Here is a 226,847-nt window from a genome sequence, read left to right as displayed (position 1 = left end):
AGAGATTAAGCTAACTCAGGACGAAATAAGATATATGTCTTTATTTCAAGAAGTAACCAAAGTTACTGCTAAGGATTGTGTTGTTGATGAAGAAAATAATAGGATAATTTTCTTGGTCGATCCTCATTTTATGGGTTTAGCCATAGGAAAAAATGGAATGAACGTAAAGAAGCTAAAGAAAGTTTTAGGAAAAGATATAGAAATAGTTGCATATAGTGATAATCTAGAGGATATGGTAAAGAACTTAATGTCACCAGCAAGAGTAAGAAGTGTAAAAGTTATAGATAATGATAGTAAAAAGACTGTCTATATAACAGTAGATCCACAAGATAAAGGTATTGCGATAGGTAAAAGCGGAAAGAACGTTGTTAGAGCAAAATTAATTTTAAAAAGATATATGGATATAGACTCAGTAGTTATTGTCTGAGGGTCGTAAATGTCGGGAAAATCACCTAAAGGTTTATACGCAGCAAGAAAACTTAAACTTAAGAGATTAAAGTTTAGATGGAGCCAAAGGTCATTCAAAGCTAGGATGTTACAATTAAAGAAGAGATTTGACCCATTAGAAGGAGCTCCAATGGCTAGAGGAATAGTTTTAGAAAAAGTAGGTATAGAATCTAGGCAGCCTAATTCTGCAGTAAGGAAATGTGTTAGAGTTCAGTTAGTTAAGAATGGCAGAGTAGTTACTGCTTTCGTTCCAGGAGACGGTGGAGTAAACTTTATCGATGAGCACGACGAGGTAGTAATAGCAGGCATAGGAGGTACATTAGGTAGATCGATGGGTGACCTACCGGGAGTTAGATATAAGGTTATTATGGTTAATGGAGTATCTTTAGACGCATTATATAAAGGAAAGAAACAAAAACCAGTTAGGTAATTATTTCTTCTCTTCCTCTTCTCCTCCTTCACCTTTCTTCCTTTCTTTTTCCTGTTCATCTACTAAGCTTTTCTTAACATATATTGGTTTGTTAGAAATTAATGCTAAGTATATAGCATGACTTGGTATCATTCTTTTCTGAATTATAACACCATCAAATTTTAGCTCTATAGTTGCTATATAAACTGACCCAGAAATATCGTCAATAGTTACTTTGTTAATATGTTTGCTTATTTCTTCCGTAACTTCTGGTATGAAGGACAGTATATCGAAAATTGTTTCTCTCTTATCACCTAATATACTATCTTCTTCATACTGTTTTTTTATTTTATTTATTGCTATAACAATTTCTATTGGCACATAAAATAAATTAAATTCCCTACCATCTTCTAGATAGCAAACCATTACGGGTAAACCATCTAGTGGGTAAACAAATGCGTCAACTCTATTTACTTTTATGTAATCTTCTTCCTCTTTCATTATCAAAAATAAATATGACTTACAACATATTAAACCCTTCATTAACAGATAGTTATATATTCCACTTATCATAACATTCATAGCATGAGCGATTACGAATTAAGCAAGCTAGATATTAGAATATTTGGAAAATGGGATACAAAAGTTGAAATAAGAGACCCCAGTTTAAAGAAATATATATCATTAATGCCAGTGTATTTACCTCATACTGGAGGAAGACATGAGCATAGGAGATTTGGTAAGTCTAGAGTACCCATAGTAGAAAGGTTGATAAATCAGTTGATGAGACCAGGGAGAAATAAGGGCAAAAAATTCTTAGCGTATAATATAGTTAGGGCAGCGTTTGAGATAATTGCAGCAAGAACTGGTCAGAATCCTATCCAGGTTTTAGTTAGAGCAATAGAGAATTCAGCACCTAGGGAAGAAGTAACTAGAATAATGTATGGAGGTATAGTTTATTATGTTGCTGTAGATGTAGCTCCTCAAAGAAGAGTTGACTTAGCATTAAGATACCTAGTAGAAGGCGCAAGAACTGCATCATTTAATAATCCTAAGCCTATAGACGAAGCATTGGCTGAAGAAATAATAGCGGCTTCATCTAACGATCCAAAAAGTTATGCTATAAGAAAGAAAGAAGAAATTGAGAGAATTGCCCTAAGCTCAAGATAAGCTAATTTTTTAATGAAGAATGTAATAGAATGCGTGAGGAGTGAAGAATAAATGTCTGTGCCTCAGAAGCCTCACTTGAATTTAATAGTAATAGGACACGTAGATCACGGTAAGAGTACATTAGTAGGAAGACTATTAATGGATAGAGGATTTTTAGACGAAAAGACAATTAAGGAAGCAGAAGAAGCAGCAAAGAAGTTAGGAAAAGAGTCAGAAAAATATGCATTCCTTCTTGATAGATTAAAGGAAGAAAGAGAAAGAGGAGTAACAATAAGCTTAACCTTCATGAAATTTGAGACTAAGAGGTACTTCTTCACAATTATTGATGCACCAGGGCATAGAGACTTCATAAAGAACATGATAACTGGAGCTAGTCAAGCTGATGCAGCAATAATAGCAGTTTCTGCTAAAAAAGGAGAATTTGAAGCAGGAATGAGCGAAGAAGGTCAAACCAGAGAGCATATAATATTAGCTAAGACTATGGGAATAAACCAAGTAGTAGTAGCAGTAACTAAGATGGATTTGACTGACCCGCCCTATAGCGAAAAGAGATATAATGAAGTTAAAGATACAGTATCAAAATTCATGAAAGCCTTCGGATACGATGTTAGCAAAGTTCCCTTTGTTCCAGTAGTATCTCCTACAGGAGAGAATGTAACTCATAGATCTGAGCATATGCCATGGTATAATGGACCAACATTAGAAGAAGCATTAGACATGTTTGAAGTTCCAAAGAAGCCTATTGATAAGCCTTTAAGAATACCAATACAAGACGTCTACTCCAAATCTGGAGTAGGAACAGTACCAGTTGGCAAAGTGGAGAGTGGAGTGTTAAAGGTTAACGATATAGTAGTATTCATGCCAGTAGGAAAGAAAGGAGAAGTAAGGTCTATAGAGACCCACTATACAAGATTAGAAAAAGCAGAGCCAGGAGACAACATTGGTTTTAACGTTAGAGGTGTAGAAAAGAAGGATATAAAGAGAGGAGACGTTGCAGGTCATTTAGATAATCCACCAACGGTTGCTGATGAATTCACAGCTAGAATAATCGTAGTCTGGCATCCAACAGCTATAGCAGTAGGTTATACGCCAGTTCTTCACGTTCACACTGCTAGTGTTGCTTGTAAAATTACAGAGTTAGTACAAAAGCTGGATCCAAAGACTGGTAAAGTAGTAGAAGACCATCCACAATTCTTAAAGCAAGGAGATTCAGCAATAGTGAAGTTCAAACCAATTAAGCCTCTATGTGTAGAGAAGTTCTCCGAGTTCCCAGCGTTAGGTAGATTTGCAATAAGAGATATGGGTAAAACTGTAGGAGTAGGAGTTATAACTGACATTAAACCAATGAAGGTAGAGATTAAGTAAACTCTTTTTGGTGTTTTTTATGCCTACTAAAGCAAGAATAAGATTATGGAGCACAAACGTTAAAGATCTAAATTACGTTGTGACACAAATAAAGGCTATAGTCGATAAGACCGGAATTAGTATGAGAGGTCCAGTGCCTTTGCCTACTAAAAGACTAGAAGTTCCTGTAATGAAATTACCGCACGGAGAAGGAAGGAAGAAATGGGAAAAGTGGGAGATGAGCATTCATAAAAGAGTAATAGACATTGCTGCTGATGAAAGGGTAATGAGACAATTAATGAGAGTAAGAGTTCCAGAAGACGTATATATTGAAATAGAATTAATTTAGGCGATTTTTCCTTCACTTATTAGTGCAAATCTTTTAAGTTTTTTATCCAATTTTATAATTGCCGGGGTGCCCGAGCGGACCAAGGGGCTGGCCTGGAGAGTTAACCGGTCAGCCAGTGGGGGAAACCCTGCACGGGTTCAAATCCCGTCCCCGGCGCCTTTAACAAATTACAAGCAACAATTTCTCATAGTTCTGGATAAAAATATACTTAGAATAAGAGGTCACTATTTTTGCTTACTATAAAACCTAGAGCATAGCTATTCTGTTATGTGCCTTCTAATTCCAGGATATAGGTTTTCATGCACTCCTCGTATTTATTTGCATTAAATTTTGAACAAATCTTCTTGCACTCTTCCTCAGCCATTACAGAGGCTAATTCATCTTTCCCATCCTCACCTAGGTGATAATAATCCCAGACACTTAACCTCTTTATTTTATCCTTAAATTGAGAAAATCATGAGTTATAACAATCCTTATCCACAGTAATACTCTCATCATGACAATAATGAATAATAGAGATTAGTTTATCGCTATCCTCAGATTGCATAGAATTATAAATATCATCAGCAACCATCTTGACTTCATCCTCGCACTCCTTCAAATTCTCACAATTACCAAATTCAGAACCGTAAATACAATCCTCAATCTCATCCTGATAATCCTTAGGAAAACTAGACAGAATTGACCCAACAGCAATAGCAAGATTAAATATAAGCTTTTAGAAAAGACCTCTCATAGCCCAAACTCTCACCCCAACTTATTATATCCTCACAATTCCAAGAGTTAGAAGGAGGGATTCTTAAAACGATACCTCCATTTTTTTACCGAGGCATTAAAAGATTTACCAGTTGCTTGTGAATATAATTTGCAATACTCATCAAGGCTAAAGGCTTGCAGAACGAATCCGCACATCCTAGCATTTCCACATTCCTCACCAGCAGAGTGAATAGGCGAGCACATTAATACTCATTAATATCATCACTCACAACAAGGTACATCCTAGGCTGAAGAAACTGAGGAGGCTGAGAAACAACAAAGAAATTACCCAAACCAAGAAGAAAAGAAGGATACATTACCGAGACAGATTTCGCGTCTGCTGAACAAACATTACAAAAACAATGTCCTTGACTATCTCTTATTATAAGTATAATTTTATCTTATGTTATCATCTTTATTCTTTCTCCATAGTTTGGTATTATTATTGAATGTGGTGGTTGGTTCGATTCGTAATTGTTTGGATATATTGGATTTACGTATTCTTGTTCTGCTCTTTCTGCACCTAATAATACTACAATATAGCCTCCTGTAACTCCCTTACTTTTCATTAATTCTGGCATTCTGTCGTATAAATTCTTATAAAATGGAAATCTTCTTTCTGCGCCAAATTGGTATACGCTAACATAAGATCTTTTTCCTGCTCTCCAAAGGCTTGATGCTCCTCCTATGTAAGCCATCATATTATTTCCATTACAATTAGTTCTTGCCATTATTCCTTATCTGAATAAGGTATACAAGGGATAATTCTCGGCCTCACACCTTACGTCCTCATTAGTAGCAACTGCTGGTAAAGTCATTTTTAGGTAATTTAAGTCTTTACTGTTCTCTTCTATCCTCTTTGGTATCTTCTCATTACACTTTAACTCTTCATTGACTTCCTTCATATCTGTAACTAAGTTGGTAAATGCGCTGAGCTTTGATGCAAGGACTGCTGCAATACTAGCTAAGCTATTTAAAATATCGAGGCATATTCCGTAACCTTGCGTTTCGTTTTGCTCTTTTAATACTTCCTTGGTTTCTTCTACATTGCCTTCAGCCTCATATTCCTCTAGTTCCTCTTGAGACATACACTTTAGTCGATTTTACTAATCTTAAATGTTATTATAGTATCAATTCAACACTAGATTTGGTCTTAAAACGAAATTTAAAACTATAAGATTCATAATACAGGAGGGATAATACTTAGAAAGAGAATGTCGAACAGTAGAAGAAAACCTTATTTATTAGTTTTTAGAAGTTGTAGTGAGTAAACTTTAAATACTTACTGTAATAATATTAATATGCCGTAGTAGTCTAGCCCGGTCTAGGATGAGGGCCTGTCGAGCCCTTGACCCGGGTTCAAATCCCGGCTACGGCGCGCGTTTTAAGTGGGCTCGACAATATTTTTAAATTTTTATCTTATATGCATCTCGTGTTTTTATTATATAATAAAATGTCGATAGTACTTGGAAATAATTTAGAACGTTACTTATATGGGAAGATCATGGAATGAGTCTAACAGATATTTATAATATTTTCTCTTAGGCTTTATGATTAGTTAATCGTTATTGATTATCTCTATTTCACCGAGGCATAACCAATACATGTTGTTCGAGTATGCATTTTCTATATTCTTGCACTTGATACTTTTAGTCCTCTTGGCTTATTATTGGTGCTTTATTTAACAATACGATTTGTGAATATTGTTCTATATCTTGTAAGTCATTTGTTTCCATTGTTGTGCAAAGTAATCGTATATATTGTATTCGTAATTTGCAGATTGATCCATAACAGCTTGCAATTCTTCTTAAGCCATAAATTGTTCAAACAACTCTGCTCTTTAAAACATTTCTATAATAGATATAATTTAGAAACTTATTTAAAATAGAAAAAATTACTTATTATTCCTATTAAGTAAAGGAATTGAGGATAATTATTGTTTAGCAAGCAAATTAGTTTGCTTGCTGAGGAGTGTTGCAAAAGCCCTAGGGGGCTTTCTATCTTATTTGACACGTTTGATTAATAGAATAACTTTGCTAGGATTTAAAGAAGAATGCGTACGTTATTACAGTTTTATTTAGGAGTATAACTTACTGTGCCTCTTAACCGGATATAACTAATTTAGTGTTTTTATACACTTTTCCTATTCCAGAGTCTGTAGTATATATTATAGCATTCTCTTTTTCGGCAAAGGCTACTATAAAACAGTCTACAATTGAAAGGCCTTGGTACTTTATTTTCAGCTCACCTGCTCTTAAAGCGAGTTCCTTATTAGTGCTAACAATCTTTATTGGTGAATTTAGAATTAAGGATAGCCTAGCGTTAGCTTCTTCTATTCCCTTAAGCCTGCCATAAGTATAAAGGAATTCAGCTAAATTAAGATCTAGAGTATAACCTACACTTTTACCTTCATAAACTTCTTCCATAACTTTCCTGGCTTCTTCATTAAGCCCAGCAAAGTATACGTGGAAAAAACCTGTATCAAATAGAATTTTCTTTTTCAACTTCTTCTTTCCTCAATCTCTCGAGCTCTTTTATAGCAGAATCTCCCATATCTTTATCTATGCCAAAAGCGTCCAACAGAGTCATTTTACGTTTTAAGATAATTTTATCGCCTTCAACCTCTAACTCGATGAACGAGCCTTCTTTAATATTAAGCTTCCTTCTAACCTCTGCAGGAATAACTATGATTCCTTTCCTATGAACTTTTACCTCCATAAACTACGTTAGGTTTAACAATTATTAAAGTTTAACTAATAATAGAGTTAAACTTGGAAGAGGAATAGCTCATTAACCTTCTAATCATTAAGAATTTTCTGACTTGGAATCTAGTAATACACGGTATAAATGACTCTAGTATATTCTAGTCAAGCAAAATATTAATTCTAAATTATACGAAAATATAGGCAACCCTATAAGCTTACTTGCATTAATTTTTGTGATTTAAGTAATAGTAGATAGAAATACATATCTGCTTAAGGTAAATTAGCTTTTATGTTTAGTTTGTTATAACCTATAAGCAATTTTAATATGTATACATATGCAATTACGAAGTAATAAGGAAAACTACGATAAATGGTTATTATACATCTTTTTTCTAGTAAGGAAAGCGCCGGGGACGGGATTTGAACCCGTGCAGGGTTTCCCCTACTGGCTTTCTTAAGCTTAGCCTCTCAAGGCCAGCCCCTTGGTCCGCTCGGGCACCCCGGCAATTATAAAATTACCATGAGAGTTTTAATTATTAACTACTATAATAGAGTAGCCTTTGCTTCTTTTAATTACTTTTATATCGGAAAAATAGTTAGAAAATATTTTTATCACGTTATTTTCTCCTTTATAAACGACTATTTGAATAAATCCGCCTTTTTTGAGTTTTTCTGCAGATTGTTCTGCAAATTTTTGTAGAAAATCTACTCCTTTTGACAGAGGGGGGTTTGAATATATTGCGTCAACTTTTTCCTGAAGTGCAGAAAGCACGTCGCTTTTCATTACTATTACGCGGTTTTGTAAATTGTACCTTTCCACGTTCATCTTTGCTGTAGCTATGGCTAACGGATTTATATCAAGCATGTAGACTTTTAGGTTTTCGTTTTTAAGTGCTATAAAAATTCCTATTACACCATATCCGCAACCTAAGTCTACTACTGTTCCTTGTTGTGGAATTATTAGGTTTTCTAGGAAAGTTCTAGTACCTAAATCTATTTTTTTCTTTGAGAATAAGCCTGGGTGGCTTACTAACGATAGAGGAATACCGTCTACTACATCATTTACAATGTAAAATTCTCTCATTTCCAAGCCCTTGGATAAACATCTCTTTTTATTAGAATTCTATTAGGTTTTATTACTTCTCCTTTTTTCATTTGCTGTATATTGTCAGAATCAACTAATGCCTTGCCTATTGCTACTCCTTCTCCCTTTAACGTTATTAAACCTACTAAGTCACCTTTCTTGAAGTTTTGATATGCTACTATTCCTGGGACGTTTGCAGTTGCTCCATAAGCTATCGCGTTAACTGCATTATCATCTAAGATAATTTTTGGTATTCCGCAAAGACCTATCTCCATGGGGAGTAATATTTTCCTTAGATCAGTCTCGTCCTTGCAGTTTTTCCACATGTATAATGCTTCAGAAACTTCCTGTAAGGTAAATAGTCCACTTTCAGTGAATATTCCAGATCTTATTCTCCTTAATTCTCTCATGTGCGCCCCTGTACCTAAAATTATTCCCATATCATGGCATATTTTTCTCATGTAAGTTCCTGGCTCTGACGAGATTCTTAGTAAAAATAGTTTGTCATCTTTTCCTTCTAGTACTTCAATGTCAAAGACTTTCCTAGTCCTTAATCTTCTCTTTACTGAGGATCTAACAGGTGGCCGCTGGTAAATTGTTCCTTTAAATTCCTCTGCAATTTTTTTAACTATAGATAAATCAACTTTCTCGTGAGTTTCCATTACGCAGATGTATTCTTTTCCAGCTTTAGTTATATAGGTCATTAGTTTTGTAGCGTTTTCTAGTCCTATAGGTAATACTCCAGATACTTTGGGGTTACCCCGCCCTTTTAGGGCTCTAGGGTCCCGCCATGACCTACTTTGCTGAGGTTAAACATTTTCTTAATCCAAAAGGCTACTTCGTGGCTAGTTGGTCCTGGAGGTTTATCTAGGTTTATTATTGAATTTTTTATTAACTCTTCTATAGGTCTTTTATCTGCAAAGAAGCCGTACTTGTCCGACGTTTGGACTTCTTTCTTTATATTCCATGGATTATTATATCCACAAAAATTATCTATCTTATATATAAAATCATAAAAAATCATTTAAATCACTGGTATCTTTATCTTTACCTTTTCTTTCATAAAGCCAGTTAATCCTGCCTCTTGTAATTTCTTTTCTACTTCGTCGTCTGATGCTCCTTTTTGGATATCTATTTTTTTGTCAGTTGGCTCTAAGTGTAGAATGTTAGACCTTTTTCTTTTTACTCCAGTTATTTTCTTAGGTCCAGTTACTAATACAAAGTTATTATCTATAATATCAACTATAACGCATTTTTTACCTGCATCTTTTCCTCTAGTTTTTACGCATATTCTGCCAACTTCAATTGCGGGCATTGTAATCTAAAAGAAACTTTATGCCTATAATTTAAAACTTACCTTTAATTTACCATCTATTTCCAATATTTACTGTTTCTGAGGAACTTTTTCTCCTCTTCTATGAGAGCAAGGTAAAATTTTTCTTCTCCATCAGATAATTTACTAAGGACTCTACCAGCGTTTGAAGGTCCTACTCCTGGAACTGCTAGGGCGACGAATGCGTATTTTCCATACCTTGAGAAGAGTGAAGATATTGTCCTTAATTCCTCAAGTTTCTTACTTTCGAGCCTCTTTAATTTTTCTCCCTTAAGTACTTTCCTTATTATTTCTGGACTATTTTTATCATCTGGAGTAGTAACTGCTAGGAAAACAGAATTACATTTAGGGCATTTATCCGGTACATTTCTTATACTAACTATCTCATTCCATCCGCACATTATGCATAATACTTTCACATCCTTTGAAAGGAGTCTTCTTTTGAATATTTCTAACATAGCTGAGTTGGATTCCGTGGTGAAGGCTAGAAGTCTATCTAGAAAATCTTGTGATAAAGGTGAAGGTTCTGGAACTTCCAAAATATTCCAGGAGCAATGTTTTAATTCTTCAAAAATGCTTAGGTCGTGGTATTTTACCGTCATTTCCTTTACTGCCTCTTGGCCGACTATTGTATCTGTAAATGCTTTGAGCAATGTACTGCTCACTTGGATATCTGAATTTAGATCTATAGCACCAAATCTTTCTGCTTCTATTAATAATTGCCATTTGAACTGCGGGCTTTCCTTTATTGCGTTGCTTACTATTTCTATTACTTCTCTCTCACTTAGTGATCTAATTATCTTTATTGCTTTTTCTATCATTTCTCTTGATATGGGAGTCATAGATGCAAGGACTATGTGATATGGATCGTTTCTATATGTTACTTTTATACCACTAATTCTGGACAGGATAAAAGATATTACTGCTCCCAAAGTATTATTTCCTTTACTTCCGAAAGGAGATAAAATTACAGCAAGATCCTTATTTTGTCCTATTATCTCTACTATAATCTCGTTGCTTTTGAGCTCTGGATAACCTTTTGCCTTATATTTTTCTAGTTTTTCATTGACTTCTTCGTAAGGAGAACTTTCTTTCATGTATTTTTCTAAATTTTTGAATACCTTCTTGGCTATTTCCTTCTCTACTGGTATTGATTCTCCAAACCAACTTGGCAAGATTCCTTCCTTTAAAGAGGCTTTTTCTACAATTACTTTATTATCTTCTATTGAGATCACCTTCCAGAGTTTTCCTCCTAAAATGAATATTGAGTCCTCATCTAGCATGACTACAAAATCCTCGTCAAGTTTTCCTATCTTTGTATTACTCGATACTTCTATTACGTCATAAGATCTTATAGAGTCAGGTATCATGTTAACTTGGTAATAGTATTTCCAAGTTCTTGAGGAAGGAGAGAGCTTTCCGTCATCTTTGATTTTAATTATTCTCTCAGATTCTAATAGAGATATTACGCTATCTAATTCCTCTTCTTTTAAATTAGCAAAATAAACTGAATTTCTAATTATTTGAAGGATCTCTTTTTTATCATCATACCCTTCGAGAATCATTCCTGCAATTTGGCGAGCTAAGACGTCTAATGGGTTTTCTTCATAGGATGGTTTCTCTAAATAATTTCCTACTTCTTCTATTAGTGCCTCACATTCTAGGATATCAAAGAGGTAATTTGATGGTATGATCACGCCTTTAGCTTTTTTGTAAAGTGAATGACCGCTTCTTCCTATTCTTTGTAGTAATCTAATAACTTGCTTAGGAGACATATATTGTATTACAAGTGATATTATACCTATATCTATTCCTAATTCTAAGCTAGAAGTTGCAACTATTGCGTCTAACTTTCCTTCTTTAAAATCTTTTTCTACATTTATTCTAACATCTCTATATAGAGATCCGTGATGAGTTGCAATATTTAGGTTGAACATTGATTGAAGTTTGTTAGCAAGGAATTCTGCAGTCTCTCTAGTGTTTGTGAAAATTAGAACTGGTTTGTTCTCTTTAATTATTTTACTTATTTCGTTAAGTCTAGCAGTTAGGATTATATCAAGTCCTTCTTTTAATGCGAGATTTTTTATATCATCGTTAGGTCTTGGAATTAGCAATTTTAATTCCATTTCTTTTGTTGCATCTATTTTTACAACTTCTACGTTGCCGTTTATATCTAGATATTTTTTCGCTAATTCTATATTTCCTATTGTAGCAGAAATTCCTATTATTTGTGGAGTTCCTTTTATGACTCTTTTAAGTCTTTGTAAAACTACCGAAAGCTCGTATCCTCTTTTTTCATCTAACATTTCCTGTAGTTCGTCAATTATTATCCATCTTAAATTTGCGAAATATTTTCTATAAAACTCATTTAGTATTATATATTGCAAGCTTTCAGGCGTAGTTATAAGAACGTCCGGAGGCTTTTCGACAATTTCTTTTCTTTCTTTCGGAGTCGTATCTCCGTGCCTAGTCTTTATGCTTATTCCGAAGGCTTCACCAAGTCTCTTTAGTCTTGATTCCAGGTCTCTATTTAATGCTTTAAGTGGAGTTATATATAATGTAGAAATCTCTTGTGGTCTTGAAGCAAAAATTCTGTAGAAAATTGGTATTATTGCAGCTTCAGTTTTTCCATAACCTGTTGGAGCTATTATTAAAGTATTATTTCCCTTTAGAATTATAGGGATTGCTAATTTTTGTATTGGAGTAAGTTTTTCATAGCCGAGCTTTCTTAGATTATCAACAAAAACTAGATCTTCCTGCATTAACAAGTTAATAATGGCAGTTATGAGGTAATAAGAGTATGCAAGAAATTAGGCATGGAATATTTTTGACTATAGTAATACTAGGTTTGATTTTACCTAGACTTATTTTAGCAGGCTATCCGTTAGGATCTGTTTACATTAGCTTCGGTATTTTTGTATCCCTTTTTGTTGACGCCATTTTATCGTATATTCTGTTTGGGTCAATTATAGTATCATTGGTTTATTTTTTATCCGTACTATCGCTGATAGATATTCTTAATTATACGAATTTAGTCAATATTTACATTTTATTTCCATACAGTATGGGATTAGCAACTGCTCTATTCTTTGGATTAATTATAAGGAGAAAATATGATGACGAATTTTTATCATCTCTGAAGAAAATAAATATTACCTTTAATTTTTACACGATTTTGATACCCTTAGTATTTCTTATTTTTGCAATAATAATTTATTTATATATATATTATAGTCAATTACTTCTGATAGGTAGCTTTATTGCTTTTCTTTTGCTGTTAATTTCAGGTAAGAAGGAAGATTCTCCTCTAATATTGTCAAGTTGGATTTTTTTGCCTTATGTAATGTCTCAAATTGGCTCAAATAGAGAAGAAAAAGGAATTTGTATAGGCGAAATAATAGGTATACTAAAGAGAGCTTCGTTTTCTTCATCCAAAATATCGACTAACAGTAATTATAAATGGGTTTCATATAAGTCCAAATTTTATATTAATCTAGAGGGAAATAAAAATTTTAATATAATAATAGTTGGAGGGAGCGGATCTGGCAAGTCCCATTTAGCTAAGAATATAATAAGGAGGGGAAATTTTCGTTTCCTTATTTTCGATATTCATGGAGAATACGACGTAAATGCAAAGAGGATAGATGTTTCTAAAATATCAATTAATCCTTTGTCTCTATTTGGTCAATCTCCGAGGCAAAGGGCGTTAGAAGTTGCATATATGATAAAATCTATTTTTAATTTAGGTAGCTTGCAAACTATTGATCTTTCAAACATTATTGTAGACGCATACGGGGAAAAAGGCATATTTGAAGATGATGAAAGGACTTGGAATTTACCTCCGCCGAATTTTAGAGATGTATTAATGCTACTTGAGAAGAAGAAAAAACTAGTTACGACGTCACAAGAACTTAACAAAATTCAATCTTTAGAGCCATATATTTATTTTCTAGCAACTAATACATTCATGGATAATTCAATAAATCTTTATGATCTAATAATTGATGACTATGTGTTAGATTTTTCAAAAGTTACAATTCCAGAAATAAAATACGTTATAATTGAAACTATCTTAAGATCCATCCTAGCATTTATGTATATCTCTGGACAATCTAATTTTAGGAAAATGATAGTAATCGATGAGGCTCCTTTTATACTATCTAAGGAAAGTGGGGAGCAATTAATGGAGAGGCTTTTTGCGGAGAGTAGAAAATTTGGTTTTGGATTTATATTAATATCACAGTCTATAGAATATGTGAGGAAACTTATTCCAAATACTTCATATGTCTTTGCTTTAAATATTGTTGATCCTACAGAGATTGATTTTATAAGTAGATTAATAGGAGGGCAAGATCCAGATATATTTAAAGCTATTTATAATAGTTTACCGAAGTTAGAAAGGGGTTTAATTATAACAAGAGATATATTGCGGGATGAAATAATTTTGGTTCGTTCAAATTAGGTGAGATTATGTCAGACGATTACGAGAATAAGGAGGAAGAAGAACCAAAGGAGGAAAAGGAAGAAAAGACCGAGGAAGAGGAAGAAGAGTTACCTGCACTAACTTTACAAGATATAGAATTATTAATGAAGAATACTGAGGTATGGGATGAATTAATAGCTGGTAAAATTACTATTGAACAGGCTAAAAAATTATTTGAAGAAAATTACGAAGAATTAGCCAATTCGCAAAAGAAAAAGACTGCAAGAAAGAAAACTACTAAATCTAAGAAAACAAAAGTAAAAGAAGAAGAGGAGGAGTGAGGTGTTTAAGGTAGTATATGGGAGTTCATTAGATTTTTATAGATTAATAACAGCAATGTCAAAATTAGTCGATTCTCCAATATTAAATTTAACAGAAGACGGAGTAGTAGCTAAGCATTTGACTGACGATAAAGTTCTTATGGGAGTTATAAATATTCCAAAAGATGTTTTAGATGATTATGAAATAGAAAAACCTCTATCATTAAAGATTACCATTTCTGATCTTAAGAAAGTACTTAGTAAGGCTAAATCAAAGAACTCTTCAATCGAAATCTCTGAGACAGATTATGGAGTTAAAATTACTATTAGGGATGAAAAATCTGGAACTAGGAGTACAATGAATTTAAAAGCTGAAAAAGGAGAGCCACAAGTGTTAAAAGAACCTAACGTAAAATTACCGGTATCTATAGTGTTTGAAGGTGATATTCTAAAAACAATAATAAGCGACGCCTCAGAAATAGGAGAAGAAGTTGAGTTCTCCGCAGAAGGGGAGGAAGTTACTATATCTACCGAGGAGTCTGGAAAAAGCTATAAAGCTATTCTTAAAAAAGATCAGCCTTTAAAAGAAGTTAGCATAGAAAGTAGTGCTAAAGCAGTGTATAGCCTAGAAGTATTAAAAACTGTGGCTACAGCAAGTAGCTTTACTGATACATTAAAATTAAGTTTTGGCAATAATCTACCAATGAAAGTTGAGGCTTCTACAGATAAAGGAGCTATGCTAATATTCTGGGTTGCTCCGCGTATGTAATATTTCCTTCCGAGCCCCTTTTTATTATAGCCGAATATATGTCATGTGCTCTTAAAATTCCTGTTTTCTCTCCTTCAATTATTATAAAATTTGATTTTTCTCCTTCATCTATTTTATTTGTTCCAAATAATCTTGCATTTACTGTTGCCGCTTTTAATATTTCCTTAGAATAATTACTTAAAGGATCTTGAAGTCTAGATATTAGCAAAGCTAACTCCATTTCTTTCCATAAATTTGGAGATAGCCATGCAGCGTTATCTGTACCCAATAGTATGTTAACTCCAAGTTTTATTGCACTAGCAATCCTAGGTATCCCTGTAGAGAACCATAAATTACTTCTAGGGCAAAGAACTAGACTAACGTTTTTCTCTTTTAGTATTAATAGCTCATCATCTGAAAGCCAAGTTCCATGAATTATAAGATTTGGTCTTAAATATTTCATGAAAAATTCTAGATCTTTCTTTAAATTCTGTTTCAAAGTTTCAGAAATATGTGCAGCTTTAATTTTATTTTTAAATATTTCACTTATTTTCATTAGTTCTTCTGGTGAGTACGTTGAAATACTTGATACACCGAAGCCGTCATCAATTTCTGCTAGATGTACTAGATTTTTATCGTTAAATTCATTTTTCTCTAATCTACCTAAAATAATATAATTTATTCCTTTTAATTTTCTTTTTATGTTGAGAGCTATTTTGCTACCCAAAATACCTAATTCCCTAAAGTCAGTTACAGTTGTTACTCCAAAATTTATCGAATTAGAAATAAAGTTTAATGAAAAGTTTATTAAATCTTTCTCATTTTGCTTTGATAATAATTCGTATTTTAAGCTATTAGGATCTCCTACAAGTTCTTTTATCGTTTTATCTATTCCTATTTCTGGAAATGCGTAATCTAGCATGTGGACATGAGAGTTTACGAGTGATGGTATAGCAATTCCGTTAGTAAAGCTCTCCGCATTACTCGAAAATCCATTACCTATATGTGTGATATATCCATTACATATTTCAATGTTAACATTGTCTTTAACTTCTAGGTCCTCCCCTATAAGTACCTTCCTTACGTTGAGAACTTTACAATTTTCCACTTATCTTCCCTTTTGCTCCTTATTTCATCTAAAGCTCTGGTTGCTCCTGCCATAGCGGATCTCGCATTTTTACCTATTCCTATTCCTACTTTTATTTCGTCCATATTTTCGACAATTTTGATAATTTTATCTAGAGTATCCTCATCAATGAACGCTATCATATTGTCTCCTCCTAAATATTGGCTAATTCCACCAAAATCATATATAGACTCAGATAGTTTAGAGTAAAGTCTCATTACTCTCATATAAGCTGCATAGAATGATAATTCATGTGTTAATGATGTAAAATTATTATAATCAAAGTGGCATGCAACTACATTCTCGTCATGAATTATACTAAACTTAGGTTCATCTGATAAAGAATTTAGTATGCAGTTATGTGCGTTTATTTCAGCTTCTCTAGGAGTTTTACCATAACCTATGCATGCATTAATTTTAGTAGGTGAAATCTCTTTAACCTTAGTATAAATTTCTAGTAAATGCTTGTTAGGTATTCCGTCGGCTAAAATTATTAAGCCGTCGTATCTTACTGGTAATGCGAACCCTCCAACTCTTGATATTTCGTCATTTACAACCTTATATATACTAGACTGTATATCTTGTATTTTCCATTCTCTATCGTAACCTAAACTTTCTGTCCATTCTTTATATCCAATAAATTCCATTAGTAAAATTTTCATTCTATTATCACTTTTTCTTCGTTCAATTTTTCTGGAATTTTCCTTAGCCTTTTAGCCATTTTGATTGCAGCCTCAACAGCTCTAGTTGCATATTCTTCAATCCTTTCTACTGCTTGTTCATGAGTTGCTCCAGGTCCTATAATTCCTAGTCCTATCGGTTTTTCATATTCAACTTCGAGGTCGGAAATGAGTCTAGCTATCTGGTTAGCTATTAACTCATCATGTTTTGTTTCACCTTTTATAATTGCACCTAAAACTGCTATGCAGTCTACATCCAATTTTATTAATTTCTTTACTGCCAGAGGTATTTCAAACGATCCAGGAACTTTAAATATAACACTAACTTTAGCTCCTAGGAATTCTGCATGAGATATTGCTCTTTGTAGCATTAAATAAGTAATATCGTAATTGAATTCTGCTACAACTAATCCTAGTTTAATCAATTGATCCTGCATCTTTATATCCCTGTCTTAATCCTTTTCCTGCATAAGGAGTTAGTGCATTCTTGCCTTCCTTTACTAGGAGAACCAAATTTCTTGCGTGTTTTGATGCCCTGTCGATTGCTATTTCTTTTAGTTTTTCTTCATTATCAGCTTCGTCTTCGTGTACTGTTACATCTATTACGTGCTTTGACGTTAGCACTTGGACCATTATTAATCCAATACTAGCTGCTAAATAACTATATTTATCAAGCATAGTTTTACCTACCCAACCTAGAGTTATTACTCCATCGCATCCGCTATCGATTAGCCTTCTTGCGGCTACTGGCAAATCCTTTATTCCTGGAACTGTATACCTTATAATTTCTGCATCTGGATCTTCTCTTTTTATAACTTTAATTGCAATTGCCCCCATATCTACTCTTGAAAACGTTGTATCAGCAACGCCATATTTCATTATGCTATCACCTCTTTTAGAATTTCCTTTCCTTCTATTAATAAGAATCCTATATTTCTTGCATATTGTATAACTTTTTCTTTACTCAAACTTTTTCCTTCATCAAGCATTTCAGCTATTACTACGCTCCTTTCAAGGCCAACGTATTCTGCGAGTGTAGTTGAGAGTTCCGTATGTCCGTGTCTTTCTCCTATCCCCCTGGATAATAAAATTGGAACGTGTCCTGGAGCGTAGAATTCTGTATAAAATCTTTCTACTGCACTTTTTTCATCTTTCTTTAACTCAGATATAATTTCATGAAGCTTAAGAATAGTTAATGCTCTATCATTATCTGAAATGCCAGTTCTTGTATTGACATGATTTACCCATAACGAGAATGCTGGCTTATCTCCATACTGAGGTAATTTAACTAATTGCTTATACTCAGAATTTAATAGGATATCTGTCTGAAATTTTAAACCAAGTTTTTTACCTTCTTCGCTACCAGTAGCGTAGCAAATTAGTCCTCCTGCTTCTTTTCTTAATATATAGATTTTTTTCCAATCTATTACGCCTGCGTAAAACATCATATCTGTTTCCTCTTCTCTTCCATCGAAATCGTATATTAGTATTGGCAAACCGTCTTCCAAGTTTTTCCTTATTTCTTCTTTAGGTATCATAAGCTATCTATTCAACAATAATATATAAGTATTTACTTATTCCTTTTTATAACTCGTAGTAATATACTACCAATTATTGATAGAATAGGTATTAGTAATACAACGACATACTCATATGTAGTCTGGACATCTTTAGTCTTACTAGATAATACGGCATTATTGTCTGGGTTAGTTAGGTTTGGCATGGTAAGATTTTCTGGTTTACACACAATTATTTTTATGTACCCGATTTCTTTACTGTTATTCATTATTAATATTAAAAAAGTAGAATTATAATACGTTAAATACTCACTATTTATTATGTAGCAATATTTAGAGTTTGAACAGTTAGGAATAAGTATATGGATAAGCGAAATGTTAACTCCAGTCAAATTATACGAAGTTCTTATGTATATTTCCTGAGTAATGTTGTTAAGCGAAATGTTAACTGGATTACTTACAATAGAATATATTTCTAAGATTATCTTATTTGGTGGAGAATACCCAATCTTAAATGAGAGATTAGAATAATAGGAATAGGAAACCAATGAAGACAAGACTAGTGTTATAAGCAAAAATATTAACGCTTTAAGCATGCTAATAAATATTTAATAGAGTAAGATAAAAAGGAATGAGAAATGTCTGCCAGTCAATATAACCCTTATAATTGGAAATTCCTACTATTTACACAGGTATGGCTTATAATAATATCTATAGTTTTAACTTATTATCCGCAATATTATTTCGAAGTAATAATTCTATATATTATAGTAATTTTTGGATTTACATTCTTTATGACTTATAAATCCAATCCTGTGTTTAGGGATAGAAAACTACTTTATGAAATAGTCAATGCTAGGACAATTTACGAAGAAAAAGATGTTACAAAATTAATAATGGCAGATCAAGAATATCAAAAACAATATATGGATTCTATCAAGAGAAATTTTAGAATGCTAGGATTCTATATTGTCTATTTAGCAATATTATTCTTTGCATATCAATATATAATAAAGTTTGCAGATTCTCAAGCTATGAGTTATAGGTTACTAGTTTATTTAGCTTACTTTGAAGCTTTGTTTGGGATAGGTTTCTTTGTTAGTAGAAAGATTCTTGCGCCTTCAATGAGCAATATGGCGCCTATGGCGCTACCTAGCTATAAAATAACTGAAAAAGGTATAGTTAGCGGCAAAGGATATTCTGTCTTTCTTCATGCAAAATATTTACTTAACTCGGAAATAACGATAAATCGTGAAAAACATTATATTGAGATAGACTCAACGAAACAGAAATTACCCTATAAAGTTAGACTATATTCGCAGGATATAGATAAAGTCCTTGACTATATAGAACGTGTCAAAAGACTAGAACTTAAAAGGCAGAGCTCTGAAGGCTAGCAAAGTGGAAATGGGTATATGTAGCTAAAGTTTCTTGAACTTTTACTCCGTCGTATCCGTCTTTTATTCCTTTTCCTCTTATGTTTTTGAATATAAACTTTTCTTCGTTCACTTCGACTGGAAAAGATATGTGAAATTCATGTCCTCTTATCTTTTCTCCTTTCTTAGAGAGAATCGAATCTTCTAAAGTCAAAAGTTCAGTATACCCAATGGTAAGTTTTCCTTTTGCAGAAATTCCTAAGTCGAAAATATTACTCATTTTGTATTTTTTGCCATCAAAACCTATTATATATTTGGAAGTATACATTAATCCTCCGCATTCTGCTAGAATTTTTGTTCCCTTATATGACTCTTTTTTTATCCAACTGGACGTTATAGAAGATTCTAACTCTTTTAAGTAAAGTTCCGGATAACCTCCGCCTATATAAATTAAATCTGGATCTTCAACTGTTTCGCCATTTAATGGACTAAAGAATTTTATTTGGAATTTTCGTTTTAATATGTCTATATTCTCTTGATAGTAAAAATTAAAAGCCGCGTCGTAAGCTATTGCTGCTACTTTCTTCTCAGTATCTTGTATTTCTAAATCGTTAACTTCAGGCAAATCTTCGGCAGAATTAGCTATTCCCATTATTTTATCTATATCTACGTATTCCTCGAGTAACTTAGATATCGTATCAATTGCTTTCTCTGGGCTATAATCCTCAGTAGTATAAAGTCCTAAGTGCCTAGATGGCACTACTACGTCCTTTGAGAACGGTATATAACCTAAAACTTCTGTATCCTTTACAGAACTTTTGCAATAATTGAAATGACCTTCAGAAGAGATTTTATTAAATATTACTCCAGCTATCTTTGCATTTCCGTAATCTTTAAGTCCCTTAATTATTGCTCCTGCTGTACTACCTATATTTTCACAGTTTATGATTAAAATTATTGGAGTTTTTGTTATTTCTGATAGCTGGTAAGTACTATAATCTAGTCCTATTCCATCATAGAGGCCCATTACTCCTTCTATTATCGATATATCATATCCTTTCGAATATTTTATTAGGCTGTTAATAACATGTTCCTTTCCCATTATAAATAAATCTAAATTTATCGAAGGAATCCCTCTTGTTGCAATCTTATGATATCCAGTATCTATAAAATCTGGGCCAGCCTTGAATGGTCTAACTTTAATTCTTTTAGATAACGCTCTCATTAAACCAGATGAAATAAGTGTTTTTCCAGAATCACTCCTATCTGATGAAATTAAAATTCTAGGTATGTGAGTCATATTATACCTAATGAGAAAAAGAAATAAATGTATAGTTTATGTTAAATTCAATCATGAAGTTTTCTTATGATGATGTAAGAGACTTTAAGAATATACTAACTGCCTTAGCAAAGTTAGTCGATGAGGCGTCATTAAAGATAAAACCAGATGGAGTAGAATTAGTAGCCATAGATAGAGCTCACATTTCATTAGTGAAACTCCAAATTCCTAAAGAGGCGTTTAAAGACTATGATGTTCAAGAGGAGTTTAATTTCGGTTTTAATACTCAATACCTTCTAAAGATTTTATCCACTTCTAAGAGAAAAGAATCCATAGAGCTAGAAGCTAATGATCCTTCACAAGTTACAATAAGAATTTCTGGAGGTTTTAATAGAGATTATATTGTTAGAAATCTAGACGTTTCTCCTCCTGAAGTTCCAGAACTTAATTTAGAATTTGATGTAAATGCTAGTATAAATTCTTCTGGATTCAAAAAGGCAGTAAGTCAAATTTCAGCAGTAAGTGATACCATATTATTTAAAGCAGATGAGAACGGTATTACTCTAAAGAGCAAATCTGAAACCGATGTAGAAGTAGAATTTACAAAAGAATCTGGAGGATTACAAGATATTGAGTTATCAAAGCCTGCTGAGTCTACTTACTCTTGTGATTATTTAGACGATATATTAGCTTTAACAAAGCTTTCTGGCTTAATGAAAATCTCATTCTCTGATCAAAAACCATTACAGATACAGTTTAATATGGAATCTGGTGGTAATGTAATATACTTACTTGCTCCACAGATGGGGTGATAGAATTTAAGGCGTGTATAATAGGAAGCTATCCAAAATCTCTTGCATTAGGTAAGACAATATCTAGATATAGGTCAGGAAAAATATCTCAAGATAAATTAGAGAACGCAATTCTAAAAGAAGAGGAAAAATTCTTCAATATTGTAAAAGATGTTAATCCAGAATGCACTACCGATGGCTTATTTAGATGGGATGATATAGTAGATTTAACTTTCTCATACATTAATGGCCAGGAAAAAGGAGAGCTAATGAGATTTTTTGATAATAACTTTTATTATAGAAAAGCTGTAATAAAGTCCAAATTAACTCCTAAAGATGAATATAAAAACATTCTAGAAGTTGATAGAGAGATGATGAAGAAATTTGGCTTAAAAACTGGTTTAAGTGCGGTAATATTGGGACCTTTAACTTACGTTGAATTATCGCAAGACGAATACTATCATAATGTGGAAGAATTATTATTTACCTACTCTTCTGTAGTTAATGAAGTTATAAAAGGAATAGAAAGCAAAGTTGACATGATAGAAATACACGAACCTTCACTCTTCTCTAAGGGTATTAAAAAGGAAATTCTGGATAAACTTTCTTCAGCATACGAAAGCATGCTTAAAGGTATCAGAAAGCCTACATTAGTTATTTCCTATTTTGAAGTTTTAAATAAAAGACTTCCATATTTATTTTCCCTGCCAGTAGAAAATTATGGTGTAGACGTAATAGAGAATAAAAAGAAGTTAGCTAATATATACAAATATTTCAAGGATAAGAACGTCTTCCTAGGAGTTTTAAACACTAGAAATACTAAACTGGAAAGAATAAGTACTATAAGAAGGATGATAGAGAAGGCTAAAGAAAAAGGAGCTAAAGAAATTATGATTGGTAACGCAAGTTTAATGGACTTTATACCAGAGAAGATAGCTAAGAAAAAATTAATGCTTTTAAAGAAGGTGATACAATGATGGACGAGTTACCTATCCTACCCACAACTGTAATAGGTAGTTATCCTAGACCAAAGTGGTTAAGAGAAGCAATAAGGTTACATAAAGCTGGAAAGGTTTCGGATGAAGAATTAACGGAAGCATTTAATGACGCCGCACTAGCAGTTCTTCATGATCATTATTTGGCAGGAATTGATGTTCCAACGGATGGCGAAGTAAAAAGAGATGAAATGGTTGAATATTTCGCTGAAAGATTAGGCGGTTTCAAGTTTTACGGTCCTGTAAGGGTATGGGGTACTGCGTATTATAGAAAGCCAGCAGTTGTAGGAAAAATAGAATATAAATCACCACTTTTAGTGGACGAGTTTAACTATACTAAGTCAGTATCATATACTCCAAATGTTAAGATAACTATTACAGGTCCATATACTATTGCCTATTGGTCATATAATGAATACTATAAGGATATGAAAGATTTAGTATTCGATCTAGCTAAAATTATAAACAAAGAATTACATAATTTGGTAGACGCTGGTGCAAGAATAATACAAATAGACGAACCTGCAATACATTCTAATAAGAAAGACGTTAGTTGGGCAGTAGAAGCAGTAAACGAAGCTGTAAAGGGAATTAATGCTAAATTAGTTGTTCATATATGTTATGGCGACTATAGAATAGTTGCTCCGTACTTGAACGAGTTTAAGGTCGATCAAATAAATTTTGCTCTAAAAATATATAATTACAGATATCTGGAATTATTTAAAAAATACGGTTATGAAAAGGAGCTCGGATTAGGAGTAATAGACGTTCATAGTAGACGAGTAGAGTCCGCAGAAGAAGTCGCTAAAGATATTAAAAATTCGCTGAAATATTTCCCTGCAGAAAAGATATGGATTAATCCGGATTGCGGACTAAAGCTACTTCCTAGAAGCATAGCTTTTCAGAAATTAGTAAACATGGTAAAAGGTACAAAGATGGTAAGGGAAGAACTTAAAAAGTAGAATGTATGTAGTAAAATAAGCTAGTGATTAGCTATGAATAAGAAGAGAGCAAGAGGAAAATCTCACTCTACTAGACCAGTAAGAGCTGGAGCTCCTAAATGGGTTAGGTTCACTAGAGAAGAAGTTGAAATGTTGGTAGAAGAATTAGCAAAGAGAGGATACGGACCTAGTATGATAGGAGTAATATTAAGAGATCAATATGGTGTACCTTTAGTTAAGCAAATAACTGGTAAAAAGTTAACACAAATCCTTGAGGAAAAAGGCTTGGCCCCCAAAATTCCAGAAGACTTATTTAACTTAATTAGAAAGGCTGTTAATGTAAGGAGGCATCTGACAGAATATCCTAAGGATAAAGTATCTAAAAAAGGCCTTGAGGAAATTGAGTCTAAAATAAGAAGACTAGTTGACTATTATAAAGAAATTGGAAAATTACCTGCTAATTGGAACTACGATCCTACAACTGCTGAGCTATTAATAACTAGTACATCATAATCTGCATCCTATTTCTTTCAATTTATTTTCAAGAACTAATTTATACGCAATTCTTGTCAATCTATCTGCTTCAGTATTTTCTTCTCTTGGAATCCATTTAAATTCTATATGCTCGAAATTTTTTAAACTTTCTTGTATTTTATCGTATATCCTTTTAAGCCTTGGAGATTTTATTCTATACTCTCCAGATAACTGTCTAATAACCAGTTGGCTATCTCCATAAAATATCGCTTTTGTAATTCCCAATTGTATTAATTTCCTTATAGCACAATATGCGCCCATATATTCAGCAACGTTGTTTGTCGAGTCTTTTGACCAAGGTTTTTCTGCTAAACCGTAACCTTGTAGGACTTGATTATCAATTTTTATTACATACGCATAAGTAGCTATTCCGCCAGGATTTTTTGGCTCGCACAATCCGTCAAAATTAACTTTTGCCATCAATTTTTTCCTCTACCCTTTCCTTTAATATTTCTGCAACTCTTTTATCTACTCCTATAGGCTTAGCAATAACAACTCTCACTTTTTTCTCGTTTATTACGGTTTCTCCTTTCTCGTCTAGTCCTAATAATTTTGGAATATCTCTATAGAAATGCATACCAGCAGCAAATAACAGAGGCACAGCAATTATTTCTGTAGCACCTTTATTTACTAGAATTTCTAACGATTCTCTGAGTGTAGGTTTATTAAATTCAAGAAAACCATATTCTACTAAGGGAAAATACTCTAATAGTAAATTTTTATAACCATCAGCTATATTTTTCCATTCCTCAACTCTACTACCATGCAAGACTAAAATTATACCGATCATTTTAAGTTCTCTGGAGCTACGAGTTTATATACTTGTGTCAGAATACCAAAATGAAAAGGTGGCATTTAATTGCCGGACTTTAAGATTGTAATTTCAGATCCCGAAACCAAGCAATTAAAAATAATGAAAGTAAAAGTAAAGGCAGACGAAAATGTAAAATCAATAGATGGAGAAAAAGATGGAAAAGCATTACCTATAGCCAAATTAAATAGTAAGTTAAAGCAAGCACTTAATCTGGATAAATTATTAACTCTGCAAATTGAGAAACAAGAAGGAGACAAAAAAGTGAAAATAAAAGTACATTTCTTAGTGCAGGTTGATGACAGTTTACCAGACAATGAGGTGCATATAAGCAAGAATATTGCAGAAAAATTTGGTGCTGAAGACTTTGAGGCTTTAGCATATAGGACTAAAGCTTTTCAAATTTCTATCGATCAATCAAAATTAAACTTATTTGGAACTAAAATAGGGGATAAAATAAACTTAGTAATTAGTGATACACCATTTACATTAAAAATTACTGGAGGGTCAGATAATACCGGCTTTGCAATGAGACCAGATATTTCTGGTCCCGCAAAGAGAAGAGTATTAGTTTCTGGTCCTCCGGGCTATATTCCACGCGAAGATGGTGAAAGAAAGAGAAAAATGTTAAGAGGAGATACAATAAGTAATGAAATTGTTCAGATAAATACTGTAATAGTAAGGTGATTTTTTGCCCTGGCCAAAAGTCCAACCTGAAGTTAATATAGGTGTAGTAGGTCATGTAGATCATGGTAAGACTACGTTAGTTCAAGCTCTAACTGGAATATGGACGTCTAAACATTCTGAGGAATTAAAAAGAGGAATGACTATAAAACTAGGATATGCTGAGGCAAGTTTTGGTATTTGTAAAAACTGTAAGAAACCTGACGCTTATGTTAACGAGGAATCGTGTAGGCAATGCGGAAGTGATGAAGAGCCAGAATTTTTAAGGAGAGTTTCATTTCTCGATGCTCCAGGACATGAGATTTTAATGGCTACTATGCTATCTGGAACGGCTATCCTAGATGGTGCAATTCTAGTAGTTGCAGCTAATGAACCATTTCCTCAACCTCAAACTAGGGAACATTTTGTAGCTTTAGGTATAGTAGGAATAAAAAATCTAGTTATAGTACAAAATAAAATCGATGTAGTAACTAGAGATCAAGCAATAGCGCAATATAAGCAAATTACTGAGTTCATAAAAGGAACTTGGGCCGAAGGATCGCCTATAATTCCTGTTAGTGCACTTCATAAGATAAATATTGATGCACTAATAGAAGCTATAGAAGAAAGAATTCCTACGCCAAAGAGAGATTTAACTAAAACACCTATAATGCTAGTAGTGAGAAGTTTTGACGTAAATAAGCCAGGAACTACATTTGATAAATTAGTTGGAGGAGTAGTAGGAGGAAGTATAATTCAAGGTAAATTCTCTATAGGTCAAGAAATAAAGATTTTACCTGGAATTAGAGTTGAAGATAAAGGTAAGGTAACTTACGAACCAATTTATACTAAGATATCATCGCTTAGATTTGGAGATCTAGAAGTGAACGAGGCCAAACCTGGCGGTCTAGTGGCAGTAGGAACTTATTTAGATCCTTCAGTAACTAAAGCTGATAGCCTAATGGGTAATATGGTAACGGATGCAAAGGCGGATATTCCGGTTTTATGGAATATTAGAGTTGAATATAATTTACTTGAAAGAGTGGTAGGTAGTAAGGATCTTGTTAAAGTAGAACCTATAAGAAATAAAGAAGTATTAATGATAACAGTTGGGTCTGCTACCACGCTAGGTACGGTAACTCATGCCAAATCTAATGAAATAGAACTTGAACTTAAGAAACCAATTCCTGTTTGGGAGAACAATTTAAGATTAGTTATAAGTAGACAAGTAGGAGGAAGATGGAGATTAGTAGGATGGGGGCAAATAAAAATCTAGGTATCCTAGTTGATACTAATATTTTACTTTACGTGTATGATAGAGTAGATCCTTTTAATTTGGTAATAGAATACCTTGATTATAAACCAGTATTCTATATTCATAAAGCAGTTTTTCATGAATTGGAAATTTTGAGAACTAGGTACTCTAGATCTTCTTCATATATGTCAAGAATAAATATTGCATTAATTTATCTAGAAAAATATAAGAATTATTGGAAACTTATAGGCGATGAGATTGATAAACCTACTGACGATATTCTTATTGATTGTGCTAAAAGGAATAATTTACTTATTTTTACAAATGATAAGGAATTGAAACAAAAGGCATTAAAAAACAATGTAGGAATAATTTTTTTAGCAAGTAAAGGTAAAATTATAAAATCGCTCTTTCCTATCTAACTGTTGATTATTATGTTTAAAATTATTAAAGCTAAAGGAGTTGTAAGAATACCGCCAGAATATTTTGGCGAAGAATTAGATAAGATTGCTCTTGAAATCTTGAAGTCAGAATATCAAGATAAAATCTTTAAAGATTTGGGTTTAGTTCTTGGAGTGTTGTCAGCTAAAGCTAGTGAAGAAGGTCAAATAATTTTTGGAGATGGAGCAACATATCATGAAGTTGAATTTGAATTATTGACATACGTTCCAGCTTTACAAGAAGTAGTTGAAGGAACAGTGGCAGAAGTCGATAATTATGGAATTTATGTAAATCTAGGTCCAATGGACGGATTGGTACATATATCTCAAATAGCCGACGATACTTTTAAGTTCGATTCAACAAGAGGAGTTTTAATTGGCGAGAAAAGTAAGAAGGTTCTGCAGAAAGGAGATTTAGTTAGGGCAAGAATAGTAACTGTTTCTGCTGTATCCTCTTCAGGCAAATTGCCTAGGATAGGTTTAACTATGAAACAACCTACATTAGGTAAGTTAAATAAGTGATGGAAAATGCCTAAATCATCAATTTTTAAAGCGTGCAGAAATTGTAAGGCATTAGTTTTGCCAGACCAAGACGTATGTCCAATATGCGGAGGTACGAGTTTTACTGAGGATTGGGAAGGGATGGTTATAATATTGAATGAGAATTCTGAATTAATGAACCTAATAGGTGCAAAGAAACCTTGGAGATACGCGATAAATATAAAGTAGATTTATGTTTTTATTTACCAAAGGAAGTTAGAAAAGAACTTTCAAGACCATATGGTATTCTTTTTAAATCTACCGAAAAGCTCCTAAAATATGCAGATAATTTTGAAAGAATAATTACTGTAGGAGACGTTGTTACTCAAGAGCTATTAAAGAACAATAGAAGAGTATTTCTATCTATAGTAGACGGTAAGACTAAGAGGAATATAAAATTGCATATGAGATTTTCGAATTATATTATGGTAAAAAATGAGCCTGCTATAATAAGGCTTTCAGCGATGTCTTATATTAAGGCTGCATTAAATTCTTCATTCAGTTCTGTAATTTATGTTGATGGAGAAGAAGATTTGCTTGTAATTCCTGCAACTCTATATGGAAGAGATGGAGATTTAGTTATTTACGGTCAACCTAATGCAGGAGCAGTAGCATTAGAGGTTTGTGAAGCAACAAAGTGGAGAGTTAATGACATATTTTCTAAATTTAATGTAAAAAAATGTTGATCAGCCCTGCGCGGGTTCTTCACCTATCAGCCCTTTCGAGCTTCTTCATGCGCCATATTTTGTTGCTCTATTGGAATAATTAAGTAATAAGTTCATTACATCTAGTCCTATTATCTTAAGACTTCCTTTTCTAGCTTCTCTTTCGTTAAAGTCACTTACGTTATCTGGAATTATATTGTCTGGAACATAAAGGAGAACTGGAACTGGATCTCCAGAGTGCTCTTTAAGTTCTACCGGTGTAGCATGATCCCCAGTGAACATTATTACTATTTCTCTTCCTACATTATTTAATATCTTCCCTATTATATAATCTATTTTCTCGATCGCCTTAACTTTTTCTTCGGCTTTTCCATCATGAGATGCGGCATCTGTAGCTTTTATATGCAAGAAAACGAAGTCGTATTTATCATCTTTAAAGAGTTCTATAACCTTATCTGCCTTAGCGTCATAATTTGTATCTATGCCTCCAGTTGCACCCTTTGGAGTAAACACGTCCATCCCTATTGCTTTACACACGCCTTTTATAAGAGCAGTAGCCGATACTGCTCCTCCTTTTAGTCCAGTATAATTATATAGCTTAGGTAATTCAACAAACTTTGATGCGCCCCTTAATAATATTATATTAGCAGGAGGTTCTCCTCTTTCAATTCTATTCTTGTTATAGATAGAAGTTGATAATACGTCATAAATTCTTTTTGTTAAATTATTCACAATTTCGGCTGTTCTTCTTGCGCTTATTGAATTATCTAAAGGGATAGATTCTTTAATCTTACGCCCTACTTCGTGAGGATCTGTGTCAGAAATCTTATCGCTAAGATCCTTTCCTGAGAGTACTACAGCAACTCTATGTTCTGTGGCTTTATAAAAAGTAACTTTAACTCCATCTATTTCTCCTATTTTCTGGTTTAACTCATTTACTAGTTGTTCACCTTCATCAATCTTTCTACCGGCTCTCCTATCTATTACGTTCATGTTTTCATCGACTGTTGCAAAATTTCCTCTAAATGCTATATCTCCTTCAGTAAGATAAGCTCCAGTACCTAATGCCTCAAGCGCGCCTCTGCCTCTATAATATCTATGAGGGTCCACGCCGAATATTGCCATGTGTGAGGTATCGCTACCTGCTACTATTCCAGGACCTATGGGATCCATTAGACCTACTAGTGAAGATTTAAGTAATTCCTTTATGTTAGGCTTATCTGCAACTTCCAAAGGCGTTTTATTACCTAACGATTTAACTTGCCTATCTCCTAATCCATCAGCAATAATTAAAAGTATTTTATATTTTTTCATACTACAGCACTCCTCTTTAATTCCTTGGCAAGCCTTTCATATCTTTCAATATCTGCTTTAGTTATGCTTGGAGAAACTATTTTTAGAGCCTCTTCAAAGTGTTTCATCGTAACTTTACTGTTAAAGTTATTCATACAATTTCTCATTTCCTTATTATAACATTCTTCTACAAATTTGCCATCCTTTGTGCAGGCTTCTCTGGATTTTTGCTCACATACTGCAGAGACTTCACGCAACATAAGCATTGTTGCTTCTCTTACTACTGCTTCTAAATCTGCTCCAGTATATCCCTCGGTTTTTTCAGCAATTGTCTCTAAGTTAACATCCTCCGCTAACGGCACATTTCTAGTATGAACTCTAAGTATCTCTAATCTTGCTTTCTTATCTGGCGGAGGAACGTATATAAGCCTATCAAATCTTCCTGGTCTTAGTAATGCAGGGTCTAATATATCTGGTCTATTAGTTGCTGCTATAACTACGACTTTATTCAATGGTGTGATTCCGTCCATTTCTGCTAATAATTGATTAACGATTCTTTCTGTTACGCCGCTATCATGAGCAAAACCTCTCATAGGTGCTATAGAATCTATCTCATCAAAGAATATTACTGTTGGAGCTGTTTGTCTTGCTCTCCTGAAGATCTCTCTTATCGCCTTCTCGCTTTCTCCTACCCATTTTGATAATACTTCTGGACCTCTTACTGCAATGAAGTTTGCTCCACTCTCAGTCGCTACAGCCTTAGCTAACATTGTTTTTCCAGTGCCAGGCGGGCCAAATAATAGAACTCCTTTAGGAGCCCTAATTCCAGATTTAGTAAAAACGTCTGGGAACTTTATTTGCCATTCTATGGCCTCTTTTAATTGTTGTTTAACATCTTCTAATCCTCCTATATCGCTCCATCTAACCTTTGGTACTTCTACATATACTTCTCTAAGCAAGGTTGGCTGTATTGATTTCATTGCTTCTAGAAAGTCATTCATTGTAACTTTTAATTCCTTTAATAATTCCGCGGGAATCTGTCCTTGATCTAGGTTTACTTTAGTTGTAGCTAGAAATCTTCTTAGTGCAACCATTGCTGCCTCTTTAGCTAAAGCTGCTAAATCAGCTCCTGTGTAACCATTAGTCATTTCTGCTATATCATCAAGGTTTACGTCATCTGAAAGAGGCATACTCCTAGTGTGAACTTGTAATATCTCTTTTCTAGCCTTTGTATCTGGTGGCCTTATTTCTATTTCCCTATCAAACCTTCCTGGCCTTCTTAATGCAGGATCTATTGCATCTGGTCTATTAGTTGCACCAATAACTATTATTTTTCCTCTTCCTTTAATTCCGTCCATCAAAGTTAGCAATTGTGCAACTACTCTTTTCTCAACTTCTCCTGTTACTTCTTCTCTTTTAGGAGCTATTGCATCTATTTCGTCAATGAAAATTATTGAGGGAGCATTCTTGTTAGCTTCGTCAAATATTTGCCTAAGTCTTTCTTCGCTCTCACCGTAAAACTTGCTCATTATTTCTGGTCCATTTATTGAAATAAAGTATGCCCCTATTTCATTAGCTAAAGCTCTAGCAAGCAACGTTTTTCCAACTCCTGGGGGCCCATAAAGTAGTATTCCTTTAGGCGGTTCTATTCCTAAACGCTGGAATAATTCTGGATGTTTCATAGGTAATTCAACAATTTCTCTGATTCTTTCCTTGACGTCTTCTAGATCACCTATATCTTCCCATGTAACTTTAGTGTATGTAGTTTCAGCTTTGACTGGCTCTTCTCTAATGTCTAGTTGAGTTTCGGAACTTACGAATACGTAATTGCTTGGCTGTGTATTTACTACTACAAGTTCTATTACACCAGTGTAAATTGGTATAGGGATTGTCTCTCCTTTAACTAATGGCTTATACATGAGTTGATCCTTTACGTAGTCAACAAAACTTTGATCAAATCTTATTGGCTGTGTAGGTGCTAATACTATTTTAGTAGCCTTATTTACTGTAGCCTTTCTTATTTCAACTTCGTCTCCAATGCTAGCTCCTATTGCTTTCCTTATATAACCATCAATCCGTATTTCGTCGTCGTTAATATCATAAGCAGGCATAGCTTGAACCAAAGAAGAGCCCGAGGGTCCAATTATCTCCAAGTAATCTCCAGCGTCTATTTTTAACTTTGTCATTAAATTTTCTGATAGTCTAGCTATTTTTCTTCCTACATCCCTTTGTCTAGCCTCAGATACTTTAAGCTTAATTGGAGCCGACATCAATATACTATAGCTAAACCTTTTAAATAAGTCTTATTCAGAATCACTAGTAATGAGTGAAGATTTACCTAACTTAGTTTATATGAATTCATGCCCTAATTGCGGAGGAGAGATAACTGCTAATAGACTATACAAAGGCTCAGCGTGCGAGAAATGCATAAAAGAGGACATTCAATTCAATTCAGTGTACGATTTGGCCTTATATCTATTAAAAAATAAGAACTTGATTAATTTACGCTCTCCGTATGAAATATTAAAAGAATTGAAAGAAGTAGAAAGACTTTTTAAGAGAGTTCTAGGATCGCCACCATTAGGACCGCAGAGATCATGGATAGTTAGAGCATTAAGAGGAGAGAGCTTTGCGATAATTGCACCACCTGGCTTAGGCAAAACTACTTTTGGAATTTTAATGTCTTTGTATTTTGCTGAAAAGCAAAGAAAAACTCTAATGATTTTTCCTACAAAGACATTAGTTAATCAAGTTGTTCAAAGAATACAAGAAATGAGCAAAAGTTTAGAGGAAGTACCGAAATTAGTATATTACTATTCTGGAATTACTCAATCCCAAAAAAGTGAACTTAATAAGATTTTAGAATCTGGAGACTTTGACATTTTTGTATCTACATCTAGGTACATAATTAATAATGTTGATTATATATCAACAAAAGATTACAAGTACCTATTTGTCGATGACGTAGATTCTGTTTTAAAATCAAGTAAAAGTGCAAGAGCTGTATTAAAATTAGTAGGATTTACAGAAGATGATATTCAAAATGTAAGAGAATTATTAAGAAAATCTAAGAATAGTGAGGAAGTATATGACGAAATAAGAAAGATTAGAGAGAAAAAATCTGGAGATAAGATTGCTATATTTTCCTCCGCAACTATAACTAAAGGTAATCCAGTATTCTCAGCATTGATGGGCTTTAGGCCAGGCAGTGCAGTGATATATTTGAGGAATGTAATAGATTCTTATGTTCAACTATCGAGTGCTACTGACGAGGAAATAATTGACATTGTAAATAAGATTGTGAATAAGCTAGGTAGTGGAGGTTTAATTTTTGTACCTATAGATAAAGGCGTATCTTTTGCTAATGAGATAGCATCAAGCATTTCTGGATTGAAGGCTGAAGCAATTTCTTCTACGTCTATTACAAAATTAGATAAATTCGAGAAAGGAGAGATTGACGTTCTAGTAGGTGTAGCTACTCATTACGGTATACTAGTAAGGGGAATAGATATACCTTGGAGAATAAGGTATGCAGTATTTGCAGGAATTCCTAGATTTAGGTTTAAGATAGGAGAGACAATGCATCCTTTAGCCATGTTAAAAATGCTTACCCTTATCTCATTGGTATCTAAGGATGAAGAAGTAACTAAAATATTAAGGATAGTAAGAAACAAGTTAAGGCGTATATCTCCTGCGGCATTGGTAATGCTTGCAAATTCTGTAAAAAGTGGTAAAATTGAAGACAAGTATATCCAAGAGGCGTACGATTTAACCAATAAATATTTAAGAAATGAGGAAATCCTAGAAAAAATTGCAGAAATAGGGGAAATTTCAATAAATAATGGATATATTTCAACTCCAGATTATTTAACTTACATTCAAGCTAGTGGTAGAACTTCAAGGATTTTTGGGGGAGAATTAACAACTGGGTTATCCGTTTTACTGGTAGATAATCCAAGATTATTTGAACTCTTAAATAGACGTCTATCTATTGTTTTAGATGAAGTAAACTGGAATCTATTTGATATAGATAATAATAAAATAGGAAATAATAATTTACATGAAATACTTAAGAGAATTGATTCTGAAAGAGAGAAAATAAGAAAAATAAAGAAGGAAGGCCTTTTAACTTCAGCGTCAGTTAAAAATATAAAAACAGTATTATTTATTGTAGAATCTCCTAATAAGGCCAAAACAATATCTAACTTCTTCTCTAAACCGAGTATAAGAGTATTCAATGGAGCAATAATATACGAGACCGTAATAGGTGATAAAGTATTAATGGTTACTGCAAGTGGAGGACATGTTTATGATCTAACTACTAAAAATATAGGAATTCATGGAATAGAAGTAAGAAAGAATTCGAACCTAGAGTTTATACCATATTATAATACAATAAAGAGATGTAACAATGGGCATCAATTCACTGAATATGCTGAGGGTAATAAGTGCCCAACGTGTGGGTCAACTATTATAAAAGATAAGATTGATGTTATTAATTCATTTAGGCAACTAGCATTGGAAGCCGATGAAATTTTAATTGGAACAGATCCTGATGTTGAAGGAGAAAAAATCTCTTGGGATTTATATTTAGCTTTAAGGCCTTATAATCCAAATATAAAAAGAGCAGAATTTCATGAAGTAACTAGGAGAGCAATAGTAGAAGCAATAAATAATTCTAGACAATTCTCTATACCGCTGTTGCAGTCCCAAGTTGTAAGGAGAGTTGAGGATAGATGGATAGGTTTTAGTCTCTCGAGCAAGCTGCAAACTGTTTTTTGGCCACAGTACTGTTCTGAAGTATTAAAGAGAACTGACTGCGGAGAGAATAAAAACTTAAGTGCAGGAAGAGTTCAAACTCCAGTATTAGGCTGGGTTATAAACAGGTATAATAAGTATAATGAAACTAAAAGGACAGTATTTATAGTTAAGTTCCTTAATTCTCTTTCAGTTCTTGTCCCTAAGCAAGCAGACTTAGACAAAAATGATGTTAAAGTTGTGGTCTATAATATATCAAAGTCGTCAGAAACATTTGGCCCTATGCCTCCATATACGACTGACGAGATGCTTTCTGATGCATCCAATTTGTACGGAATTTCTGCTCCAGAAGCAATGAGGGTAGCCCAAGATCTTTTTGAAATGGGTTTAATAACATATCATAGAACAGATAGCACTAGGATTTCTAACACGGGAATTGCTGTTGCGGAGAATTATCTAAAAGAAGTACTTGAGGATAAATATAAGGAGATATTTAAGCCAAGAACTTGGGGAGAAGGCGGTGCACATGAAGCTATTAGACCTACTAGACCATTGGATGAGAGCCAATTAAGAGCTTTAATAGAAGAAGGAGAACTAGAATTGCCTAAGAGGCTTACTTTAAATCATTATAGAATTTACGGTCTTATATTTTCCAGATTTATATCCAGTCAAATTGTACCGTTAAATGTTTACAAATTAAAATTTAACGTTAAAGTTTTGAGCAACGGTAAAGAACTAAAGGTGGAAAATCCGGAGATGGAGTTAATAATTAACGTCTCTTTACCAGGAGGAATAGATGTGAACAAGCTATCGTTATATTATCCAAGGTCTTACTTTGCCAGCAGAGATTCTTCTTATGCAGATACTATAAAGAAGCTAGAAGACTGTAGTAAATCTGGCCAATGCGAATTTGTGGGAAGCATTTCTTCTTCGTTTGTTAAGAGCGATTATCAACTCTATACTCAAGGCGAACTTATAACTGAGATGAAGAACAAGAAAATTGGTAGACCTAGTACGTATGCGACAATCATTGCCACATTGCTCAAAAGAGGATATATGCTAGAGAGCAAAAAAGTTAAAAGACTTGTTCCATCTAAATTAGGGATTAACGTGTATAACTTTTTAACGAGTAAATACTCTAAGTTCGTATCAGAAGAAAGAACTAGACAATTACTTGAGTTAATGGATCTTATAGAAGACGGTAAAGAAGATTATAGACAAGTATTAAAACAATTATATGATGAAATACAAAGTATTGGGTGAAAGTTATGCTAATCTCGTTAACGTATTTAAAACTAAAGGAAATGTCTAGAAAACATAATATAGAAAAAGCAAAGAAATTAATAAAAACTGCAAAAGAAAGAGGTGCGAAGCTAATAATTCTTCCATCGCTATTTCCAGTCGGTAACACGTTCGAGATATATAATAATGAGAAGAAAATGAGGAGTGTAGTAAAAAATCTTGCGGAAAAAATACCTGGCAATTCTACTGACATCTTAGTGAAGCTAGCCATGGAAGGTGAAATACACTTAATAGCAGGCCCTCTTTTAGAGCAAGCAGGCCCTAAGATATTCTTGACTACACTGGTTATCTCTCCAGATGGAGAAATAATAGGTAAATACAGGAAGATAATAATGTCAGAAAAAGACGTAAAGCTCGGAATATCTGGAGGTAAAGAACCAATTTATGTAGTTTTAGATAAAAAGTATGGTGTATTATCTGAAGATGACCTATTTTCACCAGAAATTAGCAGAATCTTGGCGCTAGGAGGTTCACAGTTAATAATAGGTACCACTAGGCCAGTTAATAAAAAACAAGATTTGATAAAGTATGTAGCAATAACTAGAAGTGTTGAAAATGGAATTTCGTACCTGATAAACGGCGAGATAATAGAAAATGAAGATGGAGAAATAGTAGGATACACACCAACATTTATAGCTACACCAGACTCTCTAGTTTATAAGGAAGCAGAAGATGAAGATTCTATAGTCCTCGTAGAGAGTTCTATGATAACACAAAATAAAGAAGGTGTGAATACAAGGTTAAATGGAATAGAATCAATAATTTATGGACTTTGCAAGAGTATCAAAAAGACTAAAATGAATGAAAAACCTATTCCTAAGCCTGAGGGTTAATATATACTGCAGTCCTTCTATTTCTAAATACTTCTTTTATTATTCCTTGAGCATTTAAGTCCTTTAAAATACGTTTTGCAACGCTTAGTGTTATGTTAGTTTTTGTTGCTAATTCGTAAGGTGTTATCAATTTTTCTCTTTTTATTTCTTCTTGGATTTTCTTAATCATTTCATCAGAAATTTGAATATTCTTTGATATAACTTCACTACCGGTTTTACTTATCTTCTTTTTACCTTTCTGCTGTTGTTCTTCTTGCCTCTTTAACCTTTTTTCAATGTTACTAATAGGCTTTTTTGTTACTCCACCCATTTAACACACCTATTAATCTTTAATGCGAATAGGCTTATAATAATTTAATGGATAGTAATCCGTTAGAAGATACGTTAGCAAGAGTCTCTAGGTTTGCTTCAATTTTAGGAATATCTAGAGCAGAATTACGGATATATTCCACCTTGTTATTAGAAGGTCAGATGACTGCAAGGCAGTTAGCAGAGCAACTGGGAATATCCTATACAAAAATTTACTCTCTTCTCATAAAGCTGGAAGAAAGAGGATGGATTAAAAGATTAGGAAAAAAACCAGCTGTTTATGAAGCCATACCTCTAAGAGATCTATGGGCTAGTATTAAGAAAATGATCGAGATTAAAGTCGATGAATTCGAAAAGGAATTCATAGAGCCACTATCCTCATTATTATCGCCTTCGTCTACTTACAGTATAACTATGATACCTCCAGATAAAATTAAATCTACCTTTTATGAAATACTTGACGAAGGCAATAAGGTTTCAATTGCAATATCTTATCCAGAATTATTAAGCGAAGATATAATACAAGCCATAAAGGCAAAAAGCTATACTTCTCCAGATCTTAGAGTAATAATTCAGAGTGATATAAACATTCCTGAAATTTCTGGACTTCAAATACGTAAATTGAGTAACATGTTTGGAAGCGGTTTAATAACTTCTACAGCCGTCTTGCTAATAATTAAAAACGCAGATAAGCTTTCTGGTCTATTCTCAAATCATAAGTATATCGTAGACATCGCTACCGTTTATTTTAACCATTTATGGACTCAAGCAAAATAAGAAAAAATTACGTTGCAATAATTCTTAAAAGCAGTTTCAACTTAGGTGAATAATCGATCTTTATGAAAATAATAACCGTTAAACTACCGGAACAATTCTTAGAAGCTATAGATGAATTAGTAAACACAGGTAGATACGAATCAAGAAGCGAAGTAATTAGAGCAGCCATAGGTGATTTTATTAGAAAGGAATTATGGATAAAAGAGTGAATGATGAAGGCTGGTATTAACGACATAATGAGTTAAGACACCAATGCTGAAAGTTAAAATTTTAATGGCTTTTTGAATTTTGTTCATTTATATTTAGTGTAACTACTCTTTAGAAGATAAACATTTTTAATATAATGAGATTTATACATGTGCCAATTCAAGAAGGCGATCCAGTTACAATTTGGATTGATAATAAGAGAGCATTCCTGATTAAGGTAAAAAAAGGCAAAAGACTTGATACTGACAAAGGTTACATAATTCATGATCAGCTAATAGGAAAAGAATATGGCGAAATAATAAAAATATCAAAAGGTGAGGCATATTTACTAAAGCCTACACCTATGGATATTTATACTACTTTACCTAGACCATCACAAGTTGTTTATCCTAAGGACGCTTCGTATATAATTTATGCCTCTGGAATACAGCCTGGAGATACTGTAGTAGAAGCAGGTACTGGATCTGGATTTTTAACAATAACTTTAGCTTACTTTTTAGGCCCTAACGGCAAAGTCATAAGCTATGATGTAAGAGAAGATATGCAGAATAAAGCTAAGCAAAATGCGTTAATGCTAAATCTTTTAGATCGTATAGAATTCAAAATTAAGGATATAAGACAAGGAATAGACGAAAAAGAAGTTTCTGCTGTAATTTTAGATATGCCCGATCCTTGGAACGCTGTATCAAAGGCTTATGAGGCATTAAAACCTTCCGGTTCGCTTATAGTATTCGTTCCTACAGTAAATCAAATAGAGAAAACTGTATTACAAATGAGAAATGAGGGATTTATAGACATTCATGCTGAAGAACTAATACTCAGGGAATACCAAGTAAAGGAAAACGCTGTTAGACCAAAGAACATTGGAGTAATGCATACTGGATACCTAATTAGAGGCAGGAAATATATAAAAGGAACTTCTCTATAATTATAATCAAATGAGCGATTCTAACTTTTCAATTTATCCAAAGATTATAGTCGAATTTGAAAATGATTTAGATAAAATTAGAGCTACTACCTCTGATGATGCGAAAAAACTAATAGATTTAGCTTATAGCCTAAGCCTAGAAATGGATAAGGAAGTAAAGAAAATCTTTGATGAGATTTCTTCAAATATTTCTAAAGAAACTCAAGAAGAAATAGATAGGTTAAGAAAGAATTATGCTGATGAGAGGGAAAAGAAAATAAGTGAAATAAAAGAAAAGGCTAATAAAAACTTGGAAAAAGCTGTGTCAGAAGTTTTAAATGCAATTAAAGGTGCATATAAGTGAGTTCTCCTTCTTTAGCATATATTTCCTCGATTTCTAGATTATTTAAATCAACAACATTAACTAAAGGGCTTGTAACAGAGCTATTAGCTGAGAATGATTGGAAAAATGTATTAAGTATATTAAAAGAACGAAACTTTATAGAAGATATTCCTGCAACATTTGATGACGCTGAGATAGAAATAAAAAGAAGAGCAATTGATCAAATTTATAAAATATTAAATTTTTCATCTTCAGTTAAGTCTGCTCACGACATTGTAGATTTATATTATTATTATTTAACTTTAGATGAATTTAAGTCAATAATTGCTGGAATATATAATAAATCAAGACCATCAAAAATTGTATTTCTTTCAAAAATATCTGAGTCCAATCCAACAACTATAGAAGAACTAAGGAGTATTATAAGAGGAACAATATATTCTAATGCATTAGAATACGCATTATCAAAAAATCCAAGGAATTTATCCCAGTTAGAGTCTCTTCTTGACTTTTACTTTATCGATAAACTATCGTCAATAATTGATACCTTTAAAGGTGACTGGAAAGCTGCTGCAGAAGCAATAATATGTGGATACAAAGATTATTACTCAGCTAGCTTAGCGATAAGGCAGAAGATAGTAATACCATTAACATGTAAGATATTGCCTGATACTATAAGAGATTTGCAATCTTCAAAAATGGAAGAAGTAGCCAATATATTAAGAAGGACACAATACTCTAGGAATATCGAATTAGGCGATGCGTATTCAGCGTTATATTCATTGTATAGATTAGCTAGAATAGAAGCTAGAAAAGCTTCAATATATGCATTTATGGGTTCTCCATTTACTCCTGTTACCGCTTTGGCTATAAGCGAACTAATAAAATTGGACATGGAAGACCTAATAATGATAATAAATGGGTTAAAAATAAAAATGAATAAAGAAGCTATAAAATCAAGACTTTCATTAGAAATTATTTAAAAATTTCTCGTCAACAATGTAACTTTTTTCATCCTTTATTATAGTAAATTCTGGAAACTTGGGGGGATCTGGTAAATTTGCAAGTGGTTTCTCTTTTCCAAGATATATCCATTTTATCTTTCCATTATATTTTTCCAGTTTATACCAGTATTTTCCTATATAAATATATTTCTTACCATTTTTATATACTACATGATAAGGTTTCAAATATACTTCACTGCCACTAATTTTAGAGTTATACTCATATACTTGCTCTTTTAATTTGCTAAATATTTTATCGAACTCTTTTTCTTCTAGTCTAACAAGCATGTATTGATGTTTACCTTTATTTTTAAGAATGTTTAAAATTATTAGTAGTGGTATAACGTGAGAGAAAGAGACTTTGGTCATACTGGAATAAGGGTCTCAGAAATTGGAGTAGGATTATGGAGTCTTGCTACTGACTGGTGGGCCCCAAATGTAAATGCTGAAGAAATTTTGAAAAAAGCTTATGAATTAGGTATAACTTTTTACGATACTGGAGATATTTACGGCGAAGGAAAAGCTGAAGAATTACTTGCTAAAGCGCTAGGAAATAAAAGAGACAATATAGTTATATTAACTAAGATAGGTTACGATTTTTATAATAAAAAGGGGAGGAAGATAGAACAGAATTTTAATATAGATTATTTAGAGTTTGCAATAAAAGAATCATTAAAGAGATTAAATACAGATTATGTTGACATTCTTATGTTGCATAATCCAAAAATGAACGTAATTAGGAATAAGGAAATCTTTGATTTTATGCAAGGGCTTAAAAAAGACGGTATAGTTAGAGCAATAGGAGTCGCATTAGGACCTACACTCGGTTGGGGAGAAGAAGGCTTAGAGGCAATAAAAATTGGGTATGAAGGTTTAGAGCATATTTATAATATGATTGAACAATATCCGGGCAAGGAGTTTCTTAAATATAGGATAGGTAACGTAGTAAGAGTTCCTCACGCATCTGATGCCTTAATTGAAGATAAATGGCCAATAGGCGAGAATAAAAATCTTCATAGAAGTTTAAAGAACATTAAATGGATTGAAGAAGCAGTAAATAACAGCAAAGGAATGTTAGAATTTGCGAAATCAAAAGGTATGAAGTTATCTCAATTAGCTATAAAATTCGTATTAGCTAATCCTAATGTTTCTACTGTAGTTCCTAATATTACTACAATTAAAGAGTTGGAGGAATTTGTAAAGACAGAAGAATTAGAAGATCTAACAGAAGAGGATATGTCGTTTATCTCATCTTATTATGAGAAATATTATAAGAAACTTAATGATGAAAGCATTGAAGAGACTAAAATCTATAAATGAATGTAATAATCAAGGAATTTTTTAAAAGCCTTACTTCTGTGCGAGTATTTATTTTTCTCTTCTATCTCCATCTCTGCAAAAGTTTTCTCGGAACCTTCTGGTATAAAAATAGGGTCAAATCCAAAACCTTTATTTCCTCTAGCCTCTTCTGCTATTTTACCGTAAACTTCTCCAGTGAATATTCTAATTTCATTCTCATTCACGTAGGCTAATGCAGTTTTAAAATACGCATTCCTGTTTTTCTCACCTTTCATAAGTTTTAGAATGCCATTAATATCTAACGTTTTCTTCACAAATTTAGTATAAGGTCCTGGAAACCCGTTTAATGCCTCTATAAAGAGGCCGCTATCTTCTAAGATTATAGGCTCGTTTAATATTGAATAAAAAACTGAAGCAGCATGCCTAACCACGTCTTCTAACCTATCTGCTTGGATTTCAAATTTAGGCAAATTTATCATTGATAGTTTAATACCGTATTGTAATGCTATTTGATTCATCTCTTCAAATTTTCTCTTATTCCCTGTTACTACTTTTACTTCTTCTTTCTTCAACGTATCTACCCCTCATTCTAATATCTTTCAAAGTTTCCATAACTTTTTCATATAATTTAAATTTTGAATAAGTTAATTTAAATCCGTCAAATACTTCATCCTTTTTATCAGGATGGACGCTTTCTAATGATCTTAAAAATACATGGACATCTGTAGCGAAATCTTCTACGTCATTAGTTCTTTTTGATAACCCAAAGTCAATTAAGAATAGCTTATTCTCTTTCAAAATAAGATTGTTAGTTGTTAAGTCTCCATGAGCTATCTGTGAGCTGTGTAATCTTAATGCTATTTCTCCTATCATTTCGCCTATTTTCTTTGGGTCGTAAAGGTTTTTCCATAATACTTCCTTTACTGTTATTCCTTCTATAAATTCCATTATTATTGAGAAATTATCCTTATCTATGTAAAGTATAGCAGGGACATTTATACCTGATTTTAACGCATTATACATGAGCTTTGCTTCCATAATAGTTCTTTCTAAATTTATTTTCCTGTCCAGTTTAGGATCTCTGTATGCTTTAGATATTCGTTTCTTAACTATTGCATGGATTCCTAAGAAATACGTTTCGTAAATTTGCGATTCTGCACCTCTTTTAAGTAGTTTTAATTCCTCCAAGGAATATCTACCTCGTCTATTCTCCACCTAGGCTTTACAACTGACTCTTCTATAGGTATAGTGACTCCACTCTTTAAGGCTAAAAGCCCAGCATAGGCTATCATTGCACCGTTATCACCAGAAAACTGTGGAGGAACAATTTTAATTTCAACACTCCAATCTTTAGCTAGTAAATCTAGTTTGCTACGTAAACTAACGCTAGCCGCAACTCCACCTACTACCATAATTTCCTTTTTTTCTGTTAATGCCAATGCCCTTTCAGTAGCTTCTAAAAGCATATCGAATGCGTTTTCTCTTATACTATAGCAAATATCTGGAATTGGATATTTTTTTGTAGCTCTCAGTGCAGCAGTCAGTAGTCCAGAGAACGACATATCTTGTCCTTTAACAACATATGGCAAATCTATTAAATCCTTAGCATTTTCAGCGCAAATATCTATAACGTGCTTCCCATTAACAACATATGGCGGTGCTAGATTTACTTCTCTGACAAAAACATCCATCATATTTCCTAAAGCTATATCTAAAGTCTCACCAAAAATTCTAAACTTTCCTTCATAAAAAGTTGTTATTATTGTATTTCCTCCAGATAAGTATAAAATGAGCGGATCCTTGGCATTTGTGGTTAAATATCCTATTTCTATATGTCCAATTCCGTGATTAACTGGTATCAGCTTCTTGTTATATTTTAATGCTAATGCTCTAGCTACTACTGCACCGATTCTAAGAGCAGGACCCATTCCTGGCCCCAATGCTACTGCTATTCCGTCAATATCTTCTATACTAGTTTTTGCTTCTTCAAGTGCCTTTGCTAGTATATCTGGAGCAACTGTTGCATGATGCCTTGCTAGATCTCCAGGTTTCATTCCACCAGATTTAGGTACATAAGTATCTCTAACATTGGCTAAAATAAAAGGAGGTTTATCTTCCGCTATTCCGACTCCAAAAGTGTGTGCAGTAGATTCAATACCAAGAACTTTCATTTCTTATTTTTTCCCCGAGACAAATTCTGTATATCCGCATTTACCGCAAGCCCATCTCTCAACTGGCTTTAAATGGTGGGCCATTACACTACCGCATCTAGGGCACTTTTTATTCTTTAATTTTACTTTTCCATCAGATATTTCATAATAAAGTCTTACTGAAGCCTTGGCTTCACTTGCTTCCTTTTTCGCCACCTTGTTCACCTTCTTTCTTTGTGCTTGTACCTCTTGTTAATAAATGTTTAGGCTCGTATTTTTCTAAAGTTTCTTTATTAGTATAAACATGAACTCTTGCAGTACTTATTCCAGCACCATAACTAGTGAATACTTTTCTGACTACAATAAGATCTTCTTTAGTGTTAAGCAATTCACTTATGGCCTTTTTAATTTCGTTTCTTGACGGTGTTCCAGTGCCTATATGATATAATTTTAGCGTTAATTCCCTTCTTCCTATTACCTTGTTATCAAAATCTTTTTCTATTACACCTTGAATCTTATCCGAGATTTTAATTTGCTGAGCTTGACTCATCGAGTTACAATATAAAAAATAAGATTTAAGAGTTACGCAAGTCTTTAATTATTTCCTCAGCAACTTTCTTGCCTGAAAGAATCATCGCTCCAAATATAGGTCCCATTCTAGGCAATGATTTTACTTCACAAACTGCCATACCAGTTGCGTATAAGCCTGGAGCAACTTTTCCTGTATTTTCTACAACTAGCTCTTCGGCTATTTCACTATATGCTGATTTCTCTCCAGGAACAGCTATACCTAGCTCTGGAACTTTTCTAGACGCAACAGAAATTATCTCTGCATCGTGACCAGTAGCATCTACCACAGCTTTTGCCGAGATAAATAATGGATCTACGTGTAAGCCAGACATTTGGGTTGAAGTCCATTCTACTGCTACTCCAGCTACTCTAAGTGGATTTTCTCTGAATATTACATCGTCTACAGTAACTCCATGAATAATCTTTGCACCTGCATCTATTGCTGCAGTAGCTAATTTAGCCATGAACTCTGAACTATCTATTACAAAAATTCCTTCTTCTGGTTCTATGTATCTTATCTTTAATTCCTTTATTATTTCATCTGCTGGAGTTTCTATGACGATTTTATGAAAATTCATTGCACCACCTCCTATACCGCCTCCGAAGCTTAGTCTTCTTTCGAAGATCACAGTTTTTAGGCCAGCCTTTGCCAAATAATAAGCCGCAGTCATACCAGACGGCCCTGCTCCAACAATTACTACGTCACTTTCTACTAAATTATTCCAATCTTCAAAAGTATATTTTAGAATATATTTACTTATTTTCACTTCATTTACTTGCTTAATTCTTATGCTTTGCATGTGTTTACTTCATAATAACTTACTTATAAACCAAGTTATATAGAGTTCATTTAAGAAATATATTTAAATTCTTCATAAAGTTAATGAAATATGCCATTAAAATTAGATACTAAAATTAACGAAATAAGATGTAGCTGGTGTAAGAAGATAATAAGAGGAAATCCAATAGTTGTTAAAACTTGCTGTAACAATAAACCTTTAGTATTTTGTAGTAACTCTTGTTACACGGCATGGATGAGACAGTGGTTAAGAAAACAAGAGCAAATAAGAAGGTAGTAATAGGAATAAGCGGCGCAAGTGGAATAATTTATGGCTTAAGGGCAGTAGAAGTACTAAAGGAATATGGATATGATCAGCATGTAATAATAACTAATGCAGCAATAAAAGTTGCTGAAAAAGAAAATGGCATAGACTTAGTTCATGAAGTAAGAAAATTCACTTCTAATATATTTATGGAGAATGAAATAGATGCTCCAACTTCTAGTTCAAGTTTTACTGTAACTACAAAAGGGATGATTATAATTCCTTGTAGTATAAATACATTAGCTTACATAGCTCATGGTTTTGCCTCAAATTTACTTACTAGATCTGCAATAAATTTCTTAAGGAATAGACAAAAGCTAGTCCTAGTAATTAGAGAAACTCCTTTGGGTCAAATAGAGCTATATAATGCATTAAAAATAGCTAAAGCAGGAGGGATTATAATGCCTGCTTCCCCAGGCTTTTATATTAAGCCGACAAAAATTCAAGATTTAATAGATTTTATTGTAGGAAAAGCTCTTGACTTGTTAGGAATAAGGAATGAATTATATAAAAGGTGGTCTAAATCAGATCAAGATCCTTCTTACCAAGTTTCTTAGATATAATATCTTTAACCTTATCTTCATACTCATCAGATTCTTTTAATTCTTTCTCCATATCATCTCCATCAGTTCTTTTATTTACAGCAAAAGCACACCTATTACCTGGGAGTAGTGCTCTTTTTTCGCAATATGCGTATTGACATTCGCCTGCGATACAAGTATCTCCAACCCATCTGCAGAAGCCTACTTTATATGGACTACCTTTTACATATTTTGTCTGTATCATTAATGCTCTCTTATTACACCTAAAATAAGGGCATAGATAATTGCATTTTTCTCCCAAAGGTAGAGGTTTTGGCTCGTTTTGGGATATCTGTCCTCTTTCTTTATTAAAGCTCCTTCCAGAATAGTTTCTCAATCAAAACCCCCATTTTTCATGTTATGCAATATTATTCTATAATTTCACCCATTTAAACATTACGTATCTTATATTTTTCGGCGAAAGCACATTAACTATTGCTAAGATGAGTTTCTTTCTAGTACTATGAGATACTCTTCCGAAACTCATCAACTCGTTTGCAAGAAGAGTTGAGTTTGCGTCTAAAACTATTACTACGTAAGGGGCATGTTCTATTCCAGGACCTAATGTATATATTGCAAAATCTGCACCAAACTTTATTCCAGATCTAACTACAAATCCCTTATTTCTTAAATCTGAATATACGGTGAATAGGCTGTCAAATCTTGCTATGTTTTTTCTACCAATTTCATACAGATCATTCTCATTCAGCTTGTTTCCATTATATATAACTTCTATTTCGCCTTTTTTTAGCAAATATAATCCTTCTATTAAAGAAAGTTCCAATGGATATTTTATATCTTCTGCTTTCTTTGGTTTATTTATTCCAAGAGGCTTTCCATAAAAACCAGTAGAATATAATTTTTTGCTATCATTTATATCAAAGATTACTATTTTATCGCCAAATAAATATCCTTTTATACTCATCATGTTCTACTAAAGGCTATGTATGTTATAGAGTTAGCTGAATCTCTAATTAGGTCTTCGCTATCTTCTAATCTATCAGCAATATCTTTCATTAACATTACATAGACAAGGTCGTCGTGAGGTTTTTCGAACAATTTTAGTTCAATATTTCTATATAAATCATCAACGTCTTCCTCCAACTTCAGGATGTTTCTAGCAGATTCTATAGATTTCTTAGCATTAGAAGATAGCGTTTTAATTGACTCAATTAAATGAGTAAGAGAAGCAAGTATTTTCTCGCACATTACTACAATTAAACCGTGCATTATATTATCAATTTTGCTACTTCTTGTTAGAAGTACGCTTAATCTATATGTTGCAGCATCTATATTTTGCGCTATTTTTTCTAGATTATTCAAGATATCTATATAAAGGTCTACATAGTCTAGTCCTTCTCTTACCTTTATTATATATTCTCCAGTGAGGTACTTCTCATTTTCAACGCTGTCCTTTATTCCATTTATTTTCGCATAAATTTGCATGGGATTAATACTATTATCATCTACAGTAAGGAATTCGTAAAGTGCTCTAGTTTCGTCAATAAGTTTAACTGTTATTTGTTGTAATTTTTCTTCCAATGTTATGTTAGCTATGCTCATGATTTCACTATAGACTTATTTTAGAAATTTTAGAGAGTATATTATCAATTTGCTTTATATCGTCATCTATATTTATATCATATCCTATTTCCTTTGCTTGTGTAGAAAGTTTTTGTAGGATCTCCTTTTCATCCTTAAATCCAACTATATTTAAATAACTTATTATTCCTATAGCCTCTTCTTTTATTCTTGAGTTTCCAACACTATCAATGTGAGTAAGGATAGTATTAATTCCAAGTTCAAGATCCTTCCTTATCTTTCTCATTCTTTTTATGATTCTCATAACTCTATCCATGTCCATCTGCGGAATTACACTTAGATTTTCTAGTTCGTTTAAGTATGTGGAGTGGTCTTCTATCAACGTCTCGAAATGAGTTAATGCTATATTAACTTGAGTGTCACTATCGTTCATTATACTACCCTCAGTGTAACAGTACTATTATCTTCTAAACCAAGTTTGAGCATATCTGAAGGATTTGCCCATACTTCTATATCTTGTAGCCCATCTTGAGAAATTACCTTTAATCTTAGTCTTTTTCCTTTCACTGAAATTTCTACTTCATTTTTAACATTCATTTGTGAAACTAGTTTATTTGAAATTATTATAGTTCCTTCATCAACTTCTGGCTTCTTTCTAACTTTAACTCTCTTTTCTTTTGGAGGTTCTCTTTCTCTACTTTTAAGTGCAGAAGCAGGCGGAATAACACTAACTAATGATTTTATATCTACTTTTTTCTCATTTTGAGAATTATCCTGGCTCATTGCTTGATCCCTTTGGTATTATTTCTTCACCACTAAATAACTTCTCCAAAGTATTAATTAATTCCTCTTCTTTTACTCTAATTTGATTCCAAGTATCTCTATCTCTTATAGTCACTGTATTATCTTGTAACGTTTGCGGGTCTACAGTTATAGCATAAGGAATGCCTATCTCATCCGCTCTGGCATACCTTTTACCTATACTGCCACTATCATCAAATATTGCATCGAATTTTTCTTTAACTTTACTATAAATTTCTCTTGCTCTACTAATTAATTCGTCTCTTTCAAGTAGCGGAAATACAGCTACTTCATAAGGAGCTATTTCTCTCGGTAATGATAATACTATTCTATCCTTCTTTTCTCTGTAAGCGTTCAATACTGAGATGTATAAGCACCTCTCTACTCCAAAAGATGGTTCTACCACGTGTGGAATGAATCTCTTACCAGATTCCTTTTCTTCTCTTTCTGTTACAGTTACATATTCTTTAATTTCTTTTCCATCAATTTTTTCATTAAGAATTTTTTCGACTTCTTCAGGTTTTAATGATGATACCCTTTTCATGAATTCTTTAACGAAATCCTTGCTCTCTTTATTTAATTTATCCTTATTTATAATTACTATTTTCTTTTTAATAATCTTAGGTTGATCATATTTTTTAAATACTGATAAATCTTGTCCACTAGACTTGGAATGCCTTGAAAGATCGTAATCTCCTCTATAGGCGTGGCCGGAAATTTCGACTTTATCTTCTCCTACTATAACCATTTGATCGAAAGTTTGGCTAGAGTAATGAGCTCTCTCTGAAGGAAGTTTTTCTTCAAAGTAAACCCTTTCAAGTGGTACACCTAGCTTCCTTACAAATTTATTAGCAGTAGCCATCCAATAAGCCATCCAAGGATTTATAACGATCTTCTCGTCTACGAGCTCCTTTACCTTAAAAGTTGACGGTTTCTCTCCTTTTATTTTAGCTTCAGCAGGTAATACGTTGATTTTATCCTCAGAAAATTTATCTAAAGGAACGTTTTCTGTATCTTCAGGATCCATGAAAAATTCTATTTCCATTATCGTGAACTCTCTCATTCTTATTAAGCCTTGTCTCGGCGAGATTTCATTTCTTGCTACTCTACCTACTTGTGCTATTCCTAAAGGCAATTTTTCTCTTGTAGATTCGTAAACTCTCTTGAATGAAGTAAACATTCCTTGTGCAGTTTCTGGTCTTAAAAATCCAGTACTTCCAGTGTATGGGCCAATATTGGTTGAGAATAGTAAATTAAAATATCTAACATCTCCTAAATCTCCACCACAAACAGGACATTTTATATTCTTTTCTCTTATTAAATTTGTAAGTTCCTCAGCTTTTAATCCTTCAGCATTAATTTTTAAAACTTCTTCCACTAAGTGGTCGGCCCTAAATACTCTATGACACTTGTTACACTCGACTATAGGATCAGTGAAATTTTCAAGATGACCACTTGCCTCAAAAACTTTCTTTGGTGTTATCATTGGTGTCTCTATTTCTACTACAAAATCACTATTCTCTTCAACGAAGATCTTTCTCCATAACTGTACTATTTTATTCTTTATCCTAGTTCCTATAGGTCCTATGTCGTATAATCCTCCTACTCCTCCGTAGATTTCATATGATGGCCAAAAAATTCCTCTCCTTTTTGCAAGTTCTATAACTTTTTCCTCGCTCACATAACCCAATTATTGTATTAAGCTTATAAACCTCATTACAACCGTTATATGCATGAGCGATGTAAGACTACTTTACTTGAACGATGTAAGTAGGAAATTTGCAGGTTTTAATAAAGAAAATTCTCCTTTTGTAATACTAGGAATTCCAATGGACATAACAAGTAGTTATAGACCCGGTAGTCGTTTTGCACCATCCGCTATAAGAGATGCTGCGCAATACATCGAATTTTACTCCTTAAGGACAGGAGTTGACATGGGAGAAGTAGGATTTAACGATGTAGGTGATGTAGCTTTACACCCTTCAAATGTTGAGGAGAATGTAAAAAGAATATCTGATGTAGTAAGCTATTTTTCAGAAAAAGGTAAAATAGTAGTATCGATTGGAGGAGAGCATACTATAACAGTTGGCACGGCCAGTGGTACAAGCGCTGATTGTATAATAAGTTTTGACGCACATTTAGATCTAAGAGACGATTATTTAGGATATAAATACGACCATGCATGCGTAATGAGAAGATTAAGTGAAAAAGGAATAAAAATTATGGAAATAGGCAATAGAGCTGTTAGTAAAGAAGAATTAGAATATGCAAGAAAAGCAGGAGTTCCGTTTATAACATCTTGGGATGTAGAACTATTAGGCTATAAGGAGGTGGCTAGAAAGATTATTAATTTCACTGAAGAATGTAAAAGAATATACATAACATACGATATGGATTCTATAGATCCGTCTTATGCGCCCGGTGTAGCTACTCCTGAGCCTGAAGGATTAAAACCCACTACAATTCTAGATATAGTAAAATTAATTGCGGATAAAAGAATAGTTGGTTTCGATATAGTAGAAGTATCTCCTCCCTTCGATCCTTCTGGAATCACATCAGTATTAGCTGCAAAAATTATAATGGAGACGGCTGCAATAATAAAATCTAAATTGCCTTAATTACCTTGATAGTTGGTTTTCTTATCATGTATATTATGTTATATCCACAGTATGGGCATCTAACTCCAGGTAAAACTTTTAATTTATCATCATCAAAAGTTTTCCAACACCTACCACACCTATATTTGTCCATAACAAAAGCTTATCTTTAAGAAGTTTTAAATTTAATGTGGATAGAAAAGCTCAAAAAGGAGTTTTTATAATTCTTAATTAGAAACATGGCAGACAATTTGTGTGGAGGACTTCCACCAGATATATGTGAACAATTAAATAAAGAAGAACAATTTATAAAAATAAAGTTAGAGAAAAGACGTTATGGTAAAGAAGTTACTGTAATAGAAGGGATAAGTAGTAATGACGCAGATCTGAAAAAGATAGCTTCAGAACTTAAGTCAAAATTAGCTGCAGGAGGCACAGTGAAAAATGGGAGAATTGAAATACAAGGAGATCATAGAGAAAAAGTTAAGGACATTCTAGTAAAATTGGGATTTCCAGCAGAAAATATAATGGTAATAGAATAAATAAAAATAAATTTTAAGATTATAAAGTTATTGATTTTGTATTTCTATTTTTAATTCTTGGATGAGTTCCTTATATCTATTTCTTACAGTTACTTCTGTAACCCCAGCTACTTGAGCTATTTCTTTTTGTGTCCTTCTCTCATCATTCATTAGTGCTGCGATGTAGATTGCTGCCGCAGCTAAACCTGCAGGATCTTTCCCTGCAGTTAAACCGGCATTCTTAGCTTTTTCTAAGATCTCCGCAGCTAATTTCATTGTAGCGCCGCTAAGTCCTAATAAAGATCCTATTCTAGTTACATAATCCTTAGGATCCGATACTGGTACTTCTACATTTAGCTCTCTTAGCAATAACCTATAACATCTAGCCACTTCTTTTCTATTTGCCTTGGTATATTGGGCAATCTCATCTAAAGTCCTTGCAATTTTAATTCTTCTGCATGAGGCATAAATAGATGCAGCAACAACGCTTTCTATTGATCTTCCTCTCACTAAGCCTTTTTCTACTGCTTTCCTATATATTAATGCAGCTTCATCTTTAACAGATTTAGGTAAACCTAATAAATTACCAATTCTTTCCAATTCATTCATTGCTTGAGCAAGATTTCTGTCAATAGATGATTGAATTCTAGCTCTTATTTGCCACTTTCTCCACCTTAATACTTCAAGTCTCCTTTTTGGATCTAAATTCCTTCCTATTGCATCCTTATCTTTCCAGTCTATAAGTGTAGATAACCCTCTATCGTGAATAGTCTGGTTCAGAGGCCCACCAACTCTGCTTCTTTTCTCTTTTTCTTCCGGAGTAAAAGCCCTCCATTCTGGGCCTTGGTCAATAATTCTTTCTTCAATAACTTCTCCCGTTTCAGTACAGATGTATTCACCTCTATCAGCATCAAAAACTATTTTATCTGGAGGACAAATGTTATCTTGAGTCTTATCACTCATAAGTAGGTCACCTTAAGCCCGAACATTCTCCGAAACCCTTTTAAATCTTTCGATCATATAATTTATAAGTTTTTCCGTCATGTTTTTAATCTATGAATTTCAGATCTAGGAAAAAGCTTTTAATACTATATTTAAAAATTTAAATCTTAGCCGGGTCGTCTAGCGGTCAAGGATGGCGGGCTCTGGCCCCGTCGACCAGGGTTCGAATCCCTGCCCGGCTACTTTGGTATTACATAACCTGCAATTCTTGGTTTACCTTGTTTTGCATTAACGTTGACTACTATAAATCTCTTAGATAACGGCATCTCGTTACTTAGCTCAACGTCAACATTACTTCCATTAATTTTTAAGTTAGCCATTACTGATACTCCATTTGCGACTAAATGGTAATTTCCAGATTCGATTTTAGTCCAAGGAAATAGGAAAATTTCACCCGAGAAACTCTTTACGGTTTTCACTTCGTTCTTAACTAAAAGTAATGCATCCTTCATTTCGTCCTCTCTTACATTTCTTAGCGCAAAACCTATTCTGATCCCGGTATCTACAGCCTCTTGATCTTCATCAAGAACTTGAATGCTTTTTATCTCAACTTCTTTATTCTGCGGTATAGCTTTCAATTTATCATGTACTTTAACTTGAGTATAGGAAAATCCAGTAATTACTACTCCAACACCTTTCACTACGAATGCTTTATCTATATAAACTACTCCCTTATCTTCTTCTTTTCCTTCAAATTCCTCAGGAGTCTGGTGAATAGGGAACTCCTCTAGGGGTAAGCCTTTGAATAATTTTCTTACATCACTTTCTGGCATTTCAGTTATTATTTCTCCTTTACAACCTGCAGATGTAATTAAAAGTGCTAGTTCTCCTTCAGTCCAAGAAGGAACTATTGGCAGGTAAAGTACGCAATACGATGAAAGGCTAACTGCCTCAGCAGCTTGCAGAATCTTTTCTGGATATTCTGTAGGTACTAGGATTGACCTTATATAATCTCCTTTTTTCCTATAATAAATTCTCAATTTCTCATTTTCATGAAGTTTTCCTAAACTTTCAGCTGTTTTTCCTGCCTTTTCCTTGTCTGAAGATAGTACACTTATAATGTTGCCGTAATACAATTATCAACACCGTTATAAACCTTAGTATCATAAATAATATTATGAAATTATCCGTCATCGGCGTAGGGATGAGTTTAATATTTATAGGTTTCGCACTGCTCTTCATATCAGCTTTATCTTGTACAGTCTCTACGCCGAGTACTACTAGCACTGCTGTAGGGGGACTAGTATTAATAGGTCCTTTCCCAATATTCTTCGGAGTGGGCCCAAAGAATGAATTATTGCCTTTAACAATCTTTGGTATAATTTTCACGATAATTGCAATAATCTTCTTTATACTAACTTTCTATATGTTCAGGAAATGGAGTCAGAAGCCAGAAATTTAATTTTCTTTTAGCTAAAAATTATGCGAAATGACTAAAAGCGTTTCCAAGCTTAAAATAGAAGGTAAAGACGTCATTATGATAGAACTTAGAAAGCATGGAATTGATAGCATAATGCTTAACGGAGAAATTAAGGTAGGGGAATACGACGGAGTTGACTTTGTTAAAAAAGAAGTGAGCGAGGAGAAAATGAAAATAGCGAAAGAATATTCTTTAAAAGTTAAGGAATTGCTTAACTTATGCCCTTGCATAATTTCCATAGTTTATTCCGATATGTTGTATGTAAAATTCTATTATGATTCAACAGATGTTATTGCATTTATTAGTCAAAACGGTTATACTACTTATAATAAGCAAATTTCTATAGATAAGTCCACCGAGGAGAGAATAAAGGATTGTGCATTAAAATTTCTAGAGATATTAGGAGTAAAGTTGTAGTTTATTATCGTAAAATGTTTTATACTAGAAATATTCGGTTATTGTGTGAAATGGGACGAAAGAAGAGTTAAAATTGTAGAGGAGCTTAAAGCTAAAGGAATTAATCCTTATCCGCAGAAATACGAAATAACTCACACTATACTTCAGATTAGGCAAATAGGCCTTAATAGGCAGGATAAACCTCACGAGCCTTTTATGTTTGATATTTCAACTGCAGGTAGGGTTGCCAATATTAGGAGACATGGAAAAGCGTCTTTTGTAGACATTTTTGATGAAGGCGAAAGATTACAACTTTATTTAAGGATAAACGAATTAGGCGATAAATATGAAGAATTCTTTAATTATATTGGAAGAGGCGATATAATAGGAGTAAAAGGAGATCTATTCTATACAGGTAAAGGAGAGCTGACATTACTTGTTAAGAGCTATGAATTGCTAGCAAAGGCACTAATAGAGCCTCCTGATTGGACTAAATTAAGTACGGAATTTAGATATGCTCATAGGTATGTTGATTTTCTCTATAATGATAGTGCAAGGAAAGCTATGGAGATAAGATTTAAGACTATAAAGGAAATAAGAGATTATTTAAATTCAAAGGGATTCATAGAAGTCGAAACACCAATATTACAACCAGTTTATGGTGGTGCGTTAGCCAAACCGTTTAAATCTAAAGTTAATTATCTAAATGAAGAATGGTACCTCAGAATTTCATTAGAGCTCTATTTAAAAAGGTTCATAGTAGGCGGATTTGATAAAGTTTTCGAAATAGGTAAAGTGTTCAGAAATGAGGATATAGATGTAACTCATAATCCAGAATTCACTGAGTTGGAACTTTACTGGGCTTACGCAGATTATAATGATATAATGAAACTTACTGAGGATATGTTAAAAACTGTGACAAGTAAAGTTTTAGGAGACACTAAGCTCAAGTATAAAGTGGCAGATAAGGAATATGAAATAGAACTATCTCAGTTTAGAAAAATTACTATGTTTGATTCGCTAAGTGAAGCCCTCGGTAAAGACGTTGAGAAAATGACAGACGATGAATTAAAAGAGTTAATGAAAAAATATGGCCTTATACCACGAGGTAACCTTTACGTTAGAGGTTTAATGATTGAAAAATTATTTGATAAATTAGTTACACCCAACTTAATACAACCTACTTTCATAACTGATTACCCAATAGAAACTACACCATTATGTAAGCCTCATAGGTCAAAGCCAGGTTTGGTGGAGAGGTTTGAATTATATATTGCTGGAATGGAATTGGCAAACGCCTATACTGAGCTTAACGATCCAATATTACAAGATAAATTATTCAAAGAAGAGCAGGAAATGATGAAAAGAGGAGACGAAGAAGCTCATCCTTATGATAAAGACTTTGTAAGGGCATTATCTTATGGCATGCCACCTACTGGAGGTTTAGGTATAGGAATAGATAGGCTAGTAATGCTATTGACGAATAATCAAAGTATAAAAGAAGTAATACCATTCCCAATGCTTAGTGCAAAATTAATTGAAGAAGATTAAGCACTTATAGATAACATTATTGCATATACTAGCGACATTAAAAGGAAAGCTTGTATAGCCATAGACATTTTTTCGCCATTTTGTGAACTTATCTTTTTAAGTAATTCTGTAAATATTTTTCCTCCATCCGTAATTATTAACGGTGCAGCATTAAATAACGCTAAGCTGAAATTTATTATAAACATCCAGGTAACGAAAAGTAAGAACGGTCTTACTGATGGAGGAAAGTAATAAGTTACATAAACTCCTAAGAAATGGTTTGTAGCTTCAGCATGTTTTACTATTGTTGATCCATTTAGTGCTTTTAGTACTATAGTATAACTAGTACTTTGATTTAGAGCTGTGGTTAGAGAATTGAAAGTATTTGTCCTAATTCCGTTAACAGATAGTATTACATCTCCAGCTTGTATGGAGGCGTTATAAGCTGAACTATGAGGTATCACTCCTTCTATAAGTAAACCTTGTGAAAAATATCCGGGCAAAAATATAGCTAGTGGGAAAAATATGCCTGCGAGAATTAGGTTTACTGCTATACCTGCAGCAAGAATTTTTATTTTTGCAGGCAGGCTAGACGTCATAAACTCTTCATCTGCAGGCTCTACAAATGCTCCAGGAAAGATTCCTAAGAGTATGAAACCTCCGCTTTTTACGTTTATTTTATTTGATGTTGCAGATACTGCATGAGATAATTCATGTAAAGTAACTGAAATTCCTAGAGCTAAAAGAATGTAAGGTAAACATGATAAACTTATAGTAACTCCAGGGATTATTGGTTCTAATCTTACTGTAGTTGATTGTGGGTGGAAAATTAGGCCAAATATTACGTAGTATATCATTGTAATACCTCCAATCATTGCAAGGATTCCAAGAATCATTGCTATTTTTTCATAAATTTTAAACGGCTTTGAGGACGCTAATCTTGGAAACCATAATGACCTGGTACTCTTTTTCCACATTAAAAATAAAGGATATACAGTAAATCCCTTTGGCTCAAGTTTTTTTCTAAAAGCCAAGATAAGTCCCCAAAATATTACAAAGCCTATTGCAAAGGTGTAAAGGGAAATATCCATAAGAGTTTAACTTATCTAAGAACTATAAATCAATTGTGCAAATAGAGTATACAGAAGAGCAGTGGAAGTTATTTAATGAAAAGAGGAAAAGGGCAAAAGAAATCCTAGAAGCCTTATATTACAGAGGTATAAAAGGGTACGCTTACGGATCTATTGCTAGGGGAGATGTTAAAAAGACTAGTGATATTGATATTATAGTTTTTGAACCTAATATATTAGAACTTGATTTACTTGAGGCTGACCATAAATATATAATACAAGCCACACCAGTATCAACTCCTAAGGCCTATATTTCATTAAATCCTGAGGAAACTGAAGTAATATCTTTTCCATTATCAAAACTTAAAAAAGATGAAGAGGAATTTTACTATTTTGGCGGATTAGTTAGCCTAGAGGATATAATAAATGGCGTTAGAAAGCCGGGTATAAATAAGGAATTAAAGCTTATTATACCAAATAAGAATGGTCATGAGGAAATCCCACTTAAAGGAAATGAAGATTATGCTACTAGGTTACTTAAGATTTCCATAACAACTATTAATGAGAGAGAAAAGCTGTTAATGAAAAGAGAGGACAAAGGTAGAACTGGCGTTTTCTTGAAATATGAGTTAGCTACTAACGAAAACTTTGAGGAAGCAATAAGAGAATTAAGTAGGAGAAATAAATTCTTTAGAAGGGCTCTAAATGATTCAAGGTAAGATAGGAAATCTGGAATTAAAAGTTGTAGATATAAAACAAACTCATATAAAGGAACTTTTCTATTTTAAGTTATACTTAGGTGATAAGCTGGTAGGATATTGCAACTATTTTTCTGGAAGAGATTATTATCCAGATTGGTTGGAAATAGATTATTATCCGTGGTTAAGAGACGTAGGTTTAGAGGAAGAGTTCTTCAAAAAGATCTACAACTTCCTATCTAAAAGAGGTAGGCTATTTGTAACCTACGACAAGGATAAGGAAACTTTAGATCTGATAATGAAAGGTTATTCTGCTGTAGATACTCCTTTAGGTTTTTCTTTGTTAAAAGCAGGATTTACATGGTTCAAAGTTTGGTACTTTCCTGAAGGGGGAAATGAAGGGAGTCCAAAGATACAAGCTAATAAGCCTTTGGATGAAAATATTGCTATTAAGGAATTGGAGGAATTATTAGAAGATGTTAAAAGTGAGAAAATTAAAGACTGGATAAATGCTAAAAGGAAATCCAGAAATTTCATTGTATAATAGAGATTTGCCATTAGGATGTAAATATTGTAGACTAGGAAGTAAGCTAGTTGTGTTCATTTCTGGAGAATGCGGTGATTCGTGTTATTATTGCCCAGTAAGTGAGGAAAGATTTGGTAAAGACGTTATGTATGCTAATGAAAAGAAAACCGAGAGCTTTCAAGATTTTATATATGAAGCATATAAGATGAATGCATTAGGTGCAGGAATCACAGGAGGAGACCCAATTTTACATTTGGATAAGGTAGTAAAATTAATAGAGATTTTAAAGTCTGAATTTGGAGAGGACTTTCATATTCATCTTTATACATCTGGCAGGTATGTAAATTATGACGCTTTATTTGCTCTTCAGAGAGCAGGACTTGACGAAATACGTTTTCATCCAGTTAGAAAGGAATATCTTAAAGCAGTGGAAAAAGCATTGAATTTCTCATTTGATGTTGGTTTAGAGGTTCCAGCAATACCTGGAGAGGAAGAATATCTTAATTTTTTAATAAAGTGGGCTGAAGAGCATAAAGTTAAGTTTATTAATATAAACGAATTAGAGATAACTGAAAGAAATTTTTACAATTTAAATTCAAAAGGCATAACAATTAGTCATGGATTAGCAGGTGGAAAAGGAAGCTTCGAACTAGCGTTAAAAGTACTTGAAGCAAATGTAGATTCTAAATTGGATATACATTATTGTAGTTCAGTATATAAGGACGTGGTAGAAACTAGAACGAGGTTCCTAAGGACTATAAGATATTATTCTAAGCCTTATGAAAAATATAGTGGAGAAGGTACTATAATAAAGGCTTTTGTAAGAACAAACATAGACCTATCAGATTATGGCGAGAAAGCCTCTAATGGATTTTACATTTCTCCAGAGTTTGTTAATGAGGTAATATCAAAATATAATCCTGATGAAGTCAGAATTATAGAGGAACTCCCTTATGGTTTGAAAATATCCGAGAAATTAATTTATTCTAAATCTAAGAATTGCTAGTATTCCTGCGAAATTTTTTACTTGGAAGTATATAGGAGAGTCTCTAGGTATTATGTGAACTTTTCCTCCTCTTTTCTCTACTTCTTCCATTATATTTTGTACCTCTTCGTTTTCAGTTACCATATCTTCTATTACGAGTAAGGAATCCACGGCTCCATATTCTGAAGCTTTTTTTGTCTCATCAATCCCATAAGCTATTAATCCAGAATCCTTATTTAGCAGCATTAATGCCTTATCCAAGTCTTTTTCTGATTGAGAAATTTCGTAATCTCTCATTATTTGATCTATGATATCTCTTTTTAATACTTCATTTAATCCAGCTTCTGTAGCAGAAGACACGGAGTCCATGTAAATTTTTACTTTAGTATTTAAGTATTTTCTAACGATCTCCTTAAACGGACCTGGACCAGCTATTAGAATTGCGTCTATATTATTATAGCTATTAAGGTAGTTTTCAATTTCCTTTGCAACTTCTCTTGCATTATCTTCTATAATTCCCTCTTCCTTTGTAGGTGTAGATAAGCTTTTTTCCGTAAGTATTTTTATGCCTTGAATCATGGGTATCGCTATTAAGTATTCATCAAAATCAACAAGGGCTATTAGTACTCTATTTTTCTTTTCAGCTTGTTTGTAAATTCTATCTAAAACACTTTTATTCCATTTTTCCTTTATAATTATTATTTCATCTCCTATATCAAGATTTATTGTATGATGTGCGCCTTTTATGCTATATCTTTCTGGAGCATCAAGTATTATTCCATGAATTCTTAACCTTGTAGTAAAAGCTTGAAATTCTGTATATTCTACTTGCAACTCTATAATCATTGAAACTCTTTTTCCTTCATTTCCCATGCTTACATCTCTAGAAGTCCTTGCTATTACTTTATCTCCCTTATTTAGGATCATGTGTAAGGTCCACAAATCATCCTCGTCCTCTACATGAACTTTCATTGTGCCTTTTTTCTCATCGAATTCCAATACTTTCATTATCCACTCTAATTTAATCATTTTGTGGTAATTATAACTGATGCGACTGAAGACGATCTGCCACAAATTTATGAGATAGAAGTGGAAAGCTTTGATAATCCTTATCCTTACTCTTTACTAAAGGCATACTTATATATAGCAGACGGATTATATTTAGTTGCCAAGGAAGACGGTAAAATTCTAGGTTATGTAATAGGTATTATACAATTTAAAATAAGAGGGCATATAGTTTCTATAGCTGTACGAAAAAACTGTAGAAATAAAGGAATAGGCAAACTTTTGATCAACGAGATTGAAAGGAGATTTAAACTAGGTCATTGCAAGTACTCATACTTAGAAGTTATGACGACAAACAAAGACGCATTCTTCTTCTATGTTCGCAATGGATATTTTCCATTATTTGTGAGAAAAAATTATTATGGTAGAGGAAAGCACGCGTTCATTATGGTTAAGGATTTATATTCCAGAAAAGGGTTGGAGTAATTATTAATCTTTGAAATTTTATAAAGAATATATGATAGGATGCTTTTACATTTTAGACTTTTCATATGATGTAGAAGAGGGTAAACCGGTAATCTATATATGGGCTATCGATAAGGAAGGAAATAGAGTAGCAGTCCTAGAGAAGAATTTTAGGCCATACTTTTATGCTATTTTAGACGATTCAGCAGATCCTAATAAAGTAGCAGAAGATATAAAACGATTAAGCGTATCCCAGTCTCCAATTACCAGTGTAAAATTGGAGGAAAGAAAATATTATGGCAATCCAGTAAAAGTTCTGAGAATAGAAACAGTAATTCCTGCATATGTAAGAACTTATAGAGATAAGGTAGCTAAGGTAAGAGGAGTAAAAGAAGTAGTAGAAGCAGATATAAGATTTTACATGAGGTATTCAATAGATAAAGACTTAAAACCTTTCAATTGGTTTAAAGCAGAAGTAGAGGAAATTCAAGACCCCAAGCTGAGAGTTAAAAAAGTATACGAATTAAAAAAGATTATTCAGATTTATGAAGATAAGCCACCAGAATTGAGAATTATGGCTTTTGATATAGAAGTGTACAATAAGTATGGTTCTCCAAATCCAAGAAGGGATCCAGTAATAATAATTGGTGTATGGACCAATAATGGTGTAAAGCAATTCGTTATGAAGGACGACGATCTGGAAATTATTAGAGAGTTTGCAAAGTTTGTTTTGGACTATGATCCAGATATAATACTAGGGTATAATTCTAATGGATTTGATTGGCCATATTTACTTGAAAGAGTTAATAACAGGGGTGTAAAGTTAGATATAGGTAGAAAAGTAAATTCAGAACCTTCACAAGGAACCTATGGGCACTATTCCGTTGTTGGAAGATTGAACGTGGATTTACTGGGATTCGCAAGTAGCATTGCAGAAGTGAAAGTTAAGAGTTTAGATAATATAGCTGATTATCTAGGAGTTGTTAAAAAGAATGAGAGAGTTAACCTTGAATGGTATCAAATTCCAGAATATTGGTCCGATCCATCAAAAAGAGATATTCTTTTGAAATACAATATGGACGACGTAAGATCAACGTATTTGCTTAAGGATGTTTTCTTACCCTTTGGAGAACAGCTAACTATGATTACTGGATTGCCATTAGACCAACTTTCTATGGCAAGCGTAGGTTATAGAGTAGAATGGCTTTTAATGAGGGAAGCGTATAAATTTAACGAAATAATACCAAATAGAGTTGAAAGAGAGTATGAAAGCTATAAGGGAGGATTAGTAATTTCCCCAGCGCCAGGAATACATGAAGGCGTTTACGTGCTTGATTTCTCGTCAATGTATCCTTCAATAATGATAAAATATAACATTGGCCCAGATACGCTAGTAAAAGGCGAATGCGAGGATTGCTGGGTTGCTCCAGAAGTAGGGCATAAATTTAGGAAATCCCCTGATGGATTTTATAAGAGGATTTTACAGAGGCTAATAGAGGAAAGAAAAGCAGTAAAATCAAAAATACCTACAGAAAAAGACGAATATGAAAGGAGAAGACTAGATGAAAGGCAAAGAGCATTAAAAGTTATGGCTAACGCTTTTTATGGGTACATGGGATGGTTAGGTGCAAGGTGGTATAGCAAAGAAGGTGCGGAAGCAGTAACAGCATGGGGTAGAGAAATTATATCTTCTGTGGCTAAATTAGTAGAGGAGCGCGGTTTTAAGGTAATTTACGGAGATACTGACTCAGTGTTCATAAAAGGATCTGGAAATGTGGATTCATTAGTTAATGAGATAATGAATAAATTTGGATTAGAAATAAAAATTGATAAAATATATAAAAAGATATTCTTTACAGAAAATAAAAAACGTTATGCTGGAATTACCGAGGATGGAAAAATAGATATTGTAGGTTTTGAAGCCGTAAGAGGCGATTGGTGCGATTTAGCTAAGGATCTGCAAAGGAGAGTTATTGAGAAGATACTAACGTCTGGAGTAGATGAAGCAGTAAAACTTGTAAGAGATGTTATTATGAAAATAAGGAGAAAAGAAGTGCCAATACAAGACTTAGTAATTTGGAAATCTTTAGACAAAAGCCTTGAAGAATATGAAGTAGACGCTCCTCATGTAAATGCTGCAAAGAAAGCTATGAAGGCCGGTTACGTGATATTTAAGGGCGGGAAAATAGGCTATGTTATAGTTAAGGGAAGCGGGAAAATTTCTGAAAGAGCAGAACCATACTTCATGGTTAATGATATTAATAGAATCGATATCGATTATTACATAGATAAACAAATTGTTCCGTCTGCCATGAGAATTCTAGAGCAGTTCGGAATAAAAGAAAGTACATTAAAAAATACTAGCTTTGATATCTTAAATTTCTTTAAGAAGTAAGAATATCAGACATTGTGAGTATTTTTACATTATCTAAACTCTTGTTTATTCCTCCTATTCTAACTCCTACTAGCAGTTTAACCTTCTTAGAAGCCGCAAGCTCTAATAATCTTTGCGTAATTACTCCATCAAACACTATGTAAGCAACCTTGTTTTCGCTCATTGCCTCTAGTTTAGGTATTATATCTCTAACTTGAACTTTCTCTACTGGATTCCAATTTTCATCAAACATTATTCCTTCTAGCGTTCCTGGTAATTTCTTTATTTCCTCTAATGCAGAAGGAGGAATCTGTATTTCTACCTCTTTAGGAGGCTGAATTACTGTTACAGTCTCTTCTGGTGTTTTAACTATAACTTGAGGTGTTTCTTGTTGTTTCTTTAGATATTGTGATATTGGAACCATGTTAGATAATGCCTTAGCTATTTCTTTACCAGTTAATTCCTCAACTTCTCTACCTTGTGGTGCTCTAGCTACATAATCTATTTTAACATTAGCATTAAGTAATTCCTTAAGTATTAGATCTCCTCCATGATCTCCATCTAAAAATGCTATTACCGTATTCTTTTGCCTGCTTAAGTCTATTACACTTTGAGGAATTTTACCGCTTGCTCCTTCTATTGCTACAGTATTTCTATATCCATATCTTAATAAATTGATAACATCTGCTCTTCCTTCTACAATTATTAAGTTTGGATCAGTAAGAACATCAGGTCCTGCCGGTAATTTTTCTGGTCCAAATTCGGTAATTTCTCCAGTTTTAACTGCACTACTAATTTCATTAAGTACTTCTTTAATATCAAGAGTCTTCTCCTTGCTCCAATTTGTTAATATTTCCTTAGCTCTATCAATAATTTTCTTTAATTTCTCAGCTCTAATATCTTGGATTTCCTTTAGTTCAAATTTCGCAGGATAAGGACCTATTTTCTCTACACTCTCAACCATTGATGCTATTAATGCTGTCTCTATTCTGTCCAAATTTGATGGTATTTCTATAGTTCCTTTTGTTTTTCCACCCTTAGTTTCCATTTCCACTACTATTCTTCCTAATCTACCTTTGTCTTGTAATTCTCTTAAATCAAATTCTTCTCCAAATAAATTTTCAGTTTGCCCAAATATGGCGCCAATAACGTCCGGTTTGTCAACTATTCCTTCGGTTTCAAAATATAGTTTAATTATGTACTTCATGAGTTTCACCTTGAAACATTTTTTGAAATCTTAGATACTAATTCTTCATATTCTGGGGTGTTTAACTTTTTCCTTATTGGTTCTAGTATCTCATTTAACTTTCTTGCAGTTGCCATTTTTAAGTCCATTGGGTGTAACTTTCCTTCTGCGAAAGCTTTCTCAAGTTCTTCATAGCTATTAAACTCTATATCTCCACCATATTTTATATCTCTCTCAACTTTTAGCTTGTTAACATTAGTAAATATAATATATCTATTAATTTGTAATATGGGATTAAGTTCAACTACTCTGCTCGGGCAATAAGCGCGCATAATTTTTGCTGTAACTTCCTCTGGCGAATCATTTATAAATATCGCGTTTTCAGGCTTTGATTTGCTCATTTTTATTTCAGAAAGCAAGTCGTCTTCCTCTACATTACCCATTCTTTGTCCTCCTTTTAGCCCTACGAGAAGTGGAGTATGAATTGCTATAACCTTTTTCCTATGGAACTTTTCTGCTATTTCTCTAGCCAGCATATGGGCTTTCCTTTGATCGGTTCCACCTAATGCGATATCAACATCAAGGTAAAATATGTCACTTACCTGCATTGCGGGATAAAACAGTTTTGACGTATCTAACTCTGCTTCGTCCGACTTTCTCCCCATTATGGTTAATGCTCTTTTCATTCTAGCTAATGTAGTATTTTTAGCAACCTTTAGTACTAATTCCCAATACGCTTTATCCTTTACTATGTCCTCTGCATCGACTACGTTAATTTTACTCATATCTAAACCATATGCAGAAAGCACATCAATTGCGTATTTTCCTGCTAATTTAATAAGCTCCATATCTCCATTCAATTTATCATTTATCCAAGCGTGCCACGTAGCCATTAAAAGCGTCATATTTACTCCAGCATTACTTAAGTCCTTTACCTTCTGTGCCCATATTAACCAACCTATGTGAAATAGACCACTTGGCTCAAAACCAAGATATCCTGTTAATTTTTCATTGTTTTCTAGTTTCTTTTTAAGATCATCAAGTGTTACAATTTCTTCCACATTCCTAGTTATTAGTGAAAGCTTATCTTCCAAATAATCATCCCCAAATCTAAAAGGAAAGAAGTGAATAAAAAGTACTATTCTTCTAGAAGTTCTTTCAAAAATATTACTATAGGATGGGAATTACCTAGTTTAGATTTTAGGTCTTCGAAAATGAAATCAAGGTCTAAGTCTGCATTTAATATTCTCTTTATTAGAATTTCTGTAAATAAATAAGAGTTTGCAACTGTTTTTTCATCGATCTCTTCATCTTCTTCTTCATTATCTTGAAATAACTTAAACTTTTCATTGGCAGATTGAGGCCTTAATAATGATTTTAAGTAATCATCTACTATTTCTTCCACACATTTTCTATCTTCGCACATATTTAATTTATATATACTAGGCCCATTTAATGGAGGCAATTTGATCAAGATATAAATTGCGAATACTGGTAAAAAAATCACTATTCTCCCATAACTTTTACATTAACAGTCCTAACTCTAGGTCCATCAAATTCCAATAATATTATTCTCTGCCAAGTTCCTAAATCCAATTTTCCTCCTTTAACTGGTACTACTCTAGAGTTTCCTATTATGGAAGATATTATATGCGCATGTCCATTATTATCAATTATATTATGGTTAAATTTTCCTTCTGGAGGAACAAGTTTCTTTGCCCACTCTAAGTAATCAGACATTAGCCCTTTCTCTGCTTCGTTAACTATTACTGCACAAGTTGTATGTTTTACGAAAATATAGGCAATTCCGCTATCTATACTTTTTGCGGCATCTTCAACGTTATCAGTAATATCTATGCTTTCGAATCTTTCATTTGTTTTTACTTTAAACTCTTTCTCAAAAATCTTCATATGCATTTTAAGTTAACTAGTAAATATAAGCAATCATGGTTGATCTAGAAGGAATAGCTAGAAGATTGCCGAAAGACGAAGCTAGAAAAGAGATAATAAGATGGCTAGAATTTTATAAAGGAAAAAGAGATATTAATGAAAGAATAGCTGATAGTATAATAACTGAAGTAGAAAACTCTAAGAAAGCCTCAATTTATGAGCCAGTATTATCTGGAATAAAAGCTGGAGATGCAGGTTTAGGCTCTAGAGGCATTGGTGACCATATAATTCATCAGAAAATCCTGGAGATGGCAGGTAAGAAAGAATTTGAAGATGCCGGAATTGCAGATAATATAATAGCCTCAATAGACGGTGTTCATTCCCGGTTATCATATTTTCCATTTTTAGCCGGTTTTCATGCAACTAAGGCTACTTTAAGAGATATAATGGTAAAAGGTGCAGAACCTTTAGGGGTTATTGTAGATATACATTTAGCTGATGATGCCGATGTTTCATATCTTCTAGATTTCGAGGCAGGAGTTACAACTGTTACAGATTTTTTAGGAGTTCCTATCTTAGCAGGTAGTACATTAAGAATAGGTGGAGATTTAGTTTTAGGAGAGAGGATAAGCGGAGGAGTAGGAGCGATAGGAAAGCTTAAGTCAAAGTTTTTTGCAAGGCATAACGTTAGAGAAGGAATGAAAATAGTAATGACTCAAGGAAACGGTGGCGGAACTATTTCTGCTACAGCAATATACTATGGATTTCCAGAAGTAATTGAAGAAACATTAAGTTTAGATGAGCTAGTAACTTGCAAGATTATCTCAAATAATCCAAGTATAGCCGAATCCATGACTGACGTGACTAACGGAGGATTAAGAATGGACGCTATAGAAATTTCAGAAGCTAATAGGTTATCATTTATAATAGACTCTGAGAAATTTTTACATCTTATAAATCCTAAGGTTTTAAAAATGCTTAATGAACTGCAAATAGATCCTTTCGGAATTTCTATAGATTCTATCTTAATATTCACTAATAATGAAGATAAAGTTTTAGAATTACTGAACAAGAATAAAATTAAAGCCGATGTAATCGGTTATGTTACTACCTATAAAGGCTATCCGATATTAACGGAAGATGGCAAAAGATTAGAACCAAGATTTAGGGAAAGTCCCTATACTCCAGTTAAGAAGGTTATAGGTAATTATTCTCCTTATACTATAGATGATATTGAGAAACACTTATCTAATGCAGTAAAGTTTTCGAAGATAAGAAAGGAAAACGTATTGAAAAATTTAAAAAGCCATTTTGCATAGAACATCCAGTCGATATTATATGTCAGAGTCATTTAAGTACATAGTTAGGCTCTTTGGGCAAGACGTAGACGGTACTATGAAAGTTCCTTATGCCTTAGCTATGGTAAAAGGAATTGGCTATAATACTGCAAGAGCTATAGTAAGGCAATTAGGAATAGACAAGGATAGAAGGCTTGGAGAACTTTCAGACTCAGAGTTAAAGAAAATTGAAGAGGCGTTATCAGATAAGACAATAAAAGGATTACCTTCATGGATGCTTAATAGGAGGAAAGACTATGAATCCGGATTAGACTTACATTTAGTTACTTCTGAGTTAATTTTCTATGCTAGAAATGATATAGAAAGAGAAAAGAAGATCAAAAGCTGGAGAGGAGTTAGGCATTCACTAGGCCTTAAGGTTAGGGGACAAAGAACAAGGACTACTGGAAGGACTGGGACTACTGTGGGTGTAAAGAGAGCCAAAGCAGCACAGCCTGCAGGTGGCGGTCAAGCTCAATCTTCCCAATCTTCTCAAGCTAAGAAATGAGGTGAGTTAAATGGGAGATCCTAGAAAAAGTAGGAAAAAGTGGGAAGGACCCGGTTTACCTTGGATAAGAGAACTTTTACTTCATGAGCAAGAGTTGTTAGGAAAATATGGGCTTAGAAATAAAAAGGAAATATGGCTAGCAAGAACAATAGTAAGGAAATTTAGGCATATGGCTAGAGGTTTATTAGCATTGCCACCAGCAGAAAGAATGGTCAGAGAAAAACAATTAATATCAAAATTATATAAGATGGGTTTATTATCATCACAGAACGCTACAGTAGACGACATTTTAGGCTTAACAGAAGAACAATTATTAGAAAGAAGACTTCAAACAATAGTATTCAAAAAAGGTTTAGCGAAGACAATATATCAAGCTAGACAATTAATAGTGCATGGCCATATAGCAATAGGAGGTAGAAGAGTGACTTCACCAGGCTATATTGTGCCTAAAGATGAGGAAGATTTAATAGATTATTATCCAACTTCTGTATTCAAGACAAGACCTCCAACTGCTCAAGTTACCCAATCCTCTCAAGTAACTCAAGGTGGTGAACAGAATGTCCAGCAGGCGTGAAATTAGGTGGGGAATAGCCCACATATATGCTTCACAGAATAATACAATTATTTCAATAACTGATATAACAGGAGCAGAAATGATAGCTAAAGCTTCAGGCGGAATGGTAGTTAAGGCTGATAGAGAAAAGCCTTCACCTTATGCGGCAATGCTAGCAGCAAATAAGGCTGCAGGAGAAGCATTAGATAAAGGCATAATGGCAATCCATATTAAGGTAAGAGCCCCAGGAGGTTCTGGTCCTAAGACTCCAGGACCTGGAGCACAACCTGCAATAAGATCTTTGGCTAGGTCAGGATTTATAATAGGCAGAATAGAGGACGTTACGCCAATACCTCATGATAGTATTAGAAGACCTGGAGGAAGAAGAGGAAGGAGAGTATAAAATGATAGATATAATAAAAAAGGAAGGAAATTTTATTTCCCTTTCTTTAGATGGATATCCTCTAGAGTTTGTTAATGCAATAAGAAGAGCTTGTATGTTGTACGTTCCAGTAATGGCAGTAGACGATGTGTATATTATAGAAAATAATAGTCCTTTATATGACGAAATATTAGCACACAGATTAGGTTTGATTCCTTTTTCATCGGATGAAGCTATAGACCATTATAGACCTCCAGAAGAGTGTGCAAATTGCCAAGAGAATTGTGACGGATGCTTTAGTAAGATCTATCTAGACGTAGAAGCTAAGGATTCAGAAGTCATGGTATATTCTAAAGATATAAAGTCTGATGATCCAGCAGTAGTTCCAATAAGTAAGGATATTCCTATAGTATTATTAGGTAAGAATCAAAAAGTCTCATTAGAGGCTAGATTAAGGCTAGGATATGGCATAGAGCATGCTAAATTTAATCCAGTTACTATTGCTGTATTAAGATATTATCCTCATATTGAATTAAAAGATGATAGTTGCGTTAAAGCGGCAGAAGTATGTCCAGAAAAAGTCTTTGCAGTAAAGGACGGTAAACTCGTAATTGCTAATGAGATTGCTTGTACATTATGTGAGGAATGCTTAAGATATTGCGAGGGGATAAAAATCTCTTCTGTTGAAAATAAATATATTTTAGAAATTGAGAGCGTAGGTAGTTTAAAGCCAGAGAGAATTTTATTAGAGGCTGGTAAGAGTATAGTTCGTAAACTTGAAGAATTGAAGAAGGTGATCTCATGACTGGAAGTACAAATATTATGATCAGAAAATTAATTAGGAATCTAGAAAAGCAGAAAAAACCTTTATGGAAAACCGTAGCAGAGAAACTCCAAACTCCGAGTAGGAAAAGATGGTATATTAACTTGTATAAAATAGAAAAGTATACGAAGCCTGGGGATATTGTAATAGTACCAGGTAAAGTTCTAGGTATAGGAAATTTAACTCATGAAGTTACAGTAGTAGCACTTGACTTTTCTAAGTCTGCCAAAGAAAAGATACTTAAAGCTGGAGGTAAAGTTATGAGCTTGTATGATTTTGATAAGCTAGATTTAAAGGGTAAAAACGTGAGGTTGATGAAACAATGAGTGAAGTTGTAATTGTTAATGCAGAAAATCAGATTCTAGGTAGAATGGCAACTAATGTAGTAAAACTACTCAAAGAAGGTAAGAAAGTTGTAATTGTTAATGCAGAAAAAGCTGTAATAAGTGGTCCTAAAAGTAGAGTAATTGCTGGTTATAAGTTATACTTCTCACTTAGAACCCTATTTAACCCGGAAAAGCAAGGAGTTAGAAGGTCCAGAAGCCCAATTAACATAGTAAAAAGGACAATAAGAGGTATGTTGCCCAAAACTCCAAAAGGCAGGCAAATGCTAAAAAGTGTTAAGGTTTACATAGGTGTTCCGCAGCAATATAATGGTAAGAACTTCATAAGCTTTCCTGATGCAGACGTAAAAAGACTTAAAGGTAAGTATATTACTGTAGGAGAATTAGCTAAAGAAATGGGGTGGAAAGTTTATGTCAGAGCAACAGGCCAATAAAATTATAATAACCTCAGCTAGAAGAAAGATGGCAAGAGCACAATGTCAACTTACTGAAGGAAAGGGTAGAGTATTTGTAAACGGAGTGCCAATAGAACTTATACCAATCGAAATGATAAGATTAAAAATTATGGAACCTTTATTACTTGCAGGCGAGTCATTAGCCTCAAAAATAGATGCGAGAATATACACATTCGGTGGGGGAATAATGGGCCAAGCAGATGCTGCAAGAATGGCGTTAGCTAGGGCATTAGTTAAGTTTAGCGGCAGTAAAGAATTGGAGGAACTATATAAGCAATATGATAGGACAATGCTAGCAGGAGATCCAAGAGAAACAGAGTCAGAAAAATGGATGAGATATAGTGCTAGAAGATGGAGGCAGAAGGCTTATAGGTGACACTTATGATAATTCCCGTCAGATGCTTTACTTGCGGATCTTTGATAGCAGACAAATGGGAGCCCTTTATAACTAGAGTAAATGCCGGAGAAGATCCGCAAAAAGTATTAGATGACCTAGGTGTTAGAAGATATTGTTGTAGGAGAATGTTATTAAGTCATGTAGATATTATAAAAGAGGTAGTTAATTATACTAGACCAATTTAAGGTGATTTAAATGTCAGAAGAAGAAAATAAGGGAACTGAGTTATCTGAGGCAGAAAAGGCTGAATTACAAAAATCAGAGAAAGGAGCAGTAATAGAATTATTAGCTCCATTAGAGAACTATCTTTCCGCAGGCGTCCATATAGGTACACATACATGTACTAAATACATGGAGAAATTCATTTACAGAGTAAGGCCCGAAGGTCTTTACGTACTTGATGTTAGAAAAATAGATGAAAGATTGAGAATTGCTGCAAAATTCCTTTCAAGATTTACGCCTAGTGGAATCCTAGCTGTTGCGTCAAGACCTTACGCATTTACTCCGGTTCAAAAGTTTGCAGAAGTAGTAGGAGGTAGGGCAATAACCGGAAGATTGGTTCCGGGTACTTTAACTAACGCATACCTCGACAGATTTATAGAGCCAGAAGTATTACTCGTGTCTGATCCAAGAACTGATACTCAAGCAATAAAAGAGGCCGCAGATATGGGAATTCCCGTGGTAGCTTTTGCTGATACTGATGCTAAAATAGAGTATGTTGATTTAGTAATACCTGCAAATAATAAGGGGAGGAAATCTTTAGCTTTACTTTATTGGCTACTAGCTAGGCAAATACTTAGGGAGAGAAAGCAGATACCTATGGATGCCGATATACCAGTGAAGGTTGAGGAATTTGAGGTGAAGCTTGTTCAATGAAAAGATTACCTGCAGTAGCCGGTGCATTTTATGAGGCAGATCCTCAGGAATTAAAGGATCGAATTGTTTGGTCATTTACTCATCCTGTAGGTCCTGGTAAATTACCTACAGTCCCAAAAGAAAAAGGTAAGAGAGATAACTTATTTTTTATTGTTCCTCATGCCGGTTACATTTATAGCGGTCCCGTAGCAGCCCATTCTTATTATTATTTAGCTTCTGAAGGCAAGCCGGATCTTGTAATAATTCTAGGTCCTAATCACACAGGCTACGGATCTTATGTTTCCTTATGGAATAAAGGTTGTTGGGAGACTCCTTTAGGCGACGTAAAGATAGATGAAGAGATGGCAATGGAGCTTGTTAAGTATAGTGAAGTTATCGATATAGATGAGCAAGCACATTTATATGAACATTCTGTTGAAGTTCAAATACCTTTCTTACAGTTTTTCTTTGATTCAGAAATAAAAATAATTCCAATAGTTATACTTTATCAAACTCCCGAGATAGCAGAATATATAGCTGAAGGAATATATAGATTAATGCAAAAACATCCTGAAAAAGATATAGTAGTCCTAGCTAGTAGTGACATGAATCATTACGATCCTTACGATATTACGTATAAAAAAGATGAGATGGCGATAGAGAAAATAGAACAACTAGATTATAAAGGTCTTTACGATGTTGTAGAGAATAAAGATGTAACAATGTGTGGTTACGCACCAGTAATGGTTGCAATGATATTAGCAAAGAAATTTAATAAGAAGCCATATATTCTAAAGCATGCTACTTCTGGAGATACATCGGGAGACAAGTCTTCAGTAGTGGGATATCTTGCAGCAAGATTTGGAAGTTAAAGTCCCATTTTGTTATTCCGGGCTTCCATTGGAAGCTAATAATCCAGTTTTAATCAATTTTGCAATAGTTAAAGTGAGAGAGGTAAAAAGAAAACCAAAAATAGATAAATTCCTAGAATACTTTCGTGAGGCTACAGGCTTTTCTTGTAATATTGAGTACGATATAGAAGGGAATTTGCCTTTTTCTTCCTATTACATTTACGTAACGAGAAAGCTTGTTGAGTTGGCAATAAACAAATGCGAAATTCCCATGAACGAAAATGACGTTAAGGAAACACTAGAAATGATAGATGATGCAATGTTTGACTCAAGATTAATAAGAGCCTTAAGAAAGGCCCAAGAACTTAAGTCGCCTATACTTTACCGCGATGGAGAAGATCCGGTACCTCTTAGTGAAAAGGAAGTTAGGATAAACTTACTTACTAGTTTCCCATTATCTAAACCAAGGTTTTTAGAAAGTTCATTAATTCACTTGGCCGGCATTTTGCCTGTAGAAATATCTAAAGATTCTAGTTTAATTCAATTTGAGAACGGCTTATGGAGTTCCCTTTATGGTTTGCCATATCCTATGAATAATAGTTGGAAATGGATATGGGACTTAAATTGGGCTTCGCTTATAGAATTATTAAATTAGGAGGAAGCTTAATAACAAATAAGAATATACCTTATTCTTTTAATGAAGAAATAGTTAGGAGAATTGCACGTGAAGTTAAGATGTTTTATCCATTAATTATTATACATGGAGGAGGAAGTTTTGGTCATTATGAAGCCTCTAAGGGTGACAAGATAAAAACTGTTATTGCAATGCAAGAATTAAACCTTAAAATAATGAAAATCTTTTATGATGAAGGAATTAACGTATTTCCTTTACCAGGCAGATTCTTTTCCATAGATATTGTTAAAAGATATTTACAAGAAAGGCTAGTTCCAGTTATTTATGGTGATATCACTGAATCAGGAAAAATAATTTCTGGAGATGATATAGCGATCTTGCTAGGTAAAGAGTTTAACTCTAGGGTATTTTTTGCTACAGATGTAGATGGAGTATTTATCAATGGAAGGGTTGCTAAGGAAGTTAATTCTCCTTTTATAGACGATCTATCTTCTTCAAGCTTTGATGTTACTGGTGGTATGAAAGCTAAAATCCAGAAAATTTTAGAAAACTGTATAGAAGCCTTAATATTCAACGGCAGGATCGAAGGCAACATATATAAGGCATTAGAAGGAAAGGATATAGGAACTCTTGTAAGGTGTAAAAATGATAACAAATAGAAAGTTGGAGCACGTTGAAATTTGTCTTTATGAAGACGTTGAAGGTTACATACCAACATTACTTGATGATGTAGTTTTAATACACCAAGCAATGCCTTGTCTTTCATTTAATGAAATAAATACTAACGTTAAATTTCTTAACAAAGAAATCTCTGCACCACTAATGGTAACTGGAATGACTGGAGGAAATGAAGCCTTAGGGAAAATTAATGCAACAATAGCAGAGGTTATTGAAGAATTAAGATTAGCAATGGGAGTTGGAAGTCAGAGGATTGCAATAGAACGAGCAGATGCCAGAGAGAGCTTTAAAATTGTGAGAAAAAAAGCTCCTACATCACCTATAATAGCTAACATTGGAGCTCCTCAGTTAGCTAAGGGTTATGGATTAAAAGAACTAAAGGAAGCAGTAAGTATGATCGAGGCAGACGCTATAGCAGTGCATCTAAATCCTGCTCAAGAATTATTTCAGCCGGAAGGAGAGCCAGAATATCCAAGTGATATTTTAATAAAACTTAGGGATATTTCAAAAGAATTGGGAGTGCCAATAATAATAAAGGAAACAGGAACAGGAATTTCAATGGAAACTGCAACAAAATTTAAGGAAATTGGAATAAAATACTTTGACGTTTCCGGGCAGGGAGGAACTAGTTGGATTGCCGTAGAAATGGTAAGAGATAAGAGGAAGAATAATTGGAAAAAGGAAAGTGCAGAGCTTTTTGCCGGATGGGGAATCCCTACCGCTGCCTCAATAATTGAAACAAGGTTTGCAGTTCCTGATGCATTTATAATAGGTAGCGGTGGGATAAGAAATGGGCTTCAAATTGCTAAAGCTATAGCTTTAGGAGCAGATATTGCTGGAATGGCAAGTCCAGTTCTAAAGAAAGCCGTAGAAGGAAAGGAGTCCCTAGTTTCCTTCTTTAATAAGGTAATTTTTGAACTCAAAGCGGCGATGATGCTAACGGGAGCTAAAAACGTGGAAGAACTTAAGAGGGTTCCAGTAGTTATTTGGAAGGAATTAAGAGAATGGATGGAAAGTAGAGGGATAAGTTTATCTACATATGAGAAATTAAGAAAAAGAGAATAATGGAACTAGATAAGTATTTCGACGAGATAATTAAAAATGTAAATGAAGAGATAGAAAAATACATAAAAGGTGAGCCAAAGGAGCTTTATGATGCTTCAATTTACCTTTTAAAAGCTGGAGGCAAAAGGCTTAGGCCACTTATAACAGTTGCGTCCTCAGACTTATTCTCTGGAGATAGAAAAAGAGCGTATAAAGCCGCGGCCGCTGTAGAGATCTTACATAATTTTACTTTAATACACGACGATATAATGGACGAAGACACCCTTAGGAGAGGAATGCCAACTGTGCATGTAAAGTGGGGAGTGCCCATGGCAATTCTTGCCGGTGATTTACTTCACGCAAAAGCTTTTGAAGTGCTATCAGAGGCTTTAGAAGGATTAGATTCAAGGAGATTTTATATGGGTTTATCAGAATTTTCTAAGTCAGTAATAATAATTGCAGAAGGCCAAGCAATGGATATGGAGTTTGAAAATAGGCAGGATGTTACAGAAGAAGAGTACCTGGAAATGATAAAAAAGAAAACAGCACAACTATTTTCTTGCTCTGCATTTTTAGGAGGTCTAGTTTCTAACGCTGAAGATAAAGACCTTGAGTTGCTTAAAGAATTTGGACTAAATTTGGGCATCGCTTTTCAAATAATTGATGATATTCTAGGTTTAACCGCAGATGAGAAAGAACTTGGCAAACCTGTATATAGCGATATCAGAGAAGGCAAGAAGACTATTCTTGTAATAAAGGCATTAAGTTTAGCGTCGGAAGCAGAAAGAAAAATTATAATTGAAGGACTTGGATCTAAGGATCAAGGAAAAATAACTAAGGCAGCTGAAGTAGTAAAATCTCTTTCATTAAATTACGCATATGAAGTTGCAGAAAAATATTATCAAAAATCCATGAAGGCTCTATCAGCTATAGGCGGTAATGATATAGCTGGAAAGGCTTTAAAATACCTTGCGGAGTTTACAATAAAAAGGCGAAAATAGTGTTACCTATTTGTGCTCTTATAGCCTTTATTATAACATTTCTTACTACTAGATGGGTAATTCATATAGCAAAAGAGAGAAAAATTGTAGGAAAAGACGTAAATAAGCCCAATAAGCCTGAAGTACCTTCACTCGGCGGAATAGCCATAGTAGCAGGTTTTGTTTCTGGAACTTTTGTACTTTTAATACAGGATCCAAATTATGAGAGAATAATATCGTCAATTTTACTCTCCTCGTTATTAATAGCCTTTCTTGGACTCATGGACGATTTTTTGAATCTTAGGCAGTCAATTAGGGCATTCACTCCAATCTTTGCTGCAGTACCATTAGCGGTTTTTAGCGTAGGGCATTCAGCAATATCCATACCTTTTTTAGGTGTTATAAATTTAGGAATCTTCTATTACGTGATTGTAATACCAGCTGCACTAACAATTTCTTCTAATGCCTTCAATATGCTTGAAGGGCTTAATGGATTAGGAACTGGAATGGGCATAATAATGTCAGCTAGCTTAGCTTACATTGGTTTAACAAGGTCTGGGAACACATTTGTTGCAGGAGAAATGGCCTTGATCTTGTTAGCTTCTCTTTTAGCCTTCCTTTATTATAATAAATATCCCGCTAAAGTTTTCATAGGAAACATAGGGACATACTTTGTTGGTTCAGTAATAGGTTCTATTGGAATAGCTGGTTATATGTATACTGCTTTGGCTGTATTATATTTACCTTACGTTGCGGAATTTATATTAAAGGCAAGAACAAGGTTTAAGGGAGTATCATTTGGCAAAGTTAACGAAGATGGGACATTATATTGGAATGATATGCCAAATTCTTTAACTCATGTAGTTATGAAGATGGGAAGATTTAAGGAATATCAAGTGGTGGCTATACTTTGGATTATTGAAGGTATATTTGCAATACTTGCAATCTATTTACAAACTACGGTAATAGTTATATGAAAAATTTTTTAGGCTAATAATGTACTGTAAAAAATGGGGCTGTAGTCTAGCCAGGACTAGGATGCCAGGCTTGGGCCCTGGTGGTCGCGGGTTCAAATCCCGCCAGCCCCACTGTGTTAAAGGGACACCCCTAAAACCCCAATGTTATTTCCACTATCTTATCTAATGGGCCAATGTAACGCTCTCTTACGTTACCTTCTTTATCCTTCTCTATGGAGTAAACATAATACTTCTTCCCTCTTTGACGAATCTTATATTGCCTGACTGAGAAAACCCTATAACCCATATTTAATCCATGTCCTCTACTTGTCATATAAGCTTTTAAGCGCGGGGCTATTCCCCTACTCAGTCGTGGAGTTGAAAGCTAATAGCAAAGATTGCTCAATAATATTCAGTAATAAAAATTTAATCGTGTTCTTTGGTATATGTAGTCTAATGTTTATCGTGAAGACGAGTTTTCAGACTTTGTAAAACTTCTATAAAAGAAGAACGTAAAATAAGGGCTCAGGCCGGGATTTGAACCCGGGACCACTGGGTCCACAGCCCAGCGCTCTCCCTGGCTGAGCTACCTGAGCCAAAACAACATTATACTTTAGATTTTATAAACTCTTCTCTTACGATATCTAGCAATTTTCTAGCTATAATTGTTTTATAACTTTTAGGTATCTTTATAATTTCACTATTAGTAATAACAATTACCTCATTATATTCAGATGAAAAACCTATATCCTTTCTTTTTACGTTATTTGCAACTATCATGTTAAATCCATGCCTTTCCTTCTTTATTTTAGCTTTTTCTATGAGTTCGTCATCATTATTTACAGTTTCCGCAGAGAATCCTACTACGAAAGCCTTTCCCCTAATATATTCTGAAATTTTAGGTGTTTTTTCTAACTCTACTTTGGGCACTTCAGTGTGGCTATCAATTTTTTCTCCTCTTATTACCTTAAACTTATAGTCTGCAGGAGCTCCAGCTAATATTACTATATTAAACTTTTCTTTTTCAACGAGGTTTACAACATTTTTTAGCATATCTTCTGTAGTCTCGACCTCGATAGTCGGAGAATAAGGATGTAAATGAGAGCTAATTGGGCCATGAACTAAAATCACATCTGCTCCTCTGAAGTAAGCTTCGTTAGCTATTGATACGCCCATAGTTCCACTACTTGGATTTGTTATAAACCTTACTGGATCCATGTATTCTCTAGTAGGTCCTGCTGTAACTACAATTTTTAAACCTTTAAGATCCTTCTCTCTTAAGATATAAGAGGTAATCCTTGAGGTTAGATATTCAATGTCTGGGTAATGGGCTAGATTATTTACTAATTTAGGCTCTATAATTTCCACATTATTATTTTTCCTTAAGATTTCTATAGCGCTCTGGAGTTGGGGCGAGTTCCACATTTGTAAATGCATTGCAGGAACTAGTATTACCTTTTTATTTAATTGAAGAAAATTTATTGCGGTTAGAACTAAATTATTATCTGTAATACCGTAAGCTAACTTTGTTACAATGTTCATGGTTGAAGGTGCAATTATCATTACGTCGAATTCCTCAGCTAACTGTACATGTTCTAATTTCCCTCCTATTTTTACAACTGTTTTATTTCCAGTAGCCCAGGTAAACATTTCTGGGGAGATTAGTTTAGATGCTGATGGAGTCATCATTACCTTTATTTCTGCTCCTCTTCTCATTAGATCTCTAGCAAGGTCAAGGGACTTGTATAAGGAAACACTGGCTGATACTCCTAATAGTACCTTTTTACCTTTTAGTTCATCGCTAATTTCGCCTATTATTCTCTTCGATGGATGAGTCATAAATAGGTTCAAACATGTATATAAACTTCTTAATAAAAATATTATAGCATGGAGCAAGCAACAAGCAATAAATCTACAAACTCATTTCTTATTAGAAATGTTAGAATGGATGATATAGACGATATAATAATGATTAATAGATTATCCTTGCCTGAAAATTATCCTTATTACTTTTTTGTTGATCATATTAAAGATTACGGAAAGGCGTTTTATGTGGCAGAAGTTAACGGTGACGTTGTAGGATATATAATGCCTAGAATAGAGTTGGGCTTCAGTAATTTGAAGAATTTGCCTTCATTAGTTAAGAAAGGCCACGTAGTTTCTATAGCAGTTTTGGAGGCTTATAGAAATAGGGGAATAGGTACTGCTCTTCTTAAAGCTTCGATGAAAAGTATGAAAGAAGATTATGGTGCTGAAGAAGTTTACTTAGAAGTTAGGGTAAGCAATTATCCAGCTATTTCAGTTTATGAAAAACTTGGGTTCATGAAAATCAAGGTATTAAAACATTATTACGCTGACGGAGAAGACGCGTACTTAATGGCTACTTATCTTACTTAACTGAATCTTCTTTTCTTCCGGATAATAAATTGCAAGATACCCTTTTTCGAAGGCACCTATAGAGATTACTTGAAATCCGTGAGAGTTCACTATAGTTTGGTTTTCTGAATGGCCGTGTATTACAATTTTAGTCTTACTTGAGAGTATCTTTGCAGAAATTTCCTTCTTTCCTATTTCGACGTTTATAATTATTCCGGACTTAAATCCTTTAGGAGGGAAATGAGTTATACTAATTTCAGTTGAAAAATCCGTTGAGAGACCTAAGAATTCCTTTGTTATTAGTCTCTCAGTTTTTTTAAGGTATTTCATGATATAAACGCTTTCCATTTCACCTAAAATTCCGTGAAAGTTATTAAGATATTGAGGACATTCTACATCTCCTAAACCTATCACTCCGTCAAAATTATTATTTATATATTCTACTGCATCCTCTTGGCAAGGGAAGCGGGTAATCATTGCGAGTTTTTTCATACCACTTATCAAGTAAATATAATGCAACACCAGAGGCTATAATATCTGCCGTAGATCCTGGATTATAATTATTCTTAACTAGAAAATTATTGAAATCCAAAAGTTTTTTCTCAGTAAAATCTCCCTTCACTTCTCTTGCCAAGTGAGAAATAAGCAAAGCAATCTTTCCGCCATACTTTCGGTATATTAATCCATCCGGTTGCTCTGATAAAATTTCTATGAAAGCTTTCTGTATTCCTTTTTCAAGACTTTCGCTGTCTTTTATTATTTTATATGCAATATAGGAATACTCATAGTTTCTTATCATATTTCTAGCTATAGTATCCATATTCGATGAAAATACTAAAACCTCATACATGGTTTTATTTGTTGTTTCCCTATAATCCATGACGTCAATTTTACCTAAATAACTCAATTCTACTTGTTTTAGAGCTTCAAAAAACCATTTGGTGTCTTCAACATCCAAAGAAATTATGAGTTCGCTAAGTTTTCTCCTTAAATTATCCACATTATCAGCTAGGAGTGATGAATAAGAGATAGGAAGTAATAGTAGCTGTGTACCTAGAATTGAATAATTTACCTCCATCTTCTTACTTTCTTTTATAGTAAGGTAAAGCAGGTCGTATAACGGTCTAGAAGAATTATATCCTCTAATACAGGCCTTTCTATAATAGGCATTAGCAAGATTTGCTGAAAGTAGAATATCCTCATACTTTACGCTTTTAATATCTTGTATCCTCGAAGCGTTACCTGGCTTAAATACTGAAGCTTCTATAATAGATGAAGACGATAGGATATATGCTACTTCACTACATAATTGGTCTAATATATCCTCCAATTTTTTTATCACCTATTACGATTTCTAATTCGTCTTCGCATTTCATTAGCATTCCAAAAGCCTCTATTTTCTTGCTATAATAGAGAGCCAAGCTGTAAATTCCTTCATACGATACTATATTAAACGTTTTACCTTGGGAATAAAGAGTAGAAATTGATGGATAAAATAAAGCTCTATAATCGCTAACATTTTCTCCAATTGCTTTTAAAGGATTTACTTCTATACACACTTTTTCATTGTATTTCCAAGGATGATCATCTACAAAGAGGAATGAATATTTTACTCCCTTGTATTTTCCTCTAGTTTTCTTACTATATATTGTTTTAACTACTTCTATCGGTAGAGAATAATTCTCAGAAGTTTCAATTATCCAATCTTTATCCTCTTCGAAGCCTCGAAAAGTATTAACGAAATCCTCGGCGTATTTTTTACCATAAATTACTAGATCAACATCAGAGTTCTCATGAGATATTCCTGCAAGCAATGAACCAGTTACTCCAATCTTATCTAAAGGCAAGTTTACTTCCATTTCAGCTAACATATTTATTACAGTTTCTTCCAGCTTATTTGCAGGCTTATGAATTATCTCCTTAATTTTATCCTCAGGCTTAAAATGATTTTTAATTTCTGATATTTTAAGCACAGGAAACGTGGATCCGTAACAAGGTTCGTATTCGAAATTTTGTTTAATCTTTATCAAATTTTTTACTCCATATTTTTTAAAAACTCTTTCGTAACCTTTCCAAAGTCCTCCTCCTGTATACACATATTTTATATATGCAAATACGTATCCCGGGGGATTATAATTGGTAATAACTACGTAAAGATTGTCGTTTTTATCCTTGATTATGTCTTTATCAAGGAAGTAATCTCTTCCCATCCCTTTAACCTTACATAATCTAATGCTGTACCGGAGCTATTAAGCATATCAATGTACTTTCTAAAAATTCCTCCACCTATTGCATTTGCTATAAACGCTGCACCTACAGAAGCTTCCTTGTATTTTATCTCGAATTTGATTCCGAAATCAATTTTATCCTTAGCTTTTCCAGAGACTATTATTGGTAAATCTAGTTTTTCACTATACCATTCCGAGATCATCCTTAAAATCTCTAAGGATCTCTTTTCCTCTCCTTGAGTATATATAGTATCCTTAGTTATCCTTGAATACTTACAAAGTAAGTAGGCAACTTCTCCATCAACGCATCCAGGTGAAATTAAACCTGGTATTTCAGTTCCTCCAAATCCGTCTATTATTTTACCATTTTTAACTACTATGATTGATGAGAAATGTCTACCCATTTCAATTAATACAAAACTGTCAAAAATAGTCCTATAAAAGAATGCAGAAGCAACTTTATCTGCTGTACCCATATCTATCTTATTTATCTTCCTATATTCTGGCACGCTCTCAAGTTCTATTACTGAAGGTATAGTAAAAGCATTCTCTTCCGGTATTATTGTTCTTAAAAAACTCCTAAGTGGACCCTCCTTTTGAGGATCTGCAAGTGTTAATAGAAAAATTTCCCTCTCACCTATTCTAGAAGCTCTAACGAAAGGCAACCCGTGACCAGAAGGTAACGCGATAGTGCTAGGTCTTTTGTCTCTTATTAACTTAACTAATCTCATGGAATCGTGAATAATTAAGTCAGTAGGTATTTCGTAATACTCAACTATTCTTCCTATCTCATCTACGAAAGTTACTGCGTAACTTTCACTCCCTGGGTCAACTCCTGCAAATAACACTTAATAATTTAAGCTATAAATGGAAATAAGACTAACAGATGATGACCCAAAGATAACAGAACAGTGATGTAAGTGGGCAGCCACTGATTTTATATACAACTGTATACATCACTATTAATATGGAAAATGAAAATAATGGTAAACGCCAACCTTGTTTTATGAGAAAGGATATTTATGATGAAATAAGAAGATTAACGGAATTAAATGGCTCTTCAATATATAATTATACAAATGACCTACTAGCTGCATCAATACAGATGGAGAAGAACGGAGTAGATATTAAAAACGAGATAAGTACGTTTATACTCTTGTCCAAACTAATGAATAATTATAAAGGATTTATGATTCTTGTTCCTTTTGAGTTCTTAAAAGACTCACAGATGAGTCTAGAAAAATGGAAAGAGTTAGGTAAAAGTTTAATGAGTTACGTAGGTCAATTAATGAATAATGTTGAAGTGTCATTTTTATCAATTTTGCGTTTCTTTCTAAGCTTTATAGGAGACGTAAATGTTGATTATAATGGCAAATATATTGAAAGTTTTTCTCCTTATTTTCAAGGTAAAATAATAGATTTCATAAAAAGCCTAATAGATGGAATGCTAGAGGTAAGTAATTTAAAGGCTGATGTCAGCGCAACAACTGGAATGATAAGAGTAAAATTAATTAGCACGAAAGATACAAAAAATGAACACTAGGAGTTTTATATATTATATAATAAATGAAATGAAAATAAATATTTCTAGTTAATGAAATTTTCGGAGAAATTATAATATTTGAATTCAGTGTGTTTATATGCAGTACTCAATAGCTCTAAAAGCTCTCCATGTTGCAATAAGGTTATGGGTAATAAAGTTTTCACATTTGGTGGTATAAAGATTCGTCAAAGAGGGAAGAAGTATTATGTTTACTTAATAGAGAAGGACAAAGAAGGTAACGTAAGAGAGCGTTACGTTGGCCCCTTAGATAAGATAATCGAAACTTACCTTAATGTGGGTCTGGGAGCGCTTACCAGACCCTTATGGGCCCGGAGGGATTTGAACCCTCGACCACTCGGTCTCTCACCGAGCTATGAGCCGAGCGCTCTACCTAGCTGAGCTACGGGCCCACTATTTTCTTTTTAATAAACAATCCTTTTTAAGACTTACGAAAAAAATTATGTACCATATTTCCATTGCTTCATATACTCCTTTTGTTCTTCTGTCAGTTGCTCTATTTCTATTCCCATTCCTTTTAATTTCAGTAGTGCAACTTTCTCATCTATTTCTTGAGGAACATTGTATACTTTTATCTCAAGTTTATCTCTATTATTATAAATATATTCTACCGAAAGTGCTTGATTTGAGAAGCTTAAATCCATTACTTCGCTTGGATGGCCTTCGGCTGCAGCAAGATTAACCAATCTACCATCTGCTACTAAATACACTTTGTTACCGTTAGGTAATTCATATTCATCTAAGTAAGGTCTTATGTTCCTAACAGATTTTGCAATTTCTTTTAAGCCTTTAACATCTATTTCAACATTAAAATGACCGGCATTAGCTAATACTGCTCCATTCTTCATTTTTAATATATGTTCTTTGCTAATTACATTTATATTGCCAGTAGCTGTAACAAATATTTCTCCTACTTCCGCGGCTTTGCTCATTGGCATTACATCGAATCCATCCATTACTGCCTCTAATGCTCTTAAAGGTGAGGCTTCAACGACTATGACTCGGGCTCCCATACCCCTTAATCTGGTAGCTATCCCTCTTCCTACCCAGCCATAGCCTACAACTACTGCAACTTTTCCAGCAATTAATATATTTGTAGCTCTTAGAATTCCGTCTATTGCGCTTTGCCCTGTTCCGATCCTATTATCAAACAGATACTTTGTAAACGCATTATTTACAGCAATAACTGGATATTTTAATACTTTAGATTCCTCCATAGCCTTTAATCTAATAACTCCGGTGGTTGTTTCCTCCGTACCTCCTATTATCTTTAGAGACTGGCATTTTTCATGAATATAAGCATGTAAGTCACCTCCGTCGTCCATTACAATGTTAGGTTCATATTTCAATATTTCTTTTATATTTGAATAATAATCTTCTTCACTTTCTCCTTTCCAAGCAAAAACTTTTATCCCATCTTCAACTAACGCAGCAGCAACATCGTCTTGAGTAGATAATGGATTACTTCCTGCAAGCGCGACTTCTGCTCCAGCCTCTTTTAATGTTCTTACAAGTGCGGCTGTCTCTTTAGTTACGTGGAGCACAGCTGAAATTCTTACTCCCTTAAGGCTTTGTCTTTCCTTTAGCTCTTTTCTTACGCTCATTAATGCGGGCATATGCATTTCTGCCCATTCTATTTGTTTTCTGCCTTGTTCAGCGAGTTTTATGTCCTTAATTTTATAGTCCATATGAGAAAATCTTGTTTTACGTAAAAAAGTTAAGTGATATCGAACGTGAAAGAACAATAAGTTTAAAGTCTATAATCTTAACTCTCTCTAGATCTGAATGTTTAAGGATAACGATTTCGTGTATATAGATTATGTTAGTAAAATTAAAGATACAGGAGAAGTAATTGATACAACAATAGAGGAGGAAGCAAAAAAGGCAAACATTTATGATCCAGAGAAGAAATACAAACCACTCCTAGTAATAATAGGGGAGCACAGAGTTCTAGAAGGATTGGAAGAGGCATTAAGGAACTTTAATGAAGGAGAGCAAAAGGAGATAGAAATTCCTCCGTCAAAGGCTTATGGAGAAAGAGATCCTTCAAAGGTTAAATTAGTATCTTTAGGAGAATTGAAGAGACAAGGTATTAATCCTAGGCCTAACATGGTAATAAGATTAGCAGAAGGTGGATATGCTACAGTAAAAAGTGTAAGTGGAGGAAGAGTAATACTTGATTTGAATCATCCATATGCTGGAAAGACTATAATTTACAATGTGAAAGTAGTTAAAGTACTTAAGGACGAGAAGGAAAAAATCCAAGCATTAGTTGAAAGGTGGTTTGGTGAAAATAATAAAATGACATTTGAGCTTACAGAAGATAAGAAGAGTGTAAAATTCGAAGTCCCAAAGGATTACTTTCTGTTAGAAGATTTGCAGACCAGAAAGTACGTCTTAGCTAAAGACATCATAACTTTCGTGCTTCCCGAAAGTGTAGTAAGCTTTGTAGAGAACTATAATAAGGAGACTTTTAAGTAATAACTCCGGTGTTTCTTGCAACTTTTTCAGCAGATGCCCAAGTTAATCCTCTATCTCCAAGTATAGTATATCTTTCTGGGCGAATAGTGTGAGCAATAGTTAATGCCTTTATTATTATTTCATTTGGTACCCCTAATTGCTTTGCAGTAACTGGTGCACCTATTCTAATTAACGCTTTTCTTATCTCTTTCCATTTTATGCCATGAATGTATGCCATCATTATTGTGCCTACTCCTACTAATTCGCCATGAAGTGGTCCTTCCGGATAAAGCATCTCTACTGCATGGGCAAATAAATGCTCTGAACCACTTGCGGGTCTTGTACTTCCGGCCATACCCATCGCTACTCCACTGCTTATTAATGCTTCCACTAAAAGCCTTACACCATATTTAAGGTCTTTATTTATAATCTTAGTACAGTTTAACGCGTGCCTAGCCGAGAGTAAAGCTAAAGAGGCAGTATAATCGCCATAATATTCCCCTCTTAATTTAGCGGCCAGTCTCCAATCCCTTACTGCAACTATTTTTCCGACAGTATCTCCTATGCCAGCGTTAATTAGCCTCCTAGGTGCAGAGCTTAGCACGTCAATATCCGCTATTATTGCTGTAGGTTCTTTAGCTTTCATCGATATAGGTTTTCCTAGACCTTTTATTGCAGCAAAAGGCGATGTGATGCCGTCATGGGAAGGAGCAGTTGGTATACTCACAAACCTTTTATTTAATTCGAATGCTGAGAATTTCGCTACATCTATTGCTTTTCCTCCGCCAACTCCCAATATTACGTTACTCTCATGTTTTTTAGCAAATTCCTCAACTTTTCTAACTTCATCAAGGTTTGCTTCTTGAACTTCTATTACATCAGCAGGTATTTTATCTAGTATTTTACTAACTATTAGCCTTCTTACGTTACTGCCTGTAACTATGAGGAAAGGACCAGTAAGTCCTAACTCAGAGAAGTATTCGTCAATCCGAGATATTATCCCATTACCGATAAAAATTCTTTCTGGTAAGCTGATTATATGCTCTCGCATTTCCATATGGTAATGTAAAGTTTTAAATATTAAAAAGTGAGTATGTTAGTTGTTAGTCTCCTTCTTGGTGAGTTAAGTGACAAGTAGACTTGAAATTTTAGGTGCAATATATAATGGAATTCCAAAAGATGCAGGAATAACTAGAATAGAGTTTGAAGGACCAGAAATAGCCGTATATGTAAAAAATCCAAATTTTCTAACTAATGGTGGTGATATTATAAAGAAAATAGCCAAAGAAATAAAGAAAAGAATTGTTGTAAAGGCCGATAAAAGCGTGAGAAAAGATGAAAAGGAGGCAATAGAAATAATAAAGAACATTGTACCGAAAGAAGCAGAAATAACTGACATAAAGTTCGACGAAGACTTAGGAGAAGTATTAATAAAAGCTAAGAAACCTGGATTAGTAATAGGAAAAGGAGGTTTAATACAGCAAAGAATATTCCTTGAAACTTTCTGGAAACCAGAAATAATTAGAGAACCACCAATAAAATCTAAGACTATAGAAAATGTCATAACTCACATATATAATGAAACGGAATATAGAGCGAAAATCTTGAAGACTTTTGGAGATAGAATACATAGAGAAGTATTATTTAAGGATAGATATGTTAGAATTACAGCATTAGGCGCTTTTCAAGAAATAGGCAGATCAGCAATATTAGTAGAGACTCCAGAGAGTAGAGTTTTACTTGATACTGGAGTAAATCCAAGCGTCAATTTCGGAGAAAGGATGTTTCCTAAATTAGATATAGACCAGCTTAGATTAGAAGACTTAGACGCTGTAGTAATAACTCATGCACATTTAGATCACTGCGGTATGGTTCCCTATCTATTTAAGTACGGGTATGAAGGTCCGGTTTATACAACTCCGCCAACTAGGGATGTTATGGCTTTAATGCAATTAGACTTATTGGACGTTGCAGAGAAAGACGGAAGACCTTTACCTTACAGTGCAAAAGAAGTGAGGAAAGAGCTTCTTCATACAATAACATTAGATTACGAGGAAGTTACTGACATTGCACCAGATATAAGGTTAACATTCTATAATGCTGGGCACATTTTAGGCTCAGCGATGGTTCATTTGCATATAGGCGAAGGAACTCATAACATTGTATACACTGGAGACTTCAAGTATGCAAAAACTAGGCTATTAGATAGGGCTACTAGCGAATTCCCTAAGGTTGATACACTGATTATGGAGACAACTTACGGTGCTCAAGAGCAAACTAGTAGGGAGGAATCTGAAAAACAACTGATAGATATTATAAATAATACAATAAACAGAGGAGGCAAAGTCCTTATTCCAGTCTTAGCAGTAGGAAGAGGTCAAGAAATGATGCTAGTAATAAATAACGCATTAAAGAACAAATTAATACCAGAAGTTCCAGTATATGTGACTGGATTATTCGATGAGGTTACTGCAATACACACTGCTTATCCAGAGTGGTTAAGTAGAGAAGTTAGAGACGCAATACTTTATAGAGATGAGAATCCGTTCGTTTCGGATCAATTTAAGAGGATAGAAGGATATAGGGAAGATATTGCACAAGGAGAACCTTCCATTATTTTAGCAACATCTGGTATGCTTAACGGCGGACCTGCAGTGGAGTTCTTTAAAGCTATGGCTCCAGATCCAAAGAATTCCATAGTATTTGTAAGCTATCAGGCGGAAGGAACTTTGGGTAGAAAAGTAAGGGATGGAGCAAAAGAAGTACAAATAATCGGAAGAGATGGAAGAGTAGAAAACATACAAATTAATATGGAGGTAAAAGTAGTTGATGGTTTCTCAGGGCACTCAGATAGGAGACAACTACTAAAGTTCTTACACGACTTAACTCCTAAGCCTAAAAATATTATTCTAGATCATGGAGAATATAATTCAATGATGGCCTTTAAGAGACTTATAGATAATCCTAAAGAGAAGGAAAGACTTGGAATTAAAGGAGCAAACATCTACACTCCTGCAATACTCGATAGCTTAAGAGTCGTATAAGATGTTACAAGACGGATTTAATTTTTTAAACCAAAATAGCCTTTAATATCTTGTAAAGGGCCCGTCGTCTAGCCTGGATAGGACGCTGCCCTGACGCGGCAGTAATCCTGGGTTCAAATCCCAGCGGGCCCACTTTGAGGTTATAATATCTTTCATTCATTTATTGCATTTGTAAATTTAACTCATATAACAATAGACGTTAAATATGCAGCGCTGATTTAGGTGAGGTTACTAAGAATTACCTTTTTATGTTTCTAGATTCTATTATAACTGAAAATATTCCGCTAATTATTATTAATATTCCACCTATTAATGATATTAAAGTCGGTATTTGATGTAAAAATAGGAACGCAAATAACATCGCAAATACTGGATCTAGATAGCTTAGAATTGACGATAATTGAACACTTATTTTAGTAAGTGCATCATACCATAGGAACAAAGCTAATAAAGTATTTACTAACGCCGCTATGGTAACTATTACTATATTATTTAATGTTAAATTGAATCTTAGTATTAAAAGGAAAGGTGAAGTGATGATTGTAGATATTATCGTCTGATAAAACACTAGCTCTTTAGAATTTACTATTCCAGTAGCCATTTTGCTAGCAACGGCTAAGAGTCCATAAAAAATTCCACTAGCTAATGCAATTAAGGTACCAATACTAATGTTAAGTGTCGTTGGATTAATTATTATAAAAATTCCAGTAAAGGCAATTATTATAGAGATAGATCTATTTATGCCTATTCTTTCTCCTAGAAAATGCATGATAAGGATTGCAAATATTGGACCAGAGTAATAAAGCAAAATGGCCTCTGATACTTGAATAATTGTCACTGCATAGAATAACAAAATCCAATTCAGTGCTAAAAATATTCCAGATAAGATAACATATTTATTAATAAGATTACGTAAGTTTACCCTTTTTCTAATTACTAGTAAAAGAAATATGCTTGTAATAAACACTCTAAAGAATACAAAGACTAGCGATGGTAAATCAGAAAATATGGCAAGAATTGGAATACTTCCCCATATAGCGGTAGTTATTATCATCTCTAAAACTCCAAAATTTTTTCCTTTCATTTTTTACACCTTAACGAAAACTAGAACGTGAGTTCCACTTCCCATCTTTCCTTCTCCGGTAGAGTAAACCTTGTAATGAGAAACTAGTTTTAAACCCAGTGTTGAAGCCTTTGAAACAAACTTCTTTACTGAGGTCTTTCTCTCTTCTATATAAGCAATTCCAAGCATTAGGGATGTTAATTCTAAATAATAAAAGTTAAGAAAGGCTTTTTCAATATCTTTAGTAGTTACCTCATCTTTAATTTCATTCATGATTTCCAAATATGTTTTAGATAGTATACTTAGCGAGAGGTCAAGATTTTTAGCTGTATGATAAGATGAGAGGAGGCTATCCCTAAACTTAGGTAATTTTATGTCCAATAAATACCCTAAATGATGTCTTATTACATTTATTTTCCTTTCTTTTTCTGTTGAATAATCTTTTATGAACTCATCTGATACTATTAGAATTCCTTTCTTTCTAAGTTTTTCTGCAGCTATTTCAAGAAAATTGTCTATATGGTGAGAAGGTTCAAAAGATACAACAGCCTCAGAATCATTGGGTACTGACTCAATTACATTAAATGGCGACAATTCCTTGAAAAATCGAGAATTTTCGATACAAGTTATATTTAAATCGAGTATAATTTCCTTTAATATTCTCTCATGATACGCAGGACCACAGCCTATACTAACAATATTTCTAATTTTTCTTTTCTCTAATTCGTAGGCAACGTATACTGCTTGTTCGGCATAGCTTGGATGAAGAGGTTCATAAATGTAGTATCTTAAAACGTCTATATTATGTTCAAAATCTGTAGTTTTAGTTATTTCGGAATTACTTACTTTATTCATTGATTCAAAAACAGCTTTAGGTAATGTTAAGTTACCACGTAACGTTTTAAATTCGGCAGAAAGTATATCAAATACTAATCGAGTATCGTCGAGTATGCTATAATTGCTTATTGCCGAAATGGCATTAGCTAATGTTTCATTTCCTATTCTTTCATAATCTTCAATTAGATCTCTATATTTTTCTATTTTTATATCTTTATTATTAATATAAATTTTTCTATTAAAATTATTAGCATTTTGTTGGTAATATATCATTGTAACTATTGCTTCAGCATCACCACCTAAGGCTATATAAACGTGATCTATTCCGCCGTAGAACTTAGTAACTCTTCCTTCCCAGACAAACCTTGGACTTTCAACTGGTCCAACTATCATGGCACCCTTAATTACATGGACTATTTCAACCGGGGCTGTCTTGTGCGCTTCAGAACGTTTAACAGTTCTAGAGATTAATTTCATTATATAAACTTCCCTATTACCTTCTCGTTCTATTAAACGAACCTCAGATCCTTCATCTTTTATTATAATATCGTATGTTATGAGCTCGCTAAATGGAACTCCTAAGGCATTTGCTATACTCCAAAGTGTAGAAATTGTTGGGCTTATCTTATTATTCTCTATCTCCCATAATGTGGACTTTGAAATTCCAGATAGTTTAGCAAGTTGAGATATACTTAATCCTTTCTTTTCTCTGAGCTCTGTTATTCTATTGCCTACTAAGTACTCCATATTTGAGGTTTTATATTTAGAACCTTAAAAAGCTAACTTTTTAGAATGTGATTGCAAATTAATGTACGAGAATGTTTTATATTTAGATCAATTAAACCTAAACTTAGGAAAGCAAGAGAATATCAGAAATTTAATGAAATTTTATTTAAGAAAATGTAAATATATACTAAGGCTTTTAATTTCTAAGATAATATATATTACTATCTATAAGAACTGAGAATAACCAAATTCTATCAAGTGTAATACTTGTGTTCTAACTTTATTCTCAGTTTAGAGTTAAATATCACATATTAATGTATTAGATTTGAAGTCTAATAAAAAGATATTTAACATAATAATAATAAATAATAGAAAATTATGATAAAATTAACCTTAGCCTATTAGTACTTATCAATGGCCTCATATTGTTAGAACTTCATAGCCTTCTTTTATTTTTTGTAAAACATAAAGGCCTCCTACTGGCGCAAATTCATCTACTAATCCGTCTTCAATATCTTCTTTTTGCAAACCTACATTGGCCATAGCTACTTCACATGCCACTATTTTAATGCCAGCTTTCTTTGCTTCTTTTATTGCTTCTAACACTGGCTTAAACATTACTTGCCTCTTGTTTAAAGTTTCTACTGCAGGCGTAAGAAAGATAAGCTCTACGGTAAGTTGCGGATCCGCAGTTTTCATTTTAGTTGCCATGCCAATGTTTGCTAATAATTTAGCAAAATTTTCTCTTCCGGTCATGAATACGAACAATACTTTATCATTCATAAAGTGGGTTAGCGTATTTTCATTTAAAAAGATATTATTATAATAAATATAATTGTGTATAAACTATAAAAAGTACTATCAATTAAATATTATTAATTTCACATCCTTATAAGAACGGCTGAGTCGTATTGCGGATCAATATTTACATTTATAATCCTAAGTTTATTATCTCCTTCATTATTATTCAACGCTTCTTTTAATTCGACAGTAGAATTTACGTCAATTGCGCCTAAGAATTTTAAATCTATGTTAATCGAAGACCAACTTCTTTTTATTGTAGGTGCATCAGAGGCCGTAGTATCAAGGTATGTGGAAGCTTTGTCATTAAATATTATTAATGTTCCTTTAGCTTCATCTTTCTTTGATTGTAATAATCCTAAGTTTCTAGTAATTGAAGGTAAGTCTGTTACTCCTAAAGCGTTTTTATCCTTAGATTGTATAACTCCTGCTATTCCTAAACCTTTGGAAATAATACTTTCTGAAGTGAACCACACTGGTTTATCAACAGGATACCTTATCATGTCGAAAGTCACTGCAGACAAGTCTACAAAGATTTTACTAAACTTGAAGTCCATTAGCGTCTTAACTACATCCCAAGGCCATAATCCGCTATGAGCTCTTAATTCAGGTTCCTTTTTAGATCTAAGTATTTCGTACCTAATACCTCTATCAATTTTATCTTTAATCTTCTGCTTTAGTAATACGAGTAGCTCTTTTAGAAATAGACCAGTGTCTGCCACTATGGGTAAATGGGGCATTATTACTTTTCCTATATCTTCGCCATCAATATTATTATGCATTGTAAATCCCTTGAATTTCATTGACCACCCTCCTGTGGACAATTGAGTTAATCTAGTACCTAAGAAAAGTATTGAATCGGCTTCTGCTAGAAGCTTATTGCCTATATCAGTCCCTATTATACCTAATCCTTCGCCGACAAAAAGTTGGTGAGATGCTGGAAAACTTCCTTTGCCTTTTATTGTAGTAATTACTGGTGCATCAAGTAATTCCGCGAGCTCCATTAATTCGTTATAAGCCCCGCTAGTTATAACGCCATATCCAGAGACTATTACTGGAAGCTTAGAGTTTGATAAAACCTCTGCTACTTTTGCTACAGTATTCTTATCTGGTGTTCTCTTTTCAGGCTTTTGTTCTGCAGGAGACAGTGGGTAAGCCTTCATCTTAAAAAGGTCTTCTGCTATTTCAACGAAGGCCGGCCTTGGTCTATTGCTTAAAGCCTCTTTATTTGCCTTCTCCACAGTTACCGTTATTTCCTCGATACTTATTGCTCTTTCTCTCAATTTGGTAATTGGAGCTAAGGTAGAGCTTAGATCATCTGGAGTTCTTAGTTCTCCTATTCTAGCTCTACCTACGTCTCTATACGATCTTAAACTACCTATAATTAAAAGTGGAACTGAATCAGCGTAAGCTTGTGCGATTACATCGATTCCGTTAAGTATTTCTGTGCCTGGGATCTGAATTACCACTCCTGCAGTATTATTTTCCATTGCATAAGTTTCTGCTAAAAGTAATGCGTCTCTTGAATTTAATGAAATATCTTGCTCTATTTCGTATTCTTTCAGCCTCTCTCTTAAATTTTCTGGAAGACTAACTGTAGTAAATACTTTTTTTGTACCTATTTCTTTTAAAACGTAAGCTAAAGCTTCATCTCCAGTCATTTCTTTTCCTACAGTTTCTTCCTTTCTTTTAGGTGTACTCAAATAATCACCAGAAAATTAACGGTGTTTAAAAAATTTAAATTTAAGATTAAGGCCATTGTAGCCACAGGGTAAGATAAGTTAAAAATATAGAAGATTTTGCTATCATAAGCTTGTGAGCTAATTGATAAGTTTTAACTCAGTTGGAGAAGTCTTAGAAGAATTGAAAAAAATATCAGATTTTGTAATAATAGGAGATACAATAGTAGACCTACTTTTAAAGAGAAAAGGAACTGAAAGCGATGTAGATATTTTCCCTACTGAAATAAGCGCTATAGCCGAAGGAGAAAAATATAGGGAATTGGCAGAAGAGAAAAATTGGGATTTTGGTTCAACACCTATAGATACACCTAGAATAATAGTTCCAGTAGAAGAAGGGCAGTTACAAATTGATATTTATGATAATATTCAGGATTTCTTTGTACCGCAAGAGATCTTGAATAGTGCTGAGGAAATGAAAATCGGAAAATCCACATTTAAGGTAATAAGACTTGAAGATTACATATTGTTAAAAGTTAATGCTTATAGAGAAGAAGACGAGGATGAGCTGAAAGGCATTCTATATTATATAGCTGAAGGAAAATTAAAAATAAACAAGGATTACCTTGAAAAACATATAGAATTATTTGAAGAAAATGCTGATAGTATAAAAGAAAGACTTAAGGATATCGGTTTTAAGCTTTCTTAGCTGGTAGTTCTTTCTTTTTGATTCTTAAATTCCTACTATGGCATCTTCTGCATTTGGTAGCTCTTATTGAGTTTAAAGCACCGCAGTTTCTACAAACTTTTTTAATGAACACTCTTTCTTGGACTATTCTGAGCTTTTCAGGGTCGGTAATAGGCATTTATATAACCCGCTACTTATATATCTGACAAGATTCATAAATATTGCGGTAATAGTGGAGCGTGGATTTGGATGAAAATTCCCCTTGATTATTTGTGCGTAAAAAGTGGTCTGCTTTGCAATAGATGCCAGAGTCTTGTAGACAGTGGAGAGGTAGATAGTTTTGAAGTAAAGGTAATGCAAGCTCTTTTAGAATTAGAGGAGACTCAGTTTAAAGAATTGAAAGACTCAACATATTATAAGGCAATTAAGGTAAATGATCTTTTAATCCTTTTAGTTGGGAGTGGCCCATCTATGACAATACAAAAGTGGATAAAGGTTGCTAAAGCTCTACAAGATAAACTTCATATGAAAGTAAGGATAGTAGAAAAGACTAACAATATTAAGAATAGTGCAATACAATTACTTTCACCTGCAAGAGTTTTAGGGGTTAATACAGTATGGTTGCCAGACGGTTCTGTTCAATACGTGATAAGAGTTTCAAAAAGCGAAAGAAAATTATTGCCTGCTGACTCTAACATCTTAGAATCAGCTTTATCAAAGATTCATGATACAAGAGTTAAGATAAGGGTTGAGTAAATGCTTAAGTCCGATTTTGTAGCAGAAATATCTCCAGAACAAGATGGGAAAGAAGTTACAGTAGCAGGCTGGGTTCACACTATAAGAGATCTAGGAGGAAAGAAATTTATATTACTTAGAGATAGGTCAGGCTTAGGTCAAATAGTTATTGATAAAAGTAATACGAAAGCTTTTGAATTAAGTAAAGATTTAACTCAAGAATCAGTGATCTTAGTTAAAGGTGTAGTAAAAGCTGATAAGAGAGCTCCAAACGGAGTAGAAATACATGCAAATGAACTTGAAATTTTAAGTAAAGCAAAAGCTCCTCTTCCGTTAGACGTTTCTGGGAAAGTTAACGCAGATTTAGACACTAGACTTAGGGAAAGGCTATTGGATCTAAGAAGGTTGGAAATGGAAGCCGTGATAAAAATACAGTCTGAGGCTATAAGAGCCTTTAGAGAGTATCTATACTCGCAAAAATTTGTTGAAATTTTTACACCCAAGATAATTGCTACTGCAACTGAAGGAGGGGCACAGCTATTTCCAGTTATATATTTCGGCAAAGAGGCATTCTTAGCTCAAAGTCCACAGCTTTACAAGGAACTATTGGCAGGAACAATTGAAAGAGTGTTCGAAGTCGCCCCGGCGTGGAGAGCTGAAGAGTCTGATACTCCTTATCACTTATCAGAATTCTTAAGTGCAGATATTGAAGTAGCGTTTGCAGATTATAATGATATAATGAACATTGTTGAAAATACATTAGACTTTATGGTAAATAGAGTAAGGAATAATTGTCAAAAAGAATTGAAAATACTCAACCATACTTTACCAGAGATTAAAAAACCTATTAAGAGAATAACATATTCGGAAGCAATAGAGATATTGCAAAGCGCTGGAGTTAATATAAAATTTGGAGATGATATAGGAACACCGGAGCAAAGAATTCTCCACCAGAAATTAAATGAAGATTTATATTTCATAATTGATTGGCCTTCTACTGCTAGACCATTTTACACAAGAAGGAAAAGTAATAATCCTGAATTAAGCGAAAGCTTTGATTTAATTTATAGATGGGTTGAGATAGCCTCTGGAAGCAGTAGAAACTACAAGAGGGAAGTTCTAGAAGAAGAATTAAAGACCAGAGGACTAAATATAGCAAGTTTTGAATTCTTCTTAAAATGGTTTGATTATGGAATGCCTCCTCATGCCGGTGTGGGAATAGGAGTACAAAGACTAATGATGCTTTTCACTGGATTACAAAACGTTAAAGAGATCTCGTTATTCCCAAGGGATAAGAAAAGACTTGTTCCTTAGGTTATTTTTCTTGCGTCTATATTTAATAGTTCAACTAGAAAGACTGTAGCATACATTCCCCTATCTAATGCAAAAGATATTTCATTATTTTTTTCATCAGCTTTTAGGCTTCTTACTTCCGTAAACGCTTTTCTAACCAGTTGTGGCTTATTTATTTTCAATTCTTTTATCTTAAAATTACTTGGATCTATTCCTTCTTCATCATAAATTTCCTTACATGTTTCATCACATTTGCGTATATCAGAATATATACCTAGAATAGAGTTTTTCTCTATATCATTCATTTTTCTAGATAAAAGCTTGTTAAACAAATAACTTTGATACGCTTCAACATAAAAACTTAGAGGAATAAACGAGTTTTTTAATGCTAAAAAGAAATTATTATCCTTGATAAGATTCTTCAGAAGTACTCTTTCCTGTTTAAATTTACTTGGCGTGAAACTTAATGCCTCTTTGTAATTTCCTTCCATTATCATTTTTCTTAAATCTTTCATTAAGTCTGACTCTGAGTAAAAAGGGTAAGCTAATATAGACATTACTGCATTATACCAGTCCTTCTTGACAATATAATACCCTATAACATGAGTCATAGGTCTCCTAGTTCCAAACCTTTGATAGCCTACAAAGGCTGGGATAAAAGGATCTTTATTAATTACCTTAATCCTTTCGACCACTTCATCAAATTTAGAGGTTACAAGTTTTATTCTGAAGATATTGCCTGTATGATTGAACTTTTGATTTGAATATCCAAGAAATTTTAGCTTAATTCCGTTACTTTCAAATTCTTGTACAGTAGATGAAGAGTCTGTGTAAACTATTTGGGACGTGATCGCATTAGTATCTTTTATTCCTATGTAGTTGACTTTTCTCTTTAGAATTTTAGTTAATTCATATATTGCAGTAAAATGATCAACATTGGTTTTCTCTAGAAGATATACTGCGTATTTCCCAGATTTTTCTCCTTTCCATTCAACGCATGGTTTGTAGTTTATTTCTTCTATTACTCTAAAACCTTCCGGTCTAGGTATTTCTGCGTCAATTGTAGGCCATTCGTGCAAATGTCTTTCAATTCCTATTGCAATATCTATGGAATTTATAGTAATTTTAGATCACCGGTTATTGAATCTATTAAGGAGTCTTCACAAGGACCTATACCCGCACAAGTTATAGTCCCAGGTTCAACTTGAGTTTTTCCTGCATCCTGGATTATAGTTACTGGTAAATTTTTTTGCCTGGCAAGTTCTGCTCTCTTCAGTAGCTCCTCAAGATTTTCGACTTTTACAACTATCTTAGGCTGACCTTCGTTTATCCATTCCTCAAGGCAAGATTTCCAGATATTATTATTAGAATTTAAAATATCTAAAACTAGAGAAACTGCTGCATGAGCAACCTGGGCAGCAATCTTACCTTTGCCCATTTTTATGTCATTCCGTACCATTATCACCATTTTCATAAATCCTAAGTAATCTGACACTTTTATAAACTCTCCAGAGTTGATATTTAGAGGGAAATAAAATTGTCAGTCAAGCTTAGTTTAAGAGAAGAAATAGAGCCTCCAGTTTGCAGTAGTTGTGGAAGAATTATACATCCTAGAGAGAGAGGAGTAGCATTTTATTGCCCGAATTGTGGTGAAGTCTTGATATTAAGGGATAAATACTGTAGATTACAGGGAGTAGAATATACTTGCCCTAAGTGCGGTTTTACTGGACCTTAAGAGGGGATTATAGAATGACAGATGTTTTGGTAGTACTAAAAGTATTTCCTGACAGTGATGAGGTTAATTTAGATAAGTTAGCAGAGGAAATATCTAAGAAACTTCCTCAAAATTATTCCATAGTAAGAAAAGAGACAGAGCCCATAGCTTTTGGTTTACAAGCTCTAGTTCTTTACGTTAAAATGCCAGAAGAGACTGAAGGAGGAACCGATACGCTTGAAGAAATTGCTTCTAATGTAGAAGGAGTAAGTCATGCCGAAGTAGTTGGAATAACGAGGCTCGGTTTTTAATAAGTTAATCTCTTTTATCTAGTTTTCCATATATTTTAGTGGAGATCATATTTGGCAACCAGTTCTTCTGCTGAAGAACCCAGGAAGCGTGAGCTTATATTAAAAGTTGTTGAAGCTAGACAAAAGGATGTAGGAAGAGGAAAAGTGAGGATAGACTTAGATTTGCTATCTCAAATCGATGTTAGTCCAGGGGACGTTGTAGAAATTGAAGGGCAAAGAAAAACAGCAGCAATTGCATGGCCATTATCTGCTGATGATTATACTGGAGAAAAAGATATAATAAGAATGGACGGAATAACAAGGAAAAACGCTGGAGTGTCCATAGGAGATAAAGTAATAGTAAGGAAAGCTACTGTAAAACCTGCAACGTCTGTAAAGCTAGCTCCATCCAACTTCTCTATTACCGTAGATCCCGGTTTTGTTGCATATGTTAAGAAAAAATTGAAAGAATTTCCATTAGTAGAAGGAGATACTGTGCTAATACCAGTACTTGGGCAAGCTATACCATTTACTGTAATTCAAGTAAGGCCTGCAGGAATAGTAATGGTTACTGATGAGACTAGTATAAACATAAGCGATAAACCAGTTGAACAGACTAGGTATCCAAGAGTAACTTATGAAGATATAGGAGGATTAAAGAATATAATACAAAAAGTAAGGGAACTTGTAGAATTACCATTAAGACATCCAGAATTGTTCAAAAGGTTAGGAATAGAACCACCAAAGGGAGTACTACTTTATGGTCCTCCAGGCACAGGAAAAACGTTGTTAGCCAAGGCTGTAGCAAATGAAACAGACGCATATTTCACTTCAATTAACGGACCAGAAATAATGAGTAAGTTTTACGGTGAAAGTGAACAAAGACTAAGAGAAATATTTGAAGATGCTAAAAAGCATGCCCCGGCTATAATTTTCATAGATGAAATAGACGCAATAGCACCTAAGAGAGATGAAGTAATAGGGGAAGTAGAAAGGAGAGTAGTAGCGCAACTATTAACTTTAATGGATGGGTTAGAGAGTAGAGGTAATGTAATAGTAATTGCGGCAACTAATAGACCAAATGCAGTAGACCCTGCACTTAGAAGGCCAGGAAGATTTGATAGAGAAATAGAAATACCTTTACCAGATAAGCAGGGAAGATTAGAGATTCTTCAAATACATACTAGAAACATGCCATTAGCTAAAGATGTAGATCTAGAAAAATTAGCAGAAGTTACTCACGGATATACTGGTGCAGATTTGGCTGCGTTAGTAAGAGAAGCGGCAATGAATGCCCTAAGGAGATACTTACCAAAGATAGATATTACGTTAGATAAGATTCCACCAGAAATTTTAGAATCAATGGAAGTAAAGATGGAAGATTTCATGAACGCTCTAAAGGAGATAGTACCTAGTGGAATGAGAGAAATTTACATTGAAGTACCAGAGGTAAGATGGGACGATATTGGTGGGCTAGGAGAAATAAAGGAAGAATTGAGGGAAGTTGCGGAATATCCGCTAAAGTTCCAAGAATACTATGAGATGACTGGAATTGAGCCACCTAAGGGAATCTTACTATTTGGTCCACCTGGCACTGGAAAAACAATGTTAGCTAAGGCTGTAGCGACTGAGAGTGGAGCAAACTTCATTGCAGTAAGAGGTCCAGAAGTATTATCAAAATGGGTAGGAGAAAGCGAGAGAGCAATAAGAGAGATCTTTAGAAAAGCTAGAATGTACGCCCCAACAGTAATATTCTTCGATGAAATAGATGCAATAGCACCCATGAGAGGAATGTCACCAGATACTGGCGTAACAGAAAGAATCGTTAATCAATTATTAGCAGAAATGGACGGAATAGAAAAACTTGATAATGTAGTAATAATTGCGGCAACTAATAGACCAGATATATTAGACCCTGCATTACTAAGACCAGGTAGATTTGAAAAATTAATATACGTACCACCACCGGATAAGCAGGCAAGGTATGAAATATTAAGAGTTCATACTAAGAAGGTAGTACTAGGAGAAGATGTTAATCTAGAAGAAATTGCAGAGAAGACTGATGGTTATACTGGTGCAGATTTGGCTGCGTTAGTAAGAGAAGCGGCAATGATAGCAATAAGAGAAGGTATGAAAACTTGTATAGATAAGGTAAGTAATCTATGCCCACCAACTGATACTGACTGTCGTGACGCTAAAATGAAAGAATGTATGAAAGGTTCTAGTGTTAAAATAGAAATGAGGCATTTCGAAGAGGCACTGAAGAAAGTAAAGCCGTCTGTATCTCAGGATATGATACAGTTCTATCAATCTTGGTTAGAGAAAGCTAGACAGCAATTACCAAGACAAGTGTTAAAGCCTTCGACATACGCGTGATCTACATGTGGAGGGAAGTCCCATTAACTCATATTATTTTAGAGAAACTTAGAAAATTGGAGGGGCCCATAAAGGACGACGATCTGTATAATGATGTAAGGAAATCAGTAGACTATGAAGTTCCATTTGGAGATTTTTTGAGAGCTTTAATGTCATTGGAAATTAGGGGTTATATCTCAGTATCATTAATTAGGGAAAATTCTAGAATGATAACTTATATAGGTGATAAGGAATAGGAGTAGACCTTGCTGATTTGGTAAAAGAAATCAAAAGAGAAGTTCAGCTAAGTGAATTAAAAGGGAAGAAAGTAAGCATAGATGCTTATAACGCTATTTACCAGTTTTTGACTGCAATAAGACAGCCAGATGGTACTCCACTAATGGACTCACAAGGAAGAGTTACTAGTCATCTTAGTGGAATATTTTATAGAACAATAAGCCTTTTAGAAGAAGGAGTAATTCCAATTTATGTATTCGATGGAAAACCACCAGAACTTAAAGCTCAAGAATTAGAAAGAAGAAGAAAAATAAAGGAAGAAGCTGAGAAAAAATTGGAAAAAGCCAAAGAAGAAGGAGAAACAAAGGAATTAAAGAAGTATTCGCAAATGGCAACTAGGTTAACTAATGACATGGCAGAAGAAAGTAAAAAACTTTTAGAGGCAATGGGAATTCCAGTAGTGCAAGCTCCAAGTGAAGGAGAAGCTGAGGCAGCGTATTTATGTAGTCAAGGGTATACTTGGGCAGCGGCTAGCCAAGATTACGATTCTTTGCTTTTTGGTGCAAATAAATTAATTAGAAACTTAACATTAACTGGAAAGAGGAAATTACCTAAAAAAGACGTATATGTAGAAATTAAGCCAGAACTTATAGAACTTGAAGATTTGCTTAAAAAGTTCGGAATTACTAGAGAACAACTAGTTGATATAGGAATATTAATAGGAACTGATTATGACCCTGACGGAATAAAGGGAATAGGGCCAGTTACTGCTCTAAGAATAATAAAGAAATACGGAAATATAGAAAAAGCTGTAGAAAAAGGAGAATTACCGAAATACATTCTTGATCTTAATATTAATGAAATTAGATCTATCTTTCTTAATCCGCCAGTAGTTAAGCCTGAGGGCTCGTTAGATCTAAAAGAGCCTAATGAGGAAGAAATCAAGAAAATCCTCATAGATGAGCATAACTTTAGTGAGGATAGAGTAACTAATGGAATAGAAAGACTGATTAAAGCCGGTAAGGAAGCTAAAGGAGCTAGTAGGCAGAGCGGTTTAGATCAGTGGTTTTAGCAATTTAAATTGTTATTATAATTAGGTTTATATGTTAGGTATCCAATAATTTATAGTGTCAAACTTATCATACTTCCCAGTAATATTAGACCTAGAAAAGTTTAGAATCCTAGTAATTGGGGGAGGAAAAGTAGGAAGTAAAAGAGCATTAAAATTTCACAAGTACAGTAAAAATGTAACGGTTGTTAGTGAAAACTTTTCTGAAGACTTACTCAATTCTCCAATAGAAAAAATAAAAATGAATGCAGAAAATTTGCCTGAGGATTTCTTAAAGAGATTCGATATAATTGTCACTGCAACCAACAATAGGGAATTAAACTCCAAATTATGTAATTTGGCAAAGAAACTAGGAAAATTGTGTAATAATCCAACAAATCCAGAAGACTCAAACTTTATTGTGCCAATTTTTTATTCTGATGAAAATTACGAAATTGCTGTAACTACTTATGGCAAATCTAGTCTTGTTTCAGAGTTTATACTTAATGAAATTCTTGATGGCCTTTCTCAGAAGAAAGATTTTGTAAACTTATTGACGAATGCTATGGCTAGAGTTAAGGAAATTGCTAAGAAAAAAATTAATGATCCGTCACTTAGGTTTGCATTGTATTATAAAATATTTTATGATAAGTTATTTTCAGATTTTTTAATTAATGGAAAATATAATGAAGCAATAAATAGAGCGGAGGAGATAATGAATGAGTATATTAAATGAAATTGAAAATAGATATTTTGCAATTATATACACTTATAAGACAATTGGATTTGACAATTTATCTTCTCATTATCTAAGAGAGAACGAGATATCGCTAATTCATAATATTGTCGGCTCGCAAATGGCTATAATACAAACTTGTAATAGAATAGAAATTTACTTATATTCTGAGGACTCCGATACTCCAACTAAACTATTAAATTTTCTTGATCAAGTACATGGTAAGAAAATAAGTATTGATGCTACAATCCTTACTGGAAGTAAAGCTATAGAGCACTTATTTGAGGTAGCATCAGGAATAGATTCAATGGCAATAGGAGAATATGAAATATTAAGTCAAGTAAGACTTTCTTTGGAAAATGCAAAAAAATTACATATGATAGGAAAAGAATTGGAAATTTTATTTGAGAGAGCGATAAAAGTAGGAAGGAGAGTTAGACAACAGACAAACATCTCTAAAGGAAAAGTAGGTTTATATTCTATAGCTATAGAATTAGCAAAAACTAGAGTCGACCTAAAGACTGCAAATGTAGCAGTAATAGGTGCAGGGCAAATAGGAAATAGACTAATATCAATGCTAAACTCTGAGGGAGCCAAAAATGTTACTATTCTAAATAGAACTGTTGAAAAAGCTAAAGAATTAGCAGAGAAGTATGGTTATTCTTACTCAAGCTTAGACTTTTCAAAGCTTGACGGTTTTGATGTAATATTTTCTGCAATATTTTACCCTAGAGTTATAAGGATTGACAACAAGTTTATAATAGATTTATCGTCACCACCAATATTTCAAGGTAATGAAGTATATACTTTGAAGAATTTGCAACAAATATCTGAGGAAATAAGGAAAAAGAGATTAAGCGAATTGAGTAAAGCAAAAGATATTATAGAAGAAGGGATAAGGGACTTTATACTAGATTATGAGAATTTAAAGTATGATATGATTGTATCACAAATAATGAAAAATATAGAGGAAATCAGGCAAAATGAAGTAAAGAGAGCATTAAAAGAACTTAACGGTGATAACGCAGAAGACGTACTTAATGCTATGACTAAGTCTATGGTAAAGAAAATGTTTTATCCATTGTTATCTAAAATTAAAGAAGCTGTAAGAAATAATGAGACAAACTACATTAACTTGATCTTGGAATTATTTAATAATGGCAAGCTTTCCGATAGTAAGACCAAGGAGATTGAGGAAAAACAAGTTAATAAGAGATATGATAGCAGAAACCAATCTAACTGAAAAAAATCTAATTTTACCAATTTTTATCAAGGAAGGCATTTTAGAAGAAGAAGAAATAAAGAGCATGCCAGGAGTATTTCGCTATCCTCCTAATGATAAATTAATAAAATTCGTAGAAAGCAGTTATGATAATGGAATAAGGAATGTTATACTCTTTGGAATTCCAAAATATAAAGATGATATTGCTTCCTCAGCTTACGATAAAAATGGAGTAATACAGACGAGTGTTAGACTACTTAAAGATACTTTTGGAGATAAACTAATTGTAATAACAGATGAGTGTACAGACGAGTATACTTCTCATGGCCATTGCGGAATAGTAAAGTACAATAGTAAAGGAGAATATTTTGTCGATAATGACGAAAGTTTAAAGATACATGCTAAAATAGCTCTTTCTCAAGCAGAAGCTGGTGCAGATATTATAGCTCCGTCAAGTATGATGGACGGAGTTGTAGGAGCTATTAGGAAGGCTCTGGATGAAAATGGTTATACTGATACGCTAATAATGTCATATAGCGTAAAATATGCTTCAACATTCTATTCTCCATTTAGAGATGCCGCATATTCAAAACCAGCATTTGGCGATAGAAAATCATATCAAATGGATCCTAGAAACGCATATGAAGCTCTAAAGGAAGCTAAACTCGACATAGAAGAAGGCGCAGATATATTAATGGTAAAGCCTGCACACACTTATTTAGACGTAATAAGATTAGTTAAAGATAATTTCCCTGACTATCCATTAGCAGCATACCATGTTAGTGGTGAGTATTCAATGATTAAAGCTGCTGCGTTAAATGGATGGATAGATGAAAGGACTGCAGTATTAGAAATAACTACAGCAATAAGAAGAGCAGGAGCTGATTTAATACTTACATATTATGCTAATGACATTGCAAAGTGGCTTAAGGAGGGGTTACCGTTTTGAGCAGTGAATTATGGAAAGAGGCTTTAAGGTATTTTCCAGGAGGAGTTAATAGTCCAGTTAGAGCTGCAGTAAAGCCTTATCCGTTTTACGTAAGCCAAGGAAAAGGAGCATATATCTATACTGAAGATGGAAATTCCTTAATTGATTATGTATTAGGTTATGGTCCTTTAATTTTAGGTCATGCAAATGAATATGTAAAAGAGAAAGTTATAGAACAAATAGAGAAAGGTTGGCTTTTCGGTATTCCGTCACGTGTAGAAATAGAACTTGCTAGAAAGATTTCTTTGCACATGCCTTCGATAGAAAAAATAAGATTTGTAAACAGCGGTACAGAAGCAACTATGAATGCAATAAGGCTAGCTAGAGGTTATACTAAGAGAGATAAGATATTGAAGTTTAATGGAAACTATCATGGGGCTCATGATTATGCATTAGTTGATGCAGGAAGTGCAGCAAGTGAATTCGGAGTTCCTAATTCTGAAGGTATACCGCAAGAGGTGTTAAAGACAGTAATTGTATGTGAATATAATGATTTACAATGCGTTGAAAAGAAGTTAAAAAATGAGGATGTTGCAGCAGTTATCGTGGAACCGGTTATGGGAAATATGGGAGTAATTCCACCAGAAAAAGACTTCTTAAAAGGGTTAAGGGAAATCACCTCAACTTATAATACTCTGCTAATTTTTGATGAAGTAATAACTGGATTTAGACTCTCAATGGGTGGAGGACAAGAATATTTTGGAGTTTCTGCTGATCTTACTACCTTAGGTAAGATAATAGGTGGCGGATTTCCTATAGGAGCGTTTGGCGGAAAAAGGGAAATTATGGACATGCTTACACCTAGTGGCAAAGTGTTTAACGCTGGAACTTTTAATGCGAATCCTATATCCATGACTGCTGGTTTAGCAACATTAGAAGTTATGGAGAGAGAAAACGTTATTGAAAAAACAACATATGTAGCAGAAAAGGTTACGGAAGAACTTGAGAGAATAAAATATCCTCACGTTATAAACAGAGTGAAGAACATGTTCCAAATATTCTTCGGAGTTGAAAAAGTTAGTAATGCTACTGAAGCCAGAAGAGCAAAAAAGGAAGTCTATTTGAAATTCCAAGTAAACTTAATGAAAAACGGGGTTTACTTCCCGCCAAGCCAATTTGAATCAGTGTTTACGTCATTAGCGCATTATGACGATAATGTAATCAGTGACACAGTTCTTGCTATCAAAAAATCAAGTGAGCTAAGTTGATTAGAATTGCTGCTAGAAATAGTCAACTTAGCCAAGTTCAAGTTAAGGTAGTTTCAGACTACTTAAATAAGCTTGGATATGAAACTGAATTTATTGGAGTAAAAACTAAGGCTGATTTGTTTGCTAATGAACCTTTGTATAAGCTAGGAAAAGGCGTATTTGAGAAGGAAGTTAACGAATACGTAATAAGAGGTCTGGCAGACCTAGCAGTTCATAGTATGAAAGATTTAACTAGCAATCTTAGTGAAGAATTAGATATTTTAGCTACAGTAAAAAGAGACTCTCCTTATGATGTTTTAGTTTCCAAAAAGGACGTTTTCGATTTAGATAGTGGCTCTATTATAGGAACTAGTAGCATTAGGAGAAAGAATTTCATGACATTTTTGAGGCCAGACATCTTAGTTAAAGACTTAAGGGGAAATATAGATACTAGGATTAAGAAATATACTTCTGGAGAGTATGAAGGAATAATAATAGCCGAGGCATCTATACTCAGATTAAATTTGAATATTAATTATTTCAAGCTTAATCCCATTGATTTTACTCCAGAGGCTAATCAAGGAATAATAGCCGTTGTCGGAAAAAAGAATGACGAAAGTATAAGAAAATTACTATCTGAATTACACGACCAAGAAACTTTCAATGAGGCAATTGCTGAGAGGAGCACAATGGAAATTGTAGGAGGAGGTTGCCACTCGCCATTTGGAGTCTATTTTGAGCAAATTGATGATAGGCTATTAGGCATAGCTAGCTTCTCTAATGGTAAAAAGAAGATTACTGTGGCAATTGAAAGAAAAGGTAATCCAAAAGATGTTGGTCACGAATTAGGAAAGTTACTCTTAGGAGAGATGAAGAATGAGAATCTTATTCCTTAGGCCAGAAGGTAGCAGTATACCTAAAGTTGATTTTGCGGAAGTTATAAATATACCAATTTTTAGTCCTATTTGTATTGATTACCCCTCTTTGCCTTTAACAGAAGCTTACGCTTTTACAAGTTCTAATGCGGTAAAGTGCTTTCATGATTTTGATAAAATAAAAGGAAAACAAATCTTCTCTATAGGCAAAAGTACTGCAAAAGAGCTGATGGCTCATGGGATTAATTCTCTTTATCCTCCAAATTATGATAGTCTAGACTTAGCGGAGTTCATTAAAAGTAAAGGAATAAAATCATTAACTGCCATAAGAAGTAAGAAGGCCTCTAATGATCTAAAGAATTCGCTTCAGAATATTGAATATCACGAAATTTATGATTATGATACTATTATCAATAAGGAAGAACTAGAAAAAAGTAAAGATTATCTGGAAAATTGTAAGATCGACGTGGTAGTGTTGACTAGCTCTGAAATAGCAAAGGCTGTAGCGAGTTCTCTTAAGAATTGCTATAAAATAGTTAGTATAGGCCCTATGACTACTAAGACTATTTTGTCTCTAAGACCAGACCTAAAAATTTTTCAAAGTAAAATATATGATATAGGAGGCGTAATTGACTTAATCAAAAGGGAAGTGAAGTTTCAATGAATGATGTAAGGGATGAATTACTAAAAATTTTGAAAAAATTGGATCCAAACATAGTTGACAATTCTCTGGATATCAAATTTCTTCAACAATATAAAAATAGATACGACATTTTTGGACAATTTAAGGACGATAAAGGAATATACGAGTTTGCCCTCAGCTTTGATACTAAGGGTAAAATTTATAGGCAACATATTAACATGATCCAAACGTTAAAGTTAAGGGAAGAGCTTGAAAAGAAATTAAGAGAATAAGGTGAGCAATTGAAGGTAATACTAACAGTAATAGATGGAATGGCCTTTCATTTAGTTGATAATTTTCTTTATCACCTTAATACTTTATACAAATTTTCACAGGAAGGAGTTTATGGCAGATTAGAAAGTGTATATCCTGCAATAACTCCAATAGCTTTAGCTTCACTCTTTACAGGATTGCAGCCAAAAAATCATGGAATTGTTTCACCAAAAATTTTTGTCAAAGGAAGAAAACTTTCATATCCATTAACTGCCTATAACAGTTCTTCATTAACTGCAGAACCTATATGGAGTATTTTAGGGAAAAAAGGTTACAAAGTCCTTGTAACATCTGCTCCTCAAGCTTTACCAGATAAGTGGAAACTTGATAATGTAATATTATTTGATCCTTACAAATCTAAAATTAAAAAATGTACTAAAGGCTATGTACTTAAAGAAGGAGAAAATAAGATATTAGGTAATGAATGGAATGTAAAAATTGATAATAGTACATTTTATATAACCTTACCAGATGGTAGAGAAGTAAAATTATCTCAAGGAGAGTGGAGTAACCCAATAGAATTTAATGCAAAATGCGGAGGGAAAGAGGTTAATGGTATAGCTTTTTTACATGCTAGGGAGAAAGATATTTATCTAACTCCTCCATCATTTTTTACTGATTGGGGTAATAATAAAACTCTTTTGGATGAAGTTTGGAAAAACGTTGCTTTGAAAGAAGGAATAATTTTAGATGGAGATTATAAATCATTAAATAAAGGTCTGATTTCTTTTGACGAATATATTAAAACCGTAGAATTATCATATAATTTCTTTTATAAATATACTGAATATCTTTTAACAAAAATTAGCTGGGATTTTGCAATTACGTACTTACCAACTATAGACAATCTACAGCATTTACTATATGGAATAGACGATTCTAGAGCTTTAGATGTTATATTTAACGCATATAAATTGGCAGATAAGTTTGTTGAATTAAACTCAAGATATGCAGATACAATTTTCATATGTTCTGATCATGGCATATCTAAGATTAGGAAGAAGATATATATTAATAAGATATTAGAAAAAATAAATGTGTTAAAAATTGAAGATGGAAAAATTGATTGGAGAAGAACTAAAGCATTCTATGGTGGTGGAGGGATAATAAGGATAAATCTAAAAGACAGAGAAGAAAATGGAATAGTAAGTAAAGAGGAATTTCCGAAGCTTGTTAAATATATTGTTAGAAATCTAGAAAATATAGTAGATGATGGGGAAAAAGTTTTTATAAGAATCTATGAAAAAGAGAGTCCTGCAGGAGATAGAGAAGGAGATATAGAAATAACACCAAGATATTTATACGGAATGAGTAGTGATGTTGAAAGTAATGACGATGAGATAATTAAGCAAGTAATACCGTATAAAACCTCAACTGGAGATCATGGTTATTTTAGAAAAGAAGATATGTATGGAGTGTTTTTTGCTTATGGAGATAAGATAAAGAAAGCTCATGAAAAAATGGAAGTTAGAATTATAGATATTGTACCAACAATATTAAAGTTATTTAATGTGCAAAATAAAAGATCTGATGGAAGGGCATTAGTAGAGGTATTAAGATTATGAAATACATCAAAAGTAAGAAGCACAAGAGATATAGATTTCCCAAAGATTGCGAGGAAGGCTTGCCTTATACTGAAGTGATAGAAGATGGCAAAAGAATTAAGGTATGTGAGAATTTTGAAAAGTATTTTCATTATGGTAATCATTTTTCAATAAATTTCAGTTCTTCTATAATACATAGTAAGTTTCTTAGAAGTCAATTTATACTAAATAATATTCCCAGATTTCTAAACTTACCTGAATACTACAATGAGAGCCATGAAATAAAGGTTGAGATAAACGAGAAAATTGACGAAATAATAATAGGCGGGGGAATTAGCGGACTTTCTGCTTTAGAAAATTGTAAAAATTGTATTTTAATATCTCCAAATTTTGATGACGAAATATTTTTAGATCCTCTATGTAAAGACTGCAGTTTAAAAGACAAAATTAAATCAATAATTAAAAATAACTCAAACAAAATAGTTGATGGTAGGTTTATTGGAAGGTTTAATGAAGGGCTAGTTTTTAGGCTAAAAGATAAATATCTAGTAATAAGAAAACCTGCTAAGGTTATCTTAGCCTCCGGTTCAAGATTCTTACCTCCAGTATTTCCTGGCAACGATTTACCTGGGATAATATCACGCAGGATGTATCTAAAATTCTTGAATTTATTTAAAAATGTAGTAGTTATAGGTTCTACTGACGATGCCATAAGAACCGCATTAATTTCTAAGTCAAAAGTAATCCTGAAAAAAGGTACAGAAAATTTCTCCAAAAAATATCTTGAATTGGCGGAAAATGAAGGAATAGACATTCTAAAAGTAAAGGAACTCAAGGCTTCAAGAAAAGGTAAGAAAATCGTGCTTTATCATGATTATGGGAAGGAAATTGTAGATGCTATAGTTTTTGCTATAGTTAGACAACCAAGAATTGAAATAGCTAATAATCTAGGAATTGAATACAATTATTACTATAAACTTCACATTTATCTTCCAATACATAATATAAATGGAAAAGTTAATGATAATTACTATGTGACAGGCGGGATGAGAGGGATTTGTAATTACGAGCTTTCATTCTTAAGTGGGAAAATAATATTTAATGAAGCTATAGACGAATTTTACACCGAACTAAAGGAGACCTATCTTTATCATTATCATAGTGAGGGAGAAGAAGAAAGCAGTAGTATTTCGCCTTATTTCTTTGGTAACGGTTACGTTTGCGAATGCGAGGACATTAAACTGAAAGATGTAGAGGAGCAGTATAAGAAAGGTTATAGAACTGTTGAGGAGATTAAAAGAACTCTAGGAATTTCTACAGGGTATTGCCAAGGAAAAATATGTAGCTTCCTAGTTGGAGATTATTTAAATAGCAATAAGCTGATAACTTTCAGATCTCCCTTATATTCGATGTGGTAAAATGATAATAATAGGAGCAGGAGGTCATGGGCTAAGTTTAGCTTATCATTTAGTTAAAAAAGGAGTTAAGGGTATAATTCTTGTTGAACAGGGTAGGATAGGTTATGGTTCCAGTAGTAGGAACGCTAGTAGATTCAGGTATCATTTCTATAGCAAAGAAAATATAGAGTTTGCATTAGAAGGGATAAAATATTTAATATCTCAAAAGAAAAAATTAAAATATAATCCTTTAATATATAAAACAGGATATTTATGGTTATTACATGATGAAAATCTAATAGAGAATTTTAAAAAATTACATTCTTTATGGTCTTCTTATTCCATTGGCGGAAAATTTCTAGAGTGCAGAGAGTTTGAGTTTCTTAAGGTGAACAGAACTTGCTATTTTGCTCCTCAAGATGGAGCATTTCATCACGATTATATACTTTATAGTTACTATGAAGAGATTAAGGATAAAGTAGATATAAAATATGCAAAAGTATCAAAAATCATGTATAATAATGGGAAAATTACAGGAATTAAACTAGAAAGTGGAGAGGAGATAAAAGATGATGTGGTAATAGTTACTGCAGGAGCTTGGTCAGGAGAATTACTAAAGACTGCTAACATAAACTTGCCTATATATCCAGATAGAAAAGAAATATTTATAACTGAAGATGTAAAATTTGGAATTAAACCACTGGTTATAGACTTTAAGAGGGAAATTTACTTCTCTCATACATTAAAAGGCGAAATAATAGGAGGTATAGAGAAGGAAGATATTGGGTTTAAGGAATTTTCAATATCATTCTTAGATTCAATAGAGTACTTAAAGAGACTAAGAGAAGTTGTTAAGGGAATAGAAGGTATAGGAATTCTAAGAGGATGGTCTGGATACTATGAAATGACTCCGGACCATTCTCATGTAATGGGTTATGGAAATGATTGGCCAGAAGGATTATTTATTGATGCAGGATATAGTGGTCACGGAATGATGTTTGCGCCTTATGCTGGGAAAATAATGGCAGATTTAATAGCTGATAATAAGAAAAATAGATTTATACAGATATTCTCTCCTGATAGATTTAATGAAGAAAAACTAATTGAGGAAAAGATGGTTATTTAATCTTTAGGCAAGCTAATAGCCTTCTTATTTAAGTATCTATTAACATATTCTGCAAATTCCTTATAGTAACCTTTTCTTCCTCCATCAGTTACTATTAAAGAAGCAGAGGAAGAATCTACATAATAAACTAGCTCATCAAAATCTGCATGATCACTGAGTGCAACTATTTTAGATTTCTTATCTACATCTCTTATTGGACTAGAGAATTCCCATCCAGATAATGCAAAATTTGTAAATTTAGAGTCCCTATTTTTGAACTCGTGGAAATGTTTAAATTCTACGTACCAACCGTCTTTTATTATATCCTTAGCTTCAGGGCTCTTAGCTGAGAAAACGTCTTTTATTTCTAGACCATACTTTATTGCAATATCTGTAACTTCTTTTATTTTACCATCTACTATAAAAGGGGCCGAAATTCCATTTTTCCTCAGTATTTTCATTGCCTCTTGAATCTTTCCATAGTAAGCATAAACTCTTACTGGTCCATAAATTAATGAATCGTTTACGTAATCTGAAAATAAGACTTCAACTTCATCTCTAAATTTTCTTCTAAATGTCGGCTTTCCGTAGGTAGTATCAACAATTAATACGTCAGTATTAAGTATAGGAGTACCTTTACCCGGATTCTTAAAATCTCCAGTATAACCTACACTTTCGCCATTGGAATTTGTTACAACTACTTGAGCGGCTCCAAATACATGATCTGCCTGAACTAGTTCTATTTTCTCATCTTCTATTGCAATTTTTACACCATAACTTATTCCCATTGCTTTTTTCTTAGGTATATCATACCCTAAAACTGAGAGAACTTCAAGAGTTGGAGGAGTTGATATAATCCCAATACAAGATGATACGCTCTTATTTAATTGCAAAATATGGTCAGCATGAAAATGAGTTACAACCCTAAAATTTCGCTCATAATGTCCATCTACTGTAAAGTTGTTACCTAAAAGTATTGCACCAGACTTCTTAATATCGAAGAACACAAAACATAACTATGAGTTATTTTATAAAAACTTATACACTCTGATCTGACGGCTTTTCTTCAATCTTCTTTAATTGGCTCTTATACATCTCAAGAATTTCACGATTAGTAGTTGCATCTTCTGGACTCTTATCTGGTCTCCACCTTATAAATCTTGGGAATCTTATTGATAAACCACCTTCTGCATACTGATCTTTGCAACAAGTATGTAGAGGAGATATAGTTATTTCTGCTCCAATTATTTCGGCAACAAGTGCTGGTGTTAACCAAACATCTGGAACCATGGTTGATACAACTCTTGGATGAGGTGTGTCTCTTTTTAACTCGGCAATTTTCTTCTGTAAATCGTCAAGTTCTGCATCAGTAAAACCAGAAGCAACTTTACATACAGTCTCGAAAACGTCCTTGTCTGGATTATATGCAGCCATTAAGAAGGAACTATATTTGCCTCCTTTCCTTCCTTTACCGTGAAAAGCACCTACCATTACCAGGTCTACAGTATCTGCCATTTCGCTCTGGTAATCTCTCTTAAACTTTATCCAAAGCCAACCTCTTGATCCTGCTTGATATATTGCATCTGGTGCCAGAGATTTTACCATTACGCCTTCTGCGCCTTCAGAGATTGCTTGATAGAAGAATTCCTTTAGTTTTTCTACATTATCAGTTATAATATGAGTGGCTATATGTACATAATCGTTATCTTCAACTATTGATTCTAACTTCTTACGTCTTTCTGATAACGGCTTTACTGTATAATCTTCTCCTTCATAGTACATTAAATCAAATAAGAATACGTTAACCGGATACTCTTTTATAGCCTCGTGAATATCGGACTTCCTTTTCCTGTGCATCAATTCTTGGAAAGGTCTCATTTCACCAGTTTCTGGATCTACTGGTATTATTTCTCCCTCAACTATGAACTCATTACCTTTAACGTATTTTGAAATATACTCTGCTACGTCAGGATATTGATTTGTTATATTTTCCAATCTTCTAGAGAATATGAAAATTTTATCTCCTGCTTTATGAATTTGTCCTCTCTCTCCATCATACTTATAATCGACCAATGCAATATTGCCTACCTTACTTAACATCTCTGCAGGGTCTGATAATCTTTCAGCTAGCATTGGCCTTATTGGAATCCCTGGCTGAGGTTTAATGTTCTTCAGTTGTTCAATTCCGCCATTTGCTAATATTTTTGCAATATTACCTAAATCGGCCCTCAAATTGTATGCTCTTTCAACTATAGGCCTAAAGTTCTGCCCGCCGCCGAAAGTTATTGCTAGTGCGTCTAATATTGTAGCGTCTCCTATTCCAACCCTTAACCTACCATCAACAAATCTAACTAAATATTTAGCCTCAAGTGGAGAAGCATCCTTAAGTAATCCTGCTAATAGTCTGATTTTAATATCTCTACTACCTTCTCCAGTGCTTGTAGCAACTTTTGCTAAATCATCATAAACTTTTTCTACAGTTAGCGGCTTTGAAGCTTTTTGCGCTCCTAAAAACGCTAAAATACTGGCAGACTGCTGTTTTTGCTTTATATCAAAAGCTACTTGCCCCAAATCTCCTACTGATTTATACATTTTTTCTATTTCATCATCGCTTACGCTTGTAGCTATTGATAATGCTCTTATAAGGAATTTTTCACCTATTCCTAATTCTGGCATTCCTAAGAAGTCTGGCCATAGTTTACCCTGAATTATATATACAACTTTATCAATAACATTTTTGTCAGTTTTCTTAAAAAGATCTGCAAGTAATGATGTAAGTTGAAGCCTAGAAGAGATCTTTTCTAGTCTATCAAAGTATTCAGCTATAATTTTAAACTCCATAAATAAAAGTTTGAATTACGATATAATATATTTGATGATGAAAACCGGCAAGCCAGAAGGATGAAGTATCAGAGTTACTCTGAAGCCATTTTCCTTATAAAATATATTCTTGCAAGATGAAAAATAGTAGATATTTATGATTCTTGGAGATAGAGATTTAAAATACTACCTAGAAAAGGGTTGGATAGTAATCTCTCCTCTTACTCAAGATACTATAAGAGAGAACGGGGTCGATTTAAGAGTAGGAGGAGAGATAGCCCGCTTTAAGAAGACTGACGAAATATATGAAGATGGAAAAGACCCGCGTTCATTTTATGAGATAGAGAAAGGAGATGAATTCATCATTTACCCTAACGAACATGTACTGTTAGTTACTGAGGAGTATGTTAAACTGCCGAACGACGTAATGGCTTTCGTCAACTTAAGGTCTTCTTTTGCCAGGCTGGGTCTTTTTGTACCACCGACTATCGTAGATGCAGGCTTTGAAGGACAACTCACAATAGAAGTACTAGGTTCTGCTTTTCCCGTGAAGATAAAGAGGGGGACTCGCTTTCTTCACCTCATTTTCGCCAGAACATTAACACCAGTAGAGAATCCTTATCATGGCAAATACCAAGGACAACAAGGCGTAACTTTACCAAAATTTAAATTCCAGATAACTTCCATGCCTTAGTATTATTATCGAAGTATATTATTCCCAATTGTCTCAATTTTTGGAATAATTTATGTTCTTGCTTAGTGAGGTATTTTTGCGCTTCTACATCATCTGAAGTGTGAATATCTGAAAGTTTCTTTACAAAATTATTAAAGAAATCGACATCTACGGCTATTCTTTCTTTATCAGTATATAGAACTTTCCCACCTTGCTTTTCAATTTTTTCAAAGAATAAGTCAGGATTCTTAAGCTTTACCTCGCTCTCATATATTGCCCCTTGTGACTTAAGAATATCCATGACAGTTTTCTTTTTTTCGCCACTCGGTTGCGAGTATTGGCGTTGTTTTTCGTATTTAGCTTCTGGCTCTTCACTTTTCTTGCTTTCTAATTCATCAATTTTTTCGCTCAAATCAGCTATTTTTTGTTTTAGGTTCTCTACTTCAGCTGTAAATGGATTAACCATATCTTGAATTTTTCTTTCTAGCTTCTTTGTAATCTCATCTATAATTTGTGGAGTAATATTACTACTTGTTGTTGTAGTAGAAGTATTTATTCCATCATTTGAAGGCGATGATAGTAACTTATACTTAACGTAATAACTAAGTATAGCAAATCCTTGTTTACTAGCCTCTTCTTCCAATTTTTTATATTCTTCATCTGTAAGCTTAATAACAAGCGTCTTCATGATTTCAACTTTAAATGAGAATTCAAAAGATATAAGCTTAATTAAAAAATATACTCATTTTACCTTTTGCTTTTCTAAGATAGTATTTACAAAATTCTCTTCATTAGGAACTCCTATAAATTCAACAGATTCATTTATAGCTAACGTTGGCACTGACATTACTTGATACTTATCTGCAATGTCTTGATTCTCATACGCTTCGACTACTTCTGATAATATGTTACACTTATTGGCTTTACAAGCCTCATATGCTACCATATGTGATAGAAGTGCAGCGTAAGGACAGTAAGGGCAGGAAGGAGTAACTACAACTTCTACTTTTACTTCTCCGTTTAATTTATCTTTTATAGCTTGAATTGTTTCTTGGCTTAAGCCGCTTTCTCCTTGAGATAGTCTTACAATTGTCTCTACTAAAGCTCTTATTTCTTCACCAACTGGAGCTCCAGTCCATCTTATGTATCCTTTGCAGAAGGCTACTGTTGGAACTCTTTCTACTTTAAACTCTTTGAACACTTTTTCTACTTCTGGACCTCCACTTCCTCTATCCTCAACGTGAACTTGAAGTAGGCTCTTTCCATCCTTTTGTGGAGCCGCTTCACTAATGAATTCCAATAATTTCTTCGTTAATCCACAATAGTTGCAATTAGTATCTTTTGAGTCTATAAAAACATATACATCAACGGGATTTTTCATATCTTTTAAAGCATCTTTTAAAGCATCTCTTACTTCATCAGTAAAAAGTTCTGCATACTCTTCTTCACTCATGTCAATCCACTTGTTGTATATTAATTAACACCCTTAAAAAGTTACATCAATGTTCTATTCACATGAATTTTACGTTAAATACCTTATTAGTAGTATCTCTAATCATTATGGTTAGTCAATTTTTACGTATTCCTTATGTATAACGTTCATATAAATATAGAAGCAGAAAACGATTGCTTTAAATAAACCGAAGATATCTACTCTGAAAAATCAAACGGTTTACATTTAACATCAGAGGGCTTTATCATAAGAATTTCATCTGAATTAGGATATTTTTCTCTAAATATTATACCTTCGAATCTTTTTATTCTAACGTTCTTATCTAACCAGCAATCTGGGCTCAATCCTGCTTTTAAGCAAGTTTCTGCCAAAAATGTTTCCTCGTCCCAGCAGTACTCCATAGGAACTTGAGGTAATAATAGTCCACTATATAATATTCCCTTTTCAACTATAAGACCATCTCTGCCTACTTTTATTACTTTGGGCAATTCTTTCCTATCGTCAACTACTACTTCCTCTGGTTTAGTTAATACCGTAACCTCGATGATTATGTTATTAATCTCATCTTTCATTAACGGAGGAAATCTTGGATCAGAAAATGCAGCAGCTATTGCTGCATTTTTAACTATCTCCTTTAATGGAGCAACTGCTTCCACGTAACCTATACATCCGCGTAAAGCAGTAGTCTCTCCTAAAAGAGTTTCTAAGGTAACAAAGGCTAGGCCTTTCTTATTAAGTACTTCACTTTCCTTATAGCTAATTGAGCTTTGCAACCCCAATTTTTTCATTATTGCTTGTCTTGCTATCTTGACTAGTGTTTTGCCCTCCTCTATTCCTAGTTCTTGAATTGTAACTAAGCTCATCTTTTTCTTTCTTTGATTTTGCCTTAATAAGTATCTCTTCGATTGTCTTCCAGTGCTTTCCCTTCCAATATTCTTTCTTACATCTTGTACACCGCCATCTATTTTCACCAACTTTTTCTAGAATTCCATTGCATTCAGAGCATCTAGATGCTTCAATCCTTGCCTCTAAATCTATTCCATATTTTATGGAAAGCTTAGCTAAAATTGATATAATATCATACTCTGGAGGAATGAGGAAGCACTCTAAACCCTTTTTCTTAGCCCTAATGCATAGGCCTCTATCTCTTGTTAATATAACTCTTTTATCTTTCTCAGCAATTTTTATTACTTTCCAATCTTCGATGTCATTACTATAATAAGTATCATACCCTAAAATCCTAAGCCATCTAGCTAGCTTACCTAGCATTGCATCAGCAATAAACTTACTTTGCATGTTATCCAAACACATTATATACAGAAACCAGTATTAAAAACCAAGCTATAGCTAGTGTTAAACTGCCTTTACCAAAAACTAGCCAATTTCTCTTGATCTTGAAATAGAATGTTACTATTGGAATACTAATGATATATGAAACTAAAACAGCTATTACTGCATAAACGAAAGAATTAGAAAAAGCAGAAATTACTCCAGCTATGGACCCCAATATCCCCCTCACTAAGAGAATTTTATCTTCAACATCCACATTTCTAAAATGTAAGAAGATGGCTATAAAGTTACCAAGGAAAAATTCCATGAGTTATATAGATTTACTAGCATGGGTGGTTGAAAATAAAAACGAGCTAATAGGCTGTAGAATAGATAATATTTACAATTTGGAAAAATTGGACAATGTATTCATATTTAAGTTACATTGCAAGAATTCTGATAAAAATCTAATAATAGAGCCTGGAGTTAGAATAAACTTCACAAAATATGATATCCAAAAAGAAATTGGGAATAAAGCTAAATCCCTAAGGGAATTAATAAGAGATCTCGTAATCTCAGACGTTCAAATAATAGACAAGGAAAGAATCCTTAAAATTGCGTTAAATAATGGTATGAAGATAATAGTTGAATTATTACCTAGAGGGTTGCTTTTAGTATTAGATGAACAAGATAAAATAAAATTCTCTACAGAGTATAAGGAATTTAAAGATAGAGTTGTAAAGCCTGGCTTACCTTATGTACAGCCACCAAAACCAAATAAGGTGGTCGTACCTAAGGATATACTATTCGCCTTGCATCTAACGGAGTCTGTCAATGCAGAGGAAGAGTATGAAAAATTGGAAAAATCTATTGCTGAGGGTAAAATAACACCTTGCATTAAAAAAGGGATAAATTTTATGCCAATAGAGTTTGAAGGTTGCGAAAAAGGAAATAGCTATAATGACGTCATAGACGAATATTTTCTCGAGCTAACTAAACAAAAAGAGATACAAAAGATAACTGAAAAAATTGAAGGAGAAAAGAAAAAGCTTGAGAAAACTATCCAACAAATAGAAGAAAACATAAAGGAATACGAAGAGAAGGCGGAAGAACTAAGAAAAATAGGTAAAGAAATAATGGAACATTACATGGAGGTTGAGAATGCTATAAAGAATAAAGAAAAGAAGATTAAACTTGAGGGTAAGGAAATAGAAATAGACCCTAAATTATCAGTAGCTAAAAACGCTTCACTATATTTTGATAAAGCAAAGGAATACGCGCAAAAAAGTAAGAAAGCTAAAGAAACTCTAGAAGAATTGAAAAGAAAACTTAATGAAATCGAAATTGAGATAAAAAAAGAAGAAGAAGGGAGAAAATTATCAATAAGGAAGAAAGAATGGTATGAGAAATATAGGTGGAGTTTCACTACTAATGGATTCTTAGTAATAGCTGGTAAAGACGCTGACCAAAACGAAAGCTTAGTAAGAAAACTCCTAGAGGATAACGACATATTTTTGCACGCGGATATCCAAGGTGCTGCTGCTACTATAATTAAAAACCCTAAAAATATTACAGAACAAGATATTTACGATGCCGCAGTTATTGCAGCAAGCTATTCAAAGGCATGGAAATTAGGTTTAGCTGCAGTTGATGTATTTTGGGTTTACGGAAGCCAAGTGTCTAAAAGTCCACCTGCCGGAGAATATTTGCCAAAAGGTTCATTTATGATATATGGAAAGAAGAATTATATTAAATCGGTAAAGCTAAACTTGGCAATCGGCTTCAAGATAAATGATTCCCTTGAAATTGTTGTTGGTTCAGAAAATAGTGTTTCGGCTAAAGTTAAAAATTACGTACTAATTTCCCCTGGTGATGAATTGGAAAGAACCGCAGATAGAATAGTAAAAATACTTAGTGAGGCTAACTCTATAAATGCTGGAAAAGAACTTAAAAATGAGGTGCTATCGATTTTACCTGGAAAGTCAAAAATAATTAAAGTAGTTAAAGAAACTAATGATAAACAATAATAACCCTAACGCTAATTTAATATTAATATTCTTATGCCATCCCTTACTTTAGCAGAAAAAGCCTCATTGGTGCTTCCGGAGGACTATTTAGTACTTAAAACGTTTGTAGAATTAAAAGATAAATATGAATACTTGACTGAAGAGGAATTAAAAGATAGATTAAACTTTACTGATACTGAATTAAGAATTTCTTTAGAAAAGTTAAGGAATTTAAGAGCAGTCTCATGGGATATAATCACTGGTAAAAGAGCGTATAAAATAACATTTACAGGCTTGGATATTCTAGCAATAAAAATGCTTTATGTGAATAAAATTCTAAATAGACTAGGTCTAATAATAGGAGAAGGAAAAGAGAGCAATGTGTATTACGGATATGATTTCGATAATAATACTATAATAGTAAAATTTCATAGAGTAGGAAATTCTAGTTATAAAAATGCTAGGAAACTGAGAGGTTATAGAGGAAAAAGAAGCTGGATTTCAATAACGCTTGATAATGCAAAGAATGAATATATTGCATTAAAATGTTTATCAGAAAATTTAGCTAAAGTGCCAAAACCTTTAGGTTACGCTTATAATGCAGTAGCTATGGAATACATAGAAGGGCCAAGCTTACTTAAGGCAGAGCTAAATAAACCTAAGGAAGTGTTAGATTCAATAATAGGATCTCTTAGGATTGCATATTTATATTGTAATAAAATGGTACATGGAGATTTAAGTCCTTATAATATAATTATAGGAGATAACGAGAGTCCTTATATAATTGACTGGCCTCAATGGAGGCAAGATGATGATAATCTACTAAATAGAGATGTTAACAATATAATATCATTTTTCAGTAAAAAATATAATATAACTGAAGATTTGAACTATGTAATGGCATTCATCAAGGGGAAAGCATGAGGATAATGGGAATAGATATAAATCCTGGCAGTAGCCCCGCTAATCTACTAGACGCAAAATACTCGGTAGTAATATTAGATGAGAATGGGAATATAGTTCAAAAATTCGATGAAATAGGCATATCTAAGATAATTAGATTAGCTTGGGAATACGAAGTTTCTATCGTAGCAACGGATAATATATACGAACTTGGAGAAAATGATAGGCAAGTAATTAAAATAATTAGTCTATTTCCAGATAACGTAGAACTAGTCCAAGTAACTTACAATGATGGAAGATTTATGGATATAAGGGAAGTAGCTAAAAACATGGGTATAGAAATACAAGGAAAACCTAATCCTAGTAAGACAGCATACCTAGCTGCTTATTTAGCGCTAAAAGGTGCAGGAACTAAAATTAAGCTCACAGAAAATAAAACTAAGATAATAATTTCCCGAGGTAGACACTTAGGACCAGGAGGCATGAGCTCTAATAGGTATAAGAGACATATTAGGGGATTAATATTAAGGGTTTTTAAAGAGGTAAAAGAGACTCTAGATAGGAATAACATAGACTATGACGTAATATTAAGGAGATCAAAGAGCGGTTTAGAAAATGCTACATTCATAGTCTACGCACCAAGAGAAAGGCTTTATGGACTAGTTAAAAAGATGAGTGGACATGACGTTAACTTAGAAATTAGGCCAGTGTATAAAACTAAGATAGATTTTGAAACTAACAAAAAGATAGAGAAAAAGCCTATAATAGTAGGAATTGATCCAGGAATATTTGTAGGAATTTCTGCAATAGATATTCATGGAAATCCAGTAATTTTAGAATCTAAAAAAGGAATTGATAGAGAAGAAATAATAAATAAATTATCAGAAAAAGGTTCAGCAATAATAATAGCTACTGATGTAAACCCTGTACCAGATGCTGTAAAAAAGATAGCAGGAATATTAAAAGCAAAATTATATGTTCCGGATAAGTCCTTAAGTGTGGATGAAAAACAAAAATTACTTCAAGAATATTCTGAAAAATATAACTTAAACATTACAGATCCGCACATCAGAGATTCGTTAGCTGCTGCGTTAAAAGCATATAAAGAATTAGAAAACAAATTGTCTCAAGCGTCTTCTACTATAAGAAAACTCGATCTAGATATAGATGAGTACGCAATATATAAGTGCATTATCGAAGGAAAGACGGTGGCAGAATGCATAGAGAAACAGATTGAAAATGAGATAGCAGAGGAAGAGAATAAGGAAATAATAAAAGTAGAGAAAACTGAGACTAAAGAAAAACAGCCAGAGAATAAAACATTTACAGAGAATTCTGAATTAAAGCATGAAATATTTAGATTAAGAAGGACTATTACAAGGTTATTAAATGAAAAATATGAATTAGAGAAGAAATTATATGAGATAAAAACTCAGTTTAACGCAGAGGTTGAAAGAGATAGAAGGTTGTATAGACTAAAAACGGAATTAGAGGAAAGAAACAAATCAATCTTAAAACTCCAAGAAATAATAAAGGATTACTCGGATAAAATAAATAAGCTTGAAGGGATTATTAATGATTTAGTAGAGGGAAAAGTAAATATTATAAAATCTAACTCGCTTATCGAAATCTCAGATTATAAAGTCAGAATTTTAGGAGAAGAAGTTAATCCTTCAATATTTAATTATGTAGGAAAAGACTTCATAATCTGCAAATCAAATATACTAGATGATATACGTAAATTAAGTAAAGAGAAAGAAATCCAGAAAGAAATGGATATTAATGATATAAAGAACATAATTGAAGAATATAGGAGACAAAAATCAAAACATGGAAACTTTGCCATCTAATATTAGTTCTGTGATTTTATTAAATGATTCTAGATATTCGTCTACAATTCCATTAATCTCGTTCTTTAAATCATCAGATATTTTACCGTTTTCCGTGCCAACTTCTACATTAACAACAAGAGGATCATTTATTGGTCTACCTATTTGACCTAGAACTTCAACTTGAACATTCCTAATTTTAGTCTCCTCTATAATCTTCTTAGAAATCAGCATTGCCATTACGTTATATATCTTACCAACATGATTTACTGGATTTTTACCAGCTGTTGCTTCTAACGACATCGGTCTCATAGGTGTTATAAGGCCAACTCCTCTATTACCTCTACCAGTCATTCCGTCGTCTCCATGTTCAGCCGAAGTTCCAGTGACTGTCAAATACAAAATTCCTTGATCAACTCTATCTCCAGTGTTTATGTAAACATTAACTTTATAGTCAGGAGCTAATCTACTTGCTAAATCTAAAATCTTCTGCTTAGCTTCCTCCTTAACTGCTAAATAATGATTAGTATCGTCTATTAACTCGCTTATAGTTGACATTGCTACTGTAAGATCTATTTCTTTACCCCTTCTTAATCCCATGACTTTTATATCCTCGCCGATCTCTGGAAGTTCAGATTTTACTTCTTTAGAATTTAACATTCTTTCTGTTTGATATACTAATTCCTCTAATGTAGAGAAAGGAGCAAATCCAACTCCGAAGCTGGTATCATTAGATAAAGGAACTGTCTTGCCTTTATTAAATATTCCAACAAGATCAGTGGACCCTTTACCCACTTTATAATCAACAATAACATGTTTTTCTGGATCTAAATATCTAAAATTATTCTTTATCCAGTTTTTAACGCTTTCAACTATTATAGTACCTACAGGAACGTTCTGAATACCGTCTTCAGTTCTAACCTCAGTAGTTGCCCTACCTGCAACTATAATGTAGATTGGTTGTATGACTTCTCCTCCTTTAAATTCCGGCTGAGCTTGACCGCCTACTACAAGAGTTTTATCTAAATTGTGATGAAGTATAGTACCAAATTTCTTTAGGTAATATAAGGATAATTTTCTGCTAGCTTCTTCTGAAGCAGAATCAGCAATATAATCCGGATGTCCTGTGCCTTTTCTTTCTACTAATTCTACAGGCAAATTATTAATATCTTGAACCCTTGCAGGTTCAACTACGATGTTTTTCATTATACTTTCACTTTCGTTTGGTGTTTTAAAATTATTTTTCTTTATTCATTATCGTTTCATAATCAATACTTATAAAGAGAACATTACTACCTCTTATTAGAACTCTGCCATATTTTGCTACTGGCTCTGCAGTGCCCTCTCTAAGTTCAGTACAGTCTCTAAGTACTAAATTCATTGTACCGTCAGTCTGTTCTAATTTACCAATGTACTCAGAACCATCTTTAAGTTTAACTAATACAATTTTATTTACAGCTGATTTAATGTTCTTTAATGGATTCTCAACTTTAGCTTGCAATATAAATCTCCTCTTCCTAATCAATTATCTAACTAATATAAAAGAATGACTTAGCGTTTTTCACGGCAAAAGACTTTTGAACAAAGTATTTGTCAGCTTTTTATTCATGGAACTTGTAGTAACAGATCCAGAAGATATACTAAGAGTTTCAACCGCATTTTCTTCAATGACTAGAATAAATATACTAAAGTTAGTAGCAGAAAAACCAAAAAGTATAACAGAATTAAGCAATGAATTAATGATGTCAAAAGGAAATATAAGCTCACAAGTAGCAGAATTACAAAATGCAGGATTAATAGAAATTTCATATGAGAATGGTGAAAAGGGAATTAAAAAAATGATAAAATCAAAATATGATAGAATTATTATAGTACTCTCAGAGTCCGGCAGCAGCCTTCAAGAATCCAACAAATAAAGGTGAAGGTCTTAAAGGTCTACTCTTAAACTCTGGATGAGCTTGAGTAGCTACAAAGAACTTATGATCCTTTAATTCTATCATCTCAACTAGACCGTTCTCACTAACTCCAGAGATTATCATACCAGCAGACTGCAGTTTATCTACATATTCTGGATTAACCTCATACCTATGCCTATGTCTTTCATAAACTTCTGATTTTCCATAAAGGTTATAAGCTATTGTACCTTCTTTAAGAATAATCTTCTGCGCACCTAATCTCATAGTTCCTCCTACTTGCGTAACTCTTTTTTGCTCATCTAGTAAAGTTACCACAGGATAAGGTGTATTAGGATCAACTTCAGTAGTATGAGCACCTTTAAGACCTAAAACGTTTCTGGCGAACTCAACTACAGCTAGCTGTAAGCCGTAGCAAATACCTAGATATGGAACATTGTTTTCTCTAGCATATTTTATTGCTTTTAATTTACCTTCTACTCCTCTAGCTCCGAAGCCGGGCAAAACTACTATCCCGTCCAATCCTTTCAATTTTTCCTCTACGGCATTATCTTTCTCTAAGTCAGTAGATTCTATCCAAACAATTTGAGGCTTAAGGTGTAACATAGCAGAGGCATGATATATTGCTTCTTTTATACTCAAGTAACTGTCCTTTAGTTTTGTATACTTTCCTACCAAACCTATTCTAACGACTTTGTTACCGTTCTTTATGGCATTTACAAAATTTATCCAATCGTCAAGCTTAGGTGGAGTATCCTTTAAGGCAAGCTTTGATAAAAGCTTTGAAGGAAGTGATTGTTTTTCTAGAATTAGAGGAACTTCATAGGCAGTCGAGACGTCATAATTCGAGAAAATGTACTCAGGTTTTACATTAGTGAACAATGCAATCTTCTTCTTAGTTTCCTCATCTATTGGTACTATGGATCTTGCTATTATAATATCAGGCTGAATTCCTATCCTTCTTAACTCTTGAACACTATGCTGCAGAGGCTTAGTTTTTAATTCTCCAGTTACATTAAGATATTCTACTAATGCAACGTGAATAAAGACTATATCATGCTCTTCCTCCTCTAACTTCATTTGCCTAACCGCTTCAAGGAATGGCAAGCTTTCTATATCTCCTACTGTACCTCCTATTTCTACTATTACGATGTCTGCCTTATCCAATTCTGCTACTTTCCTAATCATTGATTTTATTTCATCAGTAACGTGCGGTATAATTTGAACAGTCTGCCCTAGATACTTTCCTTCTCTTTCCTTCTTTATTACTTCAAAATAAACTTTCCCTGCAGTAATATTATTGTGCTTACTCATGTCTATGTCAAGGAATCTTTCATAATGCCCTAAATCTAAGTCGGTCTCTGCACCGTCATCTGTGACAAAAACTTCTCCGTGCATATAAGGATTCATAGTGCCTGCATCAACATTAATATAAGGATCTACTTTTACTACAGATATCTTGTATCCCCTAGCTTTCAAAAGAAGCCCTATTGATGCTGCAACAGTACCTTTTCCTACACTAGATAATACACCACCAGTTACTATTACGAACTTTGTCAATACATAATCACAGTAACAAGTACTCGGCTTTTGAGCTTAAAAACTCTTTTATAGATTAATTTAATTATTACCTCGTCCGCTTATGTCATATGAAAGACGAAGTCCTTGAAAGAATTTCGAGTAAAAAGAACTTACAAGTAGCGTTAGATTTCATATCTCTTGACGATGCAATAAGAGTAGCAAAAATGGCAATAGAAGGAGGAGTAGACATAGTAGAAGTTGGAACTCCGTTAGTTAAAGCAGAAGGAATTAGAGGAATAAAACAATTAAGAGAAGTAGCTAAAGACAAAATTCTCTTAGCAGATACAAAGACAGCTGACGCTGGAGACGTAGAAGTTGAAATTGCTAAATTGGGCAACGCAGATATAATGACTGTTCTGGGAATAATGAGCGATTCTACAATAAAATCTGCAGTAGATAAGGCAAAAGAACTAGGAATAGTAGTCCAAGCTGATTTAATTAATGTTAATGATCCAGTAAAGAGGGCAAAAAGATTAAAGGAATTAGGAGTTGATATAATAGGTTTGCACGTGGGGTTAGACGTTCAAAAAGAACGCGGAATTACAGTAACGTCTTTAAAGAATGAAATTAAGCAAATCTCAGAGTTCTCACTGGTATCAGTTGCTGGAGGATTAAATGAGAAGAACATTGTAGATCTTCTAGATTTACCTATAAACATTTATGTGGTAGGAGGGGCAATAACTAGGAGTAGCGATCCATTACTTGTTACGAAACGTTTAATTAATATAATAGGAGGACATAAATAAGATAGGGGATTAAGTTTGTCACAGCCTGGACAGACAAAAACTAAGGAATTAAAAACAATTACTAAGCAAGTAATTACTCCATCTGTTTTAAAAGAAGATAAGAAAAAAGTACAATTGATGTATATAATAAAATTATTTGGAGGAATATCTGAAAGGGCTTTGATAACTTTACTATACGAGGCCTCGCAAAAAGGTTTAGATTTAGGCTATAAATTCAATGTAATCGGAAATAATGTGTTCAGTCCAATGATAAAGGAAGACCTTACTTCGTTGCTTTATTTAGGGCTAATTGAAAGTGACCCAGTAAATAAAAAACTAAAATTATCAACTAACGGAGAAGAAGCTCTAGAAGAGAATCAAGCTGTAATTGATGATAATTTCAAAAACCAGTTAAATCAGATTTTATCAGAGATAAAGTCTAAAATAGTAGCTATTGATGAAGAATATACATTGAAACTAAAAAACGCCAACAGAGGATATAGTAGAGGAAGAAGATATTAGATATATAAAAATGAACAATTTCGCTTATTTTACTTATTTTTAATTAAACTATATTTTTAATAAAATTTACATTGTAGTGAAAGTTATTCTTCTATTGTTCTGACTCTGCTGTTCATCAAATAATGGCCTAGACCAAATTAATGGATCTAGTTTACCTTCCTTTCCTAGTTTGCTTATTAGATCACGTGCTTCACTGGTGTGTCTAATATCTAACTCCAGAAGCTGTTCTAATATACTCCAGCTAGTTCTTTTTACATCTTCCAGCATTTCTTTAGGCATGTGTTTTATTATCATTGGATCTTGTAGCCATTGATCAAACGCTTTTATAGTTCTCATCATGTGCTGGAAAGCTACTCTAGAAGCTAAGATTAAGTCTAACCTATCCATGTCTTTATCGTTTTCATTCTTTTCCATATCTTTTATAGTTGCAAGCAAACTCTTCTGCATCTTTATCCATTCGTCTAAATTAGATAGAAATGAACTTTCCAAGATTTACACCAAAAATACATTTGTAAACCGGATTAATAAGCTCATTTTAAACTCGATAGATTAAATGGAACGCCGTTCTCTATAATGTAAGATGGTATCTTATCTTTATTCTTCTCAAGGAATTTTAAATCTTCCTCTTTCTTTCTTAACTTATCTGGTAGCATTCTAGGTATTTCATCTATAATTGGATACCATCTTTTACATTCTGGACAGTAAAGTACCCCTTCCTCTATTTCATAGGTTATGCACTCATCACAAGGAGGGTTTTCGACGTTCTTAACTTCAGAATTCTTATATGCACAATAAAGTTCGCACAAAGGCTTTTTCTCATCGGTAGTTCTCTCGACTTTTTTCTGAGAAATTACTATAAGCTGGAGAGGGAAATGCTTGCACATGGGGCAAGCTAATATATCCATTAGTCTATATTTCATACTAAACTACCCACCAGCTTTACTAACTCATTTGCAAGATTTTTTGCTTTTTCCTTATCTTTAGCCTCAACCATTATCCTTATTATAGGCTCAGTACCACTCTTTCTAACTAAGAACCAATAGTCCGGAGTAATTATCTTCACGCCATCTATAGTTATGATATTACCCTGAGAGTATGTAGACTTTACTGTTTCGTATATTTTCTCAACGTCCGTGTTTTTATTTATGTAAACCTTAGTTTTTACTGTATAATACTTTGGTAATGTATCAAAAAGTTCTGCAGAAGAGATATTTTCAGATGCAAGCATCTCAAGCATTAAAGCAAAAGACATTGCTCCATCTCTCACATACTGATGAAGAGGGAAAATGAACCCTCCGTTTTCCTCAAAGCCAGCAATTCCCTTCTCTTCCATTAATTTATGAGCAATATCAACACTACCAACTTTAGTCCAAACAACCTCTATATTGTATTTCTTAAGGTAATCTTGAACTAAAACAGAACTGGAGACTGCTGTAAATATTCTTCTAGGAAAGCCACTTTCCTTTGTTGAAGCCCAATAAGATAATAATGCACCGCTCCTATCGCCCCACTGCACTCTTCCCTGTGAATCTATAAATATTGCTCTGTCTGCATCACCATCGTGAGCTACACCTAAATCAACTTTAAGCTCTTTAGCAATCTCCGCAGTATCCTTTAGGCTGTCAAAAGTGGGTTCCGGAGTCCTTGCAGGGAATAAAGGATCTAAGTTAGTATTTATACCATATATTTTACAACCTAACTCCCTGGCAACAATAGGTGAAGTTATAGAACCTACGCTATTAGCACCATCGATCAACACTTTAAAGTTCTTCTTCCTTATTTTCTCTACGTCAACATGACTTAAAATGCCTTTAACGTAATTATCTATAACTCTATCCTCCTTTTTTACGTCGTAAGTTAAAGCCCTCCAGTCCTCGGAATAAAACTTTCCGGAAAAATAAATATCCTCAATCTCGTTCTCCTTATCTCTAGAAATCTCAACGCCATCCTTATCTATCACTTTTATTCCGTTATATTCCGCAGGGTTATGACTAGCAGTAATAATTACTCCAGCATCATAACCTAAAGTCTTTACAGCATATTGTAAGGCAGGAGTAGGTGCGAAGCCTCCTTCATAAACCTTAACTCCAGCACTTAATAAACCGCTCTCCACAGCTCTAGTATACATATCTCCACCAGCTCTAGCATCTCTTCCTATCAGTATTGTTGATCCTTTACCGAAAAACGTTCCAATAGCTTGCCCTAGCTTTTGAGCTAACTCTATTGTTAGCTCTTTATTTATAGTACCTCTCACTCCGTCAGTGCCGAAAAGTCTACCCATAATATATAATTTGAAGATTCAATTTAAGATTTCAGCATTTCCAGCGGTAATCATAATTTCATTCGACCCTCTTCTCATCACAAAAAGTGAGGTAGCGGCGCCTGGATTTGAACCAGGGACCTCAGGGTTATGAGCCCTGCGGCCTTACCAGGCTGGCCTACGCCGCTGAGTACATTTTATACTTTGATCGCTATAAAATTTTCTCGTTTATTCTTGGGAAGAAGATGATAAGAACTTAATGAATATAATCAATGAAAGGAAAGATGCCCTTAATATCATCTTTATTTACTTATAATTCCTTTATCCTTGAGTATTTTAGCAATGTCTCTAATTCTACGATATACGCATTATTCATGAATTTTATTCATGTTTTTGGCTAATTCTATGAAATAATTCTTTTTGTCCATCAAATCAGTAGGTGCTAAATAACCGGTTTTAAGTAAGTTAACGTTCTCCTCCCATAGGTAGAACCTATACGTTAGATCTTCAGCTGACAACAATTCTAGAAAATGTTTTTTATCAATAGACAAGGAAGGCGCCTCATCACCTAAAACAATCCAAGCATGTAATTTAGTTAGTAAGTCGTTAGAAGTTAACCACATCTGTAGTTTGTCTGCAAAAATAGATGCGAAGACTTTTATGTTAGGGAATAATATTTTATGGAAATGAGATTTTTCCAATCATTTCTGCCTAACTGTGGGTCAAATAACAATTCGTAATAAGCGTCTATAGTTTTCTGATCGAGTATTTTCTTAAAATCTATCTCCCAAATACCACTAGTACTAAGATCTTCCTACACTTGTAGTTCTGAAATTTTTATCATTACACGTTAAGGCTCTTTTAAGCATTTTAACTGCTTTCTCGTATGCATATTCGTCATGAAATTCTCCCCTCATATATTGACCTATTAAGCCTACTAAGCACAAAATTATCTCATATAATTGTGCATCATTAATATTTTTATCTTCTAATTTAATGTCAGCGTATTGTAAAAATCTATTCCACATTTGATCATCACAGTCTCCTTCTCCAATATGCAGACTGCGAATTTTACAAATATCATTTATTTGCTTTTTATCGATGTAAATAAATGCTAGATTTACTAATAGTTCTAAAAGTTGGTCAGTATTCTCACTACCCCTAATCTCGTTTAGGTTGTTATGAGGGCTCACTATTATAAAATCTCCGAAGTCCCAAATCTGAACTTTTGAGTTTTTGAACTTTTCAATGTGCAAATAACCGTCTTATCAACATAACTTTTCATAGAAATATAAATGAGTGGGAGGATAATAAATATTGATACTGTTGAGTAGTGTAAATTCTAACTTTCATAATTACTCCTGTTTCTTTTAATTTGTCATTAAATCTTTCTAAAGGACTAGAAATCTTTTTATATTAGATATGCTAGAATTAACATATGTCAGAATCTGGATCAATAATATTAAAATCTGCATATGGTTCGACTTCAATATCAGATTTTGTAAGTACAATAGGAGGTATAATAGGTGCAGCTTCTGCAATAATGCAATCAGTTGAAAATGCTGAGTGTGAGGCTAACGTTGACGCTCCAAAATACTGTGACTCGTATAAACAGATGGCTACAAGCAATACCTACTATTCAATACTCCCGGCAATTATTGTCCCAGCAAGAATGTCAGCTCACCCACCAACACTTACAATAATGAACTTCGTTAGACATGGCATATTAGTTAAAACGCCATATAAGGACGTATACGTGTATATAGGAGGAATCTCAAAGGATTGGCGTGGAAAAGTAAGTAGGTTAACAGTTTATCAAGGAGGAGGAAGCTTCACATTCAGTGGTAATCTAAACACTCTAAAATATCTTACGGTGGAAGATTTTCCAATAGCAATGATTCCACTACATGGAAGTACAGAGTCCGAGTTTGTTAACCCGCCATGCCCGAAGTGTAGGTTAACTCAAAAGCAAGCTGACATTAATGCTATGACTAAAGTAATTACGGAACAAGTCGGTGGGTCGTTTTCTGACTTCCTTTTAACGCTAGCTAAAGGCTTAAAATCTGCTTCACCAGCCACTGTTGCTATAATACCTAACTACGTACCTTATATACTTGAATATATTTATGAAGATATGCGGGGATATAATCAAATAATACCAATATTCAAATCTTCTGATGATCAATATTATATAAGACGTGCTATACATGTTACGCTAAAAGCAATTTCTAATTATTTCCCTGTTTTTAATTTTGCAGTTTCCTTTGGTTTGGGTTCTCTTTCTCAGTATGAGGGTTTATATGGCGTTACAATATTCGGTAATGGCCTTTACTCCAGCTTATGCAGTATTACTAATCCTATTCTTAATGACGTTACCGGCAATTTGAGACTTGCTTTAATGGGTGAGACTCCTTTAATTTTCGGCGCTCCAATATTTGATGATGGCGTTTGTACTACTTATTGTACTGGTAGTTATAATCTAGAAGGATTTCTTTCTCCTTCGAGTCCAGCATCTGCAGTTGGTAGTGTTGCTGGTACTGTTCTTCAGCTGTCTTTGGTTACTCCTCCGCCTAATTCTTATAGTATTCAGGATTTGGAGGCTTATGCTCAGTGGTTGGGTGTTGTTGAGAATTTTAGGAAGTTGCTTTCGGTAGTTATTAAGGTTTCTGCTGTTGTCTCTGCTCTAGTTAATGTTTATAATATGGAGGAGGAAGTTGCTGAGGACGTTATTAATTCTTTGGATTGGTTGGGTAAGTTGTTTGAGAATGACGTTGATACTATTGCTAGGAAGATATATGATGAGATAAACTCCGGTAATCATGATGAGTCTTCGCACACCGATGATGAAGGAAGGGAACTTCACAATGCTTACCTGTGCGCAAGATTCGGAATATGCGGATAGCATAAAAATTTGCTTTACAGGAATATTAAATACCATAAATAATTATTTTTAATTAGATATGTATTTTAATATTAAACATATGTATAAAACAAGTCTAGACATTAATGATTCAAAACCATCTAACCTAAACGTTATCAAATAGCTTTTTAAGCTAATGAGTCTCATTCATTTTTGCGTGACGAAATAAGGAGGAGGATGAACGTATGTCCAAACCATCTTATGTAAAATTTGAAGTTCCACAAGATTTAGTAGATAAAGCCCTAGAAGTTCTTAAGAAAGCTAAAGAATCTGGAAAGATAAAGAAAGGCACTAACGAAACTACAAAAGCAGTAGAAAGAGGACAAGCAAAATTAGTATATATTGCAGAGGATGTACAACCAGAAGAGATAGTAGCTCATTTACCTGGATTATGCGAAGAAAAGAAAGTTCCTTATATATACGTACCATCAAAGAAAGCTTTAGGTGAAGCATGCGGATTACAAGTTGCTGCAGCTTCTGCGGCTATTATAGATCCGGGAGAAGCTAAAGACGCATTAGACGAAGTCTTAAAGAAGTTACAAGAGATATCTGGTAAATCCTCATAATACTATTTAGTTTTTATTTTTAGATATTCATAAACTTATTTTATTTATAAGCCGTTCTTTTCAATTGTATCTAAAATTTGCGCTAGATGCGTGATTGTGATTGATGATTAAGTAGTTCAAATTATCCTTTGACAAGAGTGAGCAAAAACGTTATAAGAAATAAGTTAATAGAATAAAATGCCGCAGTAGCTCAGCTGGAAGAGCGCCCGGCTGTTAACCGGGCGGTCGCTGGTTCGAGTCCAGCCTGCGGCGCTGGCTGGGGGTACATCCTCGCCAACGCCCCCAGGCACGTTTTAATTACCTTATCTAAGGAACCTACGTAACGGTCTCTTCTCTTGCAGCCTTCACCCTTCTCTATGATGTAAACATAATACTTTCCCTTAACCTCACGAATTCTTATATCACCAAATGTGAAAACTTTATTACCTTACCTTTCTCGCTTTATGTTTGCCAAGTGAAGGTATTTTAAGGACTGTTAATATTAGGCGTGGAGTTGAAAGAAGACGATAACAATTTCTTAGTTATGCAAAAAAACAAATATGTAATACTTTACGGTAGTGTCTAAATTCAAACTGGTTGAATTTCATGAAAATTGTTACAGTCGAAAATCAATAGGGCTAAAATGGAGTAAAAGTGTCCAAATTCCTAAGGGGTATAGAGTAAAAATCACTTTATAATTGATTAAACAGACTTTCGCATTACAAAGCTTTCTATAAAAGTTTTTGAGAAAAAGTCATTCGTGTGCATATATTACTGTTAATTTGTTATTACTCTCGTTCTTGGAGTCAACTCTAACGAAACCGTATCTAATGAACTGCACTATTTCATCTGGATTAAGGTTAATCGCATATCTTTCAGCTTTTCCTTTAATTATCTTTAAGTCTTGGTTTGGATCGGCTTTTATCACATTTACGTTAACTTCCTCTCCTTTCTTGACCCATTGAACAATCTTTGCATTCATTTTCTTTGCGTCTTCTACTGATTTGCTTATGTAGACTAATTTGTTTCCTTCAACTTTAACATTGCATAGTTCAACAAGTCTAATTATACTTTGGTTTTCTGCATCGGCCTTTTCTACAAGTATTTTATCTCCAGGTTTTACCGTAATTTCCCTAAATTCCTTTATAGATGGGCTCAGAGGTATTTTGGCAGTCATTTCTTCTGGAATTTCAAGCGTAAACTCAGAGTAGTTTTCTACATACATTATCCTTTTTGCGATAGGATCGAGTTTTTTCCTATTTAATGCGGCTATGTTCTCAAAGCTAATCGTTGCGTCAGACGGTTTTACTCCAACTTCTATGATTATTTCTCTAATAGTTTCTGGTAAAATTCCTCTTCTTCTCAGTCCTGCAATAGTAGGTAATCTTGGATCGTCTCTTGTAGTCCCTTTTTCCATCATTCCTTTTATTTTCGATTTACTCATCATGAACCCTTCTAATTTAAGCCTTCCAAATTCCATAACTTCGGGAATTTCCCAGCCCATGTAGTTGAATACCCATTTTTGTTTATCCGCATTGCTCATATGCTCCTTAGCTCTTAAAATGTGAGTTATTTTATAATCGTGATCATCTACTGCTGAAGCAAAATTATACGTTGGCCATACCCAATATTTATCGCCAACAAGAGGGTGAGGGTTTTTCTCGGTATCGACTATCCTAGCCATTACCCAATCTATTTTTGAAGGATCTGGATCGTTGAGGTCAGTCTTTATCCTAAGCACTGCCTCTCCTTCTTTAAATTTTCTTTCTAACATTTTTTCCCATAATTCAAGGTTGTATTCTACTGGTTTTGATCTATTAAAGCAGGGTAAGGAAAAGTTTCTAGTCTCTTTCATTTTCTTAAATTCTTCTTCGCTACAAGTATCTACGTAAGCATAACCTTTTTCGATCATTTCTTTAGCAACTTCATAATATCTTTCAAGTCTTGACGAGGCTGTAAATTCTTCTTGCCAAGTTATTCCTAACCACTTTAAATCCTCTCTTATCCAATCATAAGCTTCTCTCAGTGGTTTCTTTACTTTTGGATCAGTATCGTCAAATCTTAAAATGAATTTTCCTTTATACATTCTAGCATATTCGTAAGAAAGAATTGCGGCTCTTGTATTACCTAAGTGTATTGGCCCGTCTGGATTTGGAGCGAACCTAGTTATTACTTCACCTTTAACGTTGGGCAAAGGTGGCAAAGTTTTCTTTTCTTCTTCAGTTTTCTTCTTTGTTAACATTTCTGGGAACTTTGCCTCTAGTTCTTTTTTCTGATCTTCTAAGCTCATGGAATTTACTTTTTCTACTATTTCTTGTACTCTCTTTGCTATTTCCTTAGCTTTTGGTTTTAACTCTGGTTTTTCTCCTAGAACTTTACTCATTACTGGGCCTACTGCCGCTTTGCCGTCATGTTTAACTGCATTATCCAATGCGTACTTGTAAATTATCTCATCTATTTCTTCCATCTAATTTTCCCTCCAATATCATTGTAACTAGTTCTTTAACTCCTTCCCCACTCTTAAGATTTAATATAATGTCTGCCTCTTTTTTTAACTCTTCCTCAGCATTACCAACTGCAACTTTTATTCCTACTTCTTTGAACATATCTAAGTCAGTTAATGAATCTCCTATTCCTATAACCTCTTCTTTTTTAACGCCGTGAAGTTCTATAAGTTTTCTAACCCCAACCATTTTACCAGCCGGTTTAAATGCGATGTGTAATGCATATCCCGAGGAGTTAATATATAACCCCTTTTCTTCTGCCCACTTAATCATTTCTTCTGTAATATCTGGAGGTGTAAAACCGAAGTCACATTCCCTATAATCGTTTTGCCAACTATCCTTTAGTTTGAATTTTTCTTTAAATTCCTCTAATATTTGTCTATCCATAGGTTTGCATACCCTAATCTTTTGTTTATAAAAGACTACGCAACCGTTCTCTGCAACGACTCCGCCGGAGAATCCTAAATAATTATGCAACCCTCTTAATACTGGGTAAGAGTTACCGCTAACTAGTGCAACTTTTATTCCCCTTTCTTCCAATAATCTAAGATATTTTATTGCATCTAGGCTAACCTTGTATATTCCTCTATCTTCAGTTAATGTACCGTCAAGATCTGTTAGCACTAGTTTAATCAACTCAATACTTCCCTCGCTTTCTTAGCGTATTCATAATCTACGTAAACTCTTCTAATTAATATGAAATCAGGGATTTCGTGTAAGAGTGTTGCAGAATAGTCCTTTAATTTCTTCTCTCTACCCTTTGAAAGGATCTTAATCTTATTTTTGTCAATTATTGAAATTTTTTCTTCAAATGGATATATTGAATCAGAAGGAATACCAACTTTCTCCAATTGGTTTCTTATATCTTCTAAATAACCTTTTTCCTCTTTGTATGACACTTCGTCATAAACAACTTTAGGTCCTTTTCTATCCATAAAATTCTTTATTTTTTGGATTATTGATAAAGGAATATCTTCAGTTAAGCAATTATAAAGAGACGATATTATCCATTCATCGTCCCAATACGGGAAAAGGCCTTCTTTTACCATTTCCCTAATATTTGACGAATCTTTAAGGTCTTTATTACAGTAGTTTATCATATACTCGTACAAGTTCCTTAAAAACAACTCGTAACCTAGTATTGTCTTATGGTAATATACTGCCTGGTACATATGCAACCTAGAAATGTAAAAATTTTCTAAACTTATTATTCCCTTATCTTCTACTGTAATTCCTGATTGTGTGTAAGATATTGTATCTATTAATCTGTCTAAGTCAAGTTTACCTAACTGGACTCCAGTATGCCTTGAGTCTCTCATTAAATAATCTATCCTATCTACATCGACTTCTCCATCGATAATTGAAGATAATAATGAATTCCCGTGATATATGTCAAGAATTCTTGAAATTGAAAAACCGTATTTTTCTAGGATATCTTTTATCTCCGATTTTTCTAAAATATATTCTCTTAATTCCTTATTTCCGAAACCTTGAGGTAAATAGTATCCTTCAATAGCATGACTAAATGGGAATTGTCCTATATCGTGTAATAAGCTAGCCATTTTTAGGTCTTGAAGTTCTTCGGCGTTTATTTCGCCAGAATTATAAAGTTTCTCTCCTACTTTTGATGCTAGGTAAAAAGTTCCTAGTGAATGGCTAAACCTTGTATGAGTAGCCCCCGGATAAACTATGTAAGCTAAGCTAGTTTGTTTTATTCTTCTGAGTCTTTGAAATTCTGGAGAATCTACAATTTCAATTTCTGCATCTCCAAGTGTTATATATCCATGAATTTCATCGTATATCTTTTTCATACATTATATGAAAAGGAGAGAAATATAAAACCCATCCCGGCTTGGAAGGGCTGCGGGTCCTCTCGGACCCCACTGCCCTTCCAACGTGGGAGGCTTAACTTCCGGGTTCGAGATGAGTCCGGGTGTTGCCCTCCCACTATGGCCGGGTGGGCAATAAAAGAAAAGGAGTAGAAGTATAAAAAATTACTTGTGCTGATTATTGGGGGATTCAGCGTAAATTCCAGCTATGTAAAGCTTTCCTCCATCTTTTGGACAAGTTCCTACAAGTTTAGGAACGAAGTCTCCTTGCTGAAAATCCCTAACTATAGAATAATCACAAGTCATGCACTTTATTACAGTTTTTACTACAAGTGGTTGTTTTGTTTCTGAAGATATTGCCATTTTACATCACTGAGCTATTCCTACAGTGTTGCCAACTCCTACTAGTACTACAGTATCTCCTGGCTTTGTTCTCTCTAGTATTATGTTCTTTACATAGTTTACAACTTTATCAGCGGCCTCGTAAACTTCTTTTCTCATTTCAGTTATTGCTTCTTCCATGCTCATTTTTACTATTACTGCATCTATAGGAATATTATATTTTGCAGCAACCCTTTCTATTGCTATCTTTTCCGGTCCAGGATCACCCATTGCTACACCCATACCTTCTGCTATACTTCCAGTTTCTTCTCCTTCTAGCTTTAATGCAGCATCTACAGTTATTATTCTTGCAACTTTATTGCCTTCTTTCTCTACAATATTTTGCACAGCTTCTCCGGGTTCCCCTACTGTTGCCATAGGTCCTTCTGCTTTAACTACTATTAGTTTTCTCCCTTCAAATTCCATTGAACCTGCTATAGTATCTTTGCTTGGACTCCACTTGTCAGTTATATTCATTAGGAATCTTGATGCAACTAGCGGTCCTAAGCCGTCACCTACTGGTATACCTTGTAAGAAGACTTTTTGGGCTTTTCCATAAGCTTCTGCTAGTTTTGCATAAATTGGAGCTACTGCTTGTAGCTGGTACATTATCATTAAGTTCTTTAATTTCTTGGCTAGTAAGAAATAGTGCCTAATCACCTTGTATATCATGTTAAGTGCATTGATTACTTCTATCGACACTTCAATTTGACTTCTGCTCATTGGATCTATATTTGGCGAATACTTTGTTATCATTTGTCTTACTGTATCTTCATTTGTCCTGAGTAAGAGTTTCATTCTACTTATGATATCAGTTGGTTCTATACTTACTGGATCTATTACAAATCTATCTATAACTCTATCAAGGAAAGCTTTAGGATCTTGAAAGTTCTTCTCTTTTAATAACTTTTCAGCAATACCTTTAGCGTCTTTAAGGTAATTCTCTATAGTATTAAGATTCTTTTCGACGTCTTTGCTCATAAACATCATTTGGTATTGCTGTTGGAGTCCAGGAATGAAAGATATGGCTATTATTACTATAAAGAACAGCATGTACAATAATTCAAAAGTGAACGCTGCACCATTATTTGCTGACTGAGCGAATGCTAATATATTTAAAATTATATCCAACATATACCTTCTTGTAACTTATCTGCATTTGCCCAAATTAAACTTTTACCAAAATCTATTTTACGTTATAACTATCGTTTCGTCTTTACCTACGTAAACTGTATGTTCGAATTGCGACACCATTCCTTTCCTTATTTCTATTAATACTGGGTATGAATTTAATGCTTTCTTTCTGACCAAGTTTTTAAGAGTTTTCTCAACTTTTTCCTTATCTCCTAAGTCTGAAAGCCATCTTTCTGAGAACGGTAATGTTTTAAATCTCTTATTTATCACATCTAGGAATTGCTTCTCCTCTTCTGTTAATCCTTTAGGGACAAAAGACTTTGCGGAATATATAGTTTCTATTTTTCCTTCAATTACTTCTCCAAAACCGTCAGTGGTAAAGGGTTCTATGGCATAAGTATTTCCTTCCATTATTCTTCCCATATTCCTTTCATAAACGTTAGGTACAAATACCCCTGCATGCAGCTCATATCTCCTTATTAAATGCCCTCCTAAATTTCTGACTGGAGAGTAACCGTTCATTCTAATTACTCTTTCAATAACTTTTCCTATATCTCCGAGGCTTACGCCAGGCTTAAAGTTTGATATCGCAGCATTTAATGCTTCTTTGGAGGCATCTGCGAGCCTTTGATATTTATCGTCTAAAACAACAGTAACTGCAGTGTCAGAGATATAACCATCAATTTGTGCCCCAACATCTAATTTTACTACTGCGCCTTCCGGAATTACTTTTTCGTCCCCTATAACTGGACTATAATGTGCAGCTTCGTAGTTTATTGATAAATTGCAAGGAAATGCAGGAAAAGCTCCTTTCTCTATGATCATTTTTTCTACAGCTTCACAAACGTCTAAGACTTTTACTCCAGGTTTTATCATTTTAGCTCCTGCATCTCTAGCTTCTGCAGCAATTTTTCCCACTTTCATGATAATTTTTAGTTCTTCATCTGTCATAATGGAAGTTTTTATTTCTTGGTTATTAATATTATCTCATGCCTTCCCTAAGGTGGTTAGGTCACGCGGCAGTTGAACTAAATTTACAAGGTAAAAAAATAGTAATAGATCCCTTTATAAAGGATAATCCTGTGGCTCCAGTAAAGTTATCCTATTTTGATGATTTTGATTTAATAGCTGTAACACACGATCATTATGACCATTTAGGCGATACAGTAGAAATTATGAACAAAAATAAGAAAGCATTACTCTTTGCTACATGGGATTTAGAAAATTACTTAAATAAGGAGTACAAGTTACCTTGGGATAGAATGATACCTGCAAATGTGGGTGGGTATGTAGAATATCAAGGTATTAAATTAGCGTTAACTCAAGCAATTCACTCCAGTGAACATAGTGATCCTACCGGCGTAATCATTTCTGCTGACGGGATAACAATTTATCATGCAGGAGATACTGGACTATTTGAGGGCATGAAACTAATAGGTGAAGTCTTTAAACCAGATTATGCCTTACTTCCTATAGGAGGAAGATTTACCATGGATCCTTATCAAGCGTCAATAGCGGTAGACATGATAAAGCCCAAGAAGGGAGTAATTCCAATTCATTATAATACTTGGGATTTAATTAAAGTAGATCCTGGAGACTTTGAAAGATATGTTAAAGAGAAAGGTTATAAGCCAATAATCTTACAACCTGGACAGAGCATAGAGTTGTAAAGCCATGTTAAGCGAGAATGAAATTAAAATTATTGATTTTTTAAAAAAGAAAGAGAATAAATCAGCTTATTCCACTGAGCTTTCATCAGTTATTCCAGAAACTGCAGTCTTTAGCCTAGCTTATTTATTGAAAGATAAAGGTTATGTGAGTGTAAAAGAGGAAGAAAAAGAGAACATTATATTAACTAAAGAAGGAGAAGAAAGATTAAAAGAAGGGCTTCCAGAAGATAATTTGATAAACTTTTTGAAAGGTGAAAGTAAAAAAATTCAGGAAGTAGCTAAAACTTTTAAGGATTTTAATATTGCTTTAAGCTGGGCCAGGAAAAAGGGATTAATCAAGGTCGATAAAGGAGAAATTATACCTTTAAAATCGTCTTACGTTTCACCAGAATACGTTGTTCTTAAGAAAATATCTTCTTCGCAAGATCTTTCAGAGGACGATAAAAAATATTTGAAAGAATTAGAAAGCAGAGGATTAATAGAGATTAAGAAGAACAAAGTGCTATTACTTACTTTGCTTAAGGAGCCAGAAATTCGCCCAGCTATTACTTACTTAACTCCAGAATTATTAAGAAATAAAGAATGGACTAAATATGAGTTAAAGGAATATAACGTCGAGGCGTTACCCCCATTTATTCCATTAGGAAAGAAGCACTATTTTAAGGAATTTTTAGAGCACGTTAAGGACGTTATGGTCTCACTGGGCTTTAAGGAAGTTAAGAGTGACTTTGTAGAAATGGAATTTTACAATTTTGATATGCTGTTCCAAGCTCAAGATCATCCCGCTAGGGAAATACATGATAGCTTTAAGGTTGACGGAAAGGGAGAATTGTTAAACCAGAGTTTAGTAAAGAGAGTAAAAGAAGTACATGAAAAATTGTGGAAATATAGTTGGAAGCAAGAGGTTGCAAAATCCTTAGTTTTAAGGAGCCAAACTACTGCAACTACTGCAAGAGTTCTTTCTACATCACCTAATAAGGAGATTAAAGTCTTCACTATAGGTAAAGTATTTAGGCCAGACGCTATCGACGCTACGCATTTAATCGAATTTCATCAATTAGATGGTTTAGTTATAGAAGAGAATTTTAACTTTAGGGAACTTTTGTCAACTCTAAGGGCAATATTTTCTGGGATAGGAATTAAGGAAGTAAAATTTAAGCCTGCATATTTCCCGTTTACAGAACCTAGTGTGGAAGTTTATGGCTATATTCAAGGTTTAGGATGGGTAGAAATGGCCGGAGCAGGGTTACTAAGACCAGAAGTTACTGAACCAGCTGGGGTTACAATGCCTGCAGGCGCTTGGGGTCTTGGATTGGATAGGCTAGCTATGTTGTTTTTAGGTATTAAAGATATAAGGAACTTATATTCAGACGATATTGAGTACTTGAGGAATAGAAAGGTGGAATATTAATGGTAAATATTGTATTAAAAGAATCAAGATTACTAAACCTTCTTGGATTAGAAGAGAAAGACCTGAATGACGTATTATTTAACTTAAAGTCGGAAGTTGAGAAGAGAGGAGAAGACGAACTAGAGATAGAGATAAACTCTGATAGGTTAGATATGCTTAGTCCAGAAGGAATTAAGAGGGCAGTTGATGGAATCCTCGGAAGGAAATTGGGGGAAGCGAAATATGAAGTAGTTCCAACCAATTATCAGCTAATAATAGATGATGTAGAAAGTAGGCCTTATGCTCTTGCTGCTGTAGTTTATGATATCAAACTTGACGAAGATAGAATAAAGGAAATAATACAGTTTCAAGAGAAACTGCATTGTACTATAGGTAGGAAAAGGAAGAAAGTTGCTATAGGTATTCACGATTTAGATAAAATAGATGGGAAGGTAATAAGATACTCAAAGGTTCCTCTAGACTATAAGTTCGTTCCATTAAACTCGGATAAGGAGATGAGCGTTTCAGAAGTAATATCTTCTACAGAGCAAGGTAAACTCTACGGTAATATATCAATTAAGGATAATTACTCTCCCGCAATATTACAAGAGGACGGTCAAGTATTAAGCATACCACCTATAATAAATTCAAATAAAACTAAAATTGATTCTTCTACTAAGAACTTATTTATTGATGTAACAGGAACAAATTTTGACGCTGTTGCTCAGACTTTAGATTTGTTGGTTAGTAATTTTGCTGAAGGAGGAAGCAAGATTGGAACAGTAAAGGTATCAAGGTATACTTCTTCCTCTCCCTTGATGATTCATAACAAATTAGTCGTGAAGACCTCGGATATAAACAAGAGATTAGGATTAAGCTTATCGACAGAGGAGATAGCTAAGTACGTTAGAATGATGAGAATGGATGCTAATATTAACAGTGATGAAATAGAAGTGATAGTTCCACAATACAGAATAGATATAATGACTTACGTGGACATAGCAGAGGACGTAGCTATGGCTTACGGGTATAAAAGCTTCAGTTTACCTGAATATACTAGCAAAGGAATGGGCGAGCTTTTGCCAATAACTAAGCTTGAAAGAGCGTTTAGGGACTTAGCAATAGGCGGAGGATTCCAAGAGATTTTCACTTTTGTACTAAATAAGTCATCATACTTATTATACAATGACTTTGTTAAAATACAAAATCCTATAACTGTTGAATATGACGCTGTGAGAAACTCATTGATCTGGAATATGCTTAAGTTTTTAGCAAAGAATCAACACGCTAGATTTCCTATTAAAGTATTTGAAGTGGGAGATGTGGTTGTGAAAAGTGAAGAAAGTGATACTGGATATAAAAATGACACTAGAGCATGTCTTGCAATAATGAACAGCAAGATCTCATATGAGGAACTACAGTCTGTAGTTCATCAAATATTATATAATCTAAAAGGGAAGGAGCCTAGATATCTCAGGCAAGATAAAGATTATTTTATTAAAGGTAGATCTGCCAAAATACTGTTTGATAATAATGTTATTGGAGAGATAGGTGAAATATCACCGGAAGTTTTAGAGAAATTTAATATTGAAAATCCTGTAGTTATAGCAGAAATTTACTTGGAAAAATTGTGTGAGTAACATGTTTGTAATCTTGGATGATGCTAAAATTTATTATGAAATAAGAGGCGAAGGTAAGCCAGTTATTTTAATTCACCATCTAGCAGGATCTTACAAAAGTTGGTCTGATATCGCTTATCAGTTGTCACAAAAATTTATGGTAATATCTTATGATCTTAGGGGTCATGGGAGATCTTCTATTTTACCTTATGAGTATAGAATTGAAGATCATTCTAAAGATCTAAAAGGATTAATAGAATATCTTAGACTGGATAACCCAATTATTATCGGTCATTCCTTAGGAACTTTAGTTGCGATCGATTATGCCTTAAGAAACGCAGTTGATAAATTAATATTAATAGGGGCATTATATAAGGCTCCTAATCCAGAACCCTACGAGAAATACGTTTCAGTCGCTCTTAACTTTGGAATGGAAGCGTTAGCGGAATATAGGAAAACCATAGGAGATTTTGCAGATTCTTTAGTTCTAAATCCAATAGCTTGGAGAAAGCTTTTAGAAGTGTATAATGAAAACAATCCGCTAGGATATAAATACGCGGTAGAAGGATTATTGCATGCCAGAGATTATTCTAAAGATCTTAACAAGATTGATATAAAAGGTGGAACTTTAGTGATTTATGGTAGTGAAGATAAATTGAAACAGAATTTAAATACAATGCTAACTATTCCTAAATCTAGCTATAGAATTCTTAATGGATATGGTCATTTCTTAAATTTTGAAGCTCCAGACGAGCTATACGCATCAATTATTGATTTTCTTGTTGGGAATTCTTAATAACTCCTCCAAGATTTTTTATGTACTCTTCAAGTTCTTTTATACACTCGTTTATCCTTTTTCTTATCTCTTCCTCGTCTTTGCTACTCCCCGCTATCTGAATTTCAAGTGACGGATTACTTAGTTCGTATCCTTTAGGATGAGTTTTTATATATAGATCGTACTTTTTTACTAATTGCTTAACATAAGGAGCTAATGCCGACTCCATGACCTTATCTGCGTAAATTGTTTCCTCTACATATTTTACTTCTGGTCTTGTCTTCATGTATTTTTTTATAAATGTCTCTAGTATGTCTTCCATTTCTCTTGGTACTCCTGGGGTAGCTAATATTTCTATACCGTTATATTCTATATATATGCCCGGTGCTATACCCTTAGAGTTTTCTATAGCAATTGAACCTTCTGGCATCATGGCCATTTTTCGTCTTTCTTCGGTTATTTGTAATCCAAGTTGTCTATATTTATTTTCTATTTCCTCTAAAGCTTTCTGATTTATTACTAATTTTCTTCCTAATGCCAAGCTTAATCCTTCTGCAGTCTTATCGTCATAAGTTGGCCCCAATCCTCCAGTTGATATTATTATTCTTGGATTCCTTTGTATTGCCTCCTTAAAACCTTGAGAGATTTCATCGAGTTCATCCATTACTACTGTTATCCTCCTTACTGTAAAACCAAGTGAAGTTAATCTCCTTGCAATGTGCGATGCGTTAGTATTAACTGTTCTTCCGCTAAGTATTTCATTACCTATGGTTAAGATTTCTGCCAGATACATTCTCATAAAATAATAAATACCAATCTCTCTAATTATGCTTATGGCTAAATGGTCGAAGTTTCTTTCTAAAGATACAACATTATTAAAAACTTCTGAGATAAGAGATTTATTGAAACTTACTGAAGGAAAGAACGTAATTAGCTTAGCAGGAGGCTTACCAGATCCATCAACTTTCCCTGCAGAAGATATAAAGAATATAACTGACTATGTACTACAAAATTATGCTTCTCGTGCCCTGCAATATTCTGCAACTGCTGGAATACCAGAATTAAGGAAGGAACTTGTAAACCTTTCATCTCAAAGAGGGATTACTGGAATAAATGAGAATAATATATTTGTAACAGTAGGTAGTCAAGAAGCTTTATTTATGTTATTTAACATCTTTGTTGACCCTGGAGATCACGTATTTGTAGAAATGCCAAGTTATTTGGCAGCTTTAAACATTTTAAGAGCCAGAAATCCTCAATTTCACGGAATTCCGTTAACGGAAAAAGGTCCAGATTTAGATAAGTTTGAAGAAGAATTAAGGAGACTTAAATCCGAAGGTAAATCCCCAAAATTGCTTTATATAATTCCTACGGCACAAAATCCTGGAGGTACAACGTTAGACATGGAAGGTAGAAAAAGAGTATTAGAATTGGCTTCTCAATATGATTTTCTAATAGTAGAAGATGACGCTTATGGATTTTTAGTGTTTGAAGGCGAAAGCCCTGCACCTATTAAAGCCTTAGATAAAGAGGGTAGAGTAATTTATACTGGGACTTTTAGTAAAATTTTAGCCCCAGGCTTTAGATTAGGGTGGATAGTAGCTGATGAGGAAATAATACAGAACGTTGAGTTATATAAGCAAAATGTAGATTTGCATACTCCAAGTTTTACTCAATTTATAGCAGCTGAGGCTATAAAGAGGAATGTCATCCAGAACAATATTCCAAGAGTTAGGCAACTTTATAGAGAGAAGAGAGACGTTATGCTACAAGCTATAGAGGAATACTTCCCTAAGGACGCAAGATGGTCTAAGCCAGTAGGTGGAATGTTTGTATTTGCATGGTTACCTGAAAAAATAGATGCATTGAATATGTTGCCTAAAGCTTTAGAAAGAGGGGTAGCTTATGTTCCTGGCTCAAGTTTCTATTATGATTATAGTGGAAGAAATACTATGAGGCTTAATTTTAGCTTCCCGCCCAAAGAGAAACTAGTTGAAGGAATTAGAATCCTAGGTCAAGTTATAAAAGAGGAATTAGCGTAACTAGCTAAAGCTTTTTTAACGTTCACTATAACACCGTTTTTTGGAGTTGGAATACTAGATAAAATATCGTCGGAATATGCTATGTTTTCGCTAAAGAATTTATCCGAAATTTTCTCAGTTTTTTGAAGTAATCCATCCATTTTCTTAGGATATATTCTAATTGATCTAGAAGGCAAAGTTGGTGGCCAAGTGTTCATAAAAACTGGGACTATAATTCTTCCGTCTTCAGTAATTAACCTTTCAGCAATATATCTTGCCCAACCTCTCATAGTTGATAATATTACTATATCCCATTTTCCCTCCTCTAGATTTTTAACCTCCTTTACTCCTTGAATTTTTTTACCTGGAATATCGGTGTATATGCTCACATCGATTGAACTATCTAATAAATATTGATAAGTTAATAATCCTAGTAAACCAGAACCTATTATTAGTACTTTTTCTCCCTTTACTAGATCTACTATTTGTGTTGCTATTGAGACAAAAGGATAAAGAAGAACTTTATCACTAGTATTCTCAGGTAAAGTAACTATTGCGTCGTCTGGAATTACCGCTTTTTCAGCTAATAGCCCATCAATTTCCGTTCCTATTCCGCCATATTTTTTAGAATAAGGCAAAATTAGGACATTCTTACCTTGTAAAGTCGGGTCTACATCTACTCCTACTGCTTCTATTTTACCTATTCCAATACTCCCCAGTATTGTCCAAGGCCTTACCCATAATAATCCTAGATATACAGAATTTTCAATAAACGTTAGCAATACTTTATCCGGTGATACCAGTACAAAATCGTTATTTATAGGCCTTTCAACAACGTCCTTAGGAATAATACCTTGGTTAAATATAATTGATATCATGTGAAAGCAATTATAAACTTCTCTTTTAAGTTTTAGCACTAAACCTCCATTAAATGAAGGCTATACATAATCTAAGTAAAGAAGCTAGGCAGGAAATAATTAATATAATGCTAGAAAAAAGGTCTAGAAAAGAACTTGCAGAGGAATTAGGAATAACTCCAGCTGCAATAGTTAAGTTTACTAAAGGTTTAACTCATCCAAGTGATGATACTATTTTAAAGGCTCTTGAAATAGCAAGTGATGATGAAAAAGAGAAAATAGTTAATATAATCTTAAATGACCTTGTGAATAGCGTGATAGAAGTATTTTCTGAATATCCTAACGTAACCACAGAAAAAATTGATGAACTTAAAAAAATTCTAGATGAAATAGAAGGCAGAAAATTATTGGCTTCTTCTGGGTTCATATAGAGGACAAGTTATGCATATTTGATAAAATTTAGCAACGACTACCCTTTTTGTACCGTCCTGGTTTACTGAAAGCACTTCTTGAGGTATTCCTAATTTGCTTGGATCACTTATGTTCCATGCTTCACAAACACCATCAATTGCATGCCTGCATGTTTTTGTTTTCCAAACTCCTTGAGATTCTGCAATCTTTAACCATGACAATGTACTCCATATTTTATCTAGCTCTTCTTGAATTTTCTTTTGGAAGTCTATATCTATCTGTTCATGCGATTTTATTTCTTCTTCAATTTTCTTTACGCTTTCCTCTATATCAGATGGAGAAATCAAAACCACGCTCGATTTTAAACTTTCTTCTAAACTCATGGTTTGTAGCTTAAATGCTATCCTTTTTAAGCAAAATTACACAATATTCAACGGGTTAATTATGGTTAAAGAGATTTACAAGGGCAGGATAAAAGTAATTACTGATCTATGGGGAAAAATACTTGATGAGTGGGAAAGTTTAAATAGAGATTCGCTGATTTCTCTAGTTCAGAAAATTTATGAAGACAATAAGATAAAACCTTTCAGGGGATTTAAATCTACAAATCTTTACGAAAAAGAATTAATATCAGTTTACGTAGTTGGAAAAGAAGGACTTGGCCTATTTGACGACTATAGACAAGTTTTTGACAAATTATTCTCTATGGAAGAAAATTATGAGAATATAGCAAATTTAATATTAAATTCCCCAGAAGAAGCTTTCAAGAAAGCTAATGAAGATAAAGATTTATTAGCGAGGGCGTTAAGGCTAATTTTTGTTGAAGTTGTCTTCTCATTTGCAGATGAAAGCAAACTTATAGATGCTTTAAGGAGACTTGACGCTAGTACAAATGATGCAATAAAACATACTGCTAAAAGCTTTTCTAGATTTTATACAGCGTTCAAATTAGCTGAAGGTAGTATTAGAGACAAAATGAATTATATTGCAATGAAGAAGGCAATATCAATAAATATAGGAATTGAGTATCCTTTACCTAAGGCTAATTATGTAGCACTAATCTCTCAAGAAGTTTTCAATGTTAAACCTAGGCTAATTAAGAAAATTCTAGAAGTTTCATCTAAAACATAGAAGTTTTTAAGCAAATACTTAAATTATAATTTAGTATGCAGAATTTATCATCTACTCAAAGGGAAATTTTACTAGCATTAATAGAATTATACAATAAAGGAAAGAAGATGATAAAGAGTAAGGAAGTTGCCGACATGATAGGTAAAGATGAAGGCACTGTTAGAAATATAATTTTAGGCCTTAAAGTACTTGGACTTGTTGAATCAAAACCAGGTCCAAATGGAGGATATATTCCAACGTTAAAAGCTTATGAATTTATTAAAAATCCATCAATTTCTCCTATTCTTGATAAATTAAGTTTATATAGAGGAAATGTCGAAACTGATATTAAAATTGAGAATATTGAGCTTCTTGACGTTACTAATCCTTCTGGCAATAAAGTGATTCTTAAAGTCACTGGAGACTTAAGGAAAATTAGGCCGGGAGACCCAGTTAGATTAGGCCCAACACCATATAGCAGACTAGTAATAGATGGAGTGGTAATTAATGCCGATGATTCCAGAAAAGAGGTTTTAATAGATGTTAAGAGAATGATAAGTGTTCCAAAGGAAAAAGTGAAGAACATTATTGGAAGGAGGCTTATAACACTTAAGCCCGACATGACGTTAAAAGAGGCTTCAATGATATTATATAAAGAGGGTATTAGAGGTGCTCCAGTCTTAGGAGAAGGAGAGAAAGTCCTAGGAATTATAACTACTGCAGATATTATTAAGGCATTCTTTGAAGGAAAATATGATGCAAAAGTTTCAGATTACATGAAGACTGATGTTATAACGATAAGGGACGAGGAGGACGTTTTAGAGGCAATTAGGAAAATGGTAATATATAACGTAGGTAGATTACTTGTAGTAGATTCAATGCAGAGAGTTATAGGAATTGTAACTAGGACTGATATTCTAAAGTCTATAGCAGGATTAGAATTACTATGGGGAGTATAGAAAGGTGTGGAATAATAGTTGATGGAGTATTTTATGAAGTTGATAACATTTCAAGTAACCCTTATGAATTTATTATGAATCCAGAAGAATTTTATTCTATAATAAAGAATGGAAAAGAGCTCCAAGCCATAGTTCATACTCACGTTAAAAGTTGTACCCCTAGTGATTTTGACGTTGAAAACATGAAGATATGGAAAGTATATTGGATTATAATATCAAGCGATTGTATTAAGGCATATAAATACTCGTCAAGTCTCGGTGTAATTGAGGTCGATATTAATTCCCTTCCTTTTGAGGTAAGCGATAACTTCTTCGTGAAGCTTCTTAAGTAACTCTCTCTTTTCCTCTGCAAGTACTACATCTGCATGCTCTTTTGCTATAATTCCGTGTGCAAAAGGACTTGGTACTCTTCTAGGCCCTATTACGCCAATTTTTATTTCTCCAGATTTAACTTTTCTAACTATTTCTATAGCACTTTTTATGTCCATATGATCTTCAAGGATTTCCCTTATTGTTTCTTTTAGTACTGGAAAATTAGGAATTTCCTTAACTACGTTAAGTAAAGCTTCTGAACTTAATTGCCTCCTCTCTAGGTTAGTTTCTCTTCCTTTATATTTCTTTAATATCATAAATGACCTTTCTGCGGTTTGTCTAAACCTTCTCTTAATCATTTCCGTTCTTAGGACAACCTTACTTAATATGTCATACATATCGTCTGGATTTAGGTAGTCAAATATTTTACCAATTCTATAAGCAGTCCTTTCTGGTATTGTTAATATAAATCCATTATCTGATACAGAAATTCTAACATCAACGTTAAGCTGTTCGCTTATGATATAAGCCAAGGCTCTTGATAGTGCGTCTAAAGCTCTTCTTCCGTACAGAGCGTGGAATATGAAATTTCTTCTATCCTCTTCGTCATCATATATTTCAATTAAGATGAATTTATCATTAGGAACTTTTCCACCAGTAAATAAATACTCCTCTAGGATGTATTCATAAATTGAGAACGCGACATGCTTTGAGATATTGTACTTTCTTGAAATTTCCTCAATTGCTATTTTCTTATCTACATTTTTTTCTATCATTTCTGCAACTTCTTTCCTAAATTTTCCTACTTCTAATGCAGAATCATAAGCCAAAGGTAACATTTCTGAAAACCAACTAGGAACTGTAGGTCTCTGACCCTCAGCATCTCTTACGATTATTTTATTTCCTTTGCTACTAAGGAACTCATAAGTTTTTCCTCCTAGTACAAAAATATCTCCTGGGGATAATATTTCAACAAACTCCTCTTCAAGATTCCCCACATATTTATTACTTTCAGTATACACTGGAACCAACGATTCTTCTGGAATAGTACCACTATTCATGTAAAATATCATCCTAGATCCTCTCCTCGGTTTTATTATTCCATTTTCTTCTCTTATCTTGGCATAAACTTTGTTAGACTCTAGTCCGTATTTTCCAGTAAGATAATCCACTGTAGCCTTCAAAGAGTCTAACGTTAGTTCGCTAAATGTATAACTTTGAGTGATAATATTATAGAACTCGTCGATTGAAATTGGCCTTATAAGGGAAGCTGAAACTATTAATTGCGATAATACATCAAGCGGATTTTTAGGAATGTAAACTCTATCTATCTTTCTTTCTTTTGCCAGCTTTGCCAGCACTGTGCATTCCACTAAGTCGTCTCTATCAACTACAATTATTCTTCCTTTACTTATACTTCTAATATGATGCCCTGCCCTTCCGAGCCTCTGAAGAAGTCTACTTACGCTCTTAGGGCTACTAAGTAGTATTACTAAGTCTATATAACCTATGTCAATTCCTAATTCTAAGCTTGTGGAAGATACTACTGCTTTCAATTCTCCTCTTTTCAATTTATCCTCTATTTCTAACCTAACATCTCTACTTAAGCTACTATGATGAGCTCCTATCATGTCTGCATCAAATAAGTTTTGAGCTTGAACTAGTTTCCTTAACTTAAAGGAAACTCTTTCTGCTGCACTTCTTGTATTTGTAAAAATTAACGTAGTTCTATGCTTAAGTACTTCTTCAATTATTGTCTTATAAATACCTTCACTTATTTCATCCTCAGTTGCGTGTATCAAATCTTTTACTGGAGAAATAACCTTTAAGTCAATATCTTTTACAAACCTTGCATCTACGATTTTACAGCTCCTTTTAGGACCTACAAGGAATTTAGCTATCTCTTCTAAAGGAGATATTGTAGCACTTAAGCCTATTCTACTAATTTTATCCTCTGCTATCATATTCTCAAAAATTTCTAAAAATCCTGATAGGAAAGATCCTCTTTTGCTGCTTGCAAGCTCATGAATCTCATCTACAATTACCCATTTCACGTTTTTTAGTTTCTCACTGAATTTCGGTGAAGTTAACGATATTGCGAAAGATTCAGGCGTAGTTATAAGTATGTGAGGAGGTAACTTTAGCATTTTTTCCTTTTGATAGGATGAGGTATCGCTGGTTCTAACTCCTACTCTTATGTTATAATCTACTTTCTCTTGCTCCTTTATTTCAGTCAAAGGCTCTATTAAGTTCTTATACATATCATTATTAAGTGCCCTAAGTGGAGAGATGTAAACTGCATATATTTTATCTTCAAGTTGCCCTTTTTCTGCTAACTCAAATAAATTATCAATTATGCCTAGAAATGCCGCAAGTGTTTTACCACTACCAGTAGGACTTGAAACTAAAACATTCTCATAATTTTTGATTAATGGTATTGCAGCTCTTTGAGGAGGGGTAAAGGTTTGATATTTCTTTTTAAACCAATCAGCAACATAAGGCCTTAATAATTTAAATAATTCCTCGTCACTCAAGCCCTTAGCATATTCAATGCTCATTTAGGTTAAATGAAACTCTTAGAGTTAAAAGCTTCTATTTAATTTCTTGTTTATATGAAGAGAATGTAAAAATATAAGCTAAAGAATAGTAAAGAAGCCACAAGCCAGATATGAATTCTTGATGAAGTAAATAATTTATTGAAGCAGAGAGGAATAACACGCCGAAGGCTAGTATTATGTATACTATTTTTGTTTTTCCGGCTTTTCCTTTAGGAGTTATAATATAATTTCTTGACTTTTTAAATGCACTAAATATGGATAAGGTAATAAATGGAGATATTGAAACAGTATAGGCAGAGATCTTACCTAATGATCTTAACGCTTCAATTAATTTAATCCCAGAATCTCTAGCTACTTTAATGAAATTGTATGCATATATTCCAAGTGCTATAGCCCACAGAGTAAAGAGCGGAATAGAATTTAATGGATCCCCTTTATCTAAAAAGGAATAAACTGAGATAAGCAATGCTGCAATGAAAGTTAATGCAATAGGTACGTATTGGAGAAGAAACAGTAATGCGTCTATTTTCTGTAATATATTAGCTTTGCTAGTTATTATTTGTTTAAATCTTCTAGTTAGAACTTCTATGCTTCCCATTGCCCATCTGGTCTGTTGAATGTAAAAGGCTAGTAAATTATCTGGAACTTCGACAAATACTATAGAGTCAGAGGAGCATATCCTTTTTCCACGATTTATAAGTCTAGCTCCTATTTCTAAATCATCCTGAATCATGTTATAGTCCCAAGGGCCTACTTCTTCTATTGCACTTCTCTTAAACATTGTTCCGCATCCTACAGGAAATACCTTTAAATTTGCTCTATCTCTTCCTCTAAGAATAGAGTTGTCTGCAATTATAGTAGATACCATTATACCCTTAGCCAAAAGCGAGTAACCATTATGTGAATATCCTATCCATTTCATTGTAACTGCGTCGCATCCAAATTGTAACATGTGAAGGTAAGCTTTTTTGATAGAATCTTTTCTTACTCTCGCATCTACATCTAAAGTTAATATTAAGTCTCCTCTACTTCTTTCAAATCCATAAGCTAAAGCGCCGCTCTTAAAACCTAATTTTTTATCCCTTCTATACATTCTAACTTCTAATCCTTGTGGCGGAATTATTTTCTCTTTCATTTCCTCAAAATATTCTGGGCTATCGTCTGATACTATTATTACTTCCATCTTACTCTTATCCCAATCTACTTCTGCTAAATTATCTAGGAGTCCTTGTATTAATTCCGGTCTCTCGCCTTTTGTAGGAACTATAATTGAAAGCAAAGGTAAGTCTCTAGGATTTGCATCTATGACGTCTATTCTATTATATCCTAGTTTAAAGAATATATATTGATATAATAGAATTAATGAAGGTATTACAAATACTATTATCTGCGTTATAACGCTAAACGAATTCATTCAATGAAATTCTATAACTCGGGATAATAAATTCATAGCTATGTCTTGTCGTTTTTGGCGGGAATCTTAATCCTTTCTTAGCAATACTTAATACATATTCTTTATCTAAATAGGGCGGTTCTATTCCCTCTTTGGGATTCTTTATTACATTTACTCCAATTGATAATAAATATTTCTCTATTATGTTTAATTTCCAGTATAGAGTATATTCTGAATTAGAACAGAATTTTCTAGAGAAAAAGTTAATACAAACCTTTCCTTCAGTATCTGGTATAATCAACGAGAGTATTTTATCTACATTACTTCCTTTACTGAATACTATTTTTCTAAACCATTTATTTACTTTTACATAATCCTTTCTATAGTTGATTAAATATGCAGGTATTTTTGAAAATCCCAATAATTTCATTGCATAAAATCTATGGTGACCGTCGATTACCATGAACGTTTCTTCATCAATTATTATGGGATTAATTTCCTTAGTTTTCCTAATACAGTCAATTACCTTGTTTAGGTTAACAATATCTATATCTTCATGAGTTATTATTTGGTTTATTTTTATTAATTCTGGAGTAATATTCGCAACAGTCATTTAGTACACACTTCTCACATAAAGGATTTTTTGCCTTGCAAACATTTCTTCCGTGAGCTATTAATAAATGATGCGCCTCTAAGTAATCCTTAGGGTCAAAAAGTCTCATAAGGGAAGCAGAAATTTGTTCATAACTTCCCGAAGCTATTCCCAGTCTTTGAGATATTCTCTTTATATGTGTATCAACTGGGAAGTATGGATATCCCTTACAAGTTAACAGTACAACATCAGCAGTTTTTTCTCCTATACCAGGGAGGGATAATAATTCTTCTCTAGCTTCCTGTGGAGCTTTATCTAGAATTTTATTTAAATCACCATTATATTTTTCTTTTACAATTTTTGAAAGTTCTTTTATTCTTTCTGCTTTAATTCTGTAAATTCCAATATTTCTTATACATGATGCGATATCGTCTAGATTGGCTTTAATCAAATTATCCGGAGTTACTCCTATTTTTTCCTCCAATGTATAGAATGCCTTATAAGTTCCTTTATCTGTAGAATTCTGAGAAAGTAAAGTTGCTATAAGAACTTTAAATGGATCCTTAAAGTTTATCCATACGTCGTAAGCAACATATTCCTTAGGGTCTCTCTTATAAGCCTTTCTTAGTCTTTCAATGATTTCTTTTCCAGTACACTTCACAATATGATAAGGAGTGAGAGAGCTTTTAAGTGAAATAGCTCCAGTATCTCAACTGATGTACGAAATTAAAGTTGTTCTTGAGTCTATAAGAGACGGCGCAGTAAATCCCGGAGAGGTAGTAATAAGGACAAAAATTCCCAGATATGAGGTTCTAGCAATTTTCCACATTCTAGAAGGATTAGGGCTTATAGAAACTATTTACTCTAAAGGTTCGCACAAGGTATATAAGCTTACTCAAAAAGGCGAAGAAATCTTGGATGCTTTAGAAAAAGGTCACGAAATAGATATTATCACAAAGGAAAGTAAAGATGCACTTATATAAACCATATTAGTGCTGAAATTAATGATATATAAAATATATTTTTGTAGTCAAATAAACTATTTCTTAACAGCAGAGATAGCATTGAAGACATTATTAATACAGTTAATACTCCTTCCTCGTATGCTATAATTCCTGATGATTTAATTATAGGCAAGGTTAGCAAAGGTAGGAAATACAGTATGAAGTAAAATACTTGCAGTTTTTGATAGAATTCATATAGCTTTCTCTCAAGCTTGTTCAACCTTTTTATAGTCGCCTTGTAAATTTTACTTCCTTGTAATAATTCTCTCTTCATTTCTTTTATTTTTTCTTCTTTTCTCTTAAGAAATTGATGATATACATCCTCCTTATTAAAATTCCAGTTAAGTACAGAAAATATGACAAGGGAAGCACTTATCCTTGCTTCTATTGTTATTGGAAGTAATAATGGTATTATCGAAGTTAATGATAATAGATTAACTTTTTGTGTAAAGTTAATCTTGTTCTTTATTATAAGATATGACAGACTTAATGCGGAAACAAGTAAGGCAATGGCCAATGTTTGAATATAGAATCGCAAGTAAATTAAACTTGATATAAATGTTAGATAATTAAATATCAGGATCTTTATTGATAAATTTTCAAGATCAGTAATGTTTTCCTCGTTAGAATTTCCAAAGCCTTTGATATTAAACAATTTTATAAATTTAAATTTCTGGCTCAATTTTTTCACCTATTTTCATTATTTTCTCTCTTATTTCATATTTATCTAAGATATTATTATTAGTTAAATTTTCTATAATTGATACCTTTAAATCTAGATTATTGGTATTTATCTTATTCTTCAGCGTAATAGAGTAGCTAAATTCCTTTTTGTTCATATTACCTTTTTTACATACCTTTCGTATCCTTACTTTAGTCCTTATTGAATATAACTCATAAATATTAATATAATTTCTTACTATTTCTACAAGTATTGTAGGTAGTTTAGATAAGGAAAGTAATTGAGATTTTGATAAGCTACTTAGAAAAGTAATATTATCTGGAAATTCGGATAATATTATGATTCCCTTATTTTGAGTATTTAAATCTAGAGTTTTTACAATTACATCATTATCAATGTAATCGAATAATACAATATCTGGATTATAATAATCAATTATATCGAGATTTTTAACATCGTTTAGTACAATTAAGTCGTCAAGCTTTCTAATCTTAGATTTGCTTACTACTACAATTTTATTGAACTTATTGTAAACTAGGTTTATTAAAGAATAGGCTAAACATCTGGCAATTCTTTTATTTCCATTTATTATTATAATTCCCAAGTTCTCAATAATATGCCATAAGTATGCAGTGGAGTACTTATTTAAGTATCCTTCAGAAATGAGTTCAGTTATACTTTCAGAGTACAAACTATCGCTTTTTATTATGTTAAAGTTTATATCATCCTTAACTTTAATTATCGCCTTAAACTTGTCATTTTCTATAACAATATATTTTCCTAGCCTCCTGTAATTTTTTGAATCAATAAATTTAGAGAAAATATTTAGTATTTCATCTTTACTGATTTTTATATTAGTTATTGCTCTGCCTAACCCTTTAATTTTTACCGCTAAAGGTTTTGAAACGTCGTAGCATTCAATTTCTTCAACGTTCTTATCAAGCATTAAACAAGTTAATTTACCGAATTTTTCCATTTTTTCTCTATAATAATTTATTTTCTCTATACTATTCTGAGGTAATTGAACTTGAGATTTGAGAGCTTTCTCTTCCTCTGCAGTTAATGTAGGTTCTTCTACTGTGTAATTTAATATATTATCAACTTGTGATATTGAAACTTTGCAGCCCATGACATAATACGTATTTTTTATTATATTGGAAGACACGTTAGAGATTGAAAATAAAAAAGCTTCAGACTATACCAAAACTTTTGAGCAATTCTTCTAACTTACTCTTTGAGTTCGCTGCAACCTTGAAATATACCTCTTTAGGAATTTTATATGTTCTCTTTATTGTTTTATTCCCAATGTAGATCCTAATGAAAACTTCATCATACGCTGGGTCTAATGGGAATATTATCCTTTCGGGAAGACCTCTATAACTATGTGTTCCGTAGAAAACTTCTATAGGGTAATAATATTTCATTTTTGGTATTAAAACTAAATATGGATAATTTATTGTGTAATATAAGTTTTCTATAGGGTTTTTTAAATTTACAATTACTTTATCTCCAGAAATCTTTATGCCCTCTTTTGAGTTTTCTTTAATTAATATTGCCTTTTTGTGCTTTGGATAATGGCAAATTTTAGTCCAAGAAATGTCTCCCTTACGAGCGTATAATATTTTCACTATATAGTCGCCACGGTCCACAATTTTTGATTTCCACTCCTTAGGAGGTTCTACAAAAATTATAGGAACAAGGAATTCCATGGAGCTTTGTATTACGTTATTTCTTATTATTTCTATTTTAATGATTTCATTTGAGTCTTTTTTATCAAATATATTGATAGGAATTTTAAGCTCTTTATTAACTTCTTTTTCATTGAATGTGAAATCAAATAATTTATCTCTAAACCTTATTCTAATTACATAAGGTATATTTGTTATTATTTTAGTATTAATAGTCAGATTTAGATATGAATTCATTTTAGTTCCTAGAACTTCTCCATTAGTCCTTATAATAGAACCCTTGGCATATATTTTAGGTTTTTCGCTTATAATTGGTATATTAGCATTTAATGAGAAGAATGGTGATATTAATTTAAATTTAGCCTCATAATCTCCCAATAATTTTGGTTCTACTTCAACTTCGTAATATTTTGAATTTATATCTCTTCTAATAACTTCTATTACATTTTGATATTCTATATCATAGTTTTTTCTTATAAGGATTTTTATCGGCGAAGAAGTATCTAGCACATTTTTCTCAGTCCTTATTACATCTTCATCGTCTAGGCTATCTACTACTCCGACAAAGGGGTTTCTGAATAAAACTATATATCTAGTAGTTGCGCTGGCTCCAGAACTGAGGAATTTATATATTAAAAAAAGATTTTTATCGTAAACTAATGTGTGACTGTCTGCAGTTAATATAATAAAATTAGAATTTACAAAACTCAAGAACGGATTAGCGTTAATTTCAATTTCCTGCCATATTCCGTCGCTGAAATATTTTACTTTATCACCACAGGATATAACTATTCCGTTATTAATAACTCCTAAAAGCTCTGCCTTATTTTCGCAGAAACCTATCACGTCTTCCTCAAGTAATATTTTACCATCGATACCTTGGAAGATTGATCTATTGCCATATCTACCTAAGAGAATTTTCTCTTCATTTATTGTTAAGGATCCTGACTTTGATATTATCTCAGTATAACCATCATAAACTAGCGAGATCCCATTTTTATTTACTATGTAATATTTTGGCTTATCTCTATCAATTTCCATATTATCATATATTAAAGTTATTTTCCTATTATTTTCCAAGATATAAGTATTAAAAAATTTTAGGAATTTATTATATTTATTTCCATTAAAAATAAACTCATTTTCCCTTATTTGTAAAACCTTTTCTATTACTCCTTCAATATTAATATAAGTAACGCCTAGAAAATCTCCATGGCTTTCTTCTAGTACTTCTTCTTTTCCGTCTATTTGAATTAACTTATTACTTTTTTGAATCATCCATGGATCTTTTCCTATATTTACTTCAGGGAAAAGAATGATCTCTGGCTGTCTTATTGAATCTGTTTTCAAATAGATTGTATTCTCAATGTTCTCTAAAGTATAATTTACTCCTTCAGGGATAAATATTCTTGAAATGTACTTATAATTAGGAATTTTCACATAATTTTATATGTATTTAAATTGTAGACTACTGCAAAAGTATTTTAGTTATGAAAAATCCTTCAGTCAAGTTGATATGAGGGAATAATCTTATTCCATTAACGTTATCGATGTAAGGTCTTTCACCAACTATTTTTGGTTTCTCAGTTTTAAGGTTTAGAAAGTGTTCCTCTCCTTCCTCAGGGAATAAAGAACATACCGAGTAAATTATATAATCAGCGTCAATAATTTTTCTTGCTTCATCTATCATTTTCTTTTGAAGCTGAGAGTAATATATTACCTTTTCTCTCGTAAGGTTAACCATTATTGCTGGCTCATTAGAAATCATTCCAGAAGAAGAGCAAGGTGCGTCAAGTAGTACCTTATCAGATCTTAGCATCGAGTTACTAGCAGAATCTTGGTGTATAATATGAACTTTATTCATATTAACTCCCATTTTTTTAAGCAGATCTACCTCTCTTTTTAGCCTATTTATATCAACATCAGCTATAAATAATTCAACTGTATTCTCACCTAGTTGCATAATTTGTGACGCTTTAGTACCTGGAGCTGAAGATAAATCTATAATTTTATCATTATTTTCAACTTCTAAACTCTCAACGGTTAATACGCTAGCCTTATCTTGAATAATAATCTCAAAATTTGCAAACTCCTTAGTCTTTTTCAGTCTACTCTCGTTTTCAACTTTAATCAAATAATAAACGTCATTATCAACCTCAAAACTAACTCCTTGATTCTCTAATGATTTTAAAACCTTATCAACGTCAACCTTTAAGGTATTTATCCTAACCCACGTATTTTTTATTCTCAAAGATTTTTCTAAAGATTTCACATCTAGATATCTTGACAACTCTTCCCTAGCCCATGAAGGTAATAGAATTTCGTAATTACCTTGTAAAAACTGATCTACTTTTTTAGACCTTTTACCTTTTAGAGAATTATATGAAAGTAGGAGTAGCCTAGATATTTCATATAACTCGTCGTAATTAATTCCCTTAACTTTCTTAATCTCTTTAGTTTTCTTGAAAGCAACAGGCAAAGGGTATCCTTTCTCTTCTACGAAATATAAAAGGGTAGTCAAAAAATCTTTAATCAATTTTCTCACAAAATTACATAATTATTTACATTACACAAGTTCTTCTTCCTACATAAGTCGAAGAAACAATCAATGGCTTTTCTTCCTTTAAGCCCTAATTCCTTTGAAATCGGCGTTATAACGCCTTTTGCTTCTTGTAAACTTGCAGACTCTCTAATCAGTATTTTCACCTTACTTATTACGTCTTCAGGCAAATTGCTACCTATAACGTTCAAAACTATTGGTAAATCTCCACACACCTCTTTCCATTTATCGCTTAATGATATCTTGAACTCCTTTGTAGTGAATTTACTTCCGTTACAGTTATCTCTGCCGTTTGGAATTCCTCTATAATTCATTAACACCTTTAGAAGGTAAAACTCCGTAGAATTACTGTTTATGCAGACTTCGTTCTTCAAACTATCCAATCCTAAGGAATTTATTACATAAGCTCCATTTGATAATATTTTTGTTTCAATATAATTTAGATCTGGAAGAGGAAGATAATATAGGTCAAAATTAGTGTATTTAAACTTAATTTCTTCTTCCTTAATTTTTATTGCTTCTATTTCAATTCCTTTATCTATTTCCTTATCTAAAATAGGTAATATAGGTAGTAATTCCTCTTCTTTTGAATAAGCTAGACTTAACTTCAATCCAATAAGAGAGAGATTACACAAAAATTATTAATCTTTCTACTTACAACTCATGTGATATTCATACTAGGTTCTGGATATGCGGGATTAAATGCATATTACAATATAAGAGGAACAGAGAAAATAATTCTTTCTCGTGAGAATAAATTCGTTTTCTATACAGCATATCTTAGAAATCTGATAAAGAATACGAAATATGAGGTTAGTTTAAATTTTGTCCGAAAAGAAGATGTAAAAGACGTGGATATTTCAAATTTAGAAATAAAAACTGACAAAGGTGAATACAAGGCTGATAAGATAATTATTGCTTTAGGTTGCAAAAGACCTAATTTAGAATATATAATGAAGAGAATAAATAATAAAAATGTAAAAGAAAATATTTGTATAACGGCCGAAGACGAGTACGACGATTATTTGGCTCTGCAGATAACACTGTATTCAAAAATTGCCGGAAAGAACGTGAGATATCATGGCAACTTCTTATCTTATCTAGGCAATAAAGTAGCCAACGTAGTAAGTGAATTAACCCAAAAATACATTAAAACTTGCGAAGAACCTAACCTCATTATCGAAAAATGCGTTCCTCCAGAGTTTACCGGCTTGCTAAGTGTTAATAGTTATCTTGGGGTTAAGAAAAACGTTTATGCAATAGGAGATATTATCAAAGGTTGGCCGAAATTAGGAGAGTTGGCAATGAGAGAAGGAATATATGTTGGTAAAAAAATATCTGGAAAACTTGAGGGAGAATTTGAACCAATTTATATTCACATAGTTGATACTGGAAGAGAAGGAATTCATATAAGATCAAAAGTTCCTTGGGGAATTAATTATCAAGAAGTTAAAGTTTCTAAAATTAGGTCATTGATGAAGAGATTCATAGAAAAATATTATATTTGGAGGAAAGGTAACATGGGATTTCTTTATTATTTATAGATGCCCAGGGACTGGGGGGTATCAGGGGATTATCCGCCTTCATATTTTAGTCCCTGAGCATCTCTAGATTATCTATATAAATGAGGTTAAAATTATTAGCTCTATATACAAAGCAAATACTTAGATGCTTGACGTTGAGCAACTTATCTAAAGATTTTTAAGTTATAGATTAGAATAAATATAATGCCGGGATCGCCTAGCTCGGTTAGGGCGGCGGCCTGCTAAGCCGTTGGGGGAAACCCCGCGCGGGTTCAAATCCCGCTCCCGGCGCTACAAAGCGTAAGTTTAATTGCGGGTAAAGTACTTATAATCTACAGTCCATCTCAAATATTATTATTCTTACTCAATTTCGCAATTTATTCAATTGCACTTTTATTCGATAAGCTAGATGTAGTAACTGTCGTCATTTAGAATTTACCCCTTTACTGTTTTACATCGCTAGACATAGAATTCTCGATTTTTAATAAAAAATCTTTAAATTCAATATTTAACATACTTTACCTTATCTATAACATTTTCCTTTATTATAGATAGTTTAACTGTGTTAAAGTAACTTTATAAAAAAATATTAATGTAAAATATAAGAACTAAAAATATACATTAGTCATTGATCCGATATGAGTCTAAAGGATCTTGTAATTTCCTTATTCCAACTTGACAAAGACTGGACTACTAGAATTGTAATGGCAATGTTAGTAATGGGAGTTATATGGGGTTTACTTGGTGTTATAGACTCATTAATGGTTAGAATCCAAGAGTCCACTTGGGGAACCTATGGAGTATTGGCGATGACTTCACAGGAGTACTATGCAGGAATAACTCTACATGCAGAGAGGGACTTATTCGGATTTGCAGAGCAAGTTGAGTTTGCATTATTCATTTACTTTACAATAAAATTATTAAACCTTCAGCCCAGAGCAAAATGGTTATTAAATACAGCATTTATTGCAATAAACATTTCCATGATGTTCATGGAAGGACCCATTGTTGTGTTCCCAACATTTAATGATAATTACTTCTCCGCAACTGATTGGTACTATATATCTCCAATGGGGATTCCTCCTTATTCTGAGTACGTAGTTTCTCCACTATTCTTCATAGGTTGGTTATTACTTGACGCCTTCACTTATATGGCTTCGGTATGGATTATCTATCATTACTATATTGCATCTAAGTCATTAAAGGAAAAATTGCCAGTAGCTCTAGTATTCTTCCTAATGAATACATTATTATATGCAATAGGTTACTCCGGAGTAACTGCTGCTGACATATGGGATATTCTAGCTTACGCTGGAATAGTTGGATTAAATCCAATAGCTAACCAAATAGCTTTCTGGATATTTGGTCATGCAGTAGTTTACATGGCATGGTTACCTGCAGTGGCTGCACTTTACTTATTAATACCAACTCTAGCAAATAAACCATTATATAGCGATAGAATGGCAAGAATTTCCGCATTACTCTACTTAATCTTCTCCAATAACGTTCCCGTGCATCACTTATACATGGTTAACTTACCAGTGGCAATAAAAGTATTACAAGAAATACTAACTTATGCAGTAGTTGTTCCCTCAATGATGACTTTCCTTAACTTATGGGCTACAGCAAAAGGTGCTCAAGTTAACTTTAACGTAATTACTGCATTTGTAGCAACGTCATTTGCAGGGGCAATTGCCGCAGGAGTAACTGGAATTGCTAACGCTACGATAGCCTTTGACTCAATAGTCCACAATAGCATGTGGGTAGTTGGGCACTTCCACGCTATGATCTTATTATCAATTGTACCTGCAGCAATGGCGGTATTATATTTCATGATACCAATGATGACTGGTAGGCAGTGGTATTCTAGCAAGATGGCATGGATTCATTATATTGGTTATACAATAGGAGCTTCAATCCTAATAATTGGCTTTGAAATGATAGGCTTTTACGGCGTTGTAAGAAGGGCGGAAATATATCCAAGAGTTCCTGGCTTAGTATTTGCTGAGAATTTAGCAACTGCTGGAGCACTTATTGCTGAAATCGCTACACTAGTTTGGTTCGTAAATCTAGTAGCAACCCTAGTGAAAGGAAGGACTGCAAGATTAGAAGGATTATCATTAGGTCAGCTCATTAACACGGTTGCCATGAGTTTAGATTGGAGTTCTGCCGGGTTTAAACTTAATAACTTCAATAAAATAGGAAAAACTATGAATAGCAAAGCATTAGGAGCATATTGGGCTCTAGGAATTATAGGTGCTTTAATAATAGTAATTAGTACAATACCTCTAGCGTTGGGCGGAGATATGTATAATGCAATGCCGTGGGCGTGGATAATCCTTCTAACACTGGGTATAATATTAATTTCTTACCCAGTACTAAAGGGTGCGAAGAGTTTATAATTTCTTTTTTTATTAAATATGATTCTATCTAAAAGGTGATTTAAATGGACAAAAAAGAAAGATGGGAATTAGCTTGGACAATATTTGTAATAGTTTTATTTGCAATTGTAATAGCAGGAACTTTACCTGAAGATTTTGTTGTAGGGGGAGTTCCTTCAGTAGAAAGATGTCTAGTAGGAGTTCCCACATCTAAAATTATCGATGTTCATATTACTTCCTACCAGTACTTATTCAAGATAAATGAAAGCGGCGGTGGAATAATATCGGATGAGCTAGGGAGTCCTTATTACTATAACCTAATAATAGGTCACCCTGGAGAGTACTTAAATATAACAATGCGTTCAGCTGATGTTACTTCTAACTTCTATTTTGCAGACTATTCTGATAGAGTAGTGACAGACCAAATAGTTCCCGGTTTAGTAGCATATGATGTATTACCAGTTCCAAATATAACTGGAGCTTATGCATTTTTAGGAGGAGAATATAACGGACCTTGGTTCAGTTATCAAACAGGATTACTCCTAAGTTTACCATATAGCGGATATTTCACTTCAGGAAATATAACAGCGTATGAGAAACAAACTTCAGTTGCACAGAGTGTGGCATTAAAGGGAGACCCATATAATCCGCCAATAATTGGGCCATCAACATCCTTCTATTTAGTAGGAAATCAATGTGGAATATTTAATGACACTGTGCCAGGTCCTACGTTAATAACTTGTGCACATAAGACTGTAACTGTTAAAATGTATATACCAACTCCAGACGATGATAGGAATTACTTATACAACTATTCCGTAAATGGAACAGCTTATCCAGTAACTTCAGTATATGTAGGAATATACGCAATATGGTGGAATGGTACAATTACTTTAGTAAAGCAAGTTCCAATATCTTATGGAACTACTATGTGCTTCACTTTTAACGCTACTGCACCAGCATACTTATACGGAATAATAACGCCAGTATATTATAACTATAATCCTTGTGGCTTAAGCACTAAGATTGGGGATCTAATAGGAGTTCAGAAAGGATATATTATGGGTGCATGGGGAGTAATATTAGTGGAGTGTGATTAAAATGGTTAGCTTCTTCAAAGTTTTAGGAGTAGGTTACATATTAGCTATAGCGTTACTAGTATGGGAATTAGCTGACGCCACTCTTCATGCTGCAGCAGCACCATATACATTACTATTCACTATAATGGCTTTCATAGGCTTCATATCGTTCTTCCTATTCGTTTACTTCGCGCCCCAAGAAGAGGAAAAGAAGTAAAATTTAAGGCAATTTTTCTTTTTTGTTTTTCCTTTTATTAGTTTCCTTATTGCATGAAGACTCTGTAAAAATTTTTCTCAATTTGCTTTTCTATCTCCTCCTTGCCCAATCCTTTAATTATAGATAGTTCGCTTAGTGTTATGCTAACATTACATGGTTCGTTTATCTTTCCTTTTTCTGGCCCTAAAAATGGCGAATCTGTTTCTGTAAATAATCTATCTAGAGGTACTTCTTTTGCGATTTGTCTTCTTAGATTATCTCTTACTATAATTGGTGGAAAAGATAAGTATCCTCCAAGGTCTAGAATTTTTCTTGCTATTTTTATACTACCTTCGAATGCATGAATTATGAAAGTTAATTTATATGAAGATATTAACTGAAGAAAGTCACTCATTCCGCCTCTTATGTGCAATATTACTGGTTTTCTTCTCTTTTCTCCTATTTCTAAGAAAGTAGATAGTACTTCTATTTCCTTTTTTCTCAGTTTTTCATCCTTTATCCAGTAGTAATCTAATCCTACTTCGCTTATTGCCATTGCCTTATCTATTAAAGGTAATATTTTATCAACTTCTTTCTCGGCCTTCTCTATATATTCAGGATGAAATCCTATTGCAGGGTATACAATGTCTTTGTATATTCTTGCTAGTTCTAGTGTTTCTAAGTCGCTATGCAAATCAACTCCAGCGTTTATTATTTTTATATTACACTTGGATAAAATCTCATCTATCTTGTCCTTAAGCTCATCAGAATTTAAGTGAGCATGAATATCAATAAGCATGGAAAACAAAAAATGAGAATTTATTTAAAAATTTTTACTTCCAAGGTTCCTTAAGCAGTGTTATCTTTACTGCATTCTCTTTTTCATCGAATACTACTTTAACTAGATCTCCTTCCTTTATTTGGAACTTCTGCCTTATTTTAGCGGGAATTGTAACTTGATAGTTTCTACTTACTTTTACAATTTCTTCTACGTCTGCCATTTATAGATCACTATGTTACCTATTTAATCTTCTAATATATAAATCTTTTTATATACAGTAAAAAATAGCTTTGAAAGTATTAAGGACATAGTGAATACTTTGGGAACGATTTACATAAATATATAATTAACTTTTATGAGTTCTTTTGTATAACGTCTTACTTCTCTATAAAAGTTGAAATGCTATCCTTAAAATACATGGAAAAAATATATATATGAGAAGTTTAGAATCTTTATTTGTGGTTTAAATGGAGCAAAGTCAGATAAGTGGATCAAGAATAAAGTTACCATCTGGAAAAGATGCAGGGTTGGTAGATATATTGTCATTTTGCTATGGGCTTTCAGAAACTGATGTGCAAGTATTAATGGCACTAATGAAAGGAGATGCAAGAGGAACTGAAGAGCTTGAGAGCGACTTAAAGCTTTCTAAGGCATCAATTAACAGAAGCTTAAATAAACTTTTAGAAATGGCATTAGTAATGAGGATTAAGGAGCCAGGAAATAAGGCAGGAAGACCAAGATACCTTTACAAGGCAAAGGATTACAACGAGCTAAAGTCTAAGATTTTACAAGATATTAAGGACTGTTCAGATAAGATGGCATCATTAGTTGAAAGCGAGTTTAAGCCTTAAATAAGTTCATTTAATTTTTTTGCTAGTTCGTGAATCTTTTCTTTTATAAATTTCTTGTCTATTATCCTTCCATTTATAATTATTTTATTTACATTCTCTCCAGTGGCATAATAAACTATATTTGATAACAGTCTGTCTTTTTTTAAAGGATAAAGATCATCTTTGTTAAAAAGTATTAAGTCAGCTACGTAACCTTCTTTTATTAATCCACCTTTGATTCCTAATAATTTATACCCGTTTTCTGTAGCGGCCTTGAATACGTGTAAAGCCTTTATTCTGGTATCCCAATAGGAGTGACGTTGTAATAATACTGCGTTTTTCATCTCTCTTATAATGTCTAGTGAATTATTACTAGCTGGTCCATCTGTGCCTATTGTAACATTTATTCCTGCGTTCATCATTTCATAGAACGGAAATGCTCCTGCTGTAGCTAGTTTCATGTTAGATGTTGGGCAATGAGTTACTGTAACAGAATCTTTTAGCATTTCAATTTCCCAACTAGCTACCCAACCAAGATGAACTGCTTGGAACTTTGTTATTCCTAAAGAGTGCAAATACTCTACTGGAAATTTTCCTTTTCTTAATTTTGTTTCGTAAATTTCTCTTCTAGTCTCAGATAAGTGTATGTTTATCCAAGTGTTCTGTTCTTCAGCTAGATCTTTTGCTAAGAGTAACGTTTTTTCGTTTACTGCGTATATACTGTGCACATTAATTATTGGTTTGAATAGGTTAGTCTCGCGAAGTCTTCTTTGCATTTTTGCTACTTCTTCCGGGTCAAAGATTTTATCTAAGAAAGTATAACCTGCGGCAGCCCTAATACCGTACTGCTGGGATATCTCTACTATATCTTCTGGATTAAAATACATGTCAACGAATGCGGTAGTCCCTGAAGATAACATTTCCAATACTGCTAATTCGCTGCTTATCTTTAATATATCCTTACTTACAGATCTTTCCTTTTCCCACATTTTATCCAGCCATTCTTGTAGTTCGCTATCATCGTAATATCCTCTTAAGAAGATCATGGCAGAATGAGTATGTGAATTTACAAAACCTGGAGTTACTACATACTCTGAACAGTCTATTTCATCTCCTTCTGTTTCCTTGCCTATGCTTTTTATTTTACCATTTTCAATTATTATGTTAGTATTTTCTAGAGTTTTTTCTGAGTCTATTACGAAGGAACAGTTTTTCAAAGTATACGTTTTATTAAAAACCTCCAATTATCCTCTCCTAATCTTTTTATTTCTCCAAACACTTTTAATCTTCTTTTAAATAATGGTGCATAAATAACGTACGTTTCAGCTTCTCCACCTTCAAATGCAGGATTGAATCCAAATTCTCTTGCTCTCCTTATTATTAGGTCTATGTCCTCTCTCTTTATTACTTTTCCTAAAAGCTCATAAGGAAAACCGTAAGCGGATGTGGAAGTAATTATGAACTCGAATCCCTCATCTATAAGTTCATACATATACTTTTCTTGGTCTTTTCTCCACAATGGAGAATAAGTCTTCAGTGAGAGTTTTTCAGCTATAATGTTAGCATTAAGCCTTTGATAATCAGATAATAGTGCCCCTGTTACAATGCCCTGAGCTCCTAGATCTTTACATTTTTTAAAAGCAGCATATAAGTCCTCGAGTTCTTTATTTTTTTCACCGGATGTTGGCATTTGAATAATATTCATTCCCAATGCCTCAGCCTGATATTTAGTGAATTCAACATTAGGATACTGAAACATCCAAGAATCTTCTCTTTTAGGCAGGAGGGTAAGTAAAGATATTACTTCAAAGCCTTTAAATACTGCCCAATGCAATGCATAAGTACTATCTTTTCCTCCAGAGTATAATACGCAAACTTTCATAATTTGTAACAATAAATAGTGTGTTCAGTTAAGCCCAATAAACCCATTGCTTTTATTTTCTTAATTTTTTCTAAAGATAATTTACTAAATTCGAAATCGTGGCTTATTATCTTCAAGCCACTTTTGCCAATCTTTAAGATTATATCTTCCAAGAGTTTGTTACTTCTAGGCGAGAGATAAATGGTAATTATTGTAGCTCTTGGAATTAAAACCTCCGAAAGGGATAATAAGTCACCACATATTATTTCCACATCTTCTGATTTAGACTCCTTACATAAAACCTTATTTAATTCTACGCCTATGACTAATTTAACGTGAAAATACATCTTTGCAATTTTAAGTATTCTACCATCTCCACTTCCAAGGTCTATTAGAATATCGTTTCTTCCTGCGTTAGCACAGCTTAGCATTTCTTTAATAACTTCTTCTGGAGTTGGAATGAATGGAGCAAGCATTTAAAAGTAACTAAAGAAAAAACATATTAACTTTAGAGGTAGATGAATAGTTGCCCCAGTTACTTTTTCTTTTCTCCGCTGCTTGATGACCCGCCACTACTGCTTGATGATTCGCCAGATTTCTTCTTTTTTGCCATTTATGGTCTAAATATAATTTTACTCATAAACATATAAAAGGATTACCTTTAGTATTATTGTTAAAAGATTTAAGATAAAACTGTAAAGTACTATAAAATTCCACTGAGGATTTAAACAACGTTTAAAAATACCGTAAAGGGGTTGAAATCTTTATCTTAACAAAATTTTAGATTTAGTAAAAATTTTTATTTTTGTGTAGAAATCTGTTAGCCTATTAATATTGCGTAAAGAATCAAGGCTTGAATCTATCATCTTTATTTCCTCAGTTCCAATTAGGTAAACATTATTTGCCAAATATATTAAATCCTGAAGAGATACTATCCTTGAAATATTACTTTTCAAGAATCTAGTATCATAACAACCTAAAAGCGGCTGTGGATACTCTAATAAAGGCATTGCGATCTCATAATCCTTACTGCAGATATATTCTACAACTTTTCTTTTAAGAAAAGGAAAATCGCATCCAGTTACAAAAACTTTATCTTTTTCAATTTTTTTAATCGCAATTTCTAAAGCTCTTATTGGTCCTTTGCCGTCATCTTTTATTTCTATCCCGTAATTTCTTGGAATTCTAGTAACTATTATAGGATTCTCAAAGTTTTCTGCAACTCTTTGTAGCATTGTTTTTCCATCTATTTCAAAGGAGCATTTATCAGTTCCGAATCTCTTTGATTCTCCTCCGGCTAATATTATTGCATCAAAGAAGTCTTTGTAAGAGGATTTTTTCTCCTCTTTCATATTTTCTTCCTCTCTTTAGGACACCAAACCAAGATGCTTTATATAGCTCACTATAAAGCCCTACTCCCCACCTTAATGGGTAAGCTTTTCCTCCTCTGTCTTCGAACAAGAATGTGGAATCCATATTGTGCCTTATTTCTATTTCTTCCCCCAATTCTATTTCTTCAAATTTTCTTATTTCCTTTCCTATCATCCTTGAAATTACATGCAATCCATGCTCGTGAAACACAGTTATTGCTGAAACTACTTGCCCAGGTAAGATTAAGATTGGTTTTCCGTTTATTAAACCAACACTTCCTCTCTTTAATACATTTACTGAAACGCCTTCAAAAAGCAATTTTCCACCTTTCTTTTCAATAACTCTCTTTACGTAATCCTTCTCACCTACCGAAGATCCACCAATAGATATTATAAAATCGAACGACGATGCCTTCTCAATGAATTTTTCCACGTCTTCGGGATTATCCTTAGCTACGCCAAGATATGTTACACTCCCAAAAGATGATAGCAAAGGAATTAAAATTGGAGTTATTGAATCTACTTTTTCACCATTAGAATGAAATGGCGAAAGTTCATCTCCGTTTGCAAAGACAGCAAAGCTTATGTTAAGCACTTTTATTTTGTATATCTTCTCGTATGCTAAAATTCCCAAATGATAAGGTGTTATTTTTTCTCCTTGATTAAGTATTTTTTCTCCTTTTTTGATATCTTCTCCTTTCGGTCTTATATCCTTTCCCTTGTGAACTTTTTCTCCTATAATTACGTAATCTCCTTCTCTCTTAGTCGCCTCAATCCTGCACACAGCGTCTGCTCCTTCAGGTATTGGTGCTCCAGTAGTTACGTAAAAGGCTTCTCCTTCATTAATTTTAGGTACTTCCTTACTTGACGGAAAAAGAGATCCTACAACCTTTAATTTCTTTCCAAAATCCTCACTTCTTATTGCGTATCCGTCCATTGCAGATAAGTCTCTCTCTGGAATATCTTCTATTGATATGACGTCCTCTGCGGCAATTTTACCTACAGAGTCCAATAAATCAACTTCTCTTACAGAAGGTCTGGGAAATTCAGTTTCTTCGATAATTTTTCTAGCTTCTTCTAAAGGGATAAGCATCAATATTTAGTAAGAGTATAAGTTAATATGACATGCGTTTTTCAGATAGTTGGCAAGAAAGATTCTGGGAAGACTACAGCTATCCTTGAAGTTATAAGGGAATTAAAAAGTAAAAGGAAGGACTTGATAATAGCAGTAATAAAACATTCTCACCATATTATTGATGACGAAAATAAAGATACTTTCAAATTTAAAAAGGAGGGAGCAGACTTAGTAGTCTTCCATAGTAATGACTGTGCATTATTTTTTGATTGTAAAGACTTTGATTATCTCTCACTTTTTCCTGCCGATGTTATAATAATAGAGGGTTTTAAGGATTTAAACTTAGGCTACAAATTCGAAATAAGATCTCCAGAGGAAGCTAAGGAAATTGCTGAAAAAATATCTAAAAAAGCGGAAGAATGCATAAGTTATCCTAATGTAGAGATTAATGGGACAAAAGCTCAAAAGTCTTTGCTTACATCCTTCTTATATACAATGATGAAAAAATATGGGATAAAGGAGATTAAAATTGCAGATTAGTGGATCAAAAATAATTTCAATAAGTTGCGAAAGTACAATAGACGAAGCAATATTTTTTATGACAAGAAACAATATAAGGAGAATTGTAGTTTATTGTAATAGTAAAATTTATGGGATTTTTACTGTGGACGAAGCATTAAGGAACTTACTATTTAAAAGTGAAGCTAGATTAAGAGATGTAGAATTAAAGAAGGCGATAAAAATTTCCTCTGCAAGCGTTGTACATGTAGTTAAATCAATGGTTGAGAATAACGTTGACTCGGTTATTTATGATGATAAAATAATAACTGAGAAAGATGTCGTATTTTCTTACGATTTTCCTAAAGCATATGTAAATAATATAGCTAAGGAAGCATTATATATAGCTCCTTATACTAACGTAATTTCAGCTATTGAAATTATGGTTAAAAACAGCATAAGACATTTACCAGTAATTGAAAAAGAACCCGTAGGAATGCTGTCGGCTAGAGATATACTTTATTATTATGCACAGAAATACACGGTAGATGTACCAGTAATGGAGGTTATGAATCCGAATCTTATATGTGTTAATGAAAATTATCCAATGAATGAAGCCGTAAAGGTAATGAAAGAATATAATATAGGAAGTCTTTGCATAAACAAGAATAAAATAGTTACTTTAAGAGATTTTATACGATATATATTTACCACTTTTCAGATAAAGTAATTATGAGATTTATTTGTCCTTACGACGGAACTCCAGTTAATGAAAACTTGGAATGCGAAAAGGGACATAAGTTTATGTATCATGATGGAATATATGATTTCTTAGTCAACTCCAAGGTTAAAGGAGACGCGTTACTAGAAAGAATTGCTCCGATTTATGATAAAATTTGGGCACCTCTAGGATTTTTCTTAACTTCGTTTTATTCATACGATAGAATATTTAAGGATGCGGGTTCTTTTCTATCTTCTCAAAACTTTCTTGACATAGGTACTGGGCCAGGAACAATATTCAAGTATGTTAAATGCGAGTACTGTATAGGCCTAGATATTTCTACAAAGTTTCTTTCAATTCTAAAGAAGAAATTTTCTCACGTTATAGCAGTAAGAGCTGATGCTACTTCTCTACCTATAGAATCAGCTTCTATGGACTCTGTATCATCCTTTCTAGTTTTGCATATGTTAAATAATCCTTCTCTAGCTATAAAGGAAATTTCCAGAGTCTTAAAACCTAATGGTAAATGTGAAATTTTGGTCTTAGTTAAAAGTAATGTTATTTCTAGATTATTATCTAAATGGTGGAAGATAGAGTTAAGGCATAGGGATTACTATATATCTGCAATTGAGGAGAATAAACTTACTTTACTTGAGATTAAAAAATACGGGCCCTGGCTTCTTTTAAAGTGCAAAAAACAAGCTTAAAGCGCTACCAATGAAATTCCAAATAGAATGAAACTCACACCGTCTATTATATCCATTGCCTTTACTAATGTCCCAGTTAGTGCTATTGAATAAATTACAATAAATATTCCCATTACTATTCCAAATAAAGAAAGGAAGTATAAGTACATAGCTGTAAATTCTGTTCTTCCAAAGAAGAAGTCTGAGAATTTTTTATTACCAGTTATTCCATAAATTAATCTTTCTAATCCTAAAGGAATACCAATTACATAGAGAAAATATGGGTTAAAATATACTAGAGTTTCGTAAAGTAAATCATAAAAATTAACTTTTATTGAAACAACTAGGTAAATTGAAGAGACGAGGAGAGATAAACCTAAGATTCCACTCGTTACTCTATTTCCTAATAATTTTAGTAGCTTAGTTTCGGCCATTCCATAACACCTACAAATTTTTCTCCCAAAGTTATATCTGCTAATTCACCTATTATTACACCGCCTAATAAACCTAATATTAAACCAGGCAATCCTGCTATTTTATATCCTAAGCCTGCTCCTAGTAAACTTCCTATTCCTTTTCCTAAATACTTGTCATCTACTTCATATATTGTTGCAAAATCTTGCCTGCCGAATTTTCCCTCTTTTGCAAAATAGAATGCTGCCTCAGAGATAGCTTCCTTTACTTCGGCAAAATTGTTTCCTTTAAATAACGTCATATACATATCATAATCGCCTTGAATTTTTCTGTATATTGGTATAAACCCTATTTTTCTCAAAGATTGTGACGAATTGTTGGCAAAGCCTTTAGTGACTTTAAAGATAACCTTGTACATACTTATAATCATTTAATTTGGAAGTTTAATATTTTTTCTTAGTTCTATTTTCGAACCTTAATCTTTTTACTCTCGAATTGAAGAGTATCTTGAGAACATGATGGAAGTCGAGGAAGATAACAAAAAATATTACGCTGTGGTAAAAGTAGATAACCTAGATTTGCCAGATAATGTAGGAGTAAGTAGGTTACATTCACATATTTCGTCAGCAGTTGACGAGGCTTTAGAAAATCTTAAGGAGTATTTAAAAGAACAAGGAATTAGTGGCAAATTCTCAACTAATGTAGAAGTATTTGTAAAGGAGGAAACCACGTCAAGGCTGGTAGAAACTATAAAAGCTAAAATCAAAACATAAAGTATGGAATTATCGGAAGCACTTGAGAATTATATTAAAGAAATTTACGAGCTTGAGGAAGTAAAAGGTCAGGCTAAAGTTACTGACTTAATTCTTGCTTTTCAAGTTTCTCCTGGTACAATAAGTAAGGCTTTGGATAGATTAGAATCACTAGGACTAATCACTAGATCCAATAGGAAATTGAAACTTACTGAGGATGGGAGAAAAATTGCAGAAAGGTTAATAAGATCTCATAGACTTTCCGAAAGGCTACTTACTGATGTTATTGGAGTCGATTGGATTAGGGCTCACGAAATAGCTCATAGGTTGGAGCACATTTGGCCTGACGATGTTTTAGATAAGATTGATGCAATATTAGGCTTTCCCTCTACCTGTCCTCACGGGCATCCTATACCTGGCAGGATGAAGATACCTACTGGTAAATTATTATCGGAAGTAAACGAGGGAGAATATAAGGTGGTCATGATAGTTAAAGAAGAAGAATGGATATTAAGAAATATGGAGATGTTAGGAATAAAACCTGGGGAGACGATAAAACTTTTAAAAAAGGATGAAGATAAGTTTATTGTTCAAATTAATGGTAAAATAAATGAAATAACAAAAACATTAGCTGACCAGGTAGTTGTAAATGTCTGAGCTTAATGATTTAATGAAAAAAATTCTTATCCATATATATAAATATGGTCCAGATAACCCATGGTATATGGCTAGAAGGTTATTAGGAGAAAGTGGATGGGCTCCTAAATATAACGAAGACGAGATTGATGCAGCTTGTAGAAAACTTGAAGAAATGGGTTATTTAGTGAGATTTCAAGGAGCATTAAAGAAATCAGTAACTTCTTCAGTAAAACCTTGGTTAAAAGTTAAGGCGAAAGAATTAGGTCATAAACCTAAGGGAATATACTTTGATCTATCTAAGGAAGGGCGTAGAATTGCTTCGGATCTTTATAAGGAATATAAGAGATCATTGGAGTCCGCGAACAGTAATAAATCCAGTCAGAAAACTAATAAGAAGAAAAGTTAGCAATAAGTAGTAGTTTTTATTATTCGATTTTCAAATATAAAATATCATGAATTTCTCTATTATAGATAAGATCCTAGAATATGCAGACCCATATAATGCACTTATGGAAAAAGTAAAAGTCGAAAATGGTAAGATAATAGTACAAGGTAAGGAATACAAATTTTCTAAGCCTCTTATGATAGCAGTTGGAAAAGCTTCTTATAAAATGGCTAAATTCTTTTTAGATAGAATAGAGCCCGTAGACTATGTGGTTATAACCCCTCATGGGTCTAATTTGCCTTTAAAGAACGTCATAGAAGCAGGTCATCCTCAGGTTGACGAGTTCAGCCTAAAAGCAGGGGAAAGAGTAAAGGAAATGCTTACAACAGAAGATTATGATCTTTTAATTTTCTTACTTTCTGGAGGAGCGTCAGCTCTACTAGAAGATCCAGTCATTCCTCTAGAAGAATATAGAAAAATTAACGATAGGTTGATAAAATCTGGTTTGGAGATAACAAAAATTAATATAGTGAGAAAGCACTTATCGAGGCTTAAAGGAGGTTCTTTAGCAAGACTTTCTAAAGCCAAAGTTTTGACTCTTATTGTAAGTGACGTTCCGGGTAATGATTTAGGAAGTATAGGTAGCGGGTATACTGTAGCAGATAAAAGCACAGTTAATGATGCCAAGGAAATTCTTGAAGATATAGGTCTTCCAGAGTACTCTAGGTACTTAATAGAAACGCCCAAAGAAGTTAATGCTGATAATTATATTATTCTGGATAACATGGACGTATTAAAGAAGATTTCTTCTCATCTTTATAATCCGCTTATTCTTACTTCCCAAGTAGTTGGAGAGGCAAAAGATCTAGGTAAATTTATTGCATCAATATATAAATCAATTTCACAATATTCCATACCATTTAAAAAAGGTAGTATAATAATAGGTGGAGAACCGGACGTCACAATAACTGGGAAATTCGGAAAAGGAGGAAGAAATGGCGAAGTAGCCCTTTCGCTTCTAGAAGAAGCTAGAGGAAATTATGAATTTTATGCAATTGCCACAGACGGAATAGATGGAAATAGTGAGTATGCTGGCTGCGTAATTAGAGGAGATATGAACATAAGTTATGAGGAAATTGAGGAAAGTCTAAAAAATCATTCAAGTTATGAACTCTTAGAGAAGTATTCCGCAGTAATCAAAACAGGCCTTACATATACTAATGTAAATAACGTTTACATCTTAATAGTTGATTGATGTCTTATTTTTTTCTGTAACATTAGAAGTCCTCTAGCTATTGCCTCTGGTCTAATTGGACAGCCTGGCACATAAATATCTACTGGTATTCCTACTTCTGAAGGTAAGACTGTATTATAAGAATTCCAGAAAATACCTCCTTCTAGACTACATGCACCTATGGCCATTACGTATTTTGGCTCTGGCATTTGTTCATAAACTATTCTTGCAGCCCTTGCCATTTTCCTAGTCATTGTACCTTCTATGACTAGAATATTAGATTGTCTTGAAGAAGAGAAGGGAAGCATACCGAACCTCTCTGCATCAAACCTTGCAGCAGCAAATGCTCCAAATTCGGCCCCACAACAACTAGTGGTAAAGTGAGGGGGCCATAAAGAGAACGCTGTACCCCAATCTCTTAAATCTCTTATAGGCTTTCTATTAGCTAACCATTGCGCAGCTTTTCTAGCAGCTTCTTTTAAATTTCCTGTAAGGAGAATTTGATCTGTCATATTTGGACATTACATTTTCCAGTTTATATAAATTTGTTATAATGATTTCATCATACGTCAGCGATCACCTCATTAATCATCAAATCATTGTATTAAGATCGTTTAGAAAGGTTAAAAGTTTGAATAACTATAAAATTCTTTAAACTAGAAGAGTCTTTTGAGATGACTCTAATACTTAAAGTAGATCCACTAAATCCAGAGATAGATAAAATAAGGGAAGCTGCAAAATACATAAAGCTAGGCGGAATAGTAGCTTTTCCAACTGAAACGGTTTACGGTTTAGGCGGTGACGCATATAATCCTGAGGCCGCGATAAAAGTTTTTAAGGCTAAAAATAGGCCTATGGATAATCCGTTAATTGTTCACATAGCAGATCTTAACCAATTATTTGATGTGGCAAAAGACATTCCAGATATTGTCTTAGATATGGCACAAAAAGTTTGGCCCGGTCCTTTAACGTTTGTATTAAAGAAAACTGACAAGGTTCCTAAGGAAACAACTGGAGGACTTGATACTGTTGCAGTAAGAATGCCCGCTCACCCAATAGCGTTACAACTAATAAGAGAAAGTGGTGTACCAATAGCTGCCCCAAGTGCTAATCTAGCTACTAAACCAAGTCCTACTAAAGCCGAGCATGTAATAGCAGATTTAAACGGAAAGGTTGACGTTATAATTGATGGTGGAGACACCTTCTTCGGCGTAGAATCTACTATCATAAATATGACCGTCAATCCACCAGTACTTTTAAGGCCAGGTCCATTTACGCTAGAAGAGTTGCATCAATTTTTGCCAGAAATAGTCATTCCGGAACAGCTAATAAAAGGTGGGGAATTCACAGTAGCGTTAGCTCCTGGAATGAAATATAGGCATTATGCGCCTAGTAAAAAGCTTCTTCTAGTAGAGAATTACTCAATATTTAAGGACGTTGTAAGATTGCTTAGAAGTAAGTATAAGGTTGCTGTACTTTGTACTACTGAGGACTTTAAGGATTTTGACGAGCCAAGAATAATTCTAGGTAGTAGGGAAAACCTTTACGAGATTGCAAAGAATCTGTTTGACTCGTTTAGAAAGCTAGATAGATTAGACGTTGATATGGGTGTTATGGAAGGAGTACCAGAGAAAGGAATAGGTTTCGCAATAATGAATAGAGCTAGAAAGGCCTCTGGTTTCTCAATAATCAAGACTTTAGATGACGTGAAAAAATATGTTGAAATTTAAGTTAAGTAAAGTAACATCAACACAAGATTTTGCAGAAGCTATTTCTTCAATGCTTTATGAAGATTTTTTAGTAACTGCTGAAGAGCAAACTAAAGCTAGAGGTAGGTATAAAAGAGCTTGGTATTCTCCTAAAGGAGGATTATGGTTTACTTATGTAAAGAAGAATTTTAATGCGGAAGAAATTCCAGTAGCTACACTTAAAGTGTCTTTAGCAGTGAGGGAAGCTCTTTCCTCATTTTTTGATGCAAAAATACGTTGGCCTAACGATGTAGTTGTTAATGATAAGAAAGTTTCTGGAATTTTAATTGAGGCAATATATGTTGGTGATGTTACGGATCTATTTATAGGTGTAGGTATAAATACTAACGTTAAGGAATTTCCTCCTGACATTAAAGCCACTTCAATTTTATTGGAGACTGGAAAGGAAGTTAATAATGACGAACTGCTTAACGATGTAATATCAAAGATAGACTATTATCTCTCTCTTAAGGAAGATTTTGAAGAAATTGTAGGCAAAATTAATAATTATTTGTCTATAAAGGATAAAAAAGTAGTTATAACTAGAAGAGACGAAACAAAAGTTGAATGTACTGCCTTATTTGTAGATAAGTTTGGAAGGCTAGTTACTGACTGTGGGATCTTCGAAGTTGAGGATGTATTACGAGTTGAGTCTAAGTAAAGCCTCAAATACAGCCTCTAAATATGATGGGTGCGGTTCTATAAAGTCAATTGCTTTATCTATCTCAATCCCGTAATTTATGAACATTGAAATTAATGTAATAATATTTTCAGCGTCATGAGAAAAAGCTACTGCACCAGTTATTTTTTTACCTTCTGTGCACACTTTCAAAAATCCTTCAGTTAACCCTTCAGCTATCGCCCTAGGTATTTCTGCCATATTAATTTTAACACATTTACCTTTTGTATTTCCTACGTATGCTATTTGAGGTTCAGTGTAAATGACCTTTGGTACTGCTTCTGGATTATAGTATTTTTCTACGCCAGAAGCATTTAATCCTGCTATAAATCCTTCGTGAATTGCTTCATGAGCAGTAAAAGTACCAGTTATATCGCCTGCTGCGTAGATATTATTTACTCCAGTGTACATTCTTTTATCTACTTTAATCCACTTTTCATGTGGTAATTCTTCGAATCCATCTAGTGCAGGCTTTCTTCCAAATGTATAAAGTATAATGTCAGGTTGTGGTAATTCTTCATTTCCAATACGTGGTTTATCGCCTAAAGTGATCTCAGAAGATAGATAGAGTTTGATTCCTATTTTCTTAAAATAAGCTGTAACGGCTTTCTTTAAATCCTCGTCAAGATATGGTAGCAAGCTATCAGATTTTTCTACTATACTTACGTCTTTCCCCGACATCTTAAGTAGCCAAGCGTATTCTACTCCCCCAGCTCCTCCGCCTATGACTAGAACTTTAGAAAACTCTTTATCTAGGTAAGGTAAATCATCAGAAGCAATAGTTCCTTCTATTTGAGGTTTTTCTGTTCCCGTAGCTACTATTATTTTATCCGAGGGAATTGTTTGACCTCCTACTTGTATGTTACCTCCTTTTAATTGAGCTTTTCCGTGAATTACTTCTATTCCGTAGGATTCTAGCATGTACTCTACTCCTTTAGAAAGTCTATTTACTACATTTTTTGCAATTTTCTGTATTTCACTGAACGAGAAATTAAGCTCTCTTCCGGTCTCTTCTGCAAGATATTTCAAGAAAAGAGGGTGTAACATTGCTTTAGATGGGATGCAACCGTAAAGTACGCAAGTACCTCCTAGCTTATCATTCTTTTCGACTAGCTTAACTTTGTTCCCTAATTTAGCTGAGACGATTGCTGAATAAACGCCCGCAGGTCCAGAACCTATTATCGTAATATTCATTTTTATCTAAAAGTTCTATAACATAAAAATTAAAAAAATTTACTTTACTACCATTACTGGTATCTTAGCTTCCTGAACAAGCCTAGTTGAGACGCTGCCTAGGAATACTCTCTTTAGAGTTGAAAGTCCTCTACTCCCTGTAACTATTAAATCTACGTTGTTCTTATTTGCGTATTCTAGGATTGCGCTTGCTGGATCGCCTTCTAGTATAACGCCTTCTGCCTCAACTCCTCCTTCCTTAGACTTCTTTTTAGCCTCTTCGATATCTGCCTTTGCTCTATTATAAACTGATTCTATAACGTCCGCAGGTACTGGAGCTATTCCTGCTCCTGCAAATACAGTTGAGTCTACTACCTCAACAATGTCTAATTTTGCCTCATATTTCTTTGCTAAATCTATTGCAATTTCTAATGCTCTTTTTGCATGTGACGAACCATCATAGGCTACTAACACATGTTTAAACATATTTCCTCATTTCTTATGTAGATAACGTATTATATAAAGTTGAATGAAGGAAAATTTCTTTGTATTACAGAATAAAATTGTATACAATTGAAAAGATTGATAATGGCAAAATATATATACCATTAATCTGTAATGTTAGATATGAGGCCGTTAGTAGCAATCGATCTCAATTCGAATATTGATTATCTTGTATTATTTAAATTTATAAATAATCTATTGAGGAAATTTAAGGACGTTGATATAACATTCATAGTCGACGACGGTAAAATTCTAGAATTTGATAACAATGAAGTGTTTAAGATTTCAGATTCTTACTCAACTGTAGAATTAGTAAGGGACTTAAAATCTATTTCCGACAAGAGTGATTCTCTGAAGTTAGGGAGCTTGTTAAAGCTAAAGAGAGAACTAGGGAGAAGTATTGTTATCTTAGTAAGCGATAGGAAAGTAAAATCTAAAGGTGAGCTTATATTCGTATTTGATGGGAAGAGAATACGTCTTCTGAAAGGAAATTGAAAATTTGTTGGGAAGAAGGATACAAATTCTTGTATTTTATGGGGAAATCAGTATTTATTAAGGATGGGAAAATAATCTTTAACAACGAGAGAAAATTAGAAGACTGCGTAGAACTCCCGTTTTTAGTTGAGGAGAATTATTTGAAGTTTAAGGACTTATCTATTCCTTTAATTTTTAGCGATGAGAGGAGAAAGCTAGCCAGACTGTTTCTTCTTTTATCTCTTTCTACTTCTCACGAGGTTTTTAATTGTTGCGATAACGTGAAAATCTTTATTGATAGTAAGTTAGCAGAAGTTAATTTAAGCAACTTAAAAAGGGGTTATACTAAAATTTGTGGAAATTATGGTAGTACAAAATTAGTTTACTGCATATCAAATGAAAGTATAGCTATAATGGGAAAAAGCGAAAATGATTCGCAAAAAGCTTTAGATGAAATTAAAGAATTTGTATCTCTTTTATCTTCTATTAATAATAGGGTCTGACCAATACTTAACGAAGAAGATGACAGCCGAAACTATTACTGGAATTTCTAATAAGAGCATTGAATATCCTAATCCTATGAACTCCGATAAGAATCCTATTATTGCAGGTATGCTCGTAAATAAAATGTTATTATATGCTAAGAAATATGAGTTAATAGCATTTCTTTCTTCTTGCGTTGTAGCTCTAGCTATCATTACTGTTGACATTGGAAATATTGAGCCGTGAGGAATACCAAGTAAAGCCATCATTATTAAGAATGACATGAAGCTAGGTGCAAATACCATGAACCCTAGCCCAAATGCAGTAATTATTATAGAAATCAGTAGAGGATATTTAAGCGAATTAAAAGGTCTAATAGTCATAAAGCTTCTGGTTAAGAATGATAAGGCAAAGAATGGAATATATGAAGAGTAACCTATTGCAGAACTTACGTGAAATTTTTCTATTGCGTAAATTGTTAAGAACGCTGTAAATGCTGCAAAGGGAACATTATAAGTTGTAATAGAAAGTACAGAGGTTATGAATCCTTTATTCTTTAGTGCTGATAGCCCATATTTTTCTCTCTTAACATTAGGGAATTTTATGGTCCATGCTATTCCTGCACCTATTAGCGCTAAAGGCGTAAAAGCTAGAAATACCATTTTATAGCTCCCAGTTAAATGAAGAATGTAAGTCTCTAATGAAGGCCCTATAATCAAGCTTATGCTTAAGCTTGTTGAATATAACCCTAAAAGCCTCTCTGCAGTCTTTTTATCTTCAACTAGTGAGGCAGATGTTATTAAATTAGGTAATATTAATCCAAAAGAGATTCCTGCTAGAGGAGTTATTAGCCATATTAATTCTGCATTAGAGAAATAATATAAAACTAGAATTATGGCAATAGCCAAGTTTGACGCTATGAATGCATTTCTCCTTACTCTAGCATTCATTCTGGGATTTAGGTAAGACGTCGATATGAATGTGCTCATATATATTAACGCTTCGAGCAATCCCGCCATTACATTAGTGAATCCAAATACATATTTTCCTAGGGGTGCTAATGTTGTAGTCACCATGTTATTTGTAGCTCTTGAGGTAATTGTAATTAAAGCCAAAGTTATAGCCATATATAAGAAATCCCTTTGTGAGCTCATTGCAGTAAACTATAGAAACTATATAGTTTAAAAATGTTTCCTTAAATTTAAGCAAGTTATATTTTGATTATATTCTATACAAATGAAGTTTAAACTGCGTTAAAGTTAAAGCTCTATGTAATCCTTCTCTTCTTGTCCATAATATTTTTTAACTATCTTTTCAATTCCTCTCCTGAGCAGATTTTCAGCTTCTTGATTATTTACTCCTAACATCTTTGCGGAATGGGACCAGCTTTTTCCTTGAAAAGTTCTTGCTATTATTGCCGAAACTTCTTCCTCGTCTAATTTAAAACTTAAGTCGTAAAAATATTTTTCAGCAATAGCATGTATAGCTTCTGAGGCCGAATTATAAGGTATTTTTCCATTTAAGTAAGCATAAATTTTACTTACATAAGTGCTATTAATTTCGATTTCTTTTTTAAACTCTATATTAGTCAGTATTTTTGCTAAAATTCTTGGATTAACGTTAAAGTAAACTTGATGAGAGGTTCTAAGAATCTTATCTTTCAATAATTTTCCTAACTCGACTAGAAACTTTTCTGCCCTCTCGGTTAAAGCTTTCATTACAATCACTGAATATCCTCCTAATCCTTCATTTTTTCTGGATGCAAGATAAACAGGTTTAAATCCATTTTTTATCCAAAAATTTAGAACTTTATAATCAGCAACGAATGAAGAACCTATCCAATCAATATTATTTTTTAGCGCAATTTTTTCTACATTAGATAAAAGTTTGGTTCCAAGGCCTTGATTTTGCAATTCTGGAGTTACTGCTATCCTCATTATTCTCCATCCTTTTAATTTTCCAAAATTTCTTATTCTCATGTACTTTATAATTCTGTGAGGTATTAAATTTCCTTCATTTTCCTCCCCGTTAAGTATATGATCTTCTGTAGTTTCATCTAATTCTCCTTCTTCTACGATTTCTGCAACAGCATTATAGCCTATGGTGAAAATCCTCTGAAAAGCCATGTCTCCAAGGAACATTAAATCGTCTGGAGAATTTCTATAATGTGCCGAAACTAGTATTCCATAAATTTGCCTTAATAATTCTTCATTAGAGAATAAATCTTCCTGAGTAATTTCCATGAATTGAGTATTGTTTCTATAAACTTCGGGTTCTGCGTCTAAAAGCATTACATTATAGATGAATTTCTCTACAGGATCTCCTTTTGCATACCTAATTGGATAATCTAACTTTACTATCTGAGAGTTATCTAGAGAATTTATGTATTTCATGAATGCCTTTCCAGATCCCTCATAGCCTTGAATAGTACTGATAAAGACTATCTTATCCCATGAATTTCTTATATATTCTAAGTTTTCTATTCCTAAAGCGGCTGCTTCGTCAACTATTATCAAATCTCCATTTTCATCTTTGGCCAAATCTGGAGAAGTCCATTTTATATTAGCTTCTCCTGCTGATATTTTCATGATTTTTCCTTCTTTGGATATTTTTTTCTTATACCTAATTTTTAAAGCTCTTAATCCTTCTTCAAGAAATTGTATTATTGCTTGTGATGAATAATAAGAAGGGGATGTGATTATAACGTTAGTAGGCTTAGATAATGTCCTTTTTACATAAAAGGATAGTGCAAGTCCTACTCCTGCGCTCTTTCCCCTACCTCTAGGAGCTGTAACTATAAGAATTCTTTTACCTTTTTCTAAAACAAAATCAAATTCCCTTATTAGTTTGACTTGATCGTCAGTTAGACATAGGTCGTACAAACTTTTAGGGATTGTTTTATCATAACTTTTCTTATGAGGCTTTGAGACCTCTAATGAGGAGAAAGGCTTAAACTTAATCTCATTATCCTTGACAAAAATTATTCCCCTAGAGTTTATAGCCATTTTTATGAATCTATTTTCAAATAAATTCTTTACAACTCCATTTCTAGTCAGCGAAAATTTATATAATTTATTAATATCTGAAATATCGTCAGAGTAAATTATTACTAAACCTCCACCTCTAGTTAAATCTACTAGCCTTGAGATATAATTTGGTCTAAAATCGTCAACTGCGTCTAGAATTGTTAAATCAAAGCTTTCACCTAGGTACTTTTCTGAAGACGAATAATCTATGTCAACGATCTCGTTAGTCATTATTGTCTCTTTAAGAGTAGATAATCTATCTTTGCTTCCATTAACCCAAGGGTGAAAAGCATATGCTATTTTAGGGTTATTATTAACTTGCAGGTAAGTTTTGATTAACTCTATAGTATTATCTAGATAATTTTTACCTAAAATTATAGCTAAATGCCTATAATATCCATTCTTTGCATCGTAAAAATTTTGTAATAGATTATTGAACTTCATATATTGGTTTCTCACCCTTTAGTACCAATAATAAGTTTTTTACAGCAATTTCTGCCATTTTCTCTCTAGTTTCGACAGTAGCACTACCTAAATGCGGCGTTAAAACTACATTATTTAATTTAAGTAAAGGGCTATCTTTAGGCAGTGGCTCAATTTCAAATACGTCTAGACCAGCTCCTTTTATCCATCCTTCTTGTAATGCCTTAATTAACGCTTTTTCGTCTACTACTTGGCCTCTAGAGGCATTTATTAAGAATGCGCTTCTTTTCATTTTCTTTAGCCTATCTTCGTTTATTAAATGGTAAGTGCTCTCGTTTAGGTCCACAGTAATAACCACATAATCAGAATTTTCCAATAAGTAGTCTAAGTCTACATATTCTGCATCAACTTCTTCGTGTTTTCTTCTACTGTTATAAATAATCCTCATATCAAAACCTTTTGCCCTTTTAACTAGTGCTTTGCCTATTCTTCCCATACCTATTATACCTAAGGTTTTACCGTGAACCTCTGTTCCAAGCATAAATGTTGGGTACCAAGGAGTTTTCCATTCTCCTTTCCTAATTAATGAGTCACCTTCACAAATTCTTCTTGCTACTGCAAGTATTAATCCAAAAACTAGGTCTGCAGTAGCATCTGTAAGCACTTCTGGAGTATAAGTTACTATGATTCCCCTAGATTTTGCATATTTTATATCAATGTGATCATAGCCGACACTATACGTGCTTATAACTTTAAGATTTTTAGCACGATCTATTATCTCTTTATCAATTTTCTCTGTTAATGTGATAAGTATTCCATCCTTGTCCTCTATGTTATTTAAAATCCACTCTTTTGGAGGCGGATAAATGTCTTCCCATAGCGTCACATTACATTCTCTTTTTAAATAATCTATCCAATTTCCAGGCAATTTTTTAGTAACTAATACATTGCACACTGTATCTAATCCTATTCGTTATTTTTAGCCTTTTCTTATAGGTAAAATTAAAAAATGTTAAATAAATCCACGTTATTCTTGATTAATGTTTAATTGAATTATAGGTAAAATTATTTTTATCATAATACCATAATTCATTCCGGTGTAATGTAATTCCAGTTGAAAAGAGCGTTCTAATAAATAGAGCCTTAGAAGTTGTTGAAAAAGCTAAGGAAAAAGGAATAGTGTTAAGGTTAATAGGAGGAGCTGCTGTAGCAGTAATAGCACCAAAAGGAAGTGAATTATTTTCTAGAACATATAAGGATGCGGATTACTTTGGCCTTTCATCTCAAAGGAAGGAAATTACTTCATTACTAGAAGGCTTAAATATGGAGCCTAATAAGAGGTTTAACGCTCTTCATGGATATAATAGATTAATGTTTTACGATCCAGTATTAAATTCTACAATTGATGTTTTCTTGGACGAATTTGTAATGTGTCATAAATTAATTTTGAAAGATAGATTAAAAATCTATTATCCGTCTATACCTCCTTCAGATTTACTTTTAACTAAGATGCAAATAATTAACCTTACAGAGAACGATAAGAAAGATATTGCCGCATTATTATACGACTTCGAGATAGGTGACAAGGACGAAGATAAGACATTAGATGGTAATTATATTGCAAAACTTTTATCTGAAGATTGGGGCTTTTATAAGACTTTTACAATAAATCACGATAGAATGAAAGAATATTTGAAAGGAAATGCATATGCATCTAACATCTTGCCTAAATTAGATAAATTAAGAGAAATGATAGAATCTCATCCTAAATCATTAAAGTGGAAGATGAGGGCTAAAATTGGCGAAAGAGTTAAGTGGTATGAAGAACCGGAGGAAGTTAACACGAACTTCCAGGGTGCGGGGAGCGGGATTTGAACCCGCGAAGGCCTTCGCCAGTAGGGCCTAAGCCTACCCCCTTCGTCCTAGCTCGGGCATCCCCGCACCTTAAATATTCGAATATTAGGCTTAAAAAATTTTAGTCCTTTACAGTTTCCAAAATTGAGACTACGTTCCAGATAGATATTCTAGTATGAGTAGGCATGTTTGGGTCTTGACTTATATCTTCAAGGATTCCAATTGCATTGGCAGCCCTAATTCCTGCACTCAAATTAGGGTCTTGCAAATTTCTTATAGCATCTGTTGCGGCTCTTCTAATGTTTCTTGGAACGCTAGTGTCGTTAACTATTTTTTGTAAAATGATTACGGCTTGTTTAATTTTAGCTTCATTGTCATAAAGAGTTGCCATGGTTTCTCACCAGATATACTTTTTACTCTAATAGATTAAGAATTATTTCGGGTATAAAATGACTGACGACTCCATTAAGAAAGCAGCGGAACTATTGAGACAAGGAGCTACAATGCTAAGCGAAGCATGTCCAGTTTGTGGGTCTCCTTTATTTAGGTTAAAGAACGGAGATGTGGTATGTCCAGTTCATGGTAAGGTTTATATCGTGAAGAGCGACGAGGAAGAAAAACAAGTCAAGAAAGATATAATGTTAACTTCTGTTGAGGACTTTCTTGTCGAAGGATTATATTCTACCGCAAAAAAGATAAAGGAAGACCCTTACGATAGTGAGACGTTGGTTCAAATAATTAGATATTTAGATGCAATAGAAAGGATTAGGAAATTAGTTCCTCAACATAATTCTTAGCTTCGCTTAATACTTCTTCAAAAGTTTTAGTAGAATTGATAATTTTTATGGAATTCTCATTTTTGGCAATTTCTAAGTAATTTTCCCTAACCTTTTGAAGTAGAGAAAGTTTCTCCTTAAAGTTAAATTTGTCATCTTTTTTAATTCTTGTTATAGCTATTTCAGCCGGGATATCTAACAAAAGCGTAAGTTCAGGCTTTGGAAAGAACTTGTTTACTTCGATTATCCAGTTTTTATCTATTCCCATTGCTGCTTGATAAGCAATGGTAGAATAATAATATCTATCGGTTACGATAATGTCGTATTGATTTTGTTTCATAATCCAATTTACATGAACTCCTCTGTCTGCAGAAAATAAGAGAGTAAGCGTTACTGGATCTTTCCATCCTTCTTCTTGAATTAACTTTGAGATCTCTTCGGTAAAGGGCTCAGCAGTAAGTAATACTTTCTTTTTCTTCTCATTCTCTAACCATTTCTTAAGTTCTTTTGCCAAAGTAGTTTTTCCGGAACCGTCTATGCCTTCTATTGCAATTAACATTTGCTAAACCTTATTCTTCTCTCCTTAAATTCCTCATTTAAACTTATATTACCTAAAATTACACCTTGAACTTTATTTACTGGTGTAAGAATTTTAACCCCATCTTGATTTATCTCTTTTATTATTCCTGCACCAGCAATTTTTCCTTCATTTACTATTCCCACTAACCCTCCTAGAAGTTCCTCAATAAAATATCCGCTACAAGGCTCCTCATAGAATAACTGTAAAGGCTCATCAAATCCTACGAACAGACCTTCTGCTAACTTCTTACCTAATACTTGTTCATATTCAATGGTTATTATAGAAGCTTTCTCGAAATATTTTTTATATTTTGAAATTCTATATGATATTCTTTTTGCTCTACTTCTTTCTAAAAATGGTGGAATTTTCTTCACTATGATCACCTTTTTTCTGATATTAGATGGAAAATAGCCAACAATCTTGTCGTCAAAAGAAACTATGAAATCTGGATCTAATTCATAGATCATGTAGAGCTTATGTAAAAAGGCCTTATATCCTCTTATCCATCCGTCTGTATCAATTATAGTGAGAGAATGTTTTTCTTTATCTAGAATTTTTCCTAAGAGTTCTATGTGAAGTCTGTAATTTCTAGAAGGAGAAATATCTCCAAAAAACTCCAGAATTCCACTTGTTGATGATATAAAAGTAGGCAAGTATCTGGACTGCCCGACATCTGCATCTATAATTACTGAATCTTTATTCATGTTATGAATTATGTCAGAAAAGTAACTTTTTCCAGAGTCAGTATTTCCTAAAAGTAGAACTTTTCCTCCGGACATCTGAGAAGCTAACTCTTCCCAGCCCAGATGAGGGATTTCCGCTAATATTTGGCAATCTGTGTCTATTTCTGACTCTTCTTCTGGAACAATACTGAAGCTTTCTTCGTTAATTTGTTTATATTCTTTCTCATTAATTTCAATTCCTTTTATCAATATTCTTCCTTTTATCACGGTTAACTTACAAGGTCCTTTAGTTATATAATCTATTCCCTTTTTAACTAACATTTAGTAGACCTTAAGGCTATCATATAGGCTGCTCTAACATCTTTATCCTTAATATTAACATATGGATTTCTTAGGCTGGTTCTGCTCTCATTAACCTTTTTAACAAATGGGAACCTTATACTTAGTAATTTATAAACAAGTTCTCCGTATTTGTTCCCAGTTCCTACTCCTATGTATATTCTCTTATAAGGATATTTTGATATTACTTCTTCTATAATATCCTCAATTTCATCTATCCAAGCTTCTAATGTATCTATTATTATTCCGTCTCCTAGAATAACTACAGTTAATTTAGGAGAATTTGTATCTATTCCTATAAGTAATTCATCAAATTTTCTTTTTCCTAGTTTTAAGCATTGTAAATACGTTATTGCTTTCTTTATTTCATCTTCTCCTTGTATGAAAACGTCAGCATTCTTATCAAAATCTGAAATTGTTAAGTCTCCTGAATCTACTGTGGGAATTAGATCGCTCTTCCTTAGCTCTTGAACGAGCTGTCTAAAAATTCTTGGGTTATTGACCTTAATTGCTACCTTTTTAATACCCACAAATAAAAATTATACTTAGTGGAATATAAGCATTGTAAGTTAAGTGAATTTATTTTCAAGAATGGCAACTTAGTCTCGCTATATGGAGTAGCGGGTAGTGGAAAGACTGCTGTAGCCCTTCAAGTGCTTGAAGATATAACGCCTTCAATATATATTTCCACTCAAGGAAAATCGTATGAAGCAAGAGTAGAGAGCATGGCACTTATTAATAAAAATACTTTCTTTGTGGAGGCAAATAGTGCAGACGAGCTAGTAGAAAATATTATTCGAGGCATTCAACTCCAACCAGAGCTTCTTATAGTAGACTCCATTAATACTTTCTACAGATTAAGTAGAAGGGCGGTAGATTTAATTCATCCTTTAATTTTTCTTAAGGAGTTTTCTAAGTATAAAAAAGTTATAATAACGTGGCAGATGTCCATGAATAATAAAGTTAGTGGCGAGAAATTTATGAGATATTTTTCTGATGACGTAATAAGGGTTACCAAGAATTATTTAATAGGTAATTTAAGAGAGTGTAAATTCAAAATAACAGAAAGGGGCGTTATAGGTTGCTTGAGGAATTATTAATTGCTTTAGTAATATATTTTCCTGCATTTACCGCTAATGGTTCTGCACCTTTTGTTAAGAGAGGCCATCCTATTGATTTTAATAAAAATTTCTTTGATGGTAGAAGAATATTTGGAGACGGTAAGACCTTTGAAGGCTTGCTTGTTGCCTTAACTTTTGGTATTATCATAGGCGTTATAATTGCTAGATTTTGGGGAGTATCTTGGATTTTTATTTCCTTCGTGGAATCATTGGCGGCAATGCTTGGTGATATGACTGGAGCATTTATAAAGAGGAGGCTAAATATTCCTAGAGGTGGAAGGGCATTAGGTTTAGATCAGTTAGACTTTGTATTAGGCTCTTCTCTGGCGCTAGTTCTTTTACACGTTAATATCGAATTATATCAATTTCTTTTTATTATTCTAATAGCATTTATAATGCATATACTTACTAATAATGTAGCATATCGATTAAAAATAAAAAGTGTTCCGTGGTAGGTTTATGTATGGGAAATACTAACAAGCTTTACTCAGAAATTCTAAGCAGTTATGTTATAATAATACTTATAGTATTAATAATGATGGGCATAATGGGAGTATTGGCAATACCTTATTATATATCACCAATAACGTATTCTAATGGAGGAGCTCCAGCAGGAGTTACTTACCTTGATGCAGGGATAATATTAATTGCTCTGGTGCTTATCGGGGTATATCTAATTGAGAGAAAGCAATTTGAATTCGGAGTAGTTAGCGTTTTATTTGCCCTTATAATATTAACAATTCTAATATGGGATCTCTATGGTGTAAATGACGTTACTAATATCATGCATAACATTTGAGACTCCATGAAAAAACATTTATATTAAACGTAAAAGTTAAGCCTATGGAACCAATAAAAATCAAACTTTCAACTGGTAGGGAAGTAGAAATAAACGATGACACAGTAAAAATTTTGAACAAATATGTAAGGACTCAGATGACTTTAGAAGAATTAGCGAAGGAATTGGGCTTAAATGGATGGGAAGAAGCATACGATTTAATAAAACAAGTTCCTGCATGGATAATGTGGTATCCAGAAACTATATATAAGAGGAGTTAAACTTTCTTGTAACACTCTGGTTTCGCCTCATAAATTAATCCGCTCTTTTTCATATCAGAAATTAGTTTTTCAGTACTTTGCCTTTCTATTCCTTCCCTTTCTGCTTCCTTGACAATTTCTCTTAATTTTGCGCAACCTTCAGATCCAGATAATGTATCTATTATTTCCATAATTTTGACCATCTTTTCTCTAGCACTCTTAGGCTTGCCAGTCATTATCGTATCAATATCCATTGCCCCGGACTCTACGTCGATCCCAACTTTCTCTAGGAATATTCTCATTATATTTATAGCATTTTCAGCATCTTCCTTTGTTACAGTTTTTCTTAGTGCCATTCTGGCGTAAGCTTCTGATAATCTAATCAAAGCCTCAAGCTGTCTTGGCGTTATAAGTATTGGAGAATCTGGAGATTCACTGCTCTTCTTTCTCATTTCAACGTAAAAATCTGCTAATAACTGCTTAGCCTCTTCTGTTAATTCTGGATTTACGTACTTTCTGGCGTAGGCTATATACTTCTTGAGTAAATCGACAGGGATAATATCCTTTACTGGCTTGCCACCGTGCATATCTAAAATATGAGTTGCTAATCTCTGATCTTCATTACCAGGCTTATCAACTAGAATGAAAATTAAGTCAAATCTTGACAATATTGTAGGTGGTAAATCAATATTTTCTGAAATTCCTCTTTCTGCAATGTATCTTCCAAACTTGGGGTTACCAGCCGCAATAATAGTAGCTCTAGCATTAAGCTTTGCTACAATGCCAGCTTTCGCTATTGAAACAGTTTGTTGTTCCATGGCTTCGTGTATGGCAACTCTATCTTCTTCTCTCATTTTATCTATTTCATCAATTACTGCAATTCCTCCGTCTGCTAATACTAAAGCTCCAGCTTCTAAATAATAATCACCACTGTTTTTCTCCCTTACTACAGCTGCAGTCAAACCGGCAGCAGTTGCGCCTTTTCCTGTAGTATAAACTGATCTAGGTGCAACTCTGGCTGCAAATTGCAAAATTTGTGACTTTGCAGTTCCTGGATCTCCTATTATAAGTACGTGTATATCCCCTCTTATTCTCGTACCGTCTGGCATTACTCTAGGAACTCCGCCAAACAAAGCTAGCGCTATTGCTTCTTTTATTTCCCAATGATCAAATATTGATGGTGCTATTGAAGATATAATTTTCTGTTTTATCCATGGATCTTTTGCTAAGTCTTCAATTTTCTTTTTATCCTCGTCTGTTATTTCCACCTCGTCTAGAACTTTTTGTGAAACTTCTATGCTTAAAGCTTTCATATATACATCAAATACCGCTCTACTGCCTCTTTTTACTATAGAATCCTGCTTGATTAGTAAAATGCCAGTTATCTTTACCCTATCTCCAGGCCTAGCAGAATCTACTAAATCATCTTCCAGCACTACTTCCAGTTGTCTAGGTAATTGACCAGGTGGCACTTCTTCTGGTCTCTCTTGTAAGATAACCTTTTGCCAGTCTGTTAATTTAGTTTTTTCTGCAACTATTTCAAATTGTCCTGGCTTACCACATAGTGGACACACAGTTGGTGTTTTTATTATTTCGTCCATTTCTTCGTCTCCTTCTGGCCATTCAAATTCTTGATTGCAATCTGGGTGGACGTGCTTAAACACAACCTTGTATGCTCTTTCCTTAACTGGAGTTTGCTTGGTGAGTATTCCTTCTACTGTAATCAGCTTATTAATATAATTACTTCTTATCTTTCTTAATTCTATAGTTCTTGGAAGATTAATTAGTCTTACATGCACTCTTTCAACTTCATCTGGATATGTGGGATCTATTTCTGATATTATTTTAAGCAACTTTTCGTCTAGAATTTTGAGTGTATATAAAGGATTTGCAATTATTTCAGTAGCTATCTTATCATTATAGGAATATATATCGCTAAAATCTAGCAAAAGACTTTTCTTTCTATAAGCTATCATTTCGTTCAATTGATTCATATATTTATAATTACCTGAAGAATCCTTGAAATTCTTAATAAAGTTCTCAAACTCTGTTGGTAAATCAATTTGCTGAGCTTCCAATCACATCACCGTAAAACGAAGTTATAATCTTTCTCATACTTAAGTATGCCAAATATTCTTCTTTTGTCATTTTACTTATAAGTGTTTGGTCATTTATGTTCAAAGATGCTAATTGTATAATTTTTCTTAATCTAATTAATGAGATTTCATTGACCATACTTTTTACTTTCTTTAATTCTTCCAATCCATCAAGTCCTTTTGCTTTAAGTTCTTCCTCAAGTTTTTTTATTCTAAAATAAATATCCGGATACGTTTTTACTAGCGATGCAGGAGTTGTGGAATTTTGTTTTTCCTGAAAAAGTAACTTACCTAACTCTTCAGTAGTTATTGAATTAATTTTTACGAGATTTTGCTTTTCTAAATGTTGTGCAAGCCATAATGGGATTTCGTCTTCACTTCCTTTAGATAATGAAATTTCTGTAAATCCCAAATCTAAAGGACCAATATCGTCAAATACGGCGACTTTTTTCTTCTCTGTCAGTTGTAATTTATCTAAAGCCCTTAGCAATACTTTAAACATATATTCTATATTTGATTTTTATGCTTAATAACAATATGGAACCTAAGCTGATTATTACCACGTTACCTGGAAAAGATAAGAAATGTAAAGCCGAGATACTTGATAGGCTTTTAATAAAAGATGAGAATGCGCAAATAGATGAGATTAAGCAAAATGTATTCCTCATTTATTCTAAACTTTCTCCACTAGAGGCTTACGGTTTAATAATTTCAGCACCTCCTTCTTGTATAGGTAGGATTTTTACTATAGATAAGATAAGCGACTTATCCAATATTTTCGAAGATGCAGAAAAATTATTATCTTCTAGAAAATTCAAAAAATTTTATGTAGAATGCATTAATAGAGGTAATAAACAAGCTGATTGCAGGTCAATAGAAATCGGAATAGGCTTAAGAATGAAAGGCAAACTAGAAGTCGATTATAAGAATCCCGACTATATTCTTTTTGTAAATTTAATAGGCGATAAAGTCTATTTGTCAATAATGAGAAAGGGTCAGGAAAAAGTTTCGGTCAACTCTCTCTAATAAAATATAAAGTATTACCACTAAAATATCGTATGAGTGAAAGTTATGGCTTTACCTAGTGATATAATAAATAGCAGTTTAAACTCGCCCAGTGTGTTGAAAGATGGATCTAAATTAAATCCAGATTATATTCCAGAAAGATTGCCTCATAGGGAAGATAAGCTAAAGGAGTTAACAATAGCATTTAGAGATATAGTTAATGATCCAGGAAAATCGTCAGTGAGAGTAGTTATAACTGGAAGGACTGGTACTGGAAAAACAGTTACTGCAAGAATTTTTGGTAAAGCGTTCGCAGAACAAGTTAAAAATAGGGGAATTAAAGTTGAGTATGCTCATGTAAATTGCCACAGAGAAAGGACTTTATATTTGATTACTTTGAAAATTGCAGAGCAACTAAAATTATCTATACCACCTAGAGGTTTATCTTCACAAGAAGTTTTCAAAATAATTCACGAATATTTGGAAAGAAGAAATATGTATGTAATAATAACTCTAGACGAATTTGATTATTTCCTTAATTCATCTCCACCAGAAGACATTTACTTTATTGTAAGGCTATATGACGAGTTAGCAGTCAATGTAAAAAGGGTAAGTTATATTTTCATCATTAGAGATTTAACTACGCTATCAAGCCTAGATAAAACAGTAAGAGACCATATAGCTAGAGACATAATAGAATTTCCACCGTATAAGTCAAACGAGTTATATGATATTTTACAAGATAGAGTTAAGATAGCATTTTACGACGGGACAGTTTCAGATGATGCTGTAAGATTCATTTCTGACATTAATGGCTTTGATAAAGGAGGAAGCGGAAATGCTAGACTTTCAATAGAAACTTTAGAATTGGCTGGAAGAATAGCCGATGCAGAAGGCTCACCTATAGTTACAGTAGAACATGCAAAAAAGGCTAATTCAAGACTTAATGAAGAGGCTAGTATAATTTTAGACGAATTAAATTATCTAGAATTGCATCCTATGCTATTAGTTAAAGCTTTGATAAACTTGTCGAAAAGAGAGAAAAAAGAGTCGTTCCCCATAGGGGAAGTAGAAGATGAATATTCAAGGCTATGTGAGCTATTAGGCGTAGAGCCTAGAAGGCATACTCAAGTCTTTGAATATATGAGAAGACTAAAACTAATGGGAATAATTAATACACAACAGAGCGGTAAAGGAATGAGAGGGAGAACGACTTTACTTTCATTAACATTCCCTGCTAGTCAAGAATTAGACGATTATGTAACGAAATTGATAGGGGCGTTGAAGAATTCAGAGCAGAAATGATTTTATAAGATTTAAAATTATTTATACATTAATAAAATATGGAGATCTTCCTATATCAAATTTATCAAAACTAGCTAGAGTAAAATTTAATGTTCTAAAGAGGGAATTAAATTACTTAAGTGAAAAGGGATATATAGAGATATTATCTGGTGAAAGAGCTAAAATAGTCAGATTGAACTATACTAATCAAAAGATTATTATCTTAAAGAACCTATTAGAAGAATTAGATGATTTATGACAGAGGCAAGAATGGTAGATATTAGTGAAAAACAACCAGTACTTAGAATAGCTGTAGTGGAAGGTTATATTAAATTAAAAAAAGAGACCATAGATAAAATTAAAAGAGGAGAAATAGAGAAAGGAGACGTAATAGCTGTAGCTAAGGTAGCAGGAATAATGGCTGCAAAGAAAACTCCCGAAATATTACCTATGTGTCATCCTATACCTTTAGAATCGATAGCTGTTGATGTGGAACTAGAAGAGGATAAAGTTAAAGTTAGAACGGAAGTAAAGGCACATTATAAGACTGGAGTCGAAATGGAAGCGTTAACTGCTACGTCTGTAGCATTACTTACAATATGGGATATGGTTAAAAAATATGAGAAAAATGAAGAAGGCCAATATACAACTACTCAAATTGATGGAATAAAAGTCGTTAATAAGCTTAAGATTTCTTCTTCCTAGTAGTATATCTCCTTCCTCCACTACTATAGTACCTTTTTGATGTAGCACTAGCTTTGCTATAACTAGTTTCTTCTTTCTCTTCTTCTTCCTGAGATTTACCAGTTATTTCGTTAAGAAAGTTAATCTCGTCTGGGGATAAATCCATATCTTTGCTCAATTTATCTTCATATTTCTTATAAAATTGCAAGAATAAAGGATATACGTCGTTTAGAGTTTTCTCCTCAGATGAATGAATTTTACTAGCTATTTTGCTAACTATTTTATCTCTAATCTCTCTATTGGATTTCGATTTAGAGAGCAATTGAATAGTTTGAGGAAACTGGTATTTCCTCCACTTAGGTTTCCAACCTGGATTTTGTTTCTCTATTTCAGCCATGGCAACTCCAGGTCCCATCATATCAAAAGTATAGCTTAACATATCCCAGCTAGAAGTCTTTGCCCTAGATAAGAATATTGACGCCCTAGCAAGGGCATCATATGCCCTATATACATCTTCCATATTATCGTATTGAACTGGTATGTTTTCTGAGAACCATTTCATGAGTAAATCATAATCCACTTGAGAATTAGTTACTGCATTTTTAGCTTGCCAAGCATATTTTGCCCAAAACACTCCTCTTACGGTTTCAAAAGGATCTAATTCGCTCTCTTTTCTTCTGGCGAATTCCTTTACACTCTCTACTGTAACCTTCTTAAATCCTTCCGCTGTGGCTTCTAAAAGGTTGATAGCATATCTAGCATCTCCATCGCTAATTTCTATAATTTCGTCTAGAGCGTCGTCATCGCATTGCAACTTTTCGGAAGTACATATTTTTCCAAGAATTTTCCTCAAAGCATATTTACCAAGTTTTTTAACTTCAACTAATTTTGCAAGATTTCTTAATTCTCTTAAAGAGGGATCCCAAGGATCATTTGCAGCTAGTAATACTGGATATTTAGTCTTTTGAACTAGTTCAGCTATTGCTGGAATCGCACCCATATCTTGCCTTGCATTTATTCCATCAACTTCGTCTAGAAAGATTAGCTTTCCTTTTGCGCCAAAAAGGCTACCACTTACTGCAGCTCTTTGTGCTATATTTTTTATTGCCTCTAGATTTCTGCTATCACTAGCGTTCATTTCTAATAATTCTAAACCGTAATCATGAGCTAAAGCTTGAGCTAATGTAGTTTTTCCAGTCCCTGGTGGACCATAAAGTAATAAAGCCTTATTTTCCGGCTTTCCTGATAACCAGCTTTCAATCCATCTTTTCAACTCTTGTTTTACGTCATCCTGATTTTCAACGTCATTTAAGGACTTAGGTCTATACTTTATTATCCATGGTAAAGTCATTTAGAAGACCCTACATATTTATTCCCATAAATAGCTATTTTAGCTAGCAATGCAGACAGTTGGATTTCATCATCAGCACCTTCTATTATTCTAAACTCAACCTCACCTATGTAATCCATTAATAATACTCTTAACTCTTCTGGAATTTGCAACTCATTAGAAGTCAATTCTCTATGAAGTTGTTTAACTATATCCTCACCAGATAGTCCATATGTAACTAGTAATGACCTCAACTTTTCCCTAGCTTCCATGAATTTTCCAGATAACGCAAGCTTTAGCATATCTCTAACTTCTTTAGGCTGTGCAAGTCCAAGAACCTTAAAAACAGCCTCAACGGTAACTTTTCCATAAGCTGATGCTGCTTGAAGCGTATTTATCGCTTTTCTCATATCACCCATAGTAATATCGTAAATAGTCTCTAGTGCTTTCTCATCGTATTCGACTTTCTCTTCTTTTGCTATAAACTCAAGTCTGCTAACTACGTCTTCTTTCTTTAGTGGATAAAACCTAAAGAGTGCAGTCCTAGACTGTATAGGGTCAATTATTTTACTTAAGTAATTACAAGCGAGTATAAACCTTGTGGATTCTGTATAAAGCTCCATTGTTCTTCTTAATGCTTGCTGAGCATCGGCTGTCATATTATCTGCCTCATCAAGTAAAATCACTTTAAATGGTACAGAGGATGAAACCATAGTCCTGGCGAATTCTTTAACTTTATTCCTAATTACATCAATTCCTCTTTCATCACTTGCGTTTAATTCTAAAAAGAATTGTTCATAGGAATCTCCGTACAAATCGTGAACTAGAGCTAGCGCTGCAGTAGTTTTACCAGTACCAGGCGGACCAGCAAAAAGTAAATGTGGCATGTTTTTTTCTTTCACGAATCTTTTTAATCTTTCAACTATGTCTTTTTGATTAACTATATCGTCTAAACTTCTTGGCCTATATTTCTCCGCCCAAAGGATTTCTTCTTCCATCGAGACAAATATTCTTGCCTAAAATTAAAAAGGATTCACTTCCTCTTGTACTTACCCATTATGCTACCAGTAGCTAAAATATGACCTTCCATCATTTCCTTAAGTTCGTCTGCGGTAATCTTAGATTTATAATCCAATTCAGTATCTAAAGCGTATACATTAAAATAGTATCTATGAGCACCGTGAGTTCGTGGGGGACAAGGTCCATTATATCCTACTAGTTCAAAGTCATTAATCCCTTGAATTCCGTATTCACTTTTCTCTTTTTTTGGAATATTTTCTGGTAATGAGTTACCCTTTATATTATAAATAACCCAATGTATGAAAGTACCAGCTGGTGCATCAGGATCTTCTACGATTATTGCATAAGTCTTGGCATTATCTACTTTATCCCATTCTAAAGGTGGCGATATATCTTCTCCATCACATGTATACTTTACTGGAATGAATTCTTCATTCTTGAAACTCGATTTAACTTGCATTAACTGCTCCCTTCCTTAAATAGACTTCCTTTTCTACATGGCCAGTTTTAGTTATCTTTGATACAATAACTCCGGTTCCGGTATAAGAATCTCTTTTTATTGCTGATAGAACAGCTCTTGCTGCAATATCCATAGCCTGATCAGCAGTTAAATCTTCTCTATATTCATCTTCCAGAACTCCCATTGCTACTGGAGAACCGGATCCAGTAGCAACGTATTTTTCCTCAGTCATATCTCCAAAGTAATCTAAGTTGTATAATCTAGGCTGAGTATCATATCCTCCTATCAGAATCTGAACTAAATAAGGGAAATATTTAGTCTGAGAAAGAGTATTAGCTAGATATGTTGCTAAAGCTTTCACAGTAGTAGGCCTATTACCTGAGATATAATTATAATGATATAAATTTTTTAATACGTAATATAGGAATTGTAAATCTGCAACGCTTCCTGCTGTGGTTATACCAATATTATCTGTTATATATAGTATCTTTCTCACCATCTTATTTGCAACAAAAAATCCTTCACTAGCTCTTCTATCTGCTGCTAATACTACACCATCTTTCGCCAAAATGCCTACAGTAGTAGTTCCTTTCCAAGTCTTTATTTTAGGAGTTTCCATGACATCTATTTTATTTTTTGCGTATTTGAAGCTTACTTTTTAACGACTAGTGAAAATGAGAACATTATGAAAATCCTAGTAAATGGATTGTTGTCCTTTGATTCTGGTAAAACGACTTTTTCACTGATGCTCATAAGAGAGTTAAAAGCTGTTGGAATAAAATTATTTCCGCTAAAGCCGGTTGCAGGCCATAACGCTTGGTATAGTTTTAATACATTATTAAGAAGTTATGATCTTGGAATATTAGTAGGGAATGATGCTTTAAAATATTACGATGAAACAAATGAGGATATAAGGAAAATAAATCCTTTTGCTGTATTATTATCTCCTGTAGACTTAGAAATATTGAACTTTAATGTAGAATATTATAATTCCCTTATGACTAACGGTTATCCAGTAATGATTAGAATTTCTTGTGGAAATAATAATAAATATTATGCTACTGAAACTCATCTAATTCCCAAAACAATGAAAGGTGTTCTTCAGCAAATTTATGAGAAATTTAAACCAGAGATTGTATCCAGTAACGAGTTGAGGGAGACTATTAATAATTCTTGGTACATTGCAGAATCGTGCATTCAACATAGAGATGATGAAATAATAGAATCGTACAATGACGCTTCAGCTCCTATTCCTTCTGCAATTAATGTTGATCACGTCTTCTTAGTTTCGCCCGCTAAAGCTTTTGTGATAAAAGGGGAGGAATTTAGGAAAGTTATTTCATTGTTTTCTCTCCCGCCCTGGATAATAAGAACTTCAAACTTAATTAAATATTTAAAAATAGAAAAATCATTCGACTTAGAGGTATTTACATCAAAAAATGATAAAATTATAGATTATTTAATTCATGACTTATAATATGACCCAAGATTCCTTAAGATTTCTATTACTACTCCTAAGCCTTTCTGAACTTGTGGATCTCTTAAGCTTGATAATAGTCCACCTAATCCGATAGGCTTTACTTTTTCAGCTTTTAACGCATTTCCTATTGCCGTTAATAAGTTGACTGTTGATTGCTCTTTTGCAATCTCTTTTACTAAGTTTATAGTATCCATTGTCTTTCCTTCTTTCAATCCTTCTCCAATAGAGTTTATTAGTTGTATATAATACTTGAAATTTGTTAGATCTATTTTAGATAAATCTGATGTTATCTGATTCCAGTTACTTATTAAGTTTAATGTGAAGTCATTAATTAATGCTCCCATTATTTTTCCCATATACTCTTCATCGCGTAATATACCTTTTATAGGATCTAAGATCCCTGTTTTGTTTAGATCTTTAAGTAATCCGACTACAGATTTTATCGCAGAAAGGGTCTCGTCGTCAGTTAGATCAGATATAAGATCAACTATATTATTCCATTTGCCTATCAACTCCAGTACCTTATCGTTTACTATTGCCCCCATTATTTTGCTCATGTACTCTTCGTCTTGTAAAATTCCTATTATAGGATCTATAATTCCAGAACTTTTTAGTTTGCCTACTAGACTAAGGGCGTATTTTATATTATTCATAGTTTCTGCGTCCATGAAAAAGTCAAGCAATCCAGTAAGTTTATCGAAGTTATTTATTAGAGTAAGAGTCTTATCGTTTACTATTGCACCCATTATTTTCCCTAGATATTCCTCATCATTAAGTAGTCCATTAACTACATCTATAAGGCCTAGTTTGTCCAACTTTTCTAGGAATTCTAGTGCATGATTGACGCTTAGTAGTTTTTCGGGAGTTAGAATTTCGTCTAGAGCTGTAAGCTCAACTTCTGCCGTTTTATGTCACCAGCTGGCCAAGAACTTTTCTAGTGCCATATCTCCCTTAGTCCACATGTAATATTTAGTGAATAACTCCTTCTTAAGGTGGTTTACTGCAGCAGGGTCAGCTATGCTCACTGTTCCTCCATACCAAGTATCATCCTTTACTGATACTGCGTATCCTTCGTATGGGTTATCTGCTACGCACATGATAGTTGGATAGTATTTATCAACTTTAGTTGGCACACCTAATCTATTAGCTAAGTGTTGTGCTGCAATCCTTCCAGTCATTACTGCTAAATATCCTAGCTTCGGAACTGTCATTGAATTTGCGTCTCCCACAGCATAAACGTTGTCATATTTTATTGAAACCATGTTTAAGTCAGTTGGTATGAAGCCACCGTCATCAACTAAATCTGGAGTAGAATTCTTTAATGCAGGATTCCCAGTATATGGTGGAAGTAATATTGTAATGTCTGCAGGTATTGTATTTCCTTTTTCGTCTACTATTTCATGTTCTCTTATCTCTTTTATTTTAAAGTTGTGAACTAGCTTTATTCCTAGTTGGTTATATATGCTTGCAACTGCTTTCCTAGAGTTAGGAGATAAATCTGATAAGTACTCTCCTGGTGAGAATACTGTAACGTGGACTTTATCTAGCATTCCTTTCTTCTTGAAGTAGCCGTGAAGCATCAAGGACATTTCGAAGACTGGCCCTTCGCAAGCAGAGTCAGCATTTGGTACAAAATTTTCAGGAACTTTGGGCTTTGGATTATGTCCTTGATAGAATGGCCCAGAACCTATAGCTATATTTCCTCCTTGGAAGCTCTCTAGTTTTTCTCTTAGTTTTGTTGCAAATTCTGGTTCACAAACGCTGTAACCGTATTTATCCCAACCTTTAACGAGTTCTGTAGCTAAATGCGCACCTATTCCAACAATTACGTAATCGTACTCTTCTTCCGCCATGGAGCCATCAGGCTTTGTGTAATATACCATGCTACTTTTAGCGTCAATCTTTTCTACTGTGCCTTCTTGAAATTGTATTCCTTTTTCTGGCAATGCCTCGCTCAAATCAACCTTAAGTTCATCGACATCTCTTACTCCTATAGCAACATGTGGTAAAGCCGGCCTAAAATAACTGAATCTACTCTTATTGATTACTTTAACATCAGCTTTACTCCCTACTAATCTCTTTAACGTATATGCTGCAGTTAAAGCTCCAAATCTTCCTCCCAAGACTAATACTTTTGTCATGTAGGATCGATATCATTATATCTTTAACAATTATAAACTTTTATTTAAAAATGTTTATACGTTATTCATCTTAGTTAATTTTTCGTCGAAATTGTTTTTTATCTAAAAATCTACAAAATCTTCAGAAACTTTATATCTTTTTAATTCGCAGATATATGTATGCAGTTAGAAGATAAATTCATTGAAGTAAAAGGAGCCAAAATTCATTACCTTGAAGAAGGAAGTGGAAGACCAGTAGTTCTTCATCATGGTGCAAGGTTTAATGCTTACACTTGGAAAGAAGTAGGAACTATATCTGCAATAGCTGAAGTAGGATATAGGGCAATTTCAATAGATTTTCCAGGATTTGGAAAATCTGAAGAAGGTAACTTTTCGTCACTCTCTGAATTTATAGGAGATTTCATGGATACAATGAAATTGGAAAAACCAATTCTTCTTGGTGCGTCTATGGGAGGAGAAGCAGTTTTAGGTTACGCTGTAGATCATGCTGATAAGTTAGGAGGATTAATACTGGTTGGTGCAGTAGGAGTAAGCTACTATGAAAGCAAGCTAAAGAACCTAGATGGTCTACCAATTCTTTTAATATGGGGGCGTCACGATACTACTTCACCCAAAAGGAATGCAGAATTAATCATGAAATATGTCAAGACAGCTAAGTTCGTTAACGTAGGTAACCAGCACGCTTGTTATTTAGACGATCCAGAAGGGTTTAATTCACAAATAAAGGACTTCTTGAAGGGCTTATGATGGAGGAGGAATTAAAAGACAAACTCAAGGAAGTTTTAAAAGATAAGCGATACTTACAAGTTCTTCAACATTTAAAGAAAGCTAATGTAGATTACGGAAAATCAATAATGCTAAACACGAAAATACCTATTCAAGAGGTTGTAGATATTCTAGATAAATTAGAAGCCCTAGGTTTGATAGAAAGAGTACATGGAGCCACACTAAAGAACACTGAAGCAAAGTTCAAATTAAGTTCTGAAGTACATAAACATCATACGTATTATAGGCTTACAAGAGAAGGAGATCATCTTTTAAGGAATCTAGATGAGAAGGAACTAATTAAAGCTTATATTGATTTAGTGAAAAATGACGATTTAGCTAAGGATATTTTAAGGCTTGCAGAAGAGTTAAATGCGGATCACGCTTTAACTTATGCCAAATTAACTCACAAGACACTAGAGGAAGTTACTCCAAAATTAGAAGAGCTAGAAAGGATGGGATTATTAGAGGAAGCAAAAGCTAAGATAATAAAATTTGGGGACAGAAAATCAAAGCCTAAGAAAGAAACAAGAACGCATCATAAGTATTATGGTCTTTCAAGAATTGGAGAACTCGTAGTTAGGGAAATGAAAAGAAGAGGTATTATACCAAGATAATCTATAATGATTTTTTCACATCATCGTATATTCTATTTACTATGGTTAGAAGATCAGTCCAGTTATCTAGTACTTCTTTATTTATTACTTCATTTATCTTCTCATCTATTTTCCTTCTTATAATTAGTTCTATCATCTTCTTTCTTCTTTCATTTATTTTCTTGATAAACTTCCCGCTTTCTTTTAGATATTTTTCATGAGTCTCAATTGCGTCAACTAATTCTTTTATTCCTATCTTCTTCAATGCACTTACCTTAAGAACTAATGGCTTCCAACCATTCCAATTGCCGCTGTCTATTGCAAATTTTATTTCATCATAAAGTACATCAGCTTCTGGATATTCTGCCTTATTTATTACATATATATCTCCTATTTCCATTATTCCCGCCTTTAATGCTTGTATCTCATCTCCAGTACCTGGTACGTTAACAACTGTAATGGTATGTACACTTGAGACTACCTCTGTATCCGTTTGTCCCGCTCCAACGGTTTCAACTATTATAGGATTAAACCCTAAGCCGTCCATAGCCTCAATTAGCATTATAGCCTCAGAAGATACTCCACCTAAATGGCCCCTAGAAGCAATACTCCTTATGAAAACGTTGTTCATCATCGTTTTATCTTGCATTCTTATTCTATTTCCCATAAATGAGCCCATAGAAATGGGGCTAGAGGGATCTATCATAATAACTCCTATTTTTTTATTCCCTCGTTTTGAGAATTCTTCGATTAATGATGAAATTAATGTACTCTTTCCTGCTCCGGGAATTCCAGTAATTCCTATCGTATGAGCACTACCTGCTTTTTTACTTAATTCTTCTAAATATTTCATTCCTTCGTCAGTCATATACTCAATTCTTGTAAGTACTCTAGATATAGAAAGTTCATCTCCTTTTAACGCATTTTCAAGTAGTTTGTCCAATTTTTATACCTCTTTTCTTTTCAGCTACCTTTTTGACTTTTTCAACGATTTCCTTTAAGCTTGATCCGGGTAGAAAAACTTCATCTACTCCCATATTTTTTAGTTTCTCAACGTCCTGAGGTGGTATAACTCCGCCTACTATTAGACCTACGTCAGTTAATCCATTTTCTTTCATGAGATTAATTAATGGTGGGATTAGCTCTAAGTGTGCTCCACTTAGGATGCTTACTCCTATAACATCTGCGTCTTCTTGGATCGCGGTTTTAACTATTTGAGAAGGAGTTTGTCTTAATCCAGTATAAACTACTTCCATCCCTGCGTCTTTTAATGCTCTAGCTACTACCTTAGCACCTCTATCATGGCCATCTAAACCAAGTTTTGCAACTATAACCTTTATTCTCTTTTCCATATTACTCAAAAGTTTATTGTGTTTAAAATGTTTAAACTTTTTCTGACTATAATTTAGCATGCGATTTGGGTAAATTCTTTATAAACTCTGTTCTTACTTTTATTTTATGTTTGAGATCTGGTACATTCATATTACCCTTGCTATAATATCAGTTATTGTATCTATATTGATATTTGCAGAGTTTTACAAACTTAGGAGGGAGTTTAACAGAAGCAGAGTCTTTTCAGTATTGCTAGTAGTTTCAATATTTCTAACTTTAGATAGTGTATCAGATTTATTTGCATTTTCCATGTGGAGTTCAAATAGAAATCCTATTATAATCTATCCTTCGCTTGCAATATCAGTTTTTACAACTCTAAGTATAATTCTCCTTTACTATTATATTACTAGAGTTTAATCTCCTTGTATTTTTTAATTAGTTCCTTTATGCTTAATGCAGAAGAAATTCCAATTATTATTGAGCCAAAAACCGCAGAATCAATTATTCTTCCAGTTAATAAAAGAGCGATCTCTAGAACTAATGAAGTAAGGAAAAAGGAGGACCAGAATGCTGAAATTGGTATTAAATGATTGGCAACTTTTACAAATTCTGAGAGTATAACCTTATTAATTACATAACCTTCTGGAGTTTCTTTAACTAGACCTTGTTCTTCAAGCCTCTTTAGATGATAATGAACTAATGACGGCGAGCTTATTCCTAGATCCCTCTGGATTTTCTTTAATCCTATTGGCTTTCCCTGTTTAAGGAGATAATAGTAAATTTTCTTCCTAGTCTCATTGCTATTAATGCTCTCCATGTTATCAAAATATGTTATACACTAAAATAAAAATCTGTTTGTATACAACTGTATATATGATGAATAAGTATAAAACTTTTTAAAAATAGGTAGATTTTGTGAGTCCTTTATTAATGGTAATAATAGGCTTAGTTTTTGCTATAATAATAGCCTTCTTCGTAGTCCTAATGATGCCTGTTGAATTTTATTCTCAGCCGTCTAATAAACAGTACGGAAATCTTTATATGCTAGCATACTATCGGAACTTAGAGATAAACTATTCTGAAGCAGGTGTTACATATTATGCACCAGCTTCCTTATCTAATGTAACATCATTTTATTATGGCCCAGCAGATACTTTTATCGTATATCCTAGTTCAATGAAAAATAGTGTATGCTTTAATATTTTACCCAGATTTGTGTGCACTAACTCTGGAAATTCTAAAATAACCTTTAATATATCAATTCATGTTTATTCAAATATTTGCGATATCCATGTAAGTATACCTGCAGGAGAAGGATATTATTATATTTGTTCAATCTATGAAAATATGACTAATAATAAAATTTTACTATCAATAAGTATAAAACTTAACAATTTACAAAAAGATTCGCTCTTAATTATTCCAATAAAGGTTAATTCATGCACTCAGTACTTGCAAATTTATGTTAATTAGATCAGCCGGGGATATTCTATTCATCCATTCATCCTTCATCGAGTTCATCATAAGTTAAATTCCTTTAGAGTATGATAAATTGCAGAGTCAGCAGTTATATTTTCTTCTAAAGGTTTTCTACTACTTCCTACGTCAATTCCTCTGTATCTTAAAGCAATCTTAATTCCTGATGGATAATCTGCTAAAGAAGTAACTTCGACCAATTTGTCTACAATTTCTTGAAGTTTTAAGGCTTCAGTAATTTTACCTTCCTTCACATTTTTATAAAGTTGAGAAACAACTTCTGGGGCGAAATTTGAGATTCCCGATACTATTCCATCTACACCGTAAAGTAATGATATAAGAATAAATTTATCATTTCCCGCTAAAAACTCAAATTTGCTATTTAAATTCTTCAAGAATCTCATGTAGTTTATTAAACTCTCAAAATCGGAAGTAGTATACTTCATACCTTGTATAATTCCATCTTCTACAAGCTTCTGTAATACCGTAAGTGGAATATTATATCCTACTAAGGAAGGAATATTGTACACGTAAACCTCCTCTCCGAATTTACCTAAGTCTTCATAATAATGAATTAAACCTTTTTCGCTAGGTTTATGATATATCGGGGGCACAGAGAAAATTCCATTTACTCCTAAGTCAACAAAATATTTTGCTAGTTTTAAAGAATTATATGTTGAATTTTCGTTAACTCCCAATAACACTTTACCTTTAGCTAAATCAATAACCTTCTTAGCGACTTGCATCTTTTCTTCTATTGAGAGCATATTAAATTCTCCAGTAGTTCCTAGAACCCAAAAACCATCAACTCCTCTACTTAGATCGAACTTTATAAGCGTATCAAGGGCATCTAAGTTTAAATCTCCAGAAGAATTAAACGGAGTAACTAAAGCTGTTAATAATCCTTTCATACTTCTCTGCAAGAATTGTAGATTAAATCTTTAACGTTAATAATAATCTAAGTAGATCTCTTTCATATACGGTGCCTACTAGTTCTCCATCTTTATTCAAAACTCCTATAACGGGAACCTCTTTCTCTCTGAAGGTGTCTAGGAGTTTCTTTATATTCTCATTGTCATAAAGTGTAATAATTTCATGAAGTTCGACGTCGCAAGCTCTTAACTCTTCATATTTTGATGGTTCTATTTCTAACAGCTCTTCTGTAGATATATATCCTAGTACTTTTCTCTCATTACATACAATTATGGCATTAACTCCTAACTCGTTTATTTTTTGAATAACAGTTCTTAAGTTCTCTTCGCAAGAAGCAGTCACATACTTTAAACTAGGTAAAATATCTGAAATTTTATTTTCAATAAGACTTTTATTTCTTTGTCTAGTTTTTACTTTATAACCTGATGTTGCCTTGAATATTAATGGAATTAAAAGAGCTGAAATTGATATTGCCAATGCTGAGAACGAGTATTCAATTCGATTTATAAGGCCCAAACTCAGCGCACTAATTAATAGCGAAGCGTCGACTCCTCCTTTAGTAGAAGTTCCTAATGCGTTAATCACACGTGGAACTTTTACCAGGGTAGCGGATATAAACCCAGCTAGGAATTTACTTATGACTATTACTGCTGTTATTATAATGCCTATAGAGAGTATGGAAAAATTCAATTTTGTGAAATAAAGTCCTATGCTAACAAAAAATAACGGTTCAAAAAATCCATAAGTAAATCCGTGAAGTTTATCTAAAAGATCTTTTCTATCTTTAAAATAATCTCTAAGTAAAAACCCTAGGAATAATGCAGATATAGCAGAATTAAAGCTAAATATCTCAGATATAAATGAAATTATAAGAATTAAAGATATTGTACTTGCAAACTCAACTTCTCTAGCATTTATGTATATCTCTATTTTTTCGAGAGCTTTAGCTATATAGGGCGACAATAAAAATATACCAAGTATAATACCTAGAATTTCTAAAATTGTAATTGCAAAATTCTTTGCAAAATTACTTATAATTGCAAAAATTATTACTGAAGTTATTTCTACTATTGTTCCCTCGTAAAATAACATGACGCCTATTTTCTCCTTAGATATTCCTAAGTCAAGAAGCAACCTAGTTAATGGTCCTACACTTGTCATACCTAATGGTATTGAAAGAAGTATTGCATTTGGTATTTTTAGAAAGTATAACAAAAGAAAGAGAAGTGTAAATGGTAATATTAATTGTATGATAGATGATATTAAAACGCTTTTATCAGTATTTATTTCATTTAATCCTATTTCTTCTGCACCAGCTAAAAATAGTAAAAATACTATACCTAAAGACGTTATGAAAGAGATTATTTCGTTAATCTTTATAAAGTCAAGAACTCCTTGACCAAGAATAATTCCTAAGAATATTGAGCCGACGAAGGGTACTAGTCTTAACCTGGAAAAAGCCTCTTCCATTAATTTTGCTAGTATCAGCATTATGCCTAAATAAAGAAGAGATATTATTAGTAAACTCATGGTGAAGGTTTATTATTTTCTTAGGTAATATAAATTTGATGAGGTACTCCCATAGGGAACTACAATACTTGTTAGTAATTAAGAGGTATAACGATAGTGGAAAGCCGGCAAGGTTGACTGCAATAGCTAAGGACGTTAAGGTAGCTCCAGCCAGTGCATTTGAAGAGCTAAACCATCTTGCTGAAAAAGGTTTAGTTACCAAGGATAAGAACGAAATATGGATTACCGATGAAGGAAAACAATATATTATGAAAGCTATTAGAGCTCATAGAGTAATAGAATCTTTCCTAGTTAAATTAGGGATGAGTAAGGATGAAGCTTGTGAGTATTCTAAGCAATTTGACTTAATGGTTCCAGAAGAGATAATTGAGAAATTATACATATTTCTTGGGAAGCCTTCAAATTGTCCTCATGGAGAAGAAATACCTTAACTTTTTACAATCGAAACTTTTTAAAATATAAAGTAAAGAGAATAAAGTTATGATAACAATAGTAGTTACCCCAATCGAATATATTCTCGCTATAATCTCAGGAGTTCTCGTTGGATTCAGTTTGGGTTTAATTGGCGGGGGAGGCTCAATACTAGCAGTGCCTTTATTACTGTATTTCGTCGGGTTGGCTACTGTTCCTCCGCAATATGCATCAAATCCTACTTTGGCACATGAATACTCAAATTATGTTGCTCATGTAGCTTTAGGAACCACTGCACTTGCTGTAGGATTGAATGCGTATATTAATAGTTACATGCATTTTAGGAAAGGGAATGTGAGGCTACCAGAAGGTATAATGTTCACTATACCGGGAATAGCGGGTGCAACATTAGGTGGATATGTTAGTCACATAACTCCCGGGCAATCCTTGTTGTTCTTCTTCGGAATTTTAATGATAGCTGTAGCCTTACTTATGTTAAGGCCACAAAAACAAACAAGAACTATTACCAAAACTCAAACAACTCAAATAAGTTTGAGAGGGTTCTCAGCTTTATCAATAAAATCCTTAACCTCCGACGTTTCAATAAAGAAAGTAATTCCTGCGGGTTTCATAGTGGGCTTTGCATCTGGATATTTTGGAATAGGTGGAGGATTCCTAATAGTGCCTGGACTTTTATTCAGCACTGGACTGTGTATGATTAAGGCAGTAGGAACATCATTAATCTCAGTAGGAACTTTTGGAATAACGTCGGCAGCAGTTTATGCATATTATGGTTACGTTCTTCCACTAGTCAGCATAGCTTATTTAGTAGGTGGAATAGCGGGAGGATATGCAGGAGCTTCTATTGCATCAAGAATGCCTAGAGGAATGTTAAGGAAAATATTTGCTGGAATAATTATAGCCGTAGCCATTTACATTATGTATGAAAATATTAATGGACTACTGGTCTTGTTCCATTAAACTTTCGTAAAGCTCATTAATTTTTTTGGAAAGAATTTCTATGCATTCTTTGGAACCTTGTAGAATGTAACTATAATTTTCTGCCAATATTCCGTCTTTTACCCTTTTTATGCACTCTTTCAAATCTGGTTCATTTTCGTATTTATTGATGAAATAATTTAATTCTGATGAAATCCATTTATAAATACTATTTTCTTTCCTTTCCTCTACATGTCTCTTTACCTTTTCTAGTGCAGTCCTTGATAGGATAAAGTCCTGCATATCGTAAAACTTCTTTGAAAACGACATATGAAAAAACCTATATATTAAAGGCATAAAGCTTTACCTATGAGCTTTTCTCCTACGACTAAAGGAGAATATTACATGACAGTAGGGATAGTAGCAGTAGTTCTGATATTAATATCTCTTTCCCTAGGTCCTTTAGCCCCGTTGGATGAACCAAAGGTTTATGCTTATGACGGTAAAATTTACAATTTAGGTGATGCAGTAGGAGTTTCATTTTCAGCCTTTATCTCTTTAATGGTTTTCATAATATCTGCAGTAATACTTTGGGGTAGTAAAAATCCTTGGTATAATATAATAATTGATTCATCTGCAATTTCTTTCATTTTTCTCAATTATTTAAATTATGCTGTAATTTACTTAACTTGGCATCCGCAAATGTACATTCTCCCATTCTTTGTGGAAATAATATATAACGGTGCTAAGGCATTGCAATTTGATTTAGGTCAAGTAGTCTTAATAATCCTTTTATATAGAGTTTACAAAATAATTAAAATGCCCCGTCCCCTATTTGGGTCTGAAAAGCAGTAATGCTTTAATGAAGACCCACAGCCGGACGGGGTACATGATGATGCCGACATAAACAGAATAGTGAAGAAAGGGTCGATGATCTGAATTTAATAAGAGTCGAGCCAGTTAATAACTTTGTACAGTAATTGAACTCGTTTTTAATTTATTGTGAAAAAGGTGTTGATTAAATGTTAATTATCATTTAAACTGGCTTTAGCTAAGTTTTATAAACTTTAGATATATCTAAAATACGTTCTAACATGGATTATGACCTAAATTATGCTAAAAAAGCGCTTTACATCATGGCTCCATTAGCAATAATGGTAATGTATACTGAAGGAATGTTAATACCTTCACTTCCTTCAATAGAGAGAGAATTTAACGTAACTGCATCTCAAGTGAGTTGGGTAATTTCAATTTATTTGTTAAGTGGGATAATAATGAACCCAATAGCAGGAAAACTAGGAGATATTTATGGTAAGAAAAAGATTCTGAGTATTGTAATTTGGATCTATGCGTTAGGAGTGACATTAACTGGATTTTCGCCTAATTTTATTGCACTCATAATATTTAGGGCAATTCAAGGGCTAGGCTTAGCAATGTTTCCACTAGCGTTTAGTCTAATCAGAGAAGAGTTTCCGCCTAACTTAGTTCCGAAAGCTCAAGGTACTATAAGCGCAATGTTTGGAATAGGTAGTGCAATATCTCTTCCCATAGGTGCATATATTTCGCAAACATTGGGTTGGCAATATACTTATCACACTGTTATTCCTTTAGTAATAATACTTGCGGTACTGATAATTAAGGAAATAAGGGAATCTAGAGTAAGGTTACAAGGTTATAAAATAGATTATATAGGCGCAGGAATTCTTGGTACGTCTTTAGCAGGAATAATCATAGGAACAACTGAAGCACCTAGCTGGGGTTGGACTTCACCTAGTACTATAAGTTTACTAACTTTATCCATGCTCTTATTTGGTGTTTTTATATTTTTTGAGACTAAAGTCAAATATCCTCTAATTTCTGTAAATTTATTAAGAAGGAGAAACGTTTTAATATCTAACTTAGCTGCAGTAGTAGCAGGATTTGCTATATTCATGGCTTACCAATCCTTAACTTACTTGTTTGAAGAGCCGACCCCTATAGGATATAACTTGGATATTTTCATGACGGGGCTATCTTTACTTCCATTAGCATTAATACAAATAATAGGAGCTATTAGTGCTGGAAGGAGTATTTCATTAAAAGGACCTAAGCCAATCCTAGTTTTAGGTTCTGGAATTTTAGTTCCTACGTACTTCATAACTTCGTTACTAGTTTATAATGGCTCTTCGACTCCAATAGAGTTAATCATATTAATTTCTTCGATTTCGATGCTAGGCGCGGCGTTCCTTAATGTTGCTTTAATAAATCTCCTAACTTTTTCAGTAGAAAGGGAAGTTATGGGAATTTCGACTTCTATAAATACAGTATTTAGATTAATAGGTGGAAGTCTCGGCCCAGCAATAGCTGGCTCAATAATGGATACTTTTACAACAGCTATAGAAGTTCCAGTTAATTATAATCATCATTTAACTTATGTCGTTACAAACATCCCTTCAGATTATTCCTTTTCAGTAATTTATATTATATCTGGAATAATCGCAGTTATTATGACTATTCTAGCTTCACTTTCAAGCAACATTACATATAAGAAGCTTTCAACAAGTAAATGATTATGTCACTAGAAGAAATTGCAAAGCAAGTGAGGGAATGCACTAAATGTAAACTCCATTTAACTAGGAAAAATGCTGTTCCAGGTGAAGGTAATCCTAATGCAGAAATTATGTTAATTGGTGAAGCCCCTGGGGCTAATGAGGACGAGGAAGGCAGACCATTTGTAGGAGCTGCCGGCAAATTATTAACAGAATTATTGTCTTCGATAGGCTTGAGTAGGAAAGACGTTTTTATAACAAACTTAGTTAAGTGCCGTCCTCCTAATAATAGAGATCCTGAGGAGGATGAAATAATAGCTTGTTCTCCTTATCTTGACGAGCAAATAAGAATTATTAAACCTAAAATAATCGTCACATTGGGTAAGCATTCAACTACTTATATCCTAGGAAAAATTGGGATAAAAGTTAAGTCGATTTCTGCAGTTAGAGGAAAGTTCTTTACATGGAATTATGACAATGTAACAATTTCAGTATTCCCTACATATCATCCTGCAGCAGCACTTTACAATCCTTCTCTTAGAGATGAGCTATTTTCAGATTTTAAGAAAATTTCTGAAAGGCTAAACTCAAAAGTATTTACTCTTGATTACTTCTTGGAGAAAAATGGATCTGGGAATAAAAAATAAAAGAGTTATTGTGACGGCATCAAGTAAAGGTATAGGTTTTGCTACTGCGAAAAGATTTTTAGAGGAAGGGGCTAAGGTAGTTATATCTTCTCACGACGAGAGGAATTTAGTAAGGAGCTATGAGAAACTTAGGGAAATAAGTGACGAAGTTTATTACGTTAAGGCAGATCTAACCAAGCCAGAGGAAGTTAAGAATCTAATAGATAAAGGTTCTTCTATTTTAGGAGGATTAGATGTTCTCGCTTACGTAACTGGGAGTCCAAAGCCTGGTAATATTTTTGAGCTGTCTGACGAGGATTGGTATCAAGGTTTTAATTTGTTGTTAATGAGTGCAGTAGTAGCAGTAAGAGAATCTGCAAAGAAAATGACTAAAGGAGGTAGGATAATTCTTTCAACTTCAATTACGTTAAAGCAACCACTGGATAATCTAGATTTATCTAATGTAATCAGATTATCTTTAGCAGGTTTAATAAAATCTGCAGCTAGGCAGCTAGCTCCTAAAGGGATATTGATAAATGGTGTAATGCCAGGATGGACATTAACAGAAAGAGTGGATCAACTTGTAAAAGATAAGGCAAGAAGAGAAGGAAAAACTGAGGAAGAAGCGTTAAAGGAAATCATTAAAGATGTTCCTTTAGGTAGGCCCGCTAATCCTGAAGAAATAGCAAATGTTATAATATTTCTAGCATCAACTCTCTCAACTTACGTTACTGGTGCAATAGTACCGGTAGATGGAGGGTATCTTAAGGCTATATTTTAAAATCTCTTTGGCTAATAATACTCCCTTTTTTCTTTAAATAGAGAAATTCACTTCCTTATTTACCTAATTGTTATATTTAGTATTCCCTAATCTTCTTGTTAGTGAAGAGTATTGAGATTACTCGAATTTTACACTAATAATTTTAGGAGCTTAAGCGATATTAGTATAAAGGACATTGGTGGCTTAAATGTAGTAGTAGGATTTAACGGTTACGGGAAAACTAATTTTCTATCTTCCATTTACCTATTTATAAAGAATTTGAACGCTGGAATTGAAAAGAGGTCCTTTGAAGACAATAATCAAGAGTATTTACTACTTTGGCAAGGATATGATACTTCTAAGGAGATAACTTTGGGAGGCAAAATAGAGTTTTCTGAAGATGAGGTATCTAAAGCTATAGGCAAAAGGAAGAGGATGGAAATAGAGATTGTAAATAAATTAAAATATGAAAGAAAGGAAGTAAAATGGGATTTAGACACAATTAGGATAAATGATAGTATACCTACTAGAGATGAGATTGATGACGTAAGGAGGTTATTTGAATTAGCCTCACAACAAGTAGAATACGTTCCAATATTCGACCAAGGATATTTTGATAACATAATGAAACGAATTATAGAAATAAGCAGGTCTCCAATTAATTTAAGGAAATACTGGTATGATTTTGTAAATCTAGTAAGTGCAACAATTCCAGAAATTAAAGGCTTAGAGATATGGGAAGGAGGAAAACTAGTGCTAAATGTTTACAATTTGCCAATATATATCGATCTAGCCGCAAGTGGATTCCAAAGAGTAATCCTTATGTTATTTATAATATGGCTAAGCGGAAATAAGGTTCTCCTTTTAGAAGAACCAGAAGTTAACATGCATCCTACTTTACAGTATAAAGTTGCAAAATTACTTAAAGGTTGGACTGACAATCAAATGTTACAAGTCTTTATGACTACTCATTCTCCTTTTATAGTCTCTAGTGATATAGATAATTATATAATTTTAAGAAGGAAGGAAGGAGGATTCTCTAGGACAATAAGCGTTAAGCCTAATGAAGAATTAAAAAGTATGTTAAGCTTGCTAAAAGTAAATCTTAGTGATCTTCTTTTTAGCAGGTATATAATTCTTACTGGAGAAAATGCAGAACCTTCAGCAGTTTATAATTGGCTAAAGAAGATGAATATTTATCCAGAATATAATGGAATTTCAATCTACGCTGTAAAATCTGATATGGAATTACAGTCATGGCTTAAGCTGAAAGAAATACTAAATCTAGATGTAATATTCTTCGGTTTATGTGATAAGCTAGATCAAAGTATAAGAGACTCTTGTATACCTTTATCTAGAGAAATTGAATCTTATTATACAAAGACAGGGATACTGGAAGCATTAAAACTAATAGGTATATATCCAGATGAAAAAGAGCTAAGAGATCTGAGTAAAGATGATAACCTCAGATGGTTAATAAACGTTATGAAGAAGAGAGGCCTAGATTATTATTACTTAAGATCATCAATAAGTGATATAATTACTAGAGTTGATTCCGTTGAGATACCAAAAGAGGTAGAAGTATTAGGGAATAAAATAAAATCTATGCAAACTTATAATTAATTATGATTTCACAATACCTTGAAGAGCTTGGTATATTACTGATTATGTTAGGTTTTCTTATAGTATTTCTAGGAATACTCTATGAAGCTTTTAAACCTAGAGAAGAAGGAGAAGAAAAAGAAACTCAAGCTGGAGGCATAATTCTTATCGGACCAATACCTATAATTTTTGGATCCTCAAAAAAGATAGAAAAATGGATGTTAATTATTGCACTAGTTATTGTAGTTATAATGGCTTTGCTTTATTTATATGAGGCCTCTAGCCTTCATGGCATTAACTACTCTCTCTACAGCAACTACCATGGCTGAAGTTCTAAGATCTTGATCTCCAAGCTTATTGTACTTAGAGTACATCTCGATAAACGCCTTTTCCATTCTATTTAGTATTAGCTTCTTAGCTTCCTCCTCTTCTATAATTTCGCCCATTTTGTTATTAGCCCATTCTACGTAACTTCCCACAACTCCGCCAGAGTTTGCCAAAATATCTGGAACAACTGGAATTCCTCTCTGTTTCATTATTTCGTCAGCATCTGCAGTTAAAGGGCCATTTGCACCTTCTACTATTAGTTTTGCCTTAACTTTAGGAGCATTAAACTTGTTTATTACGTTTTCTAAAGCTCCAGGAATTAAAATATCGCATTCACTAATTAGTAGTTCATCATTTGTCACTTTCTTTCCTTCAGGGTAATTTATTACTGATCCAGTAGTCTTTTTAACTTCCATCAGTTTGTTAAAATCTAATCCGTTATAGTCTATAACTCCGCCTTTAGAGTCGCTTACTCCAACGATCTTAGCTCCAATTTCCGATAGGAACTTGGCAGTAAATGATCCTAAATTACCGAATCCTTGTATTATAACTCTTTTTCCTTCAATACCATCTAAGAATTTTTCTGCAGCTAGCTTTGTAATGTGAGCAACTCCTAAACCTGTACTATATTCTCTTACAGATATTCCTCCTAATTCAACTGGTTTACCTGTAAATGCGCCTAGGTCTACTTTGCCTGAAACTTTTATGTATTCATCTAAAAACCATGCCATTATTTGAGAGTCAGTATTGACATCTGGTGCAGGAATATCAAGGTCACTTCCTATGTATTTATAAAGTGCGTCTATGAAATTTCTGGAAAGTATTTCTAATTCTGTCCTAGAAAGGGATTTTGGATCTACTCTTATTCCTGCTTTTCCTCCACCGTAAGGTAACTGTAATAATGAGTTCTTCCAAGTCATTATCATTGATAATGCAATAACTTCATCTTGAGTAACGTTAGGATGGTATCTTACTCCTCCTTTATATGGACCTAAGGCACTATTATGCTGGGATCTCCAACCAGTAAATGTTTTAATTTTTCCATTACTGCTAGGAACTTGAATTTTTACTTGAATTACTCTTTCTGGAGTAGCTAGTGCCTCTAACTGATCATCTTGTAAGCCTAGTATTTCTCCAACCCTATATAATTTCTTTATTTGTTGAGTATATAAATTCGAGGATAAAACTTCTTCTACAGCCATTATAGAGAAGTCTACCTTACTATAATAAAAATCTAATCTGATAGAAGTTTAAATCGTTAAAAAATTCTCATTTTCTTTTATATAGAAGAACAATTAATGCAACAACTATCATTGTTATAATAATTGAAACTTCTAAAGCTAACGAAGGATCTATTGCCTTATATGGTAAGTTAGTATTAGTGTAATCAAAATAATTAGGATAAGTTATATTTAAAGGAATCATTGAGTTACCTACAAATTCCACTTTTTCAGTAACGTTATATGAATTCCCATCTATATTTCCAGCTTCTTCTTCTATTAAAGTTCCGTTATAGAAGTAAAGTATAATAAAAGACTTTGTCGAAATATTTTCGTATTCTACTACATTATTATAAGTTTTACCCAGAATGTTTAAACTTGTTACGTTAACTTTAGTAAACTCTTCATTTTCCCAAATTATATTTGACGAATTACAAACTAGGAATGTTATTGGCAAGTCAGTATAATTTCCTATAACTAATGATAGTCCAAAATACGACAATCCCACAGGTTGACCAGCCATGAAATTAAGAAGGTTATACCTATATATGAAATACCCATTGGCAAAGATATAAGGATAAAATATCTCCCTATAAGTGTTAGGAGTTAATCCTGCATATAGTGACGAATAAGTGCACTCTAGATATACATACGGTTTAAATGCTTCCTCTAGCTGATTACCTAAATATTTTAGTTGGGTTGATGAGTTTCCTGATAAGCATTTTAGAAGGAAGTTTGCGTATAAATTGTAAGTCTTATTCCCAATTTTGTATGAAAATGTATAATTGAAATTATATCCTATACCATTGCACAATACATAGAAGTACTGATTTATTGTAGAAAATGTTGACAAATTGTGATATTTATATGCAATGAAGGTAAGGTTATTTATAGTGACTTTGGTTTCGTTAACATATCCTAAAGGAAAATTAAATTTTGTTGCTACAAAATATAAATAATACGTACTACTATTATATAGTAATCCAGGATAAATATATGGATAATGAAAACATAAAGCGTCATTCAAGAGAGTTACGTTAAATATGCCCGGTCTTAGGAAAGTTATGTTAGACATATTAAAAGTTGATAAATTATATTTAGAGAATATTTTACTGATACTATAATTAACCTCTATTATCCCATTATACTGTGAAATTACATTATAATCCGCAGTATAGTTTGCAATAAATTTCATTTTTGTAGTAGCATTTTCCGTAGTTTCATTATAAATTGAAATAAGATATTTTAAATGCGAATAATAAGGTATTTCGTTAATTATAGTATTTGTTGTAAGTGGAGGAGAACTGGGTAAGGCAAATGATAAAATTTGAGTAAAAGGTATTGCTACTAAAAGGGCTAGGACGACTAATGTATACTTTAGCATCATATAGACACGGTTAAATATTAATTAATAACTTTAATCCCACTATGGAAAGGCCACTTATAGCAGTTGGTGGAGTTATATTTTCTGGTAAGAGGGTATTATTAGTTCAGAGAAGTAAACCACCAAATAAAGGGTCTTGGGCAATTCCGGGAGGAAAAGTAGAATTTGGTGAAACATTGAAGGAAGCTCTGAAAAGGGAAATGAAGGAAGAACTAAATGTTAATGTTGAACCAAAGGAATTGTTAGGTGTAATTGAAATAATAAAGGAAGGTTTCCATTATGTAATACTAGATTTTATTTGCGAAATAAAATCTGGCGAGATTAAGGCTGGATCTGACGCCTTAGATGCAAAATTCTTTTCTTTGGAAGAGATGAGTAAAATTCCCATTTCTCCAACAACGATAGAAATGATAAGGAGATATTTTGAGGGCGAAAGAACTCCATTATTTGTTACTGAAATCTCCAAGTAGACTTATCCTTAGTGTCCAAGACTTTTATTCCGTGAGATTCTAGTATGCTCCTTATCTGATCTGATAAATCGTACATCTTCTTTTGCCTTAATAGATTCCTCACTTCAATTATTCCGTCTATCACTTCGTAAATTCTTTCGTAGGCTAAACCCATTTCTTCGTCCATAACTCCAAACACTTCATTAAATATTCTAAATCCGTCTAAAGCTATTGAAGCTCCTAGAAAATCTCTACTATTCTGCAACTTGGAAAATACAATATTAGCTATCTCGTGAACCTTCTTTAATGCAGTCGCAGTGTCAAAATCGTTACTCATCGCCTCATCGAATTCCCTGATCTTCTGTATTATCTCTCTTTGAACCTTAATGTCTTCGTCTTTAGAATAACTTTTAGGCCCTTCTTTAAGTATATCTTTCAATACAGCTACTGCGTCTTTTAATCTTTGAAGTGAAACTTTGCTCTGCTCTAAATTCTCCTCGCTGAAATCTATTGGAGATCTGTAATGAGAAGATAAATACCAATATCTAAGAACGTCTGCGCCGTATTTCTTTAGAGCGTCTTTTAATGTTATTATATTTCCTAATGATTTACTCATTTTTTCTCCTCTAATGTTTAAGAATGCTACATGCATCCAGTATCTAACCCAAGGTTTTCCAGTTAACGATTCTGTTTGAGCTCTTTCGTTCTCATGATGAGGAAATATTAAGTCCATCCCGCCTCCGTGTATATCAAATTGCTCTCCAAGGTATCTAGTTGACATTGTAGAGCACTCTATATGCCAACCTGGTCTTCCTTTACCCCAAGGAGACTCCCAATAAGGCTCTCCAGGCTTCCAGGCTTTCCATAGGGCAAAATCGTATGGATGTTTCTTTTCCTTAACAAATTCTTCTCCTTGATTCCATTGATCCTTCTTTGTGTTGGATAGCTCACCGTAATGGGGAAAGGTGTCTACATCAAAATAAACACTACCGCTAGGAGCTACATAAGCGTGACCTTTATCTATTAGCCCTTGCACGAAATTAATGATTTCTTTTATGTGTTGTGTAACTCTTGGATGTAAATCAATTTTAACCTTTAGTAGTGATAGATTCTCTAGATAATCCTTTGAGTAATAATCTACAATCTCTTCCCAAGATTTTCCTGTCTCCTTTGCCTTATTAATTATTTTATCGTCTATATCTGTTATATTTTGAATTCTTATTACATTATATCCCTTAAGCCTTAAGTATCTAACTATTGCGTCATATGCTACAAAAGTTCTTCCGTGGCCTATGTGAACGTAGTCGTAAACAGTAGGTCCACAAACGTACATTTTAACTATTCCGTTTTCTACTGTCGAAAAATCCTCAAATTTTCGTCCTAAAGTATTGAATACTCTAATCACAAGTAAAAAGATGTAAACTATCCTTTAAATATAACAGATGTACGCTCTCTACACTTTGGAATAATATTAAGCTTTTCTGGATTTTCCTTTAACGTGTCTGCTAGGTAGATGGAAGTTAAACCAGCAAGCAACACCAACGAAGATATGTTCTTTAATTTAGATGATGATGGAGGTATTATTCTTTCAGCATTAAGAACGCTTGCTGTAACGTCATCAATGCTTTCATTACCTATAACTATTGGCAAAAGTAAGTCTTTTCCTCTAACATAGCTTTCTACCTCATTGTGATTAACTTCTGGTATTTCACCGTAAAAAGCGGGAGATTTTGCATTTTCATTTATTTCTTGTTTAAACCTTATTGCAATAGGGAAGTAAGTTGAAGCATAAAATACTGGAATTTTACCTATAATCTTAGTAGATAACTTTTTCCCAAGATCCTTATATTTTTCTTTATTTTCTATTACTCCTTCTTTCAATTCATCTAAATTTATCTTATTTATTGAAACTGTTGACAAGATTTTTAATAAAGGCGTTATAAGTACTGGGAATGAGTATCTAGTTTGGGATAAGCCTTTAACCTTAATAAAATATATCTTTTCCTTGTGATCTTCTGCAATTTTTTCTAGATTGCCGTCAGAAGATATTACTACTATTTTTGAGCCTTTTTCTAATCCTTCTTTAACCGCTTGTATAGTTTCACTGGTTGTGCCGGAATAGCTCATGGCTATTAATGTTGTATTCTCATCAACTTTCCTAGGTATGCCAGTAATTGCCCTATAATCCACGTTATAATCCAAGATCTCCGCTATCTTACCCGGTATATAACTTCCTCCCATTCCAGTAAATATTACTTTATCGGTTTTTATTTCGAAATTTATTTCTTTAGCTTCTTTTATAGCTTGATCAAAGAGCGAATCCCATTTTAGATAATTTTCAAGCATTCTTTATCGCCAAGGATATACTAATTGATGGTGGATTCGATGTAATATTTACGTTAACACTATCTAATCCAAACTGTTTCATATTATGTTTAAAGGTAAGTATAACGTCCGAGACTATTTGCGAGATGCAATCAAGTAGATCTTGTACGATCTTACTAAATTTCTCGTTTGACAACATGGAAAGAACAGAAGGTTGCATTATATAAGCATACATTAAATTAGTTCTTTGAATAAGTTGGAAAAAGTCTGAGATCGCTTTATCGTAATTATTTTCAGAAGTGCTTTTATCAAAGTTACTTACTAATTCTTCTTCTTTATCTACTTGTTCCTTAATAAATTGTAATATTCCCTGCTCAGCTATACTTAAATTAGTTTCACTTAAGTTATTCAATTCTTCTCGTAGAGAACTTATCTTGTCTTTGGCTATCATGAGTACTCATAATAAAATGAAATATAAATCCTTAATCTTTAGGAATAATATGGACAAAGTAGTAGTCTTAGGTGGCGGAGCTGCAGGAATGAGCGCTTCTTCTAGAGTAAGGAGGCTTAATCCCGAGGCCGAAATTACGGTTTTTGAAGAAACTAAAATGGTGAGTCACGCACCTTGTGGAGTTCCTTATTTTGTTGAAGGGCTTTTTAACGACGAAAACTTATTTATGACTTATACGCCTTCTTTCTTTATAGAGAAAAGGAAGATAAATGTTAAAATAAATGAGAAAGTTGAAGAAGTAGACTTATCCTCTAGGGTTGTAAAAGTTAACGAGAACGGAACAAGGAAAAACGTAGAGTTTGACTACTTGGTCATAACTTTAGGTTCTAAGCCTAAAAAAGTAAAGGAAGAAGGAGATAGAATATTTTATGCCCATCACCCAGCAAATGCCGTAGAATTAAGAAAGGCTCTTTGGAGTTTAAATAAAATAGCAATTATAGGTGGAGGAATTCTCGGAGTAGAAATGGCTGAAGCTCTTTCCAATATAGGTAAGAAAGTAATACTCATTCATAGAGGAGGATATGTCCTTAATAAAATGTTAGATGAAGATATGGGCAAAGTAATTACCTCAAGTATGGACGTAGAGCTTAGATTAAATGAAAGTTTAGAAGAAATTAAGGAAGGAGGAAGATTAGTAATTACAGACAAAGGAAAGTATGAAGTAGACGGAACGTTAATAGCTATAGGCGTAGAACCTAACGTCGATTTAGTAAAAGATCAAGTCAAAATTGGAGAGACCGGTGCTGTATGGGTAGATTCTCATATGAGGACTAGCGTTAGGAATGTTTATGCTGCAGGCGATGTAGCAGAGAGTATTCACATGGTAACTAAAAAGCCTATTTGGATGCCTTTTGCTCCAGTAGCTAATAAGATGGGTTTCGTAGCAGGCAGTAATATAGCAGGTAAAGAAATGGAATTTCCTGGCGTAGTTGGAACGATGATAACTAAATATAAGGATTACTTTATAGCAAAAACTGGTATTTCTGAGGCTGAAGCTAAACGTTACGGAATTAAAGTTTATTCGGCAATGATAAAATCTAAGACTAGGGCAAGGTATTATCCTGGAGGAAAAGACATTTATGTAAAACTCATTGCCGAAGAGGGAAGTAATAAGATAGTTGGAGGTCAAATAATAGGCGGAGAAGAAGTTCTGGGAAGGATTGATATGTTAGCTGCAATTATTATGAAAGGATTTACGGTAGAGGAAACGTTTTTCGTGGAAATGGGATATTTACCTGCTATAGCAACAGTATGGGATCCAGTGATAATAGCAACTAGGCAATTAATGAAAGCTGAATAGGTATTACGCCATATTTAAATATTTCGATTATTAAACATTAATAGAAGATGCAATCTCAGCAAAATATTATGGAAATACTCAATAGCATTGTTGTAAATTATGTTTCGAAATATCTGACAATCACTTCCCTTGATGATTATGTAGAGTTAAACAGTACTACTTCTCCTTCTGTTTTAGAGAATGAGGACATATTCTTTGAAGTTCATCCTTCTTCATTCAATCAGGAAATTTACGCAGTAGATGGAAGTAGTAGGAGCTTTGTATCTGGCAAAGGCATAATAAGCGTCTCGGCTGTCGCGATTTCATCTTCCTCAATTCCTATTTATGGAGTTTATCCTTCTTTAGATGGAGAAAAAGAGCTAGAATTAAAAGAACCTTTTATAGCAGTAGCTTCCTCAATATCCGAGAATTCTAAAATTGACCCTTACCTATATTTTGGCCCTTATGTTTCTCCAATTTCTATAACAGGAGATCCTTTTTATTCAACTGAAGGATTTGAGGTTATAGAAAGTGAAATAAGATCAGTATTAGAGACTAAGGCACTAAATGTTGTCAAAGGTAAAGGTAAAATATTAGTCGACGGTCCTCTTTTTCCTTCCTATTTGTATTTAACTTCAAAGTTTAAGGAAAAAATTTTGGAAGAAAGAAAAAAGATATTAGATAGTAATTTTATAGGTATAGTGAAAAGATTAGATAAATCTAGAGGATTAATTGATTCAATAGATGATAGAACAAGGTCAATAATTTACCAAAAATTTAGGATTGACCCAAAAATATTCCTCTCCGACGAGTCCTTTATACTTCATCTTGTAAGGTTTAATTATTCGCCACCTTACAAAATTCTTGCATTAGGTCCTTTCTCTAAGAGAATATGTAACAACACGACAGTCTATATGTATTACTTGATCATTCCCTTTCATCCTTACGTTTCCAAATTCTCTATCTTAAGAATAGAGACACTAACTAAAGATCCAACAATTTTGGGAATGATAGCATCTATGGGAATAACAAAAGACGGAATCCCGCCATTATTAGCTTTGGCAGACTTTAAAGCAAAGAAGACCAGTTTAGCTCTCTATAGATACATAGTATCAATAGTAGAAAGGCTAGGAATTCAGGCTAGCTTTTACAGTAGGCTATCTGGTGAGCTGGCTTGACCAGCGATGAATTAATCAATAACATTAAAGATCGAGTCGATAAAGCAAAAGCTTTAGCAATAACGCTAGGTAGTATTATAGGAAAAGTATCTCCAAATTCTCCAAATAAAATAGATGAGGAAAACTATACAGTTAACGTTGTAGTAGATCCTTATACATATTATAAATACTCATTTTTAGGTAGAATAGGAGTTTTCCTTGGAGCAATAGATATAAAAACACTTTATTTTATCCTATTAAGAGTAATAGGATACGAGAGGAGTGATGTAAAATCGTTTCTTTTTGATAATAATTTCGTAAGTAATGTAGAAGAAGAAACTCCAGGGACTTTGATAAATAACGTTACACTAAAATGCGAAATGTTAACTAAAATAGATATACTTTCATCATCTGAACCTTCCCCTGCAGATATTGTAATAGAACCTCAGTCTCCAGTTATTTTACCAAATGCGGACTTGATAGAGAGGTCATTAAGCCTTAATAGAGGGCTATTAAAAGTTGGGACTTTGGATTACCTAGATCTAGATGTTAAAGTTAGTTTAAGTCTAGATGATTTGAATTACCACGCACTAATTATAGGAACTACTGGGGCAGGAAAGACTTCTTTCATAAAGGACTTAATTTCCGGTTTGTATATGATAGGCGAGGAAGGTACAAAAGTATTCATATTAGATGCTACTGGCGATTATTACCACATTTTCCTACCCCCAGACTTTACAGATAAAGGAGTAAAGCAGGGTATTGCAGAATTTGAGAAATTATATGGTAAATTAAATAAACTGGAAACAGATGTTATATTCCCAATAACAAAGACCTGGATTAGAAAATACGCTAAATCTGGAAAGATAGAATCTATTACTTCGGCATATCATGAGCTATACGTTAAACCTCTTTTG

The 226,847-nt window shown here is 33.4% G+C and carries 270 protein-coding genes, 12 tRNA genes, 1 rRNA gene and 2 pseudogenes (2 of these 285 cut by a window edge); 146 read left to right on the top strand and 139 right to left on the bottom strand.

Features of this window, described 5'->3' with window-relative positions; all coding sequences use genetic code 11:
* Nucleotides 1–427: the 3' portion of a NusA-like transcription termination signal-binding factor gene (locus tag D1866_RS11520; RefSeq protein ID WP_048054555.1), read on the top strand. Its footprint begins 5 nt before the window's first position; 427 of the gene's 432 nt are visible here — the last part of the coding sequence; its start codon lies beyond the left edge, outside the window; the stop codon is at nt 425–427.
* A 9-nt stretch (nt 428–436) separates the two neighbouring features.
* Nucleotides 437–877 carry a 30S ribosomal protein S12 gene (locus D1866_RS11515; protein ID WP_013775545.1) on the top strand — a complete coding sequence of 147 codons (441 nt, stop codon included), beginning with the start codon at nt 437–439 and terminating at the stop codon, nt 875–877.
* Here the strand turns inward: D1866_RS11515 and D1866_RS11510 are convergent, their stop codons facing one another.
* Nucleotides 878–1,357, bottom strand: coding sequence for a bifunctional nuclease family protein (locus D1866_RS11510; RefSeq protein WP_048054554.1), 480 nt, complete (start codon nt 1,355–1,357; stop codon nt 878–880). It abuts the gene before it with no gap.
* 84 nt (nt 1,358–1,441) lie between these two features.
* Between D1866_RS11510 and D1866_RS11505 the strand changes: the two genes are divergently transcribed.
* From D1866_RS11505 to D1866_RS11490, 4 genes are all read left to right on the top strand, one after another.
* On the top strand, nt 1,442–2,026 hold the full coding sequence (locus tag D1866_RS11505) for a 30S ribosomal protein S7 (RefSeq protein WP_152940010.1): 585 nt from the start codon (nt 1,442–1,444) through the stop codon (nt 2,024–2,026).
* A gap of 57 nt (nt 2,027–2,083) precedes the next feature.
* Nucleotides 2,084–3,391, top strand: a complete 1,308-nt coding sequence (gene tuf / locus D1866_RS11500) for a translation elongation factor EF-1 subunit alpha (protein WP_155861237.1) — start codon at nt 2,084–2,086, stop codon at nt 3,389–3,391.
* A gap of 19 nt (nt 3,392–3,410) precedes the next feature.
* Nucleotides 3,411–3,719, top strand: coding sequence for a 30S ribosomal protein S10 (gene rpsJ, locus D1866_RS11495; protein WP_013775541.1), 309 nt, complete (start codon nt 3,411–3,413; stop codon nt 3,717–3,719).
* Between the two features lie 60 nt (nt 3,720–3,779).
* Nucleotides 3,780–3,875, top strand: a tRNA-Ser gene (locus tag D1866_RS11490).
* Between the two features lie 298 nt (nt 3,876–4,173).
* Here D1866_RS11490 and D1866_RS11485 read toward each other — a convergent pair.
* The 4 genes from D1866_RS11485 to D1866_RS11470 all read right to left on the bottom strand — a co-directional run bounded on the left by D1866_RS11485 (nt 4,174) and on the right by D1866_RS11470 (nt 5,563).
* The gene (locus tag D1866_RS11485; protein ID WP_152940006.1) at nt 4,174–4,320 is read right to left on the bottom strand and encodes a hypothetical protein; all 147 of its coding nucleotides are present in this window, start codon (nt 4,318–4,320) and stop codon (nt 4,174–4,176) included.
* A gap of 182 nt (nt 4,321–4,502) precedes the next feature.
* The gene (locus tag D1866_RS11480; protein WP_152940004.1) at nt 4,503–4,679 is read right to left on the bottom strand and encodes a hypothetical protein; all 177 of its coding nucleotides are present in this window, start codon (nt 4,677–4,679) and stop codon (nt 4,503–4,505) included.
* A 197-nt stretch (nt 4,680–4,876) separates the two neighbouring features.
* The gene (locus tag D1866_RS11475; protein ID WP_152940002.1) at nt 4,877–5,206 is read right to left on the bottom strand and encodes a hypothetical protein; all 330 of its coding nucleotides are present in this window, start codon (nt 5,204–5,206) and stop codon (nt 4,877–4,879) included.
* A 6-nt stretch (nt 5,207–5,212) separates the two neighbouring features.
* Nucleotides 5,213–5,563 carry a hypothetical protein gene (locus D1866_RS11470; protein WP_152940000.1) on the bottom strand — a complete coding sequence of 117 codons (351 nt, stop codon included), beginning with the start codon at nt 5,561–5,563 and terminating at the stop codon, nt 5,213–5,215.
* Nucleotides 5,564–5,778: 215 nt separating this feature from the next.
* Here D1866_RS11470 and D1866_RS11465 point away from each other — a divergent pair.
* Nucleotides 5,779–5,853 (top strand) — tRNA-Asp (locus D1866_RS11465).
* Between the two features lie 724 nt (nt 5,854–6,577).
* Here D1866_RS11465 and D1866_RS11460 read toward each other — a convergent pair.
* The 8 genes from D1866_RS11460 to D1866_RS11425 all read right to left on the bottom strand — a co-directional run bounded on the left by D1866_RS11460 (nt 6,578) and on the right by D1866_RS11425 (nt 12,359).
* Nucleotides 6,578–6,979, bottom strand: a complete 402-nt coding sequence (locus tag D1866_RS11460; RefSeq protein WP_152939998.1) for a type II toxin-antitoxin system VapC family toxin — start codon at nt 6,977–6,979, stop codon at nt 6,578–6,580.
* Nucleotides 6,957–7,193, bottom strand: a complete 237-nt coding sequence (locus tag D1866_RS11455) for an AbrB/MazE/SpoVT family DNA-binding domain-containing protein (RefSeq protein ID WP_152939996.1) — start codon at nt 7,191–7,193, stop codon at nt 6,957–6,959. The genes D1866_RS11460 and D1866_RS11455 overlap by 23 nt, the downstream gene beginning before the upstream one ends.
* A gap of 392 nt (nt 7,194–7,585) precedes the next feature.
* Nucleotides 7,586–7,685, bottom strand: a tRNA-Ser gene (locus D1866_RS11450).
* A 24-nt stretch (nt 7,686–7,709) separates the two neighbouring features.
* Nucleotides 7,710–8,264 (bottom strand): class I SAM-dependent methyltransferase, encoded by a 555-nt coding sequence (locus D1866_RS11445; RefSeq protein WP_152939994.1) that lies wholly within the window; start codon nt 8,262–8,264, stop codon nt 7,710–7,712.
* Complete coding sequence (locus D1866_RS11440; protein WP_231136461.1) at nt 8,261–8,995, bottom strand: RNA-guided pseudouridylation complex pseudouridine synthase subunit Cbf5; 735 nt, start codon at nt 8,993–8,995, stop codon at nt 8,261–8,263. The genes D1866_RS11445 and D1866_RS11440 overlap by 4 nt, the downstream gene beginning before the upstream one ends.
* Before the next feature lie 38 nt (nt 8,996–9,033).
* A complete protein-coding gene (locus tag D1866_RS11435; protein WP_013775537.1) occupies nt 9,034–9,288 on the bottom strand; it encodes a tRNA pseudouridine synthase A in 255 nt (84 codons plus the stop codon).
* Nucleotides 9,289–9,579, bottom strand: a complete 291-nt coding sequence (locus D1866_RS11430; protein WP_152939992.1) for a 50S ribosomal protein L14e — start codon at nt 9,577–9,579, stop codon at nt 9,289–9,291. It lies immediately after the preceding gene.
* 56 nt (nt 9,580–9,635) lie between these two features.
* Nucleotides 9,636–12,359 carry a DEAD/DEAH box helicase gene (locus tag D1866_RS11425; protein WP_152941365.1) on the bottom strand — a complete coding sequence of 908 codons (2,724 nt, stop codon included), beginning with the start codon at nt 12,357–12,359 and terminating at the stop codon, nt 9,636–9,638.
* A 38-nt stretch (nt 12,360–12,397) separates the two neighbouring features.
* Between D1866_RS11425 and D1866_RS11420 the strand changes: the two genes are divergently transcribed.
* The 3 genes from D1866_RS11420 to D1866_RS11410 are packed head-to-tail and all read left to right on the top strand — an operon-like array spanning nt 12,398 to nt 15,109.
* Nucleotides 12,398–14,059 (top strand): ATP-binding protein, encoded by a 1,662-nt coding sequence (locus tag D1866_RS11420; RefSeq protein WP_152939990.1) that lies wholly within the window; start codon nt 12,398–12,400, stop codon nt 14,057–14,059.
* Between the two features lie 8 nt (nt 14,060–14,067).
* Entirely contained in the window at nt 14,068–14,361 is a 294-nt protein-coding gene (locus tag D1866_RS11415) for an RNA polymerase subunit Rpo13 (protein WP_013775533.1), read from the top strand.
* 1 nt (nt 14,362) lies between these two features.
* Nucleotides 14,363–15,109: a DNA polymerase sliding clamp gene (locus D1866_RS11410; protein ID WP_013775532.1), complete on the top strand. Its 747-nt coding sequence runs from the start codon at nt 14,363–14,365 to the stop codon at nt 15,107–15,109.
* Here the strand turns inward: D1866_RS11410 and D1866_RS11405 are convergent.
* From D1866_RS11405 to D1866_RS11380, 6 genes are read right to left on the bottom strand one after another with little or no spacing between them, the layout of a single operon-like run.
* Nucleotides 15,075–16,196, bottom strand: coding sequence for an amidohydrolase family protein (locus D1866_RS11405; RefSeq protein ID WP_155861174.1), 1,122 nt, complete (start codon nt 16,194–16,196; stop codon nt 15,075–15,077). The two genes, D1866_RS11410 and D1866_RS11405, sit on opposite strands and share 35 nt — an antisense overlap.
* The gene (locus D1866_RS11400; protein ID WP_152939988.1) at nt 16,169–16,876 is read right to left on the bottom strand and encodes a GTP cyclohydrolase IIa; all 708 of its coding nucleotides are present in this window, start codon (nt 16,874–16,876) and stop codon (nt 16,169–16,171) included. The genes D1866_RS11405 and D1866_RS11400 overlap by 28 nt, the downstream gene beginning before the upstream one ends.
* Entirely contained in the window at nt 16,873–17,331 is a 459-nt protein-coding gene (gene ribH, locus D1866_RS11395) for a 6,7-dimethyl-8-ribityllumazine synthase (protein ID WP_152939986.1), read from the bottom strand. Before ribH ends, D1866_RS11400 begins: the two co-directional genes overlap by 4 nt.
* Entirely contained in the window at nt 17,312–17,773 is a 462-nt protein-coding gene (gene ribC / locus D1866_RS11390; protein WP_152939984.1) for a riboflavin synthase, read from the bottom strand. Before ribC ends, ribH begins: the two co-directional genes overlap by 20 nt.
* Nucleotides 17,773–18,432 carry a 3,4-dihydroxy-2-butanone-4-phosphate synthase gene (locus D1866_RS11385; RefSeq protein ID WP_152939982.1) on the bottom strand — a complete coding sequence of 220 codons (660 nt, stop codon included), beginning with the start codon at nt 18,430–18,432 and terminating at the stop codon, nt 17,773–17,775. Before D1866_RS11385 ends, ribC begins: the two co-directional genes overlap by 1 nt.
* Before the next feature lie 32 nt (nt 18,433–18,464).
* Nucleotides 18,465–18,968 (bottom strand): hypothetical protein, encoded by a 504-nt coding sequence (locus D1866_RS11380; protein ID WP_152939980.1) that lies wholly within the window; start codon nt 18,966–18,968, stop codon nt 18,465–18,467.
* 81 nt (nt 18,969–19,049) lie between these two features.
* Here D1866_RS11380 and D1866_RS11375 point away from each other — a divergent pair, with 81 nt between their 5' ends.
* Nucleotides 19,050–19,808, top strand: a complete 759-nt coding sequence (locus D1866_RS11375) for a DUF2208 domain-containing protein (RefSeq protein WP_152939978.1) — start codon at nt 19,050–19,052, stop codon at nt 19,806–19,808.
* On the opposite strand, the gene D1866_RS11370 is transcribed toward D1866_RS11375, so the two are convergent.
* Complete coding sequence (locus D1866_RS11370; RefSeq protein ID WP_155861236.1) at nt 19,783–21,078, bottom strand: cobyrinic acid a,c-diamide synthase CobB; 1,296 nt, start codon at nt 21,076–21,078, stop codon at nt 19,783–19,785. The genes D1866_RS11375 and D1866_RS11370 overlap by 26 nt on opposite strands.
* A 62-nt stretch (nt 21,079–21,140) precedes the next feature.
* Here D1866_RS11370 and pcn point away from each other — a divergent pair, with 62 nt between their 5' ends.
* The 4 genes from pcn to D1866_RS11350 are packed head-to-tail and all read left to right on the top strand — an operon-like array spanning nt 21,141 to nt 24,306.
* Complete coding sequence (pcn, locus tag D1866_RS11365; RefSeq protein WP_231136331.1) at nt 21,141–21,878, top strand: proliferating cell nuclear antigen (pcna); 738 nt, start codon at nt 21,141–21,143, stop codon at nt 21,876–21,878.
* Nucleotides 21,875–22,834: a uroporphyrinogen decarboxylase/cobalamine-independent methonine synthase family protein gene (locus D1866_RS11360; RefSeq protein WP_155861172.1), complete on the top strand. Its 960-nt coding sequence runs from the start codon at nt 21,875–21,877 to the stop codon at nt 22,832–22,834. The genes pcn and D1866_RS11360 overlap by 4 nt, the downstream gene beginning before the upstream one ends.
* On the top strand, nt 22,831–23,814 hold the full coding sequence (locus D1866_RS11355; protein WP_196773433.1) for a methionine synthase: 984 nt from the start codon (nt 22,831–22,833) through the stop codon (nt 23,812–23,814). Before D1866_RS11360 ends, D1866_RS11355 begins: the two co-directional genes overlap by 4 nt.
* Nucleotides 23,815–23,847: 33 nt before the next feature.
* The gene (locus tag D1866_RS11350) at nt 23,848–24,306 is read left to right on the top strand and encodes a 30S ribosomal protein S15 (RefSeq protein ID WP_152939971.1); all 459 of its coding nucleotides are present in this window, start codon (nt 23,848–23,850) and stop codon (nt 24,304–24,306) included.
* Here D1866_RS11350 and rnhA read toward each other — a convergent pair.
* Both rnhA and D1866_RS11340 read right to left on the bottom strand, forming a co-directional pair.
* A complete protein-coding gene (gene rnhA / locus D1866_RS11345; protein ID WP_152939970.1) occupies nt 24,301–24,747 on the bottom strand; it encodes a ribonuclease HI in 447 nt (148 codons plus the stop codon). The two genes, D1866_RS11350 and rnhA, sit on opposite strands and share 6 nt — an antisense overlap.
* Nucleotides 24,734–25,117, bottom strand: a complete 384-nt coding sequence (locus D1866_RS11340) for a CbiX/SirB N-terminal domain-containing protein (protein WP_152939968.1) — start codon at nt 25,115–25,117, stop codon at nt 24,734–24,736. Before D1866_RS11340 ends, rnhA begins: the two co-directional genes overlap by 14 nt.
* A 69-nt stretch (nt 25,118–25,186) precedes the next feature.
* Between D1866_RS11340 and D1866_RS11335 the strand changes: the two genes are divergently transcribed.
* The 6 genes from D1866_RS11335 to D1866_RS11310 are packed head-to-tail and all read left to right on the top strand — an operon-like array spanning nt 25,187 to nt 28,722.
* The gene (locus D1866_RS11335; protein ID WP_048054548.1) at nt 25,187–25,825 is read left to right on the top strand and encodes a 30S ribosomal protein S6e; all 639 of its coding nucleotides are present in this window, start codon (nt 25,187–25,189) and stop codon (nt 25,823–25,825) included.
* Between the two features lie 4 nt (nt 25,826–25,829).
* Complete coding sequence (locus D1866_RS11330) at nt 25,830–27,077, top strand: translation initiation factor IF-2 subunit gamma (RefSeq protein WP_152939966.1); 1,248 nt, start codon at nt 25,830–25,832, stop codon at nt 27,075–27,077.
* Entirely contained in the window at nt 27,056–27,478 is a 423-nt protein-coding gene (locus D1866_RS11325; RefSeq protein WP_152941362.1) for a type II toxin-antitoxin system VapC family toxin, read from the top strand. Before D1866_RS11330 ends, D1866_RS11325 begins: the two co-directional genes overlap by 22 nt.
* A 12-nt stretch (nt 27,479–27,490) precedes the next feature.
* Nucleotides 27,491–28,018 (top strand): DNA-directed RNA polymerase, encoded by a 528-nt coding sequence (locus D1866_RS11320; protein WP_152939964.1) that lies wholly within the window; start codon nt 27,491–27,493, stop codon nt 28,016–28,018.
* Nucleotides 28,019–28,024: 6 nt separating this feature from the next.
* Entirely contained in the window at nt 28,025–28,225 is a 201-nt protein-coding gene (gene spt4 / locus D1866_RS11315) for a transcription elongation factor subunit Spt4 (protein WP_152939962.1), read from the top strand.
* Nucleotides 28,198–28,722 (top strand): GTP-dependent dephospho-CoA kinase family protein, encoded by a 525-nt coding sequence (locus D1866_RS11310; protein ID WP_152939960.1) that lies wholly within the window; start codon nt 28,198–28,200, stop codon nt 28,720–28,722. The genes spt4 and D1866_RS11310 overlap by 28 nt, the downstream gene beginning before the upstream one ends.
* Nucleotides 28,723–28,767: 45 nt before the next feature.
* On the opposite strand, the gene D1866_RS11305 is transcribed toward D1866_RS11310, so the two are convergent.
* On the bottom strand, nt 28,768–30,015 hold the full coding sequence (locus D1866_RS11305) for a 2,3-bisphosphoglycerate-independent phosphoglycerate mutase (RefSeq protein ID WP_152939958.1): 1,248 nt from the start codon (nt 30,013–30,015) through the stop codon (nt 28,768–28,770).
* The gene (locus D1866_RS11300; RefSeq protein WP_152939956.1) at nt 30,012–32,264 is read right to left on the bottom strand and encodes a CDC48 family AAA ATPase; all 2,253 of its coding nucleotides are present in this window, start codon (nt 32,262–32,264) and stop codon (nt 30,012–30,014) included. The genes D1866_RS11305 and D1866_RS11300 overlap by 4 nt, the downstream gene beginning before the upstream one ends.
* Before the next feature lie 52 nt (nt 32,265–32,316).
* Between D1866_RS11300 and rgy the strand changes: the two genes are divergently transcribed.
* Entirely contained in the window at nt 32,317–36,015 is a 3,699-nt protein-coding gene (gene rgy / locus D1866_RS11295; RefSeq protein WP_152939954.1) for a reverse gyrase, read from the top strand.
* Nucleotides 36,016–36,020: 5 nt separating this feature from the next.
* On the top strand, nt 36,021–36,887 hold the full coding sequence (locus D1866_RS11290) for a carbon-nitrogen hydrolase family protein (RefSeq protein WP_152939952.1): 867 nt from the start codon (nt 36,021–36,023) through the stop codon (nt 36,885–36,887).
* Here the strand turns inward: D1866_RS11290 and D1866_RS11285 are convergent.
* Nucleotides 36,871–37,197 carry a winged helix-turn-helix transcriptional regulator gene (locus D1866_RS11285; protein WP_152939950.1) on the bottom strand — a complete coding sequence of 109 codons (327 nt, stop codon included), beginning with the start codon at nt 37,195–37,197 and terminating at the stop codon, nt 36,871–36,873. The two genes, D1866_RS11290 and D1866_RS11285, sit on opposite strands and share 17 nt — an antisense overlap.
* Before the next feature lie 47 nt (nt 37,198–37,244).
* Between D1866_RS11285 and D1866_RS11280 the strand changes: the two genes are divergently transcribed.
* From D1866_RS11280 to D1866_RS11260, 5 genes are all read left to right on the top strand, one after another.
* Nucleotides 37,245–37,973, top strand: a complete 729-nt coding sequence (locus tag D1866_RS11280; protein WP_152939948.1) for a TrmB family transcriptional regulator — start codon at nt 37,245–37,247, stop codon at nt 37,971–37,973.
* A gap of 62 nt (nt 37,974–38,035) precedes the next feature.
* The gene (locus tag D1866_RS11275) at nt 38,036–38,182 is read left to right on the top strand and encodes a ribbon-helix-helix domain-containing protein (RefSeq protein WP_013775506.1); all 147 of its coding nucleotides are present in this window, start codon (nt 38,036–38,038) and stop codon (nt 38,180–38,182) included.
* A 134-nt stretch (nt 38,183–38,316) separates the two neighbouring features.
* Nucleotides 38,317–39,108 (top strand): tRNA (adenine-N1)-methyltransferase, encoded by a 792-nt coding sequence (locus D1866_RS11270; protein ID WP_152939946.1) that lies wholly within the window; start codon nt 38,317–38,319, stop codon nt 39,106–39,108.
* Nucleotides 39,109–39,118: 10 nt separating this feature from the next.
* Complete coding sequence (locus D1866_RS11265) at nt 39,119–39,451, top strand: hypothetical protein (protein WP_013775504.1); 333 nt, start codon at nt 39,119–39,121, stop codon at nt 39,449–39,451.
* Nucleotides 39,448–40,413 carry a V0D/AC39 family V-type ATPase subunit gene (locus D1866_RS11260; RefSeq protein ID WP_155861171.1) on the top strand — a complete coding sequence of 322 codons (966 nt, stop codon included), beginning with the start codon at nt 39,448–39,450 and terminating at the stop codon, nt 40,411–40,413. The genes D1866_RS11265 and D1866_RS11260 overlap by 4 nt, the downstream gene beginning before the upstream one ends.
* Here D1866_RS11260 and ubp read toward each other — a convergent pair.
* Nucleotides 40,399–40,722 (bottom strand): UBP family nucleoid-associated protein, encoded by a 324-nt coding sequence (ubp, locus tag D1866_RS11255; protein ID WP_152939944.1) that lies wholly within the window; start codon nt 40,720–40,722, stop codon nt 40,399–40,401. The genes D1866_RS11260 and ubp overlap by 15 nt on opposite strands.
* A 57-nt stretch (nt 40,723–40,779) precedes the next feature.
* Between ubp and D1866_RS11250 the strand changes: the two genes are divergently transcribed.
* Nucleotides 40,780–41,754 (top strand): aldo/keto reductase, encoded by a 975-nt coding sequence (locus tag D1866_RS11250; RefSeq protein ID WP_155861170.1) that lies wholly within the window; start codon nt 40,780–40,782, stop codon nt 41,752–41,754.
* Here D1866_RS11250 and D1866_RS11245 read toward each other — a convergent pair.
* Genes D1866_RS11245 through D1866_RS11220 form a run of 6 tightly spaced genes read right to left on the bottom strand, consistent with a single transcriptional unit; the run spans nt 41,745 to nt 45,253 of the window.
* On the bottom strand, nt 41,745–42,251 hold the full coding sequence (locus D1866_RS11245) for an XTP/dITP diphosphatase (protein WP_231136460.1): 507 nt from the start codon (nt 42,249–42,251) through the stop codon (nt 41,745–41,747). The genes D1866_RS11250 and D1866_RS11245 overlap by 10 nt on opposite strands.
* A 16-nt stretch (nt 42,252–42,267) precedes the next feature.
* Nucleotides 42,268–42,948, bottom strand: coding sequence for a Kae1-associated kinase Bud32 (locus tag D1866_RS11240; RefSeq protein WP_155861169.1), 681 nt, complete (start codon nt 42,946–42,948; stop codon nt 42,268–42,270).
* Nucleotides 42,909–43,904: a KEOPS complex N(6)-L-threonylcarbamoyladenine synthase Kae1 gene (gene kae1, locus D1866_RS11235; protein ID WP_152939940.1), complete on the bottom strand. Its 996-nt coding sequence runs from the start codon at nt 43,902–43,904 to the stop codon at nt 42,909–42,911. Before kae1 ends, D1866_RS11240 begins: the two co-directional genes overlap by 40 nt.
* A 3-nt stretch (nt 43,905–43,907) precedes the next feature.
* Nucleotides 43,908–44,099, bottom strand: a complete 192-nt coding sequence (locus D1866_RS11230) for a 30S ribosomal protein S27ae (RefSeq protein WP_013775497.1) — start codon at nt 44,097–44,099, stop codon at nt 43,908–43,910.
* Nucleotides 44,077–44,433, bottom strand: a complete 357-nt coding sequence (locus tag D1866_RS11225; protein ID WP_152939938.1) for a 30S ribosomal protein S24e — start codon at nt 44,431–44,433, stop codon at nt 44,077–44,079. The genes D1866_RS11230 and D1866_RS11225 overlap by 23 nt, the downstream gene beginning before the upstream one ends.
* 25 nt (nt 44,434–44,458) lie before the next feature.
* Nucleotides 44,459–45,253: a sulfide-dependent adenosine diphosphate thiazole synthase gene (locus tag D1866_RS11220; RefSeq protein ID WP_152939936.1), complete on the bottom strand. Its 795-nt coding sequence runs from the start codon at nt 45,251–45,253 to the stop codon at nt 44,459–44,461.
* A 90-nt stretch (nt 45,254–45,343) separates the two neighbouring features.
* Here D1866_RS11220 and D1866_RS13150 point away from each other — a divergent pair, with 90 nt between their 5' ends.
* Both D1866_RS13150 and D1866_RS11215 read left to right on the top strand, forming a co-directional pair.
* On the top strand, nt 45,344–45,529 hold the full coding sequence (locus tag D1866_RS13150) for a TRASH domain-containing protein (protein WP_152939934.1): 186 nt from the start codon (nt 45,344–45,346) through the stop codon (nt 45,527–45,529).
* Nucleotides 45,484–46,113, top strand: a complete 630-nt coding sequence (locus tag D1866_RS11215) for a UbiX family flavin prenyltransferase (protein ID WP_152939932.1) — start codon at nt 45,484–45,486, stop codon at nt 46,111–46,113. Before D1866_RS13150 ends, D1866_RS11215 begins: the two co-directional genes overlap by 46 nt.
* Here D1866_RS11215 and D1866_RS11210 read toward each other — a convergent pair.
* Genes D1866_RS11210 through glyS form a run of 6 tightly spaced genes read right to left on the bottom strand, consistent with a single transcriptional unit; the run spans nt 46,076 to nt 50,161 of the window.
* On the bottom strand, nt 46,076–46,474 hold the full coding sequence (locus D1866_RS11210; protein ID WP_152939930.1) for a hypothetical protein: 399 nt from the start codon (nt 46,472–46,474) through the stop codon (nt 46,076–46,078). The genes D1866_RS11215 and D1866_RS11210 overlap by 38 nt on opposite strands.
* A 36-nt stretch (nt 46,475–46,510) precedes the next feature.
* Complete coding sequence (gene endA, locus D1866_RS11205) at nt 46,511–47,062, bottom strand: tRNA-intron lyase (RefSeq protein WP_152941360.1); 552 nt, start codon at nt 47,060–47,062, stop codon at nt 46,511–46,513.
* Nucleotides 47,062–47,700 (bottom strand): DUF47 family protein, encoded by a 639-nt coding sequence (locus tag D1866_RS11200; protein WP_152939928.1) that lies wholly within the window; start codon nt 47,698–47,700, stop codon nt 47,062–47,064. The genes endA and D1866_RS11200 overlap by 1 nt, the downstream gene beginning before the upstream one ends.
* Nucleotides 47,701–47,707: 7 nt before the next feature.
* Nucleotides 47,708–48,112, bottom strand: a complete 405-nt coding sequence (locus D1866_RS11195) for a hypothetical protein (RefSeq protein ID WP_152939926.1) — start codon at nt 48,110–48,112, stop codon at nt 47,708–47,710.
* On the bottom strand, nt 48,112–48,462 hold the full coding sequence (locus D1866_RS11190; protein WP_152939923.1) for a hypothetical protein: 351 nt from the start codon (nt 48,460–48,462) through the stop codon (nt 48,112–48,114). Before D1866_RS11190 ends, D1866_RS11195 begins: the two co-directional genes overlap by 1 nt.
* Complete coding sequence (glyS, locus tag D1866_RS11185) at nt 48,449–50,161, bottom strand: glycine--tRNA ligase (RefSeq protein ID WP_155861168.1); 1,713 nt, start codon at nt 50,159–50,161, stop codon at nt 48,449–48,451. The genes D1866_RS11190 and glyS overlap by 14 nt, the downstream gene beginning before the upstream one ends.
* A 52-nt stretch (nt 50,162–50,213) precedes the next feature.
* Between glyS and speB the strand changes: the two genes are divergently transcribed.
* A complete protein-coding gene (gene speB, locus D1866_RS11180) occupies nt 50,214–51,098 on the top strand; it encodes an agmatinase (RefSeq protein ID WP_152939919.1) in 885 nt (294 codons plus the stop codon).
* Here speB and D1866_RS11175 read toward each other — a convergent pair.
* The gene (locus D1866_RS11175; protein WP_013775486.1) at nt 51,085–51,231 is read right to left on the bottom strand and encodes a DNA-directed RNA polymerase subunit P; all 147 of its coding nucleotides are present in this window, start codon (nt 51,229–51,231) and stop codon (nt 51,085–51,087) included. The genes speB and D1866_RS11175 overlap by 14 nt on opposite strands.
* Before the next feature lie 85 nt (nt 51,232–51,316).
* On the opposite strand from D1866_RS11175, the gene yciH reads away from it, so the two are divergent.
* Entirely contained in the window at nt 51,317–51,619 is a 303-nt protein-coding gene (yciH, locus tag D1866_RS11170; protein ID WP_152939917.1) for a stress response translation initiation inhibitor YciH, read from the top strand.
* Between the two features lie 27 nt (nt 51,620–51,646).
* Here the strand turns inward: yciH and D1866_RS11165 are convergent, their stop codons facing one another.
* On the bottom strand, nt 51,647–52,561 hold the full coding sequence (locus tag D1866_RS11165) for a transcription initiation factor IIB (RefSeq protein WP_152939915.1): 915 nt from the start codon (nt 52,559–52,561) through the stop codon (nt 51,647–51,649).
* 148 nt (nt 52,562–52,709) lie between these two features.
* Here D1866_RS11165 and D1866_RS11160 point away from each other — a divergent pair.
* A tRNA-Gln gene (locus D1866_RS11160) sits at nt 52,710–52,782 on the top strand.
* Here D1866_RS11160 and D1866_RS11155 read toward each other — a convergent pair.
* Complete coding sequence (locus D1866_RS11155; protein WP_152939913.1) at nt 52,780–53,676, bottom strand: translation elongation factor; 897 nt, start codon at nt 53,674–53,676, stop codon at nt 52,780–52,782. The genes D1866_RS11160 and D1866_RS11155 overlap by 3 nt on opposite strands.
* Before the next feature lie 41 nt (nt 53,677–53,717).
* Here D1866_RS11155 and D1866_RS11150 point away from each other — a divergent pair, with 41 nt between their 5' ends.
* The 3 genes from D1866_RS11150 to lysS are packed head-to-tail and all read left to right on the top strand — an operon-like array spanning nt 53,718 to nt 55,967.
* Complete coding sequence (locus D1866_RS11150; RefSeq protein WP_152939910.1) at nt 53,718–54,002, top strand: TIGR00304 family membrane protein; 285 nt, start codon at nt 53,718–53,720, stop codon at nt 54,000–54,002.
* Nucleotides 54,003–54,029: 27 nt separating this feature from the next.
* On the top strand, nt 54,030–54,437 hold the full coding sequence (locus D1866_RS11145; protein ID WP_013775481.1) for a hypothetical protein: 408 nt from the start codon (nt 54,030–54,032) through the stop codon (nt 54,435–54,437).
* Nucleotides 54,438–54,482: 45 nt separating this feature from the next.
* The gene (gene lysS, locus D1866_RS11140; RefSeq protein ID WP_155861167.1) at nt 54,483–55,967 is read left to right on the top strand and encodes a lysine--tRNA ligase; all 1,485 of its coding nucleotides are present in this window, start codon (nt 54,483–54,485) and stop codon (nt 55,965–55,967) included.
* Here lysS and D1866_RS11135 read toward each other — a convergent pair.
* Nucleotides 55,964–57,037: a site-2 protease family protein gene (locus D1866_RS11135; protein WP_152939908.1), complete on the bottom strand. Its 1,074-nt coding sequence runs from the start codon at nt 57,035–57,037 to the stop codon at nt 55,964–55,966. The two genes, lysS and D1866_RS11135, sit on opposite strands and share 4 nt — an antisense overlap.
* A gap of 35 nt (nt 57,038–57,072) precedes the next feature.
* Between D1866_RS11135 and D1866_RS11130 the strand changes: the two genes are divergently transcribed.
* Genes D1866_RS11130 through D1866_RS11120 form a run of 3 tightly spaced genes read left to right on the top strand, consistent with a single transcriptional unit; the run spans nt 57,073 to nt 59,246 of the window.
* Nucleotides 57,073–57,735, top strand: a complete 663-nt coding sequence (locus D1866_RS11130) for a nucleotidyltransferase domain-containing protein (protein WP_155861166.1) — start codon at nt 57,073–57,075, stop codon at nt 57,733–57,735.
* On the top strand, nt 57,722–58,258 hold the full coding sequence (locus D1866_RS11125; RefSeq protein WP_152939906.1) for a DUF1122 family protein: 537 nt from the start codon (nt 57,722–57,724) through the stop codon (nt 58,256–58,258). The genes D1866_RS11130 and D1866_RS11125 overlap by 14 nt, the downstream gene beginning before the upstream one ends.
* Nucleotides 58,224–59,246, top strand: a complete 1,023-nt coding sequence (locus D1866_RS11120) for a radical SAM protein (RefSeq protein ID WP_152939904.1) — start codon at nt 58,224–58,226, stop codon at nt 59,244–59,246. Before D1866_RS11125 ends, D1866_RS11120 begins: the two co-directional genes overlap by 35 nt.
* On the opposite strand, the gene D1866_RS11115 is transcribed toward D1866_RS11120, so the two are convergent.
* Complete coding sequence (locus D1866_RS11115; RefSeq protein WP_152939902.1) at nt 59,217–60,233, bottom strand: mRNA surveillance protein pelota; 1,017 nt, start codon at nt 60,231–60,233, stop codon at nt 59,217–59,219. The genes D1866_RS11120 and D1866_RS11115 overlap by 30 nt on opposite strands.
* A 24-nt stretch (nt 60,234–60,257) precedes the next feature.
* Here D1866_RS11115 and D1866_RS11110 point away from each other — a divergent pair, with 24 nt between their 5' ends.
* Together D1866_RS11110 and D1866_RS11105 are read left to right on the top strand one after the other, a co-directional pair.
* Entirely contained in the window at nt 60,258–60,716 is a 459-nt protein-coding gene (locus D1866_RS11110; protein WP_155861165.1) for a GNAT family N-acetyltransferase, read from the top strand.
* Nucleotides 60,717–60,747: 31 nt separating this feature from the next.
* Nucleotides 60,748–63,090 carry a DNA-directed DNA polymerase gene (locus D1866_RS11105; protein WP_152939900.1) on the top strand — a complete coding sequence of 781 codons (2,343 nt, stop codon included), beginning with the start codon at nt 60,748–60,750 and terminating at the stop codon, nt 63,088–63,090.
* On the opposite strand, the gene dnaG is transcribed toward D1866_RS11105, so the two are convergent.
* The 4 genes from dnaG to D1866_RS11085 are packed head-to-tail and all read right to left on the bottom strand — an operon-like array spanning nt 63,080 to nt 66,166.
* The gene (dnaG, locus tag D1866_RS11100; RefSeq protein WP_152939898.1) at nt 63,080–64,276 is read right to left on the bottom strand and encodes a DNA primase DnaG; all 1,197 of its coding nucleotides are present in this window, start codon (nt 64,274–64,276) and stop codon (nt 63,080–63,082) included. The two genes, D1866_RS11105 and dnaG, sit on opposite strands and share 11 nt — an antisense overlap.
* A 5-nt stretch (nt 64,277–64,281) precedes the next feature.
* Nucleotides 64,282–65,349 carry a tyrosine--tRNA ligase gene (locus D1866_RS11095; protein ID WP_152939896.1) on the bottom strand — a complete coding sequence of 356 codons (1,068 nt, stop codon included), beginning with the start codon at nt 65,347–65,349 and terminating at the stop codon, nt 64,282–64,284.
* A gap of 44 nt (nt 65,350–65,393) precedes the next feature.
* Nucleotides 65,394–65,762 carry a hypothetical protein gene (locus D1866_RS11090; RefSeq protein WP_231136330.1) on the bottom strand — a complete coding sequence of 123 codons (369 nt, stop codon included), beginning with the start codon at nt 65,760–65,762 and terminating at the stop codon, nt 65,394–65,396.
* Nucleotides 65,762–66,166, bottom strand: a complete 405-nt coding sequence (locus D1866_RS11085; protein ID WP_048054880.1) for a secondary thiamine-phosphate synthase enzyme YjbQ — start codon at nt 66,164–66,166, stop codon at nt 65,762–65,764. Before D1866_RS11085 ends, D1866_RS11090 begins: the two co-directional genes overlap by 1 nt.
* A gap of 35 nt (nt 66,167–66,201) precedes the next feature.
* Here D1866_RS11085 and D1866_RS11080 point away from each other — a divergent pair, with 35 nt between their 5' ends.
* From D1866_RS11080 to D1866_RS11000, 17 genes are all read left to right on the top strand, one after another.
* Nucleotides 66,202–67,464 (top strand): AIR synthase-related protein, encoded by a 1,263-nt coding sequence (locus tag D1866_RS11080; RefSeq protein ID WP_152939894.1) that lies wholly within the window; start codon nt 66,202–66,204, stop codon nt 67,462–67,464.
* A gap of 19 nt (nt 67,465–67,483) precedes the next feature.
* On the top strand, nt 67,484–67,990 hold the full coding sequence (locus D1866_RS11075) for a 30S ribosomal protein S13 (RefSeq protein ID WP_152939892.1): 507 nt from the start codon (nt 67,484–67,486) through the stop codon (nt 67,988–67,990).
* Between the two features lie 10 nt (nt 67,991–68,000).
* A complete protein-coding gene (locus tag D1866_RS11070; protein ID WP_013775466.1) occupies nt 68,001–68,564 on the top strand; it encodes a 30S ribosomal protein S4 in 564 nt (187 codons plus the stop codon).
* Nucleotides 68,548–68,946 carry a 30S ribosomal protein S11 gene (locus D1866_RS11065; protein WP_013775465.1) on the top strand — a complete coding sequence of 133 codons (399 nt, stop codon included), beginning with the start codon at nt 68,548–68,550 and terminating at the stop codon, nt 68,944–68,946. The genes D1866_RS11070 and D1866_RS11065 overlap by 17 nt, the downstream gene beginning before the upstream one ends.
* A 1-nt stretch (nt 68,947) precedes the next feature.
* Nucleotides 68,948–69,730, top strand: a complete 783-nt coding sequence (locus D1866_RS11060) for a DNA-directed RNA polymerase subunit D (protein ID WP_152941354.1) — start codon at nt 68,948–68,950, stop codon at nt 69,728–69,730.
* Nucleotides 69,727–70,074, top strand: a complete 348-nt coding sequence (locus tag D1866_RS11055; protein ID WP_152939890.1) for a 50S ribosomal protein L18e — start codon at nt 69,727–69,729, stop codon at nt 70,072–70,074. Before D1866_RS11060 ends, D1866_RS11055 begins: the two co-directional genes overlap by 4 nt.
* The gene (locus D1866_RS11050) at nt 70,071–70,526 is read left to right on the top strand and encodes a 50S ribosomal protein L13 (RefSeq protein WP_152939888.1); all 456 of its coding nucleotides are present in this window, start codon (nt 70,071–70,073) and stop codon (nt 70,524–70,526) included. The genes D1866_RS11055 and D1866_RS11050 overlap by 4 nt, the downstream gene beginning before the upstream one ends.
* Nucleotides 70,504–70,923 (top strand): 30S ribosomal protein S9, encoded by a 420-nt coding sequence (locus D1866_RS11045; protein WP_152939886.1) that lies wholly within the window; start codon nt 70,504–70,506, stop codon nt 70,921–70,923. Before D1866_RS11050 ends, D1866_RS11045 begins: the two co-directional genes overlap by 23 nt.
* A gap of 5 nt (nt 70,924–70,928) precedes the next feature.
* Complete coding sequence (locus tag D1866_RS11040; RefSeq protein WP_013775460.1) at nt 70,929–71,129, top strand: DNA-directed RNA polymerase subunit N; 201 nt, start codon at nt 70,929–70,931, stop codon at nt 71,127–71,129.
* Between the two features lie 10 nt (nt 71,130–71,139).
* Nucleotides 71,140–71,820, top strand: a complete 681-nt coding sequence (gene rpsB, locus D1866_RS11035) for a 30S ribosomal protein S2 (RefSeq protein ID WP_013775459.1) — start codon at nt 71,140–71,142, stop codon at nt 71,818–71,820.
* Entirely contained in the window at nt 71,817–72,671 is an 855-nt protein-coding gene (amrB, locus tag D1866_RS11030; protein WP_013775458.1) for an AmmeMemoRadiSam system protein B, read from the top strand. The genes rpsB and amrB overlap by 4 nt, the downstream gene beginning before the upstream one ends.
* Nucleotides 72,649–73,305 carry a hypothetical protein gene (locus tag D1866_RS11025; RefSeq protein ID WP_231136329.1) on the top strand — a complete coding sequence of 219 codons (657 nt, stop codon included), beginning with the start codon at nt 72,649–72,651 and terminating at the stop codon, nt 73,303–73,305. The genes amrB and D1866_RS11025 overlap by 23 nt, the downstream gene beginning before the upstream one ends.
* Nucleotides 73,263–73,943, top strand: a complete 681-nt coding sequence (locus D1866_RS11020) for an isopentenyl phosphate kinase (protein ID WP_231136328.1) — start codon at nt 73,263–73,265, stop codon at nt 73,941–73,943. Before D1866_RS11025 ends, D1866_RS11020 begins: the two co-directional genes overlap by 43 nt.
* Nucleotides 73,930–75,027, top strand: a complete 1,098-nt coding sequence (fni, locus tag D1866_RS11015) for a type 2 isopentenyl-diphosphate Delta-isomerase (RefSeq protein ID WP_152939882.1) — start codon at nt 73,930–73,932, stop codon at nt 75,025–75,027. The genes D1866_RS11020 and fni overlap by 14 nt, the downstream gene beginning before the upstream one ends.
* A complete protein-coding gene (gene gds / locus D1866_RS11010; RefSeq protein WP_152939880.1) occupies nt 75,027–76,007 on the top strand; it encodes a geranylgeranyl diphosphate synthase in 981 nt (326 codons plus the stop codon). The genes fni and gds overlap by 1 nt, the downstream gene beginning before the upstream one ends.
* Nucleotides 76,004–76,963, top strand: a complete 960-nt coding sequence (locus tag D1866_RS11005) for an MraY family glycosyltransferase (protein WP_196773538.1) — start codon at nt 76,004–76,006, stop codon at nt 76,961–76,963. The genes gds and D1866_RS11005 overlap by 4 nt, the downstream gene beginning before the upstream one ends.
* A gap of 35 nt (nt 76,964–76,998) precedes the next feature.
* Nucleotides 76,999–77,074, top strand: a tRNA-Pro gene (locus D1866_RS11000).
* A 19-nt stretch (nt 77,075–77,093) separates the two neighbouring features.
* Here D1866_RS11000 and D1866_RS10995 read toward each other — a convergent pair.
* From D1866_RS10995 to coaBC, 3 genes are all read right to left on the bottom strand, one after another.
* Nucleotides 77,094–77,249, bottom strand: coding sequence for a putative integrase (locus D1866_RS10995; protein ID WP_152939878.1), 156 nt, complete (start codon nt 77,247–77,249; stop codon nt 77,094–77,096).
* 215 nt (nt 77,250–77,464) lie between these two features.
* Nucleotides 77,465–77,538, bottom strand: a tRNA-His gene (locus D1866_RS10990).
* Between the two features lie 10 nt (nt 77,539–77,548).
* On the bottom strand, nt 77,549–78,793 hold the full coding sequence (coaBC, locus tag D1866_RS10985; protein ID WP_196773431.1) for a bifunctional phosphopantothenoylcysteine decarboxylase/phosphopantothenate--cysteine ligase CoaBC: 1,245 nt from the start codon (nt 78,791–78,793) through the stop codon (nt 77,549–77,551).
* 36 nt (nt 78,794–78,829) lie between these two features.
* Here coaBC and rimI point away from each other — a divergent pair, with 36 nt between their 5' ends.
* Nucleotides 78,830–79,339, top strand: coding sequence for a ribosomal protein S18-alanine N-acetyltransferase (gene rimI, locus D1866_RS10980; protein WP_013775450.1), 510 nt, complete (start codon nt 78,830–78,832; stop codon nt 79,337–79,339).
* On the opposite strand, the gene D1866_RS10975 is transcribed toward rimI, so the two are convergent.
* The 4 genes from D1866_RS10975 to D1866_RS10960 are packed head-to-tail and all read right to left on the bottom strand — an operon-like array spanning nt 79,316 to nt 82,394.
* Complete coding sequence (locus D1866_RS10975; protein ID WP_231136327.1) at nt 79,316–79,795, bottom strand: hypothetical protein; 480 nt, start codon at nt 79,793–79,795, stop codon at nt 79,316–79,318. The genes rimI and D1866_RS10975 overlap by 24 nt on opposite strands.
* Nucleotides 79,746–80,648, bottom strand: a complete 903-nt coding sequence (locus D1866_RS10970; RefSeq protein WP_152939876.1) for a triphosphoribosyl-dephospho-CoA synthase — start codon at nt 80,646–80,648, stop codon at nt 79,746–79,748. Before D1866_RS10970 ends, D1866_RS10975 begins: the two co-directional genes overlap by 50 nt.
* On the bottom strand, nt 80,620–81,528 hold the full coding sequence (locus D1866_RS10965; RefSeq protein ID WP_152939874.1) for a nucleotidyltransferase domain-containing protein: 909 nt from the start codon (nt 81,526–81,528) through the stop codon (nt 80,620–80,622). The genes D1866_RS10970 and D1866_RS10965 overlap by 29 nt, the downstream gene beginning before the upstream one ends.
* Nucleotides 81,495–82,394, bottom strand: coding sequence for a DUF1464 family protein (locus D1866_RS10960; RefSeq protein ID WP_155861162.1), 900 nt, complete (start codon nt 82,392–82,394; stop codon nt 81,495–81,497). Before D1866_RS10960 ends, D1866_RS10965 begins: the two co-directional genes overlap by 34 nt.
* 119 nt (nt 82,395–82,513) lie before the next feature.
* Between D1866_RS10960 and D1866_RS10955 the strand changes: the two genes are divergently transcribed.
* Together D1866_RS10955 and D1866_RS10950 are read left to right on the top strand one after the other, a co-directional pair.
* The gene (locus D1866_RS10955) at nt 82,514–83,089 is read left to right on the top strand and encodes a hypothetical protein (RefSeq protein ID WP_152939872.1); all 576 of its coding nucleotides are present in this window, start codon (nt 82,514–82,516) and stop codon (nt 83,087–83,089) included.
* A gap of 144 nt (nt 83,090–83,233) precedes the next feature.
* Nucleotides 83,234–83,362: pseudogene (locus D1866_RS10950) on the top strand (putative integrase); the annotation flags it as partial.
* 51 nt (nt 83,363–83,413) lie between these two features.
* On the opposite strand, the gene D1866_RS10945 reads toward D1866_RS10950, so the two are convergent.
* Together D1866_RS10945 and ahcY are read right to left on the bottom strand one after the other, a co-directional pair.
* Nucleotides 83,414–83,499 (bottom strand) — tRNA-Ile (locus tag D1866_RS10945).
* A gap of 48 nt (nt 83,500–83,547) precedes the next feature.
* Nucleotides 83,548–84,795: an adenosylhomocysteinase gene (gene ahcY, locus D1866_RS10940; RefSeq protein ID WP_152939870.1), complete on the bottom strand. Its 1,248-nt coding sequence runs from the start codon at nt 84,793–84,795 to the stop codon at nt 83,548–83,550.
* A gap of 97 nt (nt 84,796–84,892) precedes the next feature.
* Here ahcY and D1866_RS10935 point away from each other — a divergent pair, with 97 nt between their 5' ends.
* Entirely contained in the window at nt 84,893–85,588 is a 696-nt protein-coding gene (locus tag D1866_RS10935) for a peptidylprolyl isomerase (RefSeq protein ID WP_152939868.1), read from the top strand.
* On the opposite strand, the gene D1866_RS10930 is transcribed toward D1866_RS10935, so the two are convergent.
* Nucleotides 85,581–86,624 (bottom strand): NAD(P)-dependent glycerol-1-phosphate dehydrogenase, encoded by a 1,044-nt coding sequence (locus D1866_RS10930; RefSeq protein ID WP_152939866.1) that lies wholly within the window; start codon nt 86,622–86,624, stop codon nt 85,581–85,583. The genes D1866_RS10935 and D1866_RS10930 overlap by 8 nt on opposite strands.
* Nucleotides 86,625–86,694: 70 nt before the next feature.
* Between D1866_RS10930 and D1866_RS10925 the strand changes: the two genes are divergently transcribed.
* Complete coding sequence (locus D1866_RS10925; protein ID WP_155861161.1) at nt 86,695–88,611, top strand: beta-CASP ribonuclease aCPSF1; 1,917 nt, start codon at nt 86,695–86,697, stop codon at nt 88,609–88,611.
* A 57-nt stretch (nt 88,612–88,668) separates the two neighbouring features.
* Nucleotides 88,669–88,743: transfer RNA gene (locus tag D1866_RS10920), tRNA-Val, on the top strand.
* A 106-nt stretch (nt 88,744–88,849) separates the two neighbouring features.
* Here the strand turns inward: D1866_RS10920 and D1866_RS10915 are convergent.
* The 4 genes from D1866_RS10915 to D1866_RS10900 form a co-directional block, all read right to left on the bottom strand.
* A complete protein-coding gene (locus D1866_RS10915; protein ID WP_152939864.1) occupies nt 88,850–89,695 on the bottom strand; it encodes a DMT family transporter in 846 nt (281 codons plus the stop codon).
* Nucleotides 89,696–89,698: 3 nt separating this feature from the next.
* A complete protein-coding gene (locus D1866_RS10910) occupies nt 89,699–91,258 on the bottom strand; it encodes a helix-turn-helix domain-containing protein (RefSeq protein WP_152939862.1) in 1,560 nt (519 codons plus the stop codon).
* 399 nt (nt 91,259–91,657) lie between these two features.
* Nucleotides 91,658–92,020, bottom strand: a complete 363-nt coding sequence (locus tag D1866_RS10905; protein ID WP_152939860.1) for a DsrE family protein — start codon at nt 92,018–92,020, stop codon at nt 91,658–91,660.
* 98 nt (nt 92,021–92,118) lie between these two features.
* A complete protein-coding gene (locus D1866_RS10900) occupies nt 92,119–93,741 on the bottom strand; it encodes a thiamine pyrophosphate-binding protein (protein ID WP_152939857.1) in 1,623 nt (540 codons plus the stop codon).
* Nucleotides 93,742–93,862: 121 nt separating this feature from the next.
* On the opposite strand from D1866_RS10900, the gene D1866_RS10895 reads away from it, so the two are divergent.
* A complete protein-coding gene (locus D1866_RS10895; RefSeq protein ID WP_013775438.1) occupies nt 93,863–94,426 on the top strand; it encodes a nucleotidyltransferase in 564 nt (187 codons plus the stop codon).
* Here D1866_RS10895 and D1866_RS10890 read toward each other — a convergent pair.
* Nucleotides 94,413–94,583, bottom strand: a complete 171-nt coding sequence (locus D1866_RS10890; protein WP_013775437.1) for a 50S ribosomal protein L40e — start codon at nt 94,581–94,583, stop codon at nt 94,413–94,415. The genes D1866_RS10895 and D1866_RS10890 overlap by 14 nt on opposite strands.
* Nucleotides 94,584–94,654: 71 nt before the next feature.
* Here D1866_RS10890 and D1866_RS10885 point away from each other — a divergent pair, with 71 nt between their 5' ends.
* Both D1866_RS10885 and aspS read left to right on the top strand, forming a co-directional pair.
* Nucleotides 94,655–95,161, top strand: a complete 507-nt coding sequence (locus tag D1866_RS10885; RefSeq protein WP_013775436.1) for a transcription elongation factor NusA — start codon at nt 94,655–94,657, stop codon at nt 95,159–95,161.
* A complete protein-coding gene (aspS, locus tag D1866_RS10880; RefSeq protein WP_152939855.1) occupies nt 95,162–96,454 on the top strand; it encodes an aspartate--tRNA(Asn) ligase in 1,293 nt (430 codons plus the stop codon).
* Here aspS and truD read toward each other — a convergent pair.
* Nucleotides 96,451–97,557, bottom strand: a complete 1,107-nt coding sequence (gene truD, locus D1866_RS10875; RefSeq protein ID WP_155861160.1) for a tRNA pseudouridine(13) synthase TruD — start codon at nt 97,555–97,557, stop codon at nt 96,451–96,453. The two genes, aspS and truD, sit on opposite strands and share 4 nt — an antisense overlap.
* Entirely contained in the window at nt 97,548–97,907 is a 360-nt protein-coding gene (pth2, locus tag D1866_RS10870; protein WP_152941348.1) for a peptidyl-tRNA hydrolase Pth2, read from the bottom strand. The genes truD and pth2 overlap by 10 nt, the downstream gene beginning before the upstream one ends.
* A gap of 63 nt (nt 97,908–97,970) precedes the next feature.
* Between pth2 and D1866_RS10865 the strand changes: the two genes are divergently transcribed.
* From D1866_RS10865 to D1866_RS10795, 15 genes are read left to right on the top strand one after another with little or no spacing between them, the layout of a single operon-like run.
* Complete coding sequence (locus D1866_RS10865; protein WP_013775433.1) at nt 97,971–98,168, top strand: zinc finger domain-containing protein; 198 nt, start codon at nt 97,971–97,973, stop codon at nt 98,166–98,168.
* Nucleotides 98,169–98,182: 14 nt separating this feature from the next.
* Nucleotides 98,183–98,458: an elongation factor 1-beta gene (locus D1866_RS10860; protein WP_013775432.1), complete on the top strand. Its 276-nt coding sequence runs from the start codon at nt 98,183–98,185 to the stop codon at nt 98,456–98,458.
* 51 nt (nt 98,459–98,509) lie between these two features.
* Complete coding sequence (locus D1866_RS10855) at nt 98,510–100,813, top strand: CDC48 family AAA ATPase (protein WP_152939851.1); 2,304 nt, start codon at nt 98,510–98,512, stop codon at nt 100,811–100,813.
* 5 nt (nt 100,814–100,818) lie between these two features.
* Nucleotides 100,819–101,049: a hypothetical protein gene (locus tag D1866_RS10850; protein ID WP_013775430.1), complete on the top strand. Its 231-nt coding sequence runs from the start codon at nt 100,819–100,821 to the stop codon at nt 101,047–101,049.
* A 17-nt stretch (nt 101,050–101,066) separates the two neighbouring features.
* The gene (gene fen, locus D1866_RS10845) at nt 101,067–102,101 is read left to right on the top strand and encodes a flap endonuclease-1 (protein WP_152939849.1); all 1,035 of its coding nucleotides are present in this window, start codon (nt 101,067–101,069) and stop codon (nt 102,099–102,101) included.
* A gap of 55 nt (nt 102,102–102,156) precedes the next feature.
* On the top strand, nt 102,157–102,813 hold the full coding sequence (locus D1866_RS10840; RefSeq protein WP_155861158.1) for a precorrin-2 dehydrogenase/sirohydrochlorin ferrochelatase family protein: 657 nt from the start codon (nt 102,157–102,159) through the stop codon (nt 102,811–102,813).
* Entirely contained in the window at nt 102,797–104,056 is a 1,260-nt protein-coding gene (locus tag D1866_RS10835) for a glutamyl-tRNA reductase (RefSeq protein WP_152939846.1), read from the top strand. Before D1866_RS10840 ends, D1866_RS10835 begins: the two co-directional genes overlap by 17 nt.
* Entirely contained in the window at nt 103,971–104,984 is a 1,014-nt protein-coding gene (gene hemB, locus D1866_RS10830; protein WP_152939844.1) for a porphobilinogen synthase, read from the top strand. The genes D1866_RS10835 and hemB overlap by 86 nt, the downstream gene beginning before the upstream one ends.
* Complete coding sequence (gene hemL / locus D1866_RS10825) at nt 104,981–106,231, top strand: glutamate-1-semialdehyde 2,1-aminomutase (RefSeq protein WP_152939842.1); 1,251 nt, start codon at nt 104,981–104,983, stop codon at nt 106,229–106,231. The genes hemB and hemL overlap by 4 nt, the downstream gene beginning before the upstream one ends.
* Entirely contained in the window at nt 106,228–107,106 is an 879-nt protein-coding gene (hemC, locus tag D1866_RS10820; RefSeq protein ID WP_152939840.1) for a hydroxymethylbilane synthase, read from the top strand. The genes hemL and hemC overlap by 4 nt, the downstream gene beginning before the upstream one ends.
* Nucleotides 107,087–107,749, top strand: coding sequence for a uroporphyrinogen-III synthase (locus tag D1866_RS10815; protein ID WP_152939838.1), 663 nt, complete (start codon nt 107,087–107,089; stop codon nt 107,747–107,749). The genes hemC and D1866_RS10815 overlap by 20 nt, the downstream gene beginning before the upstream one ends.
* Entirely contained in the window at nt 107,746–108,000 is a 255-nt protein-coding gene (locus D1866_RS10810) for a hypothetical protein (protein ID WP_152939836.1), read from the top strand. The genes D1866_RS10815 and D1866_RS10810 overlap by 4 nt, the downstream gene beginning before the upstream one ends.
* Before the next feature lie 39 nt (nt 108,001–108,039).
* Nucleotides 108,040–109,605 carry an alkaline phosphatase family protein gene (locus D1866_RS10805; protein ID WP_231136458.1) on the top strand — a complete coding sequence of 522 codons (1,566 nt, stop codon included), beginning with the start codon at nt 108,040–108,042 and terminating at the stop codon, nt 109,603–109,605.
* Complete coding sequence (locus D1866_RS10800; RefSeq protein ID WP_152939832.1) at nt 109,602–111,002, top strand: (2Fe-2S)-binding protein; 1,401 nt, start codon at nt 109,602–109,604, stop codon at nt 111,000–111,002. The genes D1866_RS10805 and D1866_RS10800 overlap by 4 nt, the downstream gene beginning before the upstream one ends.
* A gap of 1 nt (nt 111,003) precedes the next feature.
* A complete protein-coding gene (locus tag D1866_RS10795; protein ID WP_152939830.1) occupies nt 111,004–112,107 on the top strand; it encodes an NAD(P)/FAD-dependent oxidoreductase in 1,104 nt (367 codons plus the stop codon).
* On the opposite strand, the gene D1866_RS10790 is transcribed toward D1866_RS10795, so the two are convergent.
* A complete protein-coding gene (locus D1866_RS10790; RefSeq protein ID WP_155861157.1) occupies nt 112,104–113,093 on the bottom strand; it encodes an MBL fold metallo-hydrolase in 990 nt (329 codons plus the stop codon). The genes D1866_RS10795 and D1866_RS10790 overlap by 4 nt on opposite strands.
* Nucleotides 113,094–113,124: 31 nt before the next feature.
* The gene (locus tag D1866_RS10785) at nt 113,125–114,927 is read right to left on the bottom strand and encodes an ATP-dependent DNA ligase (RefSeq protein ID WP_152939828.1); all 1,803 of its coding nucleotides are present in this window, start codon (nt 114,925–114,927) and stop codon (nt 113,125–113,127) included.
* Nucleotides 114,928–115,063: 136 nt separating this feature from the next.
* Between D1866_RS10785 and dcd the strand changes: the two genes are divergently transcribed.
* Nucleotides 115,064–115,600: a dCTP deaminase gene (dcd, locus tag D1866_RS10780; protein ID WP_013775416.1), complete on the top strand. Its 537-nt coding sequence runs from the start codon at nt 115,064–115,066 to the stop codon at nt 115,598–115,600.
* Here the strand turns inward: dcd and D1866_RS10775 are convergent.
* The 5 genes from D1866_RS10775 to D1866_RS10755 form a co-directional block, all read right to left on the bottom strand.
* On the bottom strand, nt 115,572–116,267 hold the full coding sequence (locus D1866_RS10775) for a CopG family transcriptional regulator (protein ID WP_152939823.1): 696 nt from the start codon (nt 116,265–116,267) through the stop codon (nt 115,572–115,574). The two genes, dcd and D1866_RS10775, sit on opposite strands and share 29 nt — an antisense overlap.
* A gap of 54 nt (nt 116,268–116,321) precedes the next feature.
* Entirely contained in the window at nt 116,322–117,032 is a 711-nt protein-coding gene (gene pdo / locus D1866_RS10770; RefSeq protein WP_152939821.1) for a protein disulfide oxidoreductase, read from the bottom strand.
* Nucleotides 117,033–117,229: 197 nt separating this feature from the next.
* Nucleotides 117,230–117,895: an AmmeMemoRadiSam system protein A gene (amrA, locus tag D1866_RS10765; protein WP_152939819.1), complete on the bottom strand. Its 666-nt coding sequence runs from the start codon at nt 117,893–117,895 to the stop codon at nt 117,230–117,232.
* A complete protein-coding gene (locus tag D1866_RS10760) occupies nt 117,789–118,343 on the bottom strand; it encodes a Mut7-C RNAse domain-containing protein (protein ID WP_338025386.1) in 555 nt (184 codons plus the stop codon). Before D1866_RS10760 ends, amrA begins: the two co-directional genes overlap by 107 nt.
* Nucleotides 118,330–118,578, bottom strand: a complete 249-nt coding sequence (locus D1866_RS10755) for a hypothetical protein (protein ID WP_231136326.1) — start codon at nt 118,576–118,578, stop codon at nt 118,330–118,332. The genes D1866_RS10760 and D1866_RS10755 overlap by 14 nt, the downstream gene beginning before the upstream one ends.
* 49 nt (nt 118,579–118,627) lie before the next feature.
* On the opposite strand from D1866_RS10755, the gene D1866_RS10750 reads away from it, so the two are divergent.
* From D1866_RS10750 to D1866_RS10740, 3 genes are read left to right on the top strand one after another with little or no spacing between them, the layout of a single operon-like run.
* Nucleotides 118,628–120,328 (top strand): Rqc2 family fibronectin-binding protein, encoded by a 1,701-nt coding sequence (locus tag D1866_RS10750; protein ID WP_152939815.1) that lies wholly within the window; start codon nt 118,628–118,630, stop codon nt 120,326–120,328.
* Nucleotides 120,329–120,361: 33 nt separating this feature from the next.
* Complete coding sequence (locus D1866_RS10745) at nt 120,362–121,231, top strand: RIO1 family regulatory kinase/ATPase domain-containing protein (RefSeq protein ID WP_152939813.1); 870 nt, start codon at nt 120,362–120,364, stop codon at nt 121,229–121,231.
* The gene (locus tag D1866_RS10740) at nt 121,228–123,060 is read left to right on the top strand and encodes a DUF460 domain-containing protein (RefSeq protein WP_152939811.1); all 1,833 of its coding nucleotides are present in this window, start codon (nt 121,228–121,230) and stop codon (nt 123,058–123,060) included. Before D1866_RS10745 ends, D1866_RS10740 begins: the two co-directional genes overlap by 4 nt.
* Here the strand turns inward: D1866_RS10740 and D1866_RS10735 are convergent.
* Nucleotides 123,034–124,248 carry a methionine adenosyltransferase gene (locus D1866_RS10735; protein WP_196773536.1) on the bottom strand — a complete coding sequence of 405 codons (1,215 nt, stop codon included), beginning with the start codon at nt 124,246–124,248 and terminating at the stop codon, nt 123,034–123,036. The two genes, D1866_RS10740 and D1866_RS10735, sit on opposite strands and share 27 nt — an antisense overlap.
* Before the next feature lie 28 nt (nt 124,249–124,276).
* The gene (locus tag D1866_RS10730) at nt 124,277–124,540 is read right to left on the bottom strand and encodes a U6 snRNA-associated Sm-like protein LSm6 (protein WP_013775406.1); all 264 of its coding nucleotides are present in this window, start codon (nt 124,538–124,540) and stop codon (nt 124,277–124,279) included.
* Nucleotides 124,541–124,646: 106 nt separating this feature from the next.
* Here D1866_RS10730 and D1866_RS10725 point away from each other — a divergent pair, with 106 nt between their 5' ends.
* The gene (locus D1866_RS10725; protein WP_048054533.1) at nt 124,647–124,955 is read left to right on the top strand and encodes an ArsR/SmtB family transcription factor; all 309 of its coding nucleotides are present in this window, start codon (nt 124,647–124,649) and stop codon (nt 124,953–124,955) included.
* Here the strand turns inward: D1866_RS10725 and D1866_RS10720 are convergent.
* Nucleotides 124,917–126,512 (bottom strand): CTP synthase, encoded by a 1,596-nt coding sequence (locus D1866_RS10720; RefSeq protein WP_152939807.1) that lies wholly within the window; start codon nt 126,510–126,512, stop codon nt 124,917–124,919. The genes D1866_RS10725 and D1866_RS10720 overlap by 39 nt on opposite strands.
* 89 nt (nt 126,513–126,601) lie before the next feature.
* Between D1866_RS10720 and D1866_RS10715 the strand changes: the two genes are divergently transcribed.
* Nucleotides 126,602–127,279 (top strand): orotidine 5'-phosphate decarboxylase / HUMPS family protein, encoded by a 678-nt coding sequence (locus D1866_RS10715; RefSeq protein WP_152939805.1) that lies wholly within the window; start codon nt 126,602–126,604, stop codon nt 127,277–127,279.
* A 15-nt stretch (nt 127,280–127,294) separates the two neighbouring features.
* Entirely contained in the window at nt 127,295–127,780 is a 486-nt protein-coding gene (locus tag D1866_RS10710) for a hypothetical protein (RefSeq protein WP_152939803.1), read from the top strand.
* A 66-nt stretch (nt 127,781–127,846) separates the two neighbouring features.
* Here D1866_RS10710 and D1866_RS10705 read toward each other — a convergent pair whose 3' ends face one another.
* The 6 genes from D1866_RS10705 to D1866_RS10680 form a co-directional block, all read right to left on the bottom strand.
* Nucleotides 127,847–128,269 carry a DUF2153 domain-containing protein gene (locus D1866_RS10705; protein ID WP_152939801.1) on the bottom strand — a complete coding sequence of 141 codons (423 nt, stop codon included), beginning with the start codon at nt 128,267–128,269 and terminating at the stop codon, nt 127,847–127,849.
* Between the two features lie 41 nt (nt 128,270–128,310).
* Complete coding sequence (locus tag D1866_RS10700) at nt 128,311–128,700, bottom strand: Trm112 family protein (protein WP_013775400.1); 390 nt, start codon at nt 128,698–128,700, stop codon at nt 128,311–128,313.
* Nucleotides 128,697–130,061, bottom strand: coding sequence for a phosphoglucosamine mutase (gene glmM / locus D1866_RS10695; RefSeq protein ID WP_152939798.1), 1,365 nt, complete (start codon nt 130,059–130,061; stop codon nt 128,697–128,699). Before glmM ends, D1866_RS10700 begins: the two co-directional genes overlap by 4 nt.
* A gap of 92 nt (nt 130,062–130,153) precedes the next feature.
* Nucleotides 130,154–130,228: transfer RNA gene (locus D1866_RS10690), tRNA-Met, on the bottom strand.
* A 180-nt stretch (nt 130,229–130,408) separates the two neighbouring features.
* Nucleotides 130,409–130,741 carry a hypothetical protein gene (locus D1866_RS10685; RefSeq protein ID WP_152939795.1) on the bottom strand — a complete coding sequence of 111 codons (333 nt, stop codon included), beginning with the start codon at nt 130,739–130,741 and terminating at the stop codon, nt 130,409–130,411.
* A gap of 102 nt (nt 130,742–130,843) precedes the next feature.
* Nucleotides 130,844–131,296 carry a hypothetical protein gene (locus D1866_RS10680; RefSeq protein WP_155861156.1) on the bottom strand — a complete coding sequence of 151 codons (453 nt, stop codon included), beginning with the start codon at nt 131,294–131,296 and terminating at the stop codon, nt 130,844–130,846.
* 182 nt (nt 131,297–131,478) lie between these two features.
* On the opposite strand from D1866_RS10680, the gene D1866_RS10675 reads away from it, so the two are divergent.
* From D1866_RS10675 to D1866_RS10665, 3 genes are all read left to right on the top strand, one after another.
* Entirely contained in the window at nt 131,479–132,942 is a 1,464-nt protein-coding gene (locus tag D1866_RS10675) for a hypothetical protein (protein WP_152939791.1), read from the top strand.
* Between the two features lie 203 nt (nt 132,943–133,145).
* Nucleotides 133,146–133,526 (top strand): 50S ribosomal protein L7Ae, encoded by a 381-nt coding sequence (rpl7ae, locus tag D1866_RS10670; protein ID WP_152939789.1) that lies wholly within the window; start codon nt 133,146–133,148, stop codon nt 133,524–133,526.
* A 179-nt stretch (nt 133,527–133,705) separates the two neighbouring features.
* Nucleotides 133,706–133,778 (top strand) — tRNA-Asn (locus D1866_RS10665).
* Here D1866_RS10665 and D1866_RS13710 read toward each other — a convergent pair.
* The 8 genes and pseudogenes from D1866_RS13710 to map form a co-directional block, all read right to left on the bottom strand.
* A pseudogene (locus tag D1866_RS13710) lies at nt 133,747–133,926 on the bottom strand (putative integrase); the annotation flags it as partial. The gene D1866_RS10665 and the pseudogene D1866_RS13710 sit on opposite strands and share 32 nt — an antisense overlap.
* Before the next feature lie 333 nt (nt 133,927–134,259).
* Nucleotides 134,260–135,972: a glutamate--tRNA ligase gene (locus D1866_RS10655; protein WP_152939786.1), complete on the bottom strand. Its 1,713-nt coding sequence runs from the start codon at nt 135,970–135,972 to the stop codon at nt 134,260–134,262.
* Complete coding sequence (locus D1866_RS10650; protein WP_152939784.1) at nt 135,956–136,645, bottom strand: phosphoglycolate phosphatase; 690 nt, start codon at nt 136,643–136,645, stop codon at nt 135,956–135,958. The genes D1866_RS10655 and D1866_RS10650 overlap by 17 nt, the downstream gene beginning before the upstream one ends.
* On the bottom strand, nt 136,642–137,820 hold the full coding sequence (locus D1866_RS10645) for an HD domain-containing protein (protein ID WP_152939781.1): 1,179 nt from the start codon (nt 137,818–137,820) through the stop codon (nt 136,642–136,644). The genes D1866_RS10650 and D1866_RS10645 overlap by 4 nt, the downstream gene beginning before the upstream one ends.
* Nucleotides 137,821–137,851: 31 nt before the next feature.
* Nucleotides 137,852–137,970, bottom strand: a 5S ribosomal RNA gene (rrf, locus tag D1866_RS10640).
* 33 nt (nt 137,971–138,003) lie between these two features.
* Nucleotides 138,004–138,201, bottom strand: a complete 198-nt coding sequence (locus tag D1866_RS10635; RefSeq protein ID WP_152939778.1) for a hypothetical protein — start codon at nt 138,199–138,201, stop codon at nt 138,004–138,006.
* Between the two features lie 6 nt (nt 138,202–138,207).
* The gene (locus D1866_RS10630) at nt 138,208–139,353 is read right to left on the bottom strand and encodes a DUF1512 domain-containing protein (RefSeq protein ID WP_152939775.1); all 1,146 of its coding nucleotides are present in this window, start codon (nt 139,351–139,353) and stop codon (nt 138,208–138,210) included.
* A 57-nt stretch (nt 139,354–139,410) separates the two neighbouring features.
* The gene (map, locus tag D1866_RS10625; protein WP_152939773.1) at nt 139,411–140,304 is read right to left on the bottom strand and encodes a type II methionyl aminopeptidase; all 894 of its coding nucleotides are present in this window, start codon (nt 140,302–140,304) and stop codon (nt 139,411–139,413) included.
* 38 nt (nt 140,305–140,342) lie between these two features.
* Between map and D1866_RS10620 the strand changes: the two genes are divergently transcribed.
* The 4 genes from D1866_RS10620 to D1866_RS10605 are packed head-to-tail and all read left to right on the top strand — an operon-like array spanning nt 140,343 to nt 144,828.
* On the top strand, nt 140,343–141,023 hold the full coding sequence (locus D1866_RS10620; RefSeq protein ID WP_152939771.1) for a metal-dependent hydrolase: 681 nt from the start codon (nt 140,343–140,345) through the stop codon (nt 141,021–141,023).
* Nucleotides 141,024–141,027: 4 nt separating this feature from the next.
* Nucleotides 141,028–142,434, top strand: coding sequence for a phenylalanine--tRNA ligase subunit alpha (gene pheS / locus D1866_RS10615; RefSeq protein WP_152939769.1), 1,407 nt, complete (start codon nt 141,028–141,030; stop codon nt 142,432–142,434).
* Nucleotides 142,434–144,053 (top strand): phenylalanine--tRNA ligase subunit beta, encoded by a 1,620-nt coding sequence (gene pheT / locus D1866_RS10610; protein WP_152939768.1) that lies wholly within the window; start codon nt 142,434–142,436, stop codon nt 144,051–144,053. Before pheS ends, pheT begins: the two co-directional genes overlap by 1 nt.
* 1 nt (nt 144,054) lies before the next feature.
* A complete protein-coding gene (locus tag D1866_RS10605; protein ID WP_152939767.1) occupies nt 144,055–144,828 on the top strand; it encodes an alpha/beta fold hydrolase in 774 nt (257 codons plus the stop codon).
* Here the strand turns inward: D1866_RS10605 and D1866_RS10600 are convergent.
* Complete coding sequence (locus D1866_RS10600; protein WP_152939745.1) at nt 144,800–145,606, bottom strand: nicotinamide mononucleotide deamidase-related protein; 807 nt, start codon at nt 145,604–145,606, stop codon at nt 144,800–144,802. The two genes, D1866_RS10605 and D1866_RS10600, sit on opposite strands and share 29 nt — an antisense overlap.
* A 34-nt stretch (nt 145,607–145,640) precedes the next feature.
* On the opposite strand from D1866_RS10600, the gene D1866_RS10595 reads away from it, so the two are divergent.
* The gene (locus D1866_RS10595; RefSeq protein ID WP_048054531.1) at nt 145,641–146,849 is read left to right on the top strand and encodes an aminotransferase-like domain-containing protein; all 1,209 of its coding nucleotides are present in this window, start codon (nt 145,641–145,643) and stop codon (nt 146,847–146,849) included.
* Here D1866_RS10595 and D1866_RS10590 read toward each other — a convergent pair.
* Nucleotides 146,822–147,706: an MDR/zinc-dependent alcohol dehydrogenase-like family protein gene (locus tag D1866_RS10590; RefSeq protein ID WP_152939743.1), complete on the bottom strand. Its 885-nt coding sequence runs from the start codon at nt 147,704–147,706 to the stop codon at nt 146,822–146,824. The genes D1866_RS10595 and D1866_RS10590 overlap by 28 nt on opposite strands.
* 53 nt (nt 147,707–147,759) lie before the next feature.
* On the opposite strand from D1866_RS10590, the gene D1866_RS10585 reads away from it, so the two are divergent.
* The gene (locus tag D1866_RS10585; RefSeq protein WP_152939741.1) at nt 147,760–148,116 is read left to right on the top strand and encodes a helix-turn-helix domain-containing protein; all 357 of its coding nucleotides are present in this window, start codon (nt 147,760–147,762) and stop codon (nt 148,114–148,116) included.
* On the opposite strand, the gene D1866_RS10580 is transcribed toward D1866_RS10585, so the two are convergent.
* Complete coding sequence (locus D1866_RS10580) at nt 148,090–148,479, bottom strand: hypothetical protein (protein ID WP_152939739.1); 390 nt, start codon at nt 148,477–148,479, stop codon at nt 148,090–148,092. The genes D1866_RS10585 and D1866_RS10580 overlap by 27 nt on opposite strands.
* 61 nt (nt 148,480–148,540) lie before the next feature.
* Here D1866_RS10580 and D1866_RS10575 point away from each other — a divergent pair, with 61 nt between their 5' ends.
* From D1866_RS10575 to D1866_RS10565, 3 genes are read left to right on the top strand one after another with little or no spacing between them, the layout of a single operon-like run.
* Nucleotides 148,541–149,227: a DUF2192 domain-containing protein gene (locus D1866_RS10575; RefSeq protein ID WP_152939737.1), complete on the top strand. Its 687-nt coding sequence runs from the start codon at nt 148,541–148,543 to the stop codon at nt 149,225–149,227.
* 35 nt (nt 149,228–149,262) lie between these two features.
* Nucleotides 149,263–150,165: a CBS domain-containing protein gene (locus D1866_RS10570; protein ID WP_152939735.1), complete on the top strand. Its 903-nt coding sequence runs from the start codon at nt 149,263–149,265 to the stop codon at nt 150,163–150,165.
* Nucleotides 150,153–150,497 (top strand): M67 family metallopeptidase, encoded by a 345-nt coding sequence (locus D1866_RS10565; RefSeq protein ID WP_152939733.1) that lies wholly within the window; start codon nt 150,153–150,155, stop codon nt 150,495–150,497. The genes D1866_RS10570 and D1866_RS10565 overlap by 13 nt, the downstream gene beginning before the upstream one ends.
* Here D1866_RS10565 and D1866_RS10560 read toward each other — a convergent pair.
* The 4 genes from D1866_RS10560 to D1866_RS10545 are packed head-to-tail and all read right to left on the bottom strand — an operon-like array spanning nt 150,414 to nt 155,681.
* Nucleotides 150,414–153,035: an ATP-dependent helicase gene (locus D1866_RS10560; protein WP_152939731.1), complete on the bottom strand. Its 2,622-nt coding sequence runs from the start codon at nt 153,033–153,035 to the stop codon at nt 150,414–150,416. The genes D1866_RS10565 and D1866_RS10560 overlap by 84 nt on opposite strands.
* A 34-nt stretch (nt 153,036–153,069) precedes the next feature.
* The gene (locus D1866_RS10555) at nt 153,070–154,449 is read right to left on the bottom strand and encodes a glycosyltransferase family 2 protein (protein ID WP_152939729.1); all 1,380 of its coding nucleotides are present in this window, start codon (nt 154,447–154,449) and stop codon (nt 153,070–153,072) included.
* Nucleotides 154,436–155,041 (bottom strand): ParB N-terminal domain-containing protein, encoded by a 606-nt coding sequence (locus D1866_RS10550; RefSeq protein ID WP_152939727.1) that lies wholly within the window; start codon nt 155,039–155,041, stop codon nt 154,436–154,438. Before D1866_RS10550 ends, D1866_RS10555 begins: the two co-directional genes overlap by 14 nt.
* Nucleotides 154,983–155,681, bottom strand: a complete 699-nt coding sequence (locus D1866_RS10545; RefSeq protein ID WP_155861155.1) for an endonuclease III domain-containing protein — start codon at nt 155,679–155,681, stop codon at nt 154,983–154,985. The genes D1866_RS10550 and D1866_RS10545 overlap by 59 nt, the downstream gene beginning before the upstream one ends.
* A gap of 55 nt (nt 155,682–155,736) precedes the next feature.
* Between D1866_RS10545 and D1866_RS10540 the strand changes: the two genes are divergently transcribed.
* Nucleotides 155,737–156,003, top strand: coding sequence for an SSO5209 family protein (locus tag D1866_RS10540; RefSeq protein WP_013775375.1), 267 nt, complete (start codon nt 155,737–155,739; stop codon nt 156,001–156,003).
* Here the strand turns inward: D1866_RS10540 and D1866_RS10535 are convergent.
* The 5 genes from D1866_RS10535 to D1866_RS10515 all read right to left on the bottom strand — a co-directional run bounded on the left by D1866_RS10535 (nt 155,996) and on the right by D1866_RS10515 (nt 161,565).
* Nucleotides 155,996–156,706 (bottom strand): hypothetical protein, encoded by a 711-nt coding sequence (locus D1866_RS10535; protein ID WP_152939725.1) that lies wholly within the window; start codon nt 156,704–156,706, stop codon nt 155,996–155,998. The two genes, D1866_RS10540 and D1866_RS10535, sit on opposite strands and share 8 nt — an antisense overlap.
* Nucleotides 156,690–157,835: a hypothetical protein gene (locus D1866_RS10530; protein WP_152939722.1), complete on the bottom strand. Its 1,146-nt coding sequence runs from the start codon at nt 157,833–157,835 to the stop codon at nt 156,690–156,692. The genes D1866_RS10535 and D1866_RS10530 overlap by 17 nt, the downstream gene beginning before the upstream one ends.
* Before the next feature lie 61 nt (nt 157,836–157,896).
* Nucleotides 157,897–159,834: a protein UpsX gene (gene upsX / locus D1866_RS10525; RefSeq protein ID WP_152939720.1), complete on the bottom strand. Its 1,938-nt coding sequence runs from the start codon at nt 159,832–159,834 to the stop codon at nt 157,897–157,899.
* 28 nt (nt 159,835–159,862) lie between these two features.
* A complete protein-coding gene (locus D1866_RS10520; protein ID WP_231136325.1) occupies nt 159,863–160,873 on the bottom strand; it encodes an RsmB/NOP family class I SAM-dependent RNA methyltransferase in 1,011 nt (336 codons plus the stop codon).
* Nucleotides 160,874–160,935: 62 nt separating this feature from the next.
* A complete protein-coding gene (locus tag D1866_RS10515) occupies nt 160,936–161,565 on the bottom strand; it encodes a hypothetical protein (RefSeq protein WP_152939716.1) in 630 nt (209 codons plus the stop codon).
* A gap of 54 nt (nt 161,566–161,619) precedes the next feature.
* Here D1866_RS10515 and D1866_RS10510 point away from each other — a divergent pair, with 54 nt between their 5' ends.
* The 5 genes from D1866_RS10510 (at nt 161,620) to D1866_RS10490 (ending at nt 166,154) form a co-directional block, all read left to right on the top strand.
* Nucleotides 161,620–162,498, top strand: coding sequence for an NAD(P)/FAD-dependent oxidoreductase (locus D1866_RS10510; protein WP_155861154.1), 879 nt, complete (start codon nt 161,620–161,622; stop codon nt 162,496–162,498).
* A gap of 185 nt (nt 162,499–162,683) precedes the next feature.
* Nucleotides 162,684–162,768 (top strand) — tRNA-Ser (locus D1866_RS10505).
* A 347-nt stretch (nt 162,769–163,115) separates the two neighbouring features.
* The gene (locus tag D1866_RS10500) at nt 163,116–164,879 is read left to right on the top strand and encodes a cbb3-type cytochrome c oxidase subunit I (protein ID WP_152939714.1); all 1,764 of its coding nucleotides are present in this window, start codon (nt 163,116–163,118) and stop codon (nt 164,877–164,879) included.
* A gap of 44 nt (nt 164,880–164,923) precedes the next feature.
* The gene (locus tag D1866_RS10495; protein ID WP_152939712.1) at nt 164,924–165,958 is read left to right on the top strand and encodes an oxidase; all 1,035 of its coding nucleotides are present in this window, start codon (nt 164,924–164,926) and stop codon (nt 165,956–165,958) included.
* A 1-nt stretch (nt 165,959) separates the two neighbouring features.
* Nucleotides 165,960–166,154, top strand: coding sequence for a hypothetical protein (locus tag D1866_RS10490; RefSeq protein WP_152939710.1), 195 nt, complete (start codon nt 165,960–165,962; stop codon nt 166,152–166,154).
* 46 nt (nt 166,155–166,200) lie between these two features.
* Here D1866_RS10490 and D1866_RS10485 read toward each other — a convergent pair whose 3' ends face one another.
* Nucleotides 166,201–166,932 (bottom strand): TatD family hydrolase, encoded by a 732-nt coding sequence (locus tag D1866_RS10485; RefSeq protein ID WP_152939708.1) that lies wholly within the window; start codon nt 166,930–166,932, stop codon nt 166,201–166,203.
* A 34-nt stretch (nt 166,933–166,966) separates the two neighbouring features.
* Nucleotides 166,967–167,134, bottom strand: a complete 168-nt coding sequence (locus D1866_RS10480) for an AbrB/MazE/SpoVT family DNA-binding domain-containing protein (protein ID WP_013775364.1) — start codon at nt 167,132–167,134, stop codon at nt 166,967–166,969.
* Between the two features lie 247 nt (nt 167,135–167,381).
* On the opposite strand from D1866_RS10480, the gene lrs14 reads away from it, so the two are divergent.
* The gene (lrs14, locus tag D1866_RS10475) at nt 167,382–167,765 is read left to right on the top strand and encodes an Lrs14 family HTH-type transcriptional regulator (protein ID WP_013775363.1); all 384 of its coding nucleotides are present in this window, start codon (nt 167,382–167,384) and stop codon (nt 167,763–167,765) included.
* Here the strand turns inward: lrs14 and D1866_RS10470 are convergent.
* From D1866_RS10470 to D1866_RS10450, 5 genes are all read right to left on the bottom strand, one after another.
* A complete protein-coding gene (locus D1866_RS10470; RefSeq protein WP_152939705.1) occupies nt 167,762–168,988 on the bottom strand; it encodes an amidohydrolase in 1,227 nt (408 codons plus the stop codon). The two genes, lrs14 and D1866_RS10470, sit on opposite strands and share 4 nt — an antisense overlap.
* Nucleotides 168,958–169,626 carry a diphthine--ammonia ligase gene (locus D1866_RS10465; protein ID WP_152939703.1) on the bottom strand — a complete coding sequence of 223 codons (669 nt, stop codon included), beginning with the start codon at nt 169,624–169,626 and terminating at the stop codon, nt 168,958–168,960. Before D1866_RS10465 ends, D1866_RS10470 begins: the two co-directional genes overlap by 31 nt.
* Nucleotides 169,623–170,081: a class I SAM-dependent methyltransferase gene (locus tag D1866_RS10460; protein WP_152939701.1), complete on the bottom strand. Its 459-nt coding sequence runs from the start codon at nt 170,079–170,081 to the stop codon at nt 169,623–169,625. The genes D1866_RS10465 and D1866_RS10460 overlap by 4 nt, the downstream gene beginning before the upstream one ends.
* Nucleotides 170,082–170,369: 288 nt before the next feature.
* Complete coding sequence (locus D1866_RS10455; protein ID WP_152939699.1) at nt 170,370–170,957, bottom strand: molybdenum cofactor guanylyltransferase; 588 nt, start codon at nt 170,955–170,957, stop codon at nt 170,370–170,372.
* Nucleotides 170,917–172,071, bottom strand: a complete 1,155-nt coding sequence (locus D1866_RS10450; protein ID WP_170254115.1) for a molybdopterin molybdotransferase MoeA — start codon at nt 172,069–172,071, stop codon at nt 170,917–170,919. The genes D1866_RS10455 and D1866_RS10450 overlap by 41 nt, the downstream gene beginning before the upstream one ends.
* A 24-nt stretch (nt 172,072–172,095) precedes the next feature.
* Between D1866_RS10450 and mobB the strand changes: the two genes are divergently transcribed.
* The 3 genes from mobB to D1866_RS10435 are packed head-to-tail and all read left to right on the top strand — an operon-like array spanning nt 172,096 to nt 173,976.
* On the top strand, nt 172,096–172,590 hold the full coding sequence (mobB, locus tag D1866_RS10445) for a molybdopterin-guanine dinucleotide biosynthesis protein B (RefSeq protein ID WP_152939695.1): 495 nt from the start codon (nt 172,096–172,098) through the stop codon (nt 172,588–172,590).
* Nucleotides 172,580–173,278 (top strand): CBS domain-containing protein, encoded by a 699-nt coding sequence (locus D1866_RS10440; RefSeq protein ID WP_152939693.1) that lies wholly within the window; start codon nt 172,580–172,582, stop codon nt 173,276–173,278. The genes mobB and D1866_RS10440 overlap by 11 nt, the downstream gene beginning before the upstream one ends.
* A 2-nt stretch (nt 173,279–173,280) precedes the next feature.
* Complete coding sequence (locus tag D1866_RS10435; protein ID WP_152939691.1) at nt 173,281–173,976, top strand: class I SAM-dependent methyltransferase; 696 nt, start codon at nt 173,281–173,283, stop codon at nt 173,974–173,976.
* Here D1866_RS10435 and D1866_RS10430 read toward each other — a convergent pair.
* Both D1866_RS10430 and D1866_RS10425 read right to left on the bottom strand, forming a co-directional pair.
* A complete protein-coding gene (locus D1866_RS10430) occupies nt 173,973–174,389 on the bottom strand; it encodes a hypothetical protein (protein WP_152939689.1) in 417 nt (138 codons plus the stop codon). The genes D1866_RS10435 and D1866_RS10430 overlap by 4 nt on opposite strands.
* Nucleotides 174,368–174,787, bottom strand: a complete 420-nt coding sequence (locus D1866_RS10425; RefSeq protein WP_152939687.1) for a hypothetical protein — start codon at nt 174,785–174,787, stop codon at nt 174,368–174,370. The genes D1866_RS10430 and D1866_RS10425 overlap by 22 nt, the downstream gene beginning before the upstream one ends.
* Nucleotides 174,788–174,884: 97 nt before the next feature.
* Here D1866_RS10425 and D1866_RS10420 point away from each other — a divergent pair, with 97 nt between their 5' ends.
* The 4 genes from D1866_RS10420 to D1866_RS10405 are packed head-to-tail and all read left to right on the top strand — an operon-like array spanning nt 174,885 to nt 177,400.
* A complete protein-coding gene (locus tag D1866_RS10420) occupies nt 174,885–175,142 on the top strand; it encodes a hypothetical protein (protein WP_231136324.1) in 258 nt (85 codons plus the stop codon).
* A gap of 3 nt (nt 175,143–175,145) precedes the next feature.
* On the top strand, nt 175,146–175,778 hold the full coding sequence (locus D1866_RS10415; protein ID WP_152939683.1) for a metal-dependent transcriptional regulator: 633 nt from the start codon (nt 175,146–175,148) through the stop codon (nt 175,776–175,778).
* Entirely contained in the window at nt 175,771–176,166 is a 396-nt protein-coding gene (locus D1866_RS10410) for a hypothetical protein (RefSeq protein WP_152939681.1), read from the top strand. The genes D1866_RS10415 and D1866_RS10410 overlap by 8 nt, the downstream gene beginning before the upstream one ends.
* A 46-nt stretch (nt 176,167–176,212) precedes the next feature.
* Complete coding sequence (locus D1866_RS10405; RefSeq protein WP_152939679.1) at nt 176,213–177,400, top strand: glycerate 2-kinase; 1,188 nt, start codon at nt 176,213–176,215, stop codon at nt 177,398–177,400.
* On the opposite strand, the gene D1866_RS10400 is transcribed toward D1866_RS10405, so the two are convergent.
* A complete protein-coding gene (locus tag D1866_RS10400) occupies nt 177,379–177,891 on the bottom strand; it encodes an NADH-quinone oxidoreductase subunit B (RefSeq protein WP_013775348.1) in 513 nt (170 codons plus the stop codon). The two genes, D1866_RS10405 and D1866_RS10400, sit on opposite strands and share 22 nt — an antisense overlap.
* Nucleotides 177,892–178,053: 162 nt before the next feature.
* On the opposite strand from D1866_RS10400, the gene D1866_RS10395 reads away from it, so the two are divergent.
* Nucleotides 178,054–179,109, top strand: a complete 1,056-nt coding sequence (locus D1866_RS10395) for an L-threonylcarbamoyladenylate synthase (protein WP_152939676.1) — start codon at nt 178,054–178,056, stop codon at nt 179,107–179,109.
* Nucleotides 179,096–179,788: a biotin--[acetyl-CoA-carboxylase] ligase gene (locus D1866_RS10390; protein ID WP_152939674.1), complete on the top strand. Its 693-nt coding sequence runs from the start codon at nt 179,096–179,098 to the stop codon at nt 179,786–179,788. The genes D1866_RS10395 and D1866_RS10390 overlap by 14 nt, the downstream gene beginning before the upstream one ends.
* Here the strand turns inward: D1866_RS10390 and D1866_RS10385 are convergent.
* Both D1866_RS10385 and D1866_RS10380 read right to left on the bottom strand, forming a co-directional pair.
* Nucleotides 179,768–181,000 (bottom strand): dihydrolipoyl dehydrogenase family protein, encoded by a 1,233-nt coding sequence (locus tag D1866_RS10385; protein ID WP_152939672.1) that lies wholly within the window; start codon nt 180,998–181,000, stop codon nt 179,768–179,770. The genes D1866_RS10390 and D1866_RS10385 overlap by 21 nt on opposite strands.
* Before the next feature lie 39 nt (nt 181,001–181,039).
* Nucleotides 181,040–181,465: a universal stress protein gene (locus D1866_RS10380; protein ID WP_013775344.1), complete on the bottom strand. Its 426-nt coding sequence runs from the start codon at nt 181,463–181,465 to the stop codon at nt 181,040–181,042.
* 141 nt (nt 181,466–181,606) lie between these two features.
* On the opposite strand from D1866_RS10380, the gene D1866_RS10375 reads away from it, so the two are divergent.
* Nucleotides 181,607–181,978, top strand: a complete 372-nt coding sequence (locus tag D1866_RS10375) for a hypothetical protein (RefSeq protein ID WP_231136323.1) — start codon at nt 181,607–181,609, stop codon at nt 181,976–181,978.
* Nucleotides 181,975–182,460: a hypothetical protein gene (locus tag D1866_RS10370; RefSeq protein WP_152939669.1), complete on the top strand. Its 486-nt coding sequence runs from the start codon at nt 181,975–181,977 to the stop codon at nt 182,458–182,460. Before D1866_RS10375 ends, D1866_RS10370 begins: the two co-directional genes overlap by 4 nt.
* Here D1866_RS10370 and D1866_RS10365 read toward each other — a convergent pair.
* From D1866_RS10365 to D1866_RS10355, 3 genes are all read right to left on the bottom strand, one after another.
* Entirely contained in the window at nt 182,434–183,594 is a 1,161-nt protein-coding gene (locus D1866_RS10365; RefSeq protein ID WP_170254114.1) for an MFS transporter, read from the bottom strand. The two genes, D1866_RS10370 and D1866_RS10365, sit on opposite strands and share 27 nt — an antisense overlap.
* A 105-nt stretch (nt 183,595–183,699) precedes the next feature.
* Nucleotides 183,700–185,910 (bottom strand): tRNA(Met) cytidine acetyltransferase TmcA, encoded by a 2,211-nt coding sequence (locus D1866_RS10360; protein ID WP_152939667.1) that lies wholly within the window; start codon nt 185,908–185,910, stop codon nt 183,700–183,702.
* Entirely contained in the window at nt 185,897–186,844 is a 948-nt protein-coding gene (locus tag D1866_RS10355) for a 2-hydroxyacid dehydrogenase (RefSeq protein WP_013775339.1), read from the bottom strand. The genes D1866_RS10360 and D1866_RS10355 overlap by 14 nt, the downstream gene beginning before the upstream one ends.
* 152 nt (nt 186,845–186,996) lie before the next feature.
* Between D1866_RS10355 and D1866_RS10350 the strand changes: the two genes are divergently transcribed.
* On the top strand, nt 186,997–187,764 hold the full coding sequence (locus D1866_RS10350) for a hypothetical protein (RefSeq protein WP_155861153.1): 768 nt from the start codon (nt 186,997–186,999) through the stop codon (nt 187,762–187,764).
* Here the strand turns inward: D1866_RS10350 and D1866_RS10345 are convergent.
* Nucleotides 187,746–187,830, bottom strand: a tRNA-Leu gene (locus tag D1866_RS10345). The two genes, D1866_RS10350 and D1866_RS10345, sit on opposite strands and share 19 nt — an antisense overlap.
* A gap of 34 nt (nt 187,831–187,864) precedes the next feature.
* Nucleotides 187,865–188,134, bottom strand: coding sequence for a stationary phase-response protein (locus D1866_RS10340; protein WP_013775337.1), 270 nt, complete (start codon nt 188,132–188,134; stop codon nt 187,865–187,867).
* 58 nt (nt 188,135–188,192) lie between these two features.
* Between D1866_RS10340 and D1866_RS10335 the strand changes: the two genes are divergently transcribed.
* Complete coding sequence (locus D1866_RS10335; protein WP_152939665.1) at nt 188,193–188,540, top strand: Sjogren's syndrome/scleroderma autoantigen 1 family protein; 348 nt, start codon at nt 188,193–188,195, stop codon at nt 188,538–188,540.
* On the opposite strand, the gene tmk is transcribed toward D1866_RS10335, so the two are convergent.
* Genes tmk through D1866_RS10320 form a run of 3 tightly spaced genes read right to left on the bottom strand, consistent with a single transcriptional unit; the run spans nt 188,509 to nt 190,651 of the window.
* A complete protein-coding gene (gene tmk, locus D1866_RS10330; protein WP_152939663.1) occupies nt 188,509–189,078 on the bottom strand; it encodes a dTMP kinase in 570 nt (189 codons plus the stop codon). The genes D1866_RS10335 and tmk overlap by 32 nt on opposite strands.
* Nucleotides 189,072–190,103 carry a Clp1/GlmU family protein gene (locus tag D1866_RS10325; RefSeq protein WP_152939661.1) on the bottom strand — a complete coding sequence of 344 codons (1,032 nt, stop codon included), beginning with the start codon at nt 190,101–190,103 and terminating at the stop codon, nt 189,072–189,074. Before D1866_RS10325 ends, tmk begins: the two co-directional genes overlap by 7 nt.
* Nucleotides 190,097–190,651, bottom strand: coding sequence for a hypothetical protein (locus D1866_RS10320; protein ID WP_013775333.1), 555 nt, complete (start codon nt 190,649–190,651; stop codon nt 190,097–190,099). Before D1866_RS10320 ends, D1866_RS10325 begins: the two co-directional genes overlap by 7 nt.
* A gap of 18 nt (nt 190,652–190,669) precedes the next feature.
* On the opposite strand from D1866_RS10320, the gene D1866_RS10315 reads away from it, so the two are divergent.
* From D1866_RS10315 to D1866_RS10300, 4 genes are read left to right on the top strand one after another with little or no spacing between them, the layout of a single operon-like run.
* Nucleotides 190,670–191,221: a P-loop NTPase family protein gene (locus D1866_RS10315; RefSeq protein WP_155861152.1), complete on the top strand. Its 552-nt coding sequence runs from the start codon at nt 190,670–190,672 to the stop codon at nt 191,219–191,221.
* Complete coding sequence (locus D1866_RS10310; protein WP_152939659.1) at nt 191,203–191,697, top strand: CDP-2,3-bis-(O-geranylgeranyl)-sn-glycerol synthase; 495 nt, start codon at nt 191,203–191,205, stop codon at nt 191,695–191,697. Before D1866_RS10315 ends, D1866_RS10310 begins: the two co-directional genes overlap by 19 nt.
* A gap of 8 nt (nt 191,698–191,705) precedes the next feature.
* On the top strand, nt 191,706–192,041 hold the full coding sequence (locus D1866_RS10305; RefSeq protein WP_152939657.1) for a hypothetical protein: 336 nt from the start codon (nt 191,706–191,708) through the stop codon (nt 192,039–192,041).
* A 44-nt stretch (nt 192,042–192,085) separates the two neighbouring features.
* Nucleotides 192,086–192,301 (top strand): hypothetical protein, encoded by a 216-nt coding sequence (locus D1866_RS10300; RefSeq protein ID WP_013775329.1) that lies wholly within the window; start codon nt 192,086–192,088, stop codon nt 192,299–192,301.
* Here the strand turns inward: D1866_RS10300 and mcm are convergent.
* Nucleotides 192,298–194,358: a minichromosome maintenance protein MCM gene (mcm, locus tag D1866_RS10295; RefSeq protein ID WP_152939655.1), complete on the bottom strand. Its 2,061-nt coding sequence runs from the start codon at nt 194,356–194,358 to the stop codon at nt 192,298–192,300. The two genes, D1866_RS10300 and mcm, sit on opposite strands and share 4 nt — an antisense overlap.
* Nucleotides 194,339–194,878: a DNA replication protein Gins23 gene (gene gins23, locus D1866_RS10290; protein ID WP_152939653.1), complete on the bottom strand. Its 540-nt coding sequence runs from the start codon at nt 194,876–194,878 to the stop codon at nt 194,339–194,341. Before gins23 ends, mcm begins: the two co-directional genes overlap by 20 nt.
* Before the next feature lie 20 nt (nt 194,879–194,898).
* Here gins23 and D1866_RS10285 point away from each other — a divergent pair, with 20 nt between their 5' ends.
* The 3 genes from D1866_RS10285 to moaC all read left to right on the top strand — a co-directional run bounded on the left by D1866_RS10285 (nt 194,899) and on the right by moaC (nt 197,370).
* The gene (locus tag D1866_RS10285; RefSeq protein WP_152939651.1) at nt 194,899–195,402 is read left to right on the top strand and encodes a THUMP domain-containing protein; all 504 of its coding nucleotides are present in this window, start codon (nt 194,899–194,901) and stop codon (nt 195,400–195,402) included.
* 45 nt (nt 195,403–195,447) lie between these two features.
* Complete coding sequence (locus D1866_RS10280) at nt 195,448–196,686, top strand: ORC1-type DNA replication protein (protein WP_152939649.1); 1,239 nt, start codon at nt 195,448–195,450, stop codon at nt 196,684–196,686.
* A 234-nt stretch (nt 196,687–196,920) separates the two neighbouring features.
* Nucleotides 196,921–197,370, top strand: coding sequence for a cyclic pyranopterin monophosphate synthase MoaC (moaC, locus tag D1866_RS10275; RefSeq protein ID WP_152939647.1), 450 nt, complete (start codon nt 196,921–196,923; stop codon nt 197,368–197,370).
* On the opposite strand, the gene D1866_RS10270 is transcribed toward moaC, so the two are convergent.
* The 4 genes from D1866_RS10270 to psmB are packed head-to-tail and all read right to left on the bottom strand — an operon-like array spanning nt 197,351 to nt 200,778.
* Nucleotides 197,351–198,700, bottom strand: a complete 1,350-nt coding sequence (locus D1866_RS10270) for a replication factor C large subunit (RefSeq protein ID WP_152939645.1) — start codon at nt 198,698–198,700, stop codon at nt 197,351–197,353. The two genes, moaC and D1866_RS10270, sit on opposite strands and share 20 nt — an antisense overlap.
* Nucleotides 198,697–199,677 (bottom strand): replication factor C small subunit, encoded by a 981-nt coding sequence (locus D1866_RS10265; protein ID WP_152939643.1) that lies wholly within the window; start codon nt 199,675–199,677, stop codon nt 198,697–198,699. The genes D1866_RS10270 and D1866_RS10265 overlap by 4 nt, the downstream gene beginning before the upstream one ends.
* Before the next feature lie 35 nt (nt 199,678–199,712).
* Nucleotides 199,713–200,159, bottom strand: coding sequence for a YbhB/YbcL family Raf kinase inhibitor-like protein (locus tag D1866_RS10260; protein ID WP_152939640.1), 447 nt, complete (start codon nt 200,157–200,159; stop codon nt 199,713–199,715).
* Complete coding sequence (gene psmB, locus D1866_RS10255) at nt 200,149–200,778, bottom strand: archaeal proteasome endopeptidase complex subunit beta (protein WP_152939638.1); 630 nt, start codon at nt 200,776–200,778, stop codon at nt 200,149–200,151. The genes D1866_RS10260 and psmB overlap by 11 nt, the downstream gene beginning before the upstream one ends.
* Nucleotides 200,779–200,844: 66 nt before the next feature.
* On the opposite strand from psmB, the gene D1866_RS10250 reads away from it, so the two are divergent.
* Nucleotides 200,845–201,636: an ATPase gene (locus D1866_RS10250; protein WP_152939636.1), complete on the top strand. Its 792-nt coding sequence runs from the start codon at nt 200,845–200,847 to the stop codon at nt 201,634–201,636.
* On the opposite strand, the gene D1866_RS10245 is transcribed toward D1866_RS10250, so the two are convergent.
* The gene (locus D1866_RS10245; RefSeq protein ID WP_152939634.1) at nt 201,624–202,454 is read right to left on the bottom strand and encodes a helical membrane plugin domain-containing protein; all 831 of its coding nucleotides are present in this window, start codon (nt 202,452–202,454) and stop codon (nt 201,624–201,626) included. The two genes, D1866_RS10250 and D1866_RS10245, sit on opposite strands and share 13 nt — an antisense overlap.
* A gap of 96 nt (nt 202,455–202,550) precedes the next feature.
* Nucleotides 202,551–203,780: an NAD(P)/FAD-dependent oxidoreductase gene (locus D1866_RS10240; protein ID WP_152939632.1), complete on the bottom strand. Its 1,230-nt coding sequence runs from the start codon at nt 203,778–203,780 to the stop codon at nt 202,551–202,553.
* Between the two features lie 159 nt (nt 203,781–203,939).
* On the opposite strand from D1866_RS10240, the gene D1866_RS10235 reads away from it, so the two are divergent.
* Entirely contained in the window at nt 203,940–204,527 is a 588-nt protein-coding gene (locus D1866_RS10235; RefSeq protein ID WP_152939630.1) for an alpha/beta fold hydrolase, read from the top strand.
* Complete coding sequence (locus D1866_RS10230) at nt 204,527–205,162, top strand: DUF2250 domain-containing protein (RefSeq protein ID WP_152941340.1); 636 nt, start codon at nt 204,527–204,529, stop codon at nt 205,160–205,162. The genes D1866_RS10235 and D1866_RS10230 overlap by 1 nt, the downstream gene beginning before the upstream one ends.
* A 1-nt stretch (nt 205,163) precedes the next feature.
* Here D1866_RS10230 and meaB read toward each other — a convergent pair whose 3' ends face one another.
* Both meaB and D1866_RS10220 read right to left on the bottom strand, forming a co-directional pair.
* Nucleotides 205,164–206,084 carry a methylmalonyl Co-A mutase-associated GTPase MeaB gene (meaB, locus tag D1866_RS10225; RefSeq protein WP_152939627.1) on the bottom strand — a complete coding sequence of 307 codons (921 nt, stop codon included), beginning with the start codon at nt 206,082–206,084 and terminating at the stop codon, nt 205,164–205,166.
* Nucleotides 206,068–206,493, bottom strand: a complete 426-nt coding sequence (locus D1866_RS10220) for a cobalamin B12-binding domain-containing protein (RefSeq protein WP_152939625.1) — start codon at nt 206,491–206,493, stop codon at nt 206,068–206,070. The genes meaB and D1866_RS10220 overlap by 17 nt, the downstream gene beginning before the upstream one ends.
* Before the next feature lie 106 nt (nt 206,494–206,599).
* On the opposite strand from D1866_RS10220, the gene D1866_RS10215 reads away from it, so the two are divergent.
* Nucleotides 206,600–206,890 carry a hypothetical protein gene (locus tag D1866_RS10215; RefSeq protein WP_152939622.1) on the top strand — a complete coding sequence of 97 codons (291 nt, stop codon included), beginning with the start codon at nt 206,600–206,602 and terminating at the stop codon, nt 206,888–206,890.
* Here the strand turns inward: D1866_RS10215 and D1866_RS10210 are convergent.
* A complete protein-coding gene (locus D1866_RS10210) occupies nt 206,880–207,290 on the bottom strand; it encodes a winged helix-turn-helix domain-containing protein (protein WP_152939620.1) in 411 nt (136 codons plus the stop codon). The genes D1866_RS10215 and D1866_RS10210 overlap by 11 nt on opposite strands.
* Before the next feature lie 98 nt (nt 207,291–207,388).
* Between D1866_RS10210 and D1866_RS10205 the strand changes: the two genes are divergently transcribed.
* The gene (locus D1866_RS10205; RefSeq protein WP_152939618.1) at nt 207,389–207,946 is read left to right on the top strand and encodes a hypothetical protein; all 558 of its coding nucleotides are present in this window, start codon (nt 207,389–207,391) and stop codon (nt 207,944–207,946) included.
* A gap of 47 nt (nt 207,947–207,993) precedes the next feature.
* Here D1866_RS10205 and D1866_RS10200 read toward each other — a convergent pair whose 3' ends face one another.
* Together D1866_RS10200 and D1866_RS10195 are read right to left on the bottom strand one after the other, a co-directional pair.
* Nucleotides 207,994–208,860 (bottom strand): dihydrodipicolinate synthase family protein, encoded by an 867-nt coding sequence (locus D1866_RS10200; protein WP_152939616.1) that lies wholly within the window; start codon nt 208,858–208,860, stop codon nt 207,994–207,996.
* Between the two features lie 22 nt (nt 208,861–208,882).
* Nucleotides 208,883–210,412, bottom strand: a complete 1,530-nt coding sequence (locus D1866_RS10195; RefSeq protein WP_196773429.1) for a cation:proton antiporter domain-containing protein — start codon at nt 210,410–210,412, stop codon at nt 208,883–208,885.
* Nucleotides 210,413–210,450: 38 nt separating this feature from the next.
* Here D1866_RS10195 and D1866_RS10190 point away from each other — a divergent pair, with 38 nt between their 5' ends.
* Both D1866_RS10190 and D1866_RS10185 read left to right on the top strand, forming a co-directional pair.
* A complete protein-coding gene (locus D1866_RS10190) occupies nt 210,451–210,843 on the top strand; it encodes a metal-dependent transcriptional regulator (RefSeq protein ID WP_420809227.1) in 393 nt (130 codons plus the stop codon).
* A 49-nt stretch (nt 210,844–210,892) separates the two neighbouring features.
* Nucleotides 210,893–211,804 (top strand): sulfite exporter TauE/SafE family protein, encoded by a 912-nt coding sequence (locus D1866_RS10185; RefSeq protein ID WP_152939612.1) that lies wholly within the window; start codon nt 210,893–210,895, stop codon nt 211,802–211,804.
* Here the strand turns inward: D1866_RS10185 and D1866_RS10180 are convergent.
* A complete protein-coding gene (locus D1866_RS10180; protein ID WP_152939610.1) occupies nt 211,784–212,092 on the bottom strand; it encodes a hypothetical protein in 309 nt (102 codons plus the stop codon). The genes D1866_RS10185 and D1866_RS10180 overlap by 21 nt on opposite strands.
* 39 nt (nt 212,093–212,131) lie before the next feature.
* On the opposite strand from D1866_RS10180, the gene D1866_RS10175 reads away from it, so the two are divergent.
* The 6 genes from D1866_RS10175 to D1866_RS10150 all read left to right on the top strand — a co-directional run bounded on the left by D1866_RS10175 (nt 212,132) and on the right by D1866_RS10150 (nt 217,607).
* A complete protein-coding gene (locus D1866_RS10175; RefSeq protein WP_152939608.1) occupies nt 212,132–212,617 on the top strand; it encodes a hypothetical protein in 486 nt (161 codons plus the stop codon).
* A 239-nt stretch (nt 212,618–212,856) separates the two neighbouring features.
* Nucleotides 212,857–214,311, top strand: coding sequence for an MFS transporter (locus D1866_RS10170; RefSeq protein WP_152939606.1), 1,455 nt, complete (start codon nt 212,857–212,859; stop codon nt 214,309–214,311).
* Nucleotides 214,311–214,937: a type-4 uracil-DNA glycosylase gene (udg, locus tag D1866_RS10165; protein WP_155861232.1), complete on the top strand. Its 627-nt coding sequence runs from the start codon at nt 214,311–214,313 to the stop codon at nt 214,935–214,937. Before D1866_RS10170 ends, udg begins: the two co-directional genes overlap by 1 nt.
* Entirely contained in the window at nt 214,915–215,697 is a 783-nt protein-coding gene (locus D1866_RS10160) for an SDR family oxidoreductase (protein WP_152939601.1), read from the top strand. Before udg ends, D1866_RS10160 begins: the two co-directional genes overlap by 23 nt.
* A gap of 111 nt (nt 215,698–215,808) precedes the next feature.
* Entirely contained in the window at nt 215,809–217,299 is a 1,491-nt protein-coding gene (locus D1866_RS10155; RefSeq protein ID WP_152939599.1) for an ATP-dependent nuclease, read from the top strand.
* A 2-nt stretch (nt 217,300–217,301) separates the two neighbouring features.
* Nucleotides 217,302–217,607, top strand: coding sequence for a TIGR00304 family membrane protein (locus D1866_RS10150; RefSeq protein WP_152939597.1), 306 nt, complete (start codon nt 217,302–217,304; stop codon nt 217,605–217,607).
* Here D1866_RS10150 and D1866_RS10145 read toward each other — a convergent pair.
* The gene (locus D1866_RS10145; protein ID WP_152939595.1) at nt 217,545–218,807 is read right to left on the bottom strand and encodes a Glu/Leu/Phe/Val family dehydrogenase; all 1,263 of its coding nucleotides are present in this window, start codon (nt 218,805–218,807) and stop codon (nt 217,545–217,547) included. The genes D1866_RS10150 and D1866_RS10145 overlap by 63 nt on opposite strands.
* A 67-nt stretch (nt 218,808–218,874) precedes the next feature.
* Entirely contained in the window at nt 218,875–220,212 is a 1,338-nt protein-coding gene (locus D1866_RS10140; protein ID WP_152939593.1) for a hypothetical protein, read from the bottom strand.
* A 41-nt stretch (nt 220,213–220,253) separates the two neighbouring features.
* Here D1866_RS10140 and D1866_RS10135 point away from each other — a divergent pair, with 41 nt between their 5' ends.
* On the top strand, nt 220,254–220,679 hold the full coding sequence (locus D1866_RS10135) for an NUDIX hydrolase (protein WP_152939591.1): 426 nt from the start codon (nt 220,254–220,256) through the stop codon (nt 220,677–220,679).
* On the opposite strand, the gene cysS is transcribed toward D1866_RS10135, so the two are convergent.
* The 3 genes from cysS to D1866_RS10120 are packed head-to-tail and all read right to left on the bottom strand — an operon-like array spanning nt 220,660 to nt 223,434.
* A complete protein-coding gene (gene cysS, locus D1866_RS10130) occupies nt 220,660–222,063 on the bottom strand; it encodes a cysteine--tRNA ligase (RefSeq protein WP_420809226.1) in 1,404 nt (467 codons plus the stop codon). The two genes, D1866_RS10135 and cysS, sit on opposite strands and share 20 nt — an antisense overlap.
* Before the next feature lie 17 nt (nt 222,064–222,080).
* Nucleotides 222,081–223,004 carry a bifunctional phosphoglucose/phosphomannose isomerase gene (locus D1866_RS10125; protein WP_152939589.1) on the bottom strand — a complete coding sequence of 308 codons (924 nt, stop codon included), beginning with the start codon at nt 223,002–223,004 and terminating at the stop codon, nt 222,081–222,083.
* Nucleotides 222,997–223,434 carry a hypothetical protein gene (locus D1866_RS10120; RefSeq protein ID WP_152939587.1) on the bottom strand — a complete coding sequence of 146 codons (438 nt, stop codon included), beginning with the start codon at nt 223,432–223,434 and terminating at the stop codon, nt 222,997–222,999. The genes D1866_RS10125 and D1866_RS10120 overlap by 8 nt, the downstream gene beginning before the upstream one ends.
* A gap of 49 nt (nt 223,435–223,483) precedes the next feature.
* On the opposite strand from D1866_RS10120, the gene D1866_RS10115 reads away from it, so the two are divergent.
* The 3 genes from D1866_RS10115 to D1866_RS10105 all read left to right on the top strand — a co-directional run.
* Nucleotides 223,484–224,794 carry an FAD-dependent oxidoreductase gene (locus tag D1866_RS10115; protein ID WP_152939585.1) on the top strand — a complete coding sequence of 437 codons (1,311 nt, stop codon included), beginning with the start codon at nt 223,484–223,486 and terminating at the stop codon, nt 224,792–224,794.
* Nucleotides 224,795–224,862: 68 nt separating this feature from the next.
* Nucleotides 224,863–225,951: a DNA double-strand break repair nuclease NurA gene (locus D1866_RS10110; RefSeq protein WP_196773427.1), complete on the top strand. Its 1,089-nt coding sequence runs from the start codon at nt 224,863–224,865 to the stop codon at nt 225,949–225,951.
* Nucleotides 225,948–226,847, top strand: partial view of an ATP-binding protein gene (locus D1866_RS10105; protein ID WP_152939580.1) — the beginning only. Its footprint extends 912 nt past the window's final position; only the first 900 of its 1,812 coding nucleotides appear in the window; it begins with the start codon at nt 225,948–225,950; the stop codon falls past the right edge of the window. The genes D1866_RS10110 and D1866_RS10105 overlap by 4 nt, the downstream gene beginning before the upstream one ends.

This window comes from Acidianus ambivalens (assembly GCF_009729015.1).
In the GTDB taxonomy this organism is placed as follows: domain Archaea; phylum Thermoproteota; class Thermoprotei_A; order Sulfolobales; family Sulfolobaceae; genus Acidianus; species Acidianus ambivalens.
Note: the sequence above shows the minus strand (reverse complement) of the source record. Positions and strands in the feature narration are given on the sequence as shown.

Bases quoted from the DNA above. Each gene is read 5' to 3' on its own strand.
- D1866_RS10595 (WP_048054531.1), top strand. From the start codon at position 145,641: ATGGCTAAATGGTCGAAGTTTCTTTCTAAAGATACAACATTATTAAAA.
- D1866_RS11475 (WP_152940002.1), bottom strand. From the start codon at position 5,206: ATGGCAAGAACTAATTGTAATGGAAATAATATGATGGCTTACATAGGA.
- D1866_RS10465 (WP_152939703.1), bottom strand. From the start codon at position 169,626: ATGAAAGTTTGCGTATTATACTCTGGAGGAAAAGATAGTACTTATGCA.
- D1866_RS10580 (WP_152939739.1), bottom strand. From the start codon at position 148,479: ATGAGTTTAGAAGAAAGTTTAAAATCGAGCGTGGTTTTGATTTCTCCA.
- D1866_RS10500 (WP_152939714.1), top strand. From the start codon at position 163,116: ATGAGTCTAAAGGATCTTGTAATTTCCTTATTCCAACTTGACAAAGAC.
- D1866_RS11470 (WP_152940000.1), bottom strand. From the start codon at position 5,563: ATGTCTCAAGAGGAACTAGAGGAATATGAGGCTGAAGGCAATGTAGAA.
- D1866_RS10280 (WP_152939649.1), top strand. From the start codon at position 195,448: ATGGCTTTACCTAGTGATATAATAAATAGCAGTTTAAACTCGCCCAGT.
- kae1 (WP_152939940.1), bottom strand. From the start codon at position 43,904: ATGAAAGTTCTTGGTATTGAATCTACTGCACACACTTTTGGAGTCGGA.
- D1866_RS11325 (WP_152941362.1), top strand. From the start codon at position 27,056: ATGGGGGCAAATAAAAATCTAGGTATCCTAGTTGATACTAATATTTTA.
- D1866_RS10460 (WP_152939701.1), bottom strand. From the start codon at position 170,081: ATGCTTGCTCCATTCATTCCAACTCCAGAAGAAGTTATTAAAGAAATG.
- glmM (WP_152939798.1), bottom strand. From the start codon at position 130,061: ATGGGTAGACTTTTCGGCACTGACGGAGTGAGAGGTACTATAAATAAA.
- D1866_RS10760 (WP_338025386.1), bottom strand. From the start codon at position 118,343: ATGTGTTTGGATAACATGCAAAGTAAGTTTATTGCTGATGCAATGCTA.
- aspS (WP_152939855.1), top strand. From the start codon at position 95,162: ATGCTTAAGTCCGATTTTGTAGCAGAAATATCTCCAGAACAAGATGGG.
- D1866_RS10250 (WP_152939636.1), top strand. From the start codon at position 200,845: ATGAAAATCCTAGTAAATGGATTGTTGTCCTTTGATTCTGGTAAAACG.
- D1866_RS10110 (WP_196773427.1), top strand. From the start codon at position 224,863: ATGGAAATACTCAATAGCATTGTTGTAAATTATGTTTCGAAATATCTG.
- D1866_RS10150 (WP_152939597.1), top strand. From the start codon at position 217,302: ATGATTTCACAATACCTTGAAGAGCTTGGTATATTACTGATTATGTTA.
- D1866_RS10590 (WP_152939743.1), bottom strand. From the start codon at position 147,706: ATGATATCAATTATATTTAACCAAGGTATTATTCCTAAGGACGTTGTT.
- D1866_RS10495 (WP_152939712.1), top strand. From the start codon at position 164,924: ATGGACAAAAAAGAAAGATGGGAATTAGCTTGGACAATATTTGTAATA.
- D1866_RS10850 (WP_013775430.1), top strand. From the start codon at position 100,819: ATGTGGAGGGAAGTCCCATTAACTCATATTATTTTAGAGAAACTTAGA.
- D1866_RS10935 (WP_152939868.1), top strand. From the start codon at position 84,893: ATGTTTAAGGATAACGATTTCGTGTATATAGATTATGTTAGTAAAATT.
- pheS (WP_152939769.1), top strand. From the start codon at position 141,028: ATGTTAAGCGAGAATGAAATTAAAATTATTGATTTTTTAAAAAAGAAA.
- D1866_RS10140 (WP_152939593.1), bottom strand. From the start codon at position 220,212: ATGATGCTAAAGTATACATTAGTCGTCCTAGCCCTTTTAGTAGCAATA.
- D1866_RS11385 (WP_152939982.1), bottom strand. From the start codon at position 18,432: ATGATACCTAAAGAAGAAATAAGGAAAAACTTGGAAGACGGTTTGCCA.
- D1866_RS11400 (WP_152939988.1), bottom strand. From the start codon at position 16,876: ATGAAAATTTTACTAATGGAATTTATTGGATATAAAGAATGGACAGAA.
- map (WP_152939773.1), bottom strand. From the start codon at position 140,304: ATGACAGATGAAGAACTAAAAATTATCATGAAAGTGGGAAAAATTGCT.
- D1866_RS11105 (WP_152939900.1), top strand. From the start codon at position 60,748: ATGATAGGATGCTTTTACATTTTAGACTTTTCATATGATGTAGAAGAG.
- D1866_RS10190 (WP_420809227.1), top strand. From the start codon at position 210,451: ATGAGGTACTCCCATAGGGAACTACAATACTTGTTAGTAATTAAGAGG.
- D1866_RS11065 (WP_013775465.1), top strand. From the start codon at position 68,548: ATGTCCAGCAGGCGTGAAATTAGGTGGGGAATAGCCCACATATATGCT.
- D1866_RS10775 (WP_152939823.1), bottom strand. From the start codon at position 116,267: ATGAAGACGCTTGTTATTAAGCTTACAGATGAAGAATATAAAAAATTG.
- D1866_RS10185 (WP_152939612.1), top strand. From the start codon at position 210,893: ATGATAACAATAGTAGTTACCCCAATCGAATATATTCTCGCTATAATC.
- D1866_RS10305 (WP_152939657.1), top strand. From the start codon at position 191,706: ATGGGAAATACTAACAAGCTTTACTCAGAAATTCTAAGCAGTTATGTT.
- D1866_RS10860 (WP_013775432.1), top strand. From the start codon at position 98,183: ATGACAGATGTTTTGGTAGTACTAAAAGTATTTCCTGACAGTGATGAG.
- D1866_RS11245 (WP_231136460.1), bottom strand. From the start codon at position 42,251: ATGAATCAAATAGCATTACAATACGGTATTAAACTATCAATGATAAAT.
- D1866_RS10570 (WP_152939735.1), top strand. From the start codon at position 149,263: ATGCAGAATTTATCATCTACTCAAAGGGAAATTTTACTAGCATTAATA.
- D1866_RS11275 (WP_013775506.1), top strand. From the start codon at position 38,036: ATGAAAATAATAACCGTTAAACTACCGGAACAATTCTTAGAAGCTATA.
- D1866_RS11265 (WP_013775504.1), top strand. From the start codon at position 39,119: ATGAGCGATTCTAACTTTTCAATTTATCCAAAGATTATAGTCGAATTT.
- D1866_RS11055 (WP_152939890.1), top strand. From the start codon at position 69,727: ATGACTGGAAGTACAAATATTATGATCAGAAAATTAATTAGGAATCTA.
- D1866_RS11455 (WP_152939996.1), bottom strand. From the start codon at position 7,193: ATGGAGGTAAAAGTTCATAGGAAAGGAATCATAGTTATTCCTGCAGAG.
- pheT (WP_152939768.1), top strand. From the start codon at position 142,434: ATGGTAAATATTGTATTAAAAGAATCAAGATTACTAAACCTTCTTGGA.
- D1866_RS10285 (WP_152939651.1), top strand. From the start codon at position 194,899: ATGCTTAATAACAATATGGAACCTAAGCTGATTATTACCACGTTACCT.
- dcd (WP_013775416.1), top strand. From the start codon at position 115,064: ATGATTCTTGGAGATAGAGATTTAAAATACTACCTAGAAAAGGGTTGG.
- rgy (WP_152939954.1), top strand. From the start codon at position 32,317: ATGAGTGAAGATTTACCTAACTTAGTTTATATGAATTCATGCCCTAAT.
- D1866_RS11120 (WP_152939904.1), top strand. From the start codon at position 58,224: ATGCTAAAAGGAAATCCAGAAATTTCATTGTATAATAGAGATTTGCCA.
- D1866_RS10410 (WP_152939681.1), top strand. From the start codon at position 175,771: ATGTCTGAGCTTAATGATTTAATGAAAAAAATTCTTATCCATATATAT.
- D1866_RS10435 (WP_152939691.1), top strand. From the start codon at position 173,281: ATGAGATTTATTTGTCCTTACGACGGAACTCCAGTTAATGAAAACTTG.
- D1866_RS10725 (WP_048054533.1), top strand. From the start codon at position 124,647: ATGGAACTTGTAGTAACAGATCCAGAAGATATACTAAGAGTTTCAACC.
- pcn (WP_231136331.1), top strand. From the start codon at position 21,141: ATGAAGTTTTCTTATGATGATGTAAGAGACTTTAAGAATATACTAACT.
- D1866_RS10175 (WP_152939608.1), top strand. From the start codon at position 212,132: ATGAGCTTTTCTCCTACGACTAAAGGAGAATATTACATGACAGTAGGG.
- D1866_RS10270 (WP_152939645.1), bottom strand. From the start codon at position 198,700: ATGACTTTACCATGGATAATAAAGTATAGACCTAAGTCCTTAAATGAC.
- D1866_RS10265 (WP_152939643.1), bottom strand. From the start codon at position 199,677: ATGGAAGAAGAAATCCTTTGGGCGGAGAAATATAGGCCAAGAAGTTTA.
- D1866_RS10420 (WP_231136324.1), top strand. From the start codon at position 174,885: ATGATGGAAGTCGAGGAAGATAACAAAAAATATTACGCTGTGGTAAAA.
- D1866_RS10810 (WP_152939836.1), top strand. From the start codon at position 107,746: ATGAATGATGTAAGGGATGAATTACTAAAAATTTTGAAAAAATTGGAT.
- D1866_RS11070 (WP_013775466.1), top strand. From the start codon at position 68,001: ATGGGAGATCCTAGAAAAAGTAGGAAAAAGTGGGAAGGACCCGGTTTA.
- D1866_RS10540 (WP_013775375.1), top strand. From the start codon at position 155,737: ATGTACGAAATTAAAGTTGTTCTTGAGTCTATAAGAGACGGCGCAGTA.
- D1866_RS10910 (WP_152939862.1), bottom strand. From the start codon at position 91,258: ATGGAGTACTTAGTAGGCAATAGAATAACAGAGCTCAGAGAAAAGAAA.
- psmB (WP_152939638.1), bottom strand. From the start codon at position 200,778: ATGGAAACTCCTAAAATAAAGACTTGGAAAGGAACTACTACTGTAGGC.
- D1866_RS10600 (WP_152939745.1), bottom strand. From the start codon at position 145,606: ATGAGAATGTATCTGGCAGAAATCTTAACCATAGGTAATGAAATACTT.
- D1866_RS10715 (WP_152939805.1), top strand. From the start codon at position 126,602: ATGAAAGACGAAGTCCTTGAAAGAATTTCGAGTAAAAAGAACTTACAA.
- D1866_RS10430 (WP_152939689.1), bottom strand. From the start codon at position 174,389: ATGGCCGAAACTAAGCTACTAAAATTATTAGGAAATAGAGTAACGAGT.
- D1866_RS10135 (WP_152939591.1), top strand. From the start codon at position 220,254: ATGGAAAGGCCACTTATAGCAGTTGGTGGAGTTATATTTTCTGGTAAG.
- D1866_RS10390 (WP_152939674.1), top strand. From the start codon at position 179,096: ATGTTGAAATTTAAGTTAAGTAAAGTAACATCAACACAAGATTTTGCA.
- D1866_RS10605 (WP_152939767.1), top strand. From the start codon at position 144,055: ATGTTTGTAATCTTGGATGATGCTAAAATTTATTATGAAATAAGAGGC.
- D1866_RS10805 (WP_231136458.1), top strand. From the start codon at position 108,040: ATGGCCTTTCATTTAGTTGATAATTTTCTTTATCACCTTAATACTTTA.
- D1866_RS10560 (WP_152939731.1), bottom strand. From the start codon at position 153,035: ATGAGCATTGAATATGCTAAGGGCTTGAGTGACGAGGAATTATTTAAA.
- D1866_RS11175 (WP_013775486.1), bottom strand. From the start codon at position 51,231: ATGGACAAATATAGGTGTGGTAGGTGTTGGAAAACTTTTGATGATGAT.
- D1866_RS10405 (WP_152939679.1), top strand. From the start codon at position 176,213: ATGAATTTCTCTATTATAGATAAGATCCTAGAATATGCAGACCCATAT.
- D1866_RS10115 (WP_152939585.1), top strand. From the start codon at position 223,484: ATGGACAAAGTAGTAGTCTTAGGTGGCGGAGCTGCAGGAATGAGCGCT.
- D1866_RS10455 (WP_152939699.1), bottom strand. From the start codon at position 170,957: ATGAAAGAGGAGAAAAAATCCTCTTACAAAGACTTCTTTGATGCAATA.
- spt4 (WP_152939962.1), top strand. From the start codon at position 28,025: ATGCCTAAATCATCAATTTTTAAAGCGTGCAGAAATTGTAAGGCATTA.
- lrs14 (WP_013775363.1), top strand. From the start codon at position 167,382: ATGGAGCAAAGTCAGATAAGTGGATCAAGAATAAAGTTACCATCTGGA.
- D1866_RS10325 (WP_152939661.1), bottom strand. From the start codon at position 190,103: ATGTTAGTTAAAAAGGGAATAGATTATATAACTAAAGGACCTTGTAAG.
- D1866_RS11420 (WP_152939990.1), top strand. From the start codon at position 12,398: ATGCAAGAAATTAGGCATGGAATATTTTTGACTATAGTAATACTAGGT.
- ribH (WP_152939986.1), bottom strand. From the start codon at position 17,331: ATGCAGGATCAATTGATTAAACTAGGATTAGTTGTAGCAGAATTCAAT.
- moaC (WP_152939647.1), top strand. From the start codon at position 196,921: ATGACAGAGGCAAGAATGGTAGATATTAGTGAAAAACAACCAGTACTT.
- ubp (WP_152939944.1), bottom strand. From the start codon at position 40,722: ATGCTTGTTAGACTAGAAGAAAAAGAGTTCGATAAAATATTTAGCAAA.
- D1866_RS11085 (WP_048054880.1), bottom strand. From the start codon at position 66,166: ATGAAGATTTTTGAGAAAGAGTTTAAAGTAAAAACAAATGAAAGATTC.
- D1866_RS11415 (WP_013775533.1), top strand. From the start codon at position 14,068: ATGTCAGACGATTACGAGAATAAGGAGGAAGAAGAACCAAAGGAGGAA.
- D1866_RS10565 (WP_152939733.1), top strand. From the start codon at position 150,153: ATGGGGAGTATAGAAAGGTGTGGAATAATAGTTGATGGAGTATTTTAT.
- D1866_RS10340 (WP_013775337.1), bottom strand. From the start codon at position 188,134: ATGGCAACTCTTTATGACAATGAAGCTAAAATTAAACAAGCCGTAATC.
- gins23 (WP_152939653.1), bottom strand. From the start codon at position 194,878: ATGTTTAAAGTATTGCTAAGGGCTTTAGATAAATTACAACTGACAGAG.
- D1866_RS10160 (WP_152939601.1), top strand. From the start codon at position 214,915: ATGGATCTGGGAATAAAAAATAAAAGAGTTATTGTGACGGCATCAAGT.
- D1866_RS11145 (WP_013775481.1), top strand. From the start codon at position 54,030: ATGACTAAAAGCGTTTCCAAGCTTAAAATAGAAGGTAAAGACGTCATT.
- tmk (WP_152939663.1), bottom strand. From the start codon at position 189,078: ATGTTAATTGCAATAGAAGGCATAGACGGTTCCGGAAAAACTACTTTG.
- D1866_RS10675 (WP_152939791.1), top strand. From the start codon at position 131,479: ATGTCAGAATCTGGATCAATAATATTAAAATCTGCATATGGTTCGACT.
- D1866_RS10480 (WP_013775364.1), bottom strand. From the start codon at position 167,134: ATGGCAGACGTAGAAGAAATTGTAAAAGTAAGTAGAAACTATCAAGTT.
- D1866_RS11220 (WP_152939936.1), bottom strand. From the start codon at position 45,253: ATGCAAAGCATAAGAATTAAGCAAGTAAATGAAGTGAAAATAAGTAAA.
- D1866_RS11480 (WP_152940004.1), bottom strand. From the start codon at position 4,679: ATGTGCTCGCCTATTCACTCTGCTGGTGAGGAATGTGGAAATGCTAGG.
- D1866_RS11425 (WP_152941365.1), bottom strand. From the start codon at position 12,359: ATGCAGGAAGATCTAGTTTTTGTTGATAATCTAAGAAAGCTCGGCTAT.
- D1866_RS10120 (WP_152939587.1), bottom strand. From the start codon at position 223,434: ATGATAGCCAAAGACAAGATAAGTTCTCTACGAGAAGAATTGAATAAC.
- D1866_RS11375 (WP_152939978.1), top strand. From the start codon at position 19,050: ATGTCTGCCAGTCAATATAACCCTTATAATTGGAAATTCCTACTATTT.
- D1866_RS11510 (WP_048054554.1), bottom strand. From the start codon at position 1,357: ATGAAAGAGGAAGAAGATTACATAAAAGTAAATAGAGTTGACGCATTT.
- D1866_RS11350 (WP_152939971.1), top strand. From the start codon at position 23,848: ATGAATAAGAAGAGAGCAAGAGGAAAATCTCACTCTACTAGACCAGTA.
- D1866_RS10170 (WP_152939606.1), top strand. From the start codon at position 212,857: ATGGATTATGACCTAAATTATGCTAAAAAAGCGCTTTACATCATGGCT.
- D1866_RS10975 (WP_231136327.1), bottom strand. From the start codon at position 79,795: ATGATTACCCGCTTCCCTTGCCAAGAGGATGCAGTAGAATATATAAAT.
- fni (WP_152939882.1), top strand. From the start codon at position 73,930: ATGATAACAAATAGAAAGTTGGAGCACGTTGAAATTTGTCTTTATGAA.
- D1866_RS11435 (WP_013775537.1), bottom strand. From the start codon at position 9,288: ATGATTTTTTATGATTTTATATATAAGATAGATAATTTTTGTGGATAT.
- rimI (WP_013775450.1), top strand. From the start codon at position 78,830: ATGGAGCAAGCAACAAGCAATAAATCTACAAACTCATTTCTTATTAGA.
- D1866_RS11320 (WP_152939964.1), top strand. From the start codon at position 27,491: ATGTTTAAAATTATTAAAGCTAAAGGAGTTGTAAGAATACCGCCAGAA.
- D1866_RS10365 (WP_170254114.1), bottom strand. From the start codon at position 183,594: ATGAGCTCACAAAGGGATTTCTTATATATGGCTATAACTTTGGCTTTA.
- D1866_RS10620 (WP_152939771.1), top strand. From the start codon at position 140,343: ATGCCTTCCCTAAGGTGGTTAGGTCACGCGGCAGTTGAACTAAATTTA.
- D1866_RS10555 (WP_152939729.1), bottom strand. From the start codon at position 154,449: ATGAATTCGTTTAGCGTTATAACGCAGATAATAGTATTTGTAATACCT.
- rnhA (WP_152939970.1), bottom strand. From the start codon at position 24,747: ATGGCAAAAGTTAATTTTGACGGATTGTGCGAGCCAAAAAATCCTGGC.
- D1866_RS11050 (WP_152939888.1), top strand. From the start codon at position 70,071: ATGAGTGAAGTTGTAATTGTTAATGCAGAAAATCAGATTCTAGGTAGA.
- D1866_RS10815 (WP_152939838.1), top strand. From the start codon at position 107,087: ATGAGAATCTTATTCCTTAGGCCAGAAGGTAGCAGTATACCTAAAGTT.
- D1866_RS10655 (WP_152939786.1), bottom strand. From the start codon at position 135,972: ATGGAAGAAATAGATGAGATAATTTACAAGTACGCATTGGATAATGCA.
- D1866_RS11195 (WP_152939926.1), bottom strand. From the start codon at position 48,112: ATGAACGATAGTGACACTCAAGTTAATATAGCATTAACTCATTTCGAG.
- D1866_RS10200 (WP_152939616.1), bottom strand. From the start codon at position 208,860: ATGAAAGGATTATTAACAGCTTTAGTTACTCCGTTTAATTCTTCTGGA.
- D1866_RS10145 (WP_152939595.1), bottom strand. From the start codon at position 218,807: ATGGCTGTAGAAGAAGTTTTATCCTCGAATTTATATACTCAACAAATA.
- D1866_RS10240 (WP_152939632.1), bottom strand. From the start codon at position 203,780: ATGACAAAAGTATTAGTCTTGGGAGGAAGATTTGGAGCTTTAACTGCA.
- D1866_RS10630 (WP_152939775.1), bottom strand. From the start codon at position 139,353: ATGTTGGATATAATTTTAAATATATTAGCATTCGCTCAGTCAGCAAAT.
- D1866_RS10905 (WP_152939860.1), bottom strand. From the start codon at position 92,020: ATGAATGATAAAGTATTGTTCGTATTCATGACCGGAAGAGAAAATTTT.
- D1866_RS11340 (WP_152939968.1), bottom strand. From the start codon at position 25,117: ATGATCGGTATAATTTTAGTCTTGCATGGTAGTAGAGTTGAGGAATGG.
- D1866_RS10400 (WP_013775348.1), bottom strand. From the start codon at position 177,891: ATGACAGATCAAATTCTCCTTACAGGAAATTTAAAAGAAGCTGCTAGA.
- D1866_RS10425 (WP_152939687.1), bottom strand. From the start codon at position 174,787: ATGTACAAGGTTATCTTTAAAGTCACTAAAGGCTTTGCCAACAATTCG.
- D1866_RS11290 (WP_152939952.1), top strand. From the start codon at position 36,021: ATGCTAATCTCGTTAACGTATTTAAAACTAAAGGAAATGTCTAGAAAA.
- D1866_RS10125 (WP_152939589.1), bottom strand. From the start codon at position 223,004: ATGCTTGAAAATTATCTAAAATGGGATTCGCTCTTTGATCAAGCTATA.
- D1866_RS10550 (WP_152939727.1), bottom strand. From the start codon at position 155,041: ATGACTGTTGCGAATATTACTCCAGAATTAATAAAAATAAACCAAATA.
- amrB (WP_013775458.1), top strand. From the start codon at position 71,817: ATGAAAAGATTACCTGCAGTAGCCGGTGCATTTTATGAGGCAGATCCT.
- speB (WP_152939919.1), top strand. From the start codon at position 50,214: ATGAGCGATGTAAGACTACTTTACTTGAACGATGTAAGTAGGAAATTT.
- D1866_RS10195 (WP_196773429.1), bottom strand. From the start codon at position 210,412: ATGAGTTTACTAATAATATCTCTTCTTTATTTAGGCATAATGCTGATA.
- D1866_RS11270 (WP_152939946.1), top strand. From the start codon at position 38,317: ATGAGATTTATACATGTGCCAATTCAAGAAGGCGATCCAGTTACAATT.
- D1866_RS11040 (WP_013775460.1), top strand. From the start codon at position 70,929: ATGATAATTCCCGTCAGATGCTTTACTTGCGGATCTTTGATAGCAGAC.
- D1866_RS11445 (WP_152939994.1), bottom strand. From the start codon at position 8,264: ATGAGAGAATTTTACATTGTAAATGATGTAGTAGACGGTATTCCTCTA.
- D1866_RS11515 (WP_013775545.1), top strand. From the start codon at position 437: ATGTCGGGAAAATCACCTAAAGGTTTATACGCAGCAAGAAAACTTAAA.
- ribC (WP_152939984.1), bottom strand. From the start codon at position 17,773: ATGAAATATGGCGTTGCTGATACAACGTTTTCAAGAGTAGATATGGGG.
- D1866_RS11200 (WP_152939928.1), bottom strand. From the start codon at position 47,700: ATGAGCATAGCTAACATAACATTGGAAGAAAAATTACAACAAATAACA.
- D1866_RS10750 (WP_152939815.1), top strand. From the start codon at position 118,628: ATGAGTTATATAGATTTACTAGCATGGGTGGTTGAAAATAAAAACGAG.
- rpsB (WP_013775459.1), top strand. From the start codon at position 71,140: ATGTCAGAAGAAGAAAATAAGGGAACTGAGTTATCTGAGGCAGAAAAG.
- D1866_RS10360 (WP_152939667.1), bottom strand. From the start codon at position 185,910: ATGAAGTTCAATAATCTATTACAAAATTTTTACGATGCAAAGAATGGA.
- D1866_RS10965 (WP_152939874.1), bottom strand. From the start codon at position 81,528: ATGGGAAGAGATTACTTCCTTGATAAAGACATAATCAAGGATAAAAAC.
- D1866_RS10995 (WP_152939878.1), bottom strand. From the start codon at position 77,249: ATGGGTTATAGGGTTTTCTCAGTCAGGCAATATAAGATTCGTCAAAGA.
- D1866_RS10575 (WP_152939737.1), top strand. From the start codon at position 148,541: ATGGTTAAAGAGATTTACAAGGGCAGGATAAAAGTAATTACTGATCTA.
- dnaG (WP_152939898.1), bottom strand. From the start codon at position 64,276: ATGAAGTACATAATTAAACTATATTTTGAAACCGAAGGAATAGTTGAC.
- D1866_RS10885 (WP_013775436.1), top strand. From the start codon at position 94,655: ATGAAAATTCCCCTTGATTATTTGTGCGTAAAAAGTGGTCTGCTTTGC.
- D1866_RS10300 (WP_013775329.1), top strand. From the start codon at position 192,086: ATGGAACCAATAAAAATCAAACTTTCAACTGGTAGGGAAGTAGAAATA.
- D1866_RS10835 (WP_152939846.1), top strand. From the start codon at position 102,797: ATGAGTATATTAAATGAAATTGAAAATAGATATTTTGCAATTATATAC.
- yciH (WP_152939917.1), top strand. From the start codon at position 51,317: ATGGCAGACAATTTGTGTGGAGGACTTCCACCAGATATATGTGAACAA.
- D1866_RS10740 (WP_152939811.1), top strand. From the start codon at position 121,228: ATGAGGATAATGGGAATAGATATAAATCCTGGCAGTAGCCCCGCTAAT.
- rpsJ (WP_013775541.1), top strand. From the start codon at position 3,411: ATGCCTACTAAAGCAAGAATAAGATTATGGAGCACAAACGTTAAAGAT.
- D1866_RS10645 (WP_152939781.1), bottom strand. From the start codon at position 137,820: ATGAAAAAGATATACGATGAAATTCATGGATATATAACACTTGGAGAT.
- D1866_RS11150 (WP_152939910.1), top strand. From the start codon at position 53,718: ATGAAATTATCCGTCATCGGCGTAGGGATGAGTTTAATATTTATAGGT.
- D1866_RS10785 (WP_152939828.1), bottom strand. From the start codon at position 114,927: ATGGAGTTTAAAATTATAGCTGAATACTTTGATAGACTAGAAAAGATC.
- D1866_RS11075 (WP_152939892.1), top strand. From the start codon at position 67,484: ATGTCAGAGTCATTTAAGTACATAGTTAGGCTCTTTGGGCAAGACGTA.
- D1866_RS10335 (WP_152939665.1), top strand. From the start codon at position 188,193: ATGACTGACGACTCCATTAAGAAAGCAGCGGAACTATTGAGACAAGGA.
- D1866_RS10585 (WP_152939741.1), top strand. From the start codon at position 147,760: ATGAAGGCTATACATAATCTAAGTAAAGAAGCTAGGCAGGAAATAATT.
- D1866_RS11190 (WP_152939923.1), bottom strand. From the start codon at position 48,462: ATGAGCCAGGATAATTCTCAAAATGAGAAAAAAGTAGATATAAAATCA.
- D1866_RS11045 (WP_152939886.1), top strand. From the start codon at position 70,504: ATGTCAGAGCAACAGGCCAATAAAATTATAATAACCTCAGCTAGAAGA.
- D1866_RS10745 (WP_152939813.1), top strand. From the start codon at position 120,362: ATGCCATCCCTTACTTTAGCAGAAAAAGCCTCATTGGTGCTTCCGGAG.
- mobB (WP_152939695.1), top strand. From the start codon at position 172,096: ATGACATGCGTTTTTCAGATAGTTGGCAAGAAAGATTCTGGGAAGACT.
- D1866_RS10395 (WP_152939676.1), top strand. From the start codon at position 178,054: ATGACTCTAATACTTAAAGTAGATCCACTAAATCCAGAGATAGATAAA.
- D1866_RS10795 (WP_152939830.1), top strand. From the start codon at position 111,004: ATGATAATAATAGGAGCAGGAGGTCATGGGCTAAGTTTAGCTTATCAT.
- D1866_RS11080 (WP_152939894.1), top strand. From the start codon at position 66,202: ATGGTTGATCTAGAAGGAATAGCTAGAAGATTGCCGAAAGACGAAGCT.
- D1866_RS11060 (WP_152941354.1), top strand. From the start codon at position 68,948: ATGATAGATATAATAAAAAAGGAAGGAAATTTTATTTCCCTTTCTTTA.
- D1866_RS10235 (WP_152939630.1), top strand. From the start codon at position 203,940: ATGCAGTTAGAAGATAAATTCATTGAAGTAAAAGGAGCCAAAATTCAT.
- D1866_RS11430 (WP_152939992.1), bottom strand. From the start codon at position 9,579: ATGCCCGCAATTGAAGTTGGCAGAATATGCGTAAAAACTAGAGGAAAA.
- D1866_RS11355 (WP_196773433.1), top strand. From the start codon at position 22,831: ATGATGGACGAGTTACCTATCCTACCCACAACTGTAATAGGTAGTTAT.
- hemB (WP_152939844.1), top strand. From the start codon at position 103,971: ATGGCAAGCTTTCCGATAGTAAGACCAAGGAGATTGAGGAAAAACAAG.
- D1866_RS10890 (WP_013775437.1), bottom strand. From the start codon at position 94,583: ATGCCTATTACCGACCCTGAAAAGCTCAGAATAGTCCAAGAAAGAGTG.
- pth2 (WP_152941348.1), bottom strand. From the start codon at position 97,907: ATGAAAATGGTGATAATGGTACGGAATGACATAAAAATGGGCAAAGGT.
- D1866_RS11225 (WP_152939938.1), bottom strand. From the start codon at position 44,433: ATGAGTCAAGCTCAGCAAATTAAAATCTCGGATAAGATTCAAGGTGTA.
- D1866_RS10930 (WP_152939866.1), bottom strand. From the start codon at position 86,624: ATGGAAATGCGAGAGCATATAATCAGCTTACCAGAAAGAATTTTTATC.
- D1866_RS10180 (WP_152939610.1), bottom strand. From the start codon at position 212,092: ATGTCGTTTTCAAAGAAGTTTTACGATATGCAGGACTTTATCCTATCA.
- D1866_RS10530 (WP_152939722.1), bottom strand. From the start codon at position 157,835: ATGGGCTGCAAAGTTTCAATATCACAAGTTGATAATATATTAAATTAC.
- gds (WP_152939880.1), top strand. From the start codon at position 75,027: ATGGAACTAGATAAGTATTTCGACGAGATAATTAAAAATGTAAATGAA.
- rpl7ae (WP_152939789.1), top strand. From the start codon at position 133,146: ATGTCCAAACCATCTTATGTAAAATTTGAAGTTCCACAAGATTTAGTA.
- D1866_RS11285 (WP_152939950.1), bottom strand. From the start codon at position 37,197: ATGGGTGGAGTAACAAAAAAGCCTATTAGTAACATTGAAAAAAGGTTA.
- D1866_RS10220 (WP_152939625.1), bottom strand. From the start codon at position 206,493: ATGGAAAAGAGAATAAAGGTTATAGTTGCAAAACTTGGTTTAGATGGC.
- D1866_RS10385 (WP_152939672.1), bottom strand. From the start codon at position 181,000: ATGAATATTACGATAATAGGTTCTGGACCTGCGGGCGTTTATTCAGCA.
- ahcY (WP_152939870.1), bottom strand. From the start codon at position 84,795: ATGGACTATAAAATTAAGGACATAAAACTCGCTGAACAAGGCAGAAAA.
- D1866_RS13150 (WP_152939934.1), top strand. From the start codon at position 45,344: ATGCCATTAAAATTAGATACTAAAATTAACGAAATAAGATGTAGCTGG.
- D1866_RS11115 (WP_152939902.1), bottom strand. From the start codon at position 60,233: ATGAAAGTATTGGAATTCGATGAGAAAAAAGGCACAATGAAAGTTCAT.
- D1866_RS10800 (WP_152939832.1), top strand. From the start codon at position 109,602: ATGAAATACATCAAAAGTAAGAAGCACAAGAGATATAGATTTCCCAAA.
- D1866_RS10215 (WP_152939622.1), top strand. From the start codon at position 206,600: ATGTTTGAGATCTGGTACATTCATATTACCCTTGCTATAATATCAGTT.
- D1866_RS10230 (WP_152941340.1), top strand. From the start codon at position 204,527: ATGGAGGAGGAATTAAAAGACAAACTCAAGGAAGTTTTAAAAGATAAG.
- D1866_RS10210 (WP_152939620.1), bottom strand. From the start codon at position 207,290: ATGGAGAGCATTAATAGCAATGAGACTAGGAAGAAAATTTACTATTAT.
- D1866_RS11300 (WP_152939956.1), bottom strand. From the start codon at position 32,264: ATGTCGGCTCCAATTAAGCTTAAAGTATCTGAGGCTAGACAAAGGGAT.
- D1866_RS10415 (WP_152939683.1), top strand. From the start codon at position 175,146: ATGGAATTATCGGAAGCACTTGAGAATTATATTAAAGAAATTTACGAG.
- D1866_RS10635 (WP_152939778.1), bottom strand. From the start codon at position 138,201: ATGGCAATATCTTCAGAAACAAAACAACCACTTGTAGTAAAAACTGTA.
- D1866_RS10915 (WP_152939864.1), bottom strand. From the start codon at position 89,695: ATGAAAGGAAAAAATTTTGGAGTTTTAGAGATGATAATAACTACCGCT.
- D1866_RS10490 (WP_152939710.1), top strand. From the start codon at position 165,960: ATGGTTAGCTTCTTCAAAGTTTTAGGAGTAGGTTACATATTAGCTATA.
- D1866_RS10700 (WP_013775400.1), bottom strand. From the start codon at position 128,700: ATGAAATATAGACTAATGGATATATTAGCTTGCCCCATGTGCAAGCAT.
- pdo (WP_152939821.1), bottom strand. From the start codon at position 117,032: ATGAGTGAAGAAGAGTATGCAGAACTTTTTACTGATGAAGTAAGAGAT.
- D1866_RS10955 (WP_152939872.1), top strand. From the start codon at position 82,514: ATGGAAAATGAAAATAATGGTAAACGCCAACCTTGTTTTATGAGAAAG.
- D1866_RS10380 (WP_013775344.1), bottom strand. From the start codon at position 181,465: ATGTTTAAACATGTGTTAGTAGCCTATGATGGTTCGTCACATGCAAAA.
- endA (WP_152941360.1), bottom strand. From the start codon at position 47,062: ATGAGTATAAAAGGATATTTATTTGGCGATAAAATAGTAATCTTTGAT.
- D1866_RS11020 (WP_231136328.1), top strand. From the start codon at position 73,263: ATGGGACTTAAATTGGGCTTCGCTTATAGAATTATTAAATTAGGAGGA.
- D1866_RS11280 (WP_152939948.1), top strand. From the start codon at position 37,245: ATGGATAGTAATCCGTTAGAAGATACGTTAGCAAGAGTCTCTAGGTTT.
- D1866_RS11165 (WP_152939915.1), bottom strand. From the start codon at position 52,561: ATGAGTGATAAGACTCAAGATAACATTTGTCCTCCAGATAAAATAGTT.
- D1866_RS10485 (WP_152939708.1), bottom strand. From the start codon at position 166,932: ATGCTTATTGATATTCATGCTCACTTAAATTCTGATGAGCTTAAGGAC.
- amrA (WP_152939819.1), bottom strand. From the start codon at position 117,895: ATGAGCTTAGTTACAATTCAAGAACTAGGAATAGAGGAGGGCAAAACA.
- D1866_RS11305 (WP_152939958.1), bottom strand. From the start codon at position 30,015: ATGAAAAAATATAAAATACTTTTAATTATTGCTGATGGATTAGGAGAT.
- D1866_RS11505 (WP_152940010.1), top strand. From the start codon at position 1,442: ATGAGCGATTACGAATTAAGCAAGCTAGATATTAGAATATTTGGAAAA.
- D1866_RS11135 (WP_152939908.1), bottom strand. From the start codon at position 57,037: ATGGATATTTCCCTTTACACCTTTGCAATAGGCTTTGTAATATTTTGG.
- D1866_RS10375 (WP_231136323.1), top strand. From the start codon at position 181,607: ATGAGGCCGTTAGTAGCAATCGATCTCAATTCGAATATTGATTATCTT.
- D1866_RS11125 (WP_152939906.1), top strand. From the start codon at position 57,722: ATGATTCAAGGTAAGATAGGAAATCTGGAATTAAAAGTTGTAGATATA.
- D1866_RS11215 (WP_152939932.1), top strand. From the start codon at position 45,484: ATGGATGAGACAGTGGTTAAGAAAACAAGAGCAAATAAGAAGGTAGTA.
- D1866_RS10260 (WP_152939640.1), bottom strand. From the start codon at position 200,159: ATGCAAGTTAAATCGAGTTTCAAGAATGAAGAATTCATTCCAGTAAAG.